Source organism: Clostridium thermobutyricum, assembly GCF_000371465.1.
In the GTDB taxonomy this organism is placed as follows: Bacteria; Bacillota; Clostridia; order Clostridiales; family Clostridiaceae; genus Clostridium; species Clostridium thermobutyricum.
Genome location: NZ_KB850956.1, coordinates 2,032,954 through 2,197,152 on the forward strand (window position 1 = coordinate 2,032,954; position 164,199 = coordinate 2,197,152).

Sequence of the window (164,199 nt, forward strand, 5' to 3'; positions counted from 1 at the left end):
CTATCTTTTTTGTATCTATTTAAGGTTCCACCTTCATTTTCATCTCTATCAACATAAACAAATCCATACCTTTTTTGATATCCATTTAACCAACTTAATAAATCAGTAAATGACCATGTGCAATATCCTAAAAGCTCTACTCCATCAGTTATTGCTTCCTTACATGCTTTAACATGTGCTTTTAAATAATCTATTCTATATTCATCATGTATTTTATTACTATCTTCAATTTTATCAAATGCACCTAATCCATTTTCAGTTATTAAAATAGGTAGATTATATTTGCTTGTTAATCTTCTTAAAGCTATTCTTAATCCTTCTGGATCAATAGTCCAATCCCAATCAGTTGTTTCTAAAAATGAATTTTTTATAGTTTTATATACTCCTGGTATTCCACTATCTTTTGATGAACCTTTTTTACCAGAATTATTAAAATTACCTTCTGTTATATTACTATCTAACGAATTTTCTTCAAATGTAGTAGTTTGATAATAATTTAATCCTATAAAATCTGGCTTACCTAATTTTAAAAGTTCAAAATCTCCTTTTTCTATTTTAGGAGTTAACTCTTTTCTCTCTAAGTATTTCCAAGTTAATTTAGGATATCTACCGTTACAATATACATCTAACCACCAACCTGAATTCATATCCTCTGCATTTTCACCTGCTAAAACATCTTCTGGATTTGGTGAATTATAATAACTTGGGCTATATGCAAAACTTGGACCTATCATACCATCTTTTATTATTTCTCTAAAAGAGCAAATTGCTTTTGCATTAGCTAAATTTGCTATATGATTTGCTTCATACATTCTTTTTAAATCTTTTACTCCTGGTGGATGCATTCCTATTCCATATCCAAAGTTTATAAATATATTTTGTTCATTTAAAGTTACCCAATACTTTACTCTACCTTTAAATTCCTTAAATAAAGTAATACAATAATTATTAAAATCTTCAATTATACTTCTAGATTCCCAACCACCATATTCATCCATTAAGGCTTGTGGCAAGTCCCAATGATATATTGTAACAATAGGTTCTATATTATTTTTTATTAATTCATCAATTAAATTGCTATAAAACTCTAATCCTTTTTTATTTATTTCTCCTTTTCCTTTTGGAAAAATTCTTGCCCAACTAATTGAAAATCTATAAGCTTTAAGTCCTAATTCTTTCATTAAAGCTACATCTTCTTTATATCTATTATAATGATCTACTGCAACATCACCATTTGTTCCTTTAAAAGTTGTTCCTTCAATTTTAGAATATATATCCCAAACTGATTTTCCTTTTCCATCTTTATCAAATGCACCTTCTACTTGATATGCTGCTGAAGCTGAGCCCCATAGAAAATTTTTATCAAAACTATCTAACTTATCATATTTCATAAACACATCCCCTTTCCTTGCCTTTATATTATCACAACATTTTTCTAAAAACCCTTCAAATAAAAATATAGTAACAAATATCTTTCTTTAGTTATTTGTTACTATAAAAAAACATAGTGTTTTATATTATTTTCCTATAATTTTAGATAATCTTTCTATTATATATATAGTTGGCAATTGAGATGTTACATCTCCATATTCTAAAAATTTACTATCCGGATATGTATATCCTTCTCTACTAATATAATAGTTAATTGTATAATCAGTTAACCTTGCTAAAGTACTGGTTCTTTTATTTGTTATAGAAATTGTTTCTACTCCAATACTTCTGAGCTTTTCAACTATTTCTATACTAGATATATTTTCCCCTGATACAGATATTATTATGGCCGCACTATTATTTAAAGCTTTAGCATTTAAATTATAATATGGATCATCTATACTTATTGTAAATTTATCAAAATGAGCCATATATTTTGCTCCATAAGAAGCTATCGATCCAGAATTCCCAAAACCAATAAAAAGAATTATATCCTTCCTTTTTATCTTTTGTGCTACTTCTTCTATATTTTTATTTATCATAGGTAGATTTTTAGAAAATTCATCTAAAATATCAACTTCCCCAAAAGACTTTTCTATTTTATCTAAATTATTATTATTTTTCAAAACAGTTTTAAATTCTGAAAATCCTTCAGCTCCGCATTTTTTGCAAAATCTTAAAATAGAAGTTGTAGATATATGAATTTCTTCAGATAATTCTCTTATTGTCATATATGGAACTTTTTCTTTGTTATTTAAAATGTATTTGTAAATCTCTACCTCTAAACTATTTAATTTATTTATATCTATATTTAAAATAATTTTTTCCTCCTATAAAATTTATAATATTTTCTATTTTTGTTGTTATTATTTTATCATATATTTTATAGCTTTTTATTATAGAAATTAGTTATTATTTAACATATTTTTTCTTAAAATCATTTTTATTAAATAGTTTTTTTTATTTTTCTAGGCTATAACTATAAAATATTCAATTCATACCTTTTTCATATTAAATATAATATATATCAAAATATAAATATCAAGTATTTAATAGTTATAATCTAATTTATATCTCAATACTATTCTTTAATCATTTATTATTTTCCTTTACTTTTATGTTTTTAATAAAATAAATGCAAATATTTATATATATATTCTTTTTTTATTTTAATTTTATATCATAATTATTTTTTTCAACAGTTTTTTTGTATTATTATTCCACCTTACTCTTTTGTATTTCATTTATTTTTTCTAAATTAATTTTTTATTAATTTTAAATATATTTTTTTTCTATTTTTTTAATTAACTTTGTATACAAGCTATTTTATATTTTACTAAAAATATCCTTTTAATGAATTTATAGAATTGATTATTTACTTTATGTACATTTTATTAACTTTATGAATATAATTCAATTCATTCTTTTTGTTTATGTCTATATTTTGTTAATGCTTTATCATATATAGTTTTATGATTTAAATCACACTCTTGTCTACAAATATTAATATCATTTAAATTTTAACTATATTTTTGTAACTTATTCTAGCACTATCTGTTAATTGTCTATTCTATTCTTTACATTTTAATCTTTTATATCCATTAAAAGGATTTTATTTTTTGTTAATAGTATATCCAATTTTTTGTTTATAAAAAAATATGATATAACATGTTGTGAGAAGAAAAATTTTATACACCAAAATTAACATTAAAAAAATTTTATTATGAGGTGAAAATTATGAAAAAAATAATTTTAGAACAATTAATTTCTTACATAGAAAAAAATCCAGAAAAAAATGTTGGAAAAATGATTAGTATAGCTAAGAAATTAGTAAGAAATCCTTACGACAGAGAAAATATTGAAAAGATGGAACATTTCTATAATGAAATTCCTTCAGTAAAAGAAATCTTAAAGAGAGTTGGAGAAGAAGCTGATCCTGAAATAGTTAAAACTTTCTTTAGAAACTTCGTTGTTAAAGGAATGTGGGAAGGCGGAGAAAAAAGAGATAATTTCTACGCTAAAACTGGAGGACGTGTACCTTTCGCACTTTTAATAAGTCCTTCTATGAAATGTAATTTAAGATGTGTAGGTTGTTATGCTAATGATTGGGATAAATGCAAACAATTAACTTTCGAAGAAGTAGATAGCATAGTTTCACAGGCTAGAGATCTTGGAATACATTTTATGTTCGTTCTTGGTGGAGAACCTTACTTCGTTGATTTCATGTGGAAAATCTACGAAAAATATCCTGATGTAGAATTCTTAACATTCTCAAATGGTACATTATTTAATGATGAATTTGCTGATAGAATATTAAAACTTAAAAACGTTCTTCCAATGTTCTCACTTGAAGGATATAAAGAAGATACTGATGCTAGACGTGGAGATGGCGTTTTTGATAAAGTTATGGAAGGAATGGACAAGCTTAAAGCTAGAAAAATACCATTTGGTATTTCATCAGCTACAGGTGCACCTAACATAGATACTGTTATATCAGAAGAATTTATTGAAATGGCAATTAACAAAGGAGCATTCATTGGATGGTACTTCATGTTTATGCCAATAGGTTCAAAACCAGATACTTCACTTATGTTAAATCCAGAACAAAGATTAAGACTTGGAGCAAGAACTAGTGAAATAAGACATACTAAACCTTACTTAACAGTAGACTTCTTCAATGATTCACCATATGTTGGTGGTTGTATAGCAGGAACTTACTACTGTCACATTACTGCATCTGGTGATGTAGAACCATGTGTATTCGCTCACTTTACAGTTGATAATATAAGAGAAAAATCTCTTGAAGAAATATTCTCAGGAAACTTCTTTAAGACATTATTAAAATATCAACCATATAACAAAAACCTTTTAAAACCTTGTATGATGATTGATAATCCAAACATGGTTAGAAAAATAGTTAAAGAAGTTGGAGCTAGACCAACTGATGAGAGTGCTAGAGCAATGCTTGAAGATGAAAAATTCCAAAAAGAATTAGAAGATTTAGCAAGAAACTTTACTCCACATGCTCGTAAAGCTTGGGAAGAACTTTATCCTGAAATGCAAGGAAATGTTAAATCAAGAATTGAAATAATGGATGAAGCATTAGAAAAAGCAAATCGTAAAAAATAATTTTTATATGCCAATTACCTAAAAGTTATATATACATTAAAAGAGAGTGACTGAAATTATAAGTTACTCTCTTTTTTGATGTATTATTTTTATTTCTTCTCTTTGCCAAGTATTATCAAAAGGTCTTGCATAAAATAAAGTATTTTTTCTTCTTCTACACAACTCTTTATACTTTTTTATAATATCTTCACTACTAATTTTATTTGTATAACAAAATTCTAAATAACTATCATGACTTTCAACAAAAGATATACTAATATCTTCATTTAAAGCTTCGCTTTCAGTTAATACATTTACATATTTAGAGTATTCTTCTAAAATTTCTTTTGGACTAAATATAACTTCAGCATAATTAAATAAATCTCTTCTTTTAAGTTTATTTAAAACTCTAATCCAAAAGTCACTTCCTTCAGATGGTAATTTTATATGCTTTGCTGCATCAAATCTAAATCCATCTACTCCGCAATCTATCAAATCATTTAAAAACTTTATAATTATATCTTGTAATTGATAATTATCTAATCTTAAACATGGAAGTCCTATACATAAATCTATTACTTCTCTTCTATCTTCATAATTAATAATATTTCTATTATCTTTAAAAAAATCTGGATTGCTCTTTATATCATTGTCTACTTTTTCGCTTGGAATAAGCTCTCCATTATCTTTTCCTGCCACATGGTTTAATACTACATCTACTATTATCTTTATATTATTTTCTTTTGATTCATTACATAATTTAATTAACTCTTCCCTACTTCCATATTGATTTCCTATAGAAAAATTTATAGGTTGATAAAGTAAATACCAAGGTATTTGTCCTTCTTCTTTTAATGGCTGTATAGGACTTATTTGAATTGCATCAAATCCTTGATCTTTAACTTTATCTATATTTATATCCTTTAAGTAATAATTGAATAAATGTAATATTCTAATATCTTTCTCCTCCTATAAAATACAAATTATATTTATATAGGATTATTGCCAAATTCGTATATAAAAATACAAAATACTAAACATTTTATTTTTTTATGCAAATCATTTGTATATTTATAAATTCTTAATATAATCGTGCTATAAAATTAATATAATAATGCTATAAATAATTGAACATAATTTATTTGGCTAATATTTATCCCAAAATCCTTAATAATAATGTTTCAAATAAAAGTGTATAAAATGACAAAAAATAAATAAAATATGTTTTACAAAGGAGAAAATTATAATGGAAAACAACGAAAAAAAATTAGGCTTTTTCGGTCTTGTATTTCTTATAATAGGAGCAATGATTGGTGGAGGAGTTTTTAGCTTGCCATCTCAACTTGCTGAAGGTGCAGGACCATTTGCTATTATGATTGGATGGTTAATTACAGGTATAGGTGTATTTGGATTGGCTTTTGTTTACCAAATGCTTTCTAGTAAAAAACCTGACTTGACTGGAGGAATTTTTAGTTACGCTAGTGAAGGTTTTGGAAAATATATTGGATTTAATTCGGCATGGATATATTGGCTTAGTTCTATATTTGGAGATGTAGCTTATGCTACTTTAATATTTGGATCTTTATCTTATTTTTTCAATATTTTCAATCCAAATGGAAACAATTGGCCTTCTATTATAGGTGGATCATTAATAATATGGGTTGTAAACTTTCTTGTTTTAAAAGGAGTTAAAGAAGCTGTTTTAGTTAATGCAATAGTTACTATTTCAAAAATACTTCCTATAATCTTATTTATTATAGTTTGTATAGTATTTTTTAATTTCAAAAACTTTACTTTTGAGTTTTGGGGAAATCCTCATTTAGGTGGTATTTTCACTCAAGTTAAAAGTACAATGATTGCTGCATTATGGTCTTTTGTTGGTATTGAAGGAGCTGTTGTAGTTTCTGGAAGAGCAAAAAGCCAAAAAGATGTTGGTAAAGCTACTATTGTTGGTTTAAGTAGTGCAATTGCTATATATATCTTAATAACTATACTGGCTTTAGGTGTTATGAAAAGACCTGAACTTGCAAGCTTACATAATCCATCATTAGCTTATATATTACAAGCAGCCATTGGAAAATGGGGTGCAATAATAATTAATATTGGACTTATTATAGCTTTAACAGGGGCATTACTTGGATGGACTGTTATAACAGCAGAGCTTCCTTATGTTGCTGCTAAAAGCGGTGTTATGCCTAAAATATTAGCTAAGGAAAATAAATTTGAATCTCCTAGTATTTCTTTATGGCTTACAACTATAGTAACTCAAATATTATTATTATTTTCACATTTTTCTAATAGTGGATATCAAGTTTTATATACAATAGCTTCTACAGCTATATTAATTCCATATTTCTTAAGTGCTTTGTATTCTTTAAAGTTAACTTTTACTGAAGGTAAAAATAACTTTAAATTAAAAGATTGTATAATTTCAATTATTGCTGTTATATATACAGTTTGGATTTTATACGCTGCTGGAGTTAAATATATACTACTAAATTGTATATTATTTGCTATTGGTCTTATATTCTTTATATGGGCTAAAAAAGAAAGAAAAGAAAAACTATTTGATGCTTGGTATGAAGTTATAATTGCAATAATAATTGTTATTCTAGGAATTTTAGCAATTTATTTATTAGCAACTGGTAAAGTATCTGCATTTTAATAAAAAGGAGCTATTTCTCATGATTTATTAATCAGGGAAATAGCTCCTTTTTATTCTACTAATATTATATTTATATAATGTCTAAAAAATTTTCACAAAAAAATTGTTAAATATTTATACTCACTAATTATGTAAAAACAATTTTTCGCCTATTACTTAAATTTATTTTCATGATCTAATAGCCATTTTTTCTTATCTATTCCATGTGCGTATCCAACTAAAGATTTATTGCTACCTAAAACTCTATGGCAAGGTATTATTATACAAATTTTATTTTTATTATTTGCATTTCCTACAGCCCTACAAGCTCTCTCATTTCCAATTTTTAAAGCTATGTCTTTATATGAAACAGTTTCCCCATAAGGTATCTCTGTCAATGCTCTCCAAACTTTCTTTTGAAATTCTGTTCCATCAAGTATGTAATCTATACTAAAATTTTTTCTTTTTCCTAAAAAGTATTCTTCTAACTCTTTTATAACCTTTTTTAAAATTTCTGGTTTTTCATCAGTTTCTTTAGATTTCCCATCCTGTTTAGTTTCTTCAATAATTTCAATTGATACTAAATGAGTTTTAGTTGTTTCTATTTGTATTAGTCCTATTGGAGAATTATAAAATCCAAAATAAATCTCTTCCATATAGTCCTCCTAATTTATTTATTATATTAATATTATAATATTATTTTTTAATTTTATTTTGCTTTTTCATTTAAAATAAGTGTCTATTTTAAATAGATATGAATATTATAACTTATAATCTTTTTGCGCTGCATTCAACTTCACAGTACAAACTGATCAGGCCAATAAATTTTTATTTATGGGAGCCGGGCCTTAATTTAGGCAACAGGATATTATATACCTGTGGGACAGTAACTTGTTCTATGGGTATTTTTTATTTGTTTAAAATAATAATTTAAAATTATTTATTGCAGTGCCATAAAGCTATCATAAAAAAAATTCTTATAAGTTTAAGAATACAATGGAGGTAACTTTTATGACAAGTACAAAAGAGCTTGTTGGCTTAACTAATGAAAAAGCAACAGAATTGCAAAATAAGTATGGGAAAAATATACTTATTCCAAAAAAGAAAGAAAACTTCTTAAATAAAATTATAGATGTTTTAAAGGAACCTATGTTTTTACTTTTGTTATTAGCTTCAACTATTTATTTTATCTTAGGTGAACCAAGAGATGGAATAATAATGATTGTATTTATAGTTGCTATAATTAGCATTGATGTATTTCAAGAATGGAAAACGGACAAAACTTTAAATGCACTTAAAACTTTATCTTCTCCTCATATTCAAGTAATTAGAAATGGAATTGAAACTACTATTAATAGTGAAGATTTAGTTCCAGGTGATTTAATGATTATATCTGAGGGAATAAAAATTCCAGCTGATGGATTCCTCTTAAAAATTAATGACCTTTGTGTTGATGAATCATCATTAACAGGTGAATCTGAAGGAGTTTGGAAAACCCTAAGTGATAACAGTAATGACTATTTAAAAAAAAATTATTGTTATGCTGGTACTTTAGTAACTCAAGGAATTGGCATAGTAAAAGTAGAAAAAATAGGTACTGAAACTGAATATGGTAAAATTGGAGTTAATATTGTTGAAGCTCCAGATTCTCCTACTCCACTTCAAAAACAAACTAATAAACTAATTAAAGTTTGTGCTTATATAGCTCTAATTTTATTTATTTTAGTTTGTATCGCAACTTATATAAATCTTTCTAATCTTCCTTTAACAGATAGAATTATAGAAAGTATTTTATCTGGAATAACTTTGGCTATGGCTATGATACCAGAAGAATTTCCTGTTATTTTAACAGTATTCTTATCAATGGGAGCTTGGCGTTTAGCTAAAAAGAATTCTTTAGTTAGAAAACTTAATTCTATTGAAACTTTAGGAGCAGTTTCTGTTTTATGTGTAGATAAAACTGGAACTATTACTATGAATAAAATGACTGTAACAGATATATGGTCTCTAGATAATAATAAAAATAATCTTTTAACTATTATGGGTATGGCTTGTGAAACAAATCCATATGATTCTATGGAAAAAGCTATGCTTAATTATTGCGAAAAAAACAATATTAATAAAGATAAGCTTTTTAATGGAACATTAATAAAAGAATATTCTTTTACTAATGAAAGAAAAATGATGGGACATGTATGGTTTAAAAATGGGAAAATAACTATTGCCTCAAAAGGTTCAGCTGAAAAAATATTATCTATTTGCAATTTAAAACCAGCTGAACTTAATTTAATTAAAGAAAAAATATTCTCTATGTCCTCAAAAGGTTTAAGAGTAATAGCTGTTGGAGAAATGATTTTAGATTCCATAGATGATATACCTAATGAATTAGAAGATTGCTCTTTAAAATTTTTAGGACTTATAGGACTTCAGGACCCTCCTCGCCCTTCTATAAAAAAAGATATAAAAAAATGTATAGATGCAGGAATTAAAGTAGTTATGATAACAGGAGATAATGGAATTACTGCAAGTGCTATTGCTAATCAAATTGGACTTCCTAATAATAATTCAATAGTAACTGGTGATATGATTGATAAAATGAGTGATGAAGAACTTAGAGAAAAAGTTAAATATACAAATATATTTTCAAGAGTTATTCCATCTCATAAAATGAGAATAGTAAAAGCATTTAAAGAAAATGGAGATGTAGTTTCAATGACAGGAGATGGTGTTAATGATGCTCCAGCTTTAAAATATGCAGATATAGGAATTGCAATGGGTAAAAGGGGTTCTGAAGTTTCTAAAGAAGCTGCTGATTTAATTCTTTTAGATGATAACTTCTCAACTATTGTCCAAACTATAAAAGATGGTAGAAGAATTTATGATAATATACGAAAATCAATAGGTTATATATTTACTATTCATATTCCAATTGCTTTTGCTTCTCTTTTAGCACCACTTTTAGGTATTAGCTCTAACTCCTTATTGCTCCTTCCTGTTCATGTAGTATTATTAGAACTTATTATAGACCCAACTTGTTCTATTGTGTTAGAAAGACAGCCAGCTGAAAAAGATATATTAAAACGTAAGCCTCGTAATCCTAAAGAAAATATACTTTCCTCTACACTTATATTTAAGAGTATTATACAAGGCTTAATTCTTTTTATAGCTTCTTTTAGCACTTACTATATATATTTACAAAATAATATTAACTCTATCGAAGTAGCACGTTCAATGGGATTATCAATAATAATTATATCTAATTTACTTTTAGTTCAAGTAAATAGCTCAAGCAAAGACTATATTTATAAATCAATAAAAAAATTCAAAAATGATAAAGTTATGTGGTCTATTACTTTTGGAACTATAATAGGATTATTTATAATTTTATATACTCCTTTATCAAAAATTTTAAATTTATCAGCTTTAAGTTTGTCAAATCTACTTTTAGTTATAGCAATATCTGCTGTTTCTATATTGTGGTATGAAATAGTTAAATTTATTAAAAATAGAAAACATTAAAATAGACATGCTTATGCATGTCTATTTGTTTATATCATAAATATATAAAATTTCATTATAAGCTCCATTTATACCTTCTTGATTATAAATTAACAAATTTCCATTATCAATATAACCGTAATAATTCATAGATGCATTTATTTTTGAAATAATATTTATTTTATCTCCTTCTAATTTTCCTATAATACTGTTACCACCATTTATATTTCTAATTAATATATTTTTATTATCAAGAAAATCTAATTCAAATCCATTATTTATTTTTCTATTGTCTTTTAATACTACCTCTTCTTTTTCTTCTTTAATATTAAAAGCTGTCAAACTATCACTACTTATTAAATATATATAATCATCAATAAATGTACAATTTATTATATTCTTATTTGATTTATAAATATTATTTTCTATTAATTTATCTCCTTTTATTTCAATTTTAGAAATATTCCCACTTTCAAATACAAGATATATAAAATTATCTTTTTTTATTGATTCTTTAATATAATCTATTTTTTTATTTAATTCATTCGCAAAAGAAGCTTCTAACTCTTTATAATCACTTAAATAGTATTTATTTTTATCTAAATCTGCCACTATGAATTTTTCCCATTTTCCAAAGGAATCTATTAATTGTATAATTATTAAATTTTCTTTTGAATTTTTTATTTTAATAGCATTTTTTAAACTATTAAGCTCCTCTTTATTTTTACTAACTTCTTTCATTATTTTATCTAAAGTTTTTGAAAATACCCTTTCACTATATGTAATATCTTTTATCTTATTCTCGTCTAAATTCTCATTTTGAAATGATTCTAAAGAATAATTAATATCTTTAGACTCTAAAAAATTTAGTGTTTTATCTTTATTAACCTTAACCTTCATTTCTTTTACATTTAAATTATCTATTTTTTCTAATTCTGTTTCTGTTTTATATTTTAGAAGTTCATTATTTTCTATTTTATGATTTCCTGAAACAGTAAATACTTCACCATATAATTTATCATCTATCTTCGTACTAATCCCTAAAATTTCATCTTTATAATAAATTACATTTTCTTTTAACTTCATATTTTTATTTAATTCAAAAACATATTTTGTTGCATATAAATTTTCATTTTCATAACCAATATTATTTAAATAAGGCATATTAGTTATATTATATTCAGCAACTAAAACATTATTTTTTTTATATGGACTTTCTAAATTAACAAAAAATCTTGTTTCATCGTAAGCACGAACAACAAAAATACTAGAAATATATATAATTCCAGCTATAAAATATTTTTTCATAAAATTCCCCAAATTACCCTTTTTTATATTATAACATGTAATTTTAAATTTGAAGTATTTGTTAAAACGAAACCAAAGTAAACATTTTCAAGAGTGATGTTGTATAATTAAATTATAAATATATCTATATAAATTAACTAAAGATATAACTTTCAAATTTGCAATTATAAAAAATAATTGAGTGAAATTATTATTATTAAATCTATTCACTTAAGTTATTTAAATATTATATTGATTTTTCCCTAAATAACCTACTTATAAATTTAGTTCTATAATTAGCTTCTTATTAACACCGTTTTTAAGTTATGCTATTTATAAAACAATATTAAAAATTTAAGTCTAAAAAAATGATATCTAAAATTATTTTAGATATCATTTTTTTATTTAAAAACTACTTATATAAATAAAATATTCTTTTTATTAACTACAAGATTATAAAACAATATAAATATAAAAAAGTTAAACTTAAGTTATTATATTTTATATTTAATTACTTAAGTTTAACTTTTATTTCAACTTATATTATTGAATTGATTAATCTAACTTATAGAAATTAATGCATATTAACACGAAATCTACTAATATCCATATTAATAAAATAAACATTAGTAATGCACATACATTAGTCCATATTCCAGTTTCATTTCCAATAATTAAATAAGATATACTATATGATACACCTGCCATTGTAATTCCAGAATAATATTTCTTTAAATATACTTTATGAATTCCTGTCCATCCTAATAAAATTGTTAAAATTAAAGCTATAGACTTATATTTTTTAGGTTTTTTCAATGGTTTTATCTCATAAAACTTATTATTAATTATTAATATAAAATCAACTATCATCCATACTATTAAAGTAGTACTCCCTAAAGTAGTTATTAAATTGCTTAAAGCTCCTGTAAAATTTCCTAGTATAAATGTAGTTACTCCTACTATATACATTATCATTCCAGAAATCGACCTTCCTGAAACAAATCTATGAAGTCCAAACTCACCACCAAAAAAAAGAGTACTAAGTTTAACACAAGATTTTCTTTCAATCCTTTCTCCACAACATAAACAATGATCTAAGGCTTCATTCTTAATTTCACTTCCACATTTATTACACTTCATATATTTTCTCCTTTAGTCGCTATGATTTTACATTTTACCAATTTTTTGTTAGTATTATATTAATGTAAAGCGAAATTTTTATAAATATATAATAATAATTATTATCATACTTTTAACTAACATATAAAGGCATTAGAAGTTAAATTTCTAATGCCTTTTCATATAAGTTTCTATAGTTTATTATATTTATTTTATCTATAATTTATATTTTCTAAATCAGGAACATGATCCATTTTTATATCTTTACCATCTAAAGTGAACTTAACCCCTTTAATCCATTCTCCTTTATGACTCTTTTGTAGAAAGTTTTCTATAAGTATTTTTTGTGTTACTTCTCCACCTGTTGAACCTTGCATATAATCAGTCCATTTATCTATTCCATTTGTTAAATTAACTTTTGCTATGCCATCTTTTACCCCTTCAACTTTTAATTTTAACTCAGGAAAAATAACTCTTTGAACTTCTGAGGCTATTTTATCTAAATTTTCTTTTATTGTTAAATCATTAGTTTTAAAAGCTGCTATTTGATCTAACTTATAATCATTACTATCAACATTATATATTCTAAAAGTTGAAGTTCCTTTTATTTTTGTAGAACTATTAATTGATGTTGTATCTTCTACTTTATTCTCTCCTTCTCCTTTTTTATCTTCTTTATTTATATCTTCATCTTTATTCTTATCAGCCTCTGCTTCTTCTTTAGACTCTTAATTTTTTTCAATTTGTGTTTTACCACTAGAAACAGATTCTTGACTTTTTGACCCACAAGCTACCATTGTTGCAATTGATGCTACAATAAGTAATGCTAATACCTTTTTTTTCATAAAAACTCCCCTTAATTATTATATTAGACAGTTTTATATAAAAACTGCCTTAATTTTATCATTGCTTAAATTTTACCAATATATCTATATATTTTCAATATTTATAAAATCATTAAATTAATATTACATAATATACACTTTTAATATTCTAAATAAAATTTCTAAAAATGAATCATCATAACAAAGTTTATAAACAATTTTATAGCATAGAATACAAGTATTATTCCGCAAACTTTATTTATAATATTAAGCGCTTTATATGTAAATTTATCTTTTATAATATTAATTAATGTAGTCATTCCAAAAAACCAAACACAAGATGCTATATTTACTCCTAAAATAAATGTATATGAATCTACCTGTGATAAAGTTGCTTTAAATGCACCAAGCATCATTGTTCCATCTATTATTGCTTGAGGATTAAACCATGTAACAATAAAAGCTGTTGTTATAATTTTTAATATTGGAATATCTACATTCTGCTTTTCTTTTGACGTTGTTTGTCTAAACAATCCTATACCTATATAAGCAACTATTATACTTCCAACTAAAAGTACTATCATTTCTAAAATCTTTGATTTTTCCATTAACACTCCAATACCAAAGAAACAGGCTAATGAAAGACTTACATCAAATATTAAAACAATTAATACTGTTAACCATACCCTTCTTCTCTTTTGAGTTAGAGCTGTATCTATAAGAAATAGATTTTCCATACCTATAGGTGCTATATAAGCAAATCCCATTAAAAATCCTTCTAAAAAAACTCCCATTTATTTTTCCTCCTATGTAACCAACCAAATTTATAAGAGCCTTTTTTGTTAACTCTCTGTTTATTTAGTCATGATATAATTATAAATATTTATTTTTAAAAAGTAATCAACCAAACATTACTTTTCAACCCAACCAAATTTATTTTTTGGAGGACTAAATATGAAAACTAAAGAAAACCATAAAACTGTTATTATAGATTGGAAACCTAATAAAAATTTAGACAAACCTATTTATCTTCAAATTGTAGAATATATATGTAATAAAATTTCTAATGGCCATTGGCTTATTGGAAGCTATTTACCTTCTCAGCGTGAACTTTCAAAATTATTTGATGTTAATAGAAGTACTATAGTAAGTGCTATGGATGAGCTTGTATCTCTTGGAATTATTGAAAGTAGCTTTGGAGGAGGAACAAAAATAATAAGTAATACTTGGTCATTACTTATATCAAAAGAAAATTTAGATTGGAATAAATATGTTAAATCAGGTTTATTTAAATCTAATAATTCAACTATACAAACTATTATAAAATTAGAATTTGAAGATTATATTCGCCTTGGAACTGGTGAGCTTTCTCCTGGTCTTTTTCCACATCACATGATGAATAAAATATTTAACAAATTATCAACTAAAGCTTATTCTTTAAATTACACTGAACCTTTAGGTTTAATAGATTTACGTATAGCAATTTCTAATAGATTAAAAAAATTAGGAATAAATGCTAATCCTTCTTCTATTCTTATAACTTCTGGCTCATTACAAGCATTACAACTTATATCAATATCTATGATAAAAAAAGGTTCTACAGTATTTACTGAAGATCCTTCATATTTAAAATCACTAGAAATATTTCAATCTGCTGGAATTAATTTATCTGGAATTCCTATGGATAATGAAGGAATAAAATATTGGGACATAAATAATTCATTAAAAACAATAGATAGAAATTTATATAATTGCTTATTATATACAATTCCAAGCTTTCAAAATCCAACTGGAACTACAATGACAACTAAAAGAAGAAAAGATTTATTCGAGTTTTGCAAAAAGCATCAACTTCCTGTAATAGAAGATTGTGCTTATAGCGAGTTATGGATAGATGAAGCCCCTCCACTTCCACTTAAATCTATGGATGTAAATGGAATGGTTCTATATGTTGGAACAATTTCAAAAACTCTTGCACCTGGACTTAGAATTGGATGGATTATTGGGCCTGAATCTATAATAGAAAGATTAGGAGATGTAAAAATGCAACTTGACTATGGTGCTAGCTCACTATCTCAATTAGTTTTAACAGAATTTTTTGAAAGTGGATTATATGATGAACATTTAACTTATCTAAGAAAAGAATTAAAAATTAGACGTGACAATGCAATTAACTCTCTTAATGAATACTTTAAAGACTTAGGAACTTGGAATATTCCTTCAGGTGGATTTTATATTTGGTTAACTTTAAAAAATAATATTTCTATTGATAAGCTATTTAAAGAATCTCTTAAAGAACATATATTATTAAATATCGGAAGTATTTATAGTTTTAAAGCAAATCATTCTTTGCGTATTTCTTATGCCTATGAAGATTGCTTAACTTTTAGAAATGCTATATGTAAATTATCAAAAATAATTCGTAATATATCTTAAAATTATAGTATTATTTATAATCTATTTCATTAAAATTGTTAAAGATACTTCTTTAAATTTATTTTTTAGTATTTAAATGCTATAAAGAGTTATATAAGTAAATTAAATTAATAATTATCTTTATTGTATACTTTTCTAATATGCTTAATTATATTTTTCATCAAATTATAAAAATTTATATATTTAATAATAATTATTATCATTTTATATATACTATATGTATGGATAATAATATTTTAAACACTCTAATAATTTATAAAGTTATAATTATCAACTTAAATCATTATCCAAAAAGCACTAAGTAAAATTACTTAGTGCTTTAATTTCTTTAATAAAACAATTCCTAAATTTTTAGTAGTATTTTCTTATCTAATTCTTCCTACAGTAGTATTATCTTTCTTTTTGTCGTCTAATTCAGATATTGGATGAGGCTTTTCTTGATATCTGTAATCTTCTCCATTTTCATCTATATATTTTTCTATAACTGTATGACTTACAACATCATCTACATTTTTATTAACTTTTTGTTGATATTTATAGAATCCACTATCTTTTCCTAATTTAGATACATCTATATAGCCTTCTTTATCAGCTGTTAGATTTACAGTTTTTAATATATCTCTTACATAATCTTTATTTGATTTTAATTCTAATATTTGTGGGAAATCAGCATTTGGTATTACTTCTTGCCATTCTTTCTTTTCATATTTTTTAAGTAAATCAGCTGCTTTATGTAAATGAGCTATTTCTTGAGTTAAACATTGTTCCCAAATTTTCTTAATGTTCTCATCAGTTTCAGTCATATAGCAAGAATAATATAGATATGCTTCTGTATATTCATGCATTAATAACTCTTCTAACCAAGTACATCTTGGGTCTTTTAAACTAGCATATTGGCTAACGTGTTGTTCTTCAACCATACCAATTTCTAAGTATAATTGTCTTCCAATATCATTTTTATATAATGAACTTACATTCATATAGTAGTTCATTGTTTGTTGTTCAGCTGCTGTTATTATATTGATATTTAATTTTGTTTTTAAATCAGCTTTATTAAAATCAGCAAATTTTCTCATACTATCGTGAGGACATCTATGATGTGCTATAGTTGGACGACCTGGCATAATTTCAGTATACTTACCAACTAAGTTTTCTGCTCTCACTCCTTGATCCATTTCTAATAAATCAGCATATCTATATAAATGGTCAAAATCTTCTAATAAAGCAAAATCTAATGCTGCTTTAACATTTTTATCCTTTTCACTCTTTGCTAAAGCTGCTGTTAAATCAACTGCTAATTGTTCATAACTAATAGTTGTTTCTAGAATAGTTTCATCTAGTGGTCTTAAATTGCTTATTTTCATTTGTTGTTGTTTTTCAATTCTTCTAAGTTCTGCAATTTCTCTTCTTAAATCATTGTTATCACAGTGTCTTGAAAACTGATGAGAAAACCAATTAGCTTCAAATTCAGTTCCATTCATAAGAATTATACGTGTCTTAGTATATGGATCTACCTCATTCTTATTATATTGATATTGTTTAGGATATAATTCTCCCCAGCTTTGAATTGTTGATTTTACGTCAACTGGTTTTTCTTCAAATGGATTAAATTTCAAATTCCTCACTCCTTTTATATAATTATTGTTTACTTCATTTTATTTATTCCCTAAAAAAATAAAAAAATTCCTAATTTAAATATATAAAAATTCCTAATATCTCTTTTAAATAATAATTATAATTTTACATATAATATTCCTATACTCTTTCTTTTCTTTTTGCTTTATTATAAATACTTTCTATTAGACTATACAAAAATAAAAAGGCACAAAGTAATTTTCTTTGTGCCTTTTATTAATGTTAAATTCTATAAATTAACTTATTTCTTAATTACTTTAACTACAGTCTCACCATGTCCTGACGCTATATCGTAGTCAAATTTTTAAATTGTAACACAATCTATCTTTATAATATATTAATAAAATTAAAAATATAAACTAAATTTCAAATCATAATATAGTTATTTATACATTTTTTATTTGTCTTATCATATATTTTTCATTTATTTCATCAAAAGTTATAGCACCTAATCCCATCCTTTTATGTTTAAGTACCATTTTTATTATTGCATCTTCTAAATCTTCTGCCTTTATTATTGAAGACTCTTCATTAAGTATATTAGTAAAAATATATCTTTTCATAACTTAAAACTCCTAATTAAAAACTTTATATTTGATTTAAACTATATTTCTATTTACTTCTTTTTTGCTAAACACATTATTTATAGTATATGTATTATTTTTTATGTAATATATTTTTAAATGATTATAAAACCATATACATTACAGCATATTCCATATATAAAATATATTACCTTATAAATAAGTTTATCCAAATACACAATATATAAACTATATGTCCCAATAAAATTACTCTAACACCTGTATTTTTATACTATAAATTTAATTATGTTCTGAATTTAAAACCACTGAATATTCTAAATCATTCTCAGTTAAATCTTCAAAATTAACAAATGTTATATTATTCATTTTAATTTTTAAGTTCATTAAAATATCATCTATTTTAAATTGTTCCTTTTTATCACTTACTATAGCTGGAGCAATATAAAATTCTTTTTTATCCTGTATTTGTTTTTTAAATATCGCAAGATTATTTTTAAAAATATCTATTTCCATATATGTAAATCTTGAAATTATGGCATATAATGATTCATCCACATAAAATCCTTGTTTTTCTGCTCTTTTTACAACTTCCTCCATATTGCTTGTTAAATAAACAAAATATCCATCTTTTTTGCCTATATTCTTTTTCTCAATAATACTAATTTTTAATTCATTCAATATATCATCTTTACAGATTTTTTTCCAATTTTCAAATATTCTATTTGCCATTTCTTCATTTCTGTATACAAAAGCCATTACTGGAGGCTCATTATCTTTTTTGTCAAAAATATATGCAATGCCACTCCATTTAGCGTTATCCCACAATTTTGTATCTATCATTGAAGTAACAAACATATTTTTCCTATCTTTTGGTTCTACTATTTTATCCCCTGTTTTTTCCAAATCCCCTACAGCTTTTCCTAATGGTGGTTTTATAGTATTTTTTATACCTTTTACTCTATTACACAACTTTCTAAAATCCTTAACTTTATCTACATAGTAGTATGTTGAGCTTTGAAGTGGTTTTAGTATTTTGGTAGTACTATAATCATTAAAAATTACTGGTATAAATTTAGTATTATTACAACATGATTCATATAAATGCTGATATATAATATTTATCTCCCAATTTACCCCTTTACCTTCTTTTGTTTTAAAATTCTTAATTCTATTATAATATAATTCGGTGCATACTATAATTACATAATCCGAATCTTCAATCTGATTCTCCATCCATCTTGGCCATCCCTCTGATGGACATTCCTCATATTGGTCAATATTTGCGTCTATATTATTTTCTCTCAATTTATTTGAAAATTCTAATACTTTATCAGAAAATTGTTCTGTATCATGTGCATATGATATAAATACTTTTGGTATTGTCATATAATCTTCCCCTTATTTATTTAATAATCTTTTCAACCTTATTTTAATAATACCATTTTTTATTTTAACTTCAAAGTTTTGTGATAATTTTAGTATAAAAAAAGTTATAGTAAAGTATATTACTATAACTTTTTTAATTAGATTTAAAAATATCCTAACATTCAAAATTTTTATTATAAATATTAACAATACAAATTTCAGAACACCTAATATTTTTATAAACCTTATCATAATGATATTCTAATTCATTTAAAATTGTAGTAAACATATATATTATTTCAATACCTTACATAATATCAGGGTTTATTAAAATAATTTTATTATCTTCTACATCAAAATATTTTGAATCGTAAGATATTACAATTCCTTTATTAGTCTTTTTTAATCTTTTAATAAATTCTTTCATAATATTAAATTTATTAATTTTATTAAGCTTTAAATTATAATCAAACAAACCCTTATCTATTAAAAAATTCTTATTATCTTCAAAAAAAGTTTTTAAATTTAAAAATCCTATATCTACATTTTTATATTCACTTACCTCAATTTTTTTAAATGTCTTTACATCTAAAAAAAATTTGGTTTTCTATATCTCTTTCTTCTATTTTCATAATGCTATAAATAATATCTTTACAATCTATTATTTTTATATCATTTTTTATTTCATTTTTTTTATTATTAATATTTATTTCTAAATCAGTTAAAAGAAGGACTTCATCTTCTGAATTGAATTCATTATCTGATTTTAATATGTAATTAAATATTTTACGAACTTCTTTTTCCTTAGAATTAGAACACCAAAAACTAAGTATAATATATTTTTTATCCTCTAATTCTAATGTGTAATAATATGACTCTTTTCTTAATTTATCATAAAACTCATCAAGATATAGATTACTATTTATAGTTTTATTTAATAACAATGAAATTTTAAATCGGTTAAAATTTGCATGTGGATTAATTATTTTAAATACATTAAAACATTGTTTCATTATAAATTCATATTTTAACTTATCTTTATAGTGTATCATTATTGTTTTTCTCCTTTATTATAAAAAATGTTATTTAATTCTTCTTTAGTTTAAATTTATATAAATTTTAACTCTTATAAAACTTAATATATTTTTTCGATTTTGTCAACAAATTATTACATTAAATGAAATATTTTACATATATAAAATGTTTTTATATAATTTATTTTATATAAAATATTTTATATAAAATATTTTATATAAAATATTATTTTTTCTTCAAAAGAAAAAACAAGTATCAAACATACTTGTTTTATACAATAATTTTTATATTTAATTACTTTTTATATTTTTCTATAAACTGTAGTAATGCTGAACTATATAAATCTTTAGCACTAATTCCATCTAAATCTTTTATAAATTCATTCAACTTATCATTAATTTGTCTATCAATTGGAATAGTTTTATTTATTGAATTTTTACATGTTCCTACAACCATTCTTATATCATTTTTTTCTAAAGTTTTTTCTTTATATAATTTCTTTATGAATTTTATTTCCTCATTTGTAAGTTCACTATAATTTTCAATCTTTGTTTTACAAGTTGAATCATTAGCAATTATAAAAGACTTAATTTTACTTACATAAAATATTCTTTCTTTAGCAAGCTTATCAGAAACCCAACTGTAAGAGAAATCACATATTTTATCAATTTCAGATGTACCTTTATTTTTTACTATATCATTTAAATATTTAACTTTTTCATTCACACTTAACTGCAAAAATTCATTCTGTTTAGATTTATTATTTTTCTTCATCATAATTAACTCCTTTTTAGCACATTTTACTTATAATTATGATGTTAATATAGTGTTGAATTATATTTTTTATAACTAATTTATCACTAAAATATCACTAATTTATTTAAATACAAAATTTATTTTCTATAAAATCAATCCCTGCTCTATTTGGTATTATAAGTGGATTTATATTTAATTCAGATAATATTTTTATATACTTTTTACATGTATATCTACTATATTTATATTTTTTATTATCATCAAGTTTATTTATTACACTATCAAAACCATATCTTGATATATAATTTAAAAATTTAATTATTTCTTTTCTATCTTTAGCTTTAATATTGTCATTTTCTTTTAACATAGACTCTATAATTTTTATTTTATAATGATTTCCTCTTTGCAATATTGTAAGTACATGTTTATCAATATACTCTGAAAATATATCATTTTTTAAATAACTTTTTAATGTTCTTTCAATTTTAGCTGATTTGTTCTTATAAGTTAAATGCTTTGGAAAAAGTCTTATCTCTAAACGTAAAATATTTTTTTCATATTCTTTTACTACTAAATTCTTATCCTCTCTTTCTTTTGTTTTATCATAAATAATTACAACAACACTTGAATTAGAAAAATATATAGTACTATCAAATTTACTATTTTTCTCTTTTTTATTTACTTTTTTTCTTGCTTTTTTATATATTTTCAATAATAATTCTCTTTCTTCTTTATTTTCTATAACAACATCTTTTCTAAAATCAATTCTTTTAAGAATTATCTCAACATACATAGACATATCTCCAAAAAGATATATTATTATTTTTTCTAATTTTTTTCTATTTCTTCGTAGTCATTTTCGCTTATTTCACTTTTATTTAATAGTTTTATAAAATCTACTACTAAATTAAATCTCCATACGCCATAAAGTTTATAAAAATAGAAATAAACTGAATTAAACTTTTCTGTATCTATCTTTTCTGTTATTAATGTTATTTTTGTATTAAATCTCTCTTCTAAAAATCCAACTACTTCTTTTTTTAATATTGCATAAAATTCACATGTATGAATCATATCCTTCCCCCTTATTACATAATAAAAATATGTCTTGTTTTCTCCTAAACATAGTTATAATGCCATTTAAGACTATATTTTTTTAAACAAGCTCTCTTATTAATTTTTCTCTCATAAATTTTCAAATTATTTTTTATTGTAATAATACTTTTTAATTTGTTTTATTTATATATTTTTTTTGCACTATAAAAATTTTTTTATTTTTTATCATAAAAACTATTTACATTTAATTGATATAATTTTAAAATTTATTAAAAAAAATTTCTCATTCATAAATTTAAAACTTAATAAACTTGAATTTTTTTAGCGGGTGTTGGTTATATCCTAAATTTATAAATTTAGGCCTTAAATTAAGGAGAGTTGAAAAAATGCGTAATATTATTAGATTTTTTGATGATAATTCAAGTTTAGAAAGTGTAATCAATTCATTAATTGATTTAAATTTAGAGAATGAATTTAACAAATTATTAAATAGCTTAAGTGTACAAGCTGATGTTGAATCTAATTCTTCTATGTTATACAATAATACACAAAAGATAGATTGTGTTACTTCTGATAAAAAAGGAGGAATGCAATAATGAAATGTGCTATTTATATAAGAGTTTCAACAAATCGAGATGAACAAAAGGATTCTTTAGTTAATCAAGAAAAGTTTTTCTTAGATTATATAACTAAACATGGATATTCTTTATATAACGTTTATTCTGATGTAGCGTCAGGAACTTCAACAAAAAATAGACTGTCATTTTTAGAACTAATTGAAGATGTTAAAAATAGAAAAATTGATATCGTCCTAGCAAAGGAAATAGCCAGGTTGGGGAGAAGCGTTATAGACACTATGAAATTTTATGAACTTTGTAGAGATAATGAAGTTCATTTAATAGCTTTTAATAACGGTATTAATACCTTAAAAAATGATGTGCAATATATCTCTTTGTATAGTGCACTTGCACAAATTGAAAGTGAAAATATATCTAACCGTATTAAGATGGCACTTCACACTATAGCCGGCAGTGGTAAATTCAAAGGGTCAATTGCTCCTTATGGATACTATGTCGAAAACAAAACATTAAAAGTAAGGAATGATTATACCCCTACAATAGTAAGAAGAATATTTAAAGAATATATCTCTGGAAAAGGTGTCGATACAATAGCTCGTCATCTTACGAGAGATGGTATTCCAACTCCAGCTACACTTGCTCAAAAACGTAATGCCGGTAAGTTTTGGACTGGAAGAACCATTCAACTTATACTTTCTAACAGAAATTATTCTGGAGATTTAACACAATGTACCACTTATGTCTCTTCAATAAGAACTAAAAAGAGAAAAAAAAGAAATCCTCAAGATTTTGTAATTGTTGAAAATACTCATGAAGCTATTATATATAAAGAAGATTTTGAGTTAGTTCAAGAACTTTTAGCAAAAAGAAGTAGAAAACAAAATAATCATCGAAAAAGCACTCACCTTTTTAGTAATTTGCTTTTTTGTGCAGATTGTAAAAAAGGAATGCACTTTAAAAAAAATAGGCGTGGTTACGTATGTGGAACTTATGATAAACATGGAAAATATGCTGGGTGTACGTCTCATATAATTAGAGAAAAAGATTTGGAAGATATTATTTTAAAAGATATACAAGTTATTTTGAAGGATATAAAAATTACTTATATCGATAAAATAAATTCTAAATTTGAAAAAGAAAAACTTTCTTTAGAAAAAAACATTAATATTTATAAAAATAAAATAGAATCTTTAAAAGAAATTAAAAATAATGCACTAAAAAAACTTTGTTCTAATATTATAACTGATATAGAATATAAAAGTATAACTGGAGAAATAGATATTGAAATTTCCAATATAAATTCTAATATTGAAACTTTAGTCAAAAACTTAGATAAATTAAATTCTTTAACTAAAGATGATTTCATTAAATTAGCTAATGAACTTTCAAGCATAAAAAAACTTAACAAAGATATCTTAAATAGACTTATTAAAAGAATTGAAATAAAAGAAAATGGAGACGTGAAAATCTTTTATAGATTTTCATATCTCCATTCTACATATAAATAAGACTTATTAGTCTTTTTTTATTTTACTAACTTCGTTATAACCTCACCATGTGGTGTATTAGGGAACATATCCTTAACTCTAGTTTTTTCTATTTTATATCCTGCTTCTTCTAAAACTTTTAGGTCTGTTACTAATGTTTTAGGATTACATGAAACATAGATAATTTCTTTTGCATTAAATTTTATTACATATTCCATTGCTTTTGGATGTACTCCACTTCTTGGTGGGTCTAATATTATTATATCTGGTTTATCTTTTACAGTTTTTATTGTTTCTGCAACATCTCCAGCTATAAATGTACAATTTTCTAATCCATTTAATTTAGCATTTTCTTTTGCAGCTTCTACTGCTTCTTCTATTAATTCAATTCCTACAACTTTTTTTGCTTTTGGTGCAACTATTTGACCTATTGTTCCTGTTCCACAGTAAAGATCAAATACTACTTTGTTATCTGAATTTCCTATATATTCTCTAACTATACTATAAAGACTTTCTGCTCCTTTAGTATTAGTTTGGAAGAATGAAAATGGTGAAATTTTAAATTTTAATCCTAATAGATCTTCCATTATATAATCTCTTCCATATAAAACATTTAGTTTATAACATACTACTGCATCAGAAAATGAATCATTTTCTGTGTGTAATACTGAAACTAAAGTGCCTTTAAAATCTAATCCTTTTATAACTTCACACCATTCTGTTAAATCAAAATCTTCTTGTGTTGTAGTTACTAAATTTACTAATATTTCACCAGTATTTTCTGCTTTTCTTATTACTAAATGTCTTAAGAAACCAGTTCTTTTCATTACTCTATAATAATCTAAATTTTTATCTTTAAAGTAATCTACTGTAGCAGTTATTATTTTTCTGAAATCTTCATCTACTATTTGACAGTTGTTAACTGTTAATATTCCAAAGCTTTTACCTTTCATATGCATTCCAAGGCAAAGTTCTCCGCCTTTAAATTCATCTCCAAAAGTAAACTCCATTTTATTTCTATATTCCCATTGTTTTGAGCTTCCTGTAACACCTTCATATTCTCCTGTTGTTACTTCTGCTCCTTTAAAAAGATCTAAAACTTCTGAGCTTAAAAGCTCTAATTGTTTTTCATAAGTTAAATTTTGTGAAGAACATCCTCCACAAGGTCCAAAGTGAGGACATTTAGCTTCTATTTCATAATCAGCTTTTTCTAAAACTTCAACAAGCTTTAATTCTCTATATCCTTCTCTTCTTTTTTTAACTACACCTTTTATCTCTTGACCTGGAAATGTATTTTTTACATATATTTTTCTATCTTCAAAATGTGAAACTCCAACTGATGGGAACTCAGTTTTTTCTATTTTCACAATCATTTCTGCTGGTTTTCCTCTTCTTCTGCCCATTAAAAAGCTCCTATTCCTTACTTAATAATATTAACGTATTGCTAATATTCTTTTTCCAATTGTTCTTCCACCTTTATGTTCGAAAACTGGAACATATAAAATATTTAAAACTATATAAGCAACTAAAAACATTGGTATTGGCATTGCTATCATATAACCAAATATTCTAATTATTAACCCAAATATAACCATTACTAGTAAAGAAATTGATCCTAAAATTATTTGATCTAATATATTTGCAAAAAATCTTTTTCCGAATGAAGGATTATAATCTATTTTATCAAAATCATCTAATTCTTTATTTTCTTCTTCTGATAAATTTCTATCCTCATCCTCTATAATAATTTCCTCTTCACATTCCTTTACTAATACATCGTCTTTTTCACTAACACTTTCTTTATTAGTATCTTCAGCATTAGAAACTTCTTCTTTAACTTCTTCTACTGAGTTTTCTAATTCTTTGTTTTCATTTTCTTTGCTCATTAGATTCCTCCTATTTTAAAAGGCTATACTCCTGAGCTACTCTCCTTTTGGAATTTAAACTCTTTAGTAGTTAGTGTATAAACTATATAATCTTTACTAACTGCAAGTTCTTCGTGAAGACCATTAACTGAATCTTCGATAACTCCTTCAGGCTTGTCGCTCTTGATTATATCCATTATTTTTTTATTTAACTCTGAGTAATCTCTATTTGGCTCTTCTGTAAGTATAGCTGCATATTTAGCTAATGAAGTATCCCCTAAATTAAAGTTTCCTTCTTTTATAGCTTTTTCACCATTAAACTTTAATGATTCCTTAAGCATAAACTTTCCACCTTCTTGAGATTTCCCTAAATATTGAGTTGAAAACTGCATACTTTCTAATTTATTTTCCTCTGGATTTTTATTATCTAAATAAACAGATTTAACATTAGCAGTTAACCCATCTACATCTTCTACTTTTTCTTCATTCTTATAATCTAATCCAAATTCTTTACTTAAATCTTCTACTTTTGTAGTTAATTTAGCACTTTCATCTTTAAATGAATTATAAGTATACTCTTTTGAGGCCCAAGCTCCTTGTAAATTTTTCGTTTTTGCATTATCTCCAACACTTCTTGAATTTTCTATATTATTAACTGAATTATTACTATCTTCTTTTTTTTCTCCACAAGCTACTAATGATACAGCAAGTGTTGCAGCAATTATTACTCCTATTATTTTTTTAGACATTTTCAATTCCCCCTAAAAAATTGTTCACATATTAACACAAAAGTTAACATATTATTTTACATTATAACATCCAAACTAATTTTTTAAAAGGTTTCTTAATGTATTATACAATATACTGATTTTTAAATTATAATATTTTAATTAATATTTTAATTTATTGTGTATTTATTTAACTATTATATTATAATTTCCTTTTTTAACACATCTTCCAATAATCCAAGCTTCTATATTCTTTTCTTTAAATTCATTCATTATATTTAAGCCTTCTTTTTCATTACATGAAACTAAAAGTCCTCCTGATGTTTGAGGATCAAAAAGAATATCTTCAAGCCACGGTTCTACATTTTCTAGATTGTATTTTCCTTTTATATATTCTCTATTTTGATGTGCACCTACTGGTGTTAAACCCATATTTGCATATTCTTTTGCTTCTTTTATATATGGAATACATTCTTTATAAATTTCATAACTCATATCTGAACCTTCTGCCATTTCATTTAAATGTCCCATAAGTCCAAATCCAGTTATATCTGTACATGCAGTTAAATTATATTTTCTAACTACTTCTCCTGCATATTTATTTAAAAGAGCCATCCACTTTATCCCTTCTTCCATAGCTTCTTTTGAAGCTATTTCACCTTTTCCAGCTGTATTTATTATTCCTGTTCCAAGTGGTTTAGTTAAAATAAGTACATCATCTTCTTTTGAACCACAATTTTTAAGTATTTTATCAGGATGAACTGTTCCTGAAACTGAAAGACCATATTTAGGTTCATCATCTTGAACCGAATGCCCTCCAATTACTACAGCTCCAGCTTCTAAAACTTTATCTGCTCCGCCTCTTAATATTTCTCCTAAAATTTTTTTATCTAAGCAATTTGGAAAACATACAATATTTAATGCTACCTTTGGATCTCCTCCCATAGCATAAACATCACTTAAAGAATTTGCTGCTGCAATTTGACCAAAAGTATATGGATCATCAACTACAGGTGTAAAGAAATCTAAAGTTTGTATAAGTGCAATGTCATCACTTAATTTATATACTGCTCCATCATCTGAAGTATCTATTCCTACTAATAAATTTTCATCATTCATCTTTGGAATGCTTTGTAATATGTTTGAAAGAGCACCCGGCTCTATTTTAGCTGCTCAACCAGCTGTTTTAGCATAATTAGTTAATTTTATCATAATTGGCCACCAGCCTTTCTAAAATTTATATACATATTGTACAACATACTATTAAAATATCAAAATTTCTTATTTTTATATAAATTATTCACTTTTAATCTAAAGTTTATCCATATTTATATAATTTTTGTTAAAAATATGTTAATATATTTCTGTAATATTTTTTATCAAAGGAGATTTTATGAAAAAACTAAAATATTTTTATAATTATTTTATAACCCTTAGCTTCATATTTTTGTTAGGTTTACTTATACCATCTATAACTACATATGCTAAAGAAACTAAAGCTCCATCAATAATTGCAGATTCAGCAGTAATTATAGATGCTGACACAGGTCAAATAATCTATTCTAAAAATGCTGATAAAAAATATTTCCCTGCATCTACTACAAAAGTTATGACTGCACTTGTTGTTTTAGAAAATTCAAATCTTCATGATATTGTAAAGATAGGTAAAAATCCTCCTTTTGCTGAAGGAAGCTCTATTGGTTTAAAAGAAGGTGAGGAATTTTCTGTTGAAACACTTTTAACTGGATTATTACTTGAATCTGGTAATGATTGTGCTGAAGCTTTAGCAGAACATATTGCAGGTAGTACTGAAAATTTTGCCAAGCTTATGAATAAAAAGGCTGAAGAAATTGGCTGTAAAAATACTGTATTTAAAAATCCAAGTGGATTACCTAATCCTGATCATGTAACCACAGCTTATGATTTATCTCTTATATTGAGAGAAGCTATAAAATATGATGACTTCGTAAGAATTTCTAGTATATTAACTAAAAAGCTTCCCCCAAGTAATTTAGATAAATTTGAGAGATATGTAAATAATCATAATTATCTTATAAATAAAGCATCAAAATATTATTATAAATATGCTATAGCTGGAAAAACTGGTTATACTGATGTTGCTAGACATACTTTCACTATTGCAGCTAAAAAAGATGGACGTACTTTAGTTGGATCTTTCCTAAAAGCTGAAGATAAAAATAAAAATTTTGAAGATATAGCAAAACTTTTAGATTACAGTTTTGATAACTCTGAAAATATAAAAATATATTCAAAAGGTGATGTTGTTGAAGAAATTAAATTAACTAATTCTAATAGCCTTCCTTTGGTTTTAGAAAATGATTTTACATATACTAAACTTAAAGATGGAAATGAAGAATTATCACCTAAATTAAAATTTGATTTACCTAACAATATAAAAACTAAATCCTTAACTAAAGGAGAAGTTATAACTACTGCCTCTGTTCTTGTAAATGGCACAGAAATAGGAAAAGTTAATATTTTAAGTGGAAAAAATAGAATTTATAATCCATCAGTAGCTTTACAAGAATTCTTTTTAAACAATCCTGTTTTATCTATAGGCATAGTTATATTCATCTTAATAGTTATATTAATAATAATTAGAATTGTTGTTATTAAAAGAAAAAATATGCTTAGAAAAAAAATATGGAGAGAATTGACTAATAAAAAAAAGAAAAGTATTTTTAAACGCTAAAATTATATTTAAATATATAATTAACACTCCTTAAATAAAGACTGTATTTTAATTTTATTATAAAAACAGTCTTTTTATTTTTTATAATTAATTTCTAAAAAATCGTTATAAAATAAATAAGGAAAGTTATCTTTATATAACTTTCCTTATCACTTTAATATTAAATTATTTATTTTAATTTATCTATTAATTCTTTTATATCTTCAGGAAGTTCTGCTTTTAAACTTAAAAGTTTTCTTTCCTGAGGCTCTAAAAACTCTAAGCTATAAGCATGTAATGCTTGCCTTTCAATAAGATCTTTTTCATTATCTCCATCACCATATAAAAAGTCTCCATATATAGGATGACCTAAATGTGCCATATGAACTCTTATTTGATGTGTTCTACCAGTTTCTAAAGTACATTCTACTAAGTCAGCATCTTTTAAGCTTTCTACAACTTTGTAATGAGTTATACTTCTTTGTCCTTTTTCATCTACAACTCTTCTTATTGAAAATACTCCTTCTTCCTCTTCTGGTACTCTATAAATTGGTACATCTACTGTTCCTGATTTTTCTTTTAAATGACCATGAACAACTGTTAAGTATTTTTTAGTAACTTCATTTTTTTGCATTTCATTTGAAAGAAACATATGAGCAAATTGATTCTTTGCTATTATTACAAGACCAGAAGTATTCATATCAAGTCTATTTGCAAGTCTAACTATACATTCTTGATTTGTATTTTTAAAATGATTCATTACACCATTAGCAAGAGTTCCTGATTGATATCTTTTAGTTGGGTGAACCACCATAAAAGGCTTTTTATTTACTACTAATAAATTACTATCCTCATAAACTACTTCTATATCTATATCTTCTGGTGCTATATCTTGAGTTTCTTTTCTATTTAAAATAACTTTTATATTATCACCTTTTTTTATTTTAAAATTCATTTTAACCCATTCATCATTAACAAGTATCTTTTTATCTAAAGCTGATTTTCTTATTAATCTTGAGGATAGTTCCATTTCTTCTTTTAAAAACTCTCTTATTTTACATCCATCATATTTTTCATCTACTATTCTCTCTAAGGTGCTCATAATTTCCTCCTTTGTCTTATAATCTTTACTCAGAATCTAATCCTAATACTATAACTAAATCATATTTTGAGTATTCAGAATCCGATTTCATAGTCTTATATTCATCTATTCCTACTAATTCTGGTTTTACTATTTTTTCTACTTCTTTATTTTTAACCATCGCATAACTTTTCTTTGCAGTTTCATTTTCTATAGTACCTATATCTATTGATTTAAATCCTTCTCTATCTAAAGTGCTTTTATATCTAGCAGCAAGTCCTGTAATATTTGTACTATTTAAAATCATTACAGAAACCTCACCTTTTCCAGACTTTTTAATTGCAGATGTAGTTCCATCCTTTAAGCTTTGAATAAGATTTTTATTTTTTTCTTTATCAAATATAAAGTATGATTGACCACCTATCATTTCTGGTGTTCCTTTTACTGTAAGCATTTTAAAGTTTTCAGATTTAACTGTCATAAGCTTTAATGCATATTTAGCCATAGTTGACCCTGGCATATTTGTGCTTACATTCTTTTCTATAGATTTTAAAATACTTGGTAATCTAAATACTATAGTTGGATTAGTACATTTTTTAACTACAGCTTCCATAAACTCATGTTGATTTTCTATTCTTCCTAAGTCTCCCATAGCTAAACCAGTACCATCATTATTTTTTCTCCATCTAAAAAATTCTTCAGCCTTTTTACCATTTAAATGCTCAGTAGTTCCTTTTTTAAATTTAATTCTTAAATTTTGACTTTTATCTGTATAATCCATATTATGCTTTATATTAACTGTAACTCCACCTATCGCATCTATAAAATCTCTAAAGGCATTATAGTTTATATTAGCTACATAATTTATATCTATATCTAAAAGTTTTTCAACTTGATTTACAATTTCTTTTTCTCCCCCAACAGGATAAGCAGCATTTATCTTCCATGTTCGCCCTTTAATATCAATCATTGTATCTCTTGGAATTGAAACAACTCTTACTTCTTTACTTTTAGGGTTAAAATTTAAAACCATTATAGTATCTGTTCTCTTTGCAGAGCTGTCCTTTGGATCTTTTATATTTCCTACATCCATACCAAGTAAAAGAATATTTACAGTACTATTCATTGATACTACTTTTGGCTCTATCATTCCTGAATTAGATATTTTAGATACAGTATTCCATATATTAAAACCTGTAAAAAGTACTGCAAAAACTAAAATAGCAGCTATTAACTGAATAATCTTTTTTATACTAACTCTTTTTTTCTTTTTATTCTTCTTACAGTTATTTTTTTCAATTCTACTTTCTTTTCTTTTAAATCCTTCTCTTTTTGAATCTTTTTTATTAGATTCTATTCTTCTAATTTTCTCTCTTCTTATATTAGAACTATTATTTTTATTACTATTTCTATTTTCATAGTTATTTTCTAAGTTTAACTCTTCATTTTGATCTCTTAAACTTTCTCTGTAAAGTCTTCTTTGCCTTTGTATTTCTCTTTGAATAATTTCTTCTTCTGTAAGATTTCCTTCAACTCTTCTTCTAGGATCATTTAAAGGAATACTCCTTTTTCCTCTTCTTACATTTTCATTTCTACTATTTATTCTTTTACGAATTCTTATTTGTTCTTCTCTAGTTAGCCTTTTTTCTGGCCTATTATTTCCCCTATTGTTATTTTCTATCCCCATTTATTCACCCCATATTTATACTAGTTTAAAATTTACTTTTTTAATAAATAATTTCTAGCTTTAACTGTATTCTCATCAATCATAGCATTCTTAATTAATAAATATTTTATAGTATGATTCATTCCTAAAAGAACCCCTTCATCTAGGTTTTCTAAAACTTTTTCTCTTAATTCTTCTACTCCATCATAATTTCTTGATGGTTCAATCATATCTGCTATATATATTATTTTGTCAAGAACACTCATATCCTCTTTACCAGTTGTATGCCATCTTATGGCACTTAAAATATATTCATCTGTTATGTTGAATTTTTCTTTTGCTATTATTGGAGCTAAAATTCCATGCCATAATTCCTCTGTGTTTTTCTCACTTAATGTGAGTTTTATATCATATTTTTCTATAAGTTTTTTCATATCTTCTTTATTCATATTTTTACAAACATCATGAAGTAATGCAGCCATTTCAGCTTTTTCTAAATCTTCTCCATTCAATTGTGCCAATTTTTTAGCTGTTGATACTACTCCTAAGGTATGTATAAACCTTTTATCTTTTAAATTTTCTTTTAGATAATCATAGATTTTTTCTTTTTCCAATTTTATACACCTCTCTCTATTTATAAAGCTTCTCTCTCTTTATTATGTCTAAAACTGAATTTGGTAAGAAAAATTTAACATTTCTACCTAATCTAATTCTTTCTCTAATATCTGTTGAAGATATATCTAAATCCTTTAAATTCAAAAATATAATATTTGTTTTATATTTTTTTTCTATATATTCTTTTTGCTCTTTTAAAGTTTCATAAGTAAATCCCGGTCTACTAAAAACAACAAAATTTGAAACCTTAAATATTTCTTTTATGTTCTTCCATTTTTCTAAATCCATAAGACAGTCAGCACCTGTAATAAAAAATAACTCTACATCTTCCTGTTTAAAAGCTTGTAGAGTTTCATAAGTAAAACTTAGTCCATTTTTTTTAATTTCATAGTCTGAAACTGTGAATCCTTCAAAATCCTTTATTCCTTCGCTAACCATTTCATACCTAATGGAAGCCTCACTCACTTTTTTTAAACTTTTATGTGGTGGGTTTCCATTTGGCATAAATATTATTTTATCTAGCCCTAATGAAGCTTTTGCTTCATCTGCTATATAAAGGTGAGCAAAGTGAATAGGATCAAAGGTTCCACCAATAATCCCATACTTTTTCATACTACTTGCTTGGTATTTCTATTTTAGGTTTCTTATGTGATTTTTTATAAAGAACTATTTTATTACCAATTGCTTGTATTCCTTCTGCCCTAACTTCTCTACATATAAGATCTGAAGCTTCTCTTGTATCTAATCCACTATTTTCTAAAACTTTTATTTTTATAAGTTCTCTAGCTTCTAGTGCATCACTAACTTGCTTTAAGAAGTTTTCTTCTATACCATTTTTTCCAATTTGAAATATTGGATCTATTCCATGAGCTAACTTTCTTAAGTATGCTCTTTCTTTTCCTTTTAGCATCTAAATCTCTCCTATAATAAGTATTCAAATTCAAAGTCATTAAGATTTACCATGTCACCATCTTTAATTCCTAATTCTCTTAACTCACTAAATATTCCTTTGTTTGTAAGAACTTTATGGAAATATCTTAATGAATCAGCGTCATGTACATTAACAGCACTTAAAAGTCTGTCTACGAAACTTCCTTCAACAAAGTAAGTATCGAATTCTTCACCTTTTTCAACTCTGATTTCATAAGTGAATCTCTTTTCTTCTGGGATATATCTTTCTTCATCAGAAATTTCTAGTCCAGTTATTGGAATATCTTTAAGCATTCTAGCTGCTTCTTTAATTACTGCATCAACATTATCTCTTGTTGCTGCTGACATTTTAAATACTGTGTTATATCCTAATTCATTAACTTTTTTCTTGAAATCTTCAAAAACTTCTTCATCATATAAAAGATCTGCTTTATTCGCTACAACTATTTGAGGTCTATCAACTAATTTAACAGCATATTTTTTAAGCTCTTCATTTATTTTAACGAAATCTTCAAATGGATCTCTTCCTTCTAATCCTGATATATCTACAACATGTATAAGAAGTCTTGTTCTTTCAATATGTCTTAAGAATTCAAGTCCAAGCCCTACACCTTCACTTGCTCCTTCTATTATACCTGGGATATCTGCCATAACAAATGGTTCAACACCCTCTGCTGCAACAACACCTAAGTTTGGTTTAAGAGTTGTAAAGTGATAGTTTGCTATCTTTGGCTTAGCTTTTGTTGTCATTGATAAGAATGTTGATTTACCTACATTTGGGAACCCTAAAAGACCAACATCAGCTAAAAGCTTTAATTCAAGAACTATATTTAATTCTTCTCCTGGCATTCCTGGTTCTGCAAAATGTGGTGCCTGTCTTGTAGGTGTACAGAATTTACAATTTCCTTTACCACCTTTTCCACCTCTAAGTAAAACAAATTCATCATCTTTTTCTGAAAGGTCACAAATTATTTTATTACTTTCAGCTTCTCTAACTATAGTTCCCATAGGTACCATAATTACTAAATCTTTTCCATCTTTTCCGTAGCATTTTGATTCTCCACCATTTTCTCCTACTTCAGCTACGAATTTTCTCTTGTATTTAAAATCCATAAGAGTTGTGATTCCAGTGTCAACTTTTAATATAATGCTTCCACCTTTTCCACCATCTCCACCATCTGGTCCTCCTAGTGGAACGTATTTTTCTCTTCTAAATGAAACCGCTCCGTCTCCACCTTTACCAGATTTTACGAATACTTTGGCCTTATCTATAAACATATACTCACCTTTCCTTATGTAAAATCTTTATATTTTTATTATTCCTTATATCCTAATATTCAAACTATGTAAAAGTTGTATTTTCTTAATTATAGCAATAATATTAGGTTTTAGATACAAAGAAACGGTAATTTATTTTTTCATATTTAAAAAGCACCCAAATTTAGGGTGCTTTCTATATTCAAATAAAATTATTCAGCTATTTCTACTGCAACAGGATAAACAGAAGCTTTCTTCTTGTCTCTTCCCATTCTTTCGAATTTAACTACTCCATCAATTTTAGCAAATAGAGTATCATCCTTACCCTTTCCAACATTGTTTCCTGGGTGGATTTTAGTTCCTCTTTGTCTTACTATGATGTTTCCAGCAAGTACGAATTCTCCGTCAGCTGATTTAACTCCTAGTCTTTTTGACTCAGAATCTCTACCGTTCTTTGAGCTACCTACCCCTTTTTTGTGGGCAAATAATTGAAGGTTCATTACTAACATATTTACACCTCCTCTGTTTTAATATTTATATATTCTCTACGTCTTGTTGTTCCTATTGATTCATCTAAACCTAAAATAACACTATCTAAGCTAAGCTTAAAAGTTTTAAGTAAAACTTGTGCTTTTTCAAGTTCTTCTTTCGAAAAATCTCTAAGGTCTAGACTTAGGTATCCATCGCCAATCTCATAAGTACAGTTAAGTTCTAAAACATTATCTAGTCCTATGATTACGCTTTGTGATAAAACTGAAACTGAGTTGCAAATCATATCAAAAGCTTCGCCTACTAAAAGTTCATTACTATTAAAGTCACGTCCTTCTGGCATAGCATGATTGTCAATTTTAAAACCTAATATGTTTTCGTTGTTTGAATAAATCTCTACATTAACCATAGATTAAGCTTCGATCTTTTCTACAACTATTTTAGTGTAAGGTTGTCTGTGTCCAGCTTTTCTTCTATAATCCTTTTTAGGTTTATATTTGAATACTGTAACCTTTTTAGCTTTACCTTGTGATAAAACTTTAGCTACAACTTTAGCACCTTCTACTACTGGAGTTCCAACTTTTAAAGTTTCTCCACCAACAGCTAATACTTCAGTTAATTCTACAACTGAATCTACTTCAGCGTCTAATTTTTCAACGAATAATACATCGCCCTCTTGAACTCTGTATTGTTTTCCACCTGTTTTTACTACTGCGTACATTAAAACACCTCCTCATAACGGTCTCGCCACTACAGGTACAAAGATTTAACTTTGTTTTATTTAAAACCCTATTGTGAGCGGTTTACTAAATCATATTATCATAAACTACATTTTTTGTAAAGAATATTCCTAACATTTTTCTACACCTTTAATAAGGTAATTTTTGAGATTCTCTTTTTGATTTAAAAATATTATTGGTTCTACTTTAAAACCATCTATTCCATCAACATAATTTAAATATATTTCTTTATCTAATCCATCTATATTTTTTAAGAATTTAACTATATCTCCTGATACTCTTTCTTTATATGTTGAATCTATCTCTATATAAAAACTATTTATAGTATTTTCTTCTAGAGACCTTAATATTTCATTTTTAATTAATTGCTCTACGTATGAAAGTCTTAAAACTTTCCCTTGACCATTACATTGACTACATTTTTCTTCTATGCTGTCATATATGCTTTTTCCTCTTCTCTTTCTTGAAATTTGGACTAAGTCAAGCTCTGTAAATGGGAAAATCTTTGAATTCCCACCATCTTTGCTTAAAGAATTTTTAAACTCTTTCATTACTTTATATCTATCATTTTTATCTCTTAAGTCTATAAAGTCTATTACTATTATTCCACTTAAGTTTCTAAGCATTATTTGTTTTCCAATTTCTCTTGCAGCTTCTATATTAGTTGTTAATACTGTTTTTTGAAGATTCTTTTCTTTTATATTCTTACCACTATTAACATCTATTACATACATAGCTTCAGTTTTTTCTATAACTATATTTCCACCACATTGAAGAGTTATTTTATTGTGTCTTAATTTCAAGATTTCTTTTTCAATATCTAAATAATCAAAAAGTGTTCTGAGCCCATCATATTTAACTATTTCTATATTTTCCTCTTTATCTAAGAATCCTTTTATAAACTCCTCATCATTTGAATTATTTACATATATTCTTAAATTATCTTTTGCAATATTATCTATAAGAACTTTGCTAAGAGCTGCTTTTTTTCCAAATACTCTTTCACAAACATTACTATAATTAAGTTTTCTTAAAAGCTCATTATAAATATCTTTTATTCTATTTACTTCGTTTTTAAGTAGTTCTATAGGTACATTAGCTCCTTCAGTTCTTATAGTTATTGAAACATCTTCTATCTCTTCTAATTCTGCTAATATAAGTTTTTTCTTAACATCATCATTTATTCTTTTTGAAAAATTTATTCCTGTCTTTCCTTTAGATAAAACAATATATTTCCCTGGAATACTAACTTTATGAGTAACTTTTGCACCTTTTTCTCCTAAAGGCTCTTTTAAAACTTCTACTAAAAGCTCATCACCTTTTTTTATGTTTATACTCTTTAGCTCTTCACTATAATACATGTAGCCTTCTTTTTCTAATCCCATATCTAAAAATATAGAATTAATTCCTGGAACTATATTTTTAACTCTAGCTTTATAAATTTCTCCAACTGTAGGATCAGTTGTTTTTTCTTCTATAAAGCATTCTTCTATAATTCCATTTTCTCTTACAGCTACTCTTAAAAGATTTTCACTTCTTTCAATACAAATATCTCTCATTATTCCACATCCTATATACATTCACATAAAGGTACTAAATTACCTTCTTTTAAGAAATACATTTCTTCTCTTTTTATATCAACAAATTCGTCTTCTAAAACATTTGTTGTATTTTTCTTTATTAAATCCACAAAAAGATCAGCTGATAAATGTTCTCTACTTCCTGCACTTATAAGAATATTAAATATAGCAGAATCATCTTTAGTCCAATATTTAATTTCTTTAACCATTGGTCTTATATTTACTTCTTTTTCTGCTCTTTTTGATCTCTTAACCATAATCCACTCTTCTTTATTCATAAGAGTTTCCATTTCTTTTTCAAAATTATCTAAACTTGAATATTTAATCTTTATTATATATCTAGCTCCATCTATTAATGCCATAGCTTGTGGAAATTTCTTTTCATTATGATTTGGCTCTGGAATTAATACTGCATTTAAAAATCTTACTCCACGAGCTGAATTTTCATTTAATTTTTGTAGCATTTCTGAAATTTCTACTTCTTCATCAAATTCTGCATCCATATATTCACCATCTGAATAAACTCCAACTGATAAAGGTTGTGCAATTGCTGTTGCCATATGAGGATTAAATCCCTTTGAATAGTGAATAGGTAATCCTGATCTTCTAATTGATCTTTGGATAGTTCTTAAAAGATCTAAGTGAGATATAAATTTTATATCAGCTTCTTTTGTATATTTAATTAGATAACGCACCTTCAAAACACTCCCCTTCTTTAAAGTTTACGTTAACTCCACATCCTGTACATCCTTTTCTACAGTTTTGTGTAAGTTCTGCTCTCTTAGCTTTTTCATTTTCATTTTCTAAATATTTTCTTGTAACACCTATATTTATGAAATCCCAAGGTAATATTTCATCATAAGTTCTTTCTCTAAATGCATAGAAATCTCCATCTACTCCGCATTCTTCTAAAGCTTCCATCCAAGTGTCAAATTTGAAATATTCATTCCATCCATCAAATTTACATCCTTTTTCAAATGCTTTTATAAGAACATCACAAAGCTTTCTATCTCCTCTTGCAAATACAGCTTCTAAATAAGAAGTTGTTTGTTCATGATAGTTATATACTACTGCTGGTGATTTTAATGAATATTTAACAGCTTTAATTTTTTCAATAACTTCTTCTTTTCTCTCCATTGGTGCCCATTGGAATGGAGTAAAAGGTTTTGGAACAAGTATTGACGTACTTACTGTAACTCTTAATCCTTTATTTCTAACATTTTTAGGAACTTCAAAATATTTATCAACAATTTTTCCAGCTAAATCTCCAATTGCTGCACAATCTTCTCTAGTTTCATAAGGTAATCCTATGATAAAGTAAAGCTTAAGTCTGCTCCATCCTGCTTCAAAAGCACTTTTAGAAGCTTCTAAAATCTTTTCTTCTGTTAACCCTTTATTAATTATGTCTCTCATTCTTTGAGAACCTGCTTCTGGAGCAAAAGTTAGTCCTGATTTTCTTACCTTTTGAATTTCTTTTATTAAATCAACTGAAAAAGCATCTACTCTAATTGAAGGAAGTGCAACTCCAACTTTGTTACATTCATGTTCTTCAATTAAATCATTTATAAGATTTTGAATATCTGAATAATCACAAGTACTTAATGATGCAAGTGAAATTTCTTGATATCCAGTAGCTTTAACCATTTCTCTAGCCTGTTTAACAAGTGTATCTCTTGTTTTTTCTCTAACTGGTCTATAAATCATTCCAGCTTGACAAAATCTACATCCATTTGTACATCCTCTGAAAGTTTCAAGAACTATTCTATCGTGAACAATCTCACTATAAGGAACTACCATATCTACTGGGAATTCTACTTTATCAAAATTGTTTATAATTCTTTTCTTAACTTCTTTTGGTACATCATCATATTTAGGCTTAAACTCTTTTATTGTTCCATCTTCATTGTAAGAAACATCATATAATGAAGGAACATATATTCCTTGAATTTTTGATATTTCTCTTAAGAAACCTTTTTTATCATTTTTACCTTTATATTTTTTGTAGACTTCTAGTACATCATCCATCATCTCTTCACCTTCTCCTAATTGGAAAAAGTCTATAATATCATAAAGAGGTTCTGGATTATATGCACAAGGTCCTCCTGCCATAACTATAGGTTCATCTTCTCTTCTTTCTGAAGCTCTAATAGTTATACCTGACATATCTAGCATATTTAAAATGTTTGTATAACTCATCTCATATTGAAGAGTAAATCCTAACATATCAAATTCTTTTAAAGGTGTTTTTGTTTCTAGTGAATAAAGTGAAATATTATTTTTTCTTAATTGTTCTTCCATATCTGGCCATGGAGCAAATACTCTTTCACAATATGTTTCTTTTCTAGTATTTATAGTATGATAAAGTATTCTTGTTCCTAAGTGAGACATTCCTACTTCATAAACATCTGGGAAACAAAAAGCAAATCTTAAATCTATATCTTTTAAATCTTTAACTATTTCATTTAGTTCTCCACCTACATATCTTGATGGCTTTTCAACCTTACATAAGATACTATCAGAAATTCTATTCATCAAACATATCCTCCTAAATTTCATAAGTGTTTATCCTATACATATTTATTTATTCTAGCACAAAAATATTTTTTCTTCTATAAATTCTCCTTAAATAAGACTATATTATAAAAAATTAAATTGTGATAAATTTAGAAGTTTTATCAAATCCTAACTAAATTAAAAATAATAATAAAAAAATTAAGCCCTCAAAAAAATTCTAATTATAAATATTTATATAAAAAGAAAATTTTTTAAAGCTTAATTTTTTAATCTTTTTTTTCTATATTATCTATACATTTTATATCTAAATATTCTTTTAATGATATATTTCCATAAAGCTTTAATCCTTCTATAATTTCATTTTCATATAGTATTTCTATAACTTTAAGTTCATCATCTAAGATATAAAATATATTATATTTATTTTTATCTATTATTCTGAGCATATTTAATAAAGTATTATTGTAAGATACTGATATACTTCTATTTTCTATATACTCATAGTTCTCTATTAATCTAATTTTTTTAAATATATTGCTCATCATTATATAAATTGTAGATTTTTTTTCAACATATGCTGAATATATAATAAGTCCACTAATTAAGATTAAACTTACATTAATCTTATGTATTGTAATCCCGTACGCAAAAACAAGTATCAATATTCCTGAGAGAGTATAACTTATTATACACATTATTTTTTTAGCAATTCTATAAGTAAAACTTTTCGATAGCATTATTTCAAGTATTCTTGCCCCATCTAATGGATAAGCAGGTATCATATTAAAAATAAATAACCCTAAATTTATTCTTCCTATTAATAACAATAAATCACTTTCTATTATTTCGCTAAAACAATAACAAATTAAAAATATACAAAGATTAATTATAGGCCCTATCAAATAAAGGTTTAATCTCTGAAAATCCTTTAAATCTCCTACATCATCTAATTCTACATTTGCGCCAGTTATGGAAATATTAAATTTATACAGCTTACATCCATAAAAATATCCTACTATTACATGTCCTATTTCATGTAATAGTATAGAAACTACACTTATAATAAAGCTTTTTCCTAGGCTCATTATAATAATTAATAATATAGTTTCAAGTAATAAGAATTTATTGGATTTCTTCATTTACACCTCGACTTAATTCTTGTTATTGCTTTAATGTATTTATTTTTCTATTTATTTTATCTAATATTTCTTCTAAATTAAAGTCTATTGAATTATTTTTAAAATAATAATCCTCACTTAAAACAGCTTTTACAGAATAAAATACATTATTAAGTTCTTTTCTTTCTGAAAATTTAAGTGAATATACAATTCCGCCTAGAAAAATTATACTTATAGTTTGTATAGCAAATATTTGTATTATTCCATGTGTCCATTTTTTTCTTTTTGATCTAGTATAATTTCTACTATACCTATTAGAGTAAGAAGTAGAATAACCATAATTTCTACCACCATTTAAGTTACTACCTTTTATACCTCTATAGTATTCTGCATATTCTTTTCCATAATAACTCACCTATCTCACCTCCTATTCTTTATTTATTATATTTATGCTTATATACATTTATGAAAACTAAAATACTTCAAATTTTTATAAAAAAAGAGATGTAAATTAATATTTACATCTCTTTTATATTAAAACCTTATTTTCTTTCTTCTCATTCCAATATTTAAAACTAATCCTATAGTCATTACTATAGATAGCATTGAACTTCCTCCATAACTTATTAAAGGAAGTGTTATACCAGTAATTGGCATAAGCCCTATTGTCATACCTATATTCTGGAATATAGCAAACAAGAAATAAGCAACTATCCCTATACATATTACGGATCCAAAGGTATCCTTCGCGGTCCTCGCTATATTTATCATCCGAGTTATTGCTATTCCATAAACTATCAATAATAATACTACTCCTATAAATCCCCATTGTTCTGCTATTGCAGCAAATATAAAGTCTGTTTGTACTTCAGGAACATGTTGTGCTGCATAACCACTTGTTCCATCATTATATAAAGAAGGTCTATCTCCAACAACTCCTCCTGATCCAATACTAATTAAAGATTGACTCAAGTGATATCCTGTTGTAGTTGCATTAGCTTCTGGATGTAAGAATGATGTTATTCTGGCTTTTTGATAATCTTGAATAAGCCCAACATTCCAAACTATTGCTACAACAACTATAAGAGCAGCAAATCCTCCAATAAAAATACGTCTATCAAGACCAGCAACAAAGAATATTCCTAAAACTATAAAGAAACATACCATTGTCATACCCATATCTGGTTGTATAATAATGAATATCATAGGAATACCAGCATATATACTAAGCTTAACTAAGTTTTTAAAGTTATTTATATCATTATCCATTTCTTCTAGCATTTTGCCAAGCATCATTATCATTGCAACCTTCGCTATTTCCGATGGCTGTAATGATATTGGTCCAAATTTTAACCATCCTCTGGCACCATTTACTACAGTCCCTGCAAACCTAGTTATTAGTAATAGAACTATAGATGCCCAATAAAAAACTGGAACATAATTGTAAAATACTCTATAGTCTATAGAAATAAAAATATATAAAGCTACTAAAGAAATAATCATCCATATAAATTGTTTTTTTGCATATAGAAAACCATAATCACCTTTAGTACATAAATATATATTAAGTATTCCAAATAAAATTAAAACTATTGTTGAAATTAAAAGTAATTTATCAATATCTCTTATTTTTTTGAAATCTAATCTGTGTTTACTGCCTCCACCATTGTCAAACAATAAATCTTTCCTAAGCAAATCCCCACCTCCTGAAAAGTTCATTACTCATTTTGTAACACTGTCTATTATATATCATTATTTGTCTATTCTCTATAAAAAACACTATGACATTAAAAAAAATAATAAAATTTTAATAAACACTTAAATAAAAATAAGGTTGTGAATAAAAGTTTTTCTTATCATAGCAAACTTTTACACAACCTCATACATCTTATTGACCTCTTATATTTCTTATTGGAATATTTGCAATTAATGAAGATGGAGCATCTCCTTCTTCAATTTCACTCTTACTAACTGAAATTTCTACATCATCTACTTGTATTTCTATATATTTAGTAATTACTTGGAGTATCTCTGTTCTAATCTTTTCTAAAGTTTCTTCTGGTAAATCTCCTCTGTCGTGAATAAGTATAAGCTTCAACCTATCTTTTGCAATTTCTTTCGGCTTTTGCTTGCCAAAGTTACTAAAAAATCCCATTTCCCAAGGCCCCCTATTTACGTTTAAAAAGTTTCATTATAGTACCAAAGAATCCTGTGCTTTCCTCTGTAAACTCCATTATTGGAATATTTTCACCTGTAATTCTTTTAGCTATGTTTTTAAATGCCATACCTGTTTTAGATTGCTCGTCCAAAACTATTGGTTCTCCTTTATTAGTAGAAACTGATACTCTCTTATCATCTGGCACAACTCCTAAAAGCTCTACTGATAATACTTCTATTATATCATTTACTCCTAACATATCTCCTCTCTGAGCCATTTCATAATTTAATCTATTTACTATTACTGAATGGTCACAGATTCCTTTTGCATCTAATTTTCCAATTACTCTATCAGCATCTCTTATAGATGTTATTTCAGGATTTACAACTACAATTGCTCTATCTGCTCCAATAGCTGCATTTTCAAATCCTCTTTCTATTCCAGCTGGTGAGTCAATTAAAACATAATCGAACTCTTCTTTAAGTTCTTTTATTATCTTAAGCATATCATTAGTTTTTATATCATCTTTATCTTTAGATTGAGCTGTTGGTAAAAGATGTAGGTTAGGAAATCTCTTATCCTTTATTAAAGCTTGTTTTAATCTACATCTGTTTTCTATTACATCAATTATTGTATATACTATTCTATTTTCTAGTCCCATTAATACATCTAGGTTTCTTAATCCGGTGTCTCCATCAACAACTACAACTTTCTTTCCAATTGAAGCTAAAGCTGTTCCTAAGTTAGCAGTTGTTGTAGTTTTTCCGACTCCACCTTTACCTGATGTAATTACTATAGATACTCCCATGTTATTAAATCCCTCCACTAATAAATATATTTATTTGCTAAATATGGCTCTACTGTTATCATGCCATCTTTTATCTTTGCTACTTCTGGATATGTAGGTTTTTCAGAGTCTGGGGACATAGCTATTCTATTAGCTATTTTTAATATTTCTGGTTGTAATGAAAATGCTGCTATTATTGCTTTATCATTTCCATTAGAACCTGCAAAAACTGTTCCTTTAATGCTTCCAAGCACTATGATATTTCCAGTAGCTTTTACTTCAGAACCACTATTTATATCACCTATAATGACAATATTACCATTATAACTTATACATTGTCCGCCTCTTACTGTTTTTCTTAAAAATTTAGTTTTCCCTTCATATATTCCAGAGAATATTTTGTTATTTTCTATTTCATTATTCTTTTCTTCTTTTGCATTTAAAATAATTTCGCTTATTCCAATTTTTTCTTTAAGATTCTCTTGTAGATGAATCAAATCCTTCTCAGTAATCATATTAAGATCAATTGTTATAGCTAATGAAATGCCCTTATAAAACTTTTTCCCTTTAGAAAGTCTTCCTATAAGATCATTAAACATTTCACTATAATCTGGATATCCATTCATATCAATTTCTGCAACAAGTCCTCTTCCATTTCCTTTTATTATAATTCCATCTTGCACAACGATACCTCCAAAGAAAGCTATACAATACACTTTAATATGTATTCTACAAAATTTTGTAAAAACCTTTATTTTAAATGTTTTTATTCTTATTTATTATATCACCAATAGATATTTTTTAATAGTTAGCTTTAGTTTTTTCTATTTATTTTCAAAAAAATTGAGGAATCAATACTAAGATTCCTCAAAATTCCAAATTTAGTGCTTATTTTCTTCTTTTTTTGCGGAAATATCATTTTCTTTAGAAGTATTATCATCACCATCTTTATTATCTTTTGGTGCATTTAATACATACTTCTTAAAGCTTTCAGAGCTTTGAGCATATCCCGGAAATTCTTTCATAATTTTTTCCTTAAAATAAGCCTCATAAGCTGCTTTTGCAACTGGAGCTGTGTATGAACCATGTCCTCCATCATAAATTGCTCCTACAAAAGCAATTTCTGGTTTATCAACTGGTGCAAAGCTCACATACGTTGCATAAGGTGATCTTCCAAATTCTCTTTGATTATTATTATAGTCTGCTGTACCTGTTTTACCTGCTGATGGTATTGGGAAACTATTAAATGTCCCTGCTGCTGTACCTTGGTCAGCATCATTAGCTCTTCTCATCCCTTCCTTAACAGCTGTAAGTGTACTTTCTTTTAATTTAATTTGACTTAATATTTTAGGTTCAACCTGTTCTATAACTTTTCCATCTGTAGTAGTAACTTTATCTACAAGATTTAATGAATATCTAGTTCCACCATTTGCAAGTGTAGTTATATATGACATTAATTGAAGTGGACTATATTGATTTATACCTTGCCCAATTGAAGAGAATATTAGTTGCGCAGGTGACATTATTCCACCTGGTTTATCACTAACAGTAAACTGTGTTATAACTTTTGCAACTTTTTTAGACTGCTCTTCTATTGTTGTATTTCCACTATAACTATTTAAATTTGCTTTATATTTTGGCGAAATTTCCATTATCTTTTTAATATCAGGAAGAATATAATTTAAGAATTTATCATATCCCATTCCTTCTTCTCCAGTTCCTACTATTTCTAATCTTTCTGTTATTTTTTGTTTTAGTTGCTCTTTAGCCTTTTCTAACTCTGGACTATCTGAAAGATTAGCAGCAAAATCAAATGGTACATATCTATCTCCATTGTTATAAGTTCCATTTGAAAGATAATCATTTAACTCAAATTTTGCGAAGTTTATTATACTTTCTTTATTTGTTTTGAAATTATATGTTTGCCCTATTGTACTTTCTTCTATTTCAATTCCAGTTGAAGGATTTCCATTACTATTTGGATCTGTTCCTAACCCAAATTTCCAAGCCCATTCTGCAATACTATCTAATGCTAATTTCTTTGCTTCTTCAAAAGGTAAATTTTTATTTTCATTCATTGTCTTAGCATATAGTCTATAAGCTGTTTCATAGAAATAAACATTACATGAAACTTCTAGAGCCTTTTGTACATTTGTAGCTCCATGACTTCCTCCATTTGCATGTATCCAACATGCTGGTGCAAATCCACTTCCGAAAACCTCTGGTCTATTATTAAATTTACCATTTGCCATTATATATTCACTAGGACTTATAACTCCTTCTTCAAGACCTGCTACTGCTGTAAGAGGCTTAAATATTGATCCAGGTGGAAGTGTTCCAAGTGTAGCATAGTTATAAAATGGCTTCGGATATAAATCATATTTATCTTCTCTATTACCATTTTTATCTTTTGGGAATAACTCATCTACAGTTTTTGTAACACCAGGTAATTTAACTATTTGCTTTCCATACTCTTCAAGGTCTGGAGCAAAATATTCTTGAACCTGTTTTGAACTTAATTGTCCTGGTATTGCAAATATATTAGGATCAAAATCAGGATAACTTGCCATTGCTAAAATTTTTCCTGTATTAACTTCTGCTACTAATGCAAATCCTCTAGTTGCATTTTTAAAAGTATTTCCTTGCGAATCTACTGTACTACTTTGTACTTTTTTAATACTATCTTCTAATGCTTGTTGTGTTGCATACTGAATATCTTTATTTATATTTAAGTGAACATTATTTCCCGGGTAAGATTCTAATTTGAATAATTCTTCTGTTTCTCGTCCTTCTGAATTTACTGTTACTGTCTTACCACCTTTTGTTCCTTTTAAAGTATCTTCATAAGATGCTTCGATTCCTGATTTTCCAATTAAATCTGTTGATGCATCATATCCTCTCAATTCATAACTTGATTTTAATGAACTATCAATTTGAGATACATATCCTAAAACTGCTGAACCTAAATTATTATATGGATAATATCTAACTGGCTGCATGTCCACATCAATTCCAGGAAGCTCATTTAACTTTTGATAAATTGTAAAAGCAGTTTCTTTTTTTATATTATTTGCTATAACAACTGAACGATAATTTTTAAAACTTTGAATTCTTATTGCATCTTTTACTATCAAATATTTTTTTAATTCTTGAATTGGATATTGAACCTTTATAATATCTAAAAGTTCAGCCCCAGACATTTTATTATAATTTTTTCGTCTAGTTTCATAATCTGAAACTTCTTTTTTATATTCTGCCTTTTCCTCTTTAGAAAGATTTCCTTCTTTTTTAATTGGCTTTGGATCTACTATATCAATTAAATTATATGATTTAACTAAATATTCTAAAGCTTCTTGTGGAGTAACTTTTTTTAATTCTTCATCAATTTTCTTTAATTGATCCTCTTCTAAATCTCCTTCTTCATCTGGAAAATCTCTTTTTCTAAAATAATCATTCATTCCTCTATCTTTCAAAAATCTTATCTTTTCAAATTCTTGATTTTCTACAGAAGAATTTTTAAATTCAAAATATACTTCTCCTTTATCATTTATTTTAAGAAGCATATCATTTAAAAGAATTTCATCATTCTCTTCTAATATTTTAAAAACTAAATTCATTGTGTCGTAAAAATTAAATTTACCTTCTGTTGGTGTTGTATATTTTAGTATATATGTCTGTTTATTTGTTGCTAATATATTTCCTTCATTATCTAATATTTCTCCTCTTGGAGTTTTCTCATCCATAAATCTAATAGCATTTGCTTTAGCTTTATCCGAGTAATAATTATGTTTATATACTTGCAAATAAACAAGTCTAGCTGCAATAACTGTAAAAACTCCACCCATTATTAATTTCATCATTGTATAACGGGACATTAACTTTCTTTGCTTTTTTGGTTTATTTACTATCATTTTGATCCCCATTCCCTTAAAACTAAAATCCTACTTCTATTATACGTCCATTTAATTCACTAATTATTAACATCTTATTAATAATATTACCATATTTTTTTAATTAAATGAATAGTTATTTTAAAATTTGCACAAAAAAAGTTACTCTTAAGTAGATTTTTTGTCTACTCAGAGTAACTTTTCAAATTTTTTATTTAATTATTGTTAAAATCCTTCATTATTTGTTTTTGCTCTTGTTTTTGCTGCTCTTGCTCTTTTTTCATAGCATCTCCTTCAGCACTTCCTGGATAATTATCCTTTGGAGCATCTAAAACATATCTCTTAAATGCAGGTGAACTATTACAATATTCAGGATAATTTTTAAGTAGATAATCCTTAAAGTAAGCATCATAAGCTGCTCTTGCAACATTTGCAGTATATCCACCATGTCCTCCATCATAAATTACACCAACGAATGCAATTTGAGGATTATCATATGGAGCAAAACTTACATAAGTTGCATAAGGTGCTCTACCAAAATCTCTTTGGCTATCTGAATAATCAGCTGTACCAGTTTTACCTGCAGTTGGAATTGGGAAGTTACCAAATACTGATGCTGCTGTACCGCCATCTTCATCATTTGCTCTTCTCATACCTTCATGAACTGCATTTATAGTAGATTGTTTTAAATTTAATTTTTCTATAACTTGTGGCTCTACTTTTTGAATAACTCCTCCATCTGGATTTGTTACTTCACTTACTAAATGAAGTTTATATCTAGTTCCTCCATTTGCTAAAGTAGAAATATATTCTGCAAGTTGTATTGGTGTGAAGTGATTTATACCTTGACCTATTGCAGCATATATTAATTGTGCTGGTGAAAGAATTTCTCCTGCAACATCTCTTATAGTAAATTGAGCTATTGTAGTTGCAACTAATTTTGCTTGTGCATCAATTGTTGTATTAGGATGTGTTTTCTTATAATTTTCAAAACTTTCCTTATACTTAGGTGATACTTCCATTATTTGCTTAACAATAGGATATACTTCCTTATAGAATTGATCATAACTAGAAGCTTCCTTATTAGTTCCTACTACTTCTAATCTATCATTTATAATTTTCTTTAATTTTATCTTTAGATCAGAAAGCTGTTGTGAATCAGCTTTATTTGCTGCAAAGTCAAATGGAGCAAATTTATTTATTCCTTTATAATCTCCACTCTCTAAATAATTATTTAAATTAAATTTTGAGAATTGAATAGCATTAGCTTTATAGCTTTGGAAATTATATACTTGCCCACTAGTATTCTCTGGTATTTCAATTCCTGTTGTTGGATCTGATTGACTATTTGGATCATGTCCTAATCCAAATTTCCAAGCCCATCTTGCAAGAGAGTCTAGTGCATATATTTGTGCATCAACACCTTTTAAGTTTGTTGTTTTTAATGCATGTTCATATAATCTATATCCCATTTCATAGAAATAGAAGTTACATGAAACTTGAAGTGCTTTTTCAACATCTGTAGGTCCATGGCTTCCATGTGAATCTGTATATATCCAACATTGTGGAGCAAAAGATTTACCAAAGACATCTGGATGAACATTAAATATTCCAGTTGCATTTACAGTTTCATTTGGACCTACAACGCCTTCTTCTAAAGCTGCTACTGCTGTAACTGGCTTAAATATTGATCCAGGTGGTATAGCTCCTAAAGTAGCATAATTATAGAATGGTTTTGGATATAAATCATATTTATCTTCTCTAACTCCATTAGATGATTTTGGGAATAATTCATCTAATGTTTTTTTAACTCCTGGTAATTTAGATTCTGTTTGACCGAATTCTTCTAAGTTAGGATTAAAATATTGCTCATATTCTTCTTTTGTAAGCTGACCTGGTATTGCAAATATATTTGGATTATAGTCTGGATAGCTTGCCATAGCAAGGATATTTCCATTATGAACATCTACAACTAAGGCTGCTCCTCTTGTTGCATTCGGGAAACTATGTCCTGTGTTATCTGTTATTTTAGTTCTTATATTGTTTATAGTATCTTTTAATGCTTCTTGTGTAGCATATTGAACATTCTTATCTATAGTTAATTTAACATTATCTCCTGGATATGAAGCAAGACTAAATAAGTTTTCCGTAACTCTTCCTTGTGAATTAACTTTAACAGTTTTTCCACCTTTTACTCCTTTTAACATATCCTCATAAGATTGTTCTATTCCAGCTTTACCAACTAAGTCTGTACTAACATCATATCCTCTTAATTCATATTCATCCTTAAGAGAATTAGCTATTGGTGAAACATATCCTAGTACAGAAGATGCTAAATTATCATAAGGATAATATCTTACTGGTTGTAAGTTAACATCTATTCCTGGTAATTCATTTAGTTTTTGATAAATTATAAATGCTGTACTCTTCTTTATATTATTTGCTATTGTTACGGCTCTATAACCTTTGAAGCTTTGCATTTTCATTGCATCTTTAACAACTACATAATTTCTTATGTCTGAAAGTTTATATGATTTTAATAAAACTTGTAACTGTTCTGCTCCAGTCATTTTATTATATTTTTTCATTTTTTCATTGTAGTCATTCATTTTTTGATTAAATTCATTTTTTTGTTCTTTCGTTGGGTCTTTAATAGTTTGTACTGGTTTTGGACAAACTAAGTCTATTATATTGTAAGTTTTAATTAAGTAGTAGAAAGCTTCTTCTGGAGTAACTTTTAAAAGTTCTTTATCAATTTCTGCATTTTCAGCTTCAGTTAACTCTCTATTTTCATCTCCAAATAACTTATGTTGAATCTTTTCATTCATACCCCTATCTCTTAAAAATCTTATTTTTTCATGCTGTTGAGCTTCTTGTGAAGTACTCTTGTATGCAAAATAAAATTTTCCATCTTTATCAAGTTTCAACATCATATCATCTTCTAGAGATTCACCATTTTCATTTAGTATATTGAATACTAACCCCATTGTTTTATAAAAATCAGCTTCTCCATTAGATGGCATAGTATAAGTTATATTGTATATTTCTTTATTAGTCGCTAGTATATTTCCTTTATCATCTAGAATTTCTCCTCTTGGGGCCTCTTGTGCCATAAATCTAGTTGCATTTTCATCTGCGACTTCTTTATAGTGACTATGTTTATAAACTTGTATATAAAGAACCCTTAAAGCAATTAAAGTAAACACACCTAGCATTATGAATTTCACAACAGTATATCTAGATACTGGTTTTTTCTTTTTCTTAGGTTTATTTATTATCATCTAATCCTCCACTTGATATAAAATCATCTTTTGTCACATAAAATTTATGTATTATGAATTTAATTTTATTTTTATGCAATTAAATTAATGTTTTTTACAATTACTTCAATATTTTTTCCCCTAATTAATATTCTACCATAAATATTAAATTACAAAAGAAAAAATCTGTAGAAAATTTATTTTTTCTACAGATTTTTTAATTTAATTTAACTTATCCCCACTTTTTTATTTGCCTCAGCTTGTTGTTTTTCCTTAGCCGCTGCTTCATTAGCTGCTTGACTTCCTGGATAGTTATCTGGTGGAGCATCTAAAACATATTTTGTAAATCCTGGTGATGAATAATGCATTTTTAATAGTTCATTTTTGAAGTATGCTTCATAAGCTGCTTTTGCAACCATTTGAGCCATATCTCCATCATACATTACTACCATTACTGCAACTTGTGGATCTTTATATGGTGCAAATCCAATATATGTTGCATATGGAGCTCTACCATATGATCTTTGGTCTGCTGATACATCGGCAGTTCCTGTTTTACCTGCAGTTGGAATTGGGAAATGTCCAAATGCAGTTAAAGCTGTACCATAAGGTCCTGAGTCAACTAATCTCATTCCTTCGTGAATTGTGTCAATAGTTGATTTACTCATAGGGATTTTATCTAAAATTTGTGGCTGAGTTTTTTCTAATACTTGACCATTTGGGCTTGTAACCTCACTTACAAGATGTAATCTATATCTCGTTCCACCATTTGCAAGTGCTGTAACATATGATGCAAGTTGTATAGGTGTAAAGTGATTAATACCTTGACCTATAGCTGCATATACAAGCTGTGCTGGTGATAACATTTGGTTTTGTTGTTCTATTGTAAATGATGCAATAGTATAAGTAACTTCATATGCTTGTTGTTCTATTGTTGCATTTGGATTTTTAGCTTTAAATGCATCAAATGAAGCTTTATATTCTGGTGATATTTGCATTAATTTAAGAACATCTGGATAAACTTCTTTATAGAAATCATCAAAATCTGGTTGAGGTTTATCAGTACCTACTGCTTCAAGTCTTGTATACATTTTATTTTTAATGTCTTCTTTAAGTTTAGCAACTTCTGAAGAATCTTTTGGATTTTCAGCAATGCTAAATGGTGCAAAAACAAATGCTCCGTATTCTCCTTTAGTTAAAATATCATTTAAGTTAAATCTTGAATAAAGGATTGTATCTGCTTTAAAACTTTGGAAATCATATGTTTGACCATAATTATTTTCTGGAATTTCTATTCCTGTTGGCTCATCAGTTTCCTGATTAGGTGGATGACCTAATCCGAATTTCCAAGCCCATCTTGCTAATGAGTTTAAAGCATAAATTTGAGCTGCTTGCCCTTTTAACTTAGTAGTTTGAAGTGCATGCATATATAATCTATATCCCATATCATAATAGAAAACGTCACTTGATCTTTCTAGTGCAGTTTGTAATGTTATTGGCCCAAATCCGTGCCCAGTAGCTTTTCCATACCATCCTTCTGGATCGAAATCTTTACCAAATACTTGTGGATATTGATTGAATTTTGCATGTGCATCATAATATTCACCTGGTTTATATAAACCTTCTTGCATTACTGCAACTGATGTAAGTGGTTTAAATATTGATCCTGGAGGTATAGCACCCATTGTTGCATAGTTATAAAATGGTTTTGGATAAAGATTGTATTTATCTTCTCTTTGACCATTTGGTCCTATTGGGAACATTTGATTTACTGTCATTGTTACCCCTGGTTCTTTAGCTATCTTTTCACCAAAAGCTTCTAAGTTAGGATCAAAGTATTCATCATATTGCTTCTTAGTAAGTTGTCCTGGTATAGCAAAAAGATTTGGATTAAAGTTTGGATAACTCGCCATAGCAAGTATATTTCCATTATGAACATTAACAACTATTGCTGCCCCTCTTGTTGCATTAGGGAATCCATAATCGTGAGCTCCTAAATTATCTCTCATATTTGCTCTAACATATGCCATTGTATCTTTTAATGATTCTTGAACAGCATATTGGATATTTTTATTTATTGTTAAATGAACATTATCTCCTGGATATGGATTTATAGTATCTAATGTAGCAGTTGTTCTTCCTTGAGCATCAACTTTTACTACTTTACCACCTGTATCTCCTCTTAAATAACTTTGATAAGCTGCTTCTATTCCTGAAGCTCCTACTAAAGCTGTACTTACATTATATCCTTGTAGTTCATATTGTGCTTGTTGTGAGCTACTAATTGGTGTTAAGTATCCAATTACTGAAGAAGCTAAGTTGTTATAAGGATAATATCTTACTGGTTGCATCTGAACATTAACTCCTGGAAGTCTATCAAGTTCTTGATAGACATCAAAAGCAGTACTTTGCTTAATGTCAGTTGCAATAGTTACAGTTCTTTCACCTTTAAAACTTTGCATTTTAATTTCATCTTTAACAATAATATAATCTAATATTTGTTTCTTTGTGTAACCTGCTTTTTCTAATAAACCTAATAACTCTTCGCCTGACATATTATTATACTTTTTCATTTGTATATTAAATTCTTGCATCTCTGCTTTATATTTACTTTGTTCTGCATCTGATGCATTTTTTGCAGGTTGTACTGGCTCTTTATAAATAAGATTTATTATGTTATATTCTTTAATTAAATAATAAAAAGCTTGATCTGGTGTAACTTTTAATAACTCTTTATTTATTTCATCAGTTTGTTGTTGTGACATAGCTTGAATTTCATCACCAAATAAATTTGTTTGGATTTCTTCATTCATTCCTATATCTCTTAAGTATCTTATTTTTTCGTATTCTTTAACATTTTCAGCATCTGAATTATATGCATAATATAACTGACCTTTATCATCCATTTTTAATAACATACTATTTACAAGTTTATCATTATTTTCTTTAATAATTCTAAATACTTCTTTTATAGTTGGATAAAAATCGACTTGTCCTACTGATGGAACTGTGTAAGTTAAATTATAAATATCTCTATTAGTTGCTAAAATATTTCCCTGATTGTCTAGTATCTCTCCTCTTGGAGCTTCTTCTGTTATAAATCTGGTAGCATTTTCACTAGCAATATCTTTGTAATAAGTATGTTCAACAACTTGAATATACAAAAGCCTACCTAATATTGCCGTAAAAATCACTGCCATTATTATTTTAAAGATAGTAAACCTAGACATCCCTTTTCTTTTTCTCTTCTTTGGTTTGTTAACTATCATCTAAGCCTCCACTTACTCCTCAAATTATCTTTTTGTTTAGAGAATTTGAAAACATATCTATATCCTATTAGCATTATTATTGAGTTGTAAATTGCAACTATTAATAATTGCTCTATGCTTATTCCCATTTTGTAATGCAAAATAGAGAAAATAGCAAAAACTGATAAATGTTTTAAAATAGTAATTAAAAACATAGTAATTACTGGCACAATTTTTCTTCTTTTAAACACACTCTTTCCTATATACCAAACAAGTAAACAAATTAACATATTAGTTAACGCATTTATTCCTATTGTATTTGAAAAGAAAATGTCCTGTAAAATACCACTTACTACCCCAATAAATACAGCTTCTCTTTCATTGTTAATTAGTGAATATGCTACTGCAAAAGTAAATAAGAAACTTGGATATGCACCTTTTATTCCTATAAAAGGTGCAAAAGTGTTATCAATTATTAGTAGCACTATACAAATTAATATTGTAATTATTCTTTTCATAATTGCCACCTCTTAATTGTTATAATTGATATCACGTGTATTTTTTGGTACTACTACAAATAAATCTTCTGCTTGATTAAAGTTAACAGCTGGTTTTATTGTTGCAGTTTTCATAATGTTTATTTTATCTTCTGTAACAGACTCAACTGTTCCAACAAGTATATCTTTTGGATATATTCCACCTAAACCAGAAGTAACTACAGTATCACCTGCTTTTACATTTGAATTCATTGGAATATTTTCAACTTTAGCTATTGCTTGAGTTTGATTTTCTCTAACTCCTCTTAAAATACCTGTATTATCATTAGTATTTTGTATCTTAACAGCTACAGCAATATTTTCATTTAATATACTCTTTACTATAGACCAGTTAGTTCCAACTGAAGTAACTTGACCTACAAGTCCATTTGCTCCTATAACTACATAACCTTTTTGAATTCCACTATCTGAACCTCTATCAATTATATATCCATCTAGTATATTTCCACCGCTATATCCTATTATGTGTGTAGCTATATAGTTATATTCACTATTTTCTGTTTTGAAATCTAAGACTTTTCTTAACTGATCATTTTCTGCTTTAAGTCCTGAATATTGTAAAAGTTGATTTTTAAGTTGAGCATTTTCCGCTTCTAACTTAATATTTTGATCTTTAACTTCTGTGAAGTTTAAACAAAGATCAACAAAGCTCTTTATTTTTGAATTTACTGTATATGTTATTTTTTGAATTGGATTTAATGCTGATCCAGCACCACTAGATATAATGTTTCTTTCTGAACTTTTAAAGCTCCAAAAGATTAATCCTAAAAATACAACTGACAGCACTACAACAGTGACTGCCAGTTTGTTTTTACGAACTCTCATTCCTATAATCTATCTTCCTTGCTTATCTTGTCGAAGTCTTCTAATGCTTTACCAGCACCTAAAACAACACAATCTAAAGGTGATTCTGCAATGTGAACCGGCATGTTTGTTTCTTTAGTTATTAATTCATCCAATCCCTTTAACATTGCTCCTCCACCTGCTAGCATTATACCTTTTTCCATTATATCAGCAGCTAACTCTGGTGGTGTTTTTTCTAGAGTTGTTTTAATAGATTCAATAATAGCATATACAGGTTCTTTAAGAGCTTCTCTTATTTGTGATTCTGAAATTTCAACTATTTTTGGAAGACCAGTTATCATATCTCTTCCTTTGATTTCCATAATCCTATTTTCTTCATCTATGTCATAAGCTGAACCAATTTCCATTTTAATTTGTTCTGCTGTTCTTTCACCAATCATAAGATTAAATTCTTTTTTAACATAACCAATAATTGATTGATCTAATTCGTCACCAGCAACTCTTAATGATTTACTTGTAACAATTCCTCCTAGAGAAATTATAGCAACTTCTGTTGTACCTCCACCGATATCAACAATCATACTTCCTGTAGGTTCACTAACTGGAAGTCCTGCCCCTATTGCAGCTGCCATTGGCTCTTCCATAAGAACAACTTCTCTAGCTCCAGCAAGCTTAGTAGCTTCTTCAATTGCTCTTTTTTCTACTTCTGTAACTCCTGAAGGATAACAAACTATTATTCTTGGAGCTTTAAATGCACTTTTACTTGCGCCTTTTTCTATTAAGGATTTAATCATTGTATGGGCAATATCAAAGTCAGCGATAACCCCATCTCTTAATGGTCTTATAGCAACTATGTTTCCTGGAGTTCTTCCTATCATCATTTTTGCTTCAGTACCTACTGCTAGTGGTTTTCTAGTTGTATTGTTTATAGCAACAACTGATGGTTCTCTTAAGACTACACCTTTACCTTTAACAAATACAAGTGTATTAGCTGTCCCTAAATCTATTCCCATGTCTTTACTAGTTCCGAAAAATCCCATTTTTTTAATTCCCCTTTCAGTTATATAATTCCTTTTTCTCTTAAACTCACATATTTATTGTTACCAATTATTATGTGATCTGTTAAGTTTATTCCTAACAGCTTTCCACAATCACTTAGTCTTTTAGTAATTGCTATATCTTCCTTACTAGGAGTTGGGTCTCCTGAAGGATGATTATGACTTATAATTATTGAAGCAGCACTAGATTTTATAGCTTCATTAAATATCTCTCTTGGGTGTACAAGTGATGAATTTAATCCTCCCTTGAACACATCTTTTGTTTTTACAATTTCGTTTTTAGTGTTTAAAACTATCAATTTTAAAATTTCTTGGTTTAAACAACTCATTTCTGGATATAAAAGCTTTGCTAATTCTTTGGGATTGCTTATTCTAGGATTTAATTCTTTTGTTTTTAAAGTTTTTATCCGTTTAACAAGTTCCGCTAAAGCCAATATTTGACTTCCTTTTGAATCTTTAATTCCTCTGATACTTTTTATATCTTCTAGTGAAGCAGTTAATATTCCATCTAAACCATTTAATTCATTTATTATTCTTTGGCTTAAATTTATTACATTTTCACCTTTAACTCCAGTTCTAAGTATTAAAGCTAAAAGTTCTGTATTTGTAAGTACGCTTGCACCTTGAGATATTAATTTTTCTTGAGGTCTTTCACTTTTAGGTATGTCTAAAATTTTCAAAGTCTTTTCTTTCATAAAATTCTCCTTAATTTAGAATACCCATCCACCTTTACTTTATAATATCTTTTAACAGTTTCGCTGTTGCATTTAAAGGTAAGCCTACAACATTATAGTAACAACCTTTTATTTCTTCAACAAATACTCCTCCAAAACCTTGAATTCCATAAGATCCCGCTTTATCAAGTGGCTCTCCACTTTCTATGTACTCTCTTATTTGGTTATCTTCTAACTCTGAAAATTTAACTTCTGTACATAAGCTAGTAGTTAACCTTTCTTTTGTTTTAGTATTGTAAATTGAAACTCCAGAATACACCTTATGAACTTTTCCACTTAAAGTTTTAAGAGTTCTAAAAGCATCTTCTTTATCTTTTGGTTTTCCTAAAATGTTATTAGAATATGAAACTAATGTATCTGCTGATATAATTATTGAATCTTCATCAACATTTTCTAATATAGCTTCCCCTTTTTTTATAGCTAATTCCTCAACATAGCTATTTAAGTCTCCTTTGAATATTACTTCATCCTCATCAAAGTTACTAACTTTAACATCGAAATCTTTTACTATTCTTCTAAGTAGCTCTTGTCTTCTTTCTGAACCAGAAGCTAATATAAATTTCATATTTTCCTCCTAAAAAGCTTATTAATGATATTATTCTCAAATATTAGTCATATATATTCAAAAATAATATATTAAATAACGCAATTTAAGGTGTAGTTCACCTAAATACTACACCTTAATTAGTTTATCATTTTATAGCCACCTTAACAAGTAGCTTTACTTCTTTTAATTTTTTTTTAAGATTTACGCTAAATGCGGTATTTATTTAATATATTGTATAAAAATTCCGAAGATTTTTCACTATCTTTTCTTTGTAAATCTTTTGGTAATTCTTCTATATGTTTCTTTAAATTTTTAACCTCTTCATTTTCTTCTAAATTACCGTCAGTTTTTAATTCATTAGTCCATTTTTTAAATTCTTCTGTATTTACACTTTTAGTTTCTTCATTTTCAAATTTTTTCAATACATCCATATATGCTTTTGCTATTTTAACTATTTTAATAGAATTTTCATCTTTAACTGGAATTTCTGATTTAACTCTAACATTTTCTACTTGGCTTTTAGTTAATTCTTCTGATTTTTTCTTAGAATCTTCCTCATTATAAACTCCTGCTATAACTTTAAATTTGTCATTTTCTTTTGCTATAAGTTTATTATAACCTTCTGGAATTTTTTCTAATGCTGTTTTAGCATTTTCTTCCTTTCCATAAACACCACATTGTATTATATAGAAATTTTCTTTTTCAGTATTATCATCTTTTGGAGCTTCTACTGGTTCTTGTTTTGATTTATCGGCTTCTTTACTTCCTTCATCCTTAACTTCGCTTGAGGCATCAGTAACTTTTTCTGGTGGATTATTACCTTCTCCACTTTTATCTTCGAATAACATAGGTCCAAATATCATTCCTATTCCTATAGCAAGTGGAATACAAATTAATAACCCTAGAAAAAAGAAATTATTTTTTGGGCCTCTTCCTCTTCTATTATGGTTATTATGGTTGTTGTTATATCTTGTATATCTCATTTTTCCCCTCCCCATTAATTCTTATATCTAAATATATTCTTAGAAAGGCAATAATATTCATTATGTTATATAATTTTATAAAATATCTAGTTAAAATAAATTTCGTTAATTCTTATATTGATTATATCTTCTTTATTTTTATAATAAAAAAGTTACCTTAAAATTAATTTATCTTAAGGTAACTTCTAATTATTTTATCTTATAAAGTTTTAATTAACTTTGTTTAATATAAGACTTAAAATTTCTAACTTATTATATGTAAAATTATAAATTTTATTATTAAGTCTATTTATTTATTGAATAAAAACATCTCTTAGGTGAGATTATTTTTTCTTCTTTTTTTAATTCTTTAATAGCTTTATCAATTTCTTTTTTATCTATTCCAGAAACCTCAGCTATTTGACCACCTTTTAAAGGTTCCTCTGAATTATTTAAAACTTCTAATACTTTTTCTTTTATATCCATATTTTTAAACCTCCATAATAAAAAATATTATTTTCTATTATATTCCAGATTCAAAGACATTTCAATAATTATTATTCACTAATATATTTTATTATTTTATTTCTTTTAAGATTTCTAAAAGATAAGCCCAAACATTTTGAACTGATTTTATGCTCATATGTTCGTTTGGTGTATGAACATCATAAAGATTTGGACCAAAGCTTATCATATCTAAATCCCCAAGTCTTTCTTTAAATAAACCACATTCAACTCCAGCATGAATTGCTGTTAATTTTGGTTCTTCTCCATTCATTCTCTTATAAACATCTACACAAATTTCTCTTATTTTTGAATTAGGATTGTATTCCCATTCTGGATATCCTGCATTTGTTGTAAATACTCCACCTAAAAGTTCTGTAATAGTTTTTGCTCTTAAAGTTATTTGTTCTTTTAAAGAACCTACTGAACTTCTTATAGCACTGTCATAAACAACTTCTCCATTTTCTGTACTAACTATTCCTAAGTTAGTTGAGCTTTCTGTTAATCCATGCATGCTCTTGCTCATTGTATTTACACCATTTGGGTAAAGATATAAAAGATTTATAACTCTATCAGTTACATCTTTAGTAAATGCTTCTCCATTATTAGTAGCTTCTGAAATTTCTATAGTTACATCTGGATCTTGAACTCTTAATTCATGTTTAAACATTTCTTCAAATTTAGCTATTTCTTCCTTAATGTTTTTAACATCTCCACTTGGTACAAAGAATATTGCATCTGCTTCTCTTGGAATAGCATTATTTTTTGAACCACCTTCTATGTGAGCTAATCTTAAATCATATTTATCATTTAATCCTTTTAAAAGTCTACCCATTAATTTATTTGAGTTTCCACGACCTTTATTTATTTCCATTCCTGAGTGTCCACCCTTTAGTCCTCTTAATTTAACTTCTAAAGCAGTGAATCCTTCTGAAACTTTTTCATTTTCTACTTTTATAGTTGATTTACTTCTTATTCCTCCTGCACAGCTTAAAAGAAGTTCTCCTTCTTCTTCTGAATCAAGATTTAATAGAATTTTTCCATCAACATCTTTAGCATTTATGTTCATTGCACCAGTCATTCCAGTTTCTTCATCTACAGTTAAAAGAAGTTCTAAAGCTGGATGTTCTATTTCATTACTAGCTAATATAGCCATTCCATAAGCTACTGCTATTCCATTATCTGCTCCAAGAGTAGTTCCTGTTGCAAATATGTTATCTCCTTCAATTCTTAGTTTTAAAGGATCTTTTTCAAAGTCATGCTCTGTTCCTTTATTTTTTTCACAAACCATATCCATGTGTCCTTGAAGTATAACACCTGGAGCATTTTCATAACCTTTAGTTGCTGGTTTTTTTATTACTATATTTAATGTTTCATCTTGAATTACTTCTAATCCTAAATTCTTTGCAAATGAAACTAAGTAATCGCTTATAGCTTTTTCATTTCCTGATCCTCTTGGTATTTTTGATATTTCTTCAAAATAATTAAATACAGATTTTGGTTCTAAATTACTTAATATTCCCATTTTTATTTCATCCTTTCTAATTTAGTGTTAAAATTAACTTGTGGATAATTTTAGTATAGCACATGATTATAATAATTCTATAATTACTTTAATAAAAGTTTACACATAATAATGAAGGATAATACTAAAATTATTAAATTTATATTTAATGAGGTGAGATGTATGCAAAAAACAAAAATGATTTTTACAATCGGTCCAGCTAGTGATAATGAAGAAGTCTTAAGAGAATTCATAAAAATTGGTATGAGTGCTGCAAGACTTAATTTTTCTCATGGTACACATGAAAGCCATAAAGAAAAAATTGATTTAATCAAAAGACTTAGAGATGAGATGAAAACTACTACCTCAATAATTCTTGATATTAAGGGTCCTAAAATTAGAACTCATAATTTCAAAAATGATGGAGCAACTGTAAATAAAGGTGATAAATTCTCTTTTATTTGTGGTGAAGAAATTTTAGGTGATAATACTAGATGCTCTGTTACTTATGATGAACTTTATTTAGATGTCAAACCTGGAGGACAAATCCTTGTTGATGATGGAGTCCTTGTTTTCAAAATTGAAGAAATTGTTGGCAAAGAAATAAAGTGTATTGTTGAAGTTGGCGGAGTTATTAAAAATCACAAAGGTGTTAATGTTCCTAATATTTCAATTAATTTACCTTCTGTTACTGAAAAAGATAAAGAAGACATTATATTTGGATGCCAAAATAAAGTTGACTTTATAGCTGCTTCATTTATAAGAAAAGACACAGATATATTAGAAATAAGACAAATATTAGATTCCCACGGTGGAGAAAATATAAAAATAATCGCAAAAATAGAAAGCCAAGAAGGTGTAGAAAATATAGATTCAATCTTAAAAGTAACTGATGCTGTTATGGTTGCTCGTGGGGACATGGGAATAGAAATTCCTATAGAAAAAGTTCCTATAATTCAAAAAAGCATCATTAAAAAATGTAATTTAGCAGGTAAAGTTGTTATAACAGCAACTCAAATGCTTGATTCAATGATTAGGAATTCACTTCCTACAAGAGCTGAAGCTTGTGATATATGTAATGCAATATTTGATGGAACTGATGCTATTATGCTTAGTGGAGAAAGTGCTTCAGGTAATTTCCCAATAGAAGCTGCTAAGACAATGTCTAGAATTGCATTAGAAACAGAAGCTCATTTAGGCTATGAACATCTACAAAATCCAAATCTTAATATTCAATCTGACTCCTTTGCTGATGCTATAAGTTATTCTGCTTGTAGAACAGCTAATTCAATTAATGCTAAGGCAATTGTAGCTGCAACTCAAAGTGGTGCAACTGCAAGACTAATATCTAAATATAGACCTAAATCTTATATTATAGCAATTACTCCTCATGCTCATGTTAGACGTGGATTAGCATTGAACTTTGGAGTTATTCCAGCTCACTGTGATAATTTCAAAACTACTGATGAAATATTAAACGAAGCTAAAAAAATAGCAGCTTCTTATAATTTCATAAATAAAGATGATGAAATAATAGTTGCTGCTGGTATGCCAACTGCTCATGTAGGTGGAACTAATATGTTAAAAATAGAAAAAATTTAATCATAAAATAAAGCTCTACAAATTATATTGTAGGGCTTTATTTTTTAATATAATTTTATATTATACATATACTATAAACACAATAACTTCATATTTTATTTCTTTAAAATAACTTAAATTTAATAGATAAATTTATTTTTGTATTAAGCTATTCATATAAATTTTATAACGAAAAAAGCTACATCTATAAATAAATGTAGCTTTTGAAAAATATTTAGCCCTTTTGAGAATATTTTCGAATTATAGTAAATCTGTACATTATGAGCGTATGTACATCCCTAAAAAATATCTTTCGATTATTATTTTATTCTAATTTTTAGAATAAAGATATGATTTAAATCAAACAATCAAAAAATTTTTTATTCATTTTATTTTTTAATGCCAAATTTATTTCTATATATCACTATTGATTACTAAATAAATTTATATATATCACTTTATGAATAATTAATATTAAAATTACATAAATGTAGATCTAATTACTAAAATTTACTTTATTTCTGTAACTTTTATCACGACAAAATATTTTTATAACATTTATACTAATAATATATATATTTATTTTAAGGAGGCAATATTTTGAAAATAAATGCTTGTTGTGATAGATGTGAAAAAAGGCTTTATGCTCAAGAAATTCCTATTTTCACTTCTCTATCTAGAAACGAATTAGAACAAATAATAGACTTACGTGAACATGGTCACTTTAAAAAAGGTGATGTTCTTTTCTCAGAGGGAGATGAAATATCTAAACTTTTTATAGTAAGTAATGGATTAGTAAAACTAACTAAAAATACTTTTGATGGTAAGGAACAAATTATTGATATTTTAGGTGTTGGAGATTTCTTTGGTGAAAATAATATAATTGGAGATTCCCATGCAATGAATGTTTCTGCTATAGCAATTCAAGACTTAGAGGTATGTACTATTTCTAGAGGTGATTTAGAAAAAATAATAACTAAAAATCCTCAAATAGCTTTAAAACTTTTAGATGGTTTAAATAAAAAGCTTAAAGATGTTCAAAACCTTTCAACTAATTTAGCATCTAATGTTCCTGAAAGTAGAATAGCAAATATATTATTAAAATTTGCAAGTGATTATAGTTATGATAATAACTCTGAAATATTAATAAATTTACCACTTAATCGTGAGGATATTGCAAATTATTGTGGTATTGCACGAGAAACTTTAAGTAGAAAACTTTCTTATCTTGAAAAATTAGATATTATAGAAGTTCATTCTAAAAAAATCAAAATTAAAGATATAGAATATCTTAAGGAATTAGTTTAATTTTATTTAAATAATTTATTTTAAAATAGCAATTAATTTAGTAATTATTTTAAAGTGAGTTGAATCACATATTTATAACTCTAATATTTATATACTCTAAGTGTAGCAAATAATATGAATGGAAAGATTGATATGAAAAATAAAATTCAGATTAATGATTTACCAACTTATTATTGGAAAGGCTTCAAAGATTTTGTAGTATATAAGAAAGATTATGAAAGTGATTCAGTAGTTTCTATATACATAAAACCAAAGGATGGTTCTAAAATAACCCTTCCTAAACCTGGTCAATTTGTTGGTATTAGATTTAACAACTTAATAAGATTATATAACATTTCATGTATCCCAAATACTGATTTTTATAGATTGACCATAGACCTTATAGAAAACGGAAAAATGAGTAATTATATATCTAATACTATACAGATTGGCGATACTATTGAATGTACAGTTCCTAAAGGAAAGGTACTTATGTAACTTCTAAAATTTTATTAGTTATTGAAATTATAAAATTATCATACTAAATTTAATCCCTATTCTTTTTACTTCTACGATTGGAATTTTATAAATTCTAACTGTAAAATTTTAGAAGATTTTAATTATAGATATTTATATTTAATTAGGAGGTTATTATTATGAAATTAAACTTAAGTGAAATAAAAGAAGCTAAATTAATGTTAACTAAAAATGAAAGCTTTAAAGTAATGTACTTTGAATTTGAACCTGGAAAAGGCTTACCTAATCATCACCATGATGGAGATGCAGCTATCCAAGTTCTTGAAGGAAAAGTTTCATTTAATTTTGTAGATGGTGAAAGCTGTTTACTTGAAAAAAATGATTTTCTTCCTTTTGATGCTAGACATACACACAATGTTATAGCTGAAGAAAAAAGTAAAGTTCTTGTATTTATAGGACTATAGTATTTATTTTTAATTAATTTAAATTAGAAAATAACATAAAATTAATTAGAATTTTTCAAATTAATATTTACTTCTAATTAATTTAAATCCTATAACCCTTTAGAATTTAAATTAATTAGAGTTTATATATACATAAAAACTATTCATCTTAAAAAGAGAGTGCTAAAATTTTAGTACTCTCTTTTATTTATTATATAGTATTTTCTAATAAATCCTTTAAATCTTCCTCTGCTGTTGAAATTGGCCTTAACTCATAATTTTCAATTAGATATTGAAGAACATTTGGTGTTATAAATGCTGGAAGACTTGGTCCAAGTATCATTCCTTTTATTCCTAAAGCTAAAAGTGCTAAAAGGTCTGCAACTGCTTTTTGTTCATACCAAGATAAAACTATTGATAAAGGTAATTTATTTACATCACATTTAAATACATCACTTAAAGATAATGCTATTTTTGTTGCTGAATAAACATCATTACATTGACCAATATCTAAAAGTCTTGGAATACCATTTATATCTCCAAACTCTAATTTATTAAATCTGTATTTTCCACAAGCAAGTGTTAATATTATACAATCTTCAGGAACTTTTTGTGCAAATTCTGTATAATAGTTTCTTCCAGGTTTTGCACCATCACATCCACCTATAACAAAGAAATGTTTTATAGCTCCATTTTTAACTCCATTAACTATTGCATCTGCATTTTTTAAAGTTGCTTCATGCCCAAATCCAACTATTATTTCCTTAACTTCTTGGTCCTCTTTAAATCCACCAAGTTCTATTGCTTTTTGTATAATTTTTGAAAAATCTTTAGTTCCATCTTCTAAAGTTTTTATATGTTCTACTCCTTCCCAACCAACTACGTTAGTAGAATAGATTCTATCTTTATAAGATTCTCTTGGTCTCATAAGACAGTTTGTTGTCATAAGTATACAACCTGGAATATCATCAAATTCTCTTTGTTGATTTTGCCATGCACTTCCGAAATTTCCTACTAAATGTGGATATTTCTTTAATTCTGGATATCCATGAGCTGGTAACATTTCACCGTGAGTATAAACATTGACTCCTTTATCCTTTGTTTGTTCTAATAGCATTTCTAAATCTTTTAAATCATGCCCTGATATAATTATAAATGGTCCTTTTTTAATATTTACATTAACTTTTGTAGGCTCTGGATTTTTATATGAAGTAGTATTTGCATCATCTAAAACTTTCATTACTTCTAAACTCATATTTCCTGTTTTAGTCATAAGTTCAATTGCTTCTGTTAATGTTAATTCTGGATTAGTTATTGCTGCTAATGCTTCAAAGTAAAATTTATCTACTTCTTTACTAGTATAATTTAAAAATCTAGCTTGATGTCCATAAGCACTTATTCCTTTTAATCCATATAAAATTGTATGTTTAAGTGACCTTACATCTGGGTCTTCATCTGTATCTCTATCTAATCTAGCTAATTTAGCATCTTCTAATAATTTGCTTTTACTATCACTTAGTTTATAAGTAACTTGCTCTCTATCGCAATTAAAATTTAATTCTTCTGCCTTAGATTTAAGTTCATCTTTTAATTCTTGTGATTTTTGTAGAAGTTTTATATGTGTATCAGGGTCAAAGTTAACATTTGTTAATGTAGTAAATAATGAGTCCTCTATAAATTTAGAAAATTTTACATCAACTTTTTCACCTTTATCTATTATATATTTAGCATAGCAACTAATTCCTTCTAATTGATATATAAGAAGATCTTGAAGAGCTGCTATTTCAGGAGATTTTCCGCATACGCCCATTTTAGTACATCCTTTTCCCCCTACTGTTTGCTCACATTGGTAACAAAACATTGAATTTTCCAATTATACTCACTCCTTTTATAAATTTCAAAATTAGTATTATCATAATGACTAATTTAAATTCAAAAAATTTAGCATTATCAAAATTACTTTAAATTTATAAAAATATATAATTTAAAAAAACTACGCTAGAATTTTATTTCTAACGTAGTTTAAGTTATATATATTTATTTTAAAGTGTTTAGCTTATCCTAAGAATATTTTCATATCATCATCTACATTTGTGATTCCAGCTATTCCAAAGTTTTCAACTAAAACTTTAGCTACATTTGGTGATAAGAATGCAGGTAATGTTGGTCCTAAGTGAATGTCTTTAACTCCTAAGTATAATAATGATAATAATACTATTACAGCTTTTTGCTCATACCAAGCAATGTTATAGTGTAATGGAAGTTCATTAACATTGTTAAGTCCAAATGCTTCTACTAATTTTAATGCAATTAATACTAATGAATATGAATCATTACATTGTCCTGCATCTAAAACTCTAGGAATTCCATTTATATCTCCTAAGTTTAATTTATTATATTTATATTTTGCACATCCTGCTGTTAATATAACTGCATCTTTAGGTAATTTTTGAGCAAATTCTGTGTAGTAATTTCTTGATTTAGCTCTTCCGTCACATCCAGCCATAACAAAGAAGTTCTTTATGTCTCCATTTTTAACTGCTTCTACTACTTTATCAGCTAGTTTAAATACTTGTTCATGTGCAAATCCACCAACTATTTTACCTTTTTCTATTTCAACTGGTGCACTACATTTTTTAGCATGTTCAATTATGCTTGAGAAGTCTTTTGTTCCATCAGCTTTTTTAGGAATATGTTTTAATCCTTCAAAACCTACAACTCCTGTTGTGTAAACTCTATCTTTGTAATAATCTTTTGGTGGAACTAAGCAGTTTGTAGTCATTAATATTGGACCATTAAAGCTTTCAAATTCAGTTGTTTGTTTCCACCATGCATTTCCGTAGTTTCCTACAAAGTGTTTATATTTCTTAAATGCTGGATAGTAGTTAGCTGGTAACATTTCACTATGAGTGTAAACATCTACTCCAGTTCCTTCTGTTTGTTTTAATAATTGTTCCATATCTTTTAAGTCATGTCCACTTATTAAAATTCCAGGGTTCTTTCCAACACCTATATTAACTTCAGTTATTTCTGGGTGTCCATAGCTTTCAGTATTAGCTTTATCTAATAATGCCATACCATCTACTCCATATTTACCCATTTCAAGTGTTAATGCAACTAAGTCATCAACTGTTAATGAATTATCTAAAGTTTTTGCAAGTGCAGCTTGCATATTAGCATCAATTTCAGAATTATAGTATCCTAATACTAATGCATGTTTTAAGTATGCACTTAATCCTTTAGCTCCATAAACTATAAGTTCTCTAAGACTTCTTATATCTTCATTTTCTGTTGATAAAACTCCAACTTTAGGTGCTTTTTCTTTCATTTCTTCTAAAGTACTACAAGTCCATGTAGCTGCATCTGATAAGTTTTCTAAGTTACCATTAGCTGCTTTTATTTGTTCTTTTAAGTAATCTCTTAAAGAGAATGCTGATTTTATTCTTGTTATAAATACTTCATCATCAAAGTTTGCATTAGTTATAGTTGCGAATAAAGATTCAACTACAAAAGTATTAACTTCTTTATTGTCTATTCCTACTTCTCTTCCTCTTGTTGCAATTTCTGAGATTCCTTTAACAACATATATTAAAACATCTTGTAATCCAGCAAGTTCAGCATCTTTACCACATACTCCTCTTACTGTACAACCTTTGTTTCCAGCTGTTTCTTGACATTGGAAACAAAACATTTTTTGCATTTCTTCTCTAGTCATTTTTTCATCTGACTTTTTTCTAAAAAATAATCCCATTATTATTTCCTCCGTATTAAAATTCCGTGTATTAATTTTATCTTTTGCTAAGTTTCAATTTAAAAAATCGCTTATTTTAATTAGTACTATATATTTAGTTAGAATTTATTATTCTACACTTATAGCTCCCACTGGACATTGACTTTCTGCTTCTCTAGCATCTATAAGTGTTTCATTATCTAATTCAACATCTTTTGCTACAGATTTCCCATCATCCTCCATTGAGAAAATGCTTGGACATACAGCTGTACATAAAGTACATCCAATACAAGTATCTTTATCTACTCTTGCTTTCATTTCTAAACACTCCTTACTTATCTCGTTTGCAGTTATTATTCTATTAAAATTGACTTTTATAATATGTGATTTAAATCACCTATTTAAAATTTTATAAAAAAAAGACTTTTTCATATTTGAAAAGTCTGTCTTACATATATTTATGTATATAATTTTTAATTATATAAACACTTTACAGCTATATTGGTATTTATCTTTTGTTATTATAAAATAAAGCTCTACAGCATTTTCATGCTATAGAGCTTTTAATATGTTTTTTATTTGAATAAATCCTTAAACATATCTCCAAGAGTTACATCATCTTCACTTGAATCTACATATTGAACATATTCTTTACTTTTTTCAGCTGCATCTTTTATGCTAAGTGAAAGTTTTTTATTTTCAACATCTATGCTTAATACTTTAACCTTTGCTTTGTCTCCTGTATGAAGAGCTTCTGCTGGGTCTTTTATAACATCATCAGTTATTTCTGATAAGTGAACTAATCCTTCAACACCTTTAAATATTTCTACAAAAGCTCCAAATTTAGCAAGTTTTCTAACTGTACCTTCAAAAACTCCACCAACTTTTATTTCTGGTCCATATAATGTCCAAGGCTCTTGAAGATTATCTTTTAATACAAGTGAAAGTCTTTTATTTTCTTTATCAACACTTCCTATAAATACTTCAACAGTATCTCCTTTTTTAACTACATCTTCAACTCTCTTTACTTTTTCCCAAGCTAAATCATTTATGTGAATTAACCCTTGAACTCCTGGAAGAACTTCTACGAAAGCACCAAATTTAGTAGTATTCTTAACAGTTCCTGTTATTTTTTCTCCTTCTTTTAATGAATTCCAATTCTTTTCTTCCATCTTTTTATATTCAGCTTCTTCTATAACTTTTCTTGAAGCTACAACCTTATTGTTTTTGAAATCTAATTCTATTATTTTAACTACTAATTCGTCTCCAACAAAGTCTTTAGCATTTACTCTTGTTCTGCTTATTAATGAACCTGGTAAGAAAACTCTAGTTTTTCCATAAGCACATAAAAGTCCACCTTTAATTTCTTCTTTAACTTGAACAGTTATTTCTTTATCATTATCAAAAGCATCTTTTATATCTTCTCTTTCTGCTTTTAATACAGCTTTTAAAGCTTCTTTTTCTTCTTTAATTAAAAGACTTTTTCTTGAAAGAAGAACATATCCTTCTCCATCATTTGGTGATAAAACAATAACTCTTACTTTATCTCCTTCTTTTAATTCTTCAGTTGGATTTACTTCCTTAGTACTTATTTCATCTCTAGATATGAAACCATCAAAAGCATAATTTATATTAACGTTTGCACCTTTTGAATCTACACTTATAATTGTACCTTCTAGAATATCACCTTTTTTTATTGTTTTTACGTCATATTGGTCTAATAATTCTTGCATAGTATTCTCATTACTCATACAATCCACTCCTTTTTTATAATACATATTTAATTCTAATCTATTGGTTATTTTTTCTCAACTATTTTCTAAAAACTAACTCTATAACCTTTTAAATGTAATTTCATATAATACAATATACTTTATTTCTGGAGGAATTAGTCTTGAAATTTTTAAATAAAATAAAAGCTAAAAAAAACATGAAAGATTATAAAGATTTGCTAGAATTTAAAGAAGAACTTGATTCCTTATCATTAAAAATTTCTATTTTAAATGATAGGCTTAATTCATATAGAAAAATAACATCTTTATCTTTTGATAAAATGAATGATTATATAAACAAAATTTATATTTCTAAAGAAAAAAATAATATTGACCTTTGTAAAAGAGGGTTCTTTAAATATTATAAAGAAACCCTCATATACAATAATTTAACTAAATTTGATTTAGAAATCTCTAATGAATTTAACCTTCTAAATGACCAACTTATCGCACTTCAAGAAATATACACCACATTAGAAGATGACTTTAATAAAGATATTATTTCATCAAAATTTTCTCTTAAAAATATTTTTTCTAACTCTATCTCTGATTTTTTCAAGAAAACTTCTGAAATTGAATCTATAATAATTAAAATTCAGGAAAAACTTCCTAAAAATTTTGATACTAATTATATGATAAAAGACTCAGATGTTTTTTCTACTAAAGAAAATTTTGAAATAGAGTTTAATAATTTCTTGAAAAAGCATAGATTAAATTTCACTTAACAAAGGAGCTATCTATAGGGATTTAGAACTAATCCATTTAGATAGCCCCTTCCATTAAAATTATTTAGATACTTCAGTTACATCATATCCTACATCTTCAATTAAATCTTTTAATTCATTTTCTGATATTGTTCCTTCTACAACTGCTTTTCCAATTTCAACATTAAATTTATCAACTTTTGAATTTGCTTCTAAAGCCTCTTCAATATGTTTAACACAATTTCCACATGCCATTCCTTCAATTCTTATTAAATACTTTGACACAAAAATCATTCCTTTTCTTTTATTTTTACAACAAGGTACAAATCCCCTTGTTATGGCATTATTTTATTTAAAAGTTTGGTTTAAATCTTTTTAATCTTAAGGCATTAAGTAAAACTGACACTGAGCTTAAACTCATTGCAAATGCACCTATCATTGGATTTAATAATGGTCCTCCAAATAAGTGAAGTATACCCATTGCAAATGGAATACCTATTACGTTATATCCAAATGCCCAAAATAAATTTTCTTTTATATTCTTTATAGTTGCTCTACTTAATTGAATTGCTGATACAACATCAAGTAAATCACTTCTCATTAAAACTATATCTGCTGATTCAATAGCTACATCAGTTCCTGAACCAATTGCTATACCAATTTCTGCTGTTACAAGTGCTGGAGCATCATTTATTCCATCACCAACCATTGCAACTTTCTTTCCTTCAGCTTGATTTTCTTTAACAACATTTGCTTTTCCTTCTGGCAAAACATCTGAAACAACTCTATCAATTCCAACTTCTCTTGCAATTGCTTTTGCTGTTTTTTCATTATCTCCAGTTAACATAACAACTTCAATTCCCATATTATGAAGTGCTTGAACTGCTTTTTTACTATTGTCTTTAAGAGTATCTGCTACAGCAATAATTCCTACAAATACTCCATCAATAGCCATAAACATAGGTGTTTTTCCTTCATTAGCTAAATGATGTGCTTTTTCTTCTATCTTATTAATATCTATTTTGAATCTATTCATTAACTTTCTATTACCAATAACAATATCTTTGTCCTCAATTTTAGTTTCAATTCCTTCTCCAAGAATTGCATTAAAATCTGAAATTTGAGGTAATTCTAAGTTTCTTTCTTTTGCTTCATTTACTATAGCTTCTCCTAATGGATGCTCTGAACCTTTTTCAGCAGCTGCTGCAAGTCTTAATAACTCATTTTCTTCCATAGAATCTGAAACTATATTTGTAACTTTTGGTTTTCCTTCTGTAATAGTTCCTGTTTTATCAAAAATAATTGTACCAATTTTATGTGCTTCTTCTAAAGCTGTTCCACTTTTAATTAATACTCCATATTCTGCACCTTTCCCTGTACTAACCATAATAGCTGTAGGAGTTGCTAATCCTAAAGCACATGGACAAGCTATTACTAAAACTGAAATAAATATATTTAATGAAAATTCTAAGCTTTCTCCAGCTCCAAAATACCAAAGTAATCCGGATATAACTGAAAGAGTAATAACTGTTGGTACAAAATATCCTGAAATAATATCAGCAAGCTTTGCAATAGGAGCTTTTGTTCCTTGTGCACTTTCAACTAAATTAATGATTTGTGATAATACTGTGTCTTTTCCAACTTTTGTAGCTTTGTATTTAAACATACCTGTTTTATTTATACTAGCTCCAAATACTTCATCTCCAACTCTCTTATCTACTGGAATACTTTCACCAGTAAGCATTGCTTCATCAATAGTTGAAGTTCCTTCAATAATTTCTCCATCAACAGGAAGTTTTTCTCCAGGTTTAACAATAACTATATCTCCTTCTTTAACTTCCTCTATTTTTACAACTCTTTCTTCTCCATGGACTATTATAGTAGCTGTTTTAGGAGCTAATCCCATTAACTTACTTATAGCATCAGAAGTTTTTCCTTGAGTTATTGCTTCTAAGAATTTACCAAGACTTATAAATGCTATTATCATACCAGCTGATTCGAAATATAAGTGATGTGCAAATTCTAAATGTCCAGTACCAATTTTATATACTGCATATATTCCATAAATTATTGCTGCTGAACTTCCAATAGCAATCAAACTATCCATATTAGGACTTAAATGTATAAGATTTTTATATCCATGAGTAAAAAATTCTATACCAATTATACTTATTATAATTGCTAATATAAGTTGTATAATTGCAAAATTTAATGGATTAATAGTTGGATTTATAATACTTGGTAATGGAAGATGTATCATAGGTCCCATTGAAATTGTTACAAGTGGTATTGCAAATATTGCTGCAAGTATTAATCTTAATCTTGTTTTCTTTATTTTTCTTCTTGATCTATCTGCTGGCTTTTCAACTTCAGTTTCTTCTAAAACTTCAAAAGCTTCATATCCAGCTCTTTTAACTTGAGCTTCTATATCACTTCCTCTTAATTTAGAAGGATCAAATTTTACAACTAAATCTTCTGTTGCTAAATTTACTACTGCACTTTCAATTCCATCTACTTTATTTAAAACTCTTTCAATTCTGCTTGAACATGCAGCACAAGTCATTCCTTTTACTTTATAATTTTTTACACCTATTTCAGCTTTTTTTATTTCTGATGCATCATATCCTGCTTTTCTAATAGCCTGTATGATTCCATCTTCATTTATAATACTTTTATCAAATTTAATATTTAATCTTTCTGTTGCTAAATTTACTACTGCTTCTTCAACACCATCTTTTTTATTTAAAACTCTTTCTACTCTACTTGAGCAAGCTGCACAAGTCATTCCTTTTACAATGAATTCCTTATGTACTTCATCTCCTTTTAACAACTCTTTTCCTTGAAAACCTGCTTTTTTAATAGTATTTAATATATCTTCTGAACTTATTTTGTTTTTATCAAAATCTATATTTAACTTTTCTGTTGCAAGATTCACTACAGCTTCATTTACTCCATCTTTTTTATTTAAGACTCTTTCTAATCTACTTGAACATGCTGCACAAGTCATTCCTTTTATCTCAAAAATCTTTTTCACTTTTACCAACCCCTTATTTTTTTATTTAGTTAATAAAATCAATCTTTTAATAATTTAAATTCTTATTTATAATGCAAATATTTTATTTAAATTAAATCTAAGCTTAGATAATATTAACTTTTATTATTTGTTAGTAGCTTTTGAAAAATAATTATTTAATTTGAAATAATTATATTTTTATTTTTCTCTTTTAGTTAATTTAATAACTACAAATTTTTGATATTTTAATATTCAAGTTAATCCCTACCCCCCTCGGTGGGGGTTAACTATGTTTTTATAATACATTTATTATTTTTATCTGTCAACTAGTTTTTATTAATAAAATTAAAAATCACAAATTAATATTTACAAATTCACTTATGTTTCTTTTATAAAAATAAAAAGACAAACCATATAAATGGCTTGTCTTTTTTATAATTTTTCTTTAATCTCTTTATAGCAAAACTCTATAATATCACTTCTTTTAATTATACCAATAAAGATTCCTTCATCATCTACTACTGGAACAAAATTCTGATTTACTGCCAAAGAAATTAAACTTTCAATATTTGCATTTATAGAAACACTTTTATGTGTTCTTCTTGTCTTTATATCTTTTACTTTTACTGACTCAGTATTTTTAAAATTTAATTCTGGAGTATTTTTTAGTTTCCACAATAAATCTCCTTCTGTAATTGTTGAAACATATCTACCACTCTTATCTATAATAGGTATAGCTGTATAACCGTGGTGCTCCATTCTCTCCATAACTTGTCTCATTGTCGCTTCTAAATTTTCGCAAATAACTTCGTTTTTTGGTGTAAGGAAAAATGCTATATTCATATCTTTATTCTCCTAAAATTATTTATTTACATCTAATATTCTAACATATTAAACTATATCACATAATACTTAAGATTTTTTTTCTTTTTTAATAAAATATTTCTCTAATCTGTATGAGTAATCTGAATATTCTATTTCATTTAAAATACTTCCTATTTCTGAATAAATAACTTTTCCAAGTAATGTTTTTTTAACTATAACTTCGTTTAAAACTGCTGAATGACATTTAGAACAAATCCCTACAGAAATAAAACGCCATCTTGCAGGCATATAATCAAAATCTAATATTATTTTTCTCCTGCATTTTGGACATGATGATTTTATCATATTGTAATTCAGCTTTATATTATCAACACATTTTAAGTTTATAGCTGGCATATCATATACATTATTTACTATATAATTTTTAACTATTCTATAATTGTACAGTTGTTTAAAAGCTTGTACTGTAAAATATGCATCATTAAGTGCATCATGTAAAAGATTACTATCAGCCTTTATATTAAGCCTTGTTAATGCATTTTTTAAGCTTAATGATTTTTTAGCTCCAATAACTTTAGTTACATACTCTTGTATATCTATATATTTATTAACCCATTTTATATCTTCATATTTATGATAATGTGAATTTATAATTATTTGAGCTATATCATCTTTTGCCCATGAACATAATATATTATTTCCTGTAAATTCTTTTAATTTAGCCATAGCTTCTTCAAAGGAAATTCCTTTTTCTAAATCTTCATTTGTTATTTTTGTTATATTTATTATTTCAGGATTTAAAACAGGAAATATTGAAGGCTTAATATAAACCTTCAATTCTTCCTCTACTTTCATATATTGGTCAACCTTTATAGCTCCAATTTCTATTATTTCACTCTCTATATCTATATCTTTAAGATATTCATGTTCTAAATATATATTTGGATAATGTTTTTCTATGTTATCCATTCTATTAAATTCCAAATCAATTACTACATACCCCATAAAAACTCCTAAGTTTATCTTAATTATTCTCTTTAAAGTCTATTCCTGCAAGCTTCATCAAGTGAATTGCATTTTGTGTCTTACTTCTTCCTTCTCTAAGCTTGTAATCAAATTTAATTTTATTATCTTCATAATACTCTCTAAAGTTTTGATTTTTTATTCTATTATCTCTAAGTTCTAAATCACATAATTCTAAATCATGAGTTGATACAAGTCCTATCGCACCTGCATCCATTAATTGATTTATTAAAACTTTAGCTCCTGTATGTCTATCTTCTGAATTTGTTCCTTTAAATATTTCATCTAAAAGGAAGAATATTCTCTTTCCTTCTTTAGCCCCTTCTATAAGTAATTTTATTCTTAAAATTTCTGCATAGAAAGAAGATATACTTTCTTGTAAATTATCTTTTGTTCTCATACAAGTATAAAGGTCAAAAAGTCCACACTTAAAATTCTTTGCACTAACTGGTGCACCTAAATATGAAAGAACTAAGTTTAAACCAATAGTTCTTAAGAATGTACTTTTCCCTGACATATTTGAACCTGTTATTAATGTTACTTTTGTGCTTTCTTCTAATCTATAAGTGTTTCTAACTGCTCTTTCTCCTAAAATTGGATGACCAATTTCTTCTCCAAGTACTACTTTTTCTGAAACTACTTCTGGATAATTCCATTCATCAAAATCAAATGGTAAGTTTGCAACACTTGATAATGCATCAAATTCTCCCATAGCTTCAAGCCATGAATCTAAATATTTTCCATTTTTCTTTTTCCAACTTTCTAAGTTAGAAACTAAGAATACATCTGAGAAAATAAATAAGTTTATTATTAAATAGTATGCGTTTCCATTACTATCTCCAACCCAATCTAAAATTGAAGATAATTTTTTCATTTCTTTTTTACAAGATATATTATTATCTACATTTTTTATTTTATTTTTTATTTCTTTTAAATATTCTGAATCAACATTCTCATCTTCTATTAAAGCTAGTATTTCTGAATAAGCCTTAACAGTAGGTTTTATTAAGGAAAACATATGCAAAACATCTCTACTATCCTTAGTTAAACTTCTTATAACAATAAAGTTTACCATAAGTAAAAGTAGTATATAACTTCCTTTTAAAGTTCCTATAAAGGACATAACTATGGCTATAAAAGTTATAGCTATAAAAATATAAGCTATTATTTTTCTATATCCAACTGTCTTTCCTTCACTTTTGCTCCATTCTTTTAGATATTCAAGTTCATTAACTTCTTCATCAGTATTATTTATATTTAACTTTCCATTTAAGATTAATTTTTGTCTCCATTTAACCTTTTTACCTAATTCATCTATAGCTTTTTGTTTTTTATTTATTTCTTCTGCTGTGGAAATTGTGTTACGACTAAGTATTTTAGCTAAAGCTTCACGCCCTGCTTTAGTTACAGTTGTATTTATAAGTTGAAATAAAGAATTATCTCCAAATATGTCTAAATCATATGTATATGGATGTTTTTCATCAATATATTCTTCTCCCTTATCTTCTTCATTTTTAAATTCTCCATTTAATCTTCTAAGCCCTTGCTCATTTATCTGGATCATTATTTCCTGTTTCTTTTTCTTTTGTAAAAACTTATTATGAAATCCTACTACTACTAAAAATAATATTATAAAAAATGCTCCAAAGGAAACCATTAATGTAGGATTATCCATAGAGTAAAATTTATATATAGAAAAAATTAAAAGTACAAAAATTACTAATCTGCTCCAACCAATTGCTAAGCTTTGTTTATTTATTTTATCTATTTCTGCTTTGCTTTTCTCTATATTCTCTTTATAAAACTTAAGTGCGTTCATTAATTTAAATTACTCCTTTTATTAATTTATTACATGTAAATTATACCATAACTTAACAAGAAAAAGGGAAGAGTATAAAAATATCCTTCCCTTTATTTCATTAAATTATAATTATTTCCTAATTTTATTTCATTGAATTATATATTGTATCTAAATTATATTTCATTGCTTCTAAATATGTTTTATCATCATCTTGTGATTCAAGAGTATATATTTTAACTACTTTTGCTCCAACTTCTTTTGCTAATGTTTCAGAAGTTTTTGGCTCTGATAATGTTCCTGAGAATATAACTTTAACATTATGTTCTTTACAGTAGTTAACTAATTCTTGAAGCTTTCCTGGTGTTGGTTCACCATCTGCATATAAAGAGCTTACTGACTCTTGAGTTAAACCAAAATCTCTACAAAGATAACCAAAAGCTGCATGACATGTTACGAAATTTTTATTTTTTAATTCTTCAAATTTTGGTTTATATTCGCTATATAAATCATTGCAATCTTTTATAAACCTTTCGTAGTTTTCATTATAATAAGATTCATTTTTTGGATCTTCTTTAACTAAAGCATCCTTTATGTTTTTAGCTTGAACTTGAACTTGTTTTAAACTTAGCCAAACATGTGGATCTATTTTATCTCCATCTTTTAAAACATCTACCCCATTACTTGAATCTACGCTTAAAATATTATTTTCTTTTAATTTTGCGCTTACATCATTAAGCCATTCTTCCATTCCAAGCCCGTTATATATAAACATTTTGCTACTAATAAGCTCCTTAAAAGCTCCTGTATTTGGTTCAAAATGATGTGGTTCTTGACCTTTTGGTACTAAAGTAAGTACATCTACTTTATCTCCACCTATAGCTTTTGTTATTTCCGCTACTGGAAATATAGAAGCTGTAATTTTTATTTTTCCATTCTCATTTACCTTTGATTCTGAATTAGAATCTGTTTTTGAGCAACCTACTGCTAGTAGAGCTAAGACCCCTATTGTTAAAATTGTTATGATTTTTTTCATCCTTATCTCCTTTGCATATGATTTGCATTTACAAACAAAATCATAACCTTTAATTTCCTATTTGTCAATTAAATATAGATTTTTTTGCATTTAATATTATTTTTGTCAATAATATCTTCTTCTATTCTTTGACAAGTGAAAATTATAGTTTGTGCTAGGTTTTCTTCGCTTATTAATTTTATTCCTCTTTCTCTTCTTATATCATCATATTGAAGAAAAACTTCATCAAATACTATTGGAACTTCTTTATCTTTAAACAGAAATTTTATTAAAGCAAGTCTTAGTGATAAATATAATTGGTCTCTGGAACCATTACTTAAATATTCACTAGAAAATAAGCTTTCTTCATCTCTTACTAATAAATCATAATCTTCTTTTAAAATTACATCTCCATATTTATTATCTGTAAGCTTACTAAAAATTTCTTTTATATTTTCATTTAAAGTAGGGCCAAATTTTTCTTTTATTTTTCTATCTGCATTCTCTAAAACTTCTATTGCTATATTTATAGCCTTATATGTTTTGTCTAATTTTTCAATTTTTTCTGTTACTTCTAAAATTTCTTCTTCAACTACATTTATATCTCTTTTTCCTGCTAAGCTTAATTTTATTTCACCTTCTAAAAACTTTATCTTCTTTTCAGATTCTATAAGCTTATTTGATTTATTTTTAAGCTCAACTTCTATATCTTCCTCTTTTTTATAATTAGACTCTTCAAAATTATCTCCTATTTTTGAAAACTCTTCTTTTATATCTTCTATATTTCTATCTTTTAAAAGAGTGTTATAAGTTTCTTGAATATTTTCTAAAGCACTTTCAAGTTCTCTTTTCTTTAAAAGTTTGTTTTTCATTTCTTCAATGTAGTTTTTTAAATTACTTATATCTATATTTTCTAAATTTCCTTTTTTTAATTGAAGTAAAAGTTCTTCTTTTAAATTTTCTTTTTCATTTTTTATATTTTCTATTTCAGATTCTAATAAACTTTTCTTTTGCTTAAGAGTTTCTTTTAATAATCTTATCTTTTCATATTTGTCTATTTTGATATAAACCTCATCTATATTATTACTACCAGACATCTTTATTACAGAATCTAATATTTTTTCATTTTGGTTATATCTATCTCTTTCATTTTCTATATTTAATTCTTCTATCAAATTTAATCTTTCTTCTATAACAAAGTTGCTTTTATTTTCAAATTGAATAAAGTCTTCTAAAAGTTTAATACTTCTTATAAGATTTTCTTTATTTTTTACGTTAGAAATCTTTATAAACTCATTAAATTTATTTTCTATAAAATCAATATTTTCTTTTAATTCTTTTATTTCATCTTTAGAATTTTCTTCTATATTATCTTTTTTAGAACTCATAAAGTATAGTACAATTGAAGCTATCAAAATTATTAAAAATACAATATAGACTATAAGATTTTTTCCTATGAACGTATTTACTCCTAGTCCTAATAACCCAACTATAGCTGAAATAATGTATATTTTAGAATTTCCACTTTTATTTTTATTATCTTTTAAGCCTTCTTCTTTTTCATATTCCTTCTTTAAGCTTATTAAATTATGCTCATATTCTTTTAGTAATTCCTTTATTTCTTCTACATGAGGTTTTAGATTTAATACATCACCTAAAAATCTTTCTTTAACATGAATTTTTTCTTCTTCTTTATTTATACTTTCTAATAATTTGTCATATCTGTCTTTTTTATCTTTTAAAGCTTCTTGCTCTGCATTTAGTTTTATTAACTTTTCTTTTATTCCTAAATCTAAAGAATTAAAGAATTCATATTCCTTAAAATTCTTTATCTCTTCTTCTAATTCTTCTTTTAAAACTCTTATATGCTCTTCTTTTTCTGAAATTTTTTCTTTTAATATATTATAGTTATCATATATTTTTTCAACATTATCTAGATAATCTGTGTCTAGCGTAAATTCTCCTATAACTAAATCTTTATTTAAAAGTTCCTCTTCTTTTTTTATTTCTTCTCCACGCTTTAAATATTTAAATATATCTTCATATTCTTTTTTTAAGTTTATCTTTTTTATATATTTTTTATATATTTCAAGCTTTTCAATTTCTTCTTTTAAAGCCTTATTTTCTTTTTTCTCTTTTAATAAAAGGCTTTCATTATCTAAATTTAAATCAATAGCTTTATAAATTTCAGCTTTTTCTCTTTGTAGACTATCTAAAGCTAAATTTAATTTATCTATCTCACCTGTACCTCTAGTAGTTTTTAATTCTTTTCTTTTTTTAGATAGATTTTCTATTCCTGTACTTGCAGAAACTTCTCCTGTTCCTGAGCCAAAAATCTCTTGAAGCTTGTCCTTTATTTCTTCATCTTTTTCTTTTTTTACTTCTACTCCTAATTGAGGTATAAAAAGAGTTTTTGAGAACGTTCTTTCATTTACTCCTAAAAAAAATTCTCCAACTTCCTTTTGCATTTTATTTTTTATATCTTCTCCAGATAATAAATCTATAACTTCTAAAGTATCTCCTCTTTTAGTTTTTCCAAAGGTTCTTCTTATCTCATATTCTCTATTATCATGCTCTATAATAAGCTCTCCTGCCATTACTTCGCCAGAAAAAGGAGAATATTTTTTTCTTAAATCTCTTCCTCCTTTAGATGGTACTCCATAAAGCCAAAGTTTTATAAAGTTCTCTATAGTGGATTTTCCTTTTTCATTTTCTCCATATATTAAATTCATTCCTGATTTTAAAGATATAACTTTATCTTTTAATCCACCAAAAGCTTTTATCTTTATTTCTTTAATAATCATCTAAGTTTACCTCTTCATTCATTAAACTTCTAAGTCCTATATCTAGTGCTAATTCTAATATTTCTTTATCTTCTTCATCTTCCATTCTCTTCTTAATTTCATTTATAAAAATTCCTTCTACTGAATCTAAATTAATATGGTCATAATTTATTTGAACTCTTGTATTATTTATTATTTTTATAAAATAAAATTCTTCTTTTAAAGACCCTAAAATTATATTTTCATTTATATTAAATTCTTTAGATGTATTTCCAATTAAAATAATTTTAAATAAGTCTTTATCCCTTTTATAATCCTTTGTTACATCTTTTATCTTTTCTTCTACTTCTAAAGTGGTATTAAGATTTGTTACGTCAACCTTTATAGAATAATAATTTCTAATTGATGTTTCTCTAAAGCTTAAATCTGTAAAACCTTTACTTACTTCACCTATTATTACTCCTTTAGAATCTAACTCATCAAATCCTCGACCTTGTGGACATCCTGAATAAGCATAAGTAGTTTGTCCTATTTTTTGTATTCCAGAATATAAATGTATATGTCCTAATGCAATATAATCTAATTTACTCATTTCTATATCTTCTTTTAATATAGGATTATAATCACTACTTTTCCCATTTAAATCTCCATGACAAACTAAAATATTTATATTATTTTCTTTTATATTTATATCTTTTAATTTTGTTTCTTTTATATATTTTTCATTAAAAGCAAAACCATGAACTGAAAGATTTAAATCATCTAAATCCACTCTCTCCATATCTCCTTTAAATATATAAACATTTTCAGTCCAATCTATAAGAGTATAAAATGATTTTTCATTAAATGGATCATGGTTACCAGGGCTTATAAAAACTCTAGTGTTTTCTAACATTTTAAAGATTTTACTTACATAAACTAATGTCTCTTTTTTAACTGTATAATTATCAAATACATCTCCCGCTATAAGAAGTATATCTATTTTTTCTTCATTACAAATATTAATTATATTTTTTAAAACTCTCTTTATCTCTTCTTTATTATTTTTAGCCACCTCTTTATTAAATTCTTTAAAAGGTGTATCTAAATGTATATCTCCGCAATGTAATATCTTAACCTTATTCATACCTTTCTCCTCTTTAACCCGATTCGAACCTCTGTTCTAATTTCATTATATATATTTTCTATAAAAATAAAAGACTATAAAATAAAAATGCCATGCAATAAATTTTGCATAGCATTTAATAAATATATATAAATTTTCCCCTATGTATAATAAATCCCCCAATTTATTATCTTAATCATATTTTATTTAATATTTATAACAATATATTACTTAATCTAAGGCTTTAAATGAATATCCTTGTTCCTTTAAATCTTTTATTACATCTTTAAAATTACTATTATTTTCTCCTAAACTTTGTATATTATCAATTATCATAATGATTCCATTTTTATTAGAATTATTTATATTAACTCCTTCACTTAATTTAAAATATTCTAACTTATTATTTTCAATTAATTTATATAAATCTAATTCTACTGGAAGGACTGTATTTCCTTAATATTCTATTTTATCATCTTCATTTATAATTTCGTTATTATCTATAAAAGTAATTTTTAAATTTAAGTCGCTACTTAAATTTAAAAGCCTGTCTATACTTTCTTCATCTATATTTTTATCATCAACAATTATATATGTAGTTTTTTGCGAATTATTTAATCTATTTGTCTTTTGATATTTTTGCCCTTGGATAACTTTTACTACTGAATTTGCTTCATTACTATTTTTTTGACTAATAGAATTATTACTATCTACAACTTCAAAACGCTCTTTATGTACTTCCATATTTATGAATTTAATTGCAAATGTTAATATTAAGCAACTAAGTATTATCGTTAATATAAATACTTTTTTACCCTTCATTCGTAATCACCTTTTCCCTTCTAAAACAATTATAACATATTTTTTAATTTTTGATTAATATTTTTATAATTTTTTTAATTTAATTATTTTTTTTAGGGAATTGTCAGTTTTTTTTTGCAATTTATTATATTTTATTTGTTTTTTTAATTTTTTATTCAAATTTAAAAGGTATACATTAATATATTATTTTTACTTAATAATGTAAAATTAATATATATAGGATATTATTTGCCTATTATATTTCTATTTAAGGAATAACTATCCATAATTTTGTCCTCATTAACAATTATGAAACATTTATTTTAATTTATTTAAATTTAGACATAAAAAAAACACTTAATAAAATTAAGTGCTTCTGGCAGGGGCAGTAGGACTCGAACCCACAACCAATGGTTTTGGAGACCACTACTCTACCAATTGAGCCATACCCCTAGAACGTTTTTTATTTTATCAAATATATATTTTATTGTCAATAATTTTTTTCATCCTAAAAATTCTAGCTCTTTTAGTTGTTAATTTTAAAAATTTAGATTATAATATAATAAAAATTATTTTGATTATCAAAATATTTAATTTTCAAATAAATTTTAAGTGAGGTATTTTGTTATGAATATTAAACCTTTAAAAATAGGAAATTTACAAGTTAGACTTCCAATAATTCAAGGTGGAATGGGTGTTGGTGTTTCACTATCATCACTTGCTGCAGCTGTTACTAATGCTGGTGGTATTGGTGTTATTTCAGCAGCAGATATAGGATTCAAAGAAAAAGATTTTAATACGAACTCTAAAGCTGCAAACTTAAGAGCTCTTAAAGAACATATAAAAATAGCGAAAGAAAAAACTAAAAATGGAGTTTTAGGTGTAAATATAATGGTTGTAACTAAAGATTATGAGGATTATGTTAAAACTGCCATAGAAGCTGGAATTGATTTAATAATTTCTGGTGCTGGTATGCCTACTGCTCTACCAAAGATAGTTAAAGATTCTACAGTAAAAATAGCACCAATAATATCATCTTTAAAGGCTTGTCGTGTAATAATGAAGCTTTGGGAAAAACATAATAATAGATTACCTGATGCTGTAATTGTTGAAGGTCCTAAAGCTGGTGGTCATCTTGGATTTAAAAAAGACCAAATAAATATGAAAGAAGAAGAATTTGAAGCTGAAGTAGTAAAAATTATTGACCATGTAAAGGAATATGAAGAAAAATATAATACACAAATTCCTGTTTTAGTTGCTGGTGGTGTATTTGATGGTAATGATATAGCTAAATATTTAAAACTTGGAGCTTCAGGAGTTCAAATGGCAACTAGATTTGTTGCAACTGATGAATGTGATGCATCTGATGATTTTAAAAATGCTTATTTAAATTCAACTATAGATGATGTAGAAATTGTTTCAAGTCCTGTTGGAATGCCAGGTCGTGCTATTTTAAATGATTTTGTAAAGAGAACTAAAGAAGGTAACGTTAAGGTTGAAAGATGCTATGATTGCATGATTCCTTGTAATCCAGCAGATACTCCTTATTGTATTACTCAAGCTTTAATAAATTCTGTTACTGGAAATATAGATAATGGATTAGTTTTCTGTGGTGAAAATGCTCATAGAATAAAAGAAATTGTTCCAGTGCAAAAGCTTATGGACTCTCTTGAAAAAGAAGTATTAGAAGCATAAAGCTTTATATTTAAATATATTTTTATATCTATAATATTATAAATAATTTTTTTAAAAGATTTATTTTAATAATATAAATAGTACATTTATAAAGAAAAAGTCATTTTAAAATATTATTTTACAAAATTAAAAGGATGCTTTTTAGCATCCTTTTTTAAATGTGTATTTTAACTAGAATTTTCTAAGAAATAAAATAGTTATTTATATATATTTTTTACATATATGTGTTAACTAAATAGTAGCATCTATCTTTTGTTAAACTTCTTTGTGTTTGATAATTTGCTGTCTCTTTAACTAACTGATTGTTATATTGTGCTTCACTTTGAACAGCTTGAGCATTCTTTTGTTGAACCCATGCTTGTTGTGATGTTTGAAGCTGAGTTAATTTATCTCCTGATATATTACTTTCTATATTTTGTAATATTTTATTTAATTCATCATTCCAAACAGTATATTTATTTTTAGCTCTTTGCAGCTTCTGCTCATAAGTTTGAGCTGATAAATCCATATTATTAACTTTTACATTTATTTTATCTAGTTCATTTAAATATTTCCCTCTAGTTGAAAATTGATTGTTTGAACTAGATGATGTTCCTAGTTTCTGTTCTATATTATTATTTATTTCTGAAACATAAACCTGTTGAGTAGCATTTAAATTTTCTTTGTTAAGTTTTTGGATAAGATCAAGTGCTTTTTGATATTGCCCACTAGAGTATAAATTATTTAAAGTAAGTATATCATCTTTGGCTTCTGAGCTTGTCCCTGGACTTGTACCTCCATTTTGCATTGCAGCAGATATTTGAGCTTTAAGTCCATTTATTTGCATACCAACTGGATATCTTGTATAGTTTGGATTTATTGCAGATAATGCTTGGTTAGCAGCATTAATATCTCCATTATCATAACAACTTTTAGCCTTCATATAACCTTGTAATATTCCTATAAGATCTTTAGCCTTTGTATTATTACTATCAAGATTTAAAGCTTGCTTGTAGCTATCTATAGCTTTTTGATACTCATTATTTATAACATAATTATTCCCTTGATTCATATAATTTAAACTATTTGCCGCATTTGCTTTATGAGTATTTATAATTACCATAACTATTATAAATATTATTGCTATAATTAATACTAAAAAAGTTCTACGCCTTTTATATTTATTTTGTAGTTTTTTATTTGATGTTGGTTTATTTAGTACAGTCTTGTTCTGTGTTTTTTTATCCTGTAGTTTCTTATTAGGTAGTTTCTTTTTTTGATTTTCTCTATTTTTTATACTTTGTACAGTCCTACTCTTTGATGAAGATTTGCTTCTATTTTTAGCATTTCTATTCCTGCTTGATTCCCTCATCGATTTTCTCCTTACGTTATTTTTACAATAATTAATGATACATTTAATTATATAATATGAATTTATTTTTTTAATATTTTAATTTAAATTTTACTTTTTTTTAACTTTTTTAATCTTTAATTTATTTTGATACATTTTTATTAATTAAGCATATAATACTTATTAATTAATAATTTATTAGGAGTATTTTATGAAATCAAACATATTAAGACGACTTAGGCATAAAAAACTTACTCGAAACTCAAAAACTTTTACTGAAGCAGAGGCTGCAAAGGTAGCTCAAAAATTAGGAATAGATTTTTCGAAAGTTTTATTTAGTTTAAGTGATTTTACTAAAGGAATGAATATTGAATTAGAACATGGAAAAATAGATGCTGAAACTAATGTTACTAATAGTAATCCATTAACTACTGGTAAGATAGCTCTTGCTCACTTAAATGAATTTCCTGATTATTATGAAAGATTAGAAAAATTAGAAGAAGAAGCTAAAAAGTTTTGGATGAATAAACCTAAAACTCGTATATAATTAAAAACCTAGATGATTTTTAAAACATCTAGGTTTATTTAAATTTAATTTATGTTTATTCTCTAAAAAATATTTTATGTTTAATTATCTAGATATACTTATTATAAAAAATATGTAAATTTAATATTAGTTTATATATAAAATACTATTCCAAGCACTGCGGCAATAAGAATAATGTATAATGGCTGAATTTTCTTATATAGTAGTAAATATGCTCCTATAATTGTTATTATTATTTCTCTTATATGAAACACATCACTTCCTGAAACTGAGATTAAGGCACTAAAAATAAGTGCTATTATAGCAGGTTTCATTCCCTTTAGGGCATTTTGCCATGTCTTAGCATTTTGCATTTTACTAAATAAACAATATGCTATTGAAACTAATATAAATGGAACTGTTGATATACCTATAATTGCTGCAAGACCACCTAATATTCCAGCTGTTTTAAAACCTACATAAGCTGATAGATTTGTTGTAAATGGTCCAGGAGATATTTGAACAAGTCCTATATATGAATTTAACTTAGAAGCAGTAACCCAATGATTTTGATTTACTAATGTTGTCCTTATATACGGTAACATAGCATATCCTCCACCAAAGGCAAGTGCACCAATCTTAAAAAATGCTATATATATTTTTAATATTTCCATTATTACTTTACACCGCCTTTTCTATCTTTTATTCCATATACTAAAATTCCATAAATGGCAGAAAAAATAATAATTAATGCTGGATTTATTTTTAAAAATTCTAATGCAAAAAGTACCACTAATGCAAAAACTATATTATGTACATTTTTATCTAATCTTTTCCAAAATTTAATTACTGCAATAAATACAAGCACAGGAACTACAGCTTTTATTCCTTGAAGAGCATGTTGAACAAATATATTTGATTCAAACTTTGTAAATACAGTAGCAACTAAAAATATAATAATAAATGATGGTATAAGCGTTCCTAAAAGACTAACTACAGCACCAACAAACTTATTGATTTTATATCCTATAAAAGCTGTAGATGTTATAGCTAAAGGTCCGGGAAGACTTTGACATACAGTAAGTATATCTAAATAACTTTCTAAATCTAAATATTTCTTTTTATCTACAATCTCTTTTTCCATAATTCCTATCATAGCGTAACCACCACCATATGTAGTAGCACCTATTTTTAAAAATGTGAAAAAGAGTTTTAAAATTTCTTTCATTTTATCACTTCTTTCATAATTTTATCTTTATGTACTGCAATTTATATACTTTATAATATTCTTTATTTTTGCATATGTCAATTTACTTATTATTTTTTATTTATAATAATAAAATACTTATATATAATATAAATTTTTATTTATTAAAATATATTAATTTAGATTTTTTAAGCATAAAAACTATATTAAAATAAAAAAAATCATTAATGTATAAATGATTTTTTATATGTATAACTTTACTTAAAGTCTTATGTTCTGGTCTTTTATAGTCCATTTACTTTATAGCATTAATAATTTTCAAATAAAATTTTCATTATTCATTTAATTATCTTCTTATAACTATTTACCTTTTAAAAAGATTTCTCTTTAAACTTTATCCATTTCTAGTTTTATCTAATAGGTATTTTGTTATAAGTAAAAATATATAGTTATCTATTACTTAAAAATTAATAAGCTTATAATAAAAAAAATCTTAATATATCTAGTGTTAATCTAGTATATTAAGATTCTTTTATTATTAAATTTTTCTATATTAAATGATTGAATTATTTAATTAATCTATATTATCTACAATTACTTAGTTAAATATAAATTTAATAATTTTATTGTATTTTCTAAAGCATTATAATGTGTTCTTTCCATTCCATGACTTGCATGTACTCCCGGTCCTATTAAAGCCCCTCTAATATTGTTTCCACCTCTTAAAGCTGCTCCAACATCTGAACCATATCTAGGATATATGTCTATAACATAATCTAAATTATTTTCTTTTGCTAAGTTAGCTAATTCTGTTGTCATATTATAGTCATATGGTCCACCTGAATCTTTTGCACAAATTGAAACATCATATTCTGTACAATTTAAGTCATCACCAATACATCCCATATCTACTGCTATCATTTCAGTTATATCACTTGGAATATATGCTGAACCATGACCTACTTCTTCATAAGTTGAAATAAACATTTTTGTTTTATATGTTGGAACTATATTTTCTCTTTTAAATAATTCTAAAAGACTTATAAGACAAGCTACACTTCCTTTATCATCAATAAATCTTGATTTTAAGAAACCACTTTTTGTTACAGTAGTTTTTGGTTCAATGAAAATGTAATCTCCTGAATTTATTCCTAAGTTTAATACATCTTCTTTATTTTTTACATTTTCATCTATTCTTATTTCCATATTTTCTGGATCTCTTTTTTTAGATGCTGCATCTTCATAAACATGTACTGCTGCACTAGTTGAAAGAAATGTTCCTGTATATTCTCTTCCATCACGAGTTCTTATTGTGCAATATTCTGAATCTAAAGTTGGAACTATTGGTCCACCTACTAATGTAAATTTTAAAGTTCCTTTACTAGTTATAGATCTTACCATTGCTCCTAAAGTATCTACGTGAGATGAAAGTCCTATAACTTTTTCATTTGATTTTCCTTCTACAGTGATTATTCCGCATCCTTTATTTGTTCTCTCAAATGAATATCCTAAATTTTTAACCTTTTCTTCAATCATATCCATTATTTCAAAACAAAATCCACTAGGACTATTAAACTCTAATAATTCTTTAGCTGTATTTAATACAAACTCTTTATTTATTTTCATGTATATGTCACCTTCCTTTTTAATACTTTGTATAATGATTTTATAAAATACTTTTAAATATAAATAAATTATACCATTTTTATAATCATATAACTCTCCTAAGTAAAAATATAAATAAGTTATCTATAAAATAATTTTAAATATTTCTATATATTTTTAACTTTAAGAATTTAGCTTTGCTAAATTTAAAAAACTTTACTAAAAAGATAGCTGCCTTAAATTATTAAGACAGCTATCTTCTTATTTAAACTCTAATTTTTATACTTCTGGTACTATAACAAGAGTACATTTAGTTTTTTTAGCAACATGTGCTGTTACTGAACCAACTAAAGCTACAAATTTCTTTTGTGTATTTTTTGCCATTACTATAACATCAATATCATTTTCTTCTGCATAATTTAATATTTCATCTGCAGCATATCCAAATAAGAATTCACATTTACAATCATATTCTTCAATTAAGCTACTAGCTTTATCTAATATTCGTTTTCCTATTAATTCAGCATCTCTTAATTCATCACTTACAGACATTCCATCTATAAATACGATTTCTCTTACATGTAAAAGGATTATTTCTACTTTTTCTGGACTGTAGTATTCTTTTAAATACTTTAAAGATTCTAAACTTTTTTCACTTCCATCAATAGGAATTAATACTTTTCTTTTTTTCATTGTGAATCCCTCCTAAATATATCTATAGTTATATTATACTAAATTTTTCCTTATATTTGCTTTAAATACAATAATTTTAAAGTTTATTCACTATATATTAGATTTGTTTATTTTATTTTTATTTATTATGTAAAATTTAAAAATCACATATTTTTATAACCATTTATTTAATTTTATCCTATAATATTTAAATTTAATTTCCTAATTCATAATAAAAATCATTATTTTATTTTTCTTCCCAGTTTTCACTTTATTAATGGAAAATTTGAAAGAATAGATTAATATTTAAAGCTTAGTCATTATGACTGAGATTTATTTTTTTATAAAAAAATACTTATTTGAGCGTAGTAACTCCCTCATTGAGTGTGTAGATTTATTTTTTTATAAAAAAAATACTATAATTGTATTGCTATCTTTTTAAGATAACAATACATTATAGTATTTAAACTTATCTATTTCTTTTTAAAGCTTCCTTTACCCTTCTTTGGTCCATGTTTCTTTTTAACTTGGCTATTTCCGTTTCTTCCAGCTACTGATTTTCCTTTTGAACCTTGTTTTCCTTTACCTGATGATTTTCCTCTAAAGCTTGCAGCTTTTCCTCTCATACTTGCAAGGTATCTTTGCTCTTTAGATTGGATTAAACATTTTGGTCCATTTCCTATAAGGTCTTCTCTACCAGCTTTCATTAAAGCATCATAAACTAAATTATAATTTTGAGGCTTTTTAAATTGAAGAAGTGCTCTTTGCATTGCTTTTTCTTCTTTTGTTCTTGGTACATAAACTGGTTTCATTGTTCTTGGGTCTAAACCTGTATAGAACATTGTTGTTGAAAGTGTACCTGGAGTTGGATAGAAATCTTGTACTTGCTCTGGTTGATATTTTGTATCTCTTAAATATTCTGCAAGTTCTATAGCTTCTTTAAGTCCACATCCTGGGTGGCTTGACATAAGATAAGGAATTATATATTGTTCTTTTCCTGCTTTTTTACTTAATTTAAAGAATTTTTCTCTAAATTGGTCATAAGTTTTTCCTGATGGTTTTCCCATATATTTTAAAGCTTCTGGCGCAACATGCTCTGGAGCAACTTTTAATTGTCCACTAACATGATGCTCAACTAATTCTTTAAAGAATGTATCATCTTTATCAGCCATTATATAATCATATCTAAGTCCTGAACGAACAAAAACTTTTTTAACCTTTGGAAGACTTCTAACTTTTCTTAAAAGATGTAAGAATTCTGTGTGGTCAACCTCCATGTTTTTACAAACTCCTGGTGTTAAACATCTCTTTTTCTTACAAGCTCCTATAGTAAGCTGATGGTCACAAGCTGGTTTTCTAAAGTTTGCTGTTGGCCCTCCAACATCATGAATATATCCTTTAAAGTCCTTAAGCTCTGTTATTCCTCTTGCTTCTTCTAAAATAGACTCTTCACTTCTACTTTGAACTGCCCTTCCTTGATGGAATGTTATTGCACAGAAATTACAATCTCCAAAGCATCCTCTTGAACTTACTATACTAAATTTAACTTCTTCTATAGCAGCTATTCCACCATCTTTTTCATATATAGGATGATAATTTTTCATATATGGAAGTCCATAAACTTCATCTAATTCTTGTCTATTTAAAGGCATTTCTGGCTTATTTGCTACAACATATCTATTACCATGAGGTTGTACCAATTGTCTTCCTCTAATAGGGTCTTGCTCTTCATCTTGAATATTAAAATCTTTAGCATAAAGAACTTTATCATTTGCAATTTCTTTTACTGAATGAAGTAATATATAATCTCCATAAAGTTCATCTAATGATTCTACTACATAACAAGTTCCATTTACGTGTCTTATATATTTAGCTTCAAATCCATCATTTAAAGCATTAGCAACTTCTACAACTTGTTTTTCACTCATTCCATAGATAAGTAAATCTGCTCCTGAATCTATAAGAATTGAATTTCTTACAGAATTACTCCAATAATCATAGTGAGCCATTCTTCTAAGACTTGCTTCAATTCCACCTATCATTATATTTACATTTTTAAATGCTTCTCTTATTTTATTACAATAAACAATTGTTGCTCTATCTGGTCTAAGCCCCATTTTCCCACCTGGAGAATAAAGGTCTTTTTCTCTTAATCTCTTACTTACTGTATAATGGTTAACCATTGGGTCCATGTTTCCACCATTAACTAAAAATCCAAGTCTTGGTCTTCCTAGCTTTTTAAAATCATCTAAGCTATGCCAATCTGGTTGTGGAATTATCCCAACTTTATATCCAGCATGTTCTAAAACTCTTGATATTATAGCTGTTCCAAAACTGTGATGGTCTATATAAGCATCACCAGTAACTATAATAAAATCACATTGTTCCCAACCACGCTTTTCCATATCTTCTCTACTAATTGGTAAGAAGTCTTTTACCTCTGTCATCATTTATCACCTTCTATTTCTTTATAACTATTCATATGTAAATTATATCATCTTCTTTTTTAGTCATATCTTCTTATTATATACCTTTATTTTATTAAATAATACCTACTTTTTAAACTTTTATTTATTTCCAGTATAATTTGTAAAAAATAAGAGAACCAATTCAGGTTCTCTTAGTATATCTTATCCAAAGATTTTTCTATCTATTTTTAAATATATTCTTTCAATAGGTTTTCTTAATAACTTAACATATATTACATTCATGATAAGTACTACTATAAATCCACCAATAACATCCATAGGATAATGGTTTCCAACGAATACTCTTGAGAATGCAACAAATATTGATACTATTGTTAATATCCATCTTAAAACTTTGCTGTATCTTCCAAGTCCAACTGCTATACTAAAAGTTCCTATAACGTGGTCACTTGGGAAAGAAGCATCTGCTTTATGTGGCACTAATAAATTTACATGATGTGTAACAAATGGTCTTGGTTCAAAATAAATAAGACCTATAATTGAACTAACTATTAAGTTTATAACTGTAAAAACCCCTGTACTAACAGCTACCCTTCTTGTTTTTGAATCTCTATTTTTTATTCCAATTACAAATACTGCAAGTAATGTTAATGCATATAAATATGGTACAACTTTTGAAAGAAATATCATTATATCATCTAAAAAAACACTTTTATATGCTAAATCATTAATTAAATAAAATAAGTGTAAGTTCCAGCTCATTCTTTACTCTCCTTTTTTATCCTTTGTATTTAGCATAAAAAAATATGCTAACATTCTTAATATTAGCATATTATATACGACTATTATATTACTTTTTAATTAATTATTTTTTAAGATAAAAACTATCACTATTTCCATATGGATCATTTTCTGTATAAGATATAGTATCATCTTCTTGTCCTAAACCTTTTAATTTTAAATATATTTGTGCTTCAGATAATACTATATATGGAGTCAATAAAAAATATCCAATTCCAAATAATAATGAGGAAAGAATTGCCCATCCTGCAAAGCTTAAATAGAAAATAAATAAATCTCCTTTTACTCCATAAACTAAATCTTTACTTTCCTTTAAACATTGGTCAATAGATTTAGTTGGATCATCTACTAAGATGAAAGTACTCATTGAAAACATCATAGTTAATATAATACCTGGTATTATAAAAAGTGCGAATCCAATTGATGTTAACACAGTTGTAACTATAGACATTATTATAATTTTTCCAGCATAATTAAATCCATAAGTTACATCTTCTACATTAGCTTCTTGTCCTCTTATTTTATTTAAAGAAAATTTAGCCAATCCAAAAGATAATATGCTAGATACAATTCCTAATATAATTGATACAGTTGTAGGGAAAGTTACAAAAGGAACATTTCCTCCTACTGCGCTAACAACTATTCCTATAATAATAACCTTTGTTAAATCACTAAAAATAATTTTTTTCGATTTTTCTTTTATTGCTATTCTATCAAATCCCATAAAACCCTCCCCTTTATTAAAGCCTCTATATCCCTCATATTCAGTTTATATTTGCCTCTATTTTTTGTCAATTAAAATTAATTTTGGAATAATAATCTAATTAGTATTTATAAAAATAAGACTACCTAAATTTTTCTAACCTAGGTAGTATATTATCTAATCATTTAAGTTAAGCTTACGCTTATTATTTCACCAATGCTATCTTCTGTTATATCCTCTTCAAGAGGAATATCATCTTCTTCATAATCATCAGATAACACTTCTACAAACTCTACTTCTTCTAACTCTTCTATGTCTTCACAGAATTCTGTATCTAATAATTCTTGTCTCCATTCATCTGTTTTTACAGTTCCTATACAAAGTCCTGTAAACACATATATATCATCAACTATAAATTGTATTCTTACCTTATTTCTACTTATCATATTGTTCTCCATTTTTAAATTTATTTAGTTTATTTATATGATATATAGAATTAAGATGTTCTCTGTATTTTAATATTTATGATGACAATGACCACAATTGCAGTTATCTTGTTTATAATTATAATGTCCATAATTACATTTATTTTGTTTTAAATTTTCTTCCATAATTTTATCTTTTATAAGCTTCTCATCTTTAAGGGTAGTTTTTATAAATGATTTTTTAATTTCACCAAGTTCAAATTTATTTTGTATTCCATTTATAATATGTTTTTTATTACAATTAAAACAATCCCAATCATCCCAAATCTTATTATGTTTAAAGGCATCTTTATCTTCATCCATTGACCAAAATTTATTATTACCAATTCTATCATCTAAATTATTATTAGCAAATCTTGTTGATGTTTTTATTGCACATTCATTTCCACTATTTTTCTTTACTATATTCATAAACTTTAAGCATTTATCAGAAAATTCTTTTTTGCTTAAATTATATTTATTGCTTTTAATAGATAAAATAGGATATAAATCTAAATCATATTTTTTTAATATCCTAGAAAAAAGAAATCCTTGCAAATTTGGTGAACTAGTTTCATCAAACTCTTTGTATAGCCCTATTAAAAGTCCTGATTCTTTTGCTTTTTTAATATTATTTATAAGTGCTTTTTTATATGGATTTAACCCATAAGATACTTTAAATATAACTGCATGAACTCCCGAATCTTTTACTTTTTTAAAATCTAAACATAAATTATTACTTTTTATAAAAATAGCCTTTCTATTTTTCTCATTTCTCCATTGCATAAAAATCCCCCTAAAATACACTATCATTATATTTATAGTCTACTTTAGAGGGATTTGTTCCTAATTTTTTTAATTATATATTAGAAATTTTCAATTTTTCCTTTTACATCATCATTAAATACTCCACCGTGATAGCAAATAAGCTCTTCGATATCATAATTTAATAAGTTTTTAATTGATTCTTTAGCTTTTACCATATCAAGAGTAAATTGAGGGTTTGAAGGGATTAACTCTCCATCCATAATTGCAAGAGCATCTCCTGTAACTAAAGCTTTCTTTTCTTTTATAAGAACTGAAATATGTCCTGGTAAATGTCCTGGAGTTTCAATTATTTCTATTCCACCAGCTATTGGGAATGTGTCTCCATTTTTAACAAATACATCAACATCAACAGTTTCTACTGCTTTTATTCTATCTTTATAAGCTTGTAATTCTTTCTTTTTAGCTTCATCTACTGAATCAATTATTTTATCAACATTTTGAACTCTTATAAATTCTTCTTTTCCACTTATATGTTTAGCTTCTTCTTCTGATGCTAAAATTTGAACACCTTTTACATTTCTTTTTATTTCAGCTAATGAACCCATGTGGTCTAAATCTTGATGAGTTATTATAACTTTAGTTAATTTTTGTATATCTAAACCTTTTTTAGCCATTGCATCTTTTATCATATCGTATGAATTTGTCATTCCACAATCAACTAAAACCATTTCTTTATCATCTGCTATAACAACAGGACTTACTATAAAATCCCCATTATAATCATATTTTAAATCAAGAACTTCAACTCTATTCATTATGTAATTCTCCTTTATTAATTATATTTTATTTTTTAGAGTTTAACATAAATATATGTATGAAAGATTAAAAAGAATTTACCACCTTATTAACTAAAATAGTCTATTTTATTAAGAATTTAATTATAATACACTAAACAATTGATATATTGCTAATATTTAATTTTTTAATCTTTTATAATTATGTATAATATTAATAACTAATTGGATTTTTTAACCAATGTTATGGGATATATTTATGATAACAATTATTTATTTTTTATTGGTTAAATTTAAAATAACCTCGTTAAGCTTTTACTTAACGAGGTTATCTTTATTTATTAAACTCCTGTTGCGTAGCCTGTGTTAGTATTTACATACCAATAAGGATTTTTATTTCCTGTTTGTTTAACATAAACATAATATAATCCTCCACCTTCATTTCCTTTATGAAGAACTACTTTTGTTACATCTGAATAATAATTATCGCTCTTTAGCATTTGAATTATATATTGTGTTGCTTGTTCTGTTGTAAATGGAATTGGTTTCTTTTCTTGTGCATATGTGAATACTTTTGATGCATCAAATAATTCTTTTGCTGTAATTGGATTATTAAGTGAGTTATCTCCATTTACTTCTTTAAAGGAGTCTACAAGTGCGCTATTAGGAATATTATCTAGCCATGGTTTTGCCCACATTGTACCAACTGCATCAAAGAATCCAGAATATCCATATTGGTCAGTTAATAGCCATTTTCTCATAATTTCAGCTAACTGAGTATCATTAACTGGTCCATTACTTAATTTAGAAGATGGATAATATTGATATGCTGCAGCATATCCATTTTGATTATTATTAGCTTGTGAGTTATAAACTTTGTTACTACTTAAAGTTTCAGCTTTAACAGAGCTTTTAGTATTATTTGATAAGTTTCCATTTTGAGTATTACTTCCTTCATTTACATTTCTAGTGTTACTTCCTTCATTTACATTTCCAGTGTTACTTTTTGCATTTTGAGAGCTATTGTCTTTATTTAAATTTTTAGTATTATTTTTAGCATTATTTGATGTAACAGATTTATTTACTTCATTACTCTCTTTTGAAGTCTTATTCTCACTAACTACTACATCTTGCTTACTTGAATTATTTTTTATATTCTTTTTCATAACGAAATAAAGCCCTAAAAATCCAAGTATAACAATAATTATGACAACTATTATGGATATAATTTTTTTCATAAATTGTTCCTCCTAAACTTACTCTACAATTTTTAATAAGTACATAAAGATTATAGAGTAAATAAAATTACTAAAAGCTAAAAAAAGATTTCATAACTAGAAATAAATTACTAATATTGTTAACTATTACTTATATTAAAAATTTTAAAAACTACATAGAAATATAACTCAATTTAAATAACCTTATCTTTATTTATTAAAATTCCACATTTTAACTATATATAAATCCTAATTTAATTTTTTATATCTAATAAACTATAGATTTAGCTCTTCACTATTTATTGGCAAAATATTCATAATAAATTTCTTTAATCTTTGAAGTAAATTCCTTCTTTATATAATTTATTTGAAAGTATATTATGATAATGTAATAAATTAGTCTTTATAATTTTCATAAAGATTGTATTTTTAACCTATATAAAAATGGCATTCCTGTATTATATAAGAATGCCACCCTAATCTGATATATTCTTTTATTGAATTTCTAATCCTTGAATTAAGAATTCTGATAATACTTATATAAAATTCTATTCTTTAATTATAGAAATACAGTTATACTCTCCACAATCATATTCTAAAACTTTAGCATTTCTCTCTTCTGCAAGCTTAATTATATGACTTACATTTTTATCTTCTTTATTTTTTACTAAAACTATTCTTGGATTTCTTCTAAGTAATACTCTTGCTGTTTCTCCAACGCTTAGCTTTATTTTATTTATATCTTTTACATCAAACTCTTCTCTTACTTTTCTCATTATAATTTCTGCATATTTTTTATCTATTTCCTTACATTCCAAATTAGTTATTTTTGCATTTTTAAATTCTTTTGTTATTTCATCTATAAAATAATTTGAAACATCAGCACTTTCTAAGTAATCTAAATATTTTGCTCCATGAAAATCTTCTTGTCCTATATATTCTTTATTAAATATAGTTCTACTTATTAATCCACTTACTGTTGAGTTTAAACAACTTGTTGAAAGTCCAAAATCCTCTCTAGTTCCATAAATTTTGCAAAGCTTAGCTGGGTCTACTAAAACTGTTAAACTATCATCTATATTTGTATTTTTCTCTTTGTTATATTCTGCAATAGACTTAGTTAATTCCTTTGTTATAGAGCCTTTGCCTGTCCATCCGTCCACAAACTGTATATATCCTTGTGGATTGTTTTTTAAAATATAATCTAATGCATTTTTATCTATTCCACTTCCTCTTATTATTGAAATGCTATAATGCTTAATTTCTTTATTATATTTTTCTTTAATATATCTTTTTATAAGAATTCCTATTGGTGTTCCTGCTCTTGCAAGAGAAACTACAATTAGGTTATCTCCATTTTTTTTATAAAGTATTTCTGAAATTTTCCCTACATAATTTGCAATTTCTTTTTTATCCCTTTTAGTCATATAGTAAAATATGTCCATTATTTCTTTGCTAGGTTCTTTTTCTTTAGAAATCATTTCTGAATAGCTTATTCCCTTGCTTATAAGCTTTTCTTTTTCTTCTATTGTTATTTCTTTTATATCTATTTCTTTTAAAAGAAAAGTACAATCATTTTTATAACTACTCTTCATCTTAAAACCTCTCTTATATCTTTGTATTAATAACTAATAACATTTAAATCTTATAGACGAAATTGTTTTAATTTCGAACTCTAATAAATAAATTGTACATTTAGTCTTCTATTAGATTCTCACTATTTTCATATTATTAGTTAACTTAATATTTAAGTTATCTTCTGTTATTAAAAATACCTTATCAAAATTCTTTTCTATTATTTCTTTATTGTAGAAATAATATTTTACTCCTTTATGATAAAAAATATTTTTACTTTTTATAGGATAACCTTCTTTATTTTCACAAAATATAGGACTTCTAGTTGTACTTTTATAAAGAACATCTCCCTTAACATAACATCCTATTCTAGCGGGAATATATATGTTTTCACCATGTCCTAAAATTAAAACCTTGTCCTCTTCATCTATAAACTTATTTATTTCATTAGCAGCATTTTTACACTTTTCTTCTAAAGCTTGTATTTCTTCATAGCTTACTCCAAATCTTCCTGTATTCTTTATATAGCTTTCTTTTCCAAAGGCAGTTTGAAGTTCTATTCTATCAAAAATATTTAAATTTATCGGCTCTATTCTTTCTTTTAATTCTTCTCCATCTTCATCTATATAAACTTCTGTATTATCTACTTCTATTTCACCCTTTATTAAAGCTAAAACTTCAATATTAACTTTTTCTTTTTCCACAAACTCACTAAATTTATCCACATATTCAGAATTTCTCCAATCTAAAATTGTGACTATTTTAAAATCTTTTGTATCTGTTATTTTTCTTATTTCTTTTATAATGTTTAGCATTGAATTTCCTGTAGTTATTTCATCATCTACAAGTATTATTCTTTTTGCATTTTTTATTTTCTCCTTGTCCATTAAGAAACAAGTATGCTCCACAGCATGGGAATGTTCTTCATCAAAGCTTAAAATTGATTTTAATTCTGTTATCTCTTCTCTTGTTGTAGTTACATAATAAGAATCTTCTAAATAACTAGCTACTGCCATTCCAAGTCCTGTTGCAGTTTCTGCAAAGCCTAAAACTAAACTTTCTTTTTTCTCTGTTATCATCTTTGCAAGGTCTTTTCCTATTTCTCTACACTTTTCTGGTTTAAGCTCTAAATGTTTTCCTAAAACCTTACTTATAAAAAGAAAATTTCTTTTTTTATTGTTACTTCTCTTTCCTAATGTTATTAAATCGTTTATATCTAAATTAAACCTATTTTCTTTTATGTTAAGCTTCATTTATTCCTCCTAAATTATCTCAGTATATTTTACCCCTTCATTTAAAACTCCAAAAACTTCAGCTCTCTTTAAAATCTTCTTTGCCCAATTTGTGTGAGGTTTAGATTCATTCATTTTATTATCTCCATAACCTTTAAAGACTCCATCCCTTGCTTTTAGTACTCCTTTAGCATCAGTATATTCTTCAAAAGTTACTGCATATAAAGCATTAACTATATTTATTTGAAGTGGATGTATAATTGTTTTCCCTATAAATCCATTCTCCTTGTCCATTTTTATTTCTCTTATAAATCCTTGAATTTCTTCTGAATTTAAATCTGAAGAGAAATATTCCCAAACAGGTGCTGAAATAACATATTCACTTCCTTGTCTTGAGAATATATTTAAAATATCAAACAAACAATCACTTACTACCCCTATATCGTAAATTGTGTTTTCTTTGCTTCTTCTTAATCCAAACTTAGATGAAAAGTCTGTTCCACCTACTCTAATATTTAAAACTACATCTTTGTTTTCATCTATAATATTTTTTATTTTTATAAGCTCCTCTAGCCTACTTTCCTTATAAATAACCTTTTCATCTTCTATGATAGGCATTGCATAAAATATTTCATTTGTGTACTTTATAAGCTTATTTAAATATTCAAAATATCCTCTTCCATTTTCAGAATTAAACTTTGGAAATATAAAACCTGTTATAAGCTTTAAGTATTCTTTTTTAGTATTCTTTGTAAAGCTCTTAAATTGTTCTAAATTTCTTATTCTAACAAATAATAAAGGAATATAAGAATTTAGATTTTTTTCTTTCCATATTTTAAGTCCTTCAAGCATTACTCTTACATTTTCTTCGCAAATTCCTAAATCTTCTTCTCTTGTAGCATCTTCAAAACATATAGAAATTGAACCTAAATTTAAAAATTCTCCATCTACTATTTTCTTATAAAAATTTTTAAACCCATTTGTATAAAGATTTGTTCCTATTGAATATTTAAGAATATCTTTGTCTGTATATTTATCCACCTTCTTAGGCTCAATTAAAAATTTGCTACTTACAATATCTAAAATTTCCATATAAATCACACTCTTTTCACATATAAAAAAGGCCATCTCAAAACTAATTCCCCCTAGATTTTAAGAAAAGCTTCTATATTTTTATAACTATTTTTATTTATAATACAAATTATAATTTTAACTTATAATCAATTGAATTATATAAATTAAAAGGACTGAATTTCTAAACAGCCCCAATTTTATTATAACACATTAATTTTCTATAAAAGTAAATTTAATCTAATTATTTATAATATAAATATCATTATGTAATATAAGCTTTTCTATAAAAAATAGTTAGGAAATTCTCTTATTGCCTAATATGAAATATATTTTAATTTATCAAATGATAAGAGGATTATGTTAATATAAATAAATTTAAATAATATTTTATATTAAAAACGTTTTATATTAGAAATTATTCTAATATAAAAAAGCTACTACAAAACAATTAAGTCTTGTAGTAGCTAATTTTTTTATTTTTCTGCTGTTCTAAATATTAATTTTCTTATCATATCTACTGGGATTACAGTAAATGCTAATAATATTACAACTACCCAAAGTTTTGGAGCAATTGGTGTACAGCTAAATACGCTTCCACCTATTATAGTTAAAATAACTTGAACTACAACTATTATTCCCATTACTTTTATAAAGCCTGGATTTTCTTTTATGTGTTCAAATATATTAACACCTGCACTTCTAACATTAAATCCATTAAATACAGCTGCTATTACAAACATTGAGAAGTAAGCTGTTAAGTGTTCTCCCTCTGAAGAGAACATATTTTTAAAGAATGGTAGCATTAAGAATATAAAGCTTAAAATTGTTACCCAAGCTCCTGTAATTAATACTTGCATCATCATTTCTTTTGATACAATGCTTTGAGTTCTTGACTTAGGTTTTTCTTGCATATATTTTCTAAGTGCTGGTTCTGAACCAAGTGCTAATGCTCCTAGCCCATCCATTACAAGGTTAATCCATAAAATATGAGTTATTTGTAATGGCTGTGGTAAATCAAAGAAAGGTGCTATTGCACAAACTGCAACTGCTGCAACGTTTATTGTTAATTGGAATTTTATAAACTTTAATATATTATTGTAAATTGTTCTTCCATAAAGGATAGCATTTTCAATTGACTTAAAGTTATCATCAAGTATAACTATGTCTCCAACTTCTTTTGCAAGGTCTGTTCCTGAACCCATTGCAAAACCAACATCTGCTCTCTTAAGAGCTGGTGCATCATTTACCCCATCTCCAGTCATTCCACAAACTAAGTTTAAGCTTTGAGCTATTCTTACCATTCTTGATTTATCTGTTGGAAGTGCTCTTGCTATAACTCTAAGATTAGGTAAAATATTTTTGATTTCTTCATCACTCATAGCATTTAACTCTTCTGATGTTAAAGCTATTTCTTCTTCTGAAGATATAAGTCCACAATCTTTTGCTATTGCATAAGCTGTTTCTTTTCTATCTCCAGTTATCATAACTACTTGTATTCCAGCATTTCTAACTTCTTTTATAGCTTGTCTAGCTTCTGGTCTTACATCATCTCTAATTCCAACAAAACCAACTATAACTAAGTCTTCTGGAAGAGTATTTTGAACTAAATTACTTTCACTATAAGCAAATGCTAAAACTCTCATTTCCTTATGTGCAAGTTCATCAATTTTTTTATTTATTTTATCTTTATCTAATACTTGGATATTTCCATCTGCATCTATAAATTTAGTAGCTTTTCCTAAAAGTCTTTCAGGGGCTCCTTTATAAACTGTTTTTTCTTTAAGTTGAGCAGCTGAATATTTATTAGCTGAATCAAAGGCTTGTATAGATACAACTTCTAAATCTTCATATTTTGCCATACCTTCTTTTGTAAGATATTTTAAAAGTGCTTTATCAGTGGCATTACCACCAATAACATTTCCATCTCCATCAAACATTGCTGCAGTATTTTTTCCAATGCATTTTGAAATAAGCTCTTTTATTTTTTCGCTACTATTATAAGTATCTTGTACATTTCCATCAAAGAATTCTACAACTTCAAGTTCACCTTTTGTTATTGTTCCTGTCTTATCACTAAATAAAATATTTAATGAACCAGCAGTTTCAATACCAATTGGTTTTCTAACAAGTACATTCTTTTGAAGCATTTTTGCAGTATTTTTCATAAGAACTATTGCAATCATAAGTGGTAATCCTTCTGGGACTGCCATAACTATAATAACTACGGCAACCATAAGAGCATCTAATATTTGTTTAAATATATCTATTCCACTTGTAGCTGCAAGATAAGCTGAGAATCCACCAGCGCCCATTACATTTTCAAACATTAACGCTACACCTATAACTATAGCTCCAATATATCCAAATTTAGATATTTTTGCTGCAAGTTCTGTAAGTTTTACTTTTAATGGACTATCTACTTCTTCTTCTGACATTTCTTCTGCCATGCTTCCCATAACAGTTTTCATACCAACTCTTAAGACTTCCATAACACCAGTTCCACTAACAACAACAGCACCTCTAAATAATGAAGATTTATCTACAAAAACATCTCCTGTTAATTTAAATTCACCTTCTGATGCTATTTCTAGTTCTGCTTGATTAGCAGGAATCTTAGGACATTCTTCTGATTCTCCATTTAAAGCTGAGTTATCTACTTTTATTTCTCCATCTATTAAAAGTCCATCTGCTGGAATTTTATCTCCTGATTGAAGAATAACATAGTCTCCAACTACTATTTCATCAATAATAACTTCTATTGCTTTACCATCTCTATATACTTTACATATATCTTTCGAAGCATTTTCTTTAAGTTTTCTATATTCGTTGTCTGAAGCAACTTCTGTTTTTGCAGAAATTATAGTAACTAATAATACTGATATTACTATCCCTATTATTTCTCCCCATTCTGCATAATGTAATGCTGCCATAACTGCCATAATAGCTGCTATAACTAAAAGCAATTTTATCATTGGATCTTCAAAAGCACCTTTAAATTTATCCCAAAATGTTTCTGGTGCAGCTTCATGAATTATATTATCTCCATGAAGTTGTCTACTTTTTTCTACTTGCTCTTTATTAAGCCCTTTCATCTGCTATCCCCCTCATTGTTAACCTAATTATTGAAATAATGCTAAAACCCCATTTAAATCTGCAATTTTACCATCTCCAATAGCTCTAAATTGCCACTCTCCACCATCTCTAGTTAGTTCAGCAAATATTACTGAAGTAGCTGTTGAACCATCTTCTCTAAGATTGAATTTACAAACTTCTCTATCACCATTTGCTGCATCAAGTAATCTTACATATGAGTTATTTACCATACCAAATGTTTGTCTCTTTTGCATTGCATTACTTATTGTAACTACAAATACTATTTTCATTATTTCAGGACTTATTTGTGATAAATTAATATCCATAATTTCATCATCACCATCTCCAGCCCCTGTTCTATTATCACCTCTAAGTGATATACCTTGTCCATTCTTATTATTAAAGAATATTACATTAGAAACAGTATTAAATTTATTGTTTGCATCTAATAAAAATGCTGCTATATCTAAATCAAAATCTTGACCATTTTGTGCAACATCCCATCCAGCTGCAAGTTTAACTGCTGTTAATCCTGGATTTCTTTTAGTTAAATCTAATATATCATTCTTTTGTAGATTTAAAGAAACTCCCATTGGCGCATTATTATTCATATTATTTCCTAGGTTTTCAAAACCTGACCCTAAATTTATTCCCATTTTAAATCCTCCTATCTTCTTCTATACATCTCAGCCATTGTGTGTAGGCTTCCTTTTAAGAATTCTCCTCTAGCTTTAAAATGCCAGTGTGAGTCTTCTTTAATTAACTCTGCAAAATATATAGCTGTATTGTCTCCACCATCTTCTGAAAGATTGTATCTACAAATTTCAGCTCCTCTTTTATCTTCATCTATAAGTCTTACATAAGCATTTTTTACTCCACTAAAAGATTGCTTTCTTTTTTCAGCATCATAAATTATTACAGAGAAAAGAACTTTTTTACAATCTGCTGGTAAATTATTTAATTCAACAGAAATTTTTTCATCATCACCATCACCTTCACCAGTTAGGTTATCTCCATGAAGCATTATTCCTTTTCCTTTTTGAGCTCCAAAATAAATAATTCCTTTATGAATTAATTTATCATCACCATCTAATAAAAAAGCTGTTAAGTCTAAATCATAGTCCTTTGTTCCAAAACTAAAGAATCCTTTCTTTTCTACAACATCCCAACCAGCTCCAAGCATTATTCTATTTAAGCTCGGGTCTTCTTTAGTTAAGTTTAATATATCATTTTTTTTCAAATTTAGCATGTTCATATTTTTTCCTCCTACATGTAAAGACTTAAGATTCCATTTAAGTCAGCTATTTTACCTTCTCCAAGAGCTTTAAATTGCCATTCTCCACCTTGCTTAGCCATTTCTGCAAATATTACAGCAGTTGAAGTTGAACCATTTTCTTTTAAGTTAAAGATACAAAGCTCTCTATTTTCATGTCTAGCATCTAATAGTCTTACATATGAATTATCTACCATACCAAAAGTTTGTCTCTTATTTTGAGCTTCAAAAATAGTAACAACAAACACTATTTTTTCAACATATGAAGGAAGTTCTTTTAATTTGATGTGAATTATTTCGTCATCTCCTTCACCTGCTCCAGTTCTGTTATCACCTAATAATTCAATTCCTGGTGCTTTCATATTATTAAAGAAAATTACATCTGCTGGTACATTTTGAACTTTTCCTGCACCATTTAATAAGAAAGCTGCAATATCTAAATCAAAGTCTTGTCCATTATGAGAAACATCCCAACCTGCTCCAAGTAAAACTTCTTCTAGCCCTGGGTTTCTTTTAGTTAAATCTAAAACATCATTTTTTCTTAAATTTAGTGAAGGTGTTACATTATTATTAGCTCCTCCCATGTTAACACCATTCATCATTCCATTTAAATTAATTCCCATTTATATTTCCTCCTTTTAACTAGGTATATTTTGTTTCATCTTATGTTTAATAACTTCTAGTCTCTTAGCATTTTCAATTCTTTCATTTCTATTAGCTTCTTGAATAGCTTTTGTATCCTCTATTCCTTTCATAATTGTTTCATATGATTTTTCTAGAGTTAATATTGCAATTGAACTTCCTGATGCCATTTTAGCTATTTCTACTGATTGTCTTGCAGTATTTTGAGCATTTCTCATAATAAGTTCATTTGTCTTTTCATCAAGTTGCTTAATTGATTTAGCTTGAATTTCTTGTCTCTTTAAGATAATTGCTTGTGCTAAGCATTGTTTAAATATAGGTAATGTTACTATAAATGATGAGTTTATTTTTCTCATAAGATTAAAGTTTGACATTTGAATAGTTTGTATCATTGGAGCTGCTTGTATTGCTACGTTTTCTGCTATTTGAAGGTCATAAACTCTTTGAGATAACATATCTTTCGCAATTTGAAGTTTTTGAATCATCATTTGCTTTTGCTCTTGATTTATTGTTAGATTATTTTCTATTTGACTTATATATGAATCAACTTCCTCTCCTGCCATTTCTCCTGCAACTATATATTTTTCAAGTAATTTATAGTAGTGAAGATTTGCATCATAAAGTTTTTTAAGTTGACCATTAGCTTCTTTTATTTCACTTTCATATCTCTTTAAAAGGACATATATTTTTTCAACTTCATTTCCCATGTTGTCATACTTTTCAAATAGCTTAGCTATTGTATCTCCAACACCTTTTAAAAGTCTTGAAAACATTGATTGTTTTTGAGGCCCTTCAAGTTCTTTAACATCAAACTTGTCCATAAGGTTAGTTAAGTTAGTTAACATTTCACTAGCTTCTTCAGCTTTTACAGCTTTCATTGAATGTAAAAGTTGGTCTGAAACTTTAGAAATATTCTCGCTTGCACCTTGCCCAAACATGATAATTGAGTTTGGATTATCTATGTTAACTTCACTAGTTAAGTTTTGAACTTCTCTATCTTGTCTTAAAGCTCTCTTATATGCAGTGATTTGTTCCATATCAAAATCATTTGGATTATTTGAATTATTTAAAGCCATGTCTCCACTTTGAGAGTTCATATCATAACCTTGTTGCATTCCATAATTGTTATAATTAACATCTGGAGCAAAGCTATTTCCATATCCATTCATTTGAGGATTAGGTTGTCCATAATTCATCTGTCCTTGCATTTGTGGCTGTCCATAGTTTTGCATTGGAGCTTGTCCATAGTTTCCATTTTGAGGATTCATATTTGGATTGCCATATCCCATTTGCCCTTGATTACTATAATTTCCATTTGGCATTTGTCCATTATTATAGTTCATTCCACCTTGCATTTGTGGTTGTCCATAATTTCCACCTTGCATTCCATAGTTTCCATTTTGGTTACTCATGTTTTGCATTTGTGGTTGTCCATAGCTTCCATTTTGAGGATTCATATTTGGATTACCATATCCCATTTGCCCTTGATTATTATAATTTCCATTTGGCATTTGTCCATTATTATAGTTCATTCCACCTTGCATTCCATAGTTTCCATTTTGGTTACTCATGTTTTGCATTTGTGGTTGTCCATAGCTTCCATTTTGAGGATTCATATTTGGATTGCCATATCCCATTTGCCCTTGAGCTTGATTACTATAATTCCCATTTGGCATTTGTCCTTGGCCATTCATTCCATTTTGCATATTATAGTTAGTATTATTTTGTTGCATTCCATTATCTACATTTTGCATATCTTCTGGATTTACATCAAATATTTCATTTTCCTTCATCTTGTCATCTCCTTTAGAGGCTACTTTCCTAAAAATCTAGAAAATATACTATGGTGTTGTTCTTTCATATTCATAACATTTGAATAAGTTACATCATAACCCATAGTATCTAATCTTACTGTATTAATAATTGTTGGTTTTAAAATATAATTTATATTAAATAATCCAGATGGATTAAATATAACAATATCCATACCTACAATATGTAAGTATCCTAAAATTAATTGTAGTGGAACTGAAATTGTGTTTTCATTATCAATAAATACAACTACTTTTGGCACATGCCCTGTGTAGTCAAAATTATCAATCATTCTTACAATTTCATCTTCTAATCCTAAAATTAAAGCTAAAAATTGTACTGTATCTTCTTTTGTGAAACTATTCGTAAATACATCTGTACTTAGTATTGCTTCATTAAACTTTTTAAGTATGAAATCTTGAACTTCATTATTATATTTAGAGAACTTATAAAAATTTAATTTTTTAAGTTCATTTATATCAAATTCTCCATTACTTAATTGGAAAAACATAACTGAATATAAATCTTTATTTACATTAACATTTTTAGCTAATTCTCTATTGTTTAAGATTAATGTATTCTTAGATTCAACACATGTTTTAACAAGTTTTTGATATTCAAACATATCATTTTGATGTCCATCTATTTTAAAGAATATATTTGGAATCTTTACTGTATCTCCTGATACACTAAATCCCGGTCTAAGCTTTGAAGGTTCATTCCAATATACATATATATCTTCTACAATAGTATCTAATGTAAAACTTTTAGTATATCCATTTCTGAACTGCCAAGGCTTGTATATTCCTGTATCAGTAAAAAGCTGTGATTCTACTTCTCTTTGAAGTTGCTTTGTTAAAGTTTCATTTATTTCTATTACTTTTCCCTTTTTACATCTCTCTTCAAAAGTTTCTATACTAAGTATTCCTTGCTCTTTTACAAGTTCACTTTCTGATTCAATCCCCTCAAAGTTTTCTTCTTTTAATGGATTTATATATAGTACATCAAACCCCATTTTATGAAGTAGCATTAAAAAATAAACTTCATGCTTTTGAATATTTCCATAATAAATACATTTAGGAATTTGATCCCCATCAATTTCAATATTTTTTGCAAAGGAAAATACCCAAACTATAAGTTTAGTTATAAAATTATTCCTTACACTATCATTAAAGAAATTTTCCTTATTAACAGCGATAGGAATTACATAATCTAAAGCTTGCAAAAATTTATAATTTATATCAGCATTATTAAAAATAACTATGTCTTGAGAAATCATATTAAAAATATTCATGTTATTTAATTCATTATAAATATATTGAATTAATTCCATTTCTCCACTTAATGGAATACTTCCATCAAAAATCAAGCAAGAATTTTTAAACTCCTCACATTTACTTTGTAGAGTTCTAAGCTGATTGTTATATTCATTAGCATCATCTACCCCTATAAATCTGTAAAAATAAGGCTTAAAATTAGGATAATCGCTATTTCTTTTGTATTTATTTTTAAACATATATCCTGTAATATCTCTTAACTTCATTATTCATGACTCCCTAAACGGTATTTTAATTTTTAAAAATATCTTTTTTTGTAATAATTTATACAAATATAATATAATTATACCAAAATTTCCGAAATATTATTATATTTCTTTATATTTCTTTTTTATTTTATATTATATAAACTTTATTTATAATTTCTAAAATAATAACTTTACCTATAAATAATCTTGTTTATATAAATATTTTCAATGATTTATACTATTAAAATTTATTAATTCGTATATTAAATAAAAAATTAGTAAACTTATTTTTTGAAAAATACAATGTTAAATTTATATTTTTATATATAATTTTTCTAAAATAAATGCACATTATTATAAATTTATTAATAGCAGTTATACTATATGCAAACTTTTAATTAAAACTATTATCTTCTTTGTTTAAAGATATTAATATAATTAATTTTTAATATAAAAAAAGCAAAGTGCTTAAAACACTCTGCAAATTAAATTTTCATATATAAAAATTAAAATATCATATAAAAATAATATTAAAATTATAACTCTAATCTTCTACCTCAATTAAATTACTTATATATTTTATTTTTCCACTAAGAACATCATCATAAAAAGTTTGTTTAGAATTGATAAAATTAATAGACTCAGAAATTTCTTCAATTTGCTTTAGTAAAAAATCTTTTGATTTATCAAGCATTTCTTTTCTTTCTGGAATGGTAGACTCTCCCTTTAGGCAATAATTCATATATACTTTTATATCTTTAATACTCATACCACATTTTCTTAAAGATTGAATTCCTTTTAACCATGCAATATTTTTTTCATCAAATTTACGATAATTATTTTTATCTCTTTTAACATTAGGTACTAATCCTTCTTTACAATAAAACTTTAATGTTTCATAAGATATTCCAACTTGTTCACATGCTTCTTTCGTTGTATACATAAATTTCCCCTCCTAAAATAAAAAAATATAAAAACCCTTGCTCGGTAGTTAATACCTAGTGATAGGATTATTATAAGAAAAAGACAGCAAAAAAATCAAGGAGGAATTAAAATGAAATATGTAACTTTAAATAATGGAATAAAAATGCCAGCAGTTGGATTTGGAGTATTTCAAGTAAAAGATAAAAATGAATGTATAAGAGTAGTGTTAGATGCAATTGATGCAGGATATCGTTTAATTGATACTGCACAATCTTATGGTAATGAAGAAGCTGTAGGAGAAGCTATTTCTAAATCATCAGTACCTAGAGAAGATTTATTTATTACAACTAAAGTATGGATTAGCAATAGTGGATATGAAAAAGCAAAAGAGTCTATTGAAGCTTCTTTAAAGAAAATGAAATTAGATTATTTGGATTTAGTTTTAATTCATCAACCATTAAATGATTATTATGGAACTTATAGAGCTATGCAAGATTTATATAAAGAAGGAAAAATTAAAGCTATTGGAGTATCAAATTTTTACCCAGACCGTTTAGTTGATTTAGCTTTATTTAATGAAATTACTCCAGCAGTAAATCAAATTGAGGTTAATCCATTCCATCAACAAATAGAAGCACAAGGATTTAATGAAAAATATGGCGTACAATTAGAAGCATGGGCACCATTTGCAGAAGGTAGAAATGGAATGTTTACTAATCCTGAGCTTAAAGAAATTGGAGATAAGTATGGTAAATCAATTGCACAAGTAATTTTAAGATGGTTATTACAAAGAGGAATTGTTCCACTAGCAAAAACAGTTAATAAAGAAAGAATGATTCAAAATATTGATATTTTTGATTTTGAATTAAGCGAAGAAGATATGAAAAGAATATCTTCTTTAGATAAAAAATAAAGTTCTTTCTTTAATCATCAAGAAGCTGCATCAGTAGAAAGATTAGCAAGTCTTATTAGATAAGATTGAAAATAAATAATTTACTTATGTATAGTTTTATTTAACTAACAATTAATGTAACTCTAAATTCTCAGAAATAAATTTGTTATTACTGAATAGAAGTCTCAATATTAAAGATTGGACTAATATAAAATAAAAGTCAGCAAAAAATTGATGACTTTTTATAATATACAAACTTTCACTTTATTTTAATTATATAAGCAAAATTTATTCATATATATTATTATTCAAGTAAAAATTTATTAATCTCATTAATTTAAAAGGATATTTTAGTAAAATTTACTATTTTGAAATTTGAAAATAAATTTTAAAGTATTATGATTTAATTAAGCAAATACTTAATTAAATTCGAGGTACTATGGAAAAAGAAATAAAAATTTTTAAAGCACTAGGTGATGAAAAGAGATTAGAAATTCTTTCTTTAATCTCTCGTAAAAATATGTGTGCTAAAGGAATAGCAAGACATTTAAACATAACTGAATCTGCTGTATCACAACAGATAAAAGTATTAAAAGAAGCTAATTTAATTATTGGATATAAAGTTGGTTATCATATAATCTATGATATTAATGAAGATAGTCTAAAGAATTCAATAAAATTCATAGATTCAATTATAGATAATAATAGTATTATTGCTGATACTAATTTGGACAAGCTTATCTGTTCAGATAAATGTAAGCATTTAAAGTGCATTAGTGATTATAAATTTAAGGAGGGTCTTATAATGAAAATTTGTTTTCCAGTAGAATCATTTAATGGATTAAAGAGTATTCCATATGGGCATTTTGGGTCAGCCCCACACTTTGTAATTTGTGATATTGAAACAAAAGAAGTTAGATTAATTGGAAATGGTGATTTAGGTCATGAACATGGAAAATGTCAACCAATCAAAGCCTTATCAGGTGAAACAGTTGATGCTGTAATAGTAGGTGGTATAGGTGCAGGAGCAATAAGAAAATTAGGCTCTATGGGAATAAAAACTTTTAAAGCCATTGATGGTGATTTAGAGGAAAATTTAAAAGCTTTCAATAATGGAACTTTAAAAGAATTCTCTGCTAACCATACATGTAATCATGATGGATGTTCTCATCATTAAAAGCTATTTTAATAAAAATTATTCTTATAAATTTGTATATAATCTTAATTTATAAATTTATTAAAATAAGTTATTGCTTATGAAAATTCTTAATAAAATTAATTAATCTTAATAAAAAAATTTAATATACTATAATTTTTTTATAACTTATTACATTATAAATAATTAGATTTTTAACTAAAAAGCATAGTATTTTAACTACTATGCTTTTTTAATAAAATTTAATTTTTTATTTACTTATAAATTTATAATCATTAATTTAATCACACTTTCCATAGTTATAACTTCTAGTATAGCTATATTTTCTATGATAATATGGTCATTTAATTTACTACCCCATCAAAAATATTTACCATCAAATACTCTCACCTAAATTTATATTCAATATAATATCGAATATAAATTTTAGTAACTATATAGCTTAAATTCTATAAAATATAGGTTAAATTGTAAATAATATCTAAATGCAGCCTGCATTTTCCAAATTGATTAAATATTCTATTAATATTTTTTGAATTAATTTTTATATCTAGAATTTATTATGTTATTTTAAGATATAATTAACTCAGGCAATTAGAAAAGGTGGTATTCTTATGTTTAAAGAATTAAATGTTATAAAGGGAATGCATTTTGGTACTGATGAAAATGGAAATATGATTTTAAATAATGATAAAGCTTTTCATTGGAGAATTCCAAATGCACTAACTGGTAAAGTAAATAAAGGTGATATGGTTATAGTTAGAGTAAAGACTAAATCTGGAGCTATTAAACATGTTCCTGTTTTAGTAATTGATGTTATTAATAACTTCGAAAATACTGAAAATTTAAATCTAAAAAATATAGTTAGAGTTTTAGATAGAAAATAATCCTTTATAAGATTAAAAGTGTAGTAATTTAAATATTCTACACTTTTAATTTTACTACATTTCATTATAAAATTTTAATGTATTCTCATTTTCAACAAATCCAATTTTTGAAAGTTTCCATGAATTATTTATATTTTTAAAGCTAATCTCTTCTTCTAGTTTATTTTTATCATCATTATATGAAATCCAATACTCTGCATTTCCAGTATTAAAGTTTACAAATCCATTTGTAATTTTAATATCATTTGCATTTTTAATAGTTACTCCAAGTACATTTTCTCCTACTAATGATTCCTTTGCTATATATATATTTGGTATTTCTCCAGAATCATTCACTTTCGAATTTAAAAATTTATAAAATACCCATTTATCTCCTATTCTTTTATAAGTAATATTTCCATTTACATGTATATTATCTATTTTTCCAACAAACCAAAACTTCTTTTCATTTTTATTATTAAAAGATTGTATTTCATTAAATTCATTAAATGTATTAACTTCTCCTACATTAATGTTAGTTATGTTTTCACCATTGGATTTAAATATACTTTCTACTTTTTTAACTAAATCAGCTTTATTTGGTCCAACAGATAAAATTGAATTATATGCTATAACTATTGTCCCTCCAATTATTATTAAAAAGACTGCTCCTTTTAAGATATATCTTGATAATCTATTTTTTATTAATGAATTTGATAATCCTTTCTTTTTTCTATATTTAAATACTCTTGTATATATAACTACAAATATTAAGCAATATATAGGAAAAATAAAACTAGCTAATATATCTAAGAATGTATATTCATTACAAATTAAATATTGATTTACTGAAATATTTTTACAATTAAATATATATGTTGCTGTATACAATACTAATCCTGGTATTATACAAAATAACATTAAATCTATATAGTATTTTCTCTTCTCTTTATTTTTTACTAATTTATATATAATTACTAAAGCTATAACTAATATTAAACCTATTGCTAAAAATGAGTTTGTTAGAAAAAATTTATATATTCCTAATAATTCTTTTAGTGTATATATTATTAGTACTAAAACTATTCCATTCTTCATTTTTTCTCCTAACCTAAATTTATTTTTTATAAACCTCATATATAATACTATTACACTAATAACTTCTTTTCTTATTTGATTTTTATTTAATTACTATTTATTTTGTATAATAATTAAGCTTAGATTTTAATACATTCTAAATTTTATTATAATTTATTACTATGAATTAATTTTATTTATTGATATTACAAATCATATTATTATTCGTTAAATTTTAGTAAATGGATATATACTTCTAATAAAATAAAACAAGCACTCTATCCTAAGTGCTTGTTTTGCTAATCAATTCTAGATATATTTATAATATCTCTTTTAAAATATAATTTTATTACCTTATAGAAATCTCAGTAGTTTCTTTAGTTACTATTCCACAGCTTACTTTTTTAACTAAAAATCCGCCATCAGTTTTGAAAACTTTTTTAGATACTATAAGGTCCATTATTTCATTTGCTTTATCAGAAGTTACTTCATCAATAACATCTTTTACAGATACATTAACCTTTTTTCCTAATTCATTTTCAAATCCCATTACTAAACTCTTTTCAACCATTTTATCTATCCTCCTATTTTTTAATTCTTTTTTACCTATCTTTTGTTATTTCTCTTTTAAGCTTCTGAAACTAAAGTGTATTCTTCTTCTGTTTCTATTGCTGTAAGCGAGTAATTTATTACCTCTCCTACAGCTTCTCCAAAAAGGTACATATCCTCTGGACTTAATTCTGAATTGATGTTATTAAAGTTTTGACCTTTAATAATGTCATTCCCTTTGTCATCAGTTCCTTTTTTGTAACTAACCTTTAGTTCTAATTCTTTTAGTATTTTTCTTGCCATACTTATCAACTCCCTTCAATTAATAAATATGCTAATTTTCAATTTTGGGATAAAAAATATAAAAAAAATCTAAAAATTTAAAGTAAAAATATAAAATAAAAATCCTGTGAAATATTAAATCACAGGATTTTTTTATAAATTATCTTTCCACTCTTTTTTTGTAATTGAATAAGCAGAAATATTATCATATTTTATATTTCTAATTATAAAGTTTCTAAAGGTTCCTTTATATATCATATTAGATTTTCTCATTACTTCTCCTGATGCAACATTCCTTGTATCATAGAATGCATAAATCTCTTCTAACTCAACTTCTTTAAATAAAAATTCAATTACCTTCTTTAAGGCTTCTGTCATTATTCCTTTATTCCAATACTTACTTGAAAGGCAATATCCAATTTCACATGCTTTCTTTACTGTATCTAATTCTACAACTTCTATTCCACCAATAGCTTCATTATTTTCTTTAAGCTCTATTATCCAATTATAAAAGCTATCACTTTCATATCTAGAAACCCAATACTCTAAAATTCTTTTTGTTTCTTCTATATTTTTATGATTTTCCCAAGACAAAAATTTTGTTACTTCCTTATCTGTTCCCCAATTTTTATACATATCCTTTGAATCTTCTATTCTGTATTTTCTTAAAATAAGCCTATCTGTTATTAATGTTACTGTCCCTTTATTATTCATTTCCCCTCACCTTCCTTATATATAAAATATCATCATTGCTAAAAAATGTAAATTTTTTATTGCTTTATAATCAATTTTATTTCATTTATTTTTTCTATATTATTGCATTTAATTTTATATATTAATAAATATTCTTTTATGTAATTAATAATAATCATCATTAATAGAGTTTATACCATTTATATTCAATTAATTTACTTTTTCTCTTTAAAATGTTTACTATTATTAACTTAATCCCCCATAAAAAGTTCATAAGTCAATTTTAAAATTACTTTTGTGGGATTTAAATTTGAAAGAAGGTGAAAAAATGAGTATTTATTTAAATAAGTCTAAGATTATTATTTTATGTTTATTTCCCGTTATTGCTATAATTTTCAATTTATACGCTCTATATAGTGAAATTTCTTCTTGTATTAATGGAACTAATCCTTTTTATTTAGTAAATCCTTATCAAGTTATTGAGTACTTTTTTATTATAGTGATTTGTATTTTATTTTCTTTTTATTATGTTTATGTTGGATTCTTATTTGAGAGAATTTATAAAAATAATTTATATAGAACATTTACGTTTTTGAATATCATCTGGGCATTCTTACAAATTATTTTAGAAGTTGTTGGAATTATTATTTCAAGTAGTTTAAATATAAATTTAATCTCACCAATTATAGGAATTATAATTTCTATTTGTATTATTACACTTCAATCAATAAATATTTATTTAGTCCTTAATTACAATAATGTATTAAAAGAAGAATCTAAAAAAAAATAATGTGTACTTTCTATTATATTAAATTTCTTTTTTAATTATTACTTTAATTTTAGAGAGTATGTGCTCTATTAAGGAAGTGTTTCTAAAATGAATAAATTTTTTGATAAAAAAAATCTTAGGTGGATTTCCTTAATTGTATGGACAATTTTAATCATAGCTTTAGCTCTTTTATCGCCTTCTCTTACTAAATTAGTTCGTGAAAAGGGAGCTATAGTATTACCAAGTGATTATCCACCACAAGTTGTTAAACAATTGTCAATCGAAAATGGAGGTGAAAAAAAAGACCAATATATTGCAGTATTTAATGTTCCAACAGGATTAACAAATGCAGATGAAAATAATATAAAAGCTACGCTAAATAAAATATCTAAAGAAAAGGATAAGCTTCATATATCATCAATAACAGATTGCTTTAGTAATACTGCATTAAAGCCTCAAATGATTTCTAAAAATAATACAACTATACTAGCTATTTTCAATATTCACAGCAAAAAACTCAACAATCCTATAATAAGAAAAAATATAACTAATCGCATAAAAACAGAAGGCGTTAAAACATATCTAACAGGAAATAGTTTAATTGAGGCAGATATTGGTATAGCATCTCAAAAAGGACTTGGTATAACTACAACTATAACTGTTATATTTATATTCCTTGTGTTATTTATTGTGTTTAGGTCATTTATAATACCATTTGTACCTTTAGTATTAATAATTTTAAGCTATATAGCATCCCAATTTGTAGTTGCTATACTGAGTAAATATTTTAATTTTCCAGTGTCAAATTACACCCAAGTATTTATGATTTGTATTCTTTTTGGTATGGGAACAGATTATTGTATATTGCTCATCAGTAGATTTAAAGAAGAATTAGATAATGGATTAAATAAATATGAAGCTATAAAACTAACTTATAAAACAGCTGGAAAAACTGTATTATTTAGTGCAACTCCTATTTTTATAGTGTTCACTATATTATACTTTGTACAATTCTCACTATATAAAAGTGCAAGCTCTGTTTCTATAAGTGTAATCTTCTTGATTTTAGCTTTATTTACTTTATTGCCTTCAATTATGGCTATATTAGGAAGGAAATTATTTTTTCCATTTAATAAAAAACATACTAATAAAGAAAATAAAGTTTGGAGTTTCTTAGGTAAATTTGCATTAACAAAACCTATCCTCGCTTTATTATTAGTTATTGTAGTATGTGCAATTCCAATTTGTTTAGATAATGGTGTTGAATCTTTTAACTTAGTAAATGAAATAAGTAGTAAATATCCATCTATACAAGGATTTAATATAATTGCAGATAATTTTGGTATTGGAAAAATATCTCCTATAACAATTTATATAGCTAATGATAAAGATATGAAGTCTCCAGAATATGTTGAAACTATTGCTAAAATATCTGATAACTTAGAAAAAGACCCTGAGGTTAAACAAGTTATGAGCTTATCTCAACCACTAGGAACAAGACTTGATGATATTTATGTTGATACACAAGCAGGAATAGTTAATAAAGGAATGAAAACTGGAACAAAAGATTTATCTAAGATTGGTAACGGCTTAAGCAATACAAGTGATAGCTTAAAAAAATCTGAGCCTCAACTTCAATCTGCCATAGCTGATATTAATAAATTAGATTCAGGAACTCTAAAAACTAAAAATGGTGTTATAGAGCTTCAATCTGCTTTAAGTACTTTAACAAATAGTATTAACCTTGAAGCAAATGCTAGTGGAAAATTAAAATCTGGTGTACAAGAAGCAGAAAATAAATTAAGTGAACTAAAAAATGGTGAAGAAGAAATACAACAAGGTTATAACGAAGTTGGTCAAAATTTAAATTTAGTTTCAAATAAAATAAATACTGTTACTAATAAAGTAAATAGTATGGTTAACTATGCTAATAACCTAAAAAATAGTATAGATTTAAATAAATTAAATAATATTTCTAACAGCATAAATAGTAACTTACAAAGTTATATTAAAGCTAATCCAAGTGCTTTAAAAAATAAAAACTTTAGACAAGCTGTTTATGATTTAAGTAATTTATCAAAAACTGCCAACAGTTACGAAGAAAAATTATCTAATACTATGCAAGAAGATACTACAGAATTTGTTAACCAATTAAATTCACTTAATAGTGGTATGCAAAAATTATCTAATGCCATGAATGAATTAAACTCTAAATCAACTTTAGTTACTAACGGAATTTCTGAATTCCAAAATGGTATTAATGAAGTTTACAATGGATTAAATGAGCTTAACACTGGTTTAAATGAAACAAACAAAGGTGGAAATGAAATTTTATCTAAAGTCCCAGAAATATCAAATGCTTTAGGAGAAATATCAAATGGACAATCAAAAATAAATTCTGGTTTCCAAGAGTTCTCTGGAAAAATAGATGAATTATCTAATGGACTTGGAACTGGTGCATCTGACATAAATAAAATTAACAGTGGAATAAAGGAAGCAAACGGATATATAAATAAATGGTCTAAATTGCCTTATGGAAATACTGGTGTATATGTACCTCAATCTATATTTAATAATAGTCAATTTAAAGAAGCCATTAATAATTATCTAAGTCCAAACGGAAAATTAGCTACAATAACAGTTACATTAAAAGAAAATCCATATTCTAATCAAGCTATGAATGAAATACCTAAGTTAAAAAATATAGTTAAGACTAGTATTATAGGTACTAATTTAAGTAATGCTCAAATTGGTGAAGATGGATTAATTAGCTTAAACTACAATATTAGAAGTATGGCAAACCATGATTATTATCAAGTAATGGTCTTAGTAACTATTTCAGTTTTAATTGCATTAATAATTTTATTAAGAAGCTTAATAATGCCTGTTTATATATTAATTTCAATTGTTATGACTTACTTTACTTCACTTGGAATTGTTCAATTATTATTCCAAAAAGTGTTTGGATATGTAGGACTTAATTGGATTACTCTATTCTTTGGATTCGTTATATTAGTTTCACTTGGAATTGATTATTCAATTTTCATAATAACGAGATTTAAACAAACAGAAGGTTTATCAGTAAAAGAAGGTATGCTAGATACTATTAAAGTAATGGGAAAAGTAATAATGTCAGCTGCTGTTATATTAGGTGGAACATTTGCTGCATTAATTCCTTCTGGAGTTCTTATCCTTGCAGAAATAGCTCTAGTAGTTATAGTAGGTTTATTTATCTATGTAATTTTAATATTACCAATATTTATTCCTATAATGGTTCACATGTTTAATAAAGTTAACTTCTGGCCTTATGATAAAGAAGGTAACTTCTTGTTATCTAAGAAAAATAAAAAACCTGAAGATGTATAAAAACTATATTTGCTATAATAAAACCTGTAGACAAAGTTCTTGGAGGTGTCATATGAAAAAACAAATTGCTGATTGTATAAATACATTAAACTACTATGAGATTTTTGTTATACTTTGATTATAATATATCGGAGGTTAAGATATGGCTGTATTGAGAAATTTGAGTAATACTTTAAGTCCAGAAAAGGCTTTTAGGATTTATGAAAAAGGAAATAAGATAGGATTATTCTTTATAGAAAACAATAATTTAGGTTGCGTTGGTCTTATCTGTAATAATGGTATTAGGTTAAGCAATAGAGAAATAAATGAATTAGATAATCTTGAATTAAATGATGGTTTTTTTATGGCTTCCGGGGATTTATATATAGAAAAATGTGTTATTGTTCCTGTGGACAGTATAGATGAACGATATTCAACTTTAGCTTATGTAAAGCCTTTTGCTGATAGAGATTATACTTTTTGTTTTTCTCTGTATGATAGGGTAGGTAGGATTGCTGATAGTGTTTATGAGCTTGGAGAAAAGATAGATTAATTTTATTATTATGAAGAAATTATTCATGTAGAACATCCAAAATATGCTTCTAAATCTTTATAAATTTATAGATTAAAAAATTATTTTTGGTAAATAAAATTTATTTAAAACATTAAATTGGGCAACTTTTAATTGCCCAATTTTATTATGTTCATTTATTTAGATAAATTTTTATTTATAATTCTCATATTTTAATTTAAAACTTTATTATTAATAAATATTATTAATTAACAAAATTTTTCTTTACTCTAAAACTTAAATTTACTATAATAAAACTAAGCATTACACTTTAAACTAATTATAAATAATATAAGAAACTTTAATTACATAATTAAGGAGATAAAAAATGAAATATTTTGTTATAGAAGGAATACTAACAAATCCTGATTTAATTAATGATGATATTATGAAAGAACATATGGCTTATACTCAAAAAGCAATGGATAAAGGATTAATCTTAATGTCTGGGTTAAAGTCAAACATGAGTGGTGGTCTATTCATTATGAAAGCTAACACTATTGAAGAAATAAAAGATTACTTATCTAATGAACCATTCAAAGCTCGTGATATACAAGATTATAACATCACAGAGTTCTCTCCTCATTACTGCAATCAATCACCTAGTGAATGGTTCAACAAGTAAGTAATACAAGAATATAGTTCTTTTAGATTTACTTATATAAATATTTAGTTTAATAGCTAATCTATAACCATAGAATAGAAGTGGGCAGTTGATAATTGCCCACTTTTATTTAATATTAAAATTTGATATAATATAATTATAAGAAAAGCATAGTGCTGCGAACACTATGCTTAACTAAGAACGTTTATTTGTTTTTAGGGCTATTGAATATTTGAATTAAAAAGCGCTAATCATTGCGGGATGGGTGCTTTTTTTCTTTGCTCTCAATATCAATTGATATTCCTTTTAGACTTATCCTTACTGATAATTTAGATACAAAAATATCTCTATGTTTAAATATCATTATAAATTTATTTATAGTTTTCTTTTGTTTCTATATAATTAAATTAACTATGATAATTTATATAAAAGAGAATTGAGGATTATTTATTTTTATAAATAATCTTATTTAAAGGGGAGGAAAAATATGGTTACTGATTTTGGAAATAGTCTTATAATTTTAGTTATTTTATACTTTGTAATAAGATGGGCTATTAAAGATGGAATTAAAGAAGCTTATAAAGATATAACAGGGAAAAAACCTAAAGATGAACAAGATTTTGAAGATATTAGAAAAATGTACGAATTTTCTAAAAAGCATATGAATAATAATGATAAAGAAGAATTATAATTTTTTATTAAAGAGGATTTTATGTTTTTATTTATAGTTGATATAATTGTCCCAATATTATTTGTTATTTATAACGTAGTTTATTATTTTAAAAAGAAAATTATTTATACAATAAAGAATGATGATTTTACTGTTATTAATGATGATTTTTATAAAATACAATTGATAGTAAGCTGTGTAAATGCTATTTCTGTTTCTATTATTTTATTTGCATGGCAAAAATATAGTTTTTCTTTTGGAATGCTTTTATTTATAGCAGTTTTTTGGAGCTTTAATTATTTAATAAAAGTGATTGCTGCTTGGAAAGATACTATTAGATAGATTTTTGATTGTTAATAAAATTAAAGGATACCTTTTTAGGTATCCTTTTTGTTTTTAGGTTATATTAATTAGGTGTGAAATAGATAGTTTTATGCTTGTCCACTTTTCTTATTAATTTGTATAATATTAATATTGTTCATCTTGTATATTGTAGTTTTTAACCTTAAATTTAAGTGTAATATAACTAAGTAAGCTTAAAATTAACATATATATTTGAACTATAATATATGAAAATTCTCCTATATCATATCCTATTAATACTTTTATTACGCTTTGAAATGGTAATGTTGTATAAATTGCGATAAAACTCATTATTGGAAATATACTCTCATCAGGTGTATTCCCTAATGAGATAAAAAAATCTGAATCTAAAGGCACAAATAAAAGTAGAAACATAATTATTCCTAAAAATATTAATATTGATTTATATTTTACTTTAAATAATCTTATTAGTATTAAAAATAAGCTAGTAAATATAATTGCAACCCATAAATAACTTCTTAAATCACTTTTTACATATTCATATTTCACAATAAAACCAGCAGTTAACATACTAACAATAGTAGTAATGAAATATATTATACTTATCTTAAAAGTATCACTTAATTTAATTAATTTTTTCACTTATACCTCCAGAATTAATTATATATTTTGTTAAATAATTTAATGCTAATATACCTGCTCTAAATTTCCTCACTTAAAGCTTAAAATATATACTATCTAATATTTCCTAATATTTTAAATTAAATATTATACAAAGCTTTAATATTAAAATTCAGTATACTTCTTACTATTTCCCTTTGCCTTTTCTATTGGATATTTCTTTTCATTTTTATCTATCTTTTTGTTTAATACTTCAACTATATCAACTTCTAAAGATTCAGCCATATAAAGACAATATGTCATTACATCTGCAAGTTCTTCACAAACTTTTTCTTTATCAAATTTATTATCCCAAATAAAATGTTCTAATAACTCTCCTGCTTCTACATTTATTGCTTTTGCTAAATTTTCTGGAGTGTGAAATTGCTTCCACTCCCTATCATCTCTTATTTTTATAAGTCTGTTTATTATTTCGTCCATTTGTTTTCTCCGTTAATATTTATTCTGTATTTATTTTAACATATTTTTCTTAAACACTTTATAGTTAATAAAATCTGTGGAAGAAGAAAATAAAAAGTCTAGATTAAAATCTAGACTTTGTTTTTGATTATATTAGTTACTGAAATTAATTCTTTCCATGATTCTCTTAACTATAAGTTTTGTTCTTTCTTCTATAAATTTCTCAAAATTTTCTTTTTTCCACAGTTCTTTATCTTTTGGTATTAAATGCATATCTAAATATTCATCAGATTTATCTTTAAACCATTCACTTGGTAATTTATCTCCTTTTGACCCATTTCTATTTTCCTCAAAAGAAAGTAACATACAGTTTCCTATCTGATTAATATCATGAGCTTTATATTTTTGTACTAATCTACCTTTATCACCTTTTATCTTAACCTTTTTCATTTCAGATTGTGGGAAAATATGATCTATATTAAGTTTATTCCCTGAAAAACTCGGATTAAAATCAAACTTGTTGTACCATATATTAAATAATAAATACAATTTTTTCTTAGAGTTTTCGTTATAATAACCTGCTGATAAAATATTATCTTCTGTTACTTCTAAAGATTTATTTTGATTTTTAAATAATATATTCAATGATTCAAAGTTCATTCCTTTATTTTCTTCTATGTCCTTAACAGTTAAATCTATAAGAGAATCTGAACTTCCATTATAAACACCATTAAATATTACTTTTATTATCCAATAACTTAATGATCCATCTTGTATTAATTTATTATATTCATCTTTATATTTATATCGACAATATATAATTGGAATTAAAGGTGTATATGCAGTAAGAGTATTATTATTTTTTATATAAGTTTTATCATAAATAAAATCCTTAACTGATTTTATTGCATTACTTATTTCTTCCCAGTTATCATCTATCTTTTCAACATTGTCCTCTTTTCTAAATTTATTTACATCATATTTTGCTCCTGCCCCAATTAAAGTTAAACATGTTTTTAATATAAAATCTCTACTAAATTTATATCCCATGCAATTTAACTCATTAATAAGCTCTTCTAATTTTTCTTCTATATCATCAATACTTTTAGTTAACAAAGCAAATAATAAATCACTTTTTTCAAGTTTTGTTCCACCAGAATTTGACCTTATAAAAATTTCTACAATATCATTTTCATCATAAACATCATTATTATCTACACTATCTAACTCCTGATACGAAATAACTTCTTGTAAAGAAAATACATGTATAAATTGTTCAACTATATCATTTATTCTCATTATATTTTCTTCACTAAGTTTAATTCCCTTATTTTTTAAATTAGCTACAATCTCTCTACTAAATGTCATAGGTTTTTTATTAGTTTCTAGTAATGATTTTACATTTATCATTCCATCTTTAACTTCATCATTTTCTAAAAATCTAAAATCATATTTTTGGTCATTTTCTAGCTCTTTATTATCAATTACATTTAAATATAATTCTTTATTATTATAAGTTCCCTTAAATGCTATATATAAACTTTGAAGCCTTTGTTGACCATCTAAAACTAATAATTTTTGTTTTTTATTTATTGGCTGATAATTATTTAATACGCTCATTTCAGATTTAAATATAGTTATAAAACTTCTTATTTTAACTTTTTGGTCTGTTTTCCAAATCATCAATGTTCCTATAGGATACTCTCTCATAATAGAATCAAATAATTTTATAATTTGAGCTTCACTCCATACAAAATTCCTTTGAATATTAGGTAACCAAAAGCCACCTTGTTCAATTGGATTATTTATATAATTCATCATTTTTCTTATTGTTGTATTATTGTTCTTCATAAATCCCCCTAAGTTATATTAATTTATCCAAATATTTACTCATAATTTCTAAATGATGCATTATTGATAGCCTTTTTAACATTCCTAAACTTGTAGATTTATTTTCATTGTTATATTCTCTAAATTTTTGTAAGGCTAAACTATCAAATTTATTTAAATCAGCCCATTCACATAACTTTTTATTAGCTTCTCTAACTTTTTTTGATTGATTCTCAGTAGAATCATTGCTATCAGATAAAAAATGTCTAATATTTAAAATATTATTATCAAAATATACAATGTGTATAGCTACTACTTTAGCTAACCATCCACTATTTGAAAACTTCTCGCCTATTACTGAATAATCTGAAAATCCTAAATCATTTCTTTTTAAATATTTTATATGCTCATCTGAAAAAAATTCTTCTCTTTCTAAATAATCTGCATTTCTATTCTTCTTATCAAATTTATCATCTAAAATAACTCTATTATCACACTTATAATCATCATTTAATAAAACTATAAATCTACTTCTAAATGATTTTAAAGAGTTTTTATTAATAGAGTTATTTTTATTTTCTATTAAAGCTATATTATCTACATCTAATCCTTTTGTTTGTATTTCTTTTAATTGAATATTACTTTTTTTATTCAAAATATGTCCAATAATGATAAATTTATTTTTAAGTATTGCCTCAAATTCTCCAATACTTTTCTTATCTAGTTTAAAAAAATCTCCTACTTGAGGATTATGAATAACAATTATTTCTCTCTCTTTTTTTATAAATTCAAGTAACACTTCTTTAAATATACTACTAAAGTTTATTGGTTCAATTATAGGTATTATCTTTTTAGATAATAAATTATCTTCTAATAATTCTTTTAAAGCCCTTAACTCATTTTCCTTTCCTCTTAAATATGGTAAATACATGTCTTTCCCCCTAATAAATCTATATAGTTAGATATATTAGGCTTATGTAAAATTAATGATAGTTTTTAAATAAATTTACTATAAAATTAAAAGGAGTTGTATATAAATTGATTTAATAAATCAATTTAATACATCTCCTTAATAATTAAAATACAAAATCATCTGCTGTAGGCATATCTATATTAAATGATATTCTATTATAATATCCATTTCCACCTTCTTCATCTTGCATTACTAAGAAATATTGCTTACTTTTATCGTATGGAATACTCTTTAATACAAATTTTTCTCTATAAGTTCTTTCTATTGGATTTTCTGATCTAGAATCTCCAATAATTATATTTTCATTAGATATTCTATTTCCATATTCATCTTCAAAATAACATCTAATCCTTTTTGAAATTACTTTATCCTGAATCTTTTCATCTTGGAAAAATTCTAAGTATGTTACAGGATTTGTTATCTTTCTAGTTATACTAGTTAAAGATATATTAACCTTTCTAATATCATTAACAGAAGAAGCACTTCTATCATTTTTAAATCTTATTACTGGAACTATAATTTCCTGTGGCATTGCTCCACCATGTACATAGTTAGCCCCTGCCCCTTGTACTTTAAATCTTGAAGTCCCTTTAGGTGTAATAACATATTTATTAGAGCCTTCACCTAATAGATAATCCATATTAAATGTTACTGTTCCTTCAACCTCTTCTTTATTTGAAGTTAATAAGAATCTTCTATTATCTTCTCCATCTTCAAGTTTAACTCCTGATAGTTTATTGCTTTCTTCCATTTGACTTCTCTTATAAAGATATCCGTGGTCTGCTGTAATTATAATACTCGCTGCACTCACTCTATTAACAAGTTTATTTACTAAAGTAAGAATTTCTTTAAATGCATCTTTTGTTGCTTTAAATACTTCTCTTTCTGTACTTGCGTGATCTCCTCTAGCATCAATAGTATTATGATAAATATAAACTACTTCTAATCCAGTAACTGTTTTTCTTATTTCAGCATCTTTCATATCCATAATAGTATCATAAGTAATTGCTAAAGATTTTTCGTTTTCCATTTTTAATATAGTATTTCTATTATCAGTACCATTAGAATTAACTCCATTAATTAAAACATCATACTTATCATTAATTTCTATAGAATTATTAGGAAGTAGTGATGCCATTCCTAATTTTGTATAAGAAGGTAATACACCTTGCATATAATCTAGTTCACTCTTTCCTTTTCTTTCATTAATAAGTAATGTGTTTAATTCTTCTGCACTTTCATATCTTAATCCATCTGATATAATTACAAAAACTCTTTCTTTACCTTTAAACTTAATATTTTCTCTATAGAATCTATCTTGCCACTTTAATCCTTCTATTCTCCAAGAATCTCCTTTTGATATAGAATCATTCCATTTAATAGATAGTTCTTGTAAATACCAATTATTATATACATTTTCAACACTATCCTTTAAATCATTTAATTCTTCTTTTAAAGTACAATTATCATAATGATAATAGAATTTTCTATAAGCTTTATCTATATAAAAATATTCTTTTACATATGATTTAACCATATTATAAGAATCTTCTGTTTTAATAATTGAATTTAATTCTTTCTTTTTATTTAAAAGATTTATAGCCCATTTTATAGCTTTATATTCACTTATATATTTTTTATAATAATGTAAAGTTCTACGTGATGATATTAAGCTTAAATATTTATCATATTCTTCTACTCCATCATTTAATAGTTTAGTGATTCTCCATAAAACTAATTTATCCATCACTTCAAACTCATCACAATTTACAAATTCTTCTGTATCATGCTTTTCAAGTAATTTTTCTATTTTTAACTTTTCTGCTACTAATTCTTGCATCTTCCAATAGCTTTCACTATCCTTTTCATTATTCATAAAGTGATTTATAAATACAATGCAGTTAGTTGTCTTAGAAGAAATAAATGGTGCATATTGTTTAGGTAACTCAAACTTAATAGTTTCATTCATATTAGTTATAAGAAGCATAGACATAAATCTTTCTAAACTTCTTTCTTCAAAAGAATATCCATAATATTTTTGAAGCAAACTCCATAATGCATCAATATTACCAAACTTCTTTATATCCTCATATATTTTATTTTTTCCATCTAAGTAATCCTTAATAATAGCTTTTACTATCTCTCCAATATCCATTATTTTGACCTTAGTTAAGACAGCAAGAACTCCAAGATGAATCTTTTCCTTGGTCCAATTTTTAATATTTAAATTTTTGAAGTTATTAATTCTTTCCTTATTTTTAAAGAAAGTATTATAAATATTAAACTCTTCTTTTAATGAAGAATCTATAACTTTTAATTCTCTCATTATTACTGTTGCTCTATCAGTAGAGAATTCTTTACTGTAACACAAAATATCATATAACCAATCTTCCTGTGGAATTGGCTTTCTCATATTAGAATAAACTAATATATCACTCTCTGTATCTTCCTTTTCTATGTGATATTTTATCCAAAATGCATTATTTTCAGTTAACTTAACTACCTTAACATTTTCTAAATCAAAATTATCTATATCTTCAATAAAATCTTCTTTTTCATCATACCAAAATACAATATGACGTTTCTTACCATCACCCAATGGCTTTGAAAATAACTCTTTAAGAAAATTTCTTATTTCTTGTAAATTCATAAATGTCTCCTATTAATTTTAAAATTTCATATAATATTTTAACATAAAAAATTGCTTTATATTCTCACTATAAAGCAATTTTTATCTAAGTTTTTTTATAATATTGTTATATCGCTTATTTCTAATTCTAATATCTTTGCTATTTTATCGTTTTCTACTTTTCCCTTGTTATTTAAGAATATATAAACTTCTTTTATTCCTCTTGAACACGCTGTATATAACATATTCCTTGCTAAAATACTTTTTTCATATACATTGCTTTTATTTAATGAATTGCTATTTATTAAATTATCTTCATCATAAATTAGAACACAAGCTCTTTCTATTCCTTTTGATTCTCTTATTGTCTTACAGAAACTACAACTTTAAAAATACTTTTATTTCTTGTAGATATAATTAAAAACAAAATATAACTTTACGAATTCATTATATTGATTTTTATTTATTTGTATATATTTTTCACCATATATGCCTTGTGTTTCATCTATCAATATAGTATCCCATTTATTATCTATCTTTGCATTACAAAATTTTTTTCTTAGTTCACTTGTTTCGTTATCATAATCTTCTGTAATTTCTTGCATAAACTTATAAATTGTATATAATTCAATATTACTTATTTCACCCAACTCATTCTTTATTATATTTTTTATTTCTGATTTAAATATTAAAATCAATACATTTTTACTTTCTACAGCATCTATTTTTGCTTTGTTAACTATATCAATTATTTTATCTTCTAACCTATTCATTTCATATTTAAACATAATATATTTTTTAAATCTTTCTTATTAGTTATAAAATTTTCTTCTTTTATATCAGGTAAAATTACTACATTAAAAGTTTTATATCTTCTTTCTAATTCATAATATAATATTCCGTTTTTCAATACTTAGTTTATACAGTTATAGTTCCTAGTAAATTCTTGATATGCTATAATATATTTGCATATAAACACTATTGCTAATAAGTTATAGTTCCTAGTAAATTCTTGATATGCTATAATAACATTAATTCATTTAAGCGAAAGTAATGCGTTATAGTTCCTAGTAAATTCTTGATATGCTATAATTAAGGATGTGAGATAGTTGACTAATACTGTGTTATAGTTCCTAGTAAATTCTTGATATGCTATAATAGAAGCAAAGTTTTTAGGAAAGAAGCAATAGTTATAGTTCCTAGTAAATTCTTGATATGCTATAATTAGTGAATTACTAAATAAACTGTCAATTATGTTATAGTTCCTAGTAAATTCTTGATATGCTATAATTTTAACTAAAATTGCTAAAGCGCTTAAAGTGTTATAGTTCCTAGTAAATTCTTGATATGCTATAATATGTATGGAGAAGTTAGGTTGAAAGGGGAGGTTATAGTTCCTAGTAAATTCTTGATATGCTATAATCTCATTCTTCTTCTTGTATTAATGTATAAAGTTATAGTTCCTAGTAAATTCTTGATATGCTATAATAAAAATATATTTGATGAATTAACTTTAGTTGTTATAGTTCCTAGTAAATTCTTGATATGCTATAATTATTTAATTTTTTGGAATGAAACGCAGTTGTTATAGTTCCTAGTAAATTCTTGATATGCTATAATAGAAACTATGAAACCCGTTGAAATCACTTAGTTTCAACGGGTTTTAACTTTCTAAAAAACATGAACTTATAGTCTTTTCTTGTTTTTTTGGCATACCTACTAAGAATTTCATTTCTGAAAATTGCTTTTCTGTTATCTTTAAATATCTAACTGATCCTTTTGAAGGTAAATTATTTTCTAATCTATTTAAATGTTTATTTACCCCATCTGTTCCATTACATATTCTTGTATAAACTGAATATTGAAGCATGATATATCCATCGTTTAATAAAAATCTTCTGAAACTTTGATAATCTTTCCTATCTTCTTTTCTAACAACAGGCAAATCAAAGAAAACTAATATTCTCATAAATTTATTACTCATAAGCATGATATTCTAAATCTTTTATAATAGGAACTTTTAATAATCTAAAGTCTTTATTATTTACTGCTGTTGTATAGGAAGATATCATTTTCTCTATTGCATTTAAAATAGAATGGTTTTTATTTTCTATTATACATTCATAATTTAATAAATTTACTAATTCTATTCTATGTTCTTTACATAAAATATCATCTTCTTTTATATTTTTATATACCCATAAATCTACTATTGGTCTAAAAGGTTCTATAAAATCATCTGCCAAATTAAATTGATTTAATTCATTACAATGATGAACTCCTAAACATGGATTAAATCCATACATTACAAGTGTCCTAGCTATTGCACTTCTAAGTATTGTATATCCATAATTTAAAGCTGAATTTATACAGTTCATATCATCTTCTCGAATAAATTTTTCTCCAAAAATATTTTTAAAATAATATTTTGCTCCAATAGCTTCTTTATTTCCTTTATCTCCACTTTCCACACTTTCAGATAATTTTTTTAAGAATTCATCGCCATGTAAATCTAATAATTTTAGACATTCTCCTTGATTATATATCTTTTGTTTTATTACTTTTTGCCAAATCCTTTTATTAAATGAAGCTGTTAAGTTTAGCTGTTCCTTTAATACTTTAAAGGATTTATAATGAGTATTTAAAGGCATAACTAAGGTTGTTGGTAAATGCTTATTATCACATATTATTGTTGCAACTCCATACTCACTTAATTTACTTAATAATCTATTTGTTAAATTAACAGAAATTCCCTCAATAACTAAAACTGAAATATCTTCTATTGGAATTAAAAATTCATTTCCATTATTTATTAATAAATTATTATTTTTTAAACTTAGACTAGCAGAATTAGAAATTATAATACTTCTGAAACTCATTTTATCTTTTTCCTTCTCTTACCTTATAAAATTTTCCTAATACATTTACTTCGTATTTATTAAACTCTAAAACTCCAGTTTTAACTCCTATACCTTCATATTTATTAGAAGAATCATGTTCCTCTATAGTTATTGAAGCTGTTGATCTATTACATCCATCATAATATCCAAAATATCCTTGTTTCTTCTCATATCTAAGTTCTATTAAATCATTTTTATATAATGAAAACTTAAATTCATAGCTATCATCCATTTCAATCCATTCACTTTCTGGTTTTGATGCAACTGCCGCTTTATTGGGTTTGATTCTGTTTGCAATATGATATCTATAAACTGGAACTATAAAATATTTTTTCTCTTTCTTATATATGTCTATTCTAACCATTCCTTCTTTTGCAACTATACCTTCATTGAAATCTATTCCATCTTTAAATGGAACATCTTTAACTATTTTTACGCTCCTAACTATTGGTCCTAATTTTCCTGATTTAGTTGGTTTTCTAAATTCATCTGCAAAAGCTTTTTTAGCATCAAATTTAAATTCAGCCATTCTTTTTTCTATAGAATCATATAAAACTTTATCGCATTCATAATTATAGAAATTTTTTAAATCTTTTTCTTTTAAATCAGTTAGATTTACTTTTGATATAAATTTATTTTCTTTAAAATCTTTTTTTGAATATACAGTTTCTTTAAAAATTTTACCTTTACTTTTTCTAAATGGAACTCTTGAAACAAATATAGGCTTTATCTCATTTATAATAAAGTCTTCATCATAAGTAGATATTTTATTATTTATAAGTTCTGCTCTTGGATTATTACTTAATCTTATTTTTAATTCTTCAGTAAACTCTTTCCATGGCCTTGGGAAAAGTTCTTTTCTTTCCTCTCTATATTCTTCTAAATTTACAACTTCTTCTGTTTCTATATCTATAAATTAATCTGATTCTCTTATTCCTCGTAATTCTCTTGCCTTGCTATATTTAGATATTTTTTGAACTAATCCCTGTGTTGCAACTGCAACAACTGCTGCATCTAATGCATGATGTTTATCTCCATCTTCACGAATTTTAGTAAGTCCCCAATATCCTCTTAAAATTGAAGTAGCTCTTCCATTTATAGTTATAACCTTTTGTTTTCTATCACTTTCTTTAAACTCTAATTTATTATTTATATAGTTAGCTATATATTTACAAATATATTTAGTATCTTGAAGATTTCTTGCTTTCCATTCTCTCTCTTCTTCTTTAGAAACTTTTTTCTTTAAAAGGTTAGTTTTCTTTTTATAATTTAAATGACTTCCTTTAACCCATACTTCAAATCTATTCCAACGCTCTACGTTATCTCCGAAATATTCAAAAGGTGTCCTATTTCCTTTTCTTTGATTTTCTGTACTCAAAACTAAAACTTTATTTGATAAACTATCATCAAAACATCTACTAAAAGGTATAATATGATCTATCTCACAATACCCTTGACTAAACAATTCATTTATCCCTATTTGCTGCTGTGAGTAGGCACATTCATAATTTTGCATTTGCCATAAACGATATTTTAGTACTTCACTATATGTCGGTTCTTTTCCAAATAAATCTTTTAGTTCTGTTCTTATCTTTTCTATATCTACTCTGTTTTGTTTTTGTTCTTTCTCAATAGCTTTTCTATCTTTAAAATTTTTAGACAACTCTCTTGCTAGTTCTATATTTATTCTTATAGGAGAACCATATTTATCTATTATAGAATTAACAACTTTTCTTGTTTGAGCCAATGCTCTATTTACAACTGGATTAACTATTTCTTGTATATCTATTACAGGTAATTTTTTAGATTTTTCCCCCTTATAAATTGCCTTAAAATCATATCCTGCCTTTTCACAAGCTTCATTATATTGAAAACCTTCTTTCATAAAAGGTAATATCTTATTTATTGCTTTTACTGATAAACTATTAAATTTACTAAAAGAAATATCTATAACATTTTCTATTATTTTTTCATCTATATTTCTTTTTATTAGTTGCTCTTCTATTTCCTTATCAGTTTTTCCTAATGTGAGCACATAAGCTATATCATTTAGCATATCTTTATTATTTTTAACTTCATTCCAATATTCTTTACTAATTCCTTTTTCTATAGCTTTTTTTATTTCATAATATCCACTTAATGATACAAATTTAGTATTTTCAGTTTTAGACACATCTTTATCTATGCTATATGTTAAAGTAGAAAATCTACTATTTTCATCTAACTTTAATAATTTTCTTAAAGCTGAATATTTAATTTCCTTTTTGTTATATGCTTCTTTTACTATTAAATCTCTTTCCTCATTATTTAATTTTCTTTTTTCACCATCACATAATATAGAAAGTTTATTTATATTATCATATAACATAAACTCTTCTGCTGAAATACACTTTTTAGGAGCTCTTTTTACTCCTTTTTCAAATGTACAATATCCAACAAACTTCTCTAATTTATCAAAATCTGAATATGGTCTTTGAGAATCAAATATCTCTAAGTACATATCTTCAATTTCATCACTTGCAAACTCTGCTCCAAAGCTTCTTTGTTTTTCAAATAATGTATGTATCTCTTCTCTAAGAATACTTCTTGATATACACATGTTATATTCACCAGATTTATTTCTTAAAGCTTTATATATATCATCTGATTCCTTAACTTTTTTGTATATATATTCACCTATTGTCCTTGAATTAGTTTCTTTCATAAGCTCAATATTTTTATTTATGCTACTTATTATTGCTCCAGCCTCTTTTTCTTTAGCTTCATTTTTTCTGTTAGATTTAAAACCTCTTCTTTTACATAAATTAATTAAAATTTTAGCCCATTCTTCATTAGTAAGCCTTGAATCTAATCCCTTAACTCTTGCTTCCCATACATCACATATATAATTATTTTTAAATAAATTATCTAATTGATTTTTAGTAAGAATATTTTTGTCTAATATTAAATTTTTAACTCTTTTAACTCTATAAGCTTTTCTCCTAAGTAAACGTCTTCTTCCTCTTGCTAGTCTTCTCTGTAATGCTAAAGATGCCCCATCTTTTGGATTCTCAGCAGCATTAAAAATTCTTACTCCTAAGTCTTCAATTCGATTTAAATCTAAATTAATAACTGCCCAACCTACTGATGTTATTCCAATATCAAGTCCAATTGCATAATTTAGTTCTTTATCCATGAAATCACTCCAATCTATATTAAAATACATTTTTTTACAGTACGATAATAAAAAGATACCCCTATGCTCATTAAAATGAACTTAGGGGATACTTTACGGCTTAATGCCTTGTTATAGTAACTAGTAAAACTCTTGATATGCTATATAATTTTCCTAGTTATTTATATTTTACATATTAAATATATATTTGTCAATATTTTCTTTTATTTAATTAAATAAATTTATTTAAACTCATTATATATTACTATTTTAGTTATATTTTTGCTAATAAATTCATTTTAACTTCTTTATCTTTTGAATTAATAACTTTAACATCTTGGAATTTAGCATAATTAACTTTAACCCCATCATCTAAATCAATAGATATCTTTTCATTTGCTAAATAAGCAACTACTCCATCATATTCTCTACATTCTTCTATTTGTTTAGATATTCTGTCTATTTTTTTCTTAGCCGCAGTTCTATCTTTTGCAGTATATTCTTCTGAATCTTGAACTAATTGAAGCCTATTAATCTCTGCTTCATATTTTCTTTGTAATATATGAAGATAATCAGTTCTAACCTTAGCAATTGTTTGGTCATTATATCTATGCATATAAATCAAACATTTAAATCCATTATTCTTACCTGATTCAAACATCCAGTATATAGGTCTCTTTTGATAAACTTTTAAATGATCTTTATAGAAATCTTTAATAAAATATCTTCTAATTGCCTGTCTAGCAGTTTCAGATGCTTTTCTTCCAATAGAATCTGCAATAAAATCTAAGTTTTCTTCTAATGTTTCTTCTCCATAAACAACTCTAACAAATTCTATAAATCTCGAAACTATATCATCTTCAAAATACTCATCCTCTGTAATAGGAATAATATTTTCTCTGTCAGGCATGAATCTAGAATCAACCCATGAATCAGATATTATATTACCATCTTCATCTTTTTCTATCTTTCTGACCTTATTACTTTCAAAATTCCACTTGTCATTAAAGTCTCCACCAGCATAAATTAAACCTTCTGCATCAATAGAGTATCTACCAAACATACATCCAACAGCGTAAGAAATAAATGATTTTATATCTCTTTCTCTCTCTGCTTTTCTTATGGTAATATCCTTATCTTCAACTTCTGGAGTTAATTCATCTTGTAATCCGTATATGTCAATGAATATTCTATTTAATTCTTCTTCATTATATTTTAATTTCTGAAATGCTTCTTCACGTTCCGTTTCCCATATTCTAAATACTGATTCTAAATTATATTGTTCTCCTTTATCTAATAATCTTAATAATGGATGAACTTTAAAATCCCATGATATTTCAAATGAATCCCAATCATTCTTTGAGATATTAACACACACTTTTGATAATTTCATTACTCTATCTTTATTTTCATCTATAATACAAGGTATACTTCCAACACTATCTAAAGAATAATTCACTGTTGGATTAATTGCTTTTAATATTTCATTTGCATATTTACTAGACAATAATCCTATCAAATAAATAATATTTTCTGAAAAAATACTTGAACCTGCTGTATCAAACAAACTTCCCTTTGGAGAAAACCTAATACTAAATTTATCTATACCAATCAATGACCAAGTCGCACACTCCTTAAAATAAAAGTTACGATCCCTTAATCTATACACGTCCTTTGATATTTTATTTTTAATGTCTTCCCCTTCATTTTTCATGTTTATTATATTATAGTTATTTCCATACCACTTTCTATATCCGCCTCCTTTATTATATTTATACCACTTATAGTTATACTTAATAATATCATCTGCATTTTTGGGATATAAACTTATATCATTTATATCTACTTCGCTCCATTCTCTTACAAACTCATTATTATCTCCTGTCTTGATTCCAGCCCTAATCTCACAATTTTCTCTTAACGGTGACTTATTAAATGTAAGTGCCAACTTTTTTCCTATCCAATACGCGAAAACATAACTAGGTAATTTTTTGAATATGTCTTGATTCAAGATTCTTTTTTTTATCACTAAATCATTAATATCTATAAGTTTATCATCATATACTTGTTCAGAGTTTATTTGATTATATGTTCCAATATATCCAAGATTGCTTTCTATATTTCTGAACACACCTGAAACTGTCCCAAATGATATCATAACATTTTCTCCCATGTGTAAAATGTTATTAACTTGTTTATTATTCAAAATATATTCTCTTATCTTCTCATGTGATGATATAAATAACCAAGATTGGGTTGTTACTAAAGATGTATATTTATTTTTATATCCATATTTAAATACTCTTTCAAAAAAGACAGATATAAAATCATCTTTTACCATATAATTCTGTTTTCCTATATAACTAGACAAAATCGAATTCATATTTCTTCTTCTCATATATGGTGGATTAGTTATACAAACCTCATATTTACTACTCATTATATCTGCCTGTTTAATCATTATTAGAAGTTTATCTAAAAGCATTTTTCTATAATCATAAAACATCAAATTATCATCATTCTCTATCTCTTTTAATCTTTGTTTTAATGCTTCAGAATTTACCTTTTTAACTTCAAGTATTGAACCATATTCTTTAGCATCTGTAAATGTAGTTACTAGATATTCTAAATCTTTTCTTAACTCTTCATTATTTAATCCCGTATTTAAGCTACAGAAATAGTCTATCTCTTCTTTTCCTATAGAATTACTTTCTTGTATTGAACATAAATTCAGCTCCAAATGTTCTCTTTCTATTTCTCTAAATAATCTCCTATTATAATGTCTAGCCTTCATTATCAATGCAAATGAAGCTAATTGTGCTGCTCTATCATCAATATCTAATCCATATAAATTATTTTGCAATATTAATCTAGGTATTTCTCTTTCAGAATACCCTGCTGTTTTATAGATTTCATAAAGCACATCAAAAGCATAGACTAATATATGTCCTGATCCCATACATGGATCTAAAACTTTTATATCTTCTGGTTTTAGTTTTGCATGTTCTTCTCTTATTTTTTTTAACTCTTCTTCAACTTCTGGCTCTTGCTCTGCTTCTTCTAAGTAATATTTCCATTCTTTTTGCAATTCTTCGTTTGGATGACCCTCAAGCCATAGTCTTCCTAGTGAGTTTTCCACCATATACTTAACTATCCACTTAGGAGTAAATAACTGTGTTGCTGCTGGTATATTTTCTTTTGTTATTTTTACATTCTTCTTTAATGCTGCAAATACTTCATCTTTCTTTTCTGAAATATAGTATTGATACATCCATCCTATTATTTCTACTTCTTCAAGCCAATCAGATTCTTCTATATCTTCAACCATCTTTCTTATTACTGAACCTTCTTCTAATAGGTTATCTGGTAATAAAAGTTCTGTATAATCACTTATCTTTTCAAACATTTGAGGTATTATTTTACCTAATTCATTACATTGCTTAACTAGAATAATTCTATATGCTTTTTCTCTATCTAAAGTATTTCCTGTATCTAATAAATCATATATTTCATTAGCATTTAAATTTAATTCTTCAATAATTTCAGAAACTTTTGTTAAAACGTCTGGTTCTTTTTTTCCTTCTACTTCTGATGAAAGGATTCTAACTCCTGATGGAAGATAATCGTTAACTTCCATGTATCTAAGTCCCATGAATCTATTAAACCAAGTATAAGCTATTTCTTCCATTACTTGTTCAAAGCCTTTTTCTTTTATTTGATTTATAAGAGCATTTCTATTTTCTATTGAAACTGGTACAATATCTTCTCTACCTTCTACTATAAATCCCCCTTGAACAAATTTAGCTTCTTTTATTTCATTTTCATATATTCCAATACTATTTGCTTTCTCACTTACTGAAGCTATTAAACTTCTTCTAGCCCATATAGCAAATGATTTTATCTTATTTTTATCCATTTCGCATCTCCTATTTACCTATTCACCACTTATATATATTTCAATTCCATCTCTCTCTATCTGATACTTTATTTCTTCATTCATGCTGTCTAAAAATACAATATCAGCTGAGTAAACTCCTATAATTTCATCTATGTCTTCTTTAACTGTTCCTCTATATTTTCTTTCACATAAAATTCCAAGGTCTATATCAGAGTTATATTTATAATTTCCTTTAGCTCTTGACCCAAATATAAGAACTTTTTTTATATAGTTTTTTTCTTTAAAATATTCTATTAAATTCCTATATACATTTTTTTCTATTCCAAACATTATAATCTCTCCATAAATATTTTATTTAAAAGTTCCTCTATTGCTTTTACATAATAATTTAAAATATCCTCTTTTATTTTTTCATAATCTTCTTCATCATATATATGAGCAGTAGAATTTCTGGCAAGTAAAATATTATTCCAAACCACCATATCTTCTATTAAACCTTCTTTAAAAGCTTGTTTATAACAACCTCTAGGACTATTTATATCTAACCCATCTGCTTTAAAAATTTTAGATAAAAGTTTCCATGTTAAATCCTCTAAAGTTTCATATTTTTTTATTATAGAATCTCTATAAACTTCAAGTGTTATATCATCTACTTTACCTAAATTTAAGTAATTTTCTTTTATGTTTTTTAAATGCATAAGCATTCTATAAGTATAATTATATGTTAAGTTAATTGATTCATCATATTTATCTAATATTCCACTCATGTAAAATCCTCCACATATATTTAAAATAAAAGTTATCTAGGTGAATATTTCTATATTCACCTAGTACTTTATTAAACTAAATTTAAAATTGTATTTTCTTCTAATTCTTGTTTTAATTTTTCTCTTAGTGAATTTAAAACAATTTCTATATCCTCTTCACTCTTTATTACTCTTTGTCCTTGAACTAATTTTCTAACATCTACAGCTTTATTCCTTATTTTTGGTTTTTCCTCTAAAGATATAGTTTTTACTTTTGTATCTATATTCCCTTTAAACTCTGCTTGATTTTCTTTTATTGCCTCTGCTTTCTTTTCTCTCTCTTTTTGTCTTTCTTTTTCATTTAATATATTTTCTATCCAGTTTATTCTTGCATTATCTGAAATTTCTTTTATGGACGGAAGTATTGTAAATTTATCTGCTTTTTCTGCTCTTCTTTTTAGTTCATCAAACTTTTCTGTTATTTCTATTTCAAATCTGTCTCTTAACTTATTCTCTTCTGCAACCTGTATTACTTCTGCTTTATTATTTTCTATAAGCTCTTTTACAGGTTTTGCTTTTTCTTCTAAAAGGTCTATGATTTTATTATTATATTTTTCTATTAAGATTGGAATTTGTGGTATTTTGCTATAAGGTTTTTCCATTCTTAATATTTCTTTTATTTCTCTTATTATTTCTATTATTTCTTCATTGAATAAATATTCTTTATTTTCTTCATAATTTTCTATAGTTTTTAATCCGTTATCAAAGATTCTTCTTTGATCACCTATGCTTCTTTTTCCATTTTCATCTTTAAAGAAAAATCCTTTTATATTATCTATATTCTCAACATAGTCTAAGAAATCATCTTCTAAATCATATACAGTTTTAAAGAATTCTAAAGTATCTTTTATTTCTAGTATTTTTTTGAATAACTTTGTTCCCTCTTTAAGTGTTTCTTCTCCTGGATATTTAAATTTTAATTTAAATTCTCTTAGCATCATTTCTATTTTAACTAATTCATTTCTACTAGAGTCTTTAAATGAGCTCATCATCCCATCTTCATCACTTGGCATTGAAGAGAATCCAAAAAGGTCTTTATTTAAATCTTTAAGTGCATCTATATATTTATTAGCTACTTTTTCTCTTGTTTTTAAAATTGCTCTATCTATATAATCTTTCTTTGATACATAGGCTACTACTTCTCTATTATTTGGTTGAACTACTTCATTATTTAATAATACTTTTATATCTTGCTTTTTAAATAATGAAACTATAATTCCTTGAATATCAACTTCTTTCCATCCATATGGAGCATTAGAAAACTTTTGAATTACAGTTTTAGCTGTTACTTGTAAGTTTCTTGAAGTACTTGTTTCTATATGTGTTCTAATTTCATCTATTGCTAATCTATTTGGATTATTATCTATTAAAGACATTTGATTTAATTTAGAGTCCATAATATCATATAAATCTTTAGGGCTTTCCTTAAATTCTTTTATATAATTTAATTTATTATATTTAGAATCTATCAATGCTCTTAACCCTTCATTAATTTTATCTACACCTGATTTTTCTTTTACATCAAGTAAACTTCCATTAACATACACTTCTGCTGTTCTTAATGCTTCTTCTATTAAGAACTTTGCTCTTTTTATTCTTTCTTCTCTTTCTCTACTTTTTTTACTTTTTATATCTTCTATTGCAATAGTAGATTTTGTACCACCTTTTAATCTTAAATATGCATCTATTTTTAATGCATTTTCTATTTCTTCTAAATAATTATCATATTTAGATATATTAATTAATATATTATTTTCTCTAGCTGAAAGATGTTTTAATTCTACTTGAGATGTTTCTCCAACTATATCAAAGTTTGCCGTTATAATCTTAACCCCAATTTCATTGCTTTGAGGTCCTCTAGTTCTATCATCAACTATTTTATTAAAAGTAAACATATATTTTTTAGAATAACTAAATTTAGATTCTCCATATATATCATCAAAAATTATTTCAGAAACCTTTTGAATTTTTTCTCCAATATCAATAGACATATTTTTAATTTCTTTATTAACATCTTGCTCATCATTTGTTAGAAAAATATATTCATCACCATTTTTTTGAACTAAAGTTTCTCTAATTAATTTCTTTAATGACTCTTTAACTTTATCTTTTAATTCTTTTTGTGATGCATCTATATTATCTACTAGTAAAGTTGCTAAATTATTTATATTAGCTTTAATTTCTTTTACATATTTAACCAAGAATAATAACTTTAATACTTCTATATCAAAAGGATCTAAATTTTCATTTTTTTCTGCTTTTATAATTACTGATCTTATTGATGAATCTAGGAATGTTTCTATTGTCTTATAAAATGCTGAGAATGGTACTAATATATTTGAATTACTATCCATATATTCAATAGCAACTTGTTGATAAGCTCCTAAAAGTGATCTTTCACCTTTTGATAAACTCTTACCTGATGCTCCATGTTCCCTTACTCCATTAAAAGCTGCTTGTAGTAAATTAAATTGATATGGTATAAATGGATAAACCTCAGCAAAATCTTCAGAATTTTTATATAACTTCATTTCTGCTGTATCTGACGTAAAAGTTAAAAGATTCTTTATTATAGATTCTTTTTGCTCATATAATGCTTTTAGATGACTTGTAGCATTTTCTTTTTTTCTAAGGATACGCTTTTTAATAACTTCATCAACATTTGCAGATGAAAGAGATAATCTTGTATCGAATCTTCCTTGAATTTTTGAAAAATCGCTTCCTTTTACAACTGCAAACTCATCTAAACCTTCTTGAGATGTTACTATAACAAAACATTTTCCTCCACAAGCAGTACCTAAATCTTCTACTACTGTCTGTAAATTTAGCATTAAGTCCCTACTATCTCCAATATATTGACCAATTTCATCTACTAAAAATATAACATGATGGTTTTGACCTTTTGAATCACAATATTCTTTTACTCTTTTTGCAAATTTTTCAATACTAAGTGAATAATTATCTTGGCATTTTTCATACCAATTTTTTGCTGCTTCTTCACTCATTTTAGTTGTTTTAGCTAAAGCTTCAATAATTGCATCTTCTTCATAATAAAAGTCTTCTCTCGCTTCTATCCATGAATTTCCTGAAATTTCTTCAAACTCTCTTTTAAAGTTTTCATATACACCATCTTTAGCCATTTGTCTTTCTAAATCAGCAAGCCAAGGCATTGACCCACAAAAGCCTTGCATTTCATTAAATACTTTATTAAATACATTAACAATAGCATTTTTACTATTTTTATTATCAGAATCTGATTTAGAATCTATATTAAATAGAATAACATCACTAGATACATCTCCAGCTTGTTTCATATTCTCCAAAATAACGCTATCTAATCCTTTATCATCAAAATAATTAATAGCATTTTTTCCATCAATAATTCTATTTTCTAATAAATAAGAAAGAATCTTTAAAAAGTGAGATTTACCACTTCCAAAGAATCCTGATATCCATACTGCATTTTTATCTGTATGTCCTACTACACCAGATTTATAAGCTTCAAAAAATCTATCTATATGTTTATTTAACTCACCAGTTACAACATACTCTTCTAATTCTTGTTTTATATTTTCATTATCAGCCTGACCAACCTTAATAACTCCTTTGATATCTCTATCAATTGGTTTATAAAACATTTCTTTTAATTTAATATCCATATATATTCCCCCCAAATTTAATATTTATCTATTAATTCAAATGCCCTATAATAATTATCATCTTTTAAGTGATCAAAAAGCATTAATGTGCCTCCATTATATGTTCCTGGAAAAAACATTATAAGAGGTTGCTCTTCAACTACTCTATGAAGATTATTTAAAATAGTATGTGATCTTACTATAGGCCATGCTTTACCTATACCAGTTAAAAAAACTATGTCATTACCATCTAATCTTTCTTTAATATATTGAACAACTAAATCATTATCTAAAGTAAGCCTTAATGTCTTTCTAGTCGCATTAAAAACATATTCACTATTCTTTTTTTGTTCCATTTCAAAGTTCTTTTTTAAATATCCTTTTGACTCTAATATTTCTAAAATAACTTCATAAAGATCAAACTCTATAATATTTAAACCATAAGCACTTTTAGCCTTTTCTTTAATAAATTTAACTCTATCTCTAACTAAAAGCTCATGTTCTGCATTATAATCAAATACATAAAACCCTATTTCATTTCCTAATCCCTTATTTTTTCTAAAATCAGGTTGAACTATTTTAGGTAATATTTCATCTAATCTTTGATATATATCTTTCATCTTTCATTACCACCTATAAAATTTATTATACTATCCCTAAAATTGCATTTATATAGGCTTTTTCACCAATTTTATATAAATACTCTTTAACATCATAATCTATAATAGGCATTCTTATTTCTCTATCACCTTTTTGATTTGCTATAAGTCCACTTTCAAAAAGTATCCTTATATATACTTGCTTTAATTTTTTAAAAGTATATTCTGACCAAGATGCAACTTTTTCACTTTGTTCTTTTTTACTTTGAAAAAAGTTACTAAAATCTTTATCTCTTATATATAAATCTTTTAATAAAATTTTTTCTCTATATACTTCATTTATAAACTCAAAAAATAATCTGTCATTTTTTATTATTGTATATAATACTAAAATTTTTGATGTTTCTATATTACTATTTTCAATTTTATCTATGATATATTTATCAACACCACTTAATCTAGAAATAATTATTGATGCAATTTCTTTCTTTCTGGCTTCGCTTTCTAATTGAAAAATATTTTCTTCTAAAGATTTTTCTTTTAAGCAATCAACTTCCATTCCTTGATTTATAAGAGCTGATGCCTTTTTTGTTTGTTTGTAAAGATATGGTCTAGATTTAATTGTAGACTTATATTCCATAATAATTTATTCCTCCGTGGTCCAGTTTTTATTATTTATTATACCATCTAGTAAAAAAAATATGAATTGTTATATTTTTAAATAAAAATATTATAATATATCATCAAAATTTTAATCCCTATATATTTTAAGAAAGTATTTCCTTTTAATAAATTTTATATTCACCACTCTAATTAAATATTTTTGTATACCAAATGCTTTGTTTTAATAAAATTGACTAAAAAAGATGCCAAGCCTACTAAGCTCAGCATCTTTTACTTTAACATTCATTTTATTATCCTTTAATTATTTTTCTTCCTAAGCATTCACTACTTCTAACTTTTTATCATAAAAATATGTTGCTGTTTTTATTCCTTTTGTTAATATTGATGTACTTTTTTGATTATCATACCCTAATGCAAATTTGAATACAAATCCCCAAAATGCTCCTAAGCAGGTTTTATCAAAGTCTGTTAAATTACTAAAATCCTCATCACAAGTAAGTAAAAATACTTTAACTGGTGGAATTTTTAATACATCATTGCAGAATATTATGTGATTAAGTAACTCTTCATCTTTTATTGTTTCAATACACTTGTCCCATAAAACACCTGAATTAATAAAGCATCTATGAGCTTTATAAGTATTTGCAAACTCCTCATTTATTTTTTTAATAATTTGCTTACTTGATATTTTCATAAAATCACTCCGTTTCTATATTTAAAAGTCTTTAATTTATAGCCCCTAATTTCTAAGCTCTATGGAATAAATATATGAAATTTAATTCTCTCTTATGACTAATTTTTTTAAATTAATCAAATCATATAATAAATTAATTTTTTTGTTCTCTTTAAACAAACTTTTAAAAATTTAAAAACTGTATTGACCATTTCGGTCAACAAACTTATACTTTAATTAACCGATTCGGTCAAAACTTATTTTAGGGGTTAAGTGATGAAAGATAAATTTTTTAATATTCCTTTAGAAAAACAAAATAAAATCATAAATTCTGCTTTAGCTGAATTTGCAAAGAATGGCTATACTAAAACGTCAATTAATGATATTGCTAAAAGTGCAGATGTATCAAAAGCTTCTTTGTTTTACTACTTTAATACTAAAAAAGAGTTATATTTATATCTTTATGAATATTGTTATGACTGCTATATGAAGGAAGTAGAAAAGATGCTTTGTTCCGAAACTAAAGATTTTTTTGAATTATTTTTAGAGCATCAACACAGAAGAATTAATTTAATGAAAAGACATCCTGAAATGTTTTTATTTTTAAATGAATCTGATTCTAATGAAAATGAGGATATATTAAATGAAGTTGATATAGATAAATTAATAACTAGACATCCTGAGATTTTTTCTATAACTAATGGCTTTAATTCTAATGATGATAAAGAGTTAAATTCTGACTTAAAAAGATTAAGAAAAAACTTTGTTGATAAGCTTATAACTTCTATCATTAATAAATCTGATATGAGTAAATTTAAAGAAGACGTTGATATTAATATACTTTTAGATATTATGAAGTGGGTTACAAATGGTTATATGCGTAAAATCATAAACCATGAACCTATAAACACAGCACTAGATGACTATATATTATTTTTAAAGAAAAGTCTTTATAAGTAATAAAAAATTTTACAAAAGAAAAGGAGAATTCAATATGAATCAAGTAATAGAAAATATATTAAATAGAAGAAGTACAAGAATATTTACAGAAGAAAAAGTAGATGTAGAAATATTAAAAGAAATAGTTAAAGCTGGTCTTCATGCACCTAGCAGCAAAAACAAACAATTATGGCACTTTACAGTTATCCAAAATGAAAATATATTAAAACAATTAGATGAAGATACTAAAAATGCTATAAAAAAATATGCTCCTGAAGAAATTTCTGATGAAAAAACATTAAAAACTTTAATTTCTAGAGCAAACAATGATGCTTTCAATACTTTTTATAATGCACCAGTAGCTATATTAATCTCAAAAGATACAACTGATATAACTAGTCAAGATGACTGTGCAGTAGCTTCACAAAACTTAATGTTAGCTGCAGAATCTTTTGGTTTAGGTTCTTGTTGGGCAAGTTTTGTAAAGAACTTATTTAAATTTGATAAAGAAAAAGGAAAAGAATACTCTGAAAAATTCCAAATCCCAGAAAACTATATTCCAACTCATGCTATCATAATAGGACATAAGAAAAATGAAAGTTCTAAAGCATCAGCTAGAAGAGAAAACACTGTAACATACATATTAGACTAATAAAAAAGTGGACAGTTTATACTTGTCCACTTTTTTCATAATATTTTGATTTAAAATCCTAATAGAATCTTTATTAATATTCTTATATATTATTTTAAATAAAAAATCCTAATTAAACCTTTATCAATCAATTTATTTTTAAGCAATCTTTTGATACTCTCCATAAAACTTAAATTTAACTATTCCATCTTTTCCATTTCTATTTTTAGCAACTATAAGTTCTATTTCTTCCTCTGTTACTTCTTTATTGTAATAACTGTCTCTATAAGTAAAAATAACTACATCTGCATCTTGCTCTATACTTCCACTGTCTCTTAAATCTGAAAGCATTGGTCTTTTGTCCATTCTTCCTTCTACGTTTCTTGAAAGTTGGCAAAGTAAAATTATATTTATATCTAGCTTTTTTGCTAGTATTTTTAATCCTCTAGTTATTTCTCCAACTGCATTTGCTCTTGTATCTTTTATTTTCATTTCCATAAGTCCTAAATAATCTATTATAAGCACATCTAAACCTTTTGTTTCTTTTAAAACTTTTGCTCTAGACATTATAGACATTAAGGTTTGATTATAACTACAATCTGTATAAACATTTCCTCTCTTTGATAAAAGACTATACTCATTTGTTATTTTTATAAACTCTTCTTCTGTTAATCTTCCATTTTGAATCGCTATACTTTTTGTATTTGTTCTATAAGCTAGCCTTCTCATTCCTATTGCTTCTTCTGTCATTTCTAATTCATTTAATAAAACCTTATAGCCTCTATCAGCTAGTCCATCCATAATATTTAAAGCTGTTACTGTTTTCCCCATTGCTGGTCTTCCTGCAAGAATTACAAGCTCTCCTTTTTTAAGTCCATTTAAAAGTCTATCTAAAGATTTATAGCCTGTTTCCATTCCTAAAACTTCTCCACCTTTATTAAATCTATTTTCTATTTCTTCTAAAGTTTTAAACATTAAATCCTTATCTTCTAAAATATTTCTTTTTATTTCATCTCCAGTTTCTAATCCCTTATATATTCTCGTTTTTATAGCACTTAAATCTTCTTCTCCTTTTATAAGAGCTTCTAAACTTTTTTCTAGACTTACTTTTAATTTTCTTTTTAAGCTACACTCTTTTATTATTTCTAAATAAGACTTTATATCTAAATTTCTTCCACCTTCTATAAGACTTGAAATATAGCTTACCCCACCAAATTCTATTATTTTTTCTTTCCCAATATAATTTACTATATTTATTAAATTAACTCTTTTCCCAACAGCATAAAGCTCTTTCATTTTTCTAAATAAAATTTTGTGTCTTTCTAAATAAAAATCCTCTTCATTTATCTCATCTAAACAATTTGGTAAATTTTTATCATCAGTTAAAATTGCTCCTAAAACCTCTATTTCAGCTTCTATATTATTCATCATTTAACCCCTCACTAAAGATGTTCTTATTTTAAAATTTTCTACTCACTTAATGCTTGTCCAAGATTCTATTTTTCTCTTTATCTAAAGCTTGTCCTAACTTTTTCAATTTTTATCTTTAACCAAAGCTTGTCCTCACCTTTTAAATTTCAAATCACTTAAATATTATCTACTCTTTTAAAATCTTATTAATCACTAATTCTTAACTTTAATCATCCCAATCACTTAAATCAGCTTCTTTATAAACACTCTTATAAACTGTCTTTTTCTTTGTTTCCACTTGATTTAAATACTCTTCAAAATTTGATTTTCTAAAAAGTGTTGAAGGTCTTAAATATTTTTCATAAGGAGTTCCTGACCAATCTTTTTTCTTTTTGTTTATAACAGTCTTAAAGTCCTCTAAAGTAAATCCTTCTTCAACTAAAGCTCCAATTTTATTTAAAGACTCTTTTGAATTTTCTCTGTATTTAGTTTTTAAAGCTAAGTTTAAATAATTTATAACCTCTCTTGCAAAATCTTTTTTGTATTTATTTTTTTTATTATTATGTTTTTTATTATTATTATTTGTTCTGATATTTGAATCGCAATCACCCGCTTCTTTATTATTACCCTTATTTTCTTTTGAATCGGTTACTTTTTTGCATGCTAAATCTAACCTTTCGTTATAAACAAAAAGTTTATCTAAAAGATTTGTTTTATTATAAAAAGTAAAAGTTCCATTTTCTTTAACTAGCTTATATGTTAAAAGTCCTCTATCAACTAATTTCTTTAATCTTCTCCTAACTGAAGCACTTGTTTTTATATCAAGCATTGGATAAGCCTCTAAAATAACTCTTGTTTTAATCCAATAAAATTCTTGTCCATCAATCTCTCTTTTAATTAAGGCATTGCTTTCAATTAAATCTTTTACTGCTCTTAAAATAATTAAATCCTTTAATTCTAATCCCATCTTTAATGCTTTTTCTTGATCAAATCCTAAAATACTTTTTTTCATATTATATTCCCCCTAAATTTTTCTATCTACATAATAAGTATTCAGAAAATTAAATTTTGGAGAAAATTTTTGAAAAAATTTTTTTATTTTTTTTATAATTTAATCTTAATTTTCTTTCACATGAAATTCACATGAACTTCACTTTAATTCCTTTTTATATTGATAAAATCTCATTAACATAAATTTAAACTAAGGAGATTTTTAAAGTGCATAAGAAAAAAATATTTACTGGTATAATTCTCTTTATAACCGGTGCTATAGTTAGTGCTTTAATTACAGGTGCTACTTTTTATTACATATATACTAAAAAGCTAAATACTTATAAAACTACAACTACTGATAATACATTAGGAAATTATATGAAAGCTGCTTATAATTGGCTTGAAAATAGTGGCGAAGCAGAATCATTAGAATATCAAGCTTATAATGCAGCAACAGCAAGTTTATCTAAAATGGTTCAAGAACCTAGTTCAAAACCTAAAGCAGTAATATTAGATTTAGATGAAACTTGTCTTAGCACAGCTCCATTCCAAGGCTATGAAATTCTAAATGATAATGACGGATTCCAATATTCAATATGGGATAAATGGGTTAATGAGAAAAAAGATACTGCTATTCCAGGTTCAGTTGAATTTACACAACAAGCAGCAAAAGACGGTGTTCAAGTATTCTATGTTTCTGGTAGATCACAAAATGAATTAAAACCTACTGTAGAAGAAATGACCAAGCTTGGATTTGCACAAGCAAATGAACCAGGACATGTTATATTATTACCTTCTGGTCAAAATAGCAAGCAACCAACTTTTGATGAAATTGAAAAAAAATATGATGTAGTTATGTTTGTTGGAGACCAATTATCTGATATGGGCTCTATGTTCCATGGTAATAGTGCTGAAGAAAAACAACAAGTTACTGAATATAAAAATGATTGGGGTTCTAAATTTATAGCTATCCCAAATCCTATTTACGGTAACTATATTGGAGCATTAGATGATGATAAAAAATTAACTAATTCTCAACAAGTTGAGGTGTTTAATAAAGGAATAGAAACTTTTAATCCTACAACTGGAAAAGTATATCACAATAAAGCATAAAAATAATACATATTATAAAATTTAATTAATACCATGTATTTAAAATTCTGTGAAAAAGTAAGGTATAAAAATATATCTTACTTTTTTTATAAAAAAAATAAGTGAGCAAAAGCTCACTTATTTTACACAATTTAATTTTGTAGTAAGAATTACATATCTTGTATTGTTATTATTTGTGTGAAGAATTCTTCACTTATTTTTGTATCTAAAATTATATTATTAGCTTTGCTAATGCTTTCTTTTAGTGTTGATAGACCAAGTCCTCTATCATTTCCTTTGGTTGAATAAGATTGCTCATATATCTTCTTTAAGTTGATATTTTTATCTTTATATGTATTTTGAATAATAATTATCTTAGATTTTTCTTTTTTTATTAACGCTAAATTTATTTTTTTATAATTGCATTCTTCTGCTGCTTCTATGGCATTATCCATTAAAATTCCGATTCCTCTACAAGCTAATATTGTATCCCAACTTATAGATTCTATTTCTTCTAAGATTTCGATATCAATATTTATCCCCTTATTTTGAGCTTGTATTGTTTTTATTGTTAATATTCCCTTTATTTCTGTAGCCTTTACATTTTTTAAACTTGCTAGTTTTAAACTTTCATTTTCTAACGTCCTATTTAAAGGAGCTATTTTTTTATTAAAATAATCTTCTAATCCTTTCATATCTTCATCACATATATAGCCCGCAATTGATGAAAGGATATTTATATAATCATGCTTAAATTTTCTCATTTCTAAATAAGCATCTTCTGTTTCATTAATATAATTTTGTAGTGCTTTAAGCTCATTATTTTTTATTTTTAAATCTCTATCATTATAAAACCCTTTTATTCCAACAAATAAGGATAGTATTACAATAAGAGATATTAAAATAATTAGTATTGTATATTTCCCTGTAACTGTTAAAGATTGAGATTGTAGACTATAAATATTGTAATAAACTATAGCACAAAACACTATAAAAATCGCTATAACACTGTTTATATAAAAGTTATTTTCTTTAAAGTCTATATCTCTTATATTAACTATTTCAAAGATAACTATACCTAATCCAAATATAACAACTCCTAAAACACTATAAGAAATTATAACCCCAAATAAAGTATCAAATAATGATTGATACAATGGAAGTGTCTCTAAGACACTTCCAACGAAGTAAGAGCAAATAGCCTGTATAATTATAGCAATAAGACTTACAAATAAGCTTTTTTTATAATTTTTATCAACCTTACCTATTAAGTATATCAATATCACTAAAATTGAAATAATACATGCTATTTTATTTATCTCATAAAATATAACACCTACTAATATTGTGATTATAATATTTTTTATATAATCAATCATTTTTAGGTTTATAGCCTTAGATAAAAATATTAATAAATATATATATGCTACAGATACACTTACTTCAAATATTTTCATTTTTTATTTTTCTTCTTTTTCTTCTAATTCTATTTCATATCCAAAAAGAAATGGTGAATATGATACTGGGTTATCGTCCACACTCTTTTCTGCAACCTTTGCAAATTTTGAACAAACTTTTTTTAATAAATCTTCTCTCATTTTCTAGTTCCCCCCAAATAATTTTTTTATTTTAATCTATGAATTTTTATTCATAGGTAAAATCGTAATTATTGCTAGTAAAAATCCAATGAAGATTAATGATATAACCTTTTTATCAAAAAATAAAGAGGCTAAGGCTAATAAATTCATATTTCTTAAAGTTATATTTCTTAATCTAATCCTCTTTTTACTATCTTTTATAGGATTTTTTTCAGTATCTCTTGGAGCATATTTATAAACTATAATATTAAAAATAATTAATGCTATTAAATATATCCCAATATTTAAGTTTAACCTTAAAGCCACTATAGCTCCTAAGACCAATCCCCCAACTGAAAATACTGTACATCTAAAACTTGTTTTTGCATGAATTCCTCCACCAGTTCTTCTAATAAAAGCAAATCCTATTAAAACTATTATTGTCTGAACAAGTACATTAAGTAAGTATGCTGTTATAAATAAAACTATAAATTTACTTATGTTAATTAGCATAATTTCTATTCCAAGTCTAACTTTTGATATTGAATAAACTTCTTCATCTATAAATTTTTCAATATGCTTTATTATAAACTTGGACAATTCGTGTGAATTAAATTTTTTAATATTAATTTCATCACCCCATTTACTTACTTTCTGATACAAGTATACATTATTTGTAGTTTTCTGTATAAATTTAATAATAAACGTCTAAATTTTTATAAAAAGTGTTTTTTTTTATCTTTTTACATGTTTTTTTGACTTTTATTTTTCTATAAGAGATTTCATTCCTCTAAAAGAAGCTAAACATACATCTCCATTACTCATATATACTAATCTTTTTTTCTTATCAATTTCTTTTATATTATCTTTATTTACTAAAAAAGAAGTATGACATCTGCAAAAATTATAATCCGCTAGTTTTTTTTCTAATTCTTTCATTTTTCCATAGAACTCAACTTGTCTATTTTTACAATTTACTATTATTCTATGTATAGTTTGTGATGTTTCGAAATACAAAATATCTTTATACCTAATATTGACTATCTTATCTTCTGATTTTATGGAAAAAACCTCTGAGTTATTTTTATTAGAATATTTTTCATTTGCATAAGCTATACATTCTTCTACTTTTTCTCTTATGTTTTTATAATTATCTTTTATAATAAAATCCATAGCTTCAATTTTATAAGTAAAAGTTAAATGACTCATTTCTGAATTTGTAGTGATAAACACAATAGAGCCATTAGGATCTAATTTTCTTATTTTTTCAGCAAGTTGAATTCCATTTATATCTTTTTTTAAATCAATATCTAAGAAATATAAACCTAAGCATTTGTTTTTACTTATGTCTTCTAATATAATATCTGGATCGTCTGTTACTAATCCAATTTCCATATCATAGTTTTCTATTATTATTGCATTATCAACAATCTTTTTTAACTTCTCTCTTTGATATATATCGTCTTCACATAAATATACTCTAATCATTTTTTCCTCCTATTTTAAACGTTTCAATATAATTTTACCATAAAATACAATATATATTTGATAAACTAAAAATTTCTTAAAAAAACCACTAGATTAAAATCTAGTGGTTTAAATTTATCCCTATTTAATAAATATAGTTATAAGAACTAATATAATTAATATTATGCTTATAGCTAAGGCTTTAACCCCAATATCCTTTGCCTTTATAGTTCCTTTTTTATATCCAAAAGCTATACCTAATATCCCGAGTAATAAAAGTACTATGTAAATAATTTTATACATTCGTTCCCCCATTAAATTATTTTTTCAATCTCGATTCTATTTATGAAAATATCAACTATAAAAAATGTAAAAATTGAAAACCCCCCTAATAAAATTGCTTCCTCTAACCTTTCTATTGAAGTAAAAAGAATAACATAACATAGTGCAAATGCCATTGTTACAATTTGAATAAGAATTACTTGGTCATTTAAAAGTAATATTAAACAAAATATTTTAGAAAATACTAAATTTAAAAATGGCACTAATAAAAATACAATATAAAAATCTTTAAAGCTATATCCTCTGTTTAGTATTAGTATTGATGAAAATAATAAAGAAATTAAAGTTGATATGATAAAAGAAATTATTGCTTTTGAGTTTATTATTTGTGTAAGACTGTTTAATTGAAGCATCTTTTCAAAGCTTTTATTTTTCTTCTCTAACATCATTGAATCAAAAATTATATTTATGATAAAAGAACTTGAAGTTAAGCCTAAAATAAATCTTAAATCAATTAAACTTTTTTTTCCTCTTAACATAATGAACATACTAATTAATACTACAATTACAGCTAAAAATAAACATCTTTTTATATTAACTTTTAAAAATATAATTTCTTTATTCAATAGCTTCCTCATCTCTAACTTCACCTTTCCTAATATCCAAATAGATATCCTGAAGATTTTTACTTTCTCTTCTAATTTCAAATATTATTAAATCCATAGCTTTAATAACATCTAAAATCAAATACATATCTACTTTCTCTTCATCAAATAATATATAATTTTTTTCTATAACAATTTCATTTATCTTATCTTTTATAAATTTTGATTTTTCAACACTTATATTTTCAGTAAATATAATCTTTACTCTTTCATCAGAAAATTTGTTTTTTATTTCTTTTATAGAATTATTAATTTGTAATTCACCATCTTTAATAAAAATAACTTTATCACAAATTTCTTCAATATCATTTAGATTATGAGAAGTTATTACGATTGTCTTATCCTTTGAATATTCTTTTAGAAAGTTTAGTATATTAATCCGAGTTTCAATATCTAGATTTGCTGTTGGCTCATCTAAAACTAATAAATCAGGATTCATACTTACAGCTATTAAAAGTGCTGCTTTTTGTTTCATACCACTAGAAAGCTTTGAAACTTTTTTATCTATATAATCAAAAACTCCTATCCTCTTAGAAAAATATATTAACTCTTTTTCTTTTAATATCTTTACCCCTGTATAAGCTTCTATATTTTCCTTTACAGATAGTTCCTCATATAAGCCTTTACTAGATGGCATAAATCCAATGTGCTTTACATTTTTCTTTAAAGTTCCATTTGAGATTTTATATATACCTAAAATTACTCTTAATAATGTTGTTTTTCCTGAACCTACTGGTCCAATTATTCCAAGTTTATCTCCCTTTCTAATCTCTAAATTTATATTTTTAAGTAAGTATTTATCTTTTATAGATTTATTAACAGAAATAGCTTCTATCATAATACCACCTCACTTTTTACGTATTTTATTTAATTAAAAATATAAACTTCTAAAATAATTTGTTCTTTATTTTATATGCTACTATCTAATCTCCTTAATAATACTCTTTTGTAAAAATACTCTTCTTTTTAATAAAAACCGTAAGCTTTTTATTAAAAATAAAAGCAGAAAGAGCTTTTTACTTCTTTCTGCTTTAATCTTTTAATTATTTTTTATATTAAATCAATTTAAATATCTATTTAACTATTCCTTCAGATTTTATAAAAAATAAATTTATTAAAACTCCAACTACAACTCCTATAGCTAAGTTATCTGTAAATAATACAAGTATCACAACTATTATCATATTTATTGTATCTTGAATTTTAATATTTCTTATGTTTGTTATAGATTTAAAATTAAAAGTTGTTATAGATATCATTATCATAACTGCAACTACTGCTGCTATTGGAATTTTAGTTACATAGTCATTAAACACAAGAACTAATACAATTAATGAAAATCCTGCAAAGAATGTTGAAAGTCTTGTTTTAGCTCCTGATTTACTATTTATTATAGATTGCCCAACTAAAGCACATCCAGTCATTCCACCTAAAAGTCCTGATACGATATTTCCTATTCCTTGTCCTCTAGCTTCTTTATTTTTATCACTAGAATCTCCAATTATGTCATCTAAAGTTTTTGCTGTAAGTAAGCTCTCTATAGTTCCAACTAGTGCAAGAGATACTGCATAAGGAATTAACTCTATAAAAATTTTTAAGTTTAAATTATGTAATGTCATAAATTTAAATTCCATTCCACCATGCTCTATAGTTCCTAAGTTTGGAACATGCATTTTAAATATTAAAGCTACTGCTGTAACTGCTATTATACAAATTAAATTTGATGGAACTTTTTTTGTTATTAAAGGGAATAAATATATTATAAGTATTCCAATTAAAACTAATATGTACATTTGATAAGATTGCCCGTAAAAAAACTTAATTTGCTCTTTAAGAAGAAGTATTCCTAAAGCATTTACGAACCCAAACATAACTGATTCAGGTATGTATTTTAATAATTTTCCTATTTTAAATATTCCAAAGAGTATTTGTATTATTCCTGCCATTACAGTTACTATTCCAATGTATTCAACTCCATAATTTTTGCAAACTCCAACTAACACTAAAGCTACTGAACCTGCTGCTGCACTTATCATAGCTTTTCTTGATCCAACTATGGATAATACAAAGGACATAAAAAATGTAGTATAAAAAGCTACACTAGGACTTAGTCCAACCATAATTGCAAATCCAGCTGTCTCTGGTATCATAGAAAGCCCTACTACAAAACTAGATAACAAATCCTTTTGTATATTAGACAGCCATTCATTTTTTATTTTTTCTATCATCATATCTCCTCCCAAAATAAATTATAAATATATTTTTATTAAATAACAGTAATTTATAATCGATTCTTATTAAATAAATGTTAATTATGATATTTCTTTTATTATATTTTCCTTTTATTTCATGATAATTTTATTTTTATTTCTTAAATCCCACTTTATAATGTGTAAATTATTTTTCTCTTTCTTTTCTACTCATATTAATATTTTCCTTTCCTATTAATATTAATGTTTAATATAATTTTCTATCCATTATCTTAGTTATTACTGAATCATTTGTAACTAAATACAAAGTCATGTTAATATAATCTTAAATAAGAAAATTTTTAATTTTTATACAAGTTAGCTATTATTTAATTAGCTTATAAACAGGATTTTGAGAGGATAAAAATATGGATAATAAAAATACACCAACATTAGAAACAGAAAGATTAATATTAAGAAAGTTTACTAAAGATGATATAGAAGCTTTATTTGAAATCTATAAGGACGAGGAAGTAAATACTTATCTTCCATGGTTTCCTTTAAAATCATTAAAAGAAGCAGAAAACTTTTTTTATGAAAGATATGCTAAAGCATATGAACTTGATAAAGGATATAGATATGCCATTTGTTTAAAAACAGATAATAAACCTATTGGTTATGTTAATGTTAGCATAGATAATAATCATGATTTAGGATATGGATTAAGAAAAGAGTTTTGGCATAAAGGAATCGTAACAGAAGCAAGTAACGCTGTTTTAGAACAAGTAAAAAAAGATGGCTTTTTATATGTTACAGCTACACATGATGTAAAAAATCCTCGTAGTGGCGGAGTTATGAAACAATTAGGAATGAGCTATAAATATTCTTATGAAGAACAGTGGCAACCTAAAGATATCTTAGTAACATTTAGAATGTATCAACTAAATTTTGATGGACAAGTTGATAGAGTTTATAAAGAATACTGGGATAATTACGAAGTTCATTTTATAGAAGATAATATTTAATTTACACTTTATATAATAGATTAATTTTTTACTTAAAAATATTATATTTTTATGTAATTAAAAAGGAACATCAAACTTTGATGTTCCTTTATTATTTTAAAATTATTCATTACTTTTCATGGTATAAACACCATTTGGATTATTTAATATACACTTTTCAATTTCATCAATTTTAGCAATTGCCTCTTCCATTGTAGAATACATACCTAATAAAATCCTATTTGAATCTAATTATTTCCATATAATTTAACTATATTAACAACAGTTTCAACAGCTTTTTCCATTGATTCAATTGCTACATATTCATATCTTCCGTGGAAATTTTCTCCTCCAGTGAAAAGGTTAGGACAAGGTAATCCCATAAATGAAAGTCTTGCTCCATCAGTTCCACCTCTTATTGGTCTTACATCTGGAGTTATATCTGCCATTTCCATAGCTTTTTTAGCTGTCTCAATAATGTGGAATACTGGCTCAACTTTTTCTTTCATATTTCTGTATTGGTCTGTAATTTCAGCTATAACTGTTCCTTCACCATACTTTTCATTTAAAGCTTTTTCAGCTTTTCTAAAGTCTTCTTTTCTCTTTTCATAGCTTTCATCAAAGAAATCTCTAATTATAAATACCATGTTAGTTTGTTCAACAGTTCCATTTATAGAAATTAAATGTGAGAATCCTTCATAGTTTTCAGTTTTTTCAGGAACTTCTTCAAGTGGAAGCATTGAAAGGAATTCATAAGCTACCATTTGAGAGTTTAACATTTTATCTTTTGCATATCCTGGATGAACATTTTTACCTTTTATAGTAACTTTAGCACCAGCAGCATTAAAGTTTTCATATTCTAATTCCCCAAGTCCGCCACCATCAACTGTATATGCAAAATCAGCATTAAATCTTTCTACATTAAAGTGGTCTGCTCCTTGACCAATTTCTTCATCAGGAGTAAATCCAACCTTTATATCTCCATGCTTAATTTCTGGATGATTAACTAAGTATTCCATAGCAGTCATAATCTCTGAAATTCCTGCTTTATCATCAGCTCCTAAAAGAGTTGTTCCATCTGTAGTAATTAAAGTTTTACCTACATATTTTTTCATTTCTGGTGATTGTTTTGGGTCTAAATAAATTCCAAGCTCTTTATTTATTTCTATAACTCCACCATCATAATTTTTAACTATTTGAGGATTTGTACATTCTCCACTCATATCTGGAGCTGTATCCATGTGAGAAATAAATCCTATAGTTGGAACCTCTTCAGTAGTATTTCCTTTTAAAGTTCCGTAAATATATCCATTTTCATCTTTTTCAACATCTACAAGACCAATTTCTTTTAATTCTTTAACTAAAATATCACCTAAAACTAGTTGACCTTTAGTACTTGGAGTAACTCCTGTTTCTTCGTCTGATTTTGTATCGACTTTTATATATTCTAAAAATCTTTCTTCAACTCTTTTCAAAACTTCCATCTCCTTTTTAGTTTTTTTATGTATTTATTATACAACCTTTTACTAGTTATTACTAATTTATATGACTTTTTATCTTATCAATTAAAGTTAAGGCATCTTTTGCACTTATTCCACGCATTTTTCCTGGAATATCACTTATTTCTTGTAAATTTTCAATTATAAGATTTATTCCATTATTTCCTTTTACCATTTTATCCATATGCTCTTTTAATTTAAGAACATTTTCTTTTTCCTTATCACCTTTATTTTTAAGAATTTCTATTAAAATATCCATAAGTTCACCATGAAGCATATTTTGATTTTCTTTATCCTTTATATTTTTACCATAAACCTCTTTGTGCCTTTTAATTCTCATATTCTTTACATTGCTAGCAATTTCGCACCAATCAATTTCATTTTCATGCTCAATATTTTTATCTAAAACTTCTAAAGACTTATTAATTAAAGTTAAATTCCTTATTTGATGCTCTAAAAGTTTTTTCTTTTCCTTTATAAGAGTTATCTTTTCAGAAGTTTCTGATACTAAAAGCTTTTTAATATCTTCTATTGAAAATCCTAAAAACTTTAATGAAATTATTTTTTGAAGTTCAATTAAATCTTCTTCAGTATAAAATCTATATCCATTTTCATTTTTATATCTTGGTTTTAATAAATCAATCTTATCATAATATTGTAAAGTCCTAACAGTTACTCCAACCATATCACTTATTTCTTTTGGTTTATATAATCTTTCTTCCATAATTAAATCACCTTCCCCTATATTTATTATATATAAAATTCATAAATATAAATCTATCTATATTATAATTCATTTTAAATTTATATATGAGTTATATAGTATGATTTAAAAAATTATTATAAAATTATATAATCTTATTCCTCTTTCCTCTTATCATCTTCACTAATATGCTGTATCCCCACAAATATAAGATTTATCAAATCTTTTATATCTTTCCATTGTGATTCATTTGAATCAAGGTAATAATAATTTTTTGTTCCCTCTCTTCTAACATTTATTATTCCTACTCTTTTTAATATTTGTAAATGATGAGAAACAGCTGGTCTAGAAAGATGAGTTTTCTTTGAAATTTCTCCTACTCTTACACCATTAAAATCACTTTCTAAAAGAGTAAGTAAAATTAATTGTCTTGTTTCATCTCCTATGGCAGAAATAGCTTCTCCACACTTCTTAAATTTTGATGTTATTACCTCTAAACGCTCTTTACATTCCTTATCCATATTTTTTCTCCTAATATTTATAAATATCTAATTACAGCATCTTCTTTTTTAGCTGTTCTTCTATATTTTACATTTGGATAACCAATTACTAAAGTAGTTACTATTTTATCACTATGTTTTAACTCTAATAGCTTTCTTAATTTTTTTGAATGGTTTGCTACTACTGTAAAAAATCCACTATAAAATACTCCTAAGCCATTAGATTCTGCCATTAAAGCCATATTACTTGCTGCAAGAGACCCACTAACTTTATCTTTAGATACTACCATAATTGCTACAGGTGCTTTCTTAAAAAAGAAATCATCATCAATTGTAACTTCTCTAGCTGACTTCATCCAAAGTTTTGCAAAGCCCTGAACCTTTTTAAAAAACTTTACTGCAACTTTTTCATACCTTCCTTTATCTTTCCCTAAAACAATATATGATACATTTTGAGCATTTTTAGCACTTGGAGTTAATCGTCCTGCCTCAATAATTTCCTTTATAATTTCAGAAGAAACTTCACTATTCTTAAATTGACGAATAGCCCTTCTTGTTTTAAGTGCCATTAATAATTCATTTGGATTTAAATTAGTTTTCTCCTTAATCTCCATTGTTTCTTCATTAAAACCAGTTAAAGTAATTGCAGCTTTAGGGCAAATCGCTTCACAATGTCCACACTTAATACATTCCTGATTTTTAATTACTGTCTTTTTGTCTTTAATAACAATATTATTTGCTGGACAATCACTTTTACAAAGCCCACAACCAATACAAAGATTTTTATCTACTTGAATAATATGTTCTTTCATGAATATTTCCTACCTTCCGTTCAATAGTTTAAACCATTATAACAAACAGATATTTTTTTTGTTCATTGGTAAAGAAATTGGCTACCATTATTTTAATTAGTTTTGGCGGTTTTCTTAAATAGTGTTGATTTTTTATAATATTCTGAATTTAATGTATAATAGCTGGATATACTCTTAAAAAATGTGCTCAAGAAACTGGAATAAGTTTAGCTACATCTTTTTATTGGTGACATAAGATACTAGATGGATTTAAAAAGTTTCTTGTAACTGGCTCTGTAGAAGGTATTGTCGAATGTGAAGCTTTAAAAAGTTTGCAAGAGAATCTAATTTAGAATTGGTTCAGTTGCCTAAAGTCAAGAAAAAAGAGGGTATATATCATCTACAACACGTTAATTCTTTTCATAGCAAATTAAAGAATTGGATGACTAGGTTTAATGGTGTTCCAACAAAATACCTATCCAATTATTTAGCATGGTTTAGGTAGTTAGAATATTTTAAAACAGATAAAGATATAATCAAGGTTAAAAATCTATTGGTACACTCTCACACCTCGCATACAACAAGTAAAAAAAATGAATTTGCATTAAGAACTATTGGGTTTTAATATAGCAATTCTTTATTTTATGGAAAATTTGCATTATTTGTGGTAATATTTGTTAAACCAAGTATTTATATCATCATTAAAATACAAATCACTTTGTTTAAAGTATGGGAGTAAGGGGTTTATGGATTATTTAAAAATAAGACAATTTAAAAGTGAGGATGCAGAAAAAATATCTCAAATAATAAAAAGAAACTTTTTAGAAGTAAATATTAAGGATTATAATGCAGAAGATATGCAACAATTATCTAATGTATATAATCCTCAAAAAGTATTATCTATTGCAAGTTATGCACATATGTATGTTGCATGCATTAATAATACTATTGTTGGGTGTGGAGCAATTTCAAGTTATTGGGGAAAAGAAGATGAAAGTATTTTGCTAACTATATTTGTATTGCCAGAGCTACATGGAAAAGGTATTGGAAGCGAAATAATTAATACTCTAGAAAATGACGAGTATTTTTTAAGAGCAAAAAGAATTGAAATTCCATCATCAATTACTGGCTGTGAATTTTATAGAAAAAAGGGCTATGATTTCAAAAATGGAATTAAAGAACTAGATGAAGAAAATCATTATAGACTTGAAAAATTTAGATAACTTACGTAATTTTATTAGAAGATCAACACGAGTGTTGCTCTTTTATTGTTGTCTAATAACTTATGAGAACATTAATAATATTTATTTAAAAATCAACACTATATTTGAAAATAGCCTTAGTTTTTAATGAATAGCTTATAAAATATTACAATTATACTCAAAAATCAAAAGATAAATTAAAAAAGAGCCTAGCAAATATTTGCTAAGCTCTATTTTTTAATTTTTTCTTTTTTTAAATTTTGTGTTGTTTAAAATTAGTAGAATTATCGCAGCTGCAAGTATAACTAAAACAACTACCATTTGACCACTTTCCCCAGTTAAAGGATTATTACTTCTAGAATTGTTCTCTTTATAATCTTGAGATTTTTTATTTAACTTATCATTAATATTTGAATTATTAGTATTTAGTTTATTATTATATAAATTACTATTAATGGAAGTATTATTTCCATTATTAATACTTCTGCTATTTTTTTCATTATTAATACTTGAAGTATTATTTAAACCATTATTAACTTTTTTATTGTTATTTAACCCACTATTATCAATTGGATTATTTCCTTTTGGTATATCCTCATTAACTTGATTATTTTCTTTTGGCACAATAGGTTCTATAATCTTGTCATCTTTAACTATAACTCTTTGAACTTCGCTTGCATTTTTTGAGTTTATTTTTATGACTTTAATTTCATTATTTAGATTATAACCTTCTGGTGCTTTAGTTTCTTTAATTTCGTAAGTTCCCCATGGAATATTATTTAATGTAGCAACTCCATCTTTATCTGTTGTAACCACTTGTTTATATCCATTTGGTCCCTCTAC

At 25.9% G+C, this 164,199-nt stretch carries 148 protein-coding genes, 1 tRNA gene, 1 CRISPR repeat array and 1 riboswitch (1 of these 151 only partly in view); of the genes, 27 read left to right on the top strand and 122 right to left on the bottom strand.

The window, feature by feature from the left end:
• Together HMPREF1092_RS09510 and HMPREF1092_RS09515 are read right to left on the bottom strand one after the other, a co-directional pair.
• Window positions 1–1,391 carry the 5' portion of a glycoside hydrolase family 1 protein gene (locus HMPREF1092_RS09510; protein WP_002598451.1) on the bottom strand. Its footprint begins 49 nt before the window's first position, so the window shows 1,391 of its 1,440 coding nt (coding positions 1–1,391); its start codon is at window positions 1,389–1,391; its stop codon lies beyond the left edge, outside the window.
• A gap of 126 nt (window positions 1,392–1,517) precedes the next feature.
• Window positions 1,518–2,252 (bottom strand): MurR/RpiR family transcriptional regulator, encoded by a 735-nt coding sequence (locus tag HMPREF1092_RS09515; protein ID WP_341349171.1) that lies wholly within the window; start codon window positions 2,250–2,252, stop codon window positions 1,518–1,520.
• A 916-nt stretch (window positions 2,253–3,168) separates the two neighbouring features.
• On the opposite strand from HMPREF1092_RS09515, the gene HMPREF1092_RS09520 reads away from it, so the two are divergent.
• Window positions 3,169–4,560, top strand: coding sequence for a radical SAM protein (locus HMPREF1092_RS09520; protein WP_002598453.1), 1,392 nt, complete (start codon window positions 3,169–3,171; stop codon window positions 4,558–4,560).
• 63 nt (window positions 4,561–4,623) lie between these two features.
• Here HMPREF1092_RS09520 and HMPREF1092_RS16515 read toward each other — a convergent pair whose 3' ends face one another.
• A complete protein-coding gene (locus HMPREF1092_RS16515) occupies window positions 4,624–5,496 on the bottom strand; it encodes an alpha-amylase family glycosyl hydrolase (RefSeq protein ID WP_081606309.1) in 873 nt (290 codons plus the stop codon).
• Window positions 5,497–5,785: 289 nt separating this feature from the next.
• Between HMPREF1092_RS16515 and HMPREF1092_RS09530 the strand changes: the two genes are divergently transcribed.
• Window positions 5,786–7,204 carry a basic amino acid/polyamine antiporter gene (locus HMPREF1092_RS09530; protein ID WP_002598455.1) on the top strand — a complete coding sequence of 473 codons (1,419 nt, stop codon included), beginning with the start codon at window positions 5,786–5,788 and terminating at the stop codon, window positions 7,202–7,204.
• A 152-nt stretch (window positions 7,205–7,356) separates the two neighbouring features.
• Here HMPREF1092_RS09530 and HMPREF1092_RS09535 read toward each other — a convergent pair whose 3' ends face one another.
• Complete coding sequence (locus HMPREF1092_RS09535; protein ID WP_002598456.1) at window positions 7,357–7,839, bottom strand: methylated-DNA--[protein]-cysteine S-methyltransferase; 483 nt, start codon at window positions 7,837–7,839, stop codon at window positions 7,357–7,359.
• A 142-nt stretch (window positions 7,840–7,981) separates the two neighbouring features.
• Window positions 7,982–8,072, top strand: a riboswitch (NiCo riboswitch).
• Window positions 8,073–8,194: 122 nt separating this feature from the next.
• On the opposite strand from HMPREF1092_RS09535, the gene HMPREF1092_RS09540 reads away from it, so the two are divergent.
• Window positions 8,195–10,702 carry a cation-translocating P-type ATPase gene (locus HMPREF1092_RS09540; protein WP_002598457.1) on the top strand — a complete coding sequence of 836 codons (2,508 nt, stop codon included), beginning with the start codon at window positions 8,195–8,197 and terminating at the stop codon, window positions 10,700–10,702.
• A gap of 21 nt (window positions 10,703–10,723) precedes the next feature.
• On the opposite strand, the gene HMPREF1092_RS09545 is transcribed toward HMPREF1092_RS09540, so the two are convergent.
• From HMPREF1092_RS09545 to HMPREF1092_RS09555, 4 genes are all read right to left on the bottom strand, one after another.
• A complete protein-coding gene (locus tag HMPREF1092_RS09545; RefSeq protein ID WP_002598458.1) occupies window positions 10,724–11,989 on the bottom strand; it encodes a hypothetical protein in 1,266 nt (421 codons plus the stop codon).
• A gap of 534 nt (window positions 11,990–12,523) precedes the next feature.
• A complete protein-coding gene (locus HMPREF1092_RS09550; protein WP_002598459.1) occupies window positions 12,524–13,108 on the bottom strand; it encodes an NINE protein in 585 nt (194 codons plus the stop codon).
• A gap of 191 nt (window positions 13,109–13,299) precedes the next feature.
• A complete protein-coding gene (locus HMPREF1092_RS17200; RefSeq protein WP_002598460.1) occupies window positions 13,300–13,464 on the bottom strand; it encodes a hypothetical protein in 165 nt (54 codons plus the stop codon).
• A 629-nt stretch (window positions 13,465–14,093) separates the two neighbouring features.
• Window positions 14,094–14,705 carry a LysE/ArgO family amino acid transporter gene (locus tag HMPREF1092_RS09555; protein ID WP_002598462.1) on the bottom strand — a complete coding sequence of 204 codons (612 nt, stop codon included), beginning with the start codon at window positions 14,703–14,705 and terminating at the stop codon, window positions 14,094–14,096.
• 160 nt (window positions 14,706–14,865) lie between these two features.
• Here HMPREF1092_RS09555 and HMPREF1092_RS09560 point away from each other — a divergent pair, with 160 nt between their 5' ends.
• Window positions 14,866–16,347, top strand: a complete 1,482-nt coding sequence (locus HMPREF1092_RS09560) for an aminotransferase-like domain-containing protein (protein ID WP_002598463.1) — start codon at window positions 14,866–14,868, stop codon at window positions 16,345–16,347.
• 365 nt (window positions 16,348–16,712) lie between these two features.
• On the opposite strand, the gene HMPREF1092_RS09565 is transcribed toward HMPREF1092_RS09560, so the two are convergent.
• The 7 genes from HMPREF1092_RS09565 to HMPREF1092_RS09590 form a co-directional block, all read right to left on the bottom strand.
• Window positions 16,713–17,963, bottom strand: a complete 1,251-nt coding sequence (locus tag HMPREF1092_RS09565) for a hypothetical protein (RefSeq protein WP_002598464.1) — start codon at window positions 17,961–17,963, stop codon at window positions 16,713–16,715.
• A 405-nt stretch (window positions 17,964–18,368) separates the two neighbouring features.
• Window positions 18,369–18,545 (bottom strand): hypothetical protein, encoded by a 177-nt coding sequence (locus HMPREF1092_RS17205; RefSeq protein WP_002598465.1) that lies wholly within the window; start codon window positions 18,543–18,545, stop codon window positions 18,369–18,371.
• Window positions 18,546–18,806: 261 nt separating this feature from the next.
• Complete coding sequence (locus HMPREF1092_RS09570; protein WP_002598466.1) at window positions 18,807–19,913, bottom strand: toll/interleukin-1 receptor domain-containing protein; 1,107 nt, start codon at window positions 19,911–19,913, stop codon at window positions 18,807–18,809.
• A 551-nt stretch (window positions 19,914–20,464) separates the two neighbouring features.
• Complete coding sequence (locus HMPREF1092_RS09575; RefSeq protein ID WP_002598467.1) at window positions 20,465–20,944, bottom strand: hypothetical protein; 480 nt, start codon at window positions 20,942–20,944, stop codon at window positions 20,465–20,467.
• Window positions 20,945–21,221: 277 nt separating this feature from the next.
• Entirely contained in the window at window positions 21,222–21,704 is a 483-nt protein-coding gene (locus tag HMPREF1092_RS09580; protein WP_002598468.1) for a hypothetical protein, read from the bottom strand.
• Window positions 21,705–21,807: 103 nt separating this feature from the next.
• The gene (locus HMPREF1092_RS09585; RefSeq protein ID WP_002598469.1) at window positions 21,808–22,476 is read right to left on the bottom strand and encodes a phage/plasmid replication domain-containing protein; all 669 of its coding nucleotides are present in this window, start codon (window positions 22,474–22,476) and stop codon (window positions 21,808–21,810) included.
• A 35-nt stretch (window positions 22,477–22,511) separates the two neighbouring features.
• Window positions 22,512–22,757, bottom strand: a complete 246-nt coding sequence (locus HMPREF1092_RS09590) for a hypothetical protein (protein ID WP_002598470.1) — start codon at window positions 22,755–22,757, stop codon at window positions 22,512–22,514.
• 368 nt (window positions 22,758–23,125) lie between these two features.
• On the opposite strand from HMPREF1092_RS09590, the gene HMPREF1092_RS09595 reads away from it, so the two are divergent.
• Complete coding sequence (locus HMPREF1092_RS09595; RefSeq protein WP_002598471.1) at window positions 23,126–23,335, top strand: hypothetical protein; 210 nt, start codon at window positions 23,126–23,128, stop codon at window positions 23,333–23,335.
• Window positions 23,335–24,825: a recombinase family protein gene (locus tag HMPREF1092_RS09600; protein ID WP_002598472.1), complete on the top strand. Its 1,491-nt coding sequence runs from the start codon at window positions 23,335–23,337 to the stop codon at window positions 24,823–24,825. Before HMPREF1092_RS09595 ends, HMPREF1092_RS09600 begins: the two co-directional genes overlap by 1 nt.
• A gap of 17 nt (window positions 24,826–24,842) precedes the next feature.
• Here HMPREF1092_RS09600 and rlmD read toward each other — a convergent pair whose 3' ends face one another.
• The 4 genes from rlmD to selD form a co-directional block, all read right to left on the bottom strand.
• The gene (gene rlmD / locus HMPREF1092_RS09605) at window positions 24,843–26,207 is read right to left on the bottom strand and encodes a 23S rRNA (uracil(1939)-C(5))-methyltransferase RlmD (RefSeq protein WP_002598473.1); all 1,365 of its coding nucleotides are present in this window, start codon (window positions 26,205–26,207) and stop codon (window positions 24,843–24,845) included.
• Between the two features lie 30 nt (window positions 26,208–26,237).
• Window positions 26,238–26,690, bottom strand: coding sequence for an RDD family protein (locus HMPREF1092_RS09610; RefSeq protein WP_002598474.1), 453 nt, complete (start codon window positions 26,688–26,690; stop codon window positions 26,238–26,240).
• Between the two features lie 23 nt (window positions 26,691–26,713).
• The gene (locus tag HMPREF1092_RS09615; RefSeq protein ID WP_002598475.1) at window positions 26,714–27,418 is read right to left on the bottom strand and encodes a hypothetical protein; all 705 of its coding nucleotides are present in this window, start codon (window positions 27,416–27,418) and stop codon (window positions 26,714–26,716) included.
• Between the two features lie 165 nt (window positions 27,419–27,583).
• Window positions 27,584–28,609: a selenide, water dikinase SelD gene (selD, locus tag HMPREF1092_RS09620; RefSeq protein WP_081606310.1), complete on the bottom strand. Its 1,026-nt coding sequence runs from the start codon at window positions 28,607–28,609 to the stop codon at window positions 27,584–27,586.
• A gap of 181 nt (window positions 28,610–28,790) precedes the next feature.
• Here selD and HMPREF1092_RS09625 point away from each other — a divergent pair, with 181 nt between their 5' ends.
• Window positions 28,791–30,110 carry a D-alanyl-D-alanine carboxypeptidase family protein gene (locus tag HMPREF1092_RS09625; protein ID WP_002598477.1) on the top strand — a complete coding sequence of 440 codons (1,320 nt, stop codon included), beginning with the start codon at window positions 28,791–28,793 and terminating at the stop codon, window positions 30,108–30,110.
• 169 nt (window positions 30,111–30,279) lie between these two features.
• On the opposite strand, the gene HMPREF1092_RS09630 is transcribed toward HMPREF1092_RS09625, so the two are convergent.
• The 29 genes from HMPREF1092_RS09630 to HMPREF1092_RS09770 all read right to left on the bottom strand — a co-directional run bounded on the left by HMPREF1092_RS09630 (window position 30,280) and on the right by HMPREF1092_RS09770 (window position 62,113).
• The gene (locus HMPREF1092_RS09630) at window positions 30,280–31,191 is read right to left on the bottom strand and encodes an RluA family pseudouridine synthase (RefSeq protein WP_002598478.1); all 912 of its coding nucleotides are present in this window, start codon (window positions 31,189–31,191) and stop codon (window positions 30,280–30,282) included.
• Window positions 31,192–31,216: 25 nt separating this feature from the next.
• Complete coding sequence (locus tag HMPREF1092_RS09635; RefSeq protein ID WP_002598479.1) at window positions 31,217–32,857, bottom strand: LCP family protein; 1,641 nt, start codon at window positions 32,855–32,857, stop codon at window positions 31,217–31,219.
• 32 nt (window positions 32,858–32,889) lie between these two features.
• On the bottom strand, window positions 32,890–33,450 hold the full coding sequence (gene yqeK, locus HMPREF1092_RS09640; RefSeq protein WP_002598480.1) for a bis(5'-nucleosyl)-tetraphosphatase (symmetrical) YqeK: 561 nt from the start codon (window positions 33,448–33,450) through the stop codon (window positions 32,890–32,892).
• Window positions 33,451–33,466: 16 nt separating this feature from the next.
• Complete coding sequence (gene nadD, locus HMPREF1092_RS09645; RefSeq protein WP_002598481.1) at window positions 33,467–34,063, bottom strand: nicotinate-nucleotide adenylyltransferase; 597 nt, start codon at window positions 34,061–34,063, stop codon at window positions 33,467–33,469.
• 1 nt (window position 34,064) lies between these two features.
• Window positions 34,065–34,361 (bottom strand): ribosome assembly RNA-binding protein YhbY, encoded by a 297-nt coding sequence (gene yhbY, locus HMPREF1092_RS09650; RefSeq protein ID WP_002598482.1) that lies wholly within the window; start codon window positions 34,359–34,361, stop codon window positions 34,065–34,067.
• A gap of 11 nt (window positions 34,362–34,372) precedes the next feature.
• Window positions 34,373–35,659 carry a GTPase ObgE gene (gene obgE, locus HMPREF1092_RS09655; protein WP_002598483.1) on the bottom strand — a complete coding sequence of 429 codons (1,287 nt, stop codon included), beginning with the start codon at window positions 35,657–35,659 and terminating at the stop codon, window positions 34,373–34,375.
• Between the two features lie 191 nt (window positions 35,660–35,850).
• The gene (gene rpmA / locus HMPREF1092_RS09660) at window positions 35,851–36,147 is read right to left on the bottom strand and encodes a 50S ribosomal protein L27 (RefSeq protein ID WP_002598484.1); all 297 of its coding nucleotides are present in this window, start codon (window positions 36,145–36,147) and stop codon (window positions 35,851–35,853) included.
• A 2-nt stretch (window positions 36,148–36,149) separates the two neighbouring features.
• Window positions 36,150–36,536 (bottom strand): ribosomal-processing cysteine protease Prp, encoded by a 387-nt coding sequence (locus HMPREF1092_RS09665; RefSeq protein ID WP_002598485.1) that lies wholly within the window; start codon window positions 36,534–36,536, stop codon window positions 36,150–36,152.
• A 3-nt stretch (window positions 36,537–36,539) separates the two neighbouring features.
• Window positions 36,540–36,848 (bottom strand): 50S ribosomal protein L21, encoded by a 309-nt coding sequence (gene rplU / locus HMPREF1092_RS09670; RefSeq protein ID WP_002598486.1) that lies wholly within the window; start codon window positions 36,846–36,848, stop codon window positions 36,540–36,542.
• Window positions 36,849–36,977: 129 nt separating this feature from the next.
• On the bottom strand, window positions 36,978–38,426 hold the full coding sequence (locus HMPREF1092_RS09675) for a ribonuclease E/G (protein ID WP_040414141.1): 1,449 nt from the start codon (window positions 38,424–38,426) through the stop codon (window positions 36,978–36,980).
• Window positions 38,427–38,437: 11 nt separating this feature from the next.
• Window positions 38,438–39,142 carry a TIGR03936 family radical SAM-associated protein gene (locus HMPREF1092_RS09680; protein ID WP_002598488.1) on the bottom strand — a complete coding sequence of 235 codons (705 nt, stop codon included), beginning with the start codon at window positions 39,140–39,142 and terminating at the stop codon, window positions 38,438–38,440.
• The gene (locus HMPREF1092_RS09685) at window positions 39,126–40,979 is read right to left on the bottom strand and encodes a TIGR03960 family B12-binding radical SAM protein (protein WP_002598489.1); all 1,854 of its coding nucleotides are present in this window, start codon (window positions 40,977–40,979) and stop codon (window positions 39,126–39,128) included. The genes HMPREF1092_RS09680 and HMPREF1092_RS09685 overlap by 17 nt, the downstream gene beginning before the upstream one ends.
• A gap of 248 nt (window positions 40,980–41,227) precedes the next feature.
• The gene (locus HMPREF1092_RS09690; RefSeq protein WP_002598490.1) at window positions 41,228–42,100 is read right to left on the bottom strand and encodes a site-2 protease family protein; all 873 of its coding nucleotides are present in this window, start codon (window positions 42,098–42,100) and stop codon (window positions 41,228–41,230) included.
• 22 nt (window positions 42,101–42,122) lie between these two features.
• Window positions 42,123–42,494, bottom strand: a complete 372-nt coding sequence (locus tag HMPREF1092_RS09695) for a hypothetical protein (RefSeq protein ID WP_002598491.1) — start codon at window positions 42,492–42,494, stop codon at window positions 42,123–42,125.
• Between the two features lie 119 nt (window positions 42,495–42,613).
• On the bottom strand, window positions 42,614–43,774 hold the full coding sequence (rodA, locus tag HMPREF1092_RS09700) for a rod shape-determining protein RodA (protein ID WP_002598492.1): 1,161 nt from the start codon (window positions 43,772–43,774) through the stop codon (window positions 42,614–42,616).
• A gap of 193 nt (window positions 43,775–43,967) precedes the next feature.
• Window positions 43,968–44,234 carry a cell division topological specificity factor MinE gene (gene minE / locus HMPREF1092_RS09705; RefSeq protein WP_002598493.1) on the bottom strand — a complete coding sequence of 89 codons (267 nt, stop codon included), beginning with the start codon at window positions 44,232–44,234 and terminating at the stop codon, window positions 43,968–43,970.
• A 13-nt stretch (window positions 44,235–44,247) separates the two neighbouring features.
• A complete protein-coding gene (minD, locus tag HMPREF1092_RS09710) occupies window positions 44,248–45,045 on the bottom strand; it encodes a septum site-determining protein MinD (RefSeq protein WP_002598494.1) in 798 nt (265 codons plus the stop codon).
• 17 nt (window positions 45,046–45,062) lie between these two features.
• A complete protein-coding gene (gene minC / locus HMPREF1092_RS09715) occupies window positions 45,063–45,707 on the bottom strand; it encodes a septum site-determining protein MinC (protein ID WP_002598495.1) in 645 nt (214 codons plus the stop codon).
• 198 nt (window positions 45,708–45,905) lie between these two features.
• Window positions 45,906–48,935, bottom strand: a complete 3,030-nt coding sequence (locus HMPREF1092_RS09720; RefSeq protein ID WP_002598496.1) for a penicillin-binding transpeptidase domain-containing protein — start codon at window positions 48,933–48,935, stop codon at window positions 45,906–45,908.
• A 194-nt stretch (window positions 48,936–49,129) separates the two neighbouring features.
• The gene (locus HMPREF1092_RS09725; protein WP_002598497.1) at window positions 49,130–52,195 is read right to left on the bottom strand and encodes a penicillin-binding transpeptidase domain-containing protein; all 3,066 of its coding nucleotides are present in this window, start codon (window positions 52,193–52,195) and stop codon (window positions 49,130–49,132) included.
• A gap of 206 nt (window positions 52,196–52,401) precedes the next feature.
• A complete protein-coding gene (locus HMPREF1092_RS09730; protein ID WP_002598498.1) occupies window positions 52,402–55,443 on the bottom strand; it encodes a peptidoglycan D,D-transpeptidase FtsI family protein in 3,042 nt (1,013 codons plus the stop codon).
• Window positions 55,440–55,940: a rod shape-determining protein MreD gene (gene mreD / locus HMPREF1092_RS09735; protein ID WP_002598499.1), complete on the bottom strand. Its 501-nt coding sequence runs from the start codon at window positions 55,938–55,940 to the stop codon at window positions 55,440–55,442. Before mreD ends, HMPREF1092_RS09730 begins: the two co-directional genes overlap by 4 nt.
• 12 nt (window positions 55,941–55,952) lie before the next feature.
• The gene (gene mreC, locus HMPREF1092_RS09740; protein WP_002598500.1) at window positions 55,953–56,804 is read right to left on the bottom strand and encodes a rod shape-determining protein MreC; all 852 of its coding nucleotides are present in this window, start codon (window positions 56,802–56,804) and stop codon (window positions 55,953–55,955) included.
• Between the two features lie 2 nt (window positions 56,805–56,806).
• The gene (locus HMPREF1092_RS09745) at window positions 56,807–57,823 is read right to left on the bottom strand and encodes a rod shape-determining protein (protein WP_002598501.1); all 1,017 of its coding nucleotides are present in this window, start codon (window positions 57,821–57,823) and stop codon (window positions 56,807–56,809) included.
• Window positions 57,824–57,843: 20 nt separating this feature from the next.
• A complete protein-coding gene (radC, locus tag HMPREF1092_RS09750) occupies window positions 57,844–58,536 on the bottom strand; it encodes a RadC family protein (protein WP_002598502.1) in 693 nt (230 codons plus the stop codon).
• Window positions 58,537–58,570: 34 nt separating this feature from the next.
• Window positions 58,571–59,140, bottom strand: coding sequence for a Maf-like protein (locus HMPREF1092_RS09755; protein WP_002598503.1), 570 nt, complete (start codon window positions 59,138–59,140; stop codon window positions 58,571–58,573).
• Between the two features lie 188 nt (window positions 59,141–59,328).
• Entirely contained in the window at window positions 59,329–60,105 is a 777-nt protein-coding gene (locus tag HMPREF1092_RS09760; RefSeq protein ID WP_002598504.1) for a hypothetical protein, read from the bottom strand.
• A gap of 285 nt (window positions 60,106–60,390) precedes the next feature.
• Window positions 60,391–60,570 carry an HTH domain-containing protein gene (locus tag HMPREF1092_RS09765; RefSeq protein ID WP_002598505.1) on the bottom strand — a complete coding sequence of 60 codons (180 nt, stop codon included), beginning with the start codon at window positions 60,568–60,570 and terminating at the stop codon, window positions 60,391–60,393.
• 91 nt (window positions 60,571–60,661) lie between these two features.
• Window positions 60,662–62,113 carry an aminoacyl-histidine dipeptidase gene (locus tag HMPREF1092_RS09770; protein WP_002598506.1) on the bottom strand — a complete coding sequence of 484 codons (1,452 nt, stop codon included), beginning with the start codon at window positions 62,111–62,113 and terminating at the stop codon, window positions 60,662–60,664.
• A 162-nt stretch (window positions 62,114–62,275) separates the two neighbouring features.
• On the opposite strand from HMPREF1092_RS09770, the gene pyk reads away from it, so the two are divergent.
• The 4 genes from pyk to HMPREF1092_RS09790 all read left to right on the top strand — a co-directional run bounded on the left by pyk (window position 62,276) and on the right by HMPREF1092_RS09790 (window position 65,901).
• Complete coding sequence (gene pyk / locus HMPREF1092_RS09775; protein WP_002598507.1) at window positions 62,276–63,694, top strand: pyruvate kinase; 1,419 nt, start codon at window positions 62,276–62,278, stop codon at window positions 63,692–63,694.
• A gap of 579 nt (window positions 63,695–64,273) precedes the next feature.
• Entirely contained in the window at window positions 64,274–64,981 is a 708-nt protein-coding gene (locus HMPREF1092_RS09780) for a Crp/Fnr family transcriptional regulator (RefSeq protein WP_002598508.1), read from the top strand.
• A 114-nt stretch (window positions 64,982–65,095) separates the two neighbouring features.
• Entirely contained in the window at window positions 65,096–65,458 is a 363-nt protein-coding gene (locus HMPREF1092_RS09785) for an FAD-binding oxidoreductase (RefSeq protein WP_051070323.1), read from the top strand.
• Window positions 65,459–65,616: 158 nt separating this feature from the next.
• The gene (locus tag HMPREF1092_RS09790; protein WP_002598510.1) at window positions 65,617–65,901 is read left to right on the top strand and encodes a cupin domain-containing protein; all 285 of its coding nucleotides are present in this window, start codon (window positions 65,617–65,619) and stop codon (window positions 65,899–65,901) included.
• A 190-nt stretch (window positions 65,902–66,091) separates the two neighbouring features.
• Here the strand turns inward: HMPREF1092_RS09790 and hcp (HMPREF1092_RS09795) are convergent, their stop codons facing one another.
• From hcp (HMPREF1092_RS09795) to rpsA, 4 genes are all read right to left on the bottom strand, one after another.
• The gene (gene hcp, locus HMPREF1092_RS09795) at window positions 66,092–67,753 is read right to left on the bottom strand and encodes a hydroxylamine reductase (RefSeq protein ID WP_002598511.1); all 1,662 of its coding nucleotides are present in this window, start codon (window positions 67,751–67,753) and stop codon (window positions 66,092–66,094) included.
• Window positions 67,754–67,936: 183 nt separating this feature from the next.
• Complete coding sequence (gene hcp / locus HMPREF1092_RS09800; protein WP_002598512.1) at window positions 67,937–69,631, bottom strand: hydroxylamine reductase; 1,695 nt, start codon at window positions 69,629–69,631, stop codon at window positions 67,937–67,939.
• Between the two features lie 108 nt (window positions 69,632–69,739).
• Entirely contained in the window at window positions 69,740–69,928 is a 189-nt protein-coding gene (locus HMPREF1092_RS09805) for a ferredoxin (protein ID WP_002598513.1), read from the bottom strand.
• Window positions 69,929–70,185: 257 nt separating this feature from the next.
• On the bottom strand, window positions 70,186–71,361 hold the full coding sequence (gene rpsA / locus HMPREF1092_RS09810; protein WP_002598514.1) for a 30S ribosomal protein S1: 1,176 nt from the start codon (window positions 71,359–71,361) through the stop codon (window positions 70,186–70,188).
• Window positions 71,362–71,504: 143 nt separating this feature from the next.
• Here rpsA and HMPREF1092_RS09815 point away from each other — a divergent pair, with 143 nt between their 5' ends.
• Window positions 71,505–72,107, top strand: a complete 603-nt coding sequence (locus tag HMPREF1092_RS09815) for a hypothetical protein (protein ID WP_002598515.1) — start codon at window positions 71,505–71,507, stop codon at window positions 72,105–72,107.
• 60 nt (window positions 72,108–72,167) lie between these two features.
• On the opposite strand, the gene HMPREF1092_RS09820 is transcribed toward HMPREF1092_RS09815, so the two are convergent.
• From HMPREF1092_RS09820 to HMPREF1092_RS09865, 10 genes are all read right to left on the bottom strand, one after another.
• Window positions 72,168–72,380 (bottom strand): heavy-metal-associated domain-containing protein, encoded by a 213-nt coding sequence (locus tag HMPREF1092_RS09820; protein ID WP_040413685.1) that lies wholly within the window; start codon window positions 72,378–72,380, stop codon window positions 72,168–72,170.
• A gap of 58 nt (window positions 72,381–72,438) precedes the next feature.
• Window positions 72,439–75,120, bottom strand: coding sequence for a heavy metal translocating P-type ATPase (locus HMPREF1092_RS09825; RefSeq protein WP_002598517.1), 2,682 nt, complete (start codon window positions 75,118–75,120; stop codon window positions 72,439–72,441).
• Window positions 75,121–75,531: 411 nt separating this feature from the next.
• Complete coding sequence (locus HMPREF1092_RS09830) at window positions 75,532–75,942, bottom strand: CBS domain-containing protein (protein WP_002598518.1); 411 nt, start codon at window positions 75,940–75,942, stop codon at window positions 75,532–75,534.
• 69 nt (window positions 75,943–76,011) lie between these two features.
• Window positions 76,012–76,929 carry a 3'-5' exonuclease gene (locus HMPREF1092_RS09835; RefSeq protein ID WP_002598519.1) on the bottom strand — a complete coding sequence of 306 codons (918 nt, stop codon included), beginning with the start codon at window positions 76,927–76,929 and terminating at the stop codon, window positions 76,012–76,014.
• A 19-nt stretch (window positions 76,930–76,948) separates the two neighbouring features.
• Window positions 76,949–78,766 carry a MutS family DNA mismatch repair protein gene (locus HMPREF1092_RS09840; protein WP_002598520.1) on the bottom strand — a complete coding sequence of 606 codons (1,818 nt, stop codon included), beginning with the start codon at window positions 78,764–78,766 and terminating at the stop codon, window positions 76,949–76,951.
• Window positions 78,767–78,890: 124 nt separating this feature from the next.
• On the bottom strand, window positions 78,891–79,781 hold the full coding sequence (locus HMPREF1092_RS09845) for a metal ABC transporter solute-binding protein, Zn/Mn family (RefSeq protein WP_002598521.1): 891 nt from the start codon (window positions 79,779–79,781) through the stop codon (window positions 78,891–78,893).
• A gap of 68 nt (window positions 79,782–79,849) precedes the next feature.
• Window positions 79,850–82,564, bottom strand: coding sequence for an ATP-binding protein (locus HMPREF1092_RS09850; protein WP_002598522.1), 2,715 nt, complete (start codon window positions 82,562–82,564; stop codon window positions 79,850–79,852).
• Entirely contained in the window at window positions 82,554–83,669 is a 1,116-nt protein-coding gene (locus HMPREF1092_RS09855) for a metallophosphoesterase family protein (protein ID WP_002598523.1), read from the bottom strand. Before HMPREF1092_RS09855 ends, HMPREF1092_RS09850 begins: the two co-directional genes overlap by 11 nt.
• Window positions 83,670–84,104: 435 nt before the next feature.
• Window positions 84,105–84,470, bottom strand: a complete 366-nt coding sequence (locus tag HMPREF1092_RS09860; protein ID WP_002598525.1) for a hypothetical protein — start codon at window positions 84,468–84,470, stop codon at window positions 84,105–84,107.
• 356 nt (window positions 84,471–84,826) lie between these two features.
• Window positions 84,827–84,902: transfer RNA gene (locus HMPREF1092_RS09865), tRNA-Trp, on the bottom strand.
• Between the two features lie 174 nt (window positions 84,903–85,076).
• On the opposite strand from HMPREF1092_RS09865, the gene HMPREF1092_RS09870 reads away from it, so the two are divergent.
• Window positions 85,077–86,144 carry an NAD(P)H-dependent flavin oxidoreductase gene (locus HMPREF1092_RS09870; protein WP_002598526.1) on the top strand — a complete coding sequence of 356 codons (1,068 nt, stop codon included), beginning with the start codon at window positions 85,077–85,079 and terminating at the stop codon, window positions 86,142–86,144.
• 214 nt (window positions 86,145–86,358) lie between these two features.
• On the opposite strand, the gene HMPREF1092_RS09875 is transcribed toward HMPREF1092_RS09870, so the two are convergent.
• Complete coding sequence (locus HMPREF1092_RS09875) at window positions 86,359–87,495, bottom strand: tetratricopeptide repeat protein (RefSeq protein ID WP_002598527.1); 1,137 nt, start codon at window positions 87,493–87,495, stop codon at window positions 86,359–86,361.
• 190 nt (window positions 87,496–87,685) lie between these two features.
• Between HMPREF1092_RS09875 and HMPREF1092_RS09880 the strand changes: the two genes are divergently transcribed.
• Entirely contained in the window at window positions 87,686–88,021 is a 336-nt protein-coding gene (locus tag HMPREF1092_RS09880) for a DUF5661 family protein (RefSeq protein WP_002598528.1), read from the top strand.
• A gap of 131 nt (window positions 88,022–88,152) precedes the next feature.
• Here HMPREF1092_RS09880 and HMPREF1092_RS09885 read toward each other — a convergent pair whose 3' ends face one another.
• From HMPREF1092_RS09885 to HMPREF1092_RS09985, 21 genes are all read right to left on the bottom strand, one after another.
• Complete coding sequence (locus tag HMPREF1092_RS09885; protein ID WP_002598529.1) at window positions 88,153–88,674, bottom strand: chromate transporter; 522 nt, start codon at window positions 88,672–88,674, stop codon at window positions 88,153–88,155.
• Between the two features lie 2 nt (window positions 88,675–88,676).
• Window positions 88,677–89,228 carry a chromate transporter gene (locus HMPREF1092_RS09890; RefSeq protein WP_002598530.1) on the bottom strand — a complete coding sequence of 184 codons (552 nt, stop codon included), beginning with the start codon at window positions 89,226–89,228 and terminating at the stop codon, window positions 88,677–88,679.
• Between the two features lie 573 nt (window positions 89,229–89,801).
• On the bottom strand, window positions 89,802–90,833 hold the full coding sequence (locus HMPREF1092_RS09895) for a M42 family metallopeptidase (RefSeq protein ID WP_002598531.1): 1,032 nt from the start codon (window positions 90,831–90,833) through the stop codon (window positions 89,802–89,804).
• Between the two features lie 258 nt (window positions 90,834–91,091).
• On the bottom strand, window positions 91,092–91,505 hold the full coding sequence (locus HMPREF1092_RS09900) for a universal stress protein (protein WP_002598532.1): 414 nt from the start codon (window positions 91,503–91,505) through the stop codon (window positions 91,092–91,094).
• A 452-nt stretch (window positions 91,506–91,957) separates the two neighbouring features.
• Complete coding sequence (locus HMPREF1092_RS09905) at window positions 91,958–93,931, bottom strand: YgiQ family radical SAM protein (RefSeq protein WP_051070343.1); 1,974 nt, start codon at window positions 93,929–93,931, stop codon at window positions 91,958–91,960.
• 183 nt (window positions 93,932–94,114) lie between these two features.
• Entirely contained in the window at window positions 94,115–94,675 is a 561-nt protein-coding gene (locus HMPREF1092_RS09910) for an undecaprenyl-diphosphatase (RefSeq protein ID WP_002598534.1), read from the bottom strand.
• 103 nt (window positions 94,676–94,778) lie between these two features.
• Complete coding sequence (locus HMPREF1092_RS09915; protein ID WP_002598535.1) at window positions 94,779–95,438, bottom strand: DUF975 family protein; 660 nt, start codon at window positions 95,436–95,438, stop codon at window positions 94,779–94,781.
• A gap of 164 nt (window positions 95,439–95,602) precedes the next feature.
• A complete protein-coding gene (locus HMPREF1092_RS09920) occupies window positions 95,603–95,863 on the bottom strand; it encodes a hypothetical protein (RefSeq protein ID WP_002598536.1) in 261 nt (86 codons plus the stop codon).
• A gap of 69 nt (window positions 95,864–95,932) precedes the next feature.
• Window positions 95,933–96,667 (bottom strand): GH25 family lysozyme, encoded by a 735-nt coding sequence (locus tag HMPREF1092_RS09925; RefSeq protein WP_002598537.1) that lies wholly within the window; start codon window positions 96,665–96,667, stop codon window positions 95,933–95,935.
• 80 nt (window positions 96,668–96,747) lie between these two features.
• Window positions 96,748–97,464: an MBL fold metallo-hydrolase gene (locus HMPREF1092_RS09930; RefSeq protein ID WP_002598538.1), complete on the bottom strand. Its 717-nt coding sequence runs from the start codon at window positions 97,462–97,464 to the stop codon at window positions 96,748–96,750.
• Between the two features lie 320 nt (window positions 97,465–97,784).
• Window positions 97,785–98,681, bottom strand: a complete 897-nt coding sequence (locus tag HMPREF1092_RS09935) for a hypothetical protein (RefSeq protein WP_002598539.1) — start codon at window positions 98,679–98,681, stop codon at window positions 97,785–97,787.
• A gap of 527 nt (window positions 98,682–99,208) precedes the next feature.
• Window positions 99,209–100,255, bottom strand: a complete 1,047-nt coding sequence (locus HMPREF1092_RS09940; RefSeq protein ID WP_002598540.1) for a cysteine protease StiP domain-containing protein — start codon at window positions 100,253–100,255, stop codon at window positions 99,209–99,211.
• Between the two features lie 111 nt (window positions 100,256–100,366).
• Window positions 100,367–101,488 carry a phosphoribosyltransferase domain-containing protein gene (locus HMPREF1092_RS09945; protein ID WP_002598541.1) on the bottom strand — a complete coding sequence of 374 codons (1,122 nt, stop codon included), beginning with the start codon at window positions 101,486–101,488 and terminating at the stop codon, window positions 100,367–100,369.
• Between the two features lie 9 nt (window positions 101,489–101,497).
• The gene (locus HMPREF1092_RS09950; protein WP_002598542.1) at window positions 101,498–102,559 is read right to left on the bottom strand and encodes an HpcH/HpaI aldolase/citrate lyase family protein; all 1,062 of its coding nucleotides are present in this window, start codon (window positions 102,557–102,559) and stop codon (window positions 101,498–101,500) included.
• 455 nt (window positions 102,560–103,014) lie between these two features.
• Window positions 103,015–105,633 (bottom strand): calcium-translocating P-type ATPase, PMCA-type, encoded by a 2,619-nt coding sequence (locus HMPREF1092_RS09955; protein ID WP_002598543.1) that lies wholly within the window; start codon window positions 105,631–105,633, stop codon window positions 103,015–103,017.
• Between the two features lie 27 nt (window positions 105,634–105,660).
• A complete protein-coding gene (locus tag HMPREF1092_RS09960) occupies window positions 105,661–106,290 on the bottom strand; it encodes a TerD family protein (protein ID WP_002598544.1) in 630 nt (209 codons plus the stop codon).
• A gap of 11 nt (window positions 106,291–106,301) precedes the next feature.
• Window positions 106,302–106,889 (bottom strand): TerD family protein, encoded by a 588-nt coding sequence (locus tag HMPREF1092_RS09965; RefSeq protein WP_002598545.1) that lies wholly within the window; start codon window positions 106,887–106,889, stop codon window positions 106,302–106,304.
• Window positions 106,890–106,900: 11 nt separating this feature from the next.
• Window positions 106,901–107,530 carry a TerD family protein gene (locus HMPREF1092_RS09970; protein ID WP_002598546.1) on the bottom strand — a complete coding sequence of 210 codons (630 nt, stop codon included), beginning with the start codon at window positions 107,528–107,530 and terminating at the stop codon, window positions 106,901–106,903.
• Between the two features lie 15 nt (window positions 107,531–107,545).
• Window positions 107,546–109,342 (bottom strand): toxic anion resistance protein, encoded by a 1,797-nt coding sequence (locus tag HMPREF1092_RS16975; RefSeq protein WP_002598547.1) that lies wholly within the window; start codon window positions 109,340–109,342, stop codon window positions 107,546–107,548.
• 20 nt (window positions 109,343–109,362) lie between these two features.
• Window positions 109,363–110,904 carry a YceG family protein gene (locus HMPREF1092_RS09980; protein ID WP_002598548.1) on the bottom strand — a complete coding sequence of 514 codons (1,542 nt, stop codon included), beginning with the start codon at window positions 110,902–110,904 and terminating at the stop codon, window positions 109,363–109,365.
• 526 nt (window positions 110,905–111,430) lie between these two features.
• Window positions 111,431–111,829, bottom strand: a complete 399-nt coding sequence (locus HMPREF1092_RS09985; protein WP_002598549.1) for a MerR family transcriptional regulator — start codon at window positions 111,827–111,829, stop codon at window positions 111,431–111,433.
• Between the two features lie 111 nt (window positions 111,830–111,940).
• Here HMPREF1092_RS09985 and HMPREF1092_RS09990 point away from each other — a divergent pair, with 111 nt between their 5' ends.
• From HMPREF1092_RS09990 to HMPREF1092_RS10000, 3 genes are all read left to right on the top strand, one after another.
• Window positions 111,941–112,723: an aldo/keto reductase gene (locus tag HMPREF1092_RS09990; RefSeq protein ID WP_002598550.1), complete on the top strand. Its 783-nt coding sequence runs from the start codon at window positions 111,941–111,943 to the stop codon at window positions 112,721–112,723.
• Between the two features lie 418 nt (window positions 112,724–113,141).
• Entirely contained in the window at window positions 113,142–113,879 is a 738-nt protein-coding gene (locus HMPREF1092_RS17765) for a metalloregulator ArsR/SmtB family transcription factor (protein ID WP_002598551.1), read from the top strand.
• Window positions 113,880–114,472: 593 nt separating this feature from the next.
• Entirely contained in the window at window positions 114,473–114,745 is a 273-nt protein-coding gene (locus HMPREF1092_RS10000) for a DUF5839 family protein (RefSeq protein ID WP_002598552.1), read from the top strand.
• 54 nt (window positions 114,746–114,799) lie between these two features.
• Here HMPREF1092_RS10000 and HMPREF1092_RS10005 read toward each other — a convergent pair whose 3' ends face one another.
• The 4 genes from HMPREF1092_RS10005 to HMPREF1092_RS10020 all read right to left on the bottom strand — a co-directional run bounded on the left by HMPREF1092_RS10005 (window position 114,800) and on the right by HMPREF1092_RS10020 (window position 117,346).
• Window positions 114,800–115,822: a hypothetical protein gene (locus tag HMPREF1092_RS10005; RefSeq protein WP_002598553.1), complete on the bottom strand. Its 1,023-nt coding sequence runs from the start codon at window positions 115,820–115,822 to the stop codon at window positions 114,800–114,802.
• Between the two features lie 328 nt (window positions 115,823–116,150).
• Window positions 116,151–116,372, bottom strand: coding sequence for a DUF2922 domain-containing protein (locus tag HMPREF1092_RS10010; protein ID WP_002598554.1), 222 nt, complete (start codon window positions 116,370–116,372; stop codon window positions 116,151–116,153).
• 56 nt (window positions 116,373–116,428) lie between these two features.
• A complete protein-coding gene (locus HMPREF1092_RS10015) occupies window positions 116,429–116,653 on the bottom strand; it encodes a DUF1659 domain-containing protein (RefSeq protein WP_002598555.1) in 225 nt (74 codons plus the stop codon).
• 132 nt (window positions 116,654–116,785) lie between these two features.
• Window positions 116,786–117,346 carry a GNAT family N-acetyltransferase gene (locus HMPREF1092_RS10020; RefSeq protein WP_002598556.1) on the bottom strand — a complete coding sequence of 187 codons (561 nt, stop codon included), beginning with the start codon at window positions 117,344–117,346 and terminating at the stop codon, window positions 116,786–116,788.
• Window positions 117,347–118,202: 856 nt separating this feature from the next.
• Between HMPREF1092_RS10020 and HMPREF1092_RS10030 the strand changes: the two genes are divergently transcribed.
• The 5 genes from HMPREF1092_RS10030 to HMPREF1092_RS10050 all read left to right on the top strand — a co-directional run bounded on the left by HMPREF1092_RS10030 (window position 118,203) and on the right by HMPREF1092_RS10050 (window position 123,626).
• Complete coding sequence (locus HMPREF1092_RS10030) at window positions 118,203–121,460, top strand: MMPL family transporter (RefSeq protein ID WP_002598558.1); 3,258 nt, start codon at window positions 118,203–118,205, stop codon at window positions 121,458–121,460.
• 142 nt (window positions 121,461–121,602) lie between these two features.
• Window positions 121,603–121,992 (top strand): hypothetical protein, encoded by a 390-nt coding sequence (locus HMPREF1092_RS10035; protein WP_002598559.1) that lies wholly within the window; start codon window positions 121,603–121,605, stop codon window positions 121,990–121,992.
• A gap of 346 nt (window positions 121,993–122,338) precedes the next feature.
• Entirely contained in the window at window positions 122,339–122,635 is a 297-nt protein-coding gene (locus HMPREF1092_RS10040; protein WP_002598560.1) for a YciI family protein, read from the top strand.
• 466 nt (window positions 122,636–123,101) lie between these two features.
• Window positions 123,102–123,305, top strand: coding sequence for a DUF6019 family protein (locus HMPREF1092_RS10045; RefSeq protein ID WP_002598561.1), 204 nt, complete (start codon window positions 123,102–123,104; stop codon window positions 123,303–123,305).
• Between the two features lie 21 nt (window positions 123,306–123,326).
• A complete protein-coding gene (locus HMPREF1092_RS10050; protein WP_002598562.1) occupies window positions 123,327–123,626 on the top strand; it encodes a hypothetical protein in 300 nt (99 codons plus the stop codon).
• 126 nt (window positions 123,627–123,752) lie between these two features.
• Here HMPREF1092_RS10050 and HMPREF1092_RS10055 read toward each other — a convergent pair whose 3' ends face one another.
• The 19 genes from HMPREF1092_RS10055 to HMPREF1092_RS10130 all read right to left on the bottom strand — a co-directional run bounded on the left by HMPREF1092_RS10055 (window position 123,753) and on the right by HMPREF1092_RS10130 (window position 146,433).
• Window positions 123,753–124,250, bottom strand: coding sequence for a hypothetical protein (locus HMPREF1092_RS10055; protein WP_002598563.1), 498 nt, complete (start codon window positions 124,248–124,250; stop codon window positions 123,753–123,755).
• Window positions 124,251–124,394: 144 nt separating this feature from the next.
• Window positions 124,395–124,709, bottom strand: a complete 315-nt coding sequence (locus tag HMPREF1092_RS10060) for a nucleotide pyrophosphohydrolase (RefSeq protein ID WP_002598564.1) — start codon at window positions 124,707–124,709, stop codon at window positions 124,395–124,397.
• A gap of 132 nt (window positions 124,710–124,841) precedes the next feature.
• A complete protein-coding gene (locus HMPREF1092_RS10065; protein WP_002598565.1) occupies window positions 124,842–126,539 on the bottom strand; it encodes a GmrSD restriction endonuclease domain-containing protein in 1,698 nt (565 codons plus the stop codon).
• Window positions 126,540–126,552: 13 nt separating this feature from the next.
• Window positions 126,553–127,449 (bottom strand): sce7725 family protein, encoded by an 897-nt coding sequence (locus tag HMPREF1092_RS10070; RefSeq protein WP_002598566.1) that lies wholly within the window; start codon window positions 127,447–127,449, stop codon window positions 126,553–126,555.
• A 145-nt stretch (window positions 127,450–127,594) separates the two neighbouring features.
• Window positions 127,595–130,141 (bottom strand): BREX-1 system phosphatase PglZ type A, encoded by a 2,547-nt coding sequence (pglZ, locus tag HMPREF1092_RS10075; RefSeq protein WP_002598567.1) that lies wholly within the window; start codon window positions 130,139–130,141, stop codon window positions 127,595–127,597.
• A 95-nt stretch (window positions 130,142–130,236) separates the two neighbouring features.
• Entirely contained in the window at window positions 130,237–130,365 is a 129-nt protein-coding gene (locus HMPREF1092_RS17680) for a hypothetical protein (protein ID WP_278244365.1), read from the bottom strand.
• A gap of 153 nt (window positions 130,366–130,518) precedes the next feature.
• The gene (locus HMPREF1092_RS10080; protein WP_207637627.1) at window positions 130,519–130,893 is read right to left on the bottom strand and encodes a hypothetical protein; all 375 of its coding nucleotides are present in this window, start codon (window positions 130,891–130,893) and stop codon (window positions 130,519–130,521) included.
• A complete protein-coding gene (locus tag HMPREF1092_RS17440) occupies window positions 130,890–131,030 on the bottom strand; it encodes a hypothetical protein (protein WP_207637628.1) in 141 nt (46 codons plus the stop codon). Before HMPREF1092_RS17440 ends, HMPREF1092_RS10080 begins: the two co-directional genes overlap by 4 nt.
• A 15-nt stretch (window positions 131,031–131,045) precedes the next feature.
• Window positions 131,046–131,740: direct repeats of the CRISPR family, unit length 36 nt; unit sequence GTTATAGTTCCTAGTAAATTCTTGATATGCTATAAT.
• A 43-nt stretch (window positions 131,741–131,783) separates the two neighbouring features.
• Window positions 131,784–132,089, bottom strand: coding sequence for a CRISPR-associated endonuclease Cas2 (gene cas2 / locus HMPREF1092_RS10085; protein ID WP_002598569.1), 306 nt, complete (start codon window positions 132,087–132,089; stop codon window positions 131,784–131,786).
• A 7-nt stretch (window positions 132,090–132,096) separates the two neighbouring features.
• The gene (cas1, locus tag HMPREF1092_RS10090; protein WP_002598570.1) at window positions 132,097–132,999 is read right to left on the bottom strand and encodes a type II CRISPR-associated endonuclease Cas1; all 903 of its coding nucleotides are present in this window, start codon (window positions 132,997–132,999) and stop codon (window positions 132,097–132,099) included.
• Window position 133,000: 1 nt separating this feature from the next.
• Window positions 133,001–133,549, bottom strand: a complete 549-nt coding sequence (locus tag HMPREF1092_RS17570; protein ID WP_002598571.1) for a hypothetical protein — start codon at window positions 133,547–133,549, stop codon at window positions 133,001–133,003.
• A gap of 387 nt (window positions 133,550–133,936) precedes the next feature.
• Window positions 133,937–136,225 carry a type II CRISPR RNA-guided endonuclease Cas9 gene (cas9, locus tag HMPREF1092_RS10095; RefSeq protein ID WP_242830406.1) on the bottom strand — a complete coding sequence of 763 codons (2,289 nt, stop codon included), beginning with the start codon at window positions 136,223–136,225 and terminating at the stop codon, window positions 133,937–133,939.
• Between the two features lie 223 nt (window positions 136,226–136,448).
• A complete protein-coding gene (gene pglX, locus HMPREF1092_RS10100) occupies window positions 136,449–140,090 on the bottom strand; it encodes a BREX-1 system adenine-specific DNA-methyltransferase PglX (RefSeq protein ID WP_002598573.1) in 3,642 nt (1,213 codons plus the stop codon).
• 18 nt (window positions 140,091–140,108) lie between these two features.
• Window positions 140,109–140,402, bottom strand: coding sequence for a nucleotidyltransferase family protein (locus HMPREF1092_RS10105; protein ID WP_002598574.1), 294 nt, complete (start codon window positions 140,400–140,402; stop codon window positions 140,109–140,111).
• Entirely contained in the window at window positions 140,402–140,839 is a 438-nt protein-coding gene (locus HMPREF1092_RS10110) for an HI0074 family nucleotidyltransferase substrate-binding subunit (protein WP_002598575.1), read from the bottom strand. Before HMPREF1092_RS10110 ends, HMPREF1092_RS10105 begins: the two co-directional genes overlap by 1 nt.
• A gap of 71 nt (window positions 140,840–140,910) precedes the next feature.
• The gene (gene brxC / locus HMPREF1092_RS10115) at window positions 140,911–144,537 is read right to left on the bottom strand and encodes a BREX system P-loop protein BrxC (RefSeq protein ID WP_002598576.1); all 3,627 of its coding nucleotides are present in this window, start codon (window positions 144,535–144,537) and stop codon (window positions 140,911–140,913) included.
• 17 nt (window positions 144,538–144,554) lie between these two features.
• Window positions 144,555–145,136, bottom strand: a complete 582-nt coding sequence (locus HMPREF1092_RS10120; RefSeq protein WP_002598577.1) for a DUF1788 domain-containing protein — start codon at window positions 145,134–145,136, stop codon at window positions 144,555–144,557.
• Window positions 145,137–145,161: 25 nt separating this feature from the next.
• Window positions 145,162–145,755, bottom strand: a complete 594-nt coding sequence (locus HMPREF1092_RS10125) for a DUF1819 family protein (protein ID WP_002598578.1) — start codon at window positions 145,753–145,755, stop codon at window positions 145,162–145,164.
• 297 nt (window positions 145,756–146,052) lie between these two features.
• The gene (locus tag HMPREF1092_RS10130) at window positions 146,053–146,433 is read right to left on the bottom strand and encodes a hypothetical protein (RefSeq protein WP_002598579.1); all 381 of its coding nucleotides are present in this window, start codon (window positions 146,431–146,433) and stop codon (window positions 146,053–146,055) included.
• Between the two features lie 255 nt (window positions 146,434–146,688).
• Here HMPREF1092_RS10130 and HMPREF1092_RS16525 point away from each other — a divergent pair, with 255 nt between their 5' ends.
• On the top strand, window positions 146,689–147,372 hold the full coding sequence (locus HMPREF1092_RS16525; protein WP_002598580.1) for a TetR/AcrR family transcriptional regulator: 684 nt from the start codon (window positions 146,689–146,691) through the stop codon (window positions 147,370–147,372).
• A 34-nt stretch (window positions 147,373–147,406) separates the two neighbouring features.
• Window positions 147,407–148,003: a nitroreductase family protein gene (locus HMPREF1092_RS10140; RefSeq protein ID WP_002598581.1), complete on the top strand. Its 597-nt coding sequence runs from the start codon at window positions 147,407–147,409 to the stop codon at window positions 148,001–148,003.
• Between the two features lie 138 nt (window positions 148,004–148,141).
• On the opposite strand, the gene HMPREF1092_RS10145 is transcribed toward HMPREF1092_RS10140, so the two are convergent.
• A complete protein-coding gene (locus HMPREF1092_RS10145) occupies window positions 148,142–149,410 on the bottom strand; it encodes a replicative DNA helicase (protein WP_040413686.1) in 1,269 nt (422 codons plus the stop codon).
• Between the two features lie 208 nt (window positions 149,411–149,618).
• The gene (locus HMPREF1092_RS16530) at window positions 149,619–150,404 is read right to left on the bottom strand and encodes a conserved phage C-terminal domain-containing protein (RefSeq protein ID WP_002598583.1); all 786 of its coding nucleotides are present in this window, start codon (window positions 150,402–150,404) and stop codon (window positions 149,619–149,621) included.
• 206 nt (window positions 150,405–150,610) lie between these two features.
• Here HMPREF1092_RS16530 and HMPREF1092_RS10155 point away from each other — a divergent pair, with 206 nt between their 5' ends.
• Entirely contained in the window at window positions 150,611–151,498 is an 888-nt protein-coding gene (locus tag HMPREF1092_RS10155; RefSeq protein ID WP_002598584.1) for a 5'-nucleotidase, lipoprotein e(P4) family, read from the top strand.
• Between the two features lie 149 nt (window positions 151,499–151,647).
• Here the strand turns inward: HMPREF1092_RS10155 and HMPREF1092_RS10160 are convergent, their stop codons facing one another.
• The 8 genes from HMPREF1092_RS10160 to HMPREF1092_RS10185 all read right to left on the bottom strand — a co-directional run bounded on the left by HMPREF1092_RS10160 (window position 151,648) and on the right by HMPREF1092_RS10185 (window position 157,699).
• Window positions 151,648–152,934, bottom strand: coding sequence for a GHKL domain-containing protein (locus HMPREF1092_RS10160; RefSeq protein WP_002598585.1), 1,287 nt, complete (start codon window positions 152,932–152,934; stop codon window positions 151,648–151,650).
• Between the two features lie 3 nt (window positions 152,935–152,937).
• On the bottom strand, window positions 152,938–153,075 hold the full coding sequence (locus HMPREF1092_RS17210) for a hypothetical protein (RefSeq protein WP_002598586.1): 138 nt from the start codon (window positions 153,073–153,075) through the stop codon (window positions 152,938–152,940).
• A gap of 36 nt (window positions 153,076–153,111) precedes the next feature.
• The gene (locus HMPREF1092_RS10165; protein WP_040413687.1) at window positions 153,112–153,654 is read right to left on the bottom strand and encodes an accessory gene regulator B family protein; all 543 of its coding nucleotides are present in this window, start codon (window positions 153,652–153,654) and stop codon (window positions 153,112–153,114) included.
• A gap of 162 nt (window positions 153,655–153,816) precedes the next feature.
• Window positions 153,817–154,542, bottom strand: coding sequence for a LytR/AlgR family response regulator transcription factor (locus tag HMPREF1092_RS10170; protein WP_002598588.1), 726 nt, complete (start codon window positions 154,540–154,542; stop codon window positions 153,817–153,819).
• Window positions 154,543–154,662: 120 nt separating this feature from the next.
• Window positions 154,663–154,824, bottom strand: a complete 162-nt coding sequence (locus HMPREF1092_RS17215; protein ID WP_002598589.1) for a hypothetical protein — start codon at window positions 154,822–154,824, stop codon at window positions 154,663–154,665.
• A gap of 11 nt (window positions 154,825–154,835) precedes the next feature.
• Window positions 154,836–155,441 carry a hypothetical protein gene (locus tag HMPREF1092_RS10175; RefSeq protein ID WP_144054935.1) on the bottom strand — a complete coding sequence of 202 codons (606 nt, stop codon included), beginning with the start codon at window positions 155,439–155,441 and terminating at the stop codon, window positions 154,836–154,838.
• Window positions 155,422–156,306 (bottom strand): ABC transporter ATP-binding protein, encoded by an 885-nt coding sequence (locus HMPREF1092_RS10180; RefSeq protein WP_002598591.1) that lies wholly within the window; start codon window positions 156,304–156,306, stop codon window positions 155,422–155,424. Before HMPREF1092_RS10180 ends, HMPREF1092_RS10175 begins: the two co-directional genes overlap by 20 nt.
• 235 nt (window positions 156,307–156,541) lie before the next feature.
• Window positions 156,542–157,699: a SulP family inorganic anion transporter gene (locus HMPREF1092_RS10185; protein WP_207637629.1), complete on the bottom strand. Its 1,158-nt coding sequence runs from the start codon at window positions 157,697–157,699 to the stop codon at window positions 156,542–156,544.
• Between the two features lie 386 nt (window positions 157,700–158,085).
• On the opposite strand from HMPREF1092_RS10185, the gene HMPREF1092_RS10190 reads away from it, so the two are divergent.
• Window positions 158,086–158,682, top strand: a complete 597-nt coding sequence (locus HMPREF1092_RS10190; RefSeq protein ID WP_002598593.1) for a GNAT family N-acetyltransferase — start codon at window positions 158,086–158,088, stop codon at window positions 158,680–158,682.
• Window positions 158,683–158,909: 227 nt separating this feature from the next.
• On the opposite strand, the gene pepT is transcribed toward HMPREF1092_RS10190, so the two are convergent.
• The 4 genes from pepT to HMPREF1092_RS10210 all read right to left on the bottom strand — a co-directional run bounded on the left by pepT (window position 158,910) and on the right by HMPREF1092_RS10210 (window position 162,175).
• Window positions 158,910–160,136 carry a peptidase T gene (pepT, locus tag HMPREF1092_RS10195; protein WP_002598595.1) on the bottom strand — a complete coding sequence of 409 codons (1,227 nt, stop codon included), beginning with the start codon at window positions 160,134–160,136 and terminating at the stop codon, window positions 158,910–158,912.
• 61 nt (window positions 160,137–160,197) lie between these two features.
• The gene (locus HMPREF1092_RS16535) at window positions 160,198–160,884 is read right to left on the bottom strand and encodes a MerR family transcriptional regulator (protein WP_002598596.1); all 687 of its coding nucleotides are present in this window, start codon (window positions 160,882–160,884) and stop codon (window positions 160,198–160,200) included.
• Between the two features lie 134 nt (window positions 160,885–161,018).
• Entirely contained in the window at window positions 161,019–161,384 is a 366-nt protein-coding gene (locus HMPREF1092_RS10205; RefSeq protein ID WP_002598597.1) for an ArsR/SmtB family transcription factor, read from the bottom strand.
• Between the two features lie 17 nt (window positions 161,385–161,401).
• A complete protein-coding gene (locus HMPREF1092_RS10210; protein ID WP_002598598.1) occupies window positions 161,402–162,175 on the bottom strand; it encodes a nitroreductase family protein in 774 nt (257 codons plus the stop codon).
• A gap of 725 nt (window positions 162,176–162,900) precedes the next feature.
• On the opposite strand from HMPREF1092_RS10210, the gene HMPREF1092_RS10215 reads away from it, so the two are divergent.
• The gene (locus HMPREF1092_RS10215; RefSeq protein WP_002598599.1) at window positions 162,901–163,377 is read left to right on the top strand and encodes a GNAT family N-acetyltransferase; all 477 of its coding nucleotides are present in this window, start codon (window positions 162,901–162,903) and stop codon (window positions 163,375–163,377) included.
• Window positions 163,378–163,593: 216 nt separating this feature from the next.
• Here HMPREF1092_RS10215 and HMPREF1092_RS10220 read toward each other — a convergent pair.
• Window positions 163,594–164,199, bottom strand: a 606-nt coding sequence (locus tag HMPREF1092_RS10220) for a prealbumin-like fold domain-containing protein (RefSeq protein WP_002598600.1), incomplete at its 5' end; no start/stop codon positions are given.

Bases quoted from the DNA above. Each gene is read 5' to 3' on its own strand.
- HMPREF1092_RS09930 (WP_002598538.1), bottom strand. From the start codon at position 97,464: ATGAATAGAGTTGAAGTTCTTGATTTAAAATATGATTATAATGGGGAT.
- HMPREF1092_RS10185 (WP_207637629.1), bottom strand. From the start codon at position 157,699: ATGATGATAGAAAAAATAAAAAATGAATGGCTGTCTAATATACAAAAG.
- HMPREF1092_RS09595 (WP_002598471.1), top strand. From the start codon at position 23,126: ATGCGTAATATTATTAGATTTTTTGATGATAATTCAAGTTTAGAAAGT.
- HMPREF1092_RS10065 (WP_002598565.1), bottom strand. From the start codon at position 126,539: ATGAAGAACAATAATACAACAATAAGAAAAATGATGAATTATATAAAT.
- HMPREF1092_RS10040 (WP_002598560.1), top strand. From the start codon at position 122,339: ATGAAATATTTTGTTATAGAAGGAATACTAACAAATCCTGATTTAATT.
- HMPREF1092_RS09855 (WP_002598523.1), bottom strand. From the start codon at position 83,669: ATGAATAAGGTTAAGATATTACATTGCGGAGATATACATTTAGATACA.
- HMPREF1092_RS17210 (WP_002598586.1), bottom strand. From the start codon at position 153,075: ATGAGAGAAGATTTATTAAAAAAAGTTTGTTCAAAATTTGCAAAGGTT.
- HMPREF1092_RS09820 (WP_040413685.1), bottom strand. From the start codon at position 72,380: ATGATTTTTGTGTCAAAGTATTTAATAAGAATTGAAGGAATGGCATGT.
- HMPREF1092_RS09600 (WP_002598472.1), top strand. From the start codon at position 23,335: ATGAAATGTGCTATTTATATAAGAGTTTCAACAAATCGAGATGAACAA.
- HMPREF1092_RS10175 (WP_144054935.1), bottom strand. From the start codon at position 155,441: ATGAGGAAGCTATTGAATAAAGAAATTATATTTTTAAAAGTTAATATA.
- HMPREF1092_RS09545 (WP_002598458.1), bottom strand. From the start codon at position 11,989: ATGAAAAAATATTTTATAGCTGGAATTATATATATTTCTAGTATTTTT.
- HMPREF1092_RS09615 (WP_002598475.1), bottom strand. From the start codon at position 27,418: ATGTCTAAAAAAATAATAGGAGTAATAATTGCTGCAACACTTGCTGTA.
- HMPREF1092_RS09610 (WP_002598474.1), bottom strand. From the start codon at position 26,690: ATGAGCAAAGAAAATGAAAACAAAGAATTAGAAAACTCAGTAGAAGAA.
- rpmA (WP_002598484.1), bottom strand. From the start codon at position 36,147: ATGTTAGTAATGAACCTTCAATTATTTGCCCACAAAAAAGGGGTAGGT.
- yhbY (WP_002598482.1), bottom strand. From the start codon at position 34,361: ATGCTAAAAGGAAAAGAAAGAGCATACTTAAGAAAGTTAGCTCATGGA.
- HMPREF1092_RS09730 (WP_002598498.1), bottom strand. From the start codon at position 55,443: ATGATAGTTAACAAACCAAAGAAGAGAAAAAGAAAAGGGATGTCTAGG.
- HMPREF1092_RS09860 (WP_002598525.1), bottom strand. From the start codon at position 84,470: ATGAAGGGTAAAAAAGTATTTATATTAACGATAATACTTAGTTGCTTA.
- HMPREF1092_RS09745 (WP_002598501.1), bottom strand. From the start codon at position 57,823: ATGGGATTTTTCGGAACTAGTAAAGACATGGGAATAGATTTAGGGACA.
- pyk (WP_002598507.1), top strand. From the start codon at position 62,276: ATGCAAAAAACAAAAATGATTTTTACAATCGGTCCAGCTAGTGATAAT.
- obgE (WP_002598483.1), bottom strand. From the start codon at position 35,659: ATGTTTATAGATAAGGCCAAAGTATTCGTAAAATCTGGTAAAGGTGGA.
- HMPREF1092_RS09575 (WP_002598467.1), bottom strand. From the start codon at position 20,944: ATGATACACTATAAAGATAAGTTAAAATATGAATTTATAATGAAACAA.
- HMPREF1092_RS09720 (WP_002598496.1), bottom strand. From the start codon at position 48,935: ATGATAGTAAATAAACCAAAAAAGCAAAGAAAGTTAATGTCCCGTTAT.
- HMPREF1092_RS09910 (WP_002598534.1), bottom strand. From the start codon at position 94,675: ATGAGCTGGAACTTACACTTATTTTATTTAATTAATGATTTAGCATAT.
- HMPREF1092_RS09880 (WP_002598528.1), top strand. From the start codon at position 87,686: ATGAAATCAAACATATTAAGACGACTTAGGCATAAAAAACTTACTCGA.
- radC (WP_002598502.1), bottom strand. From the start codon at position 58,536: ATGAAAGAAAAGACTTTGAAAATTTTAGACATACCTAAAAGTGAAAGA.
- HMPREF1092_RS09630 (WP_002598478.1), bottom strand. From the start codon at position 31,191: ATGAGCACCTTAGAGAGAATAGTAGATGAAAAATATGATGGATGTAAA.
- HMPREF1092_RS09845 (WP_002598521.1), bottom strand. From the start codon at position 79,781: ATGAAAAAAATCATAACAATTTTAACAATAGGGGTCTTAGCTCTACTA.
- HMPREF1092_RS09790 (WP_002598510.1), top strand. From the start codon at position 65,617: ATGAAATTAAACTTAAGTGAAATAAAAGAAGCTAAATTAATGTTAACT.
- HMPREF1092_RS10105 (WP_002598574.1), bottom strand. From the start codon at position 140,402: ATGTTTGGAATAGAAAAAAATGTATATAGGAATTTAATAGAATATTTT.
- HMPREF1092_RS09805 (WP_002598513.1), bottom strand. From the start codon at position 69,928: ATGAAAGCAAGAGTAGATAAAGATACTTGTATTGGATGTACTTTATGT.
- HMPREF1092_RS09580 (WP_002598468.1), bottom strand. From the start codon at position 21,704: ATGATGAAGAAAAATAATAAATCTAAACAGAATGAATTTTTGCAGTTA.
- HMPREF1092_RS17570 (WP_002598571.1), bottom strand. From the start codon at position 133,549: ATGGCTGAATTTAAATTTGATGCTAAAAAAGCTTTTGCAGATGAATTT.
- HMPREF1092_RS10170 (WP_002598588.1), bottom strand. From the start codon at position 154,542: ATGATTAGAGTATATTTATGTGAAGACGATATATATCAAAGAGAGAAG.
- HMPREF1092_RS10000 (WP_002598552.1), top strand. From the start codon at position 114,473: ATGTTTAAAGAATTAAATGTTATAAAGGGAATGCATTTTGGTACTGAT.
- HMPREF1092_RS10140 (WP_002598581.1), top strand. From the start codon at position 147,407: ATGAATCAAGTAATAGAAAATATATTAAATAGAAGAAGTACAAGAATA.
- HMPREF1092_RS10050 (WP_002598562.1), top strand. From the start codon at position 123,327: ATGTTTTTATTTATAGTTGATATAATTGTCCCAATATTATTTGTTATT.
- HMPREF1092_RS09520 (WP_002598453.1), top strand. From the start codon at position 3,169: ATGAAAAAAATAATTTTAGAACAATTAATTTCTTACATAGAAAAAAAT.
- HMPREF1092_RS16535 (WP_002598596.1), bottom strand. From the start codon at position 160,884: ATGGAAGAAAGATTATATAAACCAAAAGAAATAAGTGATATGGTTGGA.
- HMPREF1092_RS09755 (WP_002598503.1), bottom strand. From the start codon at position 59,140: ATGAAATTTATATTAGCTTCTGGTTCAGAAAGAAGACAAGAGCTACTT.
- HMPREF1092_RS09590 (WP_002598470.1), bottom strand. From the start codon at position 22,757: ATGATTCATACATGTGAATTTTATGCAATATTAAAAAAAGAAGTAGTT.
- cas2 (WP_002598569.1), bottom strand. From the start codon at position 132,089: ATGAGAATATTAGTTTTCTTTGATTTGCCTGTTGTTAGAAAAGAAGAT.
- HMPREF1092_RS09770 (WP_002598506.1), bottom strand. From the start codon at position 62,113: ATGGGAATATTAAGTAATTTAGAACCAAAATCTGTATTTAATTATTTT.
- HMPREF1092_RS09920 (WP_002598536.1), bottom strand. From the start codon at position 95,863: ATGATAAGTAGAAATAAGGTAAGAATACAATTTATAGTTGATGATATA.
- HMPREF1092_RS09530 (WP_002598455.1), top strand. From the start codon at position 5,786: ATGGAAAACAACGAAAAAAAATTAGGCTTTTTCGGTCTTGTATTTCTT.
- HMPREF1092_RS09560 (WP_002598463.1), top strand. From the start codon at position 14,866: ATGAAAACTAAAGAAAACCATAAAACTGTTATTATAGATTGGAAACCT.
- HMPREF1092_RS10035 (WP_002598559.1), top strand. From the start codon at position 121,603: ATGGCTGTATTGAGAAATTTGAGTAATACTTTAAGTCCAGAAAAGGCT.
- HMPREF1092_RS10110 (WP_002598575.1), bottom strand. From the start codon at position 140,839: ATGAGTGGAATATTAGATAAATATGATGAATCAATTAACTTAACATAT.
- HMPREF1092_RS10205 (WP_002598597.1), bottom strand. From the start codon at position 161,384: ATGGATAAGGAATGTAAAGAGCGTTTAGAGGTAATAACATCAAAATTT.
- HMPREF1092_RS09625 (WP_002598477.1), top strand. From the start codon at position 28,791: ATGAAAAAACTAAAATATTTTTATAATTATTTTATAACCCTTAGCTTC.
- HMPREF1092_RS09850 (WP_002598522.1), bottom strand. From the start codon at position 82,564: ATGATTATTAAAGAAATAAAGATAAAAGCTTTTGGTGGATTAAAAGAT.
- HMPREF1092_RS09570 (WP_002598466.1), bottom strand. From the start codon at position 19,913: ATGACAATACCAAAAGTATTTATATCATATGCACATGATACAGAACAA.
- HMPREF1092_RS16530 (WP_002598583.1), bottom strand. From the start codon at position 150,404: ATGAAAAAAAGTATTTTAGGATTTGATCAAGAAAAAGCATTAAAGATG.
- HMPREF1092_RS10005 (WP_002598553.1), bottom strand. From the start codon at position 115,822: ATGAAGAATGGAATAGTTTTAGTACTAATAATATATACACTAAAAGAA.
- HMPREF1092_RS09985 (WP_002598549.1), bottom strand. From the start codon at position 111,829: ATGTATACAACGAAAGAAGCATGTGAACAAGTTGGAATATCTTATGAA.
- HMPREF1092_RS10190 (WP_002598593.1), top strand. From the start codon at position 158,086: ATGGATAATAAAAATACACCAACATTAGAAACAGAAAGATTAATATTA.
- cas1 (WP_002598570.1), bottom strand. From the start codon at position 132,999: ATGAGTTTCAGAAGTATTATAATTTCTAATTCTGCTAGTCTAAGTTTA.
- HMPREF1092_RS10020 (WP_002598556.1), bottom strand. From the start codon at position 117,346: ATGAATAATAAAGGGACAGTAACATTAATAACAGATAGGCTTATTTTA.
- HMPREF1092_RS09875 (WP_002598527.1), bottom strand. From the start codon at position 87,495: ATGAGGGAATCAAGCAGGAATAGAAATGCTAAAAATAGAAGCAAATCT.
- HMPREF1092_RS10060 (WP_002598564.1), bottom strand. From the start codon at position 124,709: ATGGACGAAATAATAAACAGACTTATAAAAATAAGAGATGATAGGGAG.
- HMPREF1092_RS10070 (WP_002598566.1), bottom strand. From the start codon at position 127,449: ATGTATTTACCATATTTAAGAGGAAAGGAAAATGAGTTAAGGGCTTTA.
- rpsA (WP_002598514.1), bottom strand. From the start codon at position 71,361: ATGAGTAATGAGAATACTATGCAAGAATTATTAGACCAATATGACGTA.
- HMPREF1092_RS10180 (WP_002598591.1), bottom strand. From the start codon at position 156,306: ATGATAGAAGCTATTTCTGTTAATAAATCTATAAAAGATAAATACTTA.
- HMPREF1092_RS17205 (WP_002598465.1), bottom strand. From the start codon at position 18,545: ATGAAAAGATATATTTTTACTAATATACTTAATGAAGAGTCTTCAATA.
- HMPREF1092_RS09990 (WP_002598550.1), top strand. From the start codon at position 111,941: ATGAAATATGTAACTTTAAATAATGGAATAAAAATGCCAGCAGTTGGA.
- minD (WP_002598494.1), bottom strand. From the start codon at position 45,045: ATGGGAGTATCTATAGTAATTACATCAGGTAAAGGTGGAGTCGGAAAA.
- HMPREF1092_RS10145 (WP_040413686.1), bottom strand. From the start codon at position 149,410: ATGAATAATATAGAAGCTGAAATAGAGGTTTTAGGAGCAATTTTAACT.
- HMPREF1092_RS09540 (WP_002598457.1), top strand. From the start codon at position 8,195: ATGACAAGTACAAAAGAGCTTGTTGGCTTAACTAATGAAAAAGCAACA.
- HMPREF1092_RS09955 (WP_002598543.1), bottom strand. From the start codon at position 105,633: ATGAAAGGGCTTAATAAAGAGCAAGTAGAAAAAAGTAGACAACTTCAT.
- HMPREF1092_RS17215 (WP_002598589.1), bottom strand. From the start codon at position 154,824: ATGTATAAAATTATTTACATAGTACTTTTATTACTCGGGATATTAGGT.
- HMPREF1092_RS10015 (WP_002598555.1), bottom strand. From the start codon at position 116,653: ATGGCAAGAAAAATACTAAAAGAATTAGAACTAAAGGTTAGTTACAAA.
- HMPREF1092_RS10215 (WP_002598599.1), top strand. From the start codon at position 162,901: ATGGATTATTTAAAAATAAGACAATTTAAAAGTGAGGATGCAGAAAAA.
- HMPREF1092_RS09690 (WP_002598490.1), bottom strand. From the start codon at position 42,100: ATGAAGAAATCCAATAAATTCTTATTACTTGAAACTATATTATTAATT.
- nadD (WP_002598481.1), bottom strand. From the start codon at position 34,063: ATGAAAAAGTATGGGATTATTGGTGGAACCTTTGATCCTATTCACTTT.
- HMPREF1092_RS10125 (WP_002598578.1), bottom strand. From the start codon at position 145,755: ATGGAATATAAGTCTACAATTAAATCTAGACCATATCTTTACAAACAA.
- HMPREF1092_RS09830 (WP_002598518.1), bottom strand. From the start codon at position 75,942: ATGAATATAGCATTTTTCCTTACACCAAAAAACGAAGTTATTTGCGAA.
- HMPREF1092_RS09980 (WP_002598548.1), bottom strand. From the start codon at position 110,904: ATGAAGTTAAGAGATATTACAGGATATATGTTTAAAAATAAATACAAA.
- HMPREF1092_RS09835 (WP_002598519.1), bottom strand. From the start codon at position 76,929: ATGGGGTATGTAGTAATTGATTTGGAATTTAATAGAATGGATAACATA.
- HMPREF1092_RS10160 (WP_002598585.1), bottom strand. From the start codon at position 152,934: ATGAAAATATTTGAAGTAAGTGTATCTGTAGCATATATATATTTATTA.
- HMPREF1092_RS09905 (WP_051070343.1), bottom strand. From the start codon at position 93,931: ATGACAGAGGTAAAAGACTTCTTACCAATTAGTAGAGAAGATATGGAA.
- rplU (WP_002598486.1), bottom strand. From the start codon at position 36,848: ATGTACGCAGTAGTAAAAACAGGTGGAAAACAATACAGAGTTCAAGAG.
- HMPREF1092_RS09635 (WP_002598479.1), bottom strand. From the start codon at position 32,857: ATGGGGATAGAAAATAACAATAGGGGAAATAATAGGCCAGAAAAAAGG.
- HMPREF1092_RS09915 (WP_002598535.1), bottom strand. From the start codon at position 95,438: ATGGGATTTGATAGAATAGCAATAAAAGAAAAATCGAAAAAAATTATT.
- HMPREF1092_RS09895 (WP_002598531.1), bottom strand. From the start codon at position 90,833: ATGAAAATAAATAAAGAGTTTGTATTAAATACAGCTAAAGAATTATTA.
- HMPREF1092_RS10080 (WP_207637627.1), bottom strand. From the start codon at position 130,893: ATGAATAGGTTAGAAGATAAAATAATTGATATAGTTAACAAAGCAAAA.
- HMPREF1092_RS17680 (WP_278244365.1), bottom strand. From the start codon at position 130,365: ATGTTATATACAGCGTGTTCAAGAGGAATAAAAGAAGTTTATATATTC.
- HMPREF1092_RS09665 (WP_002598485.1), bottom strand. From the start codon at position 36,536: ATGGTTAATGTAGAGATTTATTCAAACAACGAAAACATATTAGGTTTT.
- HMPREF1092_RS17200 (WP_002598460.1), bottom strand. From the start codon at position 13,464: ATGCAAGGTTCAACAGGTGGAGAAGTAACACAAAAAATACTTATAGAA.
- HMPREF1092_RS09945 (WP_002598541.1), bottom strand. From the start codon at position 101,488: ATGAAGCTTAACATAAAAGAAAATAGGTTTAATTTAGATATAAACGAT.
- HMPREF1092_RS16975 (WP_002598547.1), bottom strand. From the start codon at position 109,342: ATGAAGGAAAATGAAATATTTGATGTAAATCCAGAAGATATGCAAAAT.
- HMPREF1092_RS09935 (WP_002598539.1), bottom strand. From the start codon at position 98,681: ATGAAAAAAATTATATCCATAATAGTTGTCATAATTATTGTTATACTT.
- HMPREF1092_RS09550 (WP_002598459.1), bottom strand. From the start codon at position 13,108: ATGAAGTGTAATAAATGTGGAAGTGAAATTAAGAATGAAGCCTTAGAT.
- HMPREF1092_RS09970 (WP_002598546.1), bottom strand. From the start codon at position 107,530: ATGGGAATTAATTTAAATGGAATGATGAATGGTGTTAACATGGGAGGA.
- HMPREF1092_RS10030 (WP_002598558.1), top strand. From the start codon at position 118,203: ATGAATAAATTTTTTGATAAAAAAAATCTTAGGTGGATTTCCTTAATT.
- pglX (WP_002598573.1), bottom strand. From the start codon at position 140,090: ATGGATAAAAATAAGATAAAATCATTTGCTATATGGGCTAGAAGAAGT.
- HMPREF1092_RS09685 (WP_002598489.1), bottom strand. From the start codon at position 40,979: ATGAATAGAATTTCTGATAGTATCTTATGTAAGGTTGAAAAGCCATCA.
- mreC (WP_002598500.1), bottom strand. From the start codon at position 56,804: ATGAGAGTTCGTAAAAACAAACTGGCAGTCACTGTTGTAGTGCTGTCA.
- brxC (WP_002598576.1), bottom strand. From the start codon at position 144,537: ATGGATATTAAATTAAAAGAAATGTTTTATAAACCAATTGATAGAGAT.
- HMPREF1092_RS09535 (WP_002598456.1), bottom strand. From the start codon at position 7,839: ATGGAAGAGATTTATTTTGGATTTTATAATTCTCCAATAGGACTAATA.
- hcp (WP_002598512.1), bottom strand. From the start codon at position 69,631: ATGGGATTATTTTTTAGAAAAAAGTCAGATGAAAAAATGACTAGAGAA.
- HMPREF1092_RS09965 (WP_002598545.1), bottom strand. From the start codon at position 106,889: ATGAACATGCTAAATTTGAAAAAAAATGATATATTAAACTTAACTAAA.
- HMPREF1092_RS09725 (WP_002598497.1), bottom strand. From the start codon at position 52,195: ATGATAATAAATAAACCTAAGAAAAAGAAAAAACCAGTATCTAGATAT.
- HMPREF1092_RS10120 (WP_002598577.1), bottom strand. From the start codon at position 145,136: ATGAAAGATATATATCAAAGATTAGATGAAATATTACCTAAAATAGTT.
- HMPREF1092_RS09870 (WP_002598526.1), top strand. From the start codon at position 85,077: ATGAATATTAAACCTTTAAAAATAGGAAATTTACAAGTTAGACTTCCA.
- HMPREF1092_RS09785 (WP_051070323.1), top strand. From the start codon at position 65,096: ATGAATGGAAAGATTGATATGAAAAATAAAATTCAGATTAATGATTTA.
- HMPREF1092_RS09675 (WP_040414141.1), bottom strand. From the start codon at position 38,426: ATGAGAGATATTTGTATTGAAAGAAGTGAAAATCTTTTAAGAGTAGCT.
- HMPREF1092_RS09585 (WP_002598469.1), bottom strand. From the start codon at position 22,476: ATGTATGTTGAGATAATTCTTAAAAGAATTGATTTTAGAAAAGATGTT.
- HMPREF1092_RS09960 (WP_002598544.1), bottom strand. From the start codon at position 106,290: ATGGGAATAAATTTAGGGTCAGGTTTTGAAAACCTAGGAAATAATATG.
- HMPREF1092_RS17765 (WP_002598551.1), top strand. From the start codon at position 113,142: ATGGAAAAAGAAATAAAAATTTTTAAAGCACTAGGTGATGAAAAGAGA.
- HMPREF1092_RS16525 (WP_002598580.1), top strand. From the start codon at position 146,689: ATGAAAGATAAATTTTTTAATATTCCTTTAGAAAAACAAAATAAAATC.
- HMPREF1092_RS09940 (WP_002598540.1), bottom strand. From the start codon at position 100,255: ATGAAGAGTAGTTATAAAAATGATTGTACTTTTCTTTTAAAAGAAATA.
- HMPREF1092_RS10210 (WP_002598598.1), bottom strand. From the start codon at position 162,175: ATGAAAGAACATATTATTCAAGTAGATAAAAATCTTTGTATTGGTTGT.
- HMPREF1092_RS09885 (WP_002598529.1), bottom strand. From the start codon at position 88,674: ATGGAAATATTAAAAATATATATAGCATTTTTTAAGATTGGTGCACTT.
- HMPREF1092_RS09890 (WP_002598530.1), bottom strand. From the start codon at position 89,228: ATGAAAGAAATTTTAAAACTCTTTTTCACATTTTTAAAAATAGGTGCT.
- HMPREF1092_RS09555 (WP_002598462.1), bottom strand. From the start codon at position 14,705: ATGGGAGTTTTTTTAGAAGGATTTTTAATGGGATTTGCTTATATAGCA.
- HMPREF1092_RS10010 (WP_002598554.1), bottom strand. From the start codon at position 116,372: ATGGTTGAAAAGAGTTTAGTAATGGGATTTGAAAATGAATTAGGAAAA.
- cas9 (WP_242830406.1), bottom strand. From the start codon at position 136,225: ATGTATTTTAATATAGATTGGAGTGATTTCATGGATAAAGAACTAAAT.
- rlmD (WP_002598473.1), bottom strand. From the start codon at position 26,207: ATGGGCAGAAGAAGAGGAAAACCAGCAGAAATGATTGTGAAAATAGAA.
- HMPREF1092_RS09765 (WP_002598505.1), bottom strand. From the start codon at position 60,570: ATGGATATAAAAGAAAAAGTATTAGAAGTTTTAAATAATTCAGAGGAA.
- minE (WP_002598493.1), bottom strand. From the start codon at position 44,234: ATGGGATTTTTTAGTAACTTTGGCAAGCAAAAGCCGAAAGAAATTGCA.
- HMPREF1092_RS09840 (WP_002598520.1), bottom strand. From the start codon at position 78,766: ATGAACGCACTTAAGTTTTATAAAGAGAATATAGAGAAAAGCAAAGCA.
- mreD (WP_002598499.1), bottom strand. From the start codon at position 55,940: ATGAAAAGAATAATTACAATATTAATTTGTATAGTGCTACTAATAATT.
- pglZ (WP_002598567.1), bottom strand. From the start codon at position 130,141: ATGAATTTACAAGAAATAAGAAATTTTCTTAAAGAGTTATTTTCAAAG.
- HMPREF1092_RS09900 (WP_002598532.1), bottom strand. From the start codon at position 91,505: ATGAAAAAAAGAAAAGTATTAATTCCTATTGATGGAAGTGAAAAAAGT.
- HMPREF1092_RS10045 (WP_002598561.1), top strand. From the start codon at position 123,102: ATGGTTACTGATTTTGGAAATAGTCTTATAATTTTAGTTATTTTATAC.
- HMPREF1092_RS09760 (WP_002598504.1), bottom strand. From the start codon at position 60,105: ATGAGATATACAAGATATAACAACAACCATAATAACCATAATAGAAGA.
- HMPREF1092_RS10130 (WP_002598579.1), bottom strand. From the start codon at position 146,433: ATGAAAATATCAAGTAAGCAAATTATTAAAAAAATAAATGAGGAGTTT.
- HMPREF1092_RS09925 (WP_002598537.1), bottom strand. From the start codon at position 96,667: ATGCAATGGAGAAATGAGAAAAATAGAAAGGCTATTTTTATAAAAAGT.
- HMPREF1092_RS09950 (WP_002598542.1), bottom strand. From the start codon at position 102,559: ATGGAAATTTTAGATATTGTAAGTAGCAAATTTTTAATTGAGCCTAAG.